A 225978-nucleotide genomic window follows, 5' to 3' on the forward strand; every position below is an offset into this window, starting at 1 on the left:
TGCGCACCCTGCAGCGCATCTTCGCCTCCGCCCGTGGCTGAGACGCGACGGCGGCGCGGCGGCCCGTGCCGGGGCGGGGATCCGCAGGCGGGAGGCGTCGCGAGGCGCCGGGCCCGCCTCTGGCATCATGACCGCGAGTCCGGCGAAACGGACACGGAGCAGGGCGTCACCCGGCGAGCGCCCCGGAAGCAGGAGGTCGCTTGCTGCAGGACACCACGCGACGACGTGGCACGATCGGGCGCACGGCCGGCCTGATCCTCGCCGCCACGGCCGCCGTCCTGTGGGGAGTGGGCGGGGTCGCGGCCCAGGAGCTGTTCCACCGGCACGGCATCGATCCGCGCTGGCTGGTCGCCGTCCGCATGGCGGGCGCGGGGCTGCTCCTGCTGGCGGTCTTCCGCCCCGCCTGGCCGGGCCGGCACATCGGGCGGCTCCTCGTCCTCGGCCTCGTCGGCATGGCCGCGACCCAGTACACCTGGTTCGCGGCCATCGAGCACTCCGACGTCGCGACGGCCACGTTCCTGCAGTACAACGCCATCGCCATCACGGCCGGATGGCAGATGCTGCGCGGCGAGGTCCGTCCCTCGCCCGGCCGGCTGGCGGCGCTGGCGGCCGCGGGCGTCGGCGTGGCCCTGCTCGTCCTGGGCCGGCGCGGCGGTCTCGCCGCCCTGCGGGTCGGTCCCCTCGGCGTCGTGTTCGGCCTGGCGTCCGCCCTCGCCTTCGCGTACTACATGCTCGCCTCGGCGCGGATCGTCCGGGTCATCGGCTCCGGAGCGACCACGGCGTGGGGGCTGAGCATCGCGAGCGTCCCCATGCTCATCTGGGCCCCGCCCTGGCGGGCCCACCCGGTCGGCGACGCCGTCACCGTGACCGCCCTGACCGCGATCGTGGTCGTGCTGTCCACGGCGCTGGCCTTCAGCCTGTCCGTCACCGGCCTGCGCCACATCACGGCCACCGAATCGGCCATCGTCAGCACGATCGAACCGGCCGTCGCCGGGCTGGCCGGCGCCCTGTTCCTCGGCGTGCGGCTGCTGCCGCTGCAGTACCTCGGCGCGGCCCTGACCCTGGCCGCCGTCCTGCTCCTCACCGCCGCCGACCGGCCCCGGACGACCGGCCCGGCGCGCCGGCCCGATGACGACCCGGCCGTCGGCGCCGCGTCGCGCGGCTGACGGACCGTCCACCGCCGTCACCGGCGCGCGGCGGCTTCTCGCGCGCCCGCGGCACGGCGTCACCGACGCCTCGGTCGGCCTCACTCGGCCCGCAGGGCGGCCGCGGTCAGGCGGGGATGCTGAGGGCGACCATGGCGATGTCGTCGTCGGCGGGCTCGTCGAACGTCGCGACCAGGCCCCGCAGGCGTTCCATCAGCGCCGGGGCCGCCAGCCCACCGCAGCCGGCCAGGAACTCCCGCAGCCCGTCCTCGCCGAGCCGGGCCCCGTCACGGTGGGCGTCGATCAGCCCGTCGGTGTACAGCAGCAGCGTGTCACCGGCGGCCAGCTCCAGGTGCACGTTGTCGTACACCGCGCCCTCGAGACAGCCGATGATCGGGCCGCGCAGCTCACGGCTCTCCAGCCCGCCGTCGGCGCGCAGCACGATCAGCGGGGGATGGCCGCCCGCGGCGATCGTGATGATCGCGCCGGCCGGGCCCGGGCGCACGATCGCCGCCGCGGCGGTGCAGAACCACATCTCCGCGCCGCCGGACCCGTAGACGGCCTGGTCCAGGGTGATCGCCGCGTCCAGCCCCGTCAGCATCCGCGCCGGGTTCGGGCGGGTGATCGCCTCGGTCCGCAGCGTGTAGCGGACCAGGGACGTACGGCCGGCCGCCTGGGCGCCCTTGCCGACGACGTCACCGATGAACAGGCCCCACCGCCGGCCGTGCTCGTCGAGGGGGAACAGGTCGTAGAAGTCACCGCCGATCGGCTCGATGGCCGGCTGGTAGTGCGCGGCGATCTCACAGTGCGGCATCTCGGGCAGGGTCGGGGGCAGCAGGGACCGCTGCAGGGCGTCGGCCAGGGCCGTCAGCTGCGTCCTGTCCCGCTCGGCGGTCTCGTGCACCGCGCGTTCGAGCGCGGCGGCGCGCAGCGCCGACAGCCGCAGCTCCAGGTGATCCATGGCCAGGGCCGCCAGGTCGCCGAGCACCGCCAGCTCCTGCGGGTCGGCCTCGCGCGGCCGGGTCCCCATGACGTTCACCGTCCCCAGCCGGTGCCCGTCCGGCGTCGTGATCGGCGCGGCCGCGTAGAACCGCACCCCCGTCTCGCCCGCCACCAGCGGATGCTCCCAGGCGTCCGGGTCTCGCACGGCGTCGGCGACGGCGTACGGCCCGGGCCGGGACACCGCCTCGGCGCACAGGCCCGGCCCCCGGGGCACCTCCTCCACGCCCGGCAGCCCGTGCGCCGCCTTGAACCACACCCGGTCGCCGTCGACGATCGTCACGGTCCCGATCGGCGCGCCGAAGATCCTGGCGGCCAGCGCCGCGATCCGGTCCAGCGCCGCGTCCGGCGGGGTGTCGAGGATCCGGTAGCGGCGGACGGCCGCGAGCCGCGCCTCCTCGCCCGCGGGCGCAACCGGGGCCGGCGACGGGACGCCGTCGGGGACCTCGAACGATTCCATCAGCCGCGCTCCCTGTGCCGCCCATCCTGGGTGTGATCGACGAGTAATCATCCCGCATGCCCCGGGCACGCGACGTCCGGGCGGGCCGTTCCACTATGCCCGATGCGAATCACCACCTCAGACCGGCCGACGGACCCGGCGGCGCCGCGGTACGGGCGGGCGGACCGGCCGGTACGGCCCGGCACCGTACGTCACGTTGGGTGACGACGGAGGTGGCGGCGGGGCCGCCGCGGCGGGTGCGCCCTACCGTGGGAGGCGACATGCGCACCATCAAGCACTCCGGCGTCCACGAGCTGGAGATCCGCCGGTCCCGGTTCATCTGCGCCCTGGCCCGCGTCGTCACCGAGGAGGAGGCGCAGGCGTTCATCGCCGGGCGCCGCCGCGCCCACCGCGACGCGAACCACAACTGCACCGCCTTCGTCCTGGGCGAGCGCGGGGAGATCACGCGCAACAGCGACGACGGGGAACCGGCCGGGACCGCCGGCCCGCCCATGCTGGAGGTGCTGGGCCGCCGCGGCCTGACCGGCGTGGCCGCCGTGGTCACCCGGTACTTCGGCGGCGTCAAGCTCGGCGCCGGCGGCCTGGTCCGCGCCTACGGCCAGGCGGTCGCCGAGACGATCGACGCGGTCGGCGTGGTCGAACGGCGTCCCGTCGTCACCGTGACCGTCGCCGTCGGCCACGAGCGGGCCGGCCGGCTCCAGCGGGACCTGCACGCCTCCCCGTACCCGCCGATCGGCGCCCGCTACGGTCCCCGCGCCGAGATCGACGTCGCGGTGCCGGAGGAGGACCTCGCGGCGTTCGAGGCATGGGCCGCGGCCGCCACCGGCGGGCAGGCCGCGCTGCGGCGCGGCGCCCGCACTCTCGTCGACGTCGAGATCTGACCGGGCGCCGCGGGGCCGGGGCCGCGGGAGCGCACGCCGCCTCGAGGTGCTCCCGGAAAACTGCCAGAAGATGTCAGGTACCGCCGGAATGATCGACCCGTCACCGACGAACGAAAGGGCGGCGTCACATGACCGCGATCGCCTCTTTGGCCATGTTCAACTTCGACTGCGCCGATCCGGGCGCGCTCGCCGAGTTCTACCACGAGGTCCTCGGCATGCCGATCACTCACCGCGAAGGCGACTACGCGATGATCGGCGACGGCGTGACCAACATCGGCTTCGGGCGCGTCGAGGGCTACCAGGCGCCGAGCTGGCCCGACGAGAACGCGCCCAAGCGCTACCACCTGGACCTGTACGCCGACGACCTGGACGAGGCCGAGGCGCGGTGCGTGAAGCTGGGCGCCTCCCGCCCGGACTTCCAGCCGGGCGAGGGACGCTGGCGGGTGCTGCTGGACCCGGCCGGGCACCCCTTCTGCGTCTGCCCGCGTCCCGCCTCCTCCTGACAAGGCCGCACAGGGGCCGCACAGGGGCCGCCTCCTGACGGCCGCCGCCCCGGCGCGCGACCCGCGCGCCGGGGCGGCGCACACTCCGTGGCGGGTCAGGCGCCTATCGCGGCGTCGCCTACGGCGCGGCCGGCCGCTTCACCGCGGCCGCCGGCGCGATCGTCGGCGGCGCGGCCCGCGGGCGCGCCGGCCGGGTCGTCCCGGCCGGTCAGGAAGGCGCGCAGGATCCGGTTGAACTCCTCGGGCCGTTCCAGGTTCGGCAGGTGCGCCGCCCCGTCGAGGACCGCCAGCCGCGAGCCGGGGATCCGCTCGTGCATGAACCGCGCGTCGGCCACGGGCGTGAACTCGTCCTCACGGCCGACCACGATCAGCGTCGGCACGCCGACGCGGGGGAGCAGGCCGGTGTAGTCGGGCCGCTCGGCCCGGCCCCGCAGCGCGGCCGCCGCGCCCGCCGGCGGGGCCCCGCGCATCATGTCCAGGACGTGCCGGGCGACGTGGGGGAGCGCCTCGACGTTCGCCGGGGAGATCATCTTGGCCAGGTTCTCGCGGGCGTAGCCGTCCATGCCCTCGCGCTCGAGCCGGTCGGCCATGGCGTACCGCGCCGCCCGGCCCTCGGCGGTCTCGGCCTGCGCGAACGTGTCGGCCAGCACCAGCGCCCGCACCCGGCCGGGGAACAGCCGGAGGAACTCCAGCACGATCTGCCCGCCCATCGACAGTCCGCCCAGCGTGATCTCCCCGATCCCCAGGTGGTCCAGGAGCGCGGCGATGTCCTGCGCGAAGGTCCGCAGGGGAGTGGCGCCCGCGACGACGGAGCAGGTCCCGTACCCGCGCAGGTCCGGCACGATCACCCGCCGTCCCTCGGCCGCGAACGCGGCCGCCTGCGGTCTCCACATCGTGCGGTCGAACGGGTGGCCGTGCACCAGCACCAGCGGCTCCCCCTCGCCCTCGTCGTCGTAGCCCACCGTGATCCCGTTCACCGACACCGCACCCACCACGGGCCCCTTCCCGCCTGCGCACACCGACCACTCGATGCTATTGATCAGTGCACTCTCGGTGCAATAGGATCATTGCCCTCGGAGCAATCGGAGGGAATGCCCGTTGGAGGACTACCGGCGCATCGCCGACACCATCGCCGCCGACATCACCGCCGGGCGGTTGCGGCCCGGCGACCGGCTCCCGCCCCAGCGCAGGTTCGCCCGCGACCACCGCATCGCCGAATCCACCGCCGCCCGCGTCTACCGCGAACTGACCCGCCGCGGCCTCGTCGTCGGCGAGGTCGGCCGCGGCACCTTCGTACGGGCCGCCGCCCCCGTTCCCGGCCCCCCGCTCGCCGAACCCGCCGCCGCCCGGATCGACCTGGAGCTGAACTACCCGCTCGTCACGAGCCAGGACGCCCAGCTCGCCCGCGGCCTCACGCCCCTGCTCCGCCCCGACGTCCTGGGCCCGGCCCTGCGCCCCTGCGCCGCCACCGGCACCCCCGCCGCCCGCGCCGCGGCCGCCGCGCTCCTGACCTGCCCCGGCTGGGACCCCGACCCGGACCGCGTCCTGTTCGCTGGCAACGGCCGCCAGGGGATCGCCGCGGCCCTGGCCGCCCTCGTCCCGCCCGGAGGACGCCTCGGCGTGGAGTCCCTGACCTACCCCGTCATCAAGGCCATCGCGGCCCGGCTCGGCATCACCCCCGTCCCGCTGCCCCTCGACGAGCACGGCCTGCGCCCCGACGGCGTCACCGACGCCTGCCGCACCACCCCCCTGCACGCCGTGTACCTGCAGCCGACCCTGCACAACCCGCTCGGCCTCACCATGGCGCCCGCGCGGCGCGCCGAACTCGCCGCCACCCTCACCCGCCTGAACCTGACCGCCGTGGAGGACCGCATCTGGTCCTTCCTCACCGACGGGCCACCGCCGCTGGCCGCCTTCGCTCCCGACCACACCGTCCTCATCGACAGCCTGTCCAAACGGCTCGCGCCCGGCCTGACCGCCGGCCTCATCCTCGCCCCGCCCGCGCTCACCGACCGCCTCACCTCCGCGCTGCGGTCCGGCGCCTGGACCGCGACCGGATTCGCCCTACAGGCCGCCACCCGCTGGATCACCGACGGCACCGCCGCCGTCATCGGCCAGGCCAAACGCGACGACGCCGCCGCCCGCCAGCGGATCGCCGCACGCGCCCTCACCGGCTTCACCGTGCACGCCGACCCGCACGCCTACTACTGCTGGTGGCGGCTGCCCGACCCCTGGCGCGCCGAGACGTTCGTCGCGGCCGCCGCCCGGCGCGGCATCGCCATCACCCCCGCGGCGGCGTTCGCCGTCGGCCGGCCCGCCGCGCCCGGCGCCGTACGCCTCGGGCTCGCCTCCCCACCGCCCGGCACCCTCGACCACGCGCTCACCACCCTGGCCGCCATCGCCCACGGCACCCCCGAGGACACCGTCGCCGAATGACACGGGCACTTCCGCCGAACGCCCGCCGGCCCGGCGGAGATGCCCGAAGGCCCACCGGGTCGGGACCTTCGCCACTGCCCGCCCCACCGCCGCACGGAGATCATCGACGTAGACCGATCACCCGGACAGGGAGCCGCCCGATGAGCACCACCACGATCAGCACGCCAGCGGCCAGGACCCCGCATCCGCGCGCGGCGGCGTCCCGGCCCCGCCGGCCGGCCACCGAACTGCCGCCGGCCCGCCGCGTCCTGGCCGTGGTCGCCCGCCCCGGCGATGAGACCTGGTACCTCGGCGCCGTCCTGGACGCCTTCCGCTCCCGTGGCGCCCGCATCGGCGTGCTGTGCTTCACCCACGGGGAGAGATCCCCCTACAACGACTCGCTGTGCCGCCTGGAGACCATCCGCCCCCGGGAGTTCGAAGCGGCCACCGCCGTCCTGCGCGCCGAGCACCGCACCCTGATCGACTATCCCGACGACGGGCTGAGCGGCCACCCGATCGAGGAGCTCACCGAGCACATCACCCGCGCGCTCACCGAATGGGACGCCGACCTCCTGCTCACCGTCGACGGGCGCGGCACCGAACGCACGGCCGCCCGCGCGGCCGTCCACGCCGGACGCGAACGCGGCATCCCGGTCCTGGCCTGGACGCTCCCGCACGACCTGGCCCGGGCGACGCGGCACGCCGGCGGCCCGCCGATGAGCGGCGACCTGTACTCCCGCATCGACGTCGAGGTGCGGGTCGACCGGCGGATCCAGCTGCAGGCCGCCCGCGCGCACCGCAGCCAGCACGACGGCGACCGCCCACAGCGCGCCCGCCTCGCCCTCCAGGGCGACCGCGAGTGGCTGCGCCGGCTCGTGCCTCCCGCGCCCACCGCACCGGCCGCGCCGGCCACCGCACCCGCCGCAGCCACACCGGCCGTCGATCCCGCCCGGAAGAGCTCGTGACGCTTCTGCGAAAGGTCCGGGAGCGGGCCGGCCGGTTCCCGATCCGCCAGCGCCGCGCCGGGCGACGACGCCCGTACAACGGACGAGCCGTCATGAGCGGCCCGGTCATCGCCGTACCGGGGCCGAGCGCGCGACCGCCCGCGAGCACCGCCGGGCCGACCAGGGCTGTGAGGCCAAGGACTCGTCGGAGGCCCGGTGGTAGCCCGGACTACCGGGAGCCCGCCACAGAGCGCGACTTGTAGAAGAACTCCTCCAGGTAGGCGACCTCGTGCGGCTGGTAGGGCTTCCCTAGCGCGCGATGGCCGGCCCGGGGGAGCGGGCACCGTCCGGCCGGCTCGACCAGCCCCCGCCCGGCCGTCCAATCATCCGCCGGCCTCCGGACGCGGACCCGGTGCCCTCAGGCCGCCGGGCCGGCGTCCACCACAGGGGTCCGCCGTCCTGCCACCAGCCCCGGGGTGATCGCCAGGTGGTCGCCGCGCTCGCCGGGCGCCCACACCGGCAGCCGCAGGCCGCGCAACCGGCGCAGCTCACCGGGCCGTGAGACGACACGGGCCGGTCCGGTCACCACCACCGACCAGCCCGTACGGGTCACCGGGTCGAACTCGTCGGCCTCGAACGCGACGACCACACCGCGGGCGGCCGCCGCCGGTTTCGACCCCGCCGTGGTGCGGATGACGACGTCCCCGCCGCTGAGCGCGAAGTTCACCGGCTGCACCGCCGGCAACGCCCGGTCGGTGAACACGATCCGGCCGATCGGGACGGTGCCCAGCAGCGCCGGGCACTCCTGCCGGCCCGATTTCCAGGCCGCCGGAGTCCAGCACGGCCTCACTCGGCACGGGGCTCGCGGCCCTCGGCCGCCTTCAGCTGCGCCACGAACGCGGCCGCCTGCGTCCGGCGGCGCATGTCCAGCTTGGAGAACAGGTTCGACACGTAGTTCTTCACCGTCTTCTCCGCCAGGAACAGGCGCTCGCCGATCTGCCGGTTCGTCAGGCCCTCACCGATCAGCTCCAGGATCTGGCGTTCCTGCGTCGACAGGGCCGCCAGCGGATCCTTGCGGGTCTGCCGCTCCCGCAGCCGCTGCAGCATCTGCGCGGTGCTGCGCGGATCCAGCAGCGACTGCCCGGACGCGACCGTCCGCACCGCGCTGACCAGGTCCGACCCGTGGATCTGCTTGAGCACATACCCCGCGGCCCCGGCCATCACCGCGTCGAACAGCGCCTCCTCGTCGGAGAAGGACGTCAGCATCAGGCACGCCACCTCCGGCAGGCGCGACCGGACCTCCCGGCACACGCTGACACCGTCACCGTCGGGCAGCCGCACGTCCAGCACGGCCACGTCCGGGCGCGCCGCCGGGATCCGCACCAGCGCCTGCTCGGCGGTGCCCGCCTCACCCACGATCTCGATGTCGGACTCGGAGGACAGCAGGGCCGCCACCCCCCGCCGGACGACCTCGTGATCATCCAGCAAGAACACCCGGACGGTCATCCCGCCTCGCCTCCGCTCTCCTGCAGACGCCTCACGCTAGGCACCGATCCCGCCCGGGCGGCAGGGCGGCACGCCCCCGAAACCGAGGACCAAAGACCCTTCCCGCGCCGGCACCCGCCCCCGCCGCCCCGCCCGGTGAGGGCCCATGGCCGCGTCGCCGCGGGCCGTTGGTCCCTGCCCCGTCCCGTACCCGCCCTGATGAGCTGAAGACGACCCAGAGGAGGTCCCCATGCACGACCAGACCGGAACCGCCCCCCTGATCGTCGGCGTCGACGGCTCCGAGGAGAGCCTCACCGCGGCCGAGTGGGCCGCCGAGGAGGCACGCCTGCGCCACGCCCCGCTGCGCATCGTCCACGTGTTCGTCCTGCCGATGCCGTACGCGCCCCTGGGCGCGCCCATCCTCGGCTCGGAACTGAACTACCTCAAAGAGTCCTCCGACCAGGTCGCCCGCACCGCCGAGCACCGCGCGCGGGCCCGCGCGCCCGAGGTCACCGTCGAATCCGTCATCCTCGAAGGCTCACCCGTCCCCGTCCTGCTCCAGCAGGCCGCCCACGCCTCACTCATGGTCGTCGGCTCCCGGGGGCTCGGCGCCGTCGGGACCCTCCTCGTCGGCTCCACCGGCGTCGAACTCGCCGCCCGCGCCGCCTGCCCCGTCGTCGTCGTACGCGGCCGCCCGCACAAGGCGCAGCGGATCGTCGCCGGCGTCGACGGCTCCACCGCCTCCCTGGACGCCCTCGCCTACGCGTTCGAGGAGGCGGCGCTGCGCGGGGCCGAACTGACCGCGATCCACGCCACCGGCGACGCCACCGGCGGCGCCGACCCGGGCATCGCCGAGGCGATCGAACGGCACGGCCGGCGCTTCCCGGACCTGCCCGCCGACCTCGTCACCATGCCCGGCCACCCCGCCGAAGCCCTGATCAACGCCTCCACCGGCGCGGACCTGCTCGTCGTCGGCTCCCGCGGCAGAGGCGGCTTCCGCGGCCTGCTGCTCGGCTCGGTCAGCCAGACCGTCCTGCACCACGCCGACTGCCCCGTCGTCGTACGCCGCTGACCCCGGCCCTGGGACGAACCGGGCGCAGTGGGGAACAACGCCGGGCGGAGGACGGCACGCTTCGGTACCGTGATCACTTCCGGATGCTGACCGACACGGGCCGAAGGAGTCGTCATTACCTCGCCACGCAGCCTGGTGCTCTCGGCGTTCACCGCATTCGCCGCGTTCGGCTCGTTCTGGGGGGTCTGGGGCGCGTCGGTGCCCCGGGTCCAGGACCAGGCCGGAGTGACCGACGGTGAGCTCGGCTTCGCCCTGCTGTTCGTCGGCGCCGGCGCCCTGCCGGCCATGATGCTCATCGGCCGGGCGCTCGACCGCTGGGGCCTGCGGGTCTCCGCCGCCGTCATCACCCTCCTCGGTCTCGTCGGCGCCGCCCTGGCCCTCACCGCGGTCGACCTGCCCTCCCTGTGCGTCGGCCTCGCCGTCGCCGGCGCCTCCAGCGGCGCGGCCGACGTGGCCATGAACGCGGTCGCGGGCCGGGCCGAGAAGACCGCCGGACGGCCCGTCATCACCCGCGCCCACGGGACCTTCTCCGCCCTGGTCGTCCTCACCAGCCTGGCCACCGGCGCCGCCTCCGCCGCGTCCTGGCCGCTCGCCGTACCATTCGCCGCCGTCGCCGCCCTGTCCGTCGCCGCCGGCGCGGCCCTGTTCATCGCCCTGCCGGCAGGCGCCACCGACACCGCAGGCGCCGCCGACGGCGCCGAGGAACGGTCCACAGCGCCGGGGCCGGCCGTGGTCACCCGGTCGCGGCTCCTTCCCCTGCTGCTCATCGGGGTGCTGGGCACGCTCGCGTTCGCCAGCGAGAACGCCCACCAGAGCTGGAGCGCGGTCTTCGCCCAGGACGAACTGCACGCCGGGGCGTGGCTCACCACGGTCGCCCCCGCCCTCTTCGCCGGAACCGTCGCCATCACCCGGTTCTCCCTGGGCGGGCTCGGCGACGCCCACGCCCGGACCGTCCTGCTCGGCGGCGCCGTCACCGCCACGCTCGGTGCGCTGGTCATCGCGGCCTCCCCGAACCTGCTCACCGCCGCCGTCGGGCTCGTCCTGGGGGGCGCCGGAACCGCCGTGCTGTTCCCCACTCTCCTGGGCGTCGTGTCCCGCAACGTCGAGGAGGCCTACCGGGGCCGCGCCACGTCGATCGTCGGCACCGTCTCCTACATGGGCTTCCTCCTCGGCCCCGTCTACGTCGGCCTGTGGGCCGACGCCACCGGCCTGCGCGGCGCCATGGTCGCGGTCGCCGCCCTGGCCGCCGCCCTGACCGCCCTCACCCCGCCGCTGCTGCGCCTCAGCGGGTTCACCGCCCCGGCGGCCGCGCGCCCGGCCCCCGACCACGCCGACGCCTGACCCCACCGCGCCCACCGCCCTATGCTGGCGCCGTGGATGATCTCGCCGACGCCCGTGTCGAAGCCGTTCTGTTCGACTTCTCCGGCACCCTGTTCGACGACACCGGGGTGCTGGACCCGGCCTCCCTCGCCACGGCCGCCGCCCGCCACGGCGTACGCCTCGACCCGGCCGCGGCCGCCGACGTGATCCGGCGGACCCTGCGCCACGTCGACTCACCCGAGGGCTTCGCCGCCCGCGAGGGATGCGACCTGTCACCGCAGGCCCACCGCACGACCTGGACCACGCTGATCGCCGACGCCGGCCCGTTCGAGCCCCCGCTCGTCGAGGCGGTCTACGCCTGCCTGACCGACCCGCACGCCTGGCGGCCCTACCCCGACACCGTCCCGGTGCTGCGCGCCCTGCGCGACCACGGCGTCCGCACCGGAGTGCTCAGCAACATCGGCTGGGACATCCGCCCGGCGTTCGCCCGCGCCGGCGCCCTCGACACCCTGCACACCGTGGTGCTGTCCTGCGAGCACGGCATCGCCAAACCCGACCCCGCGCTGTTCACCCTGGCCTGCGAACGCCTGGGCGCCCCCACCGGGCGGGTCCTGTACGTCGGCGACGACCCCGTCAAGGACGGCGCGGCCGTACGCGCCGGGCTGCCCGTCTACCTGCTGCCCAGCGAACGGTCAGCCGACACGGCCCGGGGCCTGGCCGCGGTCCTGCGGCTGGCCCGCTGACCGGTCCCGGCCCCGCCTGCCCGCCACGGGCCGGTACGCCACCGGCCCCACGGCCGACCCCGGCCGCCGCGCCCGGTCATCGAGCGCGGCCACCGGTCCGGCCGGGCGGTCAGGGGCGCGCCAGCACCTTCCCGAAGCACCGCCCGGCGGCGAGGCGCCGCAGGACCGCCGGCAGCTCCCGCAACGGCACCTCCGCCGTGATCAGCCGCTCCACGCCGAGCCCGTCCGGAAACTCCGACAGGGCGCGCAACGCCACCGTGAAATCCTCGGGCGTCGTGCCGTAACTCCCGCCCACCCGCACCGGCCGGCCCCGCCACGACACCGCCTCCACCAGCTCCCCACGCCGTACCCGGTCCAGGTCGCAGTCCAGGCCGGGCAGCCGGTCACCGGCGGCCGTACCCCCGTACAGCATCACCAGCCCGCCCGGGCGGACCAGCCGCAGCGCCTGCTCCAGCAGCTCCGGCAGCACGAAGCTCGTGGCGATGACCACCACGTCGTGCCCCCCGGCCGGCCCCTCCACCGGCCCGGTGGTCCCGGGGAACGCGGACAGCTCGGACAGCGGCACGCCGCCGCCCGCGGGCAGCATCCGCCGCGCCATCAGGAACGCGAGCCGGTCGGCGTCCCGGTTCGCCAGCAGGACGCGGGCACCGCCGGCCTCGGCCAGCCGGGCGATGAAGACACCCGCCGTCCCCGCGCCCAGCACGCACACCGACGCGCCCCGCAGGCCGGCGCCGCCCCGGTGCCGCCGCGCCATGGTCAGGCAGTGCGCCGCGCACGCCAGCGGCTCGGCGAACACCAGACGGCGCTCGACGACCCCGGCGGGCGCCAGCGGCAGCGCCCGCGTCAGCGCCTCGGCGTCCCCGCCCACCCACATGGCGCGCGCGAACCCGGTTCCCCGCGCGACGGGCACGTTCGGGTCCAGGCAGACCCGCGCGCCCACCGGCAGCCGCGGCGTCGAACTGCGCGCGACGACCCCGACCAGCTCGTGACCGAACTGGCTCGGCCCCGGCCGCCGCCCGGCGATCTCCTTCAGATCCGAGCGGCAGACTCCGACGACCAGGGGCTCGACCAGGACCGTCTCCGCGCCGTCCGGGCGGCGGGGCCGGGCCCGCGACAGCCGCGGCCCCGACCCCGTCAGTTCCACGCTCAGCGGCCCCGGCGCCGCCGGGCCCGTTCCCGGGACCGCGCTCACGTCCGCAGCGTCTCCAGCGCCTCACCGAACCGGTCGGCGACCAGGCCCGCGTCCTCCACCGACAGCACCAGCGGCGGCCTCAGCTCGATCACGTTGCCCAGACCGTGCTCCGACACCCGCGTGATCACCGCCCGGTCGTACAGGGCCTTGTTCAGCGCGGTGGCCAGCCTGGGGGAGCGGGCCCCGTCCGGCTCGACCAGCTCCACGCCCAGCATCAGCCCGACACCGCGCACGTCCCCGACGCACGGGAAGTCCGAGCGCAGCGCCCGCAGCCGCTCGAGCAGCACACCGCCCGACGCGCGCACCCCGGCGAGGAACTCCGGCCGGCGCACCTCCTGCAGCGTCACCACCGCGGCCGCCGCCGACAGCGTGTGACTGCCGTAGGTGAACCCGTGCATCGAACGCGGCATCCCGACCAGGCGCTCCTCGGTGAGGATCGCGGCCAGCGGCAGGCCGCTGCCCGTCAGCCCCTTCGACACCGTCATGATGTGCGGTTCGACGCCGAAGTGCTCGGCCGCGAACAGCCGGCCCGTGCGCCCCAGGCCCGTCTGGTTCTCATCGAAGATCAGGATGATGCCGCGCTCGTCGCAGAACTCCCGCAGCCGCCGCAGGTAGCCCGGGGGAGGGACGACGTTCCCGCCGACCCCGCTGATCGGCTCGATGATCATCGCGGCGACGCTGCCGGAACTGGCGTAGGTGAGGAAGTCCTCGATGCGGTCCACGCACCACATCCCGCACCGGTCCGGCGTCTGCCGGTAGAAACACCGGAAACAGTACGGGTCCGGGACGTGCACCGCCCCCGGCAGGTGGTACGGGAACGGAGCCCGCATCCGCGACGTCCCGTTGTAACTGGCCGTGGCCATGCTCTGCCCCAGATGCCCCCGGAACGGCACGATCACGTCCCGCCGCCCTGTCACCCACTGGGCGATCTTGATGGCGCCCTCGTTCGCCGTCGACCCGCCCGAGCTGCGCAGGTTCACCCGCGTCAGCCCCGGCGGGCTCAGCTCCACCAGCAGCTCCATCACCCGGTCGGTCGGCTCGGTGCGGAACGAGGAACTGGCGAACACCAGGTCCTCCAGCTGACCCCGCACCGCTGCCAGCACCGCCGGATGGTTGTGCCCCAGCACCAGGTTGAACGTCCCGGCCACGCAGTCCAGGTACTCACGGCCGTTCTCGTCCCAGACCCGCACGCCCTCGCCGTGCACCAGCCGGACATCGCCCAGCTCGTAGTACGCGAACGCCTGCGCGCCGGAACCGGCGCCCATCACGCCGCGCCCAGGCTCGTGAGCTGCGCGGTCACCCACGCCTCCAGCGTCCACGGCCGCGCCGTGTCCCGCCGCCGGCGCGCCGCCTCCGCCCGCTCGGCCGGCCCGGCCAGCAGCCCCGCCGCGATCGCCTCGGCCTGCTCGGCCAGATCGAACGGGTTCACCGTCCGGCACACCGGCCCCAGGATCTCCGCCGCGCCCGCCATCTCCGACAGGACCACGTCGGCGTCCCGCTCGTTCACCAGCGGCGCCTCGAACACGCTCAGGTTCTGGCCGTCCACCGTGGAGTTGAACACCAGCAGGTCCGCGCGCTCGAAACACCCGAACGTGTGACCGACGTCGTTGTCGCAGTGCGTCCGCACGGTGTCCGCGCCCAGCTTCGCGTTCGCCTCGGCCACCGCCGCCTCCACCCGCCGCCGGTAGGCGTCGTTGGCCTCCACGTACAGCCGGTTCGGGTTCATCCGCACCAGCATCCGCGTCCCGCGCAGCCGCTCGTTCGCCTCCACGGCCAGGACGAACGCCCGTACGGCGCGCTCGGCGTTCTTGATCGGATCGGTGCGGCCCGAATGCACCACCAGCGGCCGGTCACCGGCCCACTCGGCGATCCCGCCGGGCAGCCGCGCGTCCCGGCGGTGCAGCGTCTCGGGACTGTACCCCAGCGGCTGCGTGCACACCCGCGTCACGTGCCCGCCCCGCCGTACGGTGCCGGCGGCCGCGTCGACCTCGGCGTCGGGCAGCAGGTCGGCCACGCACGCCAGGAAGTTCGCCGACCACCGGCGCGCGAAGAACCCGATCACGTCCGCCGCCAGCATCCCCTCCAGCACACCCGTCCGTACCTCCTTCGGCAGGATCCGCCAGTAGTCCGCGGACGGCCAGGGGATGTGCACGAACAACAGGATCGGCGCGTCCGGCCGCCCCGCCCGCAGCCGCTGCGGCACCCGCACCAGCTGGTAGTCGTGGACGAGGAACACCGGATCCGGCTCACCCTCCGAACGCCGCAGCAGCTCCCCGGCGAAGTCCTCGGTGAACTCCCCGAACCTCTCCCACGCCGCCCGCGTCTCCGCCCCGAACGACGGCCGCGTCCACCGGTCCCAGCCGTAGTTGTTACCCGCCCACATCAGCTCGGCGGTGAAGAAGTCCTGCACCACGCGGAACGTCTCACGGTCGTGCCGCAACTGGTGCAGCCGCACCCCGCGCCCCGACGGCAGCTCGATCCGCATCCCCTCGGGATTCTCCAGCGCCGCCCGGTGGTCCGCGTCACTGTCCGCGCTCACGATCCACGCCACGTCCAGGTACCCGGCCTGCTCGGCGACCACGTTCCCGGTCCCGCCGGGCGCCAGCCACGCGCGCAACGCCCCGGTCTCCGGATCGGGCGCGTACGTGACGACGGCGCGCTTGCTGGCGAGGAACACCCGCTTGCTCAACTCTCACTCCTTCACGGGTCGGGGGGCGGGGACGACAGGAGGCCCACCGGCGGCGAACGCCACCGGGGCCAGGCGCCGGGCGCCCTCGTCCACATCGACCGGCCACAGACCGGCCAGCTCCGGCAGGCCCGCCGCCCGCTCACTGTGCAGGCAGGCGTTCCGCGGCCGGCACGCGTACGCCGTGCCCGCCTGCGCGACGGGACGGACCAGGCCCTCCGGCAGGCCCAGGCCCGCGGCGATCCGGCGCGCCCACGCGTACCGCGACAGCCGCTCGGGCCCGGCCAGGTGCAGCACTCCGGTCCGCCGCGTCCGGACCAGCTCCGCCGACCAGGCGGCGACGTCGTCGACCAGCACCGGGGTGTTCCAGTGGTCCTCCGGGGCCTCCACCACACGTCCCGCGCGCAGCGCCCGCACGCACGTCGTGAAGTAGTTGGGGCGGTGCCCGTCGGGATCCCAGCCGTACACCAGGCTGACCCGCAGCACCAGCGCCGACCCGGTGTCCAGCAGCGTCCGCTCGGCCGACAGCTTCGCCCGGCCGTAGGCGTTGGCGGGCGCGACCTCATCGGACTCGCCGTAACTGTCCCGGGCCCCGGGGAACACGTTGTCCGTCGAGATCAGCAGCACCGGCAGCCCCCCGGCGGCGGCCGCCAGGTTCACCGCGCCCGCGCCGTGCGCGGCCATCGCCTCGTCCGGATGCCGCTCGCACCAGGTGATGTCGGACGGGCCGTGCACGACGACGAGGGAGTCCGGCGCCACGCGGCGCACCAGGTCCCGGCACGCCCGCGGGTCGCGCACGTCGAGCTCGTACCACCGCAGGCCCGCGGCGGACCGCGCCGCCGGCGGCCGCCGGGAGCACAGGACCGCCTCACCGCCGAGCGCGCGGATCCGCGCGCCGATGTGCCCGCCGAGGTAACCGCTTCCCACGACCATCGTCAGCACCCCGGGACCTCCCGCGCGCCGCGCGTGGCGTTCCCCTCGAGGCCTGGCCGGCCGGCGCACCCGGCGCCATCAGATCTGCGCATCAGCTCACATCATTGACAAATCTGACGTTTGCCAAACGCAGCCATCAAAAGGTTATCGTGCGCCCCATGAGGGTAACTCCGACACATTTGGTTGATCTAAGTAAGGAAGGAAGATGGCCGTAAACGGGCATATCGTTCGCGACCGTATCCCTCTCTCCACGACCCCGTCGGCCCTCCAGGTCACCCACGAACGCCAGGACACCTACCGCATCCACGTCACAGCGGATCCGCACAAGGCCCTCCAGGCGATCCTCGACGAACTCGACGGCCGCCGCGCCGCCGTCATCACCGAACGCACCGTCGCCGCCCTGCCCCCCTACGACGACCTCACCCGCACCCTCCGGCAGCACGGACTGCTCCTCGGCACCATCGCCGTCCCACCGGGGGAGCGCAGCAAGACCCTCGACACCGCCTACCTCCTCCTCGACTGGCTCTCCCAACTCGACCTCGCCCGCCGCGACGTCATCATCGCCCTCGGCGGCGGCATGATCATCGACACCGTCGGCTGGGTCGCCAGCGCCTACATGCGCGGCGTCCCCTACATCAACGTCCCCACCACCCTCCTCGCCCAGGTCGACGCCGCCATCGGCGGCAAGGTCGCCGTCGACCACAACTCCGCCAAGAACCTCGTCGGAGCCTTCCACCAGCCACGCGCCGTCATCTCCTGCCTCACCCACCTCGACACCCTCGACACCAGACAGACCAGCGCCGGCCTCGCCGAAGCCGTCAAAAAAGCCGTCATCGCCTCCCCGGAGTACTTCGACTTCATCGAGACCCACGCCGACGACCTCCTCCACCACCGCCTCCCCGCCACCGAAACCCTCGTCCGCGCCGCCGGCGCCATCAAATCCCAGCTCGTCGGCCGCGACCCCTACGAGAACGACCTGCGCCGCCCCCTCAACTTCGGCCACACCGTCGGCCACGCCGTCGAGACCACCACCGGATACGGCCCCGTCCTGCACGGCGAGGCCGTCGCCTTCGGCATGGTCATCGCCGCCGACATCTCCCGCGCCCGCGGCCTCCTCGACCCCGCCACCGCCGACCGCATCACTCACCTCCTCACCGCCCTGAACCTCCCCGTACGCCTCCACCAGCTCCGCGCCGAACCCCCCATCGACGACGTCCTCGCCGCACTCGGGAAGATCCGCCAGATCCGCGACGGCAGCCTCCGCTTCGTGCTCCCCCTCGAACTCGGCACCACCCTGATCGTCGACGACGTCACCGAAGACGAGGTCCGCGCCGCCCTCCTGCGCACCACCGCCGACGACCTCCCGGCAGGCCGCCCATGACGGCGCTGTGGGCCGCCGACGCCGGCGGCACCACCACCACCGCGCTCCACCCCGGCACCGGCGCCATCACCACCTACGGCCCGATCAACCACGCCTCCACCGGACCCGACACCGCCGACCGGACCCTGCGCACCCTCCTCCACGACATCGCCCGATCCCTCGACGGAGCACCCGCGACCGGATGGCTCGCCACCGCCACCGTCGACCTCACCGACCCCGGCACCGAACCCGACCGCCTGCGCCGCCTCGCCCGCGACGCCGGCCTGCGCGGCCACCTCCTCCTGTCCAACGACGCCCTGCCCTGGCTCGTCGCCCCACCCCTCCACGGCCGCGGCGTCGCCCTCGTCTGCGGCACCGGAACCGGCTTCATCGCCGCCGGCGACCACCCCCGCCTCGCCCGCGCCGGCGGCTGCGAATACCTCGGCAGCGACGAAGGCAGCGCCTACGACCTCGGCATCGCCGGCCTCCGCGCCGCCGTCCGCGCCGACGACGGCAGGGGACCGGCCACCACCATCGGCGCCCGCCTCACCGCCGCCCACGGCCACACCCCCGCCGAACTCGCCCGCCGCCTCGCCGCCACGGCCTTCCCCAAAGCCGCCGTCGCCGCCCTCGCCCCCGCCGTCACCGCCGCCTGGCTCGACGGCGACGAGGTCGCCACCGCCCTCATCACCGCGGCCCTCGACGAACTCGTCCTCGGCGTCCGCGCCGCACGCGACCGCGCCGGACTCACCGGCCCCCTCACCGTCGCCGCCGGCGGGGGAGTGCTCCGCGAATGCCCCCCGCTCCTCACCGAACTCGACCGCAGACTCCGCGCCGAACTCCACGCCGACCACGTCGTCCCCATCACCGAACCCGTCACCACCGTCCACGCCGCGCTGCACCACACCCTCGGCGACGGACCACCCCGCCCACCCGACGGCCCCGCCGGCACCGCCGCCTGGCTCATCCAGCTCGACCCGCCACCACACCGCACCCCACAACCGCCACCACCGCGCCCCCGCACCGGCGACCCCCAGATCACCATCGGCCTGTGCCTCGCCGCCTGGGGCGGCTCCGACCTCACCACCGCCCTCCAGCACGCCACCCACATCGGCGCCCACACCGTCGACCTGCCCACCGACACCACCACCGGGCTACTCGACCTCACCCGCTGGTCACACGACCCCGACTACCGCGCCGACCTGCGCACCGCCCTCACCGGCGTCACCGTCGGCTGCGTCTCCAACAGCCGCGACACCCAGCTCCTCCTCGGCCCCCACGGCCCCCACACCGACCCCGTCCTGCACGGCACCCCCCAGGCCAAACACGACCACGCCCTCCGCCACGCCCAGGACACCATCCGCCTCGCCGCCGACCTCGGCGCCCCCCACGCCCGCCTCATGCTCGGCGTCCCCGACCTCACCCGCTGGCTGTCCTGGTGGCACAGCACCGTCACCTGGGACGACAACATCACCGCCTGGTGCGAACACGCCCACCCCATCCTCACCCTCGCCGCCGAACACGGCATCACCCTCCTCATCGAACCCCACCCCAAACAGGTCGCCTACGACCGCGCCAGCACCCGCCGGCTCCTCGACGCCGCCGCCCGCACCGAACCCCGCGCCACCGTGCAGATCTGCCTCGACCCGGCCAACCTCGCCGCCACCGGCCACGACCCCGTCGACGCCGTACGCGGCTGGGGCACCGACCTCGGCGCCGCACACGCCAAGGACCTGCAACGCCAGACCACCGTCGAAGCCCCGCGCGGCCCCGGCTGGTCCCGCTACGGCCCCGGACCCGCGTTCCGCTTCCGCGCCCTCGGCACCGGCGAACTGCCCTGGCCCGCCATCGTCGCCGCGCTCCTCGACGAGGACTTCCACGGCGTCCTGTACGTCGAACACGAAGACGCGCTCCTGCCCCGTGAACAGAGCGTCGACGTCTCCACCCGGCTGCTGCGCGACCTGCTCCCACAGCACGCCCCGCAGGGCCGCACCTGGTGATCACCCGCAGGAGGATCCGATGACCCTGCCCGACGTACGCGCGGCACTGCTCGCCGGCGGCCTCGGCGAACGCATGGGCCACCTCACCGACACCCTCTGCAAACCCCTCGTCCCGTACGCCGCCTCCTGCCGCCTCGTCGACTTCAGCGTCGCCAACGCCGCCCGCTCCGGCGTACCGGAGATCGTCCTGCTGTCCCTCCACCGCGAACGCGACCTCATCGACCACCTGCTCACCCACTGGGACGGCAGGGGAGTGCGCATCAACTTCGGCCCCCACGACCGGCTCATCCGCTCCGGCCCCCTTACCGCCGGGGAGACCCTGCCCCCGCGGCCCCCCGAATCCGGCACCGCCGACGCCCTCCTGAACAACGCCGAGTACCTGTTCGCGCCCGGCGCCCGCGACGTTCTCATCCAGCACGCCGACCACGTCTACGTCCACGACTACGGGCCCATGGCCGCCGCGCACCGCGCCGCCGACGCCGACGTCACCATCGGCGTCCAGCGCATCGAACGACGCTTCGTCCACCTGTTCGGCATGGTCGACGTCGACGACGACCTGCGCGTACGCCGCCTCGTCGAAAAACCCGCCGAACCGACCTCCGACCTGGTCTTCACCGCCTTCTGCCTCTTCAAGGCCGACGTCCTGGAGGAGGTCCTCACCTCACTGGCCGCACTCGGCGACGACGGCTGGCAGCACGACATCAGCCGCGACGTGCTCCCGCACATGATCCGCGAAGGCCGGCGCGTCCTGGCCCACCCGATCACCGGATACTGGGCCGACATCGGCACCGTCGAGCGCTACCACCTCGAACAGCTCAAACTCCTCGACCGGCCGTTCCCGCTCCCGCCCGAAACCCTTCCGCGGACCCTCGCCGCCACGGCCCCGCGCCACCGCCCCGAGCATGAAAGCCTCACCGGCGCGGACGTCACGGTCCCGCCGGGCGCGTCCGTCCGCTCCAGCCTGCTGTTCCCCGGCTGCGTCATCGAACCCGGCGCCGAGATCGACCGGTCCGTGATCCTGCCCGGAGCGACCGTACGCGCCGGAGCGCGCCTGGGCGACACCATCGCCGCCGCCGGCGAGGACGTCACCGGCACCCGCACCGGCCTCGCCCACCTGCGCACCGGCGGGGTACCGCCCCGGTGAACACCGGTCACCGAACCGGCTACGACGCCGAACTGCAGCGGCACGACCAGGTCCTGCGCCGCGCCTGCGACATCCGGCCCCACGACCACGTCCTCGACATCGGATGCGGGACCGGGCACACGACCCGGCAGGCCGCGCGCACCGCACGGGAAGGCGGCGCGCTCGGAGTCGACGTGTCCGCACCCGCCATCGAGCGCGCCCGCGAACTCGCCCTGGGGGAGGGGCTGCGCAACGTCACGTTCGAACACGCCGACGCGCAGGCCCACCGCTTCCCGCAGGAACGCTTCGACCTGGCGATCAGCAGGTTCGGCACGATGTTCTTCGACGACCCCGTCGCCGCGTTCGCCAACATCGAGCGTGCGCTGCGCCCGGCCGGGCGCCTGGTGATGATGGTCTGGCAGTCCGGTGAACGCAACGAGTGGGACGTCGCCGTCCGCCGATCCCTCGCCGGCCCCGGGGGACCGGCCGCCGTCTCCACCGGCCCGGACCCGTTCTCGCTCGCCGACCCACCGGCCGTACGGCGGATCCTGGACACCGCGGGATACACCGGCATCACCTTCACCGACGTCCACGAACCGGTCTGCTACGGCCCGGACGTGACCGCCGCCCTCGAGTGGGTCCGCGGCTTCACCTGCACCGGCGAAACACTGAAACGGCTGAACCCCGCCGCCGCGGCCGGCGCCCTCGAGCGCCTGCGCGAAGAACTGTCCGCGCACCTGAGCGACGACGGCGTCTGGTTCGACTCCCGCGCCTGGCTCATCCTTCCAGTGGCCGGCGCTCAACGCGGGCTGCGCCGGCTCCGGTAGGCCGCGACGCTGGCCCGGTGTGCGCAGGTTCGGGTGCAGTACTGCTTCGAGCCGTTGCGCGAGAGGTCCACGAAAGTGGCCCGGCAGGTCGGCCCGGCACATACGCCGAGACGAGCGGGACCGAGCGTGGCGATCACGGAGGCCAGTGCGCTGAGCGTAATCGCGGCAAGGTGCGCCGAGCAGCGGTCGGTGCCGGAGGTCACCTCGGTCCACCAGCGGTCGTCCTCGTGGCGCAGTACCGGAGTGGCGCGGCTGCGACGCAGACCGTCGTTGATCAGAGCCGCAGCCGCGTCCGCGTCCGTGTTCGCCCGTTCGAGCACCTCACGCACCGTCTCGCGCAACGCGCGGACTTCCGCCAGGTCGGCGCGGGTGAGCTGCCGCGGACCGGTCCCTTGGTCCGCGGCCGAACTCGGAGGCTCAGCCGCGGGATGGTCGTCAAGGAAGTCCCGGAGCTGCTCCACGGTCTCGAGCGCGTCCTCTCCCTTGATCGGCCTCAAGGTGTTGGCCAGGTCCACGGCCGTCTGGACCACCAATGGACTGTAATACGCAACCTGCATTTGACGTATCTCCTCACTGCCCCATAGCGTTACACCCAAAGGAGCTTTAACATGTCACAACATACCCGTCAGGGAACGACGCCGCAGACGATCCCGTCTGGAGGGGCCCCGGCACCAGGGCGAACCGACGCCCCGGACGGGCGTCGGCTGGGGCTGACTTTGGGGATACTCGTGCTGCCGATGTACGTGGCGCTGGGAGCGCCGTCGGTGGCCCTGCCGGCCATCGGCCGCGCACTCGCGGTGCCGTTCGGGGCCACCGCATGGATTCTCGCCGCATGGTCGCTGACCTCCGCGCTCGCGATGCCGGTCGCGGGTCGGCTGCTGGTCCGCTGGAGCCCCTTCCAGGTCCTCGTCGCCGGGGTCGTGGCGCTCGCCGCGGGCTCCGCGCTCGCCGGAGCCGGGCCGACACTGTCCGCCGTGATCGTCGGCCGACTGATCGGCGGCGCCGGGGCGGGCGCGACCGTGATCGCCGTCTTCGCTGCGGCCACCGCCCTTCCCGGGCGGCAACGGATCCGCGCCCTGGGAATCATCGCGGCCGCCAGCGCGACGGCGTCGGGGTGCGGGACACTGTTGGGCGGGGCGGTGACCGCATGGCTCGGGTGGCGTGCCGTGCTCGCGATCCCGGTCCTCGCGCTGCCCCTCCTGCCGGCCGCATTGCCGAGTAGGCGCGCGCTGACGCGGAGCGGTAGCGGCGAGCGAAACGGCTCGACCGGGCGACTCGATATCGCCGGCGCGGCCGTGCTGTCGGTACTCGCCGGCTCCTTGATCACGTTGCTGCAGGCACACTCGGTCGGCCTGCCCGCTCCGGTCACGCTCGTCGTGGCTGCCGCCGGAGCGCTCGCCGCCGTGGGACTGTGGTGGCGCGTGCGAAGCACGCCCGACGGGTTCGTGCCTCGGCGGCTGATCGCATCCCGCGGCTTCCTGGCGGCCGGGCTCATCGGCGGAACCGTCTTCGCCGGCTACTACGGGGTGCTGTTCCGCGCCCCGTCCCTGATCGAGCAGGCCACGGGCGGTGGCCCCCTGGAAGCCGGCGTGCTCTTGGTCCCGGCCGCCGCCTGCTCGGTGCCGGCCGGGCGGCTGGTCGGCCCCTTGACCGACCGGTTCACCGGCTGGCAGGTGTCGGCCGGGCTTGCGGCACTCACCGTCGTCGGCGTGCTCGTGGTCGCGATCTTCACCGGGCCGATCCCGATCGTCGGCGGCACGGCGTTGACCGTGTGCGGGTTCGCCGGCACCCAAGCCGTACTGGTGAGCCTCGCGCCGAACCTGGTCGCCGCGGACGACCGCGACACCGCACAGGGCCTGCTCAACTTCATGAACGCCCTGGGTGGCGGGATCGGTCCGGCCGCTGTCGCGGGCCTGTCCGGCATCGTGCCGGTGCCGGTGGCCCTCACCGTGCTCGCGGCATTCCCCCTGGCCGGACTCGTCCTCAGCCTGACCCGGCGCCCTACCGCCGACCGCCGCCCCGAACCCGACGCAACGCGGGGGAGCCCGCGATGACGGTCCACCTGCATCTGATCCGATAACGCCTTGACCAGTAAGGAGCCTTGCCATGTCCGCCGAGCCATTCGAGGTCAGCATCACCGAAGCCGAGATCGCGGACCTGCGGGAACGATTGCGACGGACACGGTGGCCCGAGCGCGAGCCGGTGGACGACTGGTCACAGGGTTTGCCGCTGGCGTATGCGCAGGAGCTTTGCCGCAGCTGGGCCGAGGACTACGACTTCGGGTTCGCCGAGCGGCTGAACGTGTTCCCGCAGTACCGCGACACGATCGACGGGCTGGGCATCCACTTCCTGCACGTCCGCTCGCCGGAGCCGGACGCGTTCCCGCTCGTGCTCACGCACGGGTGGCCGGGTTCGGTGCTCGAGTTCCTGGAGGTCCTCGGCCCGCTGACCGACCCGCGCGCGCACGGCGGGGACCCGGCGGACGCGTTCCACGTGGTCGCGCCGTCGTTGCCCGGGTACGGCTGGAGTGACAAGCCGTCGACGACCGGGTGGGGCATCACTCGCATCGCGCGCGCCTGGGACACGTTGATGGTCTCGCTGGGTTACGAACGATACGGCGCGCAGGGCGGTGACTGGGGTTCTGCGGTGTCCGGCGCGCTGGGCGAGGTGGCGCCCGAGCGGGTCGCCGGCGTGCACCTGAACCTGGGATCCGTGGCGGCGGGCACGTTCGACGACCCGACGCCCGCGGAGCTGGCGAATCTCGAGGCCGAGAAGGAGATGCAGCGCACCGGCCGGGGGTACTCGGCGATCCAGGCGACCCGGCCGCAGACGCTCGGCTACGGCCTCACCGACTCCCCGGCGGGGCAGGCCGCCTGGATCGCCGAGAAGTTCTGGGCGTGGACGGACAACAATGGCCATCCCGAGGACGCCTTGTCGCGGCAGACGATCCTCGACGAGATCTCGGTCTATTGGTTCACCGCGTCGGCCACGTCGTCGGCGCGCCTGTACTGGGAGAGCTTCGCCAACTTCCGGGACAAGGTGACCGCGCCATCCGGGCTGTCGGTCTACCCGCGCGACATAACCCGCCCGTCGAGGCGGGAGGCCGAGCTGCGGTTCACCGACCTGCGCTGGTTCGAGGAACTGCCGCATGGTGGCCACTTCGCCGCGCTGGAGCAGCCGGAGTCGCTGGTCCAGCAGGTGCGCGGGTTCTTCCGCCTGTTCCGCTGACTGTCCGTGCCACCCCCTGGGAAGCCCGCGCCCAGGGGATGGCCCTGTCCGTCCCCCGGGTTACCGGCGAATCACATAAGGGAAGATGCCGACAGGGGAGGGGAGTGCAAATCGACCTCCAGCGCATGTGCCCAGTGGCCCACCCTTCGGTCAGTCACCTCCAGTGAGGGAGGCGCTCGAAGCAAGTTACTGGTGAGCTCCAATATTCGACCTGCCGGTATTCCTGGCTCAGAGCCGAGCGACCCCTTGGGGCGGCCGAAACCAGGTGCCGCCGTTCGATCTCCCGCGAGAATTCGGATGCTGTCCTGAGGCTGGCGGGGGATCCTGCGTGCTGTGACGATCTTCTATGTGGTGCAGCACGGAGAGAAGGAGCGACTGCCTGGTGACCCAGGATTGACCGATCTTGGCCGTTGGCAGGCTGACCGTGCTGCCGTTTGGCTGGGCCGGGCCGGGGTCACTGCGGTGTTCAGCAGCCCGATGCGGCGAGCTCGTGAGACTGCCGAGGCGATCGCGTCGGTGATCAGCGCTCCCGTCCGCGAGGACCCGCGGTTGCGGGAGCGCATGAACTGGGACGGATCGCAATCGTTCGATGAGTTCTTGATTGAGTGGGCCGCCTCGGCCCGTGATCGGCATTTCGTACCTCAGACCGGCGACACGTCGTGGCAGGCCGGTGAGCGGTTCCGCTCCTCCCTCCGAGATGTTCCAGCAGAGCTTGGGGTGGTCGCGATCTGCACTCATGGCGGCGTGACCGTGGATCTGCTGCGGTCGCTGGTCGGCGACCAGGCGCTGGCGCCGCAGTTGCTCGAGAGCATCCCGCCCTGTGCGATCACGACGCTTCAAGATCAGCTGGTGCTGGATATCGCTTCGGTGAGTCACCTGAAGTGAGGATCCGGGCAAGTCCCTTCGACCATGCGCTGTGTTTCGAGCGGCCTGGAGTTCGATGCCTATGTCCCGGATCCGGCCCATGAGCGTCTGTGGGTGAAGATGCTGGCGAGCACGGGTGCTGGGGAAGAGTCATGGGCTGCGGCCGCCGGAGCCCGTGCGGAGGTTGGGCAGGCTGGCTAGGTGCGTGCGGAGCATGGCGGCGAAGGGTTCCGGGACTGGGGTGAGAACCTCGCCCAGTCTGACGAACATGCCCTCTGCGCTCTCAGTGACGGCGTCCACCTCGAGCCGGGCGATGCGGACCAGCGGCTGAGCATAGAGCGGCAGGAACATCGCGGCGACCCGCTGATGCAATATCAGACGCCTTACTTGACATAATGTGCATTATCGAGCATCAGTCAGACGCTGAGAGAGGGGCCCCGGACCGGCGGGCCGCCGGTGGGCTCTCACGCGTGATGTCACCGGCGGCCGCGATGATGCGGCGCATGACACCGTGGACTCTTCAGGAGATCGACCAGGCGCTGCGGGAGGCCTGGGCGGCCGATACGTGCTCGCCCGACGATCTCGAACGATCGGGCTGGAGCCCGGAGAATCCCGCTTGGGGCCACTGCGACATCACCGCGCTGCTCGTCAACGATCTGTTCGGCGGCGACCTGGTGGTCGGCGAGGTCCACTCGGCCGCCGGCGAACCCCAGGGCCATCACTGGTGGAACCTCCTGCCGGGCGGCGCCGAGATCGACCTGACGCGCGAGCAGTTCCGCGACGGCCAGAAGATCACCGGACGCCGGATCGTCGAGCGGCCCCGGCCGCAGCCGCTTCGCCGGAGCCGCGAGTACGAGCTCCTGCGGCGCCGGGTCGCCGCCCGCCTGGGCCCGCTCCCCGCACCCGGATCCGCCTGATCCGAGACCCTCCCCGGCCCTCCGGCCCCGCGCCGCAGGGCCGGAAACCATGATCGATACCGGACAGAATCCAGCTTCTGTCCGGTATGACCTGATTGTTCCTATATATGGCGTGATGCGTGGTGCGATATCCCGCCGAGTACAGCGCCCGCAGGCCCGACGGCGGCCGCCCACCGTGCGGATCCGGCGACGGAGGCGACCCGTCTCACCGGATCCGCGGTGCGGGCGGCGCCGTACGCGTCACCGCGGCAGGAGGACGATCTTGCCGCGGTTGGCGCGGGCCTCGATGAGGCGGTGGGCGTCGGCGGCGCGCTCGAGGGGCATCGCCTCGTGGACGACCGGGCGCAGGTGCCCGTCCCGGTGTAGTTGCCACAGTTCCCGCTGGTGGCGGTCGTAGGTGTCGCGTCGCCGGGCTGCCAGGTGCGCCACCGCGAACCCGATGACCGAGGTGCCGCGCATCCGGAGCGCGTTCGTGTCGACGGTCCCGCCGACTGCGTTGAACGCGACCAGCCGCCCCAGCGGCGCGAGCGCCCGCAACCCGGCATCCTGGGCCTGACCGCCGACGCCGTCCAGGACCACGTCCACCGGGTCGCCCCAGTCGTCCTGGTCGTAGGTGACGACGTGGCCGGCTCCCTGCTCGCGGGCGAACTCGGCCTTGGCGGCGTCTCCCACGGCGGCCGTCACGCGTCCCGCGCCCAGCGCGGCGGCCAGTTGCACCGCCAGGTGCCCGACGCCACCGGCGGCGGCGGTGACCAGCACGCTGTCGCCCTCGTCGAATCCGCCGGCGCGCAGCGCGCCCAGCGCGACCTGGCCGCTGCGGGTCAGCGCGAGCGCCGCGAGGTCGTCGACGTCGTCGGGCACGGCCGTCATCATGACGGCCGGAACCGCCACGGTCTCGGCGTACGCGCCGCTGAAGGCGAGCCCGGCGACCCGCTCCCCCACCCGGCGGCCGGTCACCCCCCGGCCGATTCCCGCCACCCGCCCGACGATCTCACCGCCGGGTATGTGCGGGAGCGGCACGCCGGACTCCCCGCGGGTGACGCGGACGACCGGGAGCGTGACGCCGACGGCGTCGACCTCGATCAGCAGCTCGTCCTCCCCCGGTTCCGGCGCCGGGGCCTCCTCGGCCCGCAGAACCTCCGGGCCGCCGTACTCGTGCAATCGGACCGCGCGCACGCGGCACCGCCTCCTTCGCGGTCGTGGAACGGGACGTGCCGGCGGCCACCGGCCGGTGGCCGCCGGGGCCGCGTCACGGCGTGTTCCTGATCAGCAACCCGGCCTCCTCTCTCGCGAACGACTTCAACAGTGTTGAAGTTCAACGGTGTTGAAGTCTGCGGGATACTGAAGGGCACCGTCAACCGGTTAAGGGAGGCACACGGATGCGGCTGACCCGCGAGCAGGTGGTCACCGGCGGTCTCGACCTGCTGGACGAGGCCGGCCTGGACAAGCTGACGATGCGCCGGCTCGCGGCCGCGCTCGGCGTGCAGAACGGCGCGACCTACTGGCATTTCTCCAGCAAGCAGGCCCTGTTGGAGGCGATGGCCGACCGGATGCTCGAAGGCGTGACCGCCGGACTGGACCTGGACCTGCCCTGGGACGCGCGGGTCGCCGAGACCGCGCAGCGCCTGCGCCGCGCGCTGCTGGCGCGGCGGGACGGCGCCCGGCTGTTCGCCGGGGTCTTCTTCCCGCTGCCCAACGCCCTGTCCTACGGGGAGACGATGGCCGCGACGCTGCGGGAGGCGGGCCTGCCGCCGCGGGACGCCGTGTGGGCCGTGGACGCGCTGACGTACTTCGTCGTCGGTCATGCGGCCGAGGAGCAGCTGGCGGCCGCGCTGCCCGACGGGGGCCGGTCGGCGGTCGCGCGGCTGACGTCGGCGCTCGATGCTCAGCGTCATCCGGCCCTGCACGCCGCGGCGGGCGACGTGGCAGCCCCGCATCCGCAGGAGCACTTCCGCTTCGGGCTGGAGCTGTTCCTCACCGGGATCCGCGCCCGCCTGGACGGTCCCGTGCACTGACCGCCGGCCGGGTGAACGTACCCGGGCGGGGCCGTGGCCGGTGGCGGGCGTCTGTGTCAGAGGGGGCCGGTAAGGTCCGGCGGGTGCGTCCTGTCGATGTCCAGCGAGTCACTGTGGAAGAGGCCGCGGATCGTTACGCGGAGATGGTCCGGGCCAAGACGGTCACCGGCGCGCTGGCGCCGAGCACCGCGGAGATCTACACGCGTGACGTGCACACGTTCGCGGTCCTCGCCGGCGTGGATCGGGTGCTGGACGATCTGACCGGGGAGGACGTCGACGAGGTGCTGCTGCGGTTCGCGCGCAAACCGGACGGGCGCCGTAAGAGGCCGGCGGCCGGCGGCGGGTCCGCTCCCCTGCAGAGCGCGTATTCCCAGGCGCGATTCCGCCGGTCGGTGTCGGCGTTCTTCCGGCACGCCGCCGTGGCGGGGTGGGTGCAGCTGGATCCGATGCGGGCGGTGACGGTGACGCCGCGGCAGCGGGGCGGTCTGCGGCCGGAGCGGCGGGCGCTGTCGCGTGAGCAGGCGGAGGGGCTGCTGGGCACGGCGCGGGGGCTGGCGTCGGCGGGGCCGGACGAGGGTAAGCGGGCGGATCAGCGCACCGAGTTGCGTGACGCGCTGATCGTGCTGCTGCTGGCGACGGTCGGGCCGCGCGTGTCGGAGCTGACGCGCGCGGACGTGGAGCACTTCTTCACCAATGACGGGGTGCGGTACTGGCGGATCTTCGGGAAGGGCGGCCGTACGCGTGACGTGCCGCTCCCCCACGGTGTCGTGCAGGTCCTGGACGCCTATCTGGCGGAGCGGCGTGCCCGTGTGGTGGAGACCCCGGCGCTGCTGCTGTCGTGGCGGGGGCGCCGGCTGGCGCGCGGGGACGTGCAGGGGGTGATCGACCGGGTGCTGGCGCGGGTCGACCCGGACCGGCGGCGTTCGGTGACCCCGCACGGGCTGCGGCACACGACCGCGACGCATCTGCTGGCGGCGGCGACGGACATGGACGCGGTACGGCGGGTGCTGGGGCATTCGGACCTGTCGACGCTGGGCCGCTACCGTGACGAGCTGCCCGGAGAGCTGGAGGCGGCGATGCGGGTCCATCCTCTGCTCGGCGGCCCGGAGGCCGGCGAGCGGAGATAGCCTCCACGTCGGGAGGTTCGCCACACGGGCGGCTGCCACCGTTTGAGGACGCAGTCGTCGTTGAGGAAGTAGTGGGATCATCGTTCGCCCGCTGATGGGGCGGCCGACCGCTGGCGGACACCGCCTGACGAGCAGGGGAACCGCGCCCCGTCATGGACGAGCGGCTACCAGCAGATCAACCACATAGGTCTCTTCCACCGTCTCCTCGGGGAAGGCCTCACGTAGGCGCGTACGCTCCTCGGCGAGAAAGGCGCGGTTCGCCGCCGGGTCGAGGACCAGGAACGCCGAGCGGCTGCTGATGTTGGCGAGGTGCGTGTCGAGAGGAACCGTTCGCTGCCAGCGGATGTGCCGACGCGCGACCCGCAGCCCGGTCAGGCCCGCGAGCCGGATGGCTTCGCTGTCGTCGGGACGCACCGGGGAACGCGGGGGCACTCCGCAATGGTGCGCGATGCGCTCGTGCTGGGCACGGATCCACGGCACGTCGAAAGCGGTGGTGTTCCACCAGATCGCGAGCGCGCCGCCGGCGCGCAGGACACGCAGCGCCTCCGGGACGGAACGGGAGGTATCAGTCCACTGCCAGGACTGCGCATACGTGATGAGGTCGTGCGAGGAATCGGCGAGCGGGAGGGCGTTGCCGTCACCCCGGACGATCGGTATGCCCGGGCGCACCTGACGGAACTCGGCGGCCATCGCCTCCCCCGGCTCGACGGCGATCACATCAGCGCCCCGCCGGTGCAGGAGGGCGGACGCGATTCCGGTGCCCGCGCCGACATCGGCGACGCGGATGCCCGCCAGAGGCCGGCTCACGAAGTCCTCGATGAAGTCGAAGATCGAGGGCGGATACGACGGACGGCTCGCGTCGTACTGGGCAGCGGCCGCGTTGAACGAATGAGCGCGTGAGCCGGTAGTCATCTCCTCATCATCGTCCCCTGACCCGGTGCAGCAGGGCCCCGGGCACCCATCGTCGGAAGCGTGCGGCCGGCCGGTCCGGGGATCAGGCGGGTGAGGCGCGTGGCCCGTCCTTGGGCCGGTGAACTGTGCGTACCAGGGCGCCGAGGTCGCCCCGGTCGATCTGCTCCACGTCTCGCTGAAGTTGAGCCCATCTGGTTCCTGAGTCTCAGCGTCTTCGGACGTCGGTGGCGAAGCGGCCCCATGCCGCTTGGCGGGAGACGCCGAGGGCTTTGCCGATCTTGGCCCAGGTCACGCCGCGCTCGCGGAGGAGGCGGACCCAGGCGCGCAGATCGCGTTCGGCTTGGTCAACGGTGAGGACCTTGCGGGGAAGGGCGGCGAGCAGGTCGTCGTTGGTCATGTCCGCCGGACCCGAGCTCGGTCCCCCATACCGGCTCGGGTCCGGCGCGACCAGCCGTGCCCTATGACTCCCCCTGGTCGGAGCACGGCCTCCGGGTTGGTCTCGCGTCGGCGTCATGGCGCGGGAGCCGGCCACGGTGCGAGTCAACCGCGCGATCCCGCTGTTGGGCCGTCTCATGTTGAGAACCGCAGGGCAGACCCTCGTCATCGTCACGCAAGACGAGCGGATTACGGTGACTGCGGATCGGCTCGTCTCGTTACACGACGGGATGTTCGTCGACGACACCCGACCGACACGGTGGTCTTCGCATGGCGCCCGAGTCCGGCACGGCCGGGCGCCATGCGAAGGCGATAGGAAGCCGGAGGCCGGGTCATCCCGCGAATGACCGAGGTGACGGCTGGTACCGCGATGACGAGGGCGGCGGGAATCGGCCGCGGGCCGCGCGGCACGGCCTCGCCCGGTGCGCGCGGGCGGAGGAATCCAGGTCCTACAGCAGGTCTGCGGCGCGTTCCATCCACAGTGGGTTGCTCTGCTCCGTTCATCGCGCTCATCGAGTCGCTCTCACCGATCGAGACGAGACGCCCCCGCCGCCCATGAACGGCAGTGATCCACTTCACACGCCGTGACGGACCAGTGCTCGGCCGGTCAGCGCCGTACGGTGGGGTGCGCCTCGCGGAGGACGCGGCGCAGGAGCCGCAGGCCGTCGCCGATGCGTTCGGCCGGGATCATCCCGTAGCCCAGGACCAGGCCCGGCTTCGGCCGGTCGGCGCAGTAGGCGTCAAGGGTCTCGACGGCGACGCCGAGCCGGCCGGCCCGGTCGCGGACGTCCGCCAGGTCGGCCCGGACGCCCGGCCGCAGGCGCGCGCACAGGTGCAGTCCGGCGGTGGAGGGCACCGGGGTGAGCCAGTCGGCGAGGTCCTCCCCCAGCGCCGTGGTGAGGCGTTCGTGGCGGGCGGCGTAGACGCGGGTGGCCTTGCGGACGTGGCGGGACAGCTCTCCGGAGTCGATGAGGCGGGCCAGCGCGGCCTGGGCGGCCGGGTCGCCGTGCCAGTCGGTGAGCTGCCGGGCCGCGCGCAGCGCCGGCCGTAGCGCGGCCGGGGCGACCAGGAAACCGGAACGCAGCAACGGTGACAGGGTCTTGGAGAACGTTCCGACGTAGATGACCCGTCCGGTGCGGTCGAGGCTCTGCAGCGGCTGCAGGGGCCGGGCGGAGAACCGGAACTCGCTGTCGTAGTCGTCCTCGACTATCACCGCGCCGTGCCGGTCCGCCCAGGCGAGCAGCGCGGTACGGCGGGCCGCGGACATGGGGGTGCCCAGCGGGAACTGGTGGGAGGGCGTGACGTACACGAGGCGGGCCGTGGCGGGGAGCGCGGTGACGTCCAGGCCCTCCTCGTCGACGGGCACGCCGGTGACGCGGGCGCCGAGCGCGGTGAACAGGCGCCGTGCCGGCGGGTAGCCGGGTTCCTCCACGGCGACGTGGTCGCCGGGGGCGATGAGGACGCGGGCGAGCAGGTCGAGGGCCTGCTGGGCGCCCTGGGTGATGAGCACGTCATCGGCGTCGGCGCGTACGGACCGGGACACGCCGACGTGGCGGGCGACGGCGGCGCGCAGCGCGGGATGCCCGCCGGGATCGCCGTAGCCGGAGACGCGCAGCGCCGAGGCGCGCAGTTCGGCGGTGAGGAGCCGTCGCCAGGTGGCCAGGGGGAACAGGGCGCCGTCGGGCATGCCGACGCCGAAGTCGTACGGGGCCGGAGCGCCGGTGGGGTGCGGTGCGGGGGTCAGGGCGTCCCAGGGCGGGCGGGGGCGTACGGCGCCGCCGGTGGGTGCGGCGCGGCGCCGTGCGCGGGTGTGCCGGGCGTCGCCGACGTAGGTGCCGGATCCGACGCGGGCGAGGAGGAACCCTTCGGCGGTCAGGCGTTCGTAGGCGACGCAGACGGTGTTGCGGGAGACCTGGAGGCGGCGGGCGAGTTCACGGCTGGGCGGCAGCCGCTCCCCGGGGCGCAGTCTGCCGTCGAGGATCGCGTCCAGGAGCTGGTGGTAGATGCGGGCGGACAGGTCCCCGGGGCCGTCGAGGGTGATGTGCGGGTCCACGCCTCCATATTGGCCCGTTCGACCGGGCACTGATTGGCTCTTCTGCCGGCCAATGGGGCGCGGTTGGCTGGTTCCAGTCGCCCGGGTGGCGGGTCCGCCCGGCGGGGAGAGGAGCGGCCGCGGATGTTTCGTATCGTGGCGACGTCCGGGCCGGCGCGGACACTGGCGGCGGCGCAGCTGGTCGGCTCCCTGGGCGATGGGGCGTTCTACGCCTGCTCGGTGCTGTTCTTCACCCGCGTGGTGGGACTGTCACCCGCGCGGGTGGGGTTCGCGCTGACGCTGGGCTGGGCGGTGGGCATGCTCGCCGGGGTCCCGCTGGGGCGGCTGGCCGACCGGTGGGGACCGCGCCGTACGGCGGTGGCGCTGGCCGCCGCGACGGCCGCGACACTGGCCGCGTTCCTGATGGTGCGGTCGTTCCCGCTGTTCACGGTGGCCTTCGCCGCGTACGCGTGCTGCCAGGCGGGCCTGACGTCGGCGCGGCAGGCGCTGCTGGCGGGGCTGGTGCCGGCCGGTGAGCGCACGGGCGTACGGGCCGCGGTGCAGTCGGCGTCGAACGCGGGACTGGCGGCCGGCGCCGGGCTCGGTGCCCTGGCGCTGTGCTCCGGGACACGGCCGGCGTATCTGGCGGTGTTCGGGATGGACGCGGCGGCGTTCGCGGCCGCCGGTCTGGTGTTGTCCCGGCTGCCGGAGGCACCGGCCGCCGGGCCGCGGGCGCACGGCCCGCGTACGGGCGTGCTCCGGGACCGCCCGTACGCGCTGGTCACGTTCTGCAGCGCGGTGATGTACCTGAACATGCCGCTGCTGAGCCTGGGCCTGCCGTTGTGGATCGTGCGGCGTACGGGCGCGCCCGCGCCGATGGCGGCGGTGCTGCTGGTGGTGAACATGCTGAGCGTGGTGCTGTTCCAGGTGCGGGTGGCGCGGCCGGTGACCGGGCCGGCCGCCGCCGCGCGGGCGACGCGGCGCGCGGGCGTGCTGATGGCGGCGGCGTGCGCGGTGTACGCGATGTCGGGGGCCGGTTCGGGTGTCGTGGTGACGGTCGTCCTGCTGGTGGCGGGCGCGCTGGTGCAGGTGTTCGGGGAGATGCTGCACGGGGCGGGCGGCTGGGAGCTGAGCTTCGCGCTGGCGCCCGAGGGCCGGCACGGGCAGTACCAGGGCTTCTACGGGATGGCGCCGCAGTGCGCGCGGATGGCCGGGCCGCTGGTGCTGACGACGCTGCTGCTGGGCTGGGGCGGGCCGGGCTGGCTGCTGCTCGGCGCGGCGTTCCTGGCGGCGGGGGCGGCGATGGGCCCGGTGACACGGTACGCCGAGCGGGCCCACGCGGCGCCGCGGGTGGCCGTACGCACGGGGGCCTGTGGATAACCACGTCCCACACCCCCCGGCGAAAGCCGCGTCACGCCAGGATCCGGGCGGCCCGCTGGGGATGACGCTGTGGAGGACCCGCGAGCGCCCCGAACCCGGCGCCCCTACCGGGAGTCCGTGACCAGCCGAATGCCCAGCCCCACCAGCACGACACCGGACACCTGCTCCATGCGCCGCCGCACCCGCGGGCCGCGCAGCAGCCGCCCGGCGCGTCCCGCCAGCCAGATCACCCCGAGATACCACGCCACATCGACCAGCGCCCACACCAGCGCCAGCAACGCCAGCATCGGCGGGACCGCGACCCCGTGGGGGACGAACTGCGGCAGGAACGACACCGCGAACACCCCCGCCTTGGGGTTGGCGGCGTTGGTCAGCAGCCCCAGCCGGAACAACCGCCCCCGCGCCGGCGCCGGCGCCGGGCCCTCCTCCTCGGCCACCGGCGCGCCATCCCGCCGCGCCCGCCACAGCGCGCGCGTCCCCATCCCGATCAGGAACACCGCCCCGGCGACGCGCATCACGTCATAGGCGACCCGTGAGGCCAGCAGCAGCGCCGACAGGCCGAACACCGCCGCCAGCCCCCACAACAGCACCCCGGCCTCGTTGCCCAGCATCACCGCGACGCCCGCACGCCGACCCGAACGCACCGACTCCCGCACGATGACCGCGGTGCTGGGCCCGGGCACCATCGCGACCAGGAACGCCGCGCCGACGAACACGATCAGACTCTGAACCATGGCCTCATGCTCCCGGCCGCCGGCCGGCCCGGCAACCGGGTTCCCGCGCGGGCTCAGCGGGCCCGGTGGCCCCCGACGCCCGCCAGCGGACCGCCCGGCGGGTTTCCGCTGTCTCCGCCGCTCGGGCGAGGCTGCGGCGTCCCCGGAGTGGACCGGCCCGGTGACGGCGACGGCTGCGACGACGTGAGCGACGGCGACGGCTCCGGACTGGCCGGCGTGGACGTGGGAGTCTGCGTCGGGATCGGCGGCGACGGCTGCTCCGGCTCACAGGAGAACAGCAGGAGCACCAGCAGGGCCAGCAGCGCGAGCAGCGCCGCCAGCGACAGCACCGCCGTGGCCAGCCCCTTCGAATCCCCGAACGCCGCCACCGGCCCGGACACCGGCGGGCCCTCGGCGCTCACCGCCGGGCCGGCCGGACCCGACGCCCAGTGGGCCTGGAACTGCGGGCCCCGGCGGACCCGGCCCGTCCAGCCGCGCTGCGGCAGCACCGGCTCCAGGAACCGCTCCGCGCCCGCGCGCCCCTCCTCGTAGCTCGTCGCCACCCACGGCGCGCCGCCCTCGGTCAGCGCCGCGATCACCGGGGCGGGCTCCCCCGGGCCGGGTTCCGGCAGCACCCGCGGCACCGGGTCCGGCGGCGGCGTCTCACGGGCGATCGCCGTGCGGAACCGGTCCCGGGCGGCGGCGTCACCGGCCGCCGCCGCGGTCAGCAACGCCACCGTCACCGACCGGCCGTTCGGGTCGGCGCCCAGGTAGACGATCCCGGCGACGGATTCGCGCAGACGAGAGTGCAGCCGGAACGGCCCCAGCTCGGCTGGGTCGCCGACCTGCAGCGGTTTGGGCATCGATGCCCCCTCCCCGGCTTCTCCGTGTCGCGCGCGACACCCTAACAGCTAGGGGATCAGACGACTTTTCGCCTGAATCGCATAGGGTCATCAGCGTTGAAGCATGCCCCTGACCCGAGGGATCAGATGACGATCGCCATAGGTGACATCGAAGAGGCGGCGGCTCTGCTGCGGCAGAGCGTGGCGGAGGTCAAGAAGGTCATCGTCGGCCAGGAGCACATGGTCGAGCGCATGGTCATCGCCCTGCTCGCGCGCGGCCACTGCCTGCTCGAGGGTGTCCCCGGCGTCGCCAAGACCCTCGCCGTGGAGACCCTGGCCACCGTCGTCGGCGGGTCGTTCGCCCGCCTGCAGTTCACGCCCGACCTGGTGCCCTCCGACATCGTGGGGACCCGGATCTACCATCCGTCCACCGAGCAGTTCGACGTGGAGCTCGGCCCGGTGTTCGTCAACTTCGTCCTCGCCGACGAGATCAACCGCGCGCCGGCGAAGGTGCAGTCCGCGCTGCTGGAGGTGATGGCCGAACGCCAGGTCTCCCTCGGCGGGCGGACCCATCCCCTGCCCGAGCCGTTCGTGGTGATCGCCACGCAGAACCCCATCGAGTCCGAGGGCGTCTATCCCCTGCCCGAGGCGCAGCGGGACCGGTTCCTGATGAAGGTGAACGTCGCCTACCCGGGCGCCAGCGAGGAGATGCAGATCCTGCAGCGGATGAGCGTGGACCCGCCGGACGCCGCGCGGATCCTCGATCCCGGCAGTCTCATCGCGCTGCAGCGCGCCGGGGACGAGGTCGCCGTTCACGAACTGGTCGCCGACTACATCGTGCGGCTGGTCATGGCCACCCGCGAACCCGAGCAGTACCGCCTGCCCGACCTGGAGGGCGTCATCGAGATCGGCGCCAGTCCCCGCGCCACGCTCGGTCTCGTCGCCTCCGCCCGCGCCCTGGCGCTGCTGCGCGGCCGTGACTACGTCCTGCCCGACGACGTCCGCGCCGTGGCCGTCGACGTGATGTCCCACCGGATCCTGCTGTCCTTCGACGCGGTCGCCGACGGGGTCGACCCGGTCGCGATCGTGGAGCGGATCCTGGCCACGGTCCCGCCGCCGCGGGTGGTGTGGAACCACCAGCACGCCTCATGAGCAGACGAACCGGAGGCACGGCGCTCGTGGTCACTTCGCCGGCGGAGGAGGCTCCTTGAGCAGGTCGCCGAAGCTCGGCAGGCTGGCGCCCGAGCGGTCCCTCAAGCGGCTGGAGCTGCAGGTGACGCGCCGCCTCGACGGGCTGCTGCACGGCGAGCACCTGGGCCTGCTGCCCGGGCCCGGCAGCGACCTGGCCGAGGCCCGGCTGTACCAGCCCGGTGAGGACGACGTCCGTCACATGGACTGGGCCGTCACCGCCCGGACGACGGTCTCCCACGTACGGGACCTGATCGCCGACCATGAGCTGGAGACGTGGGCGCTGGTCGACATGTCGCCCAGCATGGACTTCGGCACCGCGCGGATGACCAAACGCGACCTGGCCGTGGCGGCGCTGGCCGCCGTGGGATTCCTCACCGCCCGTCTGGGTGACCGTCTCGGCGCCTACATCATGCACGGCGGTCAGGTACGCCGCTGGCCCGCCCGTACCGGCCGGTCCGCGATGTACGCGCTGCTGCAGGGGCTGCTGGACACCCCGCGCGAGGCCGCCGCCGGGTCCGCCAGCGGTCCCGGGCCGGGCCTGGCCGACGGGATCTCCGGTCTGGCCCGCGGCCAGGTCAGGCGGGGCCTGCGCGTGGTCATCTCCGACTTCCTGGACGGCCAGGCCACCACGGGCGGGGAGTTGCCGTGGCAGCGTCCCCTGCGCCGCCTCGCCGTCCGCAACCAGGTGATCGCCGTGGAGATCGTCGACCCGAGGGAGCTGGATCTGCCGGACGTCGGGCCGGTGCTGATGAGCGACCCGGAGACCGGCGAGACCCGCGAGATCATCCTGTCGGGCCGGGTCCGCGCCGCGTACGCCGCCGCGGCGTCCGCCCAGCGCGCCCGGATCGGTGCGGCGATCCGCGGCAGCGGGGCGTCTCACCTGGTGCTGCGCACCGACCGTGACTGGATCAGCGATGTGGCCCGGTTCGCGCTGCAGCAGCGGCGTGTCGCGGGCCGTCCGCAGCCGCGAGGAGGCCGCCCATGACCTTCCTGTCTCCCGGCCGCCTGTGGCTGCTGGCGCTCGTTCCGTTCCTGGTCGGGGCGTACCTGCTGATGCAGGCCCGCCGCCGGCAGGCCGCGGTGCGCTTCTCCAACCTGGCACTGCTGGCGCAGATCGCGCCGCGCCGCCCCGGGTGGCGCCGGCACCTGGCCGCGACGTTGTTCCTCCTGTCGGTGATCTTGATGACGGTCGGGTTCGCCCGGCCCGCCAAACCCGTCAAGGTGCCGCGGGAACGCGCGACGATCATCGTGGCGATCGACGTGTCGCTGTCGATGAAGGCCACGGACGTCCTGCCGACCCGCCTGGACGCCGCCAAGGCCGCGGCGAGGAAGTTCGTGCAGGACCTGCCGATGCGGTTCAACGTAGGCCTGGTCAGCTTCTCCGGCAACGCCTCGGCCGTCGTCGCCCCGACCTTCGACCGGGAGGCGGTGGGCCACGCCATCGACGGCCTGCAGCTCGGCAAGGGCACCGCGATCGGCGAGGCGGTGTTCGCCTCCCTGCAGTCGATCCGGTCGTTCGACGCGCGCGCCAACCAGGACCCGCCGCCCTCGCACATCGTCCTGTTGTCCGACGGCGACAACCAGAGCGGCCGGTCGGTCACCGAGGCCGCCGCCGCGGCCCGCGCCGCGAAGGTGCCCGTGTCGACGATCGCGTTCGGCACCCCGTACGGCACCGTCGACATCGATGGGGAGACCGTTCCGGTGCAGGTCAACAAGACCACGCTGCGCAACCTCGCGCACGACACCGCCGGCAAGGCGTACGAGGCGCAGGCCGGGTCGGAGCTGTCGGAGGTCTACCGGCACATCGGCAGCTCGCTGGGGTACCGCATCGAACGCCAGGAGGCCGCCTCGCAGTACATCTTCGCCGCGCTGCTGCTGGCCCTGGCGGCCGGTGGCCTGTCGCTGGTGTGGTTCCAGCGCCTGCCCTGACGGCCGCCGCCCCGGGAAGGGGTCAGCCGCGCCGGGCCGCCGGGCGGACGCCGCGTGCGACGTACCCGATGAGGCCCAGCAGGACCAGGACGCCCACGCCGTCCGACAGTCCCTCCCACAGGCTGGCGAACAGGCCGTGGCCGGACAGGAACAGGTAGGTCGCGAACACCGTCAGCGCCGTGCCCGCAGCCGGGACCGCGGCGTAGGACCACGGGTGCGCCTGCGCCCACGCCCGCGCGCGGTCACGGCCCTGGCGCAGCAGCGCGCCGCCGGCGCCGATGAGGAAGAACACCGACAGGCCGAGGGCGATCGGCGCGGCGAGGGTCGGGTGCCAGCCCAGCAGGTGCAGCGCGAAGTCGGCCAGGCCGACCGCCGCTCCCCCGGCGAGTGCGAGCGCCCAGGGCCCGTCGGCGGCCGCCGCCATGGCGATCCAGGTCGTCTCCGAGCGGCGCGGTACATCCGGTTCATGCGTCATATCGTGATGATGCGCCGGGATCGGCGGGAGGGCCATCGGGGATTCCCCCGAGCCGCCCCTGAGGTCACCCCCAGCCGGACGCTGGTACGGTCAGCCGTCGTGGGGGAGCACTACTTCGCGCGACAGCCGCAGGCCGACAGCAGACCGGGCACCGTCGATCTCGTCCTGCCCGACCTTCACCTGCGGCTCGCCACCGACCGGGGGATGTTCTCCCCCGACCGTGTCGACCTGGGCACCCGCGTGCTGCTGGAGACCGTCCCCCCTCCCCCGCCGGAGGGGAACCTCCTCGACCTGGGCTGCGGCTACGGCCCCATCGCCCTCACCATGGCCAGCCGATCGCCGCAGGCGATGATCTGGGGCGTGGACGTCAACGAGCGTGCCCTGACCATCGCGGAGCAGAATGCCCGAACCGCCGGCCTTGACAATGTAAAGTTCGGTTTGGCCGACCGGATCGACCCCGCGCTGCGGTTCGCCGCGATCTGGTCGAACCCGCCGATCCGCATCGGCAAGCAGGCCCTGCACACGCTCCTGCAGACCTGGCTGGCCCGGCTCGCCCCCGGCGGCCGCGCCCACCTGGTCGTGCAGAAGAACCTCGGCTCGGACTCCCTGCAGCGCTGGCTGCGGGACCAGGGCCACCCCACCGAACGCATCGCCTCCCGCGCCGGATACCGCGTCCTGGCCGTCGACCCGAAGGACCCATCGTGAACACCGACGAGCGTCGGCAACTGCGCCCCACCGACGTCAAGCGCCTGAACCGCACCTGGCGCCGGCGCACCGAGGACCGCCTCGCGCTGCTCGTCGAGTCGGTGACCCAGCCGTTCAACATCGGCTCGATCACCCGGTCCGCGGCGGCGTTCGGCGTCGACCACGTGTGGCTGGCCGGCAACGCCACTCCCCCGACCCACCCCAACGCCCGCAAGACCGCGCTGGGCACCGAACGCCTCATCGCCTGGGAACCGCCCGTCCCCGTCACCGACGCCGTACGCGCCGCACGCGAGGACGGCTTCCGGATCGTCGCGATCGAGCTGACCGGCGACGCGGCCCCCCTGCACGAGGCACCGCTGGACGGTGACGTCTGCCTGGCCGTCGGCGGCGAGGACCACGGCTGCTCTCCCGCCCTGCTGGCCGCCGCCGACGCGGTCGCCTACATCCCCCAGATCGGGCGGGTCGGATCCCTCAACGTCGCGGTCGCCACCGCCATCGCCCTCGCCGAGGCCCGCCGCCGCGAGTGGGCCCGCTGACCGGGGTGCCCGTCACGCAGGCCCCGTCACGGCCGCGGCGGACGCCTCCAGCGCGCTGAGGAACCACCGGGCCGCCGGGACCGGGTCGGGCCCGGCGGCCCTGCCGTCGATCACGGCCAGGAGCTCCACGTACCGCGAGACCCTCGCGTCCGCGCCGGCCCGGACTCGTTCGGCCAGCCAGCGGCGGAACTCCGCGTCGTCGTTCCGGCCGTGCGCGCCGGCGAACACGGCGACCAGCTCCTCGACGACGGCCCGCGCCCGCGCGCAACCCGGTGGGACACCCTCGGCGAGCGCCGCGCCGGCCAGGTCGAGGACGGCCCGCTCGGCACGGCGCCAGCTCGCCGGATCGCCACGATCCGCGCCGGAGGCCCGGTCGGCGGCGTGCCGTTCGAACGCCGTGCGGACCACCGCCCGGAAGCCCGGATCGCCGACCAGGTACGCCAGCTCCACCCACGCCTCCAGCCGCGCGGGCTCCGGGTCCTCCGGCGGATCGGGCACCATCGAGCGCAGGTGCGCGGCGAAGCCCGGCTCCAGGTCCAGGCCGCGGGTCGCCTCGCCGATGAGCTCGGTCACCATCCGGTGCCGCTGCCCCGCCGCGAGCACGGCGAGCCGGTGCGCGCGGGTGACCGCGGCCGGGTCCGCGCCGCGGGCGGCGGCGTGGCGCAGCACCGCCTGCCGTACCCGCAGCTCCTGGATCCGTGCCTCCAGCGCGGCCGCCTGCCGGTCGGCGACCTGCGCCAGACTCTGCGCACCGTCCAGCACCCGAGCGGCCGTGGCGAGGTCGACGCCGAGATCACGGAGCGTGCGGACGAGCTCGAGCCGGGCCAGCGCGTCCTCGTCGTAGAGGCGGTACCCCCCGGGCGACCTGGCGGCGGGCGGCACCAGCCCCTCGTCGGAGTAGTACCGGATCGTGGCCACCGGCAGCCCGCTGAGCCGGGCCATCTCGCCGATCGTGTGCAGCCCCTCGTGCATGCCGCCCAGCCTGGTTCATCGATCCGCCGGGCGGTACCCGGCCCCGGCGGGGACGAGCCGCTCCAGGATCAGGCCGGCGACCCGCTCCGGCGCCTCCAGGTGCACGTCGTGGCCGGTCGCGACGTGCAGCACCGACAGCAGCGGCGTGGCGGCCGCGACCGCCGCCAGCTCGCGCGCGAACCCCCGCCGGTACGCCGCGAACGCGGTCGCGACCTGCGGCGGCAGCAGCTCCTCCAGGTCCGAGCCCTCCGACTGGACCACCACCAGCGGGCAGCGCGCCGCCCGGTAGGTCGCGAACAGGTCCAGGGCGCCCAGCTCGGCGACCAGGCGGGTCAGCGCCGGATCGCCGGCGCGCCGCACCTCCTCTTCGAGGAAGCCGCGCATCGTCTGCTCCGCCGCCCGCGCGGCGCCGGCGTCCAGGTCGAAGGGGCCGGTGGGGTTGGTGTGCCCGTCCACGTTGACGGCGAGGGGGCACCGCGGCCGTCTCGTGGCCCACAGGGCCGCGACGATCCCGCCGAGGGAGTGCCCGGCCACGGCCGGTTCGCCCAGTCCGAGACGGTCGATCACGGCGGCGAGGTCATCGATCGCGTCCGGCCACGACCACAGCGCCGGGCCGGAGGCGCCGTGCCCGCGCAGGTCGGCGGTGACCACCCGCAGCCCGGCCTCGGCGAGCAGCGGGGTCACCCGCCGCCAGTCGTCCATGTCACGGCCGCCGCCGTGCAGCAGGACGACCGTCGCGCCCCTCCCCCCGTGGTCGCGGACGGCGATGTCCACGCCCGCGCGGGACACCATGTGCTTCGTCCCCTCGCTCATCATGACTCCTCCACGATCCGGTTCGGCCGACGCGGAAGATCATGGAGTCTCGAGTCCCTTGAGACTCAACCCCGGCGGGGCGAGGAGCGAGGGGGCCGAGCCGGTGCCTCCGCTTCGCGGCGGCACCGCCGTCGGCCACCGGCTCGGGCGGCTAGTCCGGTACTTCGCGGGTGGTCGGTTCGGCTGATGTCGCCCCCGGGTGCTGGTGGCGCGTGCGCAACGCCTGTGAGAGCGCGTCGAGCGTTATGCCCACAATGGCCAGGAGCTGCGCCGGGCTAGCGCCGGCTCTGCTCATGACGGCGAGAGACTGGTTCACGGCCGCCACGTGGTCGGCGAAGGCCTCGGCGTCCTGGTCGGTCAGTCGGCCGGCCTTCAGCGCGGCGCGCAGACGCGAGCGCTGGAGGCCCAGCGCCTCCTTCGCGTGCGCCGCGACGCTCGGGCTCAGCACCGGGATCGCCATGGCCGACTGGGCGACCAGGCATCCATCGGGCAGTTCGGGATCGGCGATGCGCTCGAGGGTGACGTCGAAGAACGCGCGAACGGCGGTAAGGGGCTCGGAGGCCGCACACGACAGGGCGGCGTCGTACTTGCCGCCGTAGCGCGCGGCATAGCGATCCAGGCAGCGCAGGAAGAGCGTGTCCTTGTCGCCGAGCGAGGAGTAGATGGAGCTGCGGTTCAGGCCGGTCGCCCGGGACAGATCGTCCACTGAGGTGTCGGCGTAGCCGGCGCGCCAGAACTGGATCATCGCGGCGTCGAGCACCGTGTCCATGTCGAACTGCTTCTTGCCTGGCACGTGGCACTTCCTTGCCGGTGTGTCGATGTATCGGGCTGTGCTGTGCACCATCCTATCTTGAACTGATCAGTTCAAGATGTGCTAGCGTCCAGGCATGGTCATGACCCGGCATCCCCCACACTCCGCGACAGCGCGACGAGCACACCACGCAGTCCCGGCCGCCGCCGTCGTCCTCATCTACACCGTCGTCATGGCCGGCGGGACGCTGACCATCCCGCTCTACGTCCTGTGGGCGTCGAAGTTCGGCTTCGGACCCGTCACCACCACCCTCGTCTTCATCGCCTACGTCATCGGAGTCGTCGGCACGCTGCTCATGGCCGGTTCACTGTCCGACGCGATCGGTCGCCGTCCCGTCCTCGCGCTGGCGCTCGCGCTCACAGCGCTCAGCACCCTCGGATTCGCGCTCGCCGACGGCCTCACCATCCTGGTGATCTCACGGGTCCTCAGCGGTGCGGCGACCGGCCTCATCACCGCAACAGCGACGTCGTCGATCGCGGAGATCGTGCCCGACCGGAAGACCGCAGCCGTGCTGGCCACCGCCGCCAACGTCGGCGGCCTGAGTCTCGGCACCATCGCCGCGGGCCTGCTCGCGCAGTTCGTCCAAGCGCCGACCCGCACCGTGTTCTGGTGCTATCTGGCCGTCTGTGCCGTGGCGAGCATTGCCTGGCTGACAGTCCCCGAGACTTCAGATCGAAGGACGCGCCGGCGGCCTCGCGTTCGCCGACCGGCACTTCCCTCGGGCACGAACCGGGCTCGCTCGTTTCTCGCCAGCGGTGTGCTCGTCGCCGCGTCCTCCGGCGTGAACGGCTTCTTCTCGTCTCTAGCCCCGGCGTTCCTCCGTGACGACCTGGGCATAGCGAACCTGGCCGTCATCGGCGTGGGCGTCGGAGCCCTGTTCATCAGCGCACTGCTGGCTCAGATCATCGCACCGCCGACCGTCCTGCGACGTAGCACCGGAACAGCCCTGCTGGCCATCGGATTGATCGTCATCGAGGCGGCGCTCTGGATCCACTCCGCCCCCGTCTTCATCGTCGGCACCGTCTTCGCCGGGGCAGCTGTCGGGATCGTGATACGCCACGGCCTCGGCGTCACACACGCACTGAGCGATCCCGGCAACCGCGCTGAGCTCAGCGCGACGTATTTCCTGTTCGTCTATTCCGGCCTCGTCGTCCCCGTCCTGCTCCTGGGCGTCCTCGACCAGATGGCCGGGACCCGGATCTCGAGCCTCACCCTGGCTCTTCTCGTCATCGCCATCGCGCTCGCGGGCCTGGCCCTCGGGCGTGGCACCGAACCAGCAAACCCAACACCCATGGAGGATTCCCGTGACTGACCCTGCGACCACCACTCAGCATGTCTCCGAAGCCAATCCTGTCCGCGACCTGCCCCTGCACGACCTGCCGGGATTCACTCACCGCTGGGTCGACGCGGACGGCGTCCGCCTCCACGCCGTCGAAGGCGGCCGGCCGACCGGCCCCGCCGTTGTCCTGCTCGCCGGCTTCCCGCAAACCTGGTGGGCCTGGCGAAAGGTGATGCCCGGCCTCGCCGGCCGGTTCCACGTCATCGCGATCGACCTGCCGGGTCAGGGCCACTCCGAGCGCCCGGAGCTCAGCTACGACACGCACACGGTCGCCGCGCACGTCCACGCCGCCGTGAACGCTCTCGGAGTGCCGACCTACTGGCTGGCCGCCCACGACATCGGCGCCTGGGTCGCCTTCTCCCTCGCACTTCGATTCGAGAGCCGACTGCGCGGAGTCGCTCTGCTCGACGCCGGAATCCCCGGCATCACCCTCCCCGAAGCGATCCCCACCGACCCGGACCGGGCGTGGAAGACCTGGCATTTCGCGTTCCACCTCGTGCCCGACCTGCCCGAGACGCTGCTCGCCGGCCGCGAACGGGACTACGTCGGCTGGTTCCTGAAAATGAAGACCCTCTCTCCCGACACGTTCGACGACGCCGAGCTCGACCACTACGCAGCGGCCGTCGCCGTCGACGGTGGCCTCCGCGCCTCCCTCGCCTACTACCGAGACGCCGCCGAGTCGGCGCGCAAGAACCACGAGGCGCTCGAGCGGCGGCACCTCACCGTGCCCATCCTCGGGATCTCCAGCAGCCACGGCTCCATCCCGGACATGGCAGCCTCCATCGGCCCCTGGGCCGACGACGTCACCGGCGTCGTCGTGCCCGACGCCGGCCACTTCATCCCCGATGAGCAGCCCGAAGCCGTCGCCGCCGCCATAACCGGCTTCATCCTCGACGGCGACTGACACCGGTCGAACCCGCCCGACTGCGCACCTGCCCCGGCCCGCGCGAAGTCACGAGCGGCCGCCCGCGCGCCGACCCGATGGGACCGGCGGTGGCCCCGGCCGCTCGTACGGGGCCGATGAGCACACGCTCGGTGTGCGCACGGCGTCAGACGGTCGGGATCGTTCCGCCGTCGATGACGTACTCCGCCCCGTTGACGGACGCGGCGCGGTCCGAGACGAGGAACGCGACGACCTCGGCCACCTCCGCGGGCTCGGCCGGTCGCCCGATGGGGATTCCGCCGAGCGAGTCCATGAGCCGCCGCAGGGCGGCGGTGCGGTCGATCCCGGCACCTCGCGCGATCCGCTCGACGAGACGGTCGGCGCTCTCGGTCCGGATGAATCCCGGAGCCACGCTGTTGACCCGTACGCCCTTCGGCCCGACCTCGCCGGCCAGGCCCTTGCTGTAGGTCGTGAGCGCCGCCTTGGCCGCCGCGTACGCGAGCGTCGCCTCGTGCAGCGGCTTCCGGCGCTGGATCGACGAGACGTGGACGATCGCGCCGTGCCCGGCCTCGACCATGCCGGGCAGCAGCCCGCGGTCGATGCGCACCGCCGCGAGGAGGTTACGCGCCAGCTCCTCGTGCCACTGCTCGTCACCGAGCGCGGCGAAGCCGCCCGGTCCGGCGTCCGAACCGCCCACCGTGTGGACGAGGATGTCGACGCCGCCGAGCCGCTCGCGGACGCGGTCGATCACGGTTCGCGCTCCTTCGGTGGTCGTCACGTCGGCCGCCGCGAACATGCCGGGGTCCGGGTGGCCGGCGGGCATCGTCCGGGCGGTGGTCATGACGGCGGCACCGGCCTCGGCCAGCCGGGCCGCGATCGCCGCGCCGGTGCCTCTGGTGCCTCCGGTCACGAGCGCTCTGCGGCCGGCGAGCGACTCGCTGATGGTCACGGACATGGGTGGGGCCTTTCTCTCCGCTTCCCGGACTGATCGGTGACCTCGTGGTATGTCACGACCGCACGGACTCGTTCAGGACGATGATCAACTGCACGATCCGGTCGTCGCGGACGGTGAGGTAATGCGTGAGGACCACCGGGTCGGGCAGCCCGGTCCGGTCGAACTCGCCGTCGACGATCACATCGGCGACGATCTCGCCGTAGTGCTCCCGTACCTCGCGGATCTCCTTGGTCACCTTCGCTGCGATCAGCTCCTCGGAGAGCCAGCGCCCGATGGCCTCGATGCCACGGAACTCCCGGCGCGCGTCGTTGACCAGCGCGTCGGGCGCGAACGTCGCGATCAGGGCGTCGAGGTCGTGCGCGTTGGCGGCGGCGAAGTAGTCCTCGACCGGCTTGGGCAGAGGCATGGCGGTCATTTCGTTGTTCCCTTCTTCGAGCGGCCTCCACCGTCGGGTCTCCCCCGGGGGGAGGGTCAAAGCGGGCGGGCGGGTGCCGTCCCCCGCACTGCGTGCGCCGGCGCCCGGGCCTGCGCGCCCGGTGCGAGGTCCGCGTGATCCGCGCGTGAGGCCGGTTTGACCTGCGCGCCGGCCGGAGCCAGAGTGCGGGCATGCACCAGGGCCTCACCATCGGTGACTTCTCACGGATCACGCACCTCAGCGTGAAGATGCTGCGCCGGTACCACGAGATGGGTCTGTTGGAACCCGAGGCGATCGATCCCTACACCGGATACCGCCACTACTCCCTCGCGCAGGTGCCGACGGCCCAGGTGATCCGCCGCTTCCGTGAGCTGGGGATGCCGCTTCGCGAGATCCGCGAGGTGCTCGCCACCGCCGACCCGGACGCCCGTGCCGCGCTGATCGGCCGCCATCTCGTCCGCTTGGAGGACCAGTTGGACCGCACACGCGCCGCGGTGACGTCCCTGCGCCGGCTACTGGAGCCCGCGGTTCCGCCGATCGAGGTGGAGCTGCGCGTGGAGCCGGCGACGACGGTCGCCGCCGTCCGCGCGACCATCGACCTCGACGAGGCGAACACCTGGTACGGCGGTGCGATGGACCAGATCGATCGTGCCCTGCGCTCCGCCGGCCTGCGCCCGGCCGGACCTGCGGGAGGGCTGTACGACAACGCGCTGTTCACCGAGGAACGCGGCGAGGCGATCGTGTTCGTGCCGGTCGCCGACCCGCCGGACGCCGACCGCGTCCACCCGCTCGTCATTCCCGCGGCGGAGCTGGCGGTGACCGTGCACCGCGGGCCGCACGACGACATCGACGTCTCCTACGGCGCTCTGGGCACCTACGTCACCGAGCACGCCCTCGCCGTCGCCGGGCCGGTGCGGGAGTACTACCTGGTCGGCCCCAGGGACACCGATGACCCCGACGCCTGGCGCACCGAGATCGGCTCGCCCGTCTTCCGTACCGCCGGCTGAGATCCAGCCGCCCTACGCGAGCGGCCGGCGGAGGGGTGGGCCGATGAGGATGGCCAGGTCATCGCGCCGCCCACCTCGGGACACACAGCCCCGGCAGCACCAGCGTGCTGGTCGACCCCCGGTTCCTCCTGACCCGCGACGAGATGTACACCATCCGGCATCTCGCAGCGACCCGCCCGGCTCCCCCGCTTCGTGTCCGCCGCGGACGGCGGCCCGGTCGGACGCGCCGAGTGATCGATACCGTGCGGGGCCGCCGTCGAGGGGGGCCGTGTGGCGTGCCCGTGGCCGGGGAAGGACCTCGTCGCGCGGATCACGCGGGGGGACGGAGGCCGGCGATGAGCACGACCGGGCGCGAGGCGAACCCGCCCGCCCGGAGCATCCGGCTCCCCGGAATCCTCCTGGGGGTGGGCCTGGGCGGCTTCGTCGACGGAATCCTGCTCCACCAGGTTCTGCAGTGGCACCACATGCTGTCCAGCACCGACAGCGCCAACATCGGCGTGCGGTACTACGACCCGAACACCGTGCCGGGGCTGCGGATGAACACCCTGTGGGACGGGATCTTCCACGTCGTGTGCTGGCTGTCGGTGCTGACAGGCCTGGCCGTGCTGTACTCGCGCGTGACACGGAACCGCCGCCGCGTGTGGACCTCCCGTGTCCTGTGGGGCTGGGTCCTCACCGGCTGGGGCCTGTTCAACCTGGTCGAAGGAGTCCTCGACCACCACGTCCTCGGCATCCACCACGTCCGCGGCGGCCCGTACCGGCTGTGGTGGGACATCGGCTTCCTGCTGCTGGGCTGGGCGCTCGTCGCCGCCGGTCACCTGATGCGACGCGGCGCCCGCCCCGCCGACCCGGCCGCGCCCGGAACGGCCCCCGCCTGATGGGCGGCCACCTCCACCATGCCGGGGGAACGACGCCCGGCACGCTCCCCGCCCTGGCGCTGGTCCTGGCGGCGGCCGCCGCGTACCTGGCGCTGGTGGCGCGGGCCCGCGACCGCGACCCCCGCCGGGGCCGGCAGCACCTGCGCACCGGAAGCTTCCTCGGCGGATGCGCCCTGCTCACCGTCGCGCTGCTGCCCCCGGTCGCCGCGCACGGCGACTTCCGCCGCCACATGCTGCAACACATGATCATCGGGATGTACGCGCCGCTCGCCCTCATGCTCGGCGCTCCCCTGACCATGCTGCTGCGGGCCCTGCCCGCCCACCGCGCGCGGCAGGTGACCCGCCTGCTGCGCGCCCGCCCGGCACGTGTCCTCGCCCACCCGGTGATCGCCCTGATGCTGGGCACCGGCAGCCTGGGCGTGCTGTACTTCACGCCGCTGTACGACGCGGCGGCCGCCCGGCCGGCCGGGCACTGGCTCCTGCACGCCCACTTCCTGGTTTCGGGGTACCTGTTCGCCTGGGTGGTGGCCGGCCCCGATCCCGCGCCCGGCCGGCCGGGAGTACCCGCGCGGCTGGTGCTGCTCGGCGTGGCCGTGGCGGCGCACGCCACGGTCGCGCAGCTGCTGTACGGCGGTTTCGGCGTCCACGTCCACGCCCCGGCCGGCCGGATCCGGGACGCCGCGGCGATCATGTACTACGGCGGGGACGTCGCCGAGCTCCTGCTGGCCGCCGCGCTGGTCGCGACCTGGCGGCCCGAACGCCCGCGCCGGCGGCCCGCCCTGCTCACCGGGTCCTCTTAGGTCGCCGACGTTTCGACGGGGCCCCAAGCGTCGCCGGGATACGTTCGCCCGGTGATAGCGATGATCTTCGAGTTCCGGTTCGATCCCGGGGACGAGGCCGCCTACCGGGAGTATCTGGGCGAGTCGGCGCGGCTGCGTGAGCTGCTGCCGGACCTGGACGGCTTCCACGGAATCGAGCGGTTCACCAGCGACACCGATCCGGGGCGGTACGTCGCGATCGGCTACTTCCGGGACGAGGAGGCCGTCGCCGCCTGGCGGAACACCCCGGCGCACCGGCGCGCGCAGGCGCTGGGCCGGCGCCGGTTCTTCACCGACTACCGGCTGCGGATGGCCGAGGTGATCCGCGACTACGGGCCGGGCGATCGCGCCGAGGCGCCCGCCGACAGCCGCCGCGCCCACGACGAGAGGACCACTGATGCATGACCTGACGATCGAACTCGACGACGAGCCGGGCGCCCTGGCGGCCATGGGCGAGGCCCTCGGCGCCGGCGGTGTCAGCGTGGAGGGCGGCGGCGTGTTCGTCGTCGGCGGGCGGGCCGTCGCGCACTTCCTGTTCGACGACGGCGTCGCGGCGAGCGCGGCGCTGCGGGCGGCCGGCCTGCGCGTGACGGCCTGCCGGGAGGTCCTCGCCCGCCGCCTGGACCAGGACCGGCCCGGGCAGCTCGGGGCGATCAGCCGGGCCCTCGCCGACGCCGGCGTGAACATCGAGGTCCTCTACTCCGACCACGACCACCGGCTGATCCTCGTGGTGGACGATCCGCGAGCCGGCGCCGAGGCGACGGCCGCCTGGGATCGCTGACCATTCTCAGCCGAGTGCGGTGTCTCTCCGGGGTGGGTCTGTACCCGGCTGAGCTGCATTGTCCTGCATTGAGCCGCGGCCTTTACATAGTAAGGTACAGTTTGAGATCCGAGGGACCGGAAGGCCCAGAACCCGGCTTCGTCAGTTGTTCACATCTGCGTTTAGATCATTGACGATTTTTTTCTCCAAGCGGACACTGAGTCGTCGTCCCGTTCATTGCTCGAACGTTCGGGAAGCCGTACGTCGACTGGAGTGTCTGCATGCGCATGGCTCGTCTCGCGGTCGCGGCGGCGGTCACCGCCGCTCTGGCCGCGCCGCTCACCGCGGCGACCGGAGCGGCCCAGGCCGCCTCCGATGGAGGGCAAAGACCCTGGCTGAACACCTCACTGCCGCTGGAACGACGGGTGGATCTGCTGCTGAGGCAGATGACCGACCAGGAGAAGGCCACCCTGATGACCGCGGTGGGACGGCCCAGCGGCTCGCACGCCACCGGCTACGTCCCCGGCATCGAGCGCCTCGGCATCCCCGGTCTGCAGTTCTCCGACGGCCCCAGCGGCGTCCGTGACGGCCAGCCCGAGACCGCGCTCCCCTCCCCCGTCTCACTGGCAGCCTCGTTCGATCCCCGGACGGCCGCGGCGTACGGCACGGTGATGGGCACCGAGGCGAAGTACCGCGGCTACCAGGTCATCTACGGTCCGATGGTCAACATCGTCCGTACGCCGCTCGGCGGCCGTGACTTCGAGACCCTCGGCGAGGACCCGGAACTGGCCGGCGACCTCGCCTCCGCCGAGATCCGGGCCATCCAGGCGCAGGGCGTCGCCGCCCAGGTCAAGCACTACGCGGGCAACAACCAGGAGAACGCCCGCCAGACCTCCAGCTCCGACATCGACGAGCGGACGCTGCACGAGATCTACCTGCCGGCCTTCGAGAAGGCGGTCGCCGACGGCAGGGTCTGGTCCGTGATGTGCGCGTACAACAAGGTCAACGGCGTCTACGCGTGCGAGAACGCCCAGATCCTGCGGGACATCCTGCTCGACACCTGGAAGTTCGACGGAGTGGTCGGGACCGACTACCCGGCCAACCACTCGACGGTCGCCTCCGCGCTCGCCGGCCTGGACCAGGAGTTCAGCGGCACCACCTACTTCCAGCAGCTGCCCGCGGCCGTCGCGGCCGGCCAGGTGCCGCAGTCCGTACTCGACGACGCCGCCCGCCGCATCCTGCGGCTGGAGTTCCGCACCGGCCTGTTCGACCCGCAAAAGCCCGTGACCGCGAACTTCGACGACGACAGCGCCGTCGCCAGGCGCGCCGCCGAGGACGGCAGCGTCCTGCTGAAGAACAGCGGGAACACGCTGCCCCTGGACACGAAGGCCCTGCGCTCACTGGCCGTGATCGGCCCCAACGCCGACACCGCGATCACCGGAGGCGGCGGCAGCTCCGCCGTCACCCCGTACAAGAAGGTCGATCCGATCTCCGGCCTCAAGGCGAGACTCGGCGACTCGGTGAACGTGAACTACGTCAAGGCGGGCACGACCTCCGGGCAGCCCCCGATCCCCGCCTCCGCGCTGACCGGCCTCAAGGGCGAGTACTTCACCAACAAGACCCTCACCGGCACCCCCGCCGTCACCCGCGACGACACCGACATCGACTTCGACTGGGGAAGCGGCTCCCCCGCCACCGGCATCCCGGCCGACGGCTTCTCCGCGCGCTGGACCGGCACGCTCACCGCGCCCGCGACCGGCGCGTACACCTTCTCGGCCACCAGCGACGACGGCAGCCGCGTCTACCTGGACGACAAGCTGATCGCCGACAACTGGAGCGACCACGGAGTGCGCACCGTCAAGAGCACTCCGGTACAGCTCACCGCCGGTGAGCGGCACACCCTCCGAGTGGAGTACTACGAGAACAGCGGCAACGCGTCCGTGAGCGTGGGCTGGTCGTCCCCGAACCTGCCCGACCCGCAGATCCAGGCCGCGGTCACCGCCGCGAAGAGCGCCGACGCCGCCGTGATCGTGGCCGGCGACTCCTCCAGCGAGGGCTCGGACCGCACCACCCTCGCACTGCCCGGCGACACCGACGCCCTGATCAAGGCCGTCGCCGCCGCCAACCCCAGGACCGTCGTGGTGCTGCGGGCCGGCGCGCCGGTGCTGATGCCGTGGCTCGGCAAGGTCCCCGCGGTGCTCGACATGTGGTACCCGGGGCAGGAGGACGGCAACGCGCTCGCCGAGCTGCTCACCGGCGACGCCGAGCCCGGCGGCCGGCTTCCGGTCACCTTCCCGAAGACCGACACCCAGACCCCCGTGGCCGCCGCGCCCGGCCGGTACCCGGCGGTCAACGGCGTCTACGACTACAGCGAGAAGCTCGACGTCGGATACCGCTGGTACCAGGACGAGAACGAGACGCCGCTCTTCCCGTTCGGCTACGGCCTGTCCTACACCACCTTCAAGCTCTCCCACCTGCGTGGCGGCCCCGCCCGGGTCACCGCGGGCGCGGGCACCACCGGCAGGATCAAGCTGACCGTCGACGTCACCAACACCGGCCGGCGCACCGGCTCCGACGTCGTCCAGGCCTACCTCGGTCACCCTGAGAGCGCCGGCGAGCCGCCCAAGGAGCTCAAGGCGTTCGCCAAGGTCCGGCTGAAGGCCGGCCAGACCAGGAAGGTCACCCTCACCCTGGACTCCGGCGCCCTGCGGACCTGGGACGACAAGGCCCACGACTGGACCGTCCTGGACGGCGAGTACCCCATCCGCGTCGGCGAGTCCTCCGCGGACACCCCGCTGACCACCTCGGTGACGGTCCGCCGTACCCTCGGCACCCAGTACACGACCGTCACCGCCCCCAAGATCACCCGGCCCGGTGACACGCAGACGGTCACGCAGACCTTCACCAACACCGGCGACTCCAGCGTCCACGGCCTCGCGCTCTCGCTGTCCGCGCCCCAGGGCTGGACCGTACGGCGCGCCACCGCGAACAGGTCCGCGCCGGCCGTCGTTCCCCCCGGCGGCCGGACCGACACCACCTGGAAGGTGACCGCGCCGGCCGGTGCGGCGGCGGGTCCGGCCACCCTCACCGGGAACGCCTCCTTCGTCCTGGACGGCAGGCAGACCCGCACCGGCGCCACCACGACCCTCGTGCCGTACGCCGACGTGGCGAAGGCCTTCAACAACGTCGGGGTCACCGCCGACGGCGACCCGTCCCCCGGCAACCTCGACCCGAAGGGCTACAGCTTCTCGGCCGCGCAGCTCGCGGCGGTCGGCTACACCCCGGGCGCGACGGTGACCGCGGACGGCCTCACCTACACCTGGCCGGACGTCCAGCCCGGGCAGCCGGACGACGTCGCCGCCGCCGGCCAGGTCATCCAGGTCCACGGCACGGGCGGCAGGCTCGGCCTGCTGGGCACGGGCACCGGCTCATCGCACTCGGGAACGGTGACCGTCACCTACACCGACGGCAGCAGCGCCGACCTGCCCGTCACGTTCCCCGACTGGTACGGCAACGCGGCCGGTGGCAACAGCCGGCTGGCGGTCACCACCGCCGACTGGAACCGGCCACCCAGTGACACCCTGGGTCACCACAAGGTGAGCCTTTACACCACCGGGGGCGCACTCGACCCCTCCAAGACCGTCGAGACCGTCAGCCTGCCCGACGACAACGGCATCCACGTCTTCGCCATCACCGTCGGCTGAGCCGGCGCCGGCCCACCGGCCGGACGCCGCCTCATCACGGCGCCCTCCGCCGGCCGCCCGTACCGGGGCGGTCGGCGGAGGGCGCCGCCCGCCTCGGCGGCCGGTCAGCCCTGGGACATGTAGGCGGCGAACTCCTCCAGCGAGATCTCCCCGTCACCGTCGGAGTCCATCCGGCGGACGACCTCGGCCGCCGTCTCGTCGGTGATGTCCTCACCGAGGGCCTTCATGAGCTGCTTGAGCTCCGGCGCGGAGACGCGCCCGTCCTTGTTGACATCGACGATCTCGAATGTCGCCGCGTAGGCGCTGGTGTCCGCCACGATCCCCGGCCTTCCGGTTGAGAGGGTGATGAGGGCTCTCCTGAGCCACGACGGAGACAACTTAGTGGAAGAGATGCCCGGCTTGCGGTGGATCGGTGGTCCGTGTGCGCCGTGCCGGTTGGTTCGGCGTCCGGCGCGTTGGAGAGACTACGGTTGATCAAGCCACCGCCTTTACGTAGTAAGGTCACTACTGTGGAAAGCGGGGGCAGCGCCCGCGGCCCCTAGTACGACAGGTGCACTCGTGTACGCATATCTCGACCATCCCGGCCCGATCCCCTTCGCGCACCGCGGCGGGTCCCCCGACGGCCGCGAGAACTCGATGGCGGCCTTCGATCGCGCCATCGGGCTGGGCTACCGCTACCTGGAGACCGACGTACGGGCCACCGCGGACGGCGTCCTGGTCGCCTTCCACGACGCGACCCTCGACCGGGTCACCGACCGTACCGGCCCGATCGCCCGGCTCGGCTTCGCCGAGGTCGCCAAGGCGCGGATCGCGGGCCGTGAGCCCATCCCCCGCCTGGAGGAGATCCTCGCCGCCTGGCCCGGCGCGCGCCTGAACATCGACGTCAAGGCCGAGAACGCCATCGGCCCGCTCACCGAGGTCCTGCACCGGGCCCGCGCCTGGGACCGGGTCTGCGTCACCTCCTTCTCCCACCGGCGGCTCCGGCAGGTACGCGCCCGCATGCGCCTGCTGTCCGGCCGGGACGTGTGCACCGCGCTGAGCCCGCTGGGCGTGGCCACATTGCGCGCCCGGTCCGTCGGCGGCCCGTTCGGGCGGCTCGTGCGCCTGGCCGAGCTCGGCGTCCCGTGCGCCCAGGTCCCCCGGCGCGTCGGGCGGACCCCGCTGGTCACCGAGGCGTTCCTGCGGACCGCGCACGCGCTCGGCCTGCAGGTGCACGTGTGGACGGTCAACGACCCGGCGGAGATGGCGCGTCTCCTCGACCTCGGCGTCGATGGCATCATCACCGATGAGATCGAGGCCCTGCGCGACGTCATGACCGCCCGCGCGCAGTGGGCCGCCGCGCCGGCCTGAGCCCGGACGTTCCCCCAGGCGGGCCGAGGAGGACGCGTGGGCCTGGCGCCCGTCGGCACCCCCGCCGAGACCACCCCCCGCGACCGCCGGCGCGAGCAGCGCGGCTGGTACTTCTACGACTGGGCCAACTCCGCGTTCGACACGACCGTCGTGGCGGTGTTCCTCGGGCCCTACCTCAGCGACATCGCCAAGGCCGCGGCCGACGCGAACGGGTTCGTGCACCCGCTGGGCGCCGACGTCCGGGCCAAGGCGGTCTACCCCCTCGCCGTCACGCTGTCGGTGGTCCTGCAGGTCCTCGTCCTGCCGCTGGCCGGCGCGCTGGCCGACCACACGGGACGCAAGCGCGCGCTCCTCGGAGTGTTCGCCTACATCGGGGCGTTCGCCACCATGGGCCTGTACTTCGTCGGCGGCGGGCGCTACCTCCTCGGCGCGGCCCTGTTCGTCGTGGGCAACCTCGCGCTCGGCGCCTCCACCGTCGTCTACAACGCCTTCCTGACCGACATCGCCGAACCGGACGAACGCGACGCGGTGTCCTCTCGCGGCTGGGGCCTGGGCTACCTCGGCGGCGGGCTGCTGCTCGTCCTGAACCTCGTGCTGTTCCTGGCGCACGGCGCGTTCGGGGTGACCAAGACGGAGGCGGTCCGGGTCAGCCTCGCCTCGGCCGGTGTCTGGTGGGCGGCGTTCACCCTCATCCCGCTGCGCGCGCTGCGCGACCGTCGGCACGCGCCCGCGCCCGCCGCCGAACCGCTGCGCGCGGCCGTGCGCGCCGGATTCGGGCGGCTGGCCGGCACGTTGCGGGACATGCGCGGCCGGCCGGTCACGCTGCTGTTCCTGCTGGCGTTCCTGGTCTACAACGACGGCGTGCAGACGGTCATCACGATGTCGGCGACGTTCGCGACGGAGGAGCTGAGGCTGGGGCAGACGGACGTGATCGCGGCGGTGCTGCTCGTGCAGTTCGTCGCGTGCGGCGGGGCACTGCTGTTGGGCCGGCTCGCCCGGCGGTACGGCGCCAAGCGCGTCATCCTGGTCTCCCTGGTCCTGTGGACGGCCGTCGTGCTGGCCGCGTACGGGCTGCGGCGCGGGTCGGCGGCGGAGTTCCTGGCGCTGGCCGCCGCGATCGGCGTGGTCCTGGGCGGCACGCAGGCGCTGTCGCGGTCGCTGTTCTCCCATCTGCTGCCGCGGGACCGGGAGGCGGAGTACTTCGGCTTCTACGTCATCAGCGACAAGGGGACCAGCTGGCTGGGGCCGCTGGTGTTCGCCGCCGCGCTGCAGTGGACCGACAGCTACCGCACCGCCCTGGTCTCCCTGGTGGTGTTCTTCGTGATCGGCCTGGCGCTGCTGGTCACGGTGGACGTTCCCCGGGGCGTGCGCGAGGCGGGCAACCCCCTCCCCCGGCGGCTCTGAGGACGGGCGCGCGGGCCGGCCCCCGGCTCACCGACACCGGCGCGTCAGCGAGTCGCCGCCGCTGTCCTCGCGCCCGATCGTGCCGGCGGCGGCTCGACGGTCCTCACGCCCGCTCCGCTCGGGGCGGTGCGGGCTCGGCGGCGTCGCCCTCCGCCGTCGTACGGCCGGCCAGGTGCCGGCGGAGGAAGGACAGCTCGGCGTCGGCGGCCTGCTCGTGCGCGTCGAGGAAGGGGGCGTAGTGCCCGCCCGGCAGGCGGATGAGCTCTCCGCGCGGGGCTCGCCGTGCCGCGCGGACGGCGGGGCCGGGCGGGGCGGTCCGATCCTGCGCGCAGACCACGACCAGCAGCGGGCAGCGCACGCGGGAGGCCCGCCGGTCAGCCTGCTGGGCGTCCAGTACCGGCCCGCGCTGGCCGACCTGCCCGACCAAAAAGGCTGGCGGATCAACACTGCCGCGGACTACGGCCCGCTGAACACCTTCGCCCGCGGCAAGATCGACCTGGGGTGGATCCGCACGCTTTGGCCCGACATCCTGCGCGTGGTCGCCTCGATCTACACCGGCCACGTGCGCGCCTACGACGTGGTCCGCATGCTCCAGCGCGACGGGCACCCCACCGCCCTGGGCGAGGCGATCGCCTCCTACGGCCGTATCCACAAGACCCTGCACATCTGCACCCTGGCCACCGAGAAGCCCTACCGCCGCGACGTCAAGGCCATCCGCAACCTTCAGGAAGGCCGCCACGCCCTGGCCGCCAACATCTTCCACGGTAAGAAGGGCGAGCTGTACCAGCGCTACCACAAGGGCATGGAAGACCGGCTCGGCGCGCTCGGGCTGATCCTCAACTGCGTCGTGCTGTGGAACACCCGCTACATCAACGCCGCCGTGGAGGCCCTGCGGGCCCAGGGATACCCGGTCCTGGCCGCGGACGTCGCCCGGCTCTCGCTCTTCGTCCGCGAGCACCTCAACGTGATCGGCAAGTACAACTTCGCCCTGCCCGACCTGGGTGAAGGCGGCATCCGACCTCTGCGTGCCCCTGACGCCGATGATGAGGAACTGTCCGGCTGAGCGAAGTCGGCGGCGTGCCGGTCCCGGCCGCGGCCGCGGCCCGCGGATCGTGTTCGTTAGATCGGAGGCGGGGGCTTGTGGGCCTGCGGCTGGCCGCCGTCCTGCGCACCTCGACGGGTACCGGCTGCGGGTGGTTCCCCACGGCGGGCAGCGGGTGCCGCACGGCGATTCGCGGGTCTCGATCTCCCACCTCGTGCCGATGGCATCGAAGACGAAGTTCACTCGAGTGCTCGCCGTATCGAATTGTCAGTGACACGGTTCTAGAAGAAGGTGGGCAGCCGAGGGGTGTACGGGTCCTCGAGCGTCTGGATCTCCTTTTCGGTGAGTTGGAGGTCGAGGGCGGCGACGGCGTCGGCGAGGTGATGCGGCTTGGTGGCGCCGACGATGGGGGCGTCGACGACCGGGTTCTTCAGCACCCAGGCCAGGGCCACCTGCGCCATGGAGACGCCGCGTTCTTCGGCGATCCGCTGGACGGCGTCGACGATGGCCTTGTCGGTCTCGGCGAAGATCGGCCTGCCGAACATGTCGACCTCGGGGTTGGTCCGTCCGCGGGTGGTGCCGGCCTGGCCCCAGGGGCGGGCGACCCGCCCGGCCGCCAGCGGGCTCCACGGGATGCTGCCGACGCCTTGGTCGGCCAGCAGGCCGAACATCTCGCGTTCCTCTTCGCGGGCGAGGAGGCTGTATTGGTCCTGCATGGAGACGAACCTGGTCCAGCCGTGCGTCTCGGCGGCGTGCTGCATGGTGGCGAACCGCCACGCCCACATGGACGAGGCGCCGATGTAGCGGGCCTTGCCCGCCTTGACCACGTCGTGGAGGGCCTCCATGGTCTCCTCGACCGGGGTCTCGGGGTCGAACCGGTGGATCTGGTACAGGTCGATGTAGTCGGTGCCGAGCCGGCGCAGGGAGGCGTCGACCTGCTCCAGGATCGCCTTGCGGGACAGGCCGCCGCCTCCGGGGCCCTGGTGCATCGGCCAGTAGACCTTGGTGGCCAGCACGATGTCTTCGCGGCGGCTGTATTTGTTGATGGCGCGGCCGACGATCTCTTCGGAGGTGCCGCCGCCGTAGACGTTGGCGGTGTCCCAGAAGGTGATGCCGAGTTCGACGGCCTGGCGGAAGATCGGCTCGGCGGCCTCGTCGTCCAGGGTCCATGGCATGCGGTCGGAGGGAATGCCGAAGCTCATGCAGCCCAGGGCGATGCGGCTGACCTTGAGCCCGGAGCCGCCGAGGCGGGTGTACTGCACGTGATTCTCTTTTCTGTACGGAGGGTCGGGCGGCGTGGTCGTCAGGCGGAGGCCGGCCGCAGGGTGGCGGTGTCGATGACGAACCGGTAGCGCACGTCGGAGGACAGGACGCGTTCGTACGCCGTGTTGATCTGTTCGGGCGTGATGACCTCGATTTCCGCGCCGATGCCGTGCTGGGCGCAGAAGTCGAGCATCTCCTGGGTCTCGCGGATCCCGGCGATGAGCGAGTAGGTGTAAACGCGGCGTCCGGCCGCGATCGCCGGGGTGGGGAATGAGATGGTCGGCTCGGCGGACGCGCCGAGGGTGACGAACACGCCGTCGAGCCGCAGGAGGCCCAGGTACGCGCCGAGGTCGAGCTTGCCGCTGACGGTGTTCAGGATGAGGTCGAACGTGCCGGCGAGTTCCTCGAAGGTGGCGGGGTCGCTCGTTGCGTGGTAGTGGTCGGCGCCCAGCCGTTCGCCGTCGGCCTTCTTGCCCAGGGTCTGGGACAGGACGGTGACCTCAGCGCCCATGGCGTGGGCGAGTCTGACCGCGACGTGCCCGAGACCGCCCAGGCCGATGACGGCGACCTTCTTACCGGGGCCCGCGCCCCAGCGGCGCAGCGGCGAGTAGGTGGTCGCGCCCGCGCACAGCAACGGCGCGGCGACGTCCAGGGCGAGCGCGTCGGGGATGCGGACAACGAAGTCCTCGGTGACGACGATCCGGCCCGAGTAGCCGCCCTGGGTGATGGTGCCGTCGCGGTCGGTGGAGCCGTAGGTGAGGATGCTGCCGTTCAGGCAGTACTGCTCCTCACCGGCGCGGCAGTTGGCGCACTGCCCGCAGGAGCCGACCACGCATCCGACGCCGACCCGGTCTCCGACGGCGTACTTGGTGACCTCGGGCCCGATCGCGGCCACCGTACCGGCGATCTCGTGGCCCGGGACCAGCGGGTACGGCTGGGGACCCCACTCGCCGCGGACGCTGTGGATGTCGGAGTGGCAGATGCCGCAGTAGGCGATGTCGATCAGCACGTCACGGGGACCGACCGCGCGGCGCTCGATCGTCGTGGCCGTCAGCGGCTCGGTCGCTGACGGTGCGGCATAGGCAGGAACGGTGGACATGTCTGATGAACCTTCCGTGAAATGGACATCCTGAGAAGACGCAGGTCGCGGCTGCGTCGCGCCGGCGTCCGGGTCGTGAGGGCAGCGCTCGTCGCCGGCCTGCGGCGAGAGCGTGGGTCGGAGTGGACGGTCAGGCGGGGTCGGAGCGGCTCCCCGAGCGCTCTTCGGCCTCTTGACGGGCTGACGGTTCCCGCGCCGGGTCGCCCTCGTTCGGCTTCGCCGCCCAACTGGCCAGGATCCGCAGTGCCGCGTAGGAAGGGGAGCCGGGCTCGGGACTGTAGATGACCAGGTGCTGGCCGGTGTCTGCCGGGAGCGGCGTGGACTCGAACGGCAGCTCGAGGTTGCCAACCTCGGGATGATGGATGCGTTTGAGGCCGGTGAGGTGGGCGCGGACATCATGCGTGGCCCAGCGGACGCGGAAGTCGTCGCTGCGCGTCGACAGCTCACCGATCAGATCGGACAGCTGCCGGTCGTACGGGTCGCGGCCCACCGCGGCTCGCAGCAGCGCGACGGCGTCGTCGGCGGCCTGCGTCCAGTCGCGCCAGAAGTCACCCGCGCGCCGATCCAGGAACAGGAACCGGGCGTGGTTCGGCGGCTGAATGGGGTCGTCGAAGATCGGGGCGTACAGGGCACGTCCGAGTTCATTGGCGGCCAGGATGTTCAGGCGCCCGTCGACCACGAACCCGGGCGCCATGGTCAAAGAATCCAGGATGCGCTGCACCGTCGGGCGGACGCGGACCTGTGGCGGCCGGCGCCGCTGCACGGGCCGGCTTCCGCTCACGGCCCGTATCAGGTCCACAAGATGGGTGCGCTCGGCGTCGGTGAGCTGCAGGGCGTGTGCGATTCCGTTCAGGACGCTCTCGGAGACGCCCTTGACGTTGCCGCGTTCGAGCCGGGTGTAGTACTCGCTCGAGATGCCCGCCAGCGTGGCGACCTCCTCACGGCGCAGACCCTTGACGCGGCGACTGCCGCCATAGGCCCGCAGCCCGGCCTGCTCCGGGGTGATTCGCGCGCGCCGGGTCGTCAGGAACTCCCGGATGTCCGCGCGGACCTGCTGTTTCTCGGCCATGTCCCGACCATACGTGCGGCCTCACCGGCCAGAGAGACCCTGCCAGGACCCCCTTCGGGGTACCCCCGGCAACAGGAACTCCCGCACGCGGAGGATCTCCGGTTGCCTGGAAATCGTCACGGACGGCGGCGACGCGAAGCTCACCGGCATCGCCGGTGCCGCCTTCTCATCACCTCGACCGCAGGAACCACGATCCATTCATGTCTGAGACCACACCCGTTCCCATGCCGGAGACGCGACCGGATCCGCGGCGCTGGAAGGCGCTCGCGTTCATCTCCGTCGCCCAGTTGATGGTGCTGCTCGACGGCACCATCGTGAACATCGCGCTCCCGCGCATGCAGACCGCCCTGGGCTTCTCCAACGCCGACCGGCAGTGGGTCGTCACCGCCTACACCCTGGCGTTCGGGGGGCTGCTCCTGCTGGGCGGACGCCTCGGGGACATGGTCGGCCGCAAACGTGTCTTCCTCACCGGCCTGGCCGGCTTCGCCCTCGCCTCCGCGCTCGGCGGCGCGGCCACCGGCACCGGCATGCTGCTGGGCGCCCGCGCTCTCCAAGGTGTCTTCGGGGCCCTTCTGGCCCCCGCCGCCCTCTCCCTGGTCGCCACCATGTTCACCGAGGCCGGGGAACGCGCCACCGCGTTCGGGATCTTCAGCGCCATCGCCATGGCCGGAAGCGCCCTCGGACTGCTGCTGGGCGGCGCGCTCACCCAATACATCGACTGGCGCTGGTGCCTCTACGTCAACGTCGCCTTCGCCCTGGTCGCCATCGGCGGCGGCCTGGCCTTCATCCGCGAGCACGGCGGCCACGCCGGCCACCGCCTCGATCTACCCGGCACCGCGCTCGGCACCGGTGGCCTGCTCACCCTCGTGTGGGCCTTCGCCAACGCCGAACAGGGCGGCTGGGGCTCCGGCCTGACCATCGGCCTGTTCATCGCCTCGGTGGTCCTGCTCGCCGCCTTCGTCGTCGTGGAGTCGCGTGTCCGGACGCCCCTGCTGCCGCTGCGAATCGTCACCGACCGCACCCGCGGCGGCATCTACCTCGGCATCGGGCTGGCCATGATCGCGATGTTCGCCCAGTTCCTGTTCCTGGCGTACTACCTGCAACTGGTCAAGGGCTACTCGCCACTGCGCAGCGGCGTCGCGTTCCTGCCCATGACCATCTGCCTGACGACCGGGTCCACCCAGATCGGCGCCCGGCTCATCAACCGTGTCCCGGCGCGGCTGCTGATGGTCCCGGGCATGCTCGCCACCGCCCTGGCCATGGTGCTGCTGGCGCAGCTCACGCCGGACAGCTCCTACTGGACGAACGTGCTGCCCGCCCAGGTCGTCCTCGGGCTGGGCATGGGCACCGCCTTCACCCCCGGCATGAACCTCGCCACCCACCGGGTGCGGCCCCAGGACACCGGAATCGCCTCCGCCATGCTCAACACCTCCCAGCAGGTCGGCGGTTCCATCGGCACCGCACTGCTCAACACCATCGCCGCCGGGGCCACCACCGCCGGGGCCACCACCGCCTGGGCCACCGCCCACACCCCGGCGACCGGCACGTCCCCCCGCCGGTTCGCGCTCCAGGCCGTTACGCACGGCTACACCACCGCGTTCTGGTGGGCCGCCGGCATCCTCGTCCTCGCCGCCGCCATCGTCGCGCTGTGCGTCCGTGCCCGGCATGACAGCGAGACGGACCGGTCCGACGCGGCGACACCGGTCATGGCCCACTGACCTGGTCACTCATCGACAGCGGCGACGGCCGGAAGCCGGAAGGGGGCACCAGCAGGGACTCCCTGAACCGACGGCACCTTCCTAGCGTGGGTCACCGGACGACCGCCTCCCGACACGATCACCGGAAACGGAGACAGATCATGCAGAAGCGAACCCTTGGCACCAGCGGTCTGGAGGTCTCGGCCATCGGCCTGGGCTGCATGGGAATGAGTTACGGCCTCGGGGCCGCCGGAGACCGCAAGGAGATGATCGGCGTCATCCGCGCCGCCGTCGAGCACGGCGTCACCTTCTTCGACACCGCCGAGGTCTACGGCCCCTTCATCAACGAGGAACTCCTCGGCGAGGCCCTCGCCGGGATCCGCGACCAGGTCGTCATCGCCACCAAGTTCGGCTTCGACATCGACGCCGACGGCCGCCAGCACGGCCTGTCCAGCCGCCCCGAGCACATCAAGCAGGTCGCCGACGCCTCCCTGCGCCGACTCGACACCGACCGGATCGACCTGTTCTACCAGCACCGAGTCGACCCCGACGTCCCGATCGAAGACGTCGCCGGCGCGGTCAAAGACCTCATCGACGCCGGCAAGGTCGGCCACTTCGGCCTGTCGGAGGCCGGTGTGTCGACCATCCGCCGAGCACACGCCGTCCAGCCCGTCACCGCCGTGCAGAGTGAGTACTCCCTGTGGTGGCGCGAGCCCGAAGCCGAGATCATGCCAACCCTCGAAGAACTCGGAATCGGCTTCGTCCCCTTCAGCCCGCTCGGCAAGGGCTTCCTCACCGGCACCGTCGACCGGACGACGCCGTTCGCCGACAACGACATCCGGGCTCACATCCCGCGGTTCTCCCTGGAGGCCCGCGAGGCCAACCTGGCCCTGGTGGACCTGCTCGGGGACATCGCCGCGCGTAAGAAGGCCACCCGCGCGCAGATCGCGCTCGCCTGGCTGCTCGCCCAAAAGCCGTGGATCGTGCCGATCCCGGGCACTCGGCGACTGGAGCGGCTCCAGGAGAACATCGGCGCCGCCGCCATCGAGCTCACCACCGAAGACCTCGCCGACATCGGCACCGCCGCCGCGCGGATCGAGGTCCAGGGAGCCCGCTACCCCGAGCACCTCCAGCGCCTCATCGACCGCTGACATTCGCCATCGATGAGGGCGCTCTCACCAAGGAAACGGCATGACATCACGTACCTGGCTCATCACCGGTGTCAGCAGCGGCTTCGGCCGCGAGCTCACCGAACAACTCCTTGCCCGCGGTGACCGCGTCGTCGGGACCGTCCGCGACCCTGGCAAGGTCGCCGACCTGGCCGGCGAGTACCCCGACACGTTCCACGCCGAGGTCCTCGACGTGACCGACACGGCCGCGGTCCGGCAGACCGTCGACCGCTCCTTCGCCGACCTCGACCGCATCGACGTGGTCATCAGCAACGCCGGGTACGGGCTGTTCGGCGCCGCCGAGGAGCTCACCGACGCTCAGATCGATCACATCATCGCCACCAACCTGACCGGTTCGATCCAGCTGATCCGCGCCACGCTGCCGCACCTGCGCGCCCAGGGTGGTGGCCGGATCATCCAGATCTCCTCCTACGGCGGTCAGGTCGCCTTCCCCGGCAACTCGATGTACCACGCGACCAAATGGGGCATCGAAGGGTTCGCGGAATCCGTCGCCCAGGAGGTCGCACCGTTCGGCATCGGCGTGACCATCGTCGAGCCGGGCGGCGCCCGCACCGACTTCCGCTACGGCAGCGCCCGCGTCGCCGACCTCATGCCCGAATACGACGGAACCCCCGCACACGCCTTCCAGAAAATGCTCGACCCGGCCAATGGCCTGGCCCCCGGCGACCCCGCCCGCATGGCCGCCCGGATCATCGAAAGCGTCGACGTCGAACCGGCGCCGCTGCGCATGGTCCTCGGCTCCCAGGCCCTGGAGAACACCGTGACCGTGCTACGCGACCGCATCACCAGCTTCGAAAAGCAGACCGAACTCGCCGCCTCCACCGACTTCCCGCCGGATGAGTGACACCACACCCAGAGGAGAACCTCGCCGCCGACCGGTTGAGCTCACCGCCGAGCCGTTCGCCCGGCGCAGCGGCCCCCGGACGGGCCGATCCCGCCGCCGCCCCTGGCCGGGCCCGGGCACCGGACCGCTTCGAGGTGACCGCGGAGGGCAGTCTGCAGGCGGCCCGGCGGCTCCACGACACCGGCACCGGCACCGGCACGGGCGCCGGCACGGGCGCCGGCCGGATCGCCGTGCTGAACTTCGCCTCGGCCCGCAACCCCGGCGGCGGATACCTCGGCGGAGCCCGCGCGCAGGAGGAGGACCTGTGCCGGCACTCCCTGCTGTACCCGTGCCTGCTGCGCGCCCCCGAGTACTACGAGGCACACCGCGCCTCCCGCGACCTGCTCTACAGCGACCGCGTCATCTGGTCCCCCGACGTCCCGGTCCACCGGGGGAACGACGGAGAACTGCTGCCCGCGCCGTACCCGGTGTCGTTCCTGACCTGCCCCGCGCCCAACACCGGCGAGGCGCTGCGCCGCGACCCGGCCGTGGCCGACCGGATCCCGGCGGTGCTGCGCGCCCGGGCGCGGCGGGTGCTGTCGGTGGCCGCCCACCACGGCGCGCGCCGGCTCGTCCTGGGCGCCTGGGGCTGCGGGGTGTTCCGCAACGACCCGCGTCAGGTCGCCGAGGCGTTCCACGCCCACCTGGCGGCGGGCGGGGACTACGCGGACGTCTTCGACCACGTGGTGTTCGCGGTGTGGGACCGGAACCCGGAGCCGGCCAACCGCGCCGCGTTCACCGCGTACTTCGCCGCCGAGACCGGCACGGCACGGCCGGCCTGAGACGATGCCCGTCGTGACCGGTTCGGTGGGGAGCCGGTCGTCAGCCGTGGCCGTTCGGGCGGTCGGCGGCGTCGAACATGGAGCAGTTGTGCTTGACCAGGGGCATGTACTGCTCAGCCCACGCTCGCAGACTCTGTAGCGGCGTGACGAGCGTCGTGCCCAGGTCGGTCAGACGGTAGTACACCCGTGGAGGCTTGCTCGCCTCGACACGACGATCGACGAGTCCGTCTCGTTCCAGCGCCCTGAGGGTCTGCGCCAGCATCTTCTGCGATACACCGGTCATCTCGCGCTTCAACTCGGTGAACCGCAGCTCGCCCTCGGCGGCGGCGAGCGACAGCACCGCCATGGTCGTCCATCGCGACGCCACCCGGTCGAGCAGGAGCCGTGTCGGGCACAGAGGATCGAACAGGTTCCCCTGCCGCGAGGTGGTTACCACGGGGTCACCTGGTGTCGGCAAAGTGCCTTCTTCCCGGCTCATCGAAGGTCTCCTATCGTTACCACGTTCCCAAGCGTAACCATGGAGGGCACCTGTGCGCCAGATGACGCTTTCTCCTCACCTTCCCGGCGCGACCGTGCACCGGATACCGATCGACGGGGTCGAACTCGCCGTGGAGACTCTCGGGGAGGGGCCGGCCGTGCTGCTGCTGCACGGCTTCCCGCATACCCGCGCGATCTGGCGGGAGGTCGCACCCCGGCTGGCCGCGGCGCGTTTCCGGGTCATCGCGCCGGACCTGCACGGGCTGGGCGACAGCACACCCGCCGTCCGCGGCTACCAGGCATCCGCGATCGCCACGGACCTGCTCCGGATGCTGGACGCCCTCGGTGACCGCGAGGCACACGTCGTCGGCACCGATCTGGGTGTCACTCCGGCATTCGCCTTGGCGGCATCGTCGCCCGAGCGCGTGACCAGCCTGACCCTGTCCGAAGGGCTGGTCGGACTCCTGCCCGGCGCCGAGTCCTTCCTACGGCAGGGGCCGCCGTGGTGGTTCGGCTTCCACCAGGCGCCCGGGGGTCTGGCCGAGGACGTCCTGGAGAACTCGGCGGAGCGCTACGTCCGCTTCTTCCTCTCCGCCGGCAGTCGCCGGGGTCTGCCGGAAGACCTCACACGGGTGATCGTCGAGGCCTATCGCGGCAGAACGAGTCTCCACAATGCCTTCGAGCACTACCGCGCGGCGCCGGCCACCGCGGAATGGATCGGTAACTGGGCGCGGGACCAGCGACTGACGGCGCCGGCCCTCGCCATCGGCGGTGGCGCGATCGGCGCGGCCACCGCTCGCCAGCTCGAGCCGATCACCGGCCGCCTCACCCAGCACCTGCTCGAGGACTGCGGTCACATCACCCCGATCGACCAGCCGGACGCCTTCGCCGGCCTCCTCATCCAGCACGCCCGGGCCGTATGACTCACACCTTCACGACCCATCCGCAACAAAGCCGACCAACTCTCAACAAGGAGGAGATATGAGCCGCGAGCAGCGCGAGGCCATCCGGCGGCTCCGCGCGTCGTCCCCCCTCGACCTCGGCGGCGCGGTCCACGAACAGCGCGTCCTGTTCGAGCAGCTGTTGTCCCACCATCCCGTCCCTGAAGACGTCATCGTCACCGAAACCCACTACGACACGATCCCCGGCCTCTTGGTCGAACGCGCGGAAGAGCCCTGCATCGGCACCGTCCTGTACTTCCACGGCGGGGCGTACGTCTTCGGGTCGGCGCGCAGCTCGCTGGGGATCGTGGCAGACCTCGCCCGCAGGTCACAGACGCGGGTGATCACCGTCGACTACCGCCTGGCACCCGAGCATCCCGCCCCCGCCGCCACCGAGGACGCGGTACGCGCTTATCGCGCCCTGCTCGCCTCCGGCGTCGACCCGCAACGGGTCGTGGTCGCCGGCGAGTCGGCCGGCGGCGGGGTGGCGCTCGGCCTGCTGGCGGCGCTTTCCTCCGCCGGCGAGCCGATGCCCGCCGCAGCGTTGCTGTTCTCGCCGTGGGTCGACCTCACGCTCAGCGGCGATTCGATGACGGTCAGAGCCGAGGCGGACTTCATCGTGAGCCGCACCGCCCTCGAACGCCGCGTGCGCGACTACGTCGGCGACCCATCCGCGGCGAAACAGCACAGCCCGCTGTACGCGGACCTGCACGGGCTGCCGACCACGTTGATCCAGGTCGGTTCTGACGAGGTGCTGCTGGACGACTCCACCCGGCTCGCGGCAAGGCTCGTGGCGGCCGACGTGTCGGTGACGCTGGACGTCACCGCGCAGGCGACGCACGTCTTCCAGTCATTCGCCGCCTCGTGGGACGAGGCCGACGCGGCGATGACCCGCGCGGCCACATTCGTCCGCATGACGCTCAAGCCGTGAGCAGCAGGCCACCCGCCCGGCGACGGCTGAGTCACCGCCACCCGCGTCGGAACGGTCGGCGGCGGTGACTCAGCCCGCACCGGCTCGCTACCGCCGTCGGCCGCTCGGTCCCTGGTCGAGGGCTGCGCCCGGGACGGGCAGCGGCGCCATCGGCGCGGCGCCGGCGCGCCGTTCGAAGGCGAGCAGGTGCCGCTTGCGGTGCAGGCCGCCGCCGTACCCGGTGAGGTCGCCGGAGGATCCGACGACGCGGTGACACGGCAGGATGATGCCGATGGGATTCCTGCCGTTGGCCAGCCCGACGGCGCGGGCGGCGGTGGGCCGGCCGATCCGCTCGGCCAGTTCCCCGTACGCGACGGTCTCTCCGAAGGGGATCTCCCGCAGTGCCGCCCAGACCTGCTGCTGGAACGCCGTGCCGGTCGGGGCGAGCGGCAGGTCGAAGACCGTCCGCCGGCCGGCGAAGTACTCCTCCAGCTGGCCGATCACCGCCCCGAACGAGGGCCCGCTCGGCGGCTGGGCCGTCTCACCTGGGGTTGATCACGGTGACTTCGACGCACGCCTTCAGGTGGGCGGGGATGGGTCGTCCGCCGGGGCCGCGGCCGCTGCGGCTGCTCGCCGCCCATTCGATGCCGTCTTTGTCGCGGGTGATGTCAGGGGCCGACCGGTGGTGGCTCCTGGTGGCGGCCGGCGAGCCGGTCCATGACGCCAGCACCTCGCCTGCGCCAACCCGGGGTGCCGTTAACGGACGTGTCACCAGCCGCAAACGAGGCGGATTTGCCGTGATCTAGCAGCTCGAACCGGTGGTTCCCGGAAGGATTCGGCCATGGGTCGACAGCCGGTCGGGATGGATGAGCTGGTCGAGCACTGGACGGTGCTCGATGAGGAAGCTGAGCTCGTTGCGGGTCAGCGTGGCGCGACGCGGTTGGGGTTCGCGTTGCTGTTGAAGTACTACACCAGGTATGGCCGGTTCCCTCGGGGGCGGTCAGAGTTCGCCGACGAGGTCGTCGAGTACATCGGCCGGCAGATGAAGGTCCCCGCCTCGGAGCTTGGCTTTTATGAGTGGTCCGGACGGACGATCGAGTACCACCGGGCGCAGATCCGCCGGCACCTGGGCTTTCGGGTGTGCGGGGTGGCTGATGCGGAGAAGCCGACGGCCTGGCTGGTCACCAACGTCGCGCACGCTGAGCGGCACCCGGATCGGGTGCGTGAGGAGCTGCTGAAGCACTGCCGGGCCGAGCGCGTCTCCCCGGTGGTCAGCCGCTCGAGCAGGAAGCCGCGCAGGGTGGCGAGGATCATCTCGGAGACCTCACGCCTCCGCCGATCGGGCCACCGCTCCGGGCAGAGGGACTCCAGGACGGGCAGATACTGCCGCGACGCCTCGGCGGGCGAGTTCGGAATGGCGGCCGGGGTCGTACATGGCCATGCCGATGGCCTGGTCGAGCACGCGGCGCAGCCGTGAGTCCTCCTCCAGGAGGGTGGGCCACACGACGCGGATCCGCGCCGCCAGCGTCTCCTGGCCCGACGCCTCGCGCGCGGCGGCCAGCGCGTTGTCGATGCGCCTCTCCCGGAGCTTGAAGATCACCTGGCGGAGCAGGTCCTCGGCGCCGTCGAAGTGGTAGAGCAGCACCTTGTGCGTCGTCCCGGCCGCCCTCGCCGCCCGCCGCAGCGAGAAGTCCACGAGCCCGTTCGCGGCGACGTCCTCGGTGACGCGCTCCAGCAGTTCCCGGCGCCTGGCCTCCCCGTGCGGTGACCCCGCCGACCGCCGGTAGCCCGTCTTCGGTGACACCTCATCAGCCGCGGATCCCATGCGCACAGCTTTCCACGGTCCGCGACCGCGACCGTACTTCGGCCCGTGTCCGCCCGTCGCGGCCCCGGCTTCCGCCACCGGGCGCCGCGCGTGGACGACGGGCGCGGCCCGATCGGCGCTCACGGGCCACGGCGGGTCGCGCCCCCGGTCTCGGTCAGGACGAACGGGTTCCGAGGCCCGCCTGCTCCCCTTCCCGGGCGCCGGCCCCGGCGGTCTCACCGGTGCGCTGGTGACGGCCGCGCAGCACGGAGGCGAGGGCGCCGATCAGGGCCAGGGCCAGGGCCACGGTGAAGACCGTGACGAGCCCCTGGTGGAACGGGCCGGTCACCAGCCTCGGGAAGAACCGGGTGCCGGTGAGGGTGTGGACGTCATCGGCGGGCAGGGTGTTCAGGACGCCGCTCGGCGCGAGCAGGTGGCCGATCGGGTTGTTACCGAGGAAGGTGGCGAACAGGCTGCTGACCGGCGGGAGGTTCGCCACCTGGGCCGCGGTGCCGGCCGGCACGCCGTGCGCGCGCAGGCCGCTGTCGAGCGCGCCGGGCAGCGAACCCGCGAGGCCGGTGATCATCAGTGAGAAAGACAGGCCGATCGACAGGGCGGTACCGGAGTTCTGGAACGTCGAGCGCATGCCGGAGGCGACGCCGCGCTGGTCGGGCGGGACACTGCCCATGATCGCGGAGGTGTTGGGGGCGGCGAACATCCCCTGGCCGAGACCGCTGAGCAACAGCATGGCCGCGAAGGCGGGATAGGGGAAGTCGACCGGCAGGAGGAGCAGGCCGAGGAACGCCGCCGCCACCACGAGCAGCCCGGCCGTGGAGAACAGGCGCGCGCCGAAACGGTCGGACAGCCAGCCGGAGATCGGCCCGCCCAGCAGGAACCCGATCGTCAGCGGCAGCATGAAGACGCCGGCCCACAGCGGGGTGCGTTCGAAGTCGTAGCCGCGCAGCGGCAGCCACATGCCCTGCAGCCACATGATCAGCGTGAACTGCAGGCCGCCGCGGGCGATCGCGGTGAGCAGCGCCGCCAGGTTGCCCGCGGCGAAGGCGCGGATGCGGAACAGCCCGAGATGGAACATCGGCTCGGCGATCCGGGTCTCCGCGATGCAGAAGGTGACGAGCAGGGCCAGGCCTCCGCCCAGGGCGCCGAGCACGTACGGGTTCGTCCACCCGGTCGAGTGGCCGCCGTAGGGCTGGATGCCGTAGGTGATGCTGATGAGGAGCGCCCCGGCACCGGCGGTGAACGTCAGGTTGCCCACCCAGTCGATGCGGCCGGGCCGGCGAGAGCCGATCTCGCGCAGGCTGCGGTAGGACCACACGGTGCCGAGCACGCCGATCGGCACGCTCACCCAGAACACCGCACGCCAGTCGATGGCCGCCAGCAGGCCGCCCGCGAGGAGCCCGATGAACTGGCCCGCGAGCGCGGTGATCTGGTTGATGCCGAGCGCCATGCCGCGCTGCCGGGCCGGGAAGGCGTCGGTGAGGATGGCGGCGGAGTTCGCGGTGAGCATCGAACCGCCGACGGCCTGCACGATCCGGAAGCCGATCAGCCACAGCGCGCCGCCGCCGCCCCTGAACGGATCGAGTGACAGGGCGATCGAGGCGGCGGCGAAGATCGCGAAGCCCGCGTTGTACATCCGGACGCGGCCGAACATGTCGCCCAGCCGGCCCAGCGCGACCACGAGCACGGCGGAGACGAGCAGGTAGCCGAGGATCATCCACAGCAGGTAGCCGATGTTGCCGGGGGCGAGCGGGTCCAGCCCGATGCCGCGGAAGATCGACGGCAGGGAGATGATCACGATCGAGGAGTCGATGGTCGCGATGAGCACGCCCATCGTCGTGTTGGACAGCGCGACCCACTTGTAGCGCCCGTTGTCCTCCTGGGCGCGCCCGCGTTCGTCCGCAGAGCCCATACGTCCGTTCACTCCGTCCGTCACAGCCGTTCCGCCAGTCGGTCGAGCAGGGGAAGCGCCGGAAGGAGCGAGCGCCGCTCGGCCGGCGTGAGCTCCGCGTCGATGACGGCGGCCAGGCGCCGTACGGATTCCGAGCGCCGGTCGGCGACCAGCGCGCGACCCGCCTCGGTGATCGTCAGCACCGCCCGGCGGCCATCGCTCTCGTCCGGGCGCCGGGCGACGAGGCCGCGTCCCTCCAAGGCGGCGAGAGTGGTCGCCATGGCCTGGGGCCGTACGCCCTCGGCGGCGGCGAGCATGCTCGGCGACCTCGGACCCTCCCGGTCCAGCCTGGCCAGTGTCGACATCTCCGAGAGCGCCAGGCCCGCGGATCCCTTGGCCTGGCGCATCTTGCGCGCGATCCGGCCCACGCTCAGGCGCAGCGCCGCCGCGATCTCGCTCGCATCCGGATCGCCCGGGTCTGCGGGCGATACGTCGATCTTGTCCACAGATACTAACGATAACTTAATAAGGCTGTTTTAACTATCTACGGCGACCTATGCGCCCGCCGGCGGTCCCGCCACCGCAGTGACGGCGGGACCGCCGGCGCTCAATCCGCCGCCGGCGAAGTGTCCCTGGCCGACCCGGCGACCGAGTACGGCGTCGGGGCACGTGCCGTCGCGCCTGCGGATTCACGCGGGCGCGGGGCCGGCCTTCAGCGTCCCGCGGCTGAAGGTCCGGAGGATCCGCTGGTGGGTCTGGCGGGGAAGGGACCGGCTGCCGGGCTCGCCGAGAGGCGTCCCGGGCCGCGCCGGAGCCTCGCCCAGCAGATCGTCCAGACCGGCACGGGCCACCATCAGCAGACCGTGGGTGGCCCGGGTACAGGTGACGGCGAGCCGGCCGAACGCCGAGTTGAACTCGTCCAGCCGGTCGGCCCCGGACAGCGGGTGGACGGCGACGGTGACGGCGTTGGTCTGCCCCTGCCAGGAGTCGACGGTCGAGGCGAGCAGCACGCCCGGCGGCAGGCCGTACTTGTCCGTCAGGCGCTCGACCATCGCGGTCGCGTCGTCCACGGCCTGGTTGCGGGTGGCGAGGACGACGATCAGGGGATCCCCGGACGGCGCGCCGGAGGTGATCCGCTCTTCGCCCACGGGCCGGCCGGCGCCGTCGTACCGGCGGCGCGTGATCGCGAACCCGTTCTCCAGGAGGGGCATGAGCGCCTCCTCGACCACGCCGAGCAGGTCCGGGTCGATGTCCGGCGCCTCGGGGTCCGGGAGGCCGCCGACCTCGAGCAGGGTCGGGGTGCCGGTGGCGACGGACGCCCAGACCGCGGCGGCGGGCCCGGTCATGGCCGGCAGCTCGACGGTCCGGTCTCCCGGGGCCGCCACGCAGTCCAGCCGGTCCCAGTCACCGTAGAAGGCCCGCCAGAGGGGAAGCTGCGCGGCCGTCGGGCGCCACACGGCGGGAAGGTCGACGGCGAAGGTCTTCTCGTCCTTCTCGTAGGCGGTCGGCCAGGCGCGGTAAGGGTTGTAGCCGGGGTCGCCGCGCCAGGGGTTCTGGCCGGGGTCGATCGGTGGCAGCTGGCCGACGTCACCGACCCCGACGGACAGCGGGGCCAGCCCCTCGACCGTCGCGTACCGGTGGAGGGGAAGCTGCCACGCCTCGTCGACGAACAGGACGTCGAAGGGCAGCGTCGCGTTGACGGCGGGGCCGAGCCGGTCCAGGAACCGCTGCTGCTCCCCCCACGCGCCCATCTTGTGCGAGGTTCCGAGGACCACGGCGCAGGTGTCGGGGATGGCGCCGGCGGAGGTCGCGACGGAGACCTGGTCGAGCACGTCCTGCGGGACCTCGGGCAGCCGGTCCTTCGCCACGAACAGGCAGACCCGGGAGGCGCCCAGTTCCCTTCCCAGGTCGCCGGCGAGGGGGAACACCTGCTTGTTCGCGAAGGCGGTCACGGCCACCCGGCCGCAGTTCTCATGCGCCAGGGCCTCCCGGACCATGCGCACGAGCGCGTAGGACTTGCCGGCGCCGGCGGCGGCGCGCAGCAGGATCCTCTCGTAGGCGGCGGTGCCCTCGATGGCCGCCAGGAGGGCGTCGATGGCCCTCTGCGCGGCCTCGATGTTCCCCACGGCCGCGGCGTCGTGGTGAAGCGCGTCCTCGGGCGGTGCGGCGGGGGCCGAGAAGGTGATCGTCATCGCCGTTCAGTCCAGGTCGTCGAGGGTGAGATGGCCGGGGACGGGCGCGGCCGCGAGCGGCGGTCGCTCGTCGTGCGGTCCGACGTCGAACCGTTCTTCGTCCACCAGCGGCGGCCAGACCTCCGGGTTGAGCTCGCCGCGGGACCGGCGCTCGGCCAGTGTGTCGGCCCACTCGGCCTCGGCGGCCGTGTGCGGCCGGCAGCAGTACTGGTGCTCCTCCGGATCCTCGGTGTAGGCGTCGGGGGTGCAGGTGGGCTTCGGGGCGGACCGGTCGTCCGGGGACGGCCGCTTCACGGCGATCTCATGACCCGACTTGAACCGGGTGAACCAGGCGGTGTCGGCCAGGACCAGGGTGTCGCCGACCGCCAGGTCGGGGACGACCAGGGGGTCCCAGCCGAGTCCTCCGGCGTCGTCGATGCGCCTCAGCGTCCCGACCGGCATCCGCCCGAGCTTGAAGGACCCTTTCTGGATCTTGAAGACCGTGTCCGGCCGCTCGACGACGGCGTGGTCGCCCACGTGCAGGGCGACGACCTCCGACCCGTCGGCCAGGCGCCGTGACCTCACGTCGAGCCGGATGGGGTCGAGGCCGATCACCGTCGCCAGGGCCAGTTCGCGGACGCCCGCGTCGGCCGCCCTGTCCCGCGCGGCCGCGGTGTCGGCCAGGCAGGTGAGCTGCTCGAAGCACGTACGGTCGGCGTCCAGGAGGTCGACGTGGGAGTTGCGCCAGCGCGGGTGCATCCGGGAGAAGCGGACGAGGTCGGATGCCTGCAGCGCGACGCGGCGGCCCCAGATCTCCTGCGCGTCGGCCTCCAGGACGCGGTGCGCCTCGCGCAGCCGGGAGATCCCCAGCCCGCCGAGGACCCGATGCGCCCGCTCGAGCACCTCGACGCGGTAGTCCAGGGCCGCGCCGACCAGCGCCTCGTACGCCGCCGTGTCCTCCGCGCGGCGCGCCCTGTCGATCGCGTCGGAGGCGACGTTGGACAGCCGGGCGCCGGGGGTCTCCGGTCGCTCCGCGACGGCGTCGGAGACCTCGCGGTGGTCGAGCGGGCCGGTGGCCTCGGCCCAGGTGAGGAGGTAGTCCAGGCGGCCCGCGTCGACGGCCGGGCCGCCGGGCGTCACGTGCGCGGCCAGCACGGCCCGCAGGTCGACGACGGGCGTGCGCAGGCTCATGGCCCGGGCCCGGTCCTGTTCCAGGAGGAAGGCGACCGCGAGCCGCTCGTCGTCGTGCAACGGCTCCGGCAGCGTCGCGGGCTCTCCGTCGAAGGTCAGAGCCGGGCGGCCGCTGTCCAGGTCGTGCTGCCAGCGCAGCCGGCTGAGTTCGACGCCGGCCAGGGAGTCGGCGGCGGTGGCCAGCAGGTCGGCGGTCGGCTGGTCCGGAACGACCAGGTGGACCGGCCCGGTGCCCGCCTCCCGGCTCTCGCGGATGGCCGCGCCCAGGATCCGCATCACCGCGCGGCGGGTGAGCGGGGACTGCGGATCGGCGAACACCCGCCGCGTCCAGGCGGTCGGCCCGTCCGCCCGCATCCGCCGTACGGCCACGCCGTGCGCGCCGAGAGCCGACGCGTCCGACTTCACGAGGACGAGATCGATGGTGCCGGGCAGTCCGCACGGGTCGGTGCGCAGTCGCCCGGTCCAGGACGGCAGGCCCGTGACGGTGGCGCGCACCTGGTCGACGACGCTCCGCGGCGCGGACCCGTCGGCGCCGTCCCCGGACACCAGGCCCGCCACGGCGGGACGTCTGAGCCGGTCGATCCCGATCTCGGTGAGGACGGCGAGCGAGTCGCCGGAGCCGCGCAGCTCCGCCCGGCAGTAGAAGAACAGGTTGCAGGTCGCGCAGCCGTGCGGGTCGAAGTTCGCGGTCAGGCCGGCGACGTACGGGCCGAGCCCGTTCTCCGCGGGCGCGTCGTCGCCGAGCTCGGCCCTGGCCTTCAGCCGTTCGTCGGCCCTCGTGCGAACCTCGATCCGGTGGTCGTCCAGCGACTCCACGACGGCCTCGGGCTGCAGGAAGGCGTTGCGCGGCACGGCGAGCGCCCCGCAGCGGTGCACGCGCATGCCCGCCGGCAGACCGCTCCACGCGGCGGCGGACTCGGCACCCAGCGCGACCTGCAGGAAGCCCTTGAGCATCCGGCCGTCGTCGATGCGCGAGCGGATCCGTTCGTAGTCCTTGGCGTCGCCCATGATCAGCCAGGAGCCGGCGGTCCGGCCGTCCTCCTCCCGGGGACAGACGATCGCGAAGTCCGGCTGGACGGGGGTCGCGTCGGGGATGTCCTCGAGGTCGAGGTACGGGACGGCGAGCGCGGTGAGCATCGTGGCCTGGCCGGAGGACTCCGCGTCCCGGTGGGCGGCGGCGAGTTCGGCGGCGGTGCCGGCGACGGTGCCGTGGCAGTCGCGCCTGCGGACGGCCTCGGGGCGGGCGAGGTCGAGCCGCCCGACCGTCTTGGTGAGCAGCTCGGAGACGAAGCGTTCGGAGCGCACGAGGCTCTCGAAGGTCATCGCCCGCGTCCACCGGGCCTCGGGGATCCCGGCACCGGCGTCGGGGTGGCCGATGCGGGCGGCCAGGACCTTGCGTGTCCTGCGGGTGATGAAGGGATCGGTCAGCCGGAACCGTTCGCACCCGGCATGCGCCGACGCGGCCACGGCACTCGTTCCGCCCCCGGACTGCAGTCCCCCCATGTCCCGCCCTTCACTCTTCGCACGCTTCGCTACGTGACTGTAGAGCGAGATGCCGGATCATGGCGCATCGTTGCGTGCGAACGCCCCGGCGCGGCGCGCTCACCGGTCAGCAGGCTCCGCAGTTCCTCACAGGCCTTCCTGATCAGCCGCGAGACGTGCATCTGCGACAGCCCGAGCCGCCCGGCGATCTCCCGCTGGTTCAGGTTCCCGCGGAAGATGCCGTTCGATGAGCTCGGCCCGCAGTGCGGTGTGCTCCCGCGATCCAACCGGAAGTGCCCGTAGTTCGCGGAACGAGGCGAGGTCGTCTTCGCAGCGGGCGCTGCGTGCGTGATCCGGCACGGTCTCTCCTGGAGCCTTGATCGTCGAGCTTCGATCTGAGGGCGACTCCGGACGGCCTACCCGGGATTCATTGCACTAAGCAACGTTTTCTCCGCGCAGGCGTTATCTGCGTCTTCGAGGCAAAAGACGGCGATTGTCGAGTTTTTACAGCTTCGTGCCCACGTGCAGTGGAGGTTGCGGGTAGCCGACCGCCATACCCGTCTGCGCGTGTGGACGGTCCGCCGGACGGCCCCGAACGACACAGGGAGTCAGAGATGGGACAGAAGGTCAGCGACTACATCCTCCATCGGCTCACCCAGTGGGGCATCCACCGCGTCTACGGATATCCCGGAGACGGGATCAACGGTTTCCTCGGCGCGTACGACCGGGCGGGCGGCGACCCGGAGTTCATCCAGCCGCGGCACGAGGAGATGGCCGCGTTCATGGCGTGCGCGCACGCCAAGTTCACCGGCGAGGTCGGCTGCTGCACCGCGACCTCGGGACCGGGCGCGATCCACCTGCTGAACGGCCTGTACGACGCCAAGCTGGACCACCAGCCCGTGCTGGCGATCGTCGGCCAGCAGAAGCGGATGTCGCTGGGCGCGCACTACCAGCAGGAGGTCGACCTCACCACCCTCTTCAAGGACGTGTCGGAGTACGTCGAGGTGTGCATGGCGCCCGCCCAGGCCCGCCACCTGATCGACCGGGCACTGAAGATCGCGCTGACCACCCGCGGCGTCGCGACGGTCATCGTGCCCGAGGACGTACAGGAGTCCCCGGCCGAGCCGTCGCCGCCCAAGGAGCACGGCGCCGTCTATTCGAGCGTCGGCTGGGCCAAGCCGCGGCTCCTGCCCGACGAGCAGGAGCTCCGCAAGGCGGCCGAAATCCTCAACGCCGGCCAGAAGGTCGCCATGCTCATCGGCCAGGGCGCCGTCGAGGCGGCTCCGGAGGTCGTCGAGACGGCCGACCTCCTGGGCGCCGGTGTGGCCAAGGCGCTCTTGGGCCGCGCAGCCTTGCCCGACGACCTGCCGTTCGTCACCGGACCGATCGGCCTGCTGGGTTCCAAGGCCAGTGACGACATGGTGATGAACTGCGACACGCTCTTCATGATCGGCACCAGCTTCCCGTACGCCGAGTGGCTCCCCGACGAGGGCAGCGCCCGCGGAGTGCAGATCGACATCGACGGCCGGATGATCGGCATCCGCTACCCCATGGACGCCCACCTCATCGGCGATTCCAAGGAGACGCTGCGGGCGTTGATCCCGCTCCTGAAGCGCAAGGCCGACCGATCCTGGCGGCGGGAGATCGAGGAGAACGTCCGCAAGTGGTGGCGCATCGTCGACCGCCGGTCCCACCAGAGATTCACGAAGATCAACCCGCAGGCCGTCGCTTGGGAGCTGTCCGGCCGGCTGCCCGACGACGCCATCCTCACCGCCGACTCCGGCTCCTCGACCACATGGTGGGCGCGGCAGGTCAAGCTACGCCGGGGCATGAAGGCGTCCCTGTCCGGAACGCTGGCCACGATGGGCCCGGGGACCCCGTACGCCATCGCGGCGAAGTTCGCCTACCCCGACCGGCCGGTCATCGCGTTCGTGGGCGACGGCGCCTTCCAGATGAACGGCATGAACGAGATGATCACCGTCAAGCGTTACCTGGGCCGTCTCAGCCGCTCGCCGCTGATCTTCTGCGTCTTCAACAACCAGGATCTCAACCAGGTCACCTGGGAACAGCGGGCGATGGCCGGCGATCCGAAGTTCCTCGGCTCCCAGTACATCCCCGACGTGCCGTACCACAAGTGGGGCGAGCTGCTCGGGCTGACCGGCATCTACTGCGACGACCAGGACGCGGTCGGCGACGCCTGGGACCGCGCCTTCGCCGCCAAGGGACCCGTGGTGCTGGAGTTCATGGTCGACCGGGAGGTCCCGCCGATGCCCCCGCACATCATGTGGGAGCAGGGCAAGAAGGCCGCCAAGGCCGCCCTGCACGACCCGGAGAAGGTCGGCATCGCGGTCGCGGGCTTCCGGCAGAAGCTCGCCGAACTGTACGAGGCGGTTCCGGGCCGCGACAGGCGCTGAGCGCACCCCGGCGACCGGCCACGAGGGCGTCTCCCGCAGGACCCGCGGACGCCCCGCCCGCAGGCACGCGGCCGCAGGCGCGCGGCCCGCAGGCGCGCAGCGAAGAGGAGGAGCATCATGACCCGAACCGGCAGCCGCGTCGACGTCCCGGCCAAGAGCGCACCGCAGGTGCCGGCGCCGCCCCGGTCGTCCCAGGTCGTCAAGGTCCGCGCGCTCGAACGCGCGCTCCGCGAGCAGGTCGAGGGCGAGGTCCGTTTCGACACCGCGTCCAAGGCGATGTACGCCTCGGACGCCTCCAACTTCCGGCAGGTGCCGATCGGCGTCGTCGTCCCCAGAACCCTCGACGACGTGGTGGCGGTGCACCGCGTGTGCGCGCGGTTCGGCGCTCCCATCGTCAACCGCGGGGGCGGCACCAGCCTGTCCGGGGAGACGGTGAACTACGCGGTCGTCATCGACCACACGAAGTACCTCACGAGGATCGGCGAGACCGACGCCGCACGGCGGCTGGTGACCTGCGAACCCGGGGTGATCAACGAGCAGCTGAACAAGAGGACCGGTGAGAAGGGACTGGTGTTCGGTCCCGACCCCTCCTCCCATTCGCGGTGCGCGATCGGCGGCAACCTCGGCAACAACTCGTGCGGCATCCACTCGCTGCAGTCCCAGCTGTACGGTCCCGGCCCTCGGACCTCCGACAACGTCCACGCCATGGAGATCGTGACCTACGGCGGAGAACGGTTCTGGGTCGGCAACGGGGAAGAGGACCGGCTGGAGGAGATCATCACGGCCGGTGGCGTCAAGGGCGAGATCTACGCGAGACTCCGGGACCTGCGGGACCGGTACGCCCACGCGATCCGCGCCGGATACCGGCCGGTCAGTGAGCTGCCGCGCCGGGTCTCGGGCTTCAACCTGGACGAGCTGCTGCCCGAGCGCGGGTTCAACGTCGCCAGGGCGCTCGTGGGCACCGAGAGCACCTGCGCGACGGCCTTGCGCGTGACGCTCATGCTGACCCCGGCCCTCATGATGCGCACCACCGTGGTCGTGGCCTTCGGTGACATCGCGGACGCCGCCGAGCACGTGCCCGAGATCGTCGAGCGCTGGCGGCCGATCGGCCTGGAGGGCATCGACCGGCAGCTGATCCAGAACCAGCGGCAGGAGCACCGCAACGTCGCCGCCATCGGGCGACTGCCCCACTCCGGCGACGCGGACGGCTGGCTGCTGGTGCAGTTCGGCGCCGACACCGCCGAGGAGTCGGTGAAGACGGCGCACGACTTCATCGCATGGCTGTGCGCGGACAAGGGGTACGCCCGGGATCGGATCGACGTCCTGAAGAGCGAGGAGGAGGGCGGCGTCAGCGAACGGGTATGGGCGATCCGCGAGGGCGGCCTGGGCGCCACCGCCTTCCCGCCCGACGGCCGGGACCACTGGCCCGGCTGGGAGGACTCGGCCGTACCGCCCGAACGGCTCGGGGACTACATCCGCGACCTGCGCGAGCTGTGGGACCGGCATGACCTGCACGGTCAGGTCTACGGGCATTTCGGGCAGGGTTGCCTGCACTCACGGATCAGCTTCGACCTGCGGACCGCGCAGGGCATCGCGAACTATCGTGCGTTCATGGAGGACGCCGCCGACCTCGTGGTGTCCTACGGCGGCACCCTGTCCGGTGAGCACGGCGACGGCCAGCAGCGCGCCGAACTCCTGGACCGGCAGTACGGGCCCGAGCTGATCCAGGCGATGCGGGAGTTCAAGCTGATCTGGGACCCCGAGTGGAAGATGAACCCCGGGAAGGTCGTCGACCCGTACCGGCTCGACGAGAATCTGCGGCTCGGCACGTCCTACGACCCGCCCCGGCCGCGTACCAGGTTCACCTACCAGGAGGACGGTGACGACTTCGCCCACGCCATGCTCCGCTGCGTCGGCGTCGGGAAGTGCCGGGTCCCCGAGGCCGACGATCAGGTGATGTGCCCCAGCTACCAGGTCACCCGTGAGGAGAAGCACAGCACCCGAGGCCGGGCCCGGCTGCTGTTCGAGATGCTCCAGGGAGACGTGGTCACCGACGGCTGGCGGTCCCGGGAGGTCTACGACGCGCTCGACCTGTGCCTGGCCTGCAAGGGCTGCACGAACGACTGCCCGGTCAACGTCGACATGCCGACGTACAAGTCCGAGTTCCTCTACCACCACTACCGCTCACTGCGCCGGTGGCGGCCGCGCTACGCCTACGCCATGGGGTTCATCGACCAGGCCTGCCGCCTCGGCGCCCGGATCCCCGAGATCGCCAACGTCTTCCTGCACGCGCCGGGCCTGGCACGGCTGACCAAGTGGGCCGGTGGGGTCGACCGGCGCCGGCCCGCCCCCTGGTTCGCCCCGATGACGCTGCAGCGGTGGTTCCGGGAACGCGGCGGCACCACCAACCCCTACGGCCGTCCCGTGGTGCTGTTCCCCGACACGTTCAACAACCACTTCCACACCGACGTGGGCGTGGCCTGCGTCGAGGCGATCGAGGCCGCCGGCCGGCAGGTCGTCATGCCGGAGGGCCACGTGTGCTGCGGCCGGCCACTGTACGACTACGGCTTCCTCGACATCGCCGAGCGCTACCTGCGCGACGTCCTGGACGTCCTCCGCGAGCACATCCGCGCCGGCACCCCCGTCGTCGGGATGGAACCCAGCTGCGTCGCCGTCTTCAAGGACGAGCTGGCCAGGATGCTGCCGCACGACGACGACGCCGCGCGCCTCGCCCGCAACGCCTACCACTTCGCCGAGTTCTTCCAGGCCTTCGGCATCGAGCCGCCCCGGCTCGAGGCGAAGGCGCTGCTGTGGGGCCACTGTCACCACAAGGCCACCGGCGGCACGGAGCCCGAGAAGGACCTGCTGGCCGGGATGGGTCTGCAGGTGCGGGAGGTGGAGGGAGGATGCTGCGGCCTCGCCGGCTCGTGGGGCTTCGAGCAGGGCAAATACGACATCTCCCTCGCCTGCGGGGAACAGGCCCTGCTGCCCGCGGTGCGCCGGGCCGCCCCGCGCACGCTGGTCGTGGCGAACGGGTTCTCCTGCAAGAGCCAGATCGAGGACGCCCGCACCGGTCGCCGCGCGATGCACGTCGGCCAGGTCATGAAGCTGGCCCGCGACGCTCGTCACGGCGAGCGCCCGGCGGACCGGCCCGAGCAGGGAGTCGTCGGCGTGCGACCGGCTCCCCCGCTGGGCCGGCGCGTCATGCGCGTGGCGCTGCCCGTGGCGGTCGGCGGGGCCCTGGGCGCGGGAGCGTTCCTGGCCGCCCGGAACCGCCGCTCGACGCCGCCCGCCCAGAGCCGCCCGGTCGCGTCGCTCGTCCGCGCGGCCCGGCCATGAGCCGGGGACGGCCGCCTGCCGAAGGCGAGCACCACCGTCCATGAGGGCGGTCCCGGGCTGAAGGCGATATCGCCTGAAGGCGGCCGGCCGCCTTCCGCGCTGCGCTCGACGGGAACGTGCGCCCGCGCCGACGGCCCGCCGCTCTAGGCGCTCACCGCGGGGTGAGGCGGACGACCGGGTACTGCCGCTCCGACTTGCTCTGGTACTTCGCGATGCGGGGCTGGGCCTCGGCGATGCGCTGCCAGGCCTGCTCCCGGTCGGCGCCCTCGAGCGAGTGCGGCGTCACCGGGAGCGGGTCCTGTCCGGGCAGCTCGATCGACGCCTGGTCGGGGTGCGCCATCAGGTTGACGTACCAGTCAGGGTTCCGCTTCCCTCCGCCCGACGCGACGATCAGCCGGCTGTCCTCGCCGTCGGCGAACCACGCCACGGGCGACTGCCGCGGCTCCCCGCTCCGGCTGCCCACCGTGTGCAGGATCATCACGTCCATGCCCATGAACGTGCCGTTGCCCTTACGGATGCGGCGGTTCGTACGCGCGTTCACCTTGTGCTGCATCCACCGGGAGAAGGCCCCCGGGCCACCACTGGCGCGCCCGCCACGGCTGTCTGCCTGCTTGCTCTCTGTCATCGCTACCTCCAGCCTCGCCGGACGGCTCAGCCGAGCTCGTTGATGCCGATCATTCGCCTGCGGGATCGCGGAAGGCGAAGTCGCGAATCCGGATGGTCGGATCCACGGCGATCAGGCTAGTTCCGGCTCACCGGCCCGCGCTTCTCGATTCCTGATCGGTGTGCCCCTCCTCGCCCGTACGGCCGGTGACCGGCCCTGTTCTCTGCGTCTTCTCGCCGAAGTGGGATGGGTCACACTGGTTACGCGGATTCGTGATGCGTTCGTAACATGGAAATACATAGATGCCTAATGCAACTATGCGGATCGTGAGCGGAGGACCACGCCCGGTGCCGGTCCTCCGCACTGACGCTGGAGGTGGCACATGTGCGGAATCACCGGCTGGGTGGCGTTCGACCGTGACCTGCGAGCGGAGCAGCCGGCCCTGGACGCGATGACGGAGACGATGTCCTGCCGCGGCCCCGACGACCGCGGCACCTGGATCGACGAGCACGCGGCGCTCGGCCATCGGCGGCTGGCCATCATCGACCTGCCCGGCGGCCGCCAGCCGATGAGCGTCGACACGCCCGGCGGGCCCGTGGTGATGGTCTACTCCGGCGAGACGTACAACTTCTCCGAGCTGCGCGGCGAGCTGATCGGGCGCGGGCACCGGTTCCGTACCGACTCCGACACCGAGGTCGTCCTGCACGCCTACCTGGAGTGGGGCGACGCGTTCGTCGAGCGGCTCAACGGCATGTACGCCTTCGCCATCTGGGACTCCCGCGAGAACCGACTCATCATGGTCCGCGACCGCATGGGCATCAAGCCCTTCTACTACTACGAGACCTCCGACGGCGTGCTGTTCGGCTCCGAGCCGAAGGCGATCCTCGCCAACCCCCTCGCGGAGCGCACCGTGACCCTCGACGGCCTCCGCGAGCTGTTCGCGTTCGTCAAGACGCCCGGCCACGCGATCTGGGAGGGCATGCGCGAGGTCGAGCCCGGCACGATCGTGAGCGTCGGCACGAACGGCGTGCGCACCACCCGCTACTGGACGCTCGAGACCCGCGAGCACACCGATGACCAGGAGACGTCGGTCGCCCACGTGCGCGAGCTGCTGGAGGACATCGTCCGCCGCCAGCTCATCTCCGACGTGCCGCGCTGCACCCTGCTGTCCGGCGGCCTCGACTCGTCGGCGATGACGGCGATCGCCGCCAGGCAGCTCGCCGAGGCCGGCGAGACGGTGCGCAGCTTCGCCGTGGACTTCGTCGGGCAGACCGAGAACTTCGTCCCCGACGAGCTGCGCGGCACGCCCGACACGCCGTACGTGCACGACGTCGCGGCCAAGTCCCGCACCGAGCACCAGGACATCGTGCTCGACTCCGACCAGCTCGCCGACCCGGACGTGCGTTCGAAGGTCATCCGGGCCCGGGACATCCCGGCGGGGTTCGGCGACATGGACGCGTCGCTGTACCTGCTGTTCAAGGCGATCCGCGAACACTCGACGGTGGCGCTGTCGGGCGAGTCGGCCGATGAGGTCTTCGGCGGCTACCAGCAGTTCTTCGACCCGGAGGCCCAGCGGGCCACGACGTTCCCCTGGCTGGTGCGGGTCGCCCGGCACTTCGGTGAGGACGACGGCATCCTCACCCCCGAGCTCGCCGCGACCATCGACCTGCCGCGGTACGTCCAGGACGCCTACGACACCTCCGTGGCCCGGATCCAGCGGCTCGACGGGGAGAGCGACTTCGAATGGCGCATGCGCAAGGTGTGCTACCTGCACCTGACGCACTTCGTGCGCATCCTCCTGGACCGCAAGGACCGCGCCTCGATGGCGGTCGGCCTGGAGGTCCGCGTGCCCTTCTGCGACCACCGCCTGGTGGAGTACGTCTACAACACGCCCTGGTCGCTCAAGACCTATGACGGGAGGGAGAAGTCCCTGCTGCGCGGCGCCGCGCGCGACGTGCTGCCGCAGTCGGTGGTCGAGCGGGTCAAGTCGCCGTACCCGTCCACGCAGGACCCCAAGTACGCGGTGAAGCTGCAGGAGAACGCGCGCGCGTACCTGTCCACCCCCGACCACGCCGTTTTCGACATCGTCAGCCGGGACTGGCTCGCCCGCGCGGTCGAGGTCGACACGCCGCAGATCACCCAGGCGTCCCGCCACGGCCTCGAGCGCACACTTGACCTGGCCCTTTGGCTGGACATGTACAAGCCCACCCTGAAAATATCCTGACCATGAACGAACGGGCGGTGCACACCGACGAGGCGCTCGATGTCGTGATCGCGATGCACCGCCTCATGCGCCGTCTCCGTCGTTCGGGCCACGGCGGCGCCGTGCATCCGACACAGCTGATCGTGCTGGCCCTGCTGACCCAGTACGGCCCGCTGCGCATCGGCGAGATCGCCCGGCGCGTCCCCTGCTCGCAGCCGACCGCCACCACCGCGGTGGCGGGGCTGCTGGCGGGCGGGTACGTCGACCGCAGGGCGGACCCCACCGATGGCCGTGCCACCCAGGTGCTCATCACCGAGGCGGGCGGGGAGATCCTCCGCTCGTTCGCGCGCGCCCAGGCTGAGGTCCTCGCCGGGCTGATGTCGGCCATCCCGGCGGACCAGGCCAAACTCCTCCTGTCGACCGCCCCGGTGCTCGGCCACCTGGCCGACCTGCCGGCCCCGCCGGGAGACGCGCCCTGATTCGTTCGGAGCGGCGTTGGACGCCTCGATTCCCCGTGCCGGGTCGAGAGAGCACTCATCGACTACCAAGCACCCATTGCGCCGACGAAAAGATTAAATGCCGCCCCCTATCCTGTCTTGACGGCACATTTAGCCCGATCATACGTTTTGACGGGCTTAGACGCCCTATGTGGATGTTTCCACTGGTCCTACTGGGCAAGGATGTGCGCCGAATGACCAGATCGCGTTCCCACCGTGATCGCCCCCGCCGCCCCGTGCAGTCCCCGCCGGCCGACGACGGACCGGGGCCTCATACCCGGCGTCTCACGTCGGCCCGGGTCCGTTTCGTGGCCGTGGCGACCGCCGCGGCATCGATGGTGATCAGGCACGGTGACCGTACCGGGTCCCGGGGCCGGGGCCGCGGCAGGAGCGCGGTGGCCGGCGTGCTGGCACTCGGCTCCGTGGCACTGGGCGCGGTGGCGGTGCCGGCCTCGGCCGCGCCACCGGGCCGGCTCACCGGCGATGGCTGGGTGCTGAGCACGAGCGACACCTCGAAGAACTACTCCCCGACGTTCGTCGGCAACGGTTATCTGGCGGCGCGCGTGCCGGCGGGAGGCGCGGGCTACAGCAGCACGCCCATCGTCACCCAGTCCGAGCTCGCCGGCTTCTACGCCCACCCCGCCGGCCAGAACGAGCAGCGCGCGAGCCTGCCGAGCTGGACCACGCTGGGCTTCGGCCGCAGCGGCGACGTCTACGGGACGGGGGGCTGGTCCTGCGCGTTCGACCAGCTGTGCCCGGCCGCGTACGGGAAGATCTCCGGCGGTGCGTTCGTCGAGACCTCCCACCCCGGCTCGACCGTCGGCGGCTACCTGGCCGGCCTGAACACCAACGGCAGGCCGACGATCGGCGGCACCGACGTCATGGAGATCCGTGACGCGCCGGCCGGCAAGGCGACGCTGGCGGTGCGGTACGGCAACGCGAGCGGCGGCCCGCAGAGCATCCACCTCGGCGTGAACGGCACGCTCCAGCAGCTGACCGTGCCCAGCCTGTCCAGTTGGGACGACTGGGGGGTGGTGACCGTGCCCGTGACGCTGAAGGCGGGCGCGAACACGCTCGAGATCACCGTCGCCCAGGGTGACGAGGCCCGGGTGAACGTCGACTACCTCGCGCTGTACCCGGACGGCGGCCAGCGGCCGACGCAGGTCGCCCCCGCCACGGTCGGCACCACCGGCGACTACAAGCAGTCGCTGGACCTGCGCACCGGAGTGCTGAGCACGTCGTTCGACTGGACCTCGCCCGAGGGCGACACGACCAGCCTCACCTACGAGGTCAACGCCAACCGCGCGGACGGTCATCTGGGCACGGTGAGCGTGCGGGCCGTACCCCACTGGAGCGGAACGGCCACCGTCGTGGACGAGTTCGACGGCCGGGGGCTGAACCACGCCTCCACCTCGGACCCGCACGTGGACGGCAGGACCGCGACGCTGTCGCAGACCGTCGTGAGCGACGGGAACGTGGTCACCGCCGGGCTGAACTCGGTGCTGCGCGTCGATGACAGGACCGTGCCGACCGAGGCGATCGCCTCGTCCGGCGACGGCAGCGCCGGGCAGAGCGCGGCCTTCCCCGTCCACGCCGGTCAGGCGTACCGGATCACCAAGTACGTGGGCGCGGCCTCCAGCGTCGACACCGACCGGTCGCTCACGGCCGCGAGCCCGCAGAAGGCCGCTGCGGACACCGCGTCCCGCGCCGCCAGGAGCGGCTACCGGCAGGCGCTCCACCGCAACGCCCGCGCCTGGGCGGACCTGTGGCGGTCCGGCATCTCGGTCCCCGGTGACGCCACCACCACAGCGCGGATCCACGCGTCGATGTTCTACCTGCTCGCGAGCATGCGCGCCGGTGTCACCTGGAGCGCAAGTCCGGGCGGGCTGTCCTCGGACGGCTACGCCGGTCACGTGTTCTGGGACATGGAGACCTGGATGTACCCGTCGCTGCTCGCCCAGTTCCCCGACATCGCGGTCGGCGCGAACACCTACCGGCAGAAGCTGCTGTCCGGGGCCGAGGCCGACGCCGCGAAACTGTCCACTCCGACCCAGCCGATCAAGGGCGCGAAGTTCCCGTGGGAGAGCGCGCTGAGCGGCACGGAGCAGACCCCGCCGTGCTGCACCACGGGCAAGAGCGAGATCCACATCAACTCCGACGTCGCTCTGGCGCAGTGGCAGTACTACGAGGCGAGCGGCGACACGGCGTGGCTGCGGGACAAGGCCTGGCCGGTGCTGCGGGACATCGCCGACTACTGGGCCACGCGTGCCGTGCCCGACCCGGCCGGCGGATACGACATCAACGACGTCATGGGCTCGGATGAGTACCACGACAACGTGAACAACAGCGCGACCACCAACGCCGGCGCGCAGGCGTCGCTGCGCATCGCGGTCCGCGCCGCCGGCGTCCTCGGCCGGACGGCCGATCCGGCGTGGAGCAAGGTCGCGGACGGCCTGAAGATCCCGGTGGACACCGCGGCGAACATCCACCCCGAGTTCCAGGGCTACAACGGGCAGACCGTCAAGCAGGCCGACGTCACCCTGCTGCAGTACCCGTGGGGTGTGCCGATGTCGGCCGGCCTGGCACAGAACGACCTCGACTACTACAAGCAGCACACCGACCCGAACGGCCCGTCGATGACCGATGCGATCGCTGCCATCGACAGCGCCGCCCTCGGATCACCCGGCTGCACGGTCTACACCTACCTGCGCAACAGTGCGGACCCGTACCTGGCCGCGCCGTTCGACCAGTGGTACGAGACCCGCAACGGCGGAGCGTTCACCTTCACCACCGGTGAGGGCGGCTACCTGCAGGAGTTCCTGTACGGGTTCACCGGGCTGCGCTGGGGAACGGACGCGATCACCGTCGATCCCTTCCTGCCGCCGCAGTTGCCGGGCGTCGACATCACGGGGGTGAAGTGGCACGGGCGCACGTTCGACCTTTCGGTCGGACAGCAGGCGACGAAGCTGACCCTCCGGTCCGGCCCGCCGCTCCCCGTACGGGTCGCGGGCGGCGGCGTGCGCAAGGTCACCCCTGGTGCGGGGCTCCGGGTGCCCACCAGGCACCCGGCAGGCGACCCGACGCAATGCTCGTGAACACGCCGGGCGCGCCCCCGGCCATCCCGCCGTCGCCGTGACCCGTGGCCGGCCCGCCATGAGCGGGCCGGCCGGCACCGTCACCGATCGTCGCCCTCGGCCGGACCCGTCCGGGCGCTCCGGCCGAGGGCGACGGCCATCGCGTTCCGATGTCGGGTCCGCCGCCGGTCAGCGCCACCAGGGCGCCCGCCGCAGCCGTGCGACCTGGTCGGCGGGGCCGGTCAGGCCGTCCAGGTACGGCACGATGTGCTCGAGGTGCTGGGCCACCCACAGCGTGCAGGCGATGTTCCGGTCCGACGCGTCGAGCGCGGACCGGGCCAGTCGCAGTGACTCCGGGGAGGGCGGCCGCAGCGGAACGAACGGCCGGCCGGTGGGCGGGCCGAGATGCCCGGCGACCTCGTCGAACCAGCCGGTCAGCCGCGTGGTCTGCGCGCTGAGCGCGCGGGTCGCCGGATCGGGCTCGGCGTCCGGGCTGGGCAGCCCGGCCAGGGACTCGCCCGTCAGCCGCAGTCGGACCGTGCCGCCGACGAGCCGCCACAGGTCCTCCTTGGGCATGTGTTTCGTGCCCCGCTCGGCCAGGAAGCCGCGCAGCGCGTCGTCGAGCCGGAGACCCGCCGTGACGGCCGGGGCCGCGTCGGGCGGCGAGGGCCGGACTCCGAGCGCCCAGGCGACCGACTGGCACAGGTAGTCGCCGCCACGCCGGAACGCGTCCGCGAGGGCGTCGCCGACCACCGCGCTCGCCCCGCGCGGCCACAGCAGCACACCGACCACGAGACTGACCGCGCAGCCGATGGCCACGTCCTCCAGGCGCAGCATGCCGACCCGCCACCCGGCGGGCGCCACCAGGTTGTACAGCACCGAGACCGTGACGGTGAAGGCCGCCTGCCCGACCGCGAACGGCGCCGTCCCCGGCGCGTACGAGGCCACGGCGACCGCGATCGGCAGCGCCACCCACAGTGCGGTCGGGCCGGTGCCGATCGTCAGCAGGAGCAGCGCGCCGACGACGAATCCGGCGACCGTGCCGGCCAGGGCGCGCAACGCCGTCGCGCCGGTCGAGGCGGCGCTCGTCCGCAGCACCGACAGCGTGCCCAGCACCACCCAGAAGCCGTGCTGCACGCCCGTCGTGTCGGCCACGGCGATCGCCGCGGCCAGCGCGACCGCGCCGCGCACGCTGCTGAGGAACCACGCCGACCGCACGCTCACGTGCCGCCAGGTCACGGTCGCGGCACCGGCGAGCGCGGCGGTGCGGGGCGCGCCTCCGCGCGGCCCGCGCTCCTCCACGGTCACCGGTCCGGTGGCGGGCGGGTCGGCGGGCAGACCGTACCAACGCCGCCGGTGTCCGGTGATCAGGTCGGGATCGGCCCGCCGCATCGCGATCAGCGCGTCCTCGGTGGCCTGCTGGACCGCGAGGGCCAGCGTCCGCGCGTGGAAGGACAGGTGGACCGCGTCACGGTAGCGGGTCTCGACCACGCCCATCCCGCGCAGGTGGGCGACGCTGGCCTCCAGGCACTCGCGCAGCGCGGGCAGGTCCGGGGTGACCCGCTCGTCCGAGAGCACGGCGGCCATGTCCCGCAGCGTCCGCGCGGTCACCGTCAGCAGATCCCGCTCGACCGCGGGAACCGCGCTGAGGTCGCGATACTCCGCCAGACTCTCGCACACCACGGCGGTGCACCACTCGAGGAGCCCGACCAGGTTGTCCAGCGCCTGCTCGGTGGTGCCGAGGCCGGTGGGCCGGTACGGGGTCGCGGTGAACTCGCTCAGCAGTGCGTGCTTGGCCGCGACCGACGCCTCGGCGTGCTCGGGGGTCAGCTCGTTCCGCAGCGCGGCGTCGAGTTGATCGGCGAGGGCGTCGCCGCACGCCGCAGCGCGGGCCCGGAGCCGGTGTCCCGGCGGGCGCGGCGACAGCAGCAGCACCGCCGCCGTACCCGCGACCGAGGCCAGCCACCACCCGGCCAGGCGGGAAGGGATCATGTCTACCGTGCCGGGCGTCGCCGCGGGCAGCACGTACGCGACCAGGGCCGCCGTCACGCCCGAGGCGGCGGCCGGGCCGGCGACGCCGGCGAACATCACCACGAAGGCCGTCGGCAGGGTGATCAGGGCGGCCAGCACCGGGGACGACCCGACGACGGTCCCGAGCGCGATGAGGGCGCTTCCGGCGACGGCGAGCCCGAGGTGGGCGGCGAGCTTGTCCCGCCGCGTCCCGCCGAACCCGGCCATGACCAGCGTGGCGAACCCACCGAACGCCGCGAAAGTGGCGACCTGGGGATCGCCGATCACCTTGGCGGCGAACGCGAACAACCCCGGCACCACGATGACGGTCCGCAGTGCGCGCAACGCCGCCTCGGCCGACCACCGGGGCATCCAGGCCGGCAGCCGCCCGGCGAACGCTCGCCGGACGGGACCGGCCTCCCCTTCTAGCATTTCGGACATCCCGCAAGGTTCGCGACATTCGCCCTAACTGTCCAGCCATCAGAGGTGGGATCGGGCGTATCAGGCGCTGGCTCGCCGCCGAACATCGCGTCCGGGCCTGCGCCCCGAACCGGCCCGACCGACCCCGGATGATCTGTGGCGGTCCGCGTCCCCTGAGGTCCGCGTTGATAGACTCTTAGCGCTGCTCAGGAGGGCAAAGCCGGGCGACCTCGGGAAACGATCGGTCTTCCCAGGGTTGGATCCAGGCCAAGGCGGGAATCTTGTGACGGTATCCAGCGTTCATGTCTAGCAGAACGCACGCCGTCTGGGAGGCACGTCACGATGGCCGAGCGCGCACTTCGCGGCACCCGACTCGGAGCCACGAGCTACGAGAACGATCGAAACACCGACCTGGCCCCTCGTCAGGAGGTCATGTACGACTGCCCGAAGGGCCACCGGTTCACCGTCATCCTGGCCGCGGAGGCCGAGGTGCCGATGACCTGGGAGTGCCGGAGCTGCGGTGCGACGGCCCTTATGGTCAATGGCGAGATGCCCCAGTCCAAGAAGGGTAAACCGCCCCGCACGCACTGGGACATGCTCATGGAGCGCCGCACGATCGAAGATCTGGAAGAGGTCCTGGCCGAGCGACTGGCCGTCCTGCGCGCACAGCGCAGAAGGACCGCGTAACCGAACACCGAACGCACACGGGCCGTGCCGTCAGCCCCTCGACGGCGCGGCCCGTGCGTCGTTCAGCGCCGGTCCGCCGGCGCTGCTCGGGCCTTCTCAGCGCCGGTCCGCCTCTCGGTCCTCCTCGATGACCTCTCCGCGCACCACCCGGGGTCCCGGCTCCGGCTCGCCGGGCCCAGGGCCGTACATCCCGCCCAGATCCCCGAAGCGCAGGCTCATGCGGCGCCGCGACCTCGAGATCCGGTGCTCGACGTACCGCGACAGCAGGCGGCGCACCAGCGGCCGGGTGAACGGCAGCACGAACAGGAACCCGAAGAAGTCCGTCACGAAACCGGGCGTCAGCAGCAGCGCGCCGCCGACCAGGACGAGCCCGGCGTCGGCCAGCTCCCGGTCGGGCATTCTCCCGCCGCCGAAGGTCTCCTTCAGCGCGCGCCACGCCCGCCGGCCCTCGCGCCGGATGATCCAGGCGCCGAGGGCGCTCTCGGCCAGCAGCAGCGCGACCGTCGGCCAGCCGCCGATCAGCTCGCCGACCTGGATGATGACGTAGATCTCCAGCACGGGGATCAGCAGGAACACGATGAACAGCGCCACGGGGAGCATGTCTCCATTGTGTCCTGCCGGTGGCGGCGTTCGGGCGGTGGCAGTTGGCGGTGATTTGAACACCGTGACGGCATGGCGCACCGACCCACGGGTACCGGTCCATATCGAGGAAAATGCGCAGGTCAACGGGGGGTTAACGATGGTGAGGCTCATGCGCAGGGCTGGTATCACGTCCGACACGATGTACATCGCCGGAGTCGCGTCGATCCTGGCGTCGTTCGCCAGCTGGGCGATGTCGCTGAAGGCGGAGGAGCACGCCGGACTGGACCGCGCCGACCGCTGGGGGATCTTCATCGGCGAGTGGGCACCGACCTTCTTCGCGCTCGGTGTCGCGCTCCGGATGGAGGAGGAGTACGGCGAGGAGGAGCCGCACGAGGGGGCCGAGCGGATGAAGCGCCGGGCCCGTGAGGCGATGCCGGTCAGCTGAGCCCGTAGGCAGGCCTCGGGAACGCGTCGGAGCCCTGGTTGGGCGAACTGCCACGGCTCATCCGGCCGATGATGGCCCTGCTGAAACGGTCCCTGCCGCCGGATCAGCCGGAGTACGGGTGGGAGCTGAAGTGGGACGGAGTCAGGGCGGTCGCCTACGTTCAGAGCGGGAGCCTGCGGTTGATGTCGCGCAACGACAAGGACATCACCTGCTCCTACCCGGAGCTGGCCGCCCTGGCCCGGATGTTGCGCCGGCCGGCGATCCTCGACGGTGAGATCGTCGCCCTGCGGGACGGGCGGCCGAGCTTCGCGACCCTGCAGACCCGGATGCACGTCCAGCGCCCCGGCGAGCGGCTGGTCCGGGCCGTGCCGGTCCAGTACTACCTGTTCGACGTCCTGCACCTGGACGAGGAGTCGCTACTGGCGTGCCCGTACACCGGGCGGCGGGACCGCCTCGACGGGCTCGGCCTCGACCGGGCGCCGGTGCGCGTCCCGCCGTGGTGGCGGGGGGAGGGCGAGACGGTCTTCGCGGTCGGTCTGGCCCAGGGGCTGGAGGGCGTCGTCGGCAAGCCGCTGCGATCCCATTACCACCCCGGGCGGCGGGGCCCCTGGATCAAGGTCAAGAACATCCGTCACCAGGAGGTCGTCGTCGCCGGGTGGCTGCCCGGCGCGGGCCGCCGCGCCGACATGGTCGGGTCCCTGGTGCTCGGCGTCCACGACGACGGGCGGCTGCGGTACGCCGGGAACGTGGGGACGGGTTTCACCGAGGCGGACCTGCGGGACCTCGCCGCCCGGCTGGCGCCGCTGGCGCGGGACGAGGACCCCTTCGACCCGCCCGCGCCCCGCGAGATCGCGCGGCGCGCGCGCTGGGTCGAGCCCGTGCTGGTGGGCGAGGTGGCGTTCGCCGAGTGGACCCCGGACGGCGCCCTGCGCCACCCGAGCTGGCGGGGGCTCCGCCCGGACAAGCGCCCCGAGGACGTCCACCGCGAGGAACCGGCGTGACGGAGTTTCGGCGGTACGACATGAACCGCCGGGGTCGCGCCGTTCTTCCGGCGTGTCCATTTGCGGGATCATGGTGACGGCAGAAGAGTTGCCCCGGCGTCCCGTCCGGTCGTGATCCGGTCTCCCGCCGGACGCCCGACCGGGCCCGCGGATCGCCGGTCGTCACTGATCCCTCATGCTTTGGAGTCTCGTCGTGCGCAAGCGTGTGCTCGTTCTCGTCGCCGTGGCCGGGCTCGGCCTGGCAGGCTGCGGTGGCAGCGGTGGCAGCGGATCCGCGCATCAGGACAAGTCCGCCGCGTCCTCGCCCGTGAGCGGTGCGGCGGCGGGCGAGCCGCTGCCCAGCGCTTCCCCGAAGGGCGACAGCGATGCTCCCACGTGCACGACGGTCACCTACCGGGTCGCCGGTACGGGCGTCGAGGTCACCGCGCAGGTGGGCAAGACCCCCGTCACCCTGAACTTCGAGGCCGATGACGCCGACGACAACCCCGTGACGGGCGACCCGTCCACCTCCGGCGTCACGTACGCGTTCAAGGGCGGCGACACACGGCACACGCTGCTGATCAAGGGCGTGAAGTCGCTGCACCACGTGACCGTCATCGCCCTGGGCACCGACCAGGACAACTCCTGCCGCGCCTACGCGAAGTAGCGCGCGGAGGCGGCCCGGGTGTCAGTCGCGCGCCCGGGCCCGTACCTGCTCGGCGATGTGGTCGGCGATGGCCAGCGCCGACGTCGCCGCGGGCGAGGGCGCGTTGCGGACGCTGACGACCGGGCCGAGGCGGTGGATGGCGAAGTCGTCGACGAGGGCGCCGTCGCGGTCGACGGCCTGCGCGCGGACCCCGGCCGGGGCCGGCACCACGTCCCGGACCGTCAGCTCCGGCACGTACGCGCGGGCCTCGGCGATGAACCGCCGTTTCGACAGGGACGTCAGCGCCTCGCGCACGCCGGCCCGCCAGTGGGCGCGGGCGAGGCGCCGGAATCCCGGCCACCGGAGGACCTCCCGCAGGTCGGCGAGGTCGACGTCACCGCGCCGGTAGCCCTCCCGTGCCGTGGCGAGCACCGCGTTCGGGCCGATGTCGACGGTGCCGTCCACGCGCGGGGTGAAGTGGACCCCGAGGAAGGGGTACGCCGGGTCGGGCACGGGATAGACCAGGCCCTTGACGAGCTCCCTGCGGTGCGGTGCCAGCCGATGGTACTCCCCGCGGAACGGGACGATGGCCGGCGCCGGCTCGTCGCCGGCCAGCGCCGCGACGCGGTCGGACTGCAGTCCGGCGCAGATCACCAGGCGATCGACGGTGGTGCTCTCCGCGGCGGTGTGCACGACGAGCCGCCCGCCCGCGCGTTCCAGCGCGGTCACCCCCCGGCCGAGGAGGATGCGGCCGCCGGCCGCCCGTACGTCGTCGGCCAGGGCGCGGGCGATCAGACGGTAGTCGACGATGGCGGTCGTCGGTGAATGCAGCGCGGCGTACCCCCGCACGTGCGGCTCCACCTCCGCGAGCCCGGCCGGGTCCAGCCGGCGCAGTCCCGGAACGCCGGCCGCCCGCGCCCGTGCCTCGAGGTCGCGCAGCCGCCCCGCCTCGTCCGCCGACCGCGCCACGATCACCTTGCCGATCTCCTCGTACGGCAGGTGGTGCTCGGCGCAGAACTCCTTCAGCCTGCGCGCTCCGTCCCGGCACAGGCGGCTCTTCAGCGAGCCGGGCGGGTAGTACACGCCCGCGTGGACGACCCCCGAGTTGTGCCCGGTCTGGTGCAGCGCGACGTCCGCCTCCTTCTCGAAGACCGTGACCTCGTGACCCCACCGGGCCAGCCGGCGCGCCACCGAGAGCCCGACGATCCCGGCTCCGACCACACCGACGCTGAGAGTCATCGACGTTCTCCTCCGGCGCGCTCCTCTGCCGTCCCTCGACGGCCGTCCCGGAGTCGCGGAACCCGCCGGTGGGCGGGCGCCGCGACCGGGGTCAGCGCCGCTCGCGGCCGGTGAGACGCCCCAGCCAGTAGGCGGCGCCCCACCGGGCGATCCGCTGGAACGCCTCGATCATGATCGCGCGGCTCATCTTGCTGGCGCCGTGGGTGCGCTCGACGAACCGGATCGGCACCTCGGCGACCCGCAGGCCGGCCCGTACGGTCCGCAGCGTCAGGTCCACCTGGAAGCAGTAGCCCTGCGACGCGACGCCGTCGATGTCGATCTTCTGCAGGGTCGTCGCGCGGTAGGCGCGGTACCCGCCGGTCGAGTCACGCACCGGGATGCCCAGCATCAGCCGCGCGTAGACGTTGGCGCCGCGTGACAGGATCTCGCGGTTGACCGGCCAGTTCTCCACGGTGCCGCCGCGGACCCACCGTGACCCGATGACCAGGTCCGCCCGGGAGAGCGCGCTGAGCAGCCGGGCCAGCTCCTCGGGCTGATGCGACCCGTCGGCGTCCATCTCGACGAGCACGTCGAAGCCGTGCTCCATCCCCCAGTGGAACCCCGCGATGTACGCGGCGCCGAGGCCCTCCTTGCCGGCCCGGTGCATGACGTGCACGCGCTCGTCGTCGGCGGCGAGCCCATCGGCGATCTTTCCGGTGCCGTCGGGGCTGTTGTCGTCGGCGACCAGGATCTCGGCCTCGGGAACGGCGGTGCGCACCCGGGCGACGATGCTCTCGATGTTCTCCCGCTCGTTGTACGTCGGGATGATCACGAGCACCCGCCCGATGTCGTCCGTGTTCTGCACCGGTCAGGCCCCCCTGCTCGTCTTCCGTGTCCTCCACGCGGCGGCGACCGCGGCCGCGAGTCCCAGCAGCGCCAGCACCCACTCGGGAGCGGCACCCAGGTGATCAGTAAGCGTACGCGAGGTACGCAGCGGCACGCGGCGGACCTGGATGTCCGGGGTGAATTCCTTTGACTTGGTCAGGACCTTCCCGTCCGGCGCGATGATCCCGCTGATGCCGCTCGTCGAGGCGACGAGGACGCTGCGCCCGTGCTCGACCGCGCGCATCTGCGACATCGCGAACTGCTGCGGGGGAAGGCTGGTGCGTCCGAACGTCGCGTTGTTGGTCTGCACGACGAGCAACGGGGCGTCCGCGACGTCCCGCACGAGCCCGTCGTAGGCCACCTCGAAACAGATGACGTCTCCGATTTTCACCGGACCGAGCTGAAGGGATCCGCGTGAACGGCCCTTGACGAACTCTCCAACCTGGTCGAAACGGGTGATGAGCTTTCGCAGCAGGCCGCGGAAGATCGGGATGTACTCGCCGAACGGCAGCGGATGGCGCTTGACGTAGTACGCGCCGGGGCCCTTGACCGGGTCCCACACGATCCCGCGGTTCTCGACGTGCTCGCCGTCGCCGGCGTCGATGACGGCGCCGACCAGCACCGGCACGCCGACGTCCTTGACCGCCGCGGCGATCACCTCGCGGGCGGTCTCGTCGGCGTACGGGTCGAGGTCGCTGGAGTTCTCCGGCCAGATGACCACGTCGGGCCGGGGCACCTGGCCGGCGCGGACCTCTTCGGCCAGCCGGTGGGTCTCCCGCGCGTGGTTGTTCAGGACGGCCTGGCGCTGGCCGAGGAAGTCCAGGCCGGCGCGGGGCACGTTGCCCTGGATGACCGCGACGGTCACCGACCGGCCGCCGGTGGGGCGTGGCACGAGCATGCCGACCGCGCAGAGAACGAGCACGGCGGCGACCGCGAGGGCCGCCCAGCGGACCGGCCGCCCGGTCACCCGGCCCGGCGCGCGGCCGGGAGTGCCGGTCTCGGCGGCCGTCCCGGCCTCCGCCGTCGGGTCCGCCCCGGGAACCGCGTCCGCCGCGGCGACCGGTTCCGGGGCCGGGGAGGCGGTGCGCCGCCGCCACAGGAGCAGGACCGCCGCGGCGAGCAGCCCGCCGGTCAGCGCGGTCACGAAGCCGACCAGCGGCGCGCCGCCGATGGAGGCGTAGCCGGTGAGGGGCGAGGAGGTCTGGCTGAACGCCAGCCGGGCCCAGGGGAAGCCGCCGAAGGGCACGCGGCCGCGGATGAGCTCCTCGGTGATCCACGCCGCGGCCGTCCACACGGGCCAGCCGGGCAGGCGGGTGACGAGGGCCAGGCCGATGCCCAGCACCGCGAAGTAGAGCGCCTCGAAGATGCTCAGCGCGACCCAGGCGTCGATGCCGACGGGCCGCAGGCCCTCGAAGGTCGGGAAGCAGAACGCCAGGCCGAACAGCATGCCGAGCGCGGCGCCGCGGCGCCAGGTCCGGCCGCGCATCAGCAGCGCGAGCATCGCGGTGGCGACCGGCGCCAGCGGCCACCAGCCGATCGGCGGGAACGCCGCGGCCAGCAGCAGGCCGGCCAGAACCACGCCCGCCGGGCGTGGCAGCCACGCCGGAATCCGTGACCGCCGGTCACGCTCGGCGACGCCGGGCGTCTTCTCGGCGAGCAACTCCTGCGCCACCAGCACTCCTCATCAGGTCCGACCGTCGACGGAACGCTACCCGCCGGTGGGGACCGGGACGAATACGGGCAGGCCGCTTCGTACGGATGATCCCACTTCCAGGGGGAAGTCGCACGGACCGGCAGAGGGCGAGCGCCCGGATGGCGCTCCTGCGGCGGGGAGACGGAAACGGAAGAGGACCCGGGCGCTCCCTTCGAACCGGACCCGTCTCGTCGGCGGCGAGCGCGTAGTCCGTTGTCTGATGGGTGCCCAGGCCCTTACCGAGTTCCACCCCCCGCCGGCCGGGGTGCTCCGGCCGCGGGCGGGCGCGTCATCGTGCGTCTGGCATGGACGGATGGGCGCCTGAGCCGGCGCGTGCTCGCAACCCCCGTCGCGGCGCAAGATTCGCGGCGCCCCGGTCGGCCGACCGGTCAGTCCTGCGGTGGACGTTCAGGCAACCTATCGGTATCCGTAGCGATGTCAAGGCGGCCGCGACCTGCGGATTGCCGTATCACCGCAGGTCAGCAGGCCGATGACAGGCCACGGAAATCCCTGTGATCATTGCCGTTCATCGCGTGTCGGTCCGCCTGTCAGGTGCCGGCGTGCGGTAGCACGACGGTGCCGGTGGCGGTGACCGCGACGATGGGCTCGGCCAGCGCCTCGGCGGCCGACGGCCCCTTGTCCGGACGGGCCCGGCAGACCACCCGCGCCTCGAACGCCAGTGTACGGCTGCGGCGCCCGGCGCGGATCACCGTCGCGGTGGCCTCCAGGACGTCCCCCGCGCGAACGGGAGCGCGGAACTGCACGTCGTCGTAGGAGGCGAACAGGCCCTCGTCGCCGCCGTCGCGGATGCACACCTCGGTGGCGACGTCACCGAACATCCCGAGGACGTAGGCGCCGTCGACGAGGTCGCCGCCGTAGTGGGCGTGCGCGTAGGGGACGTACCGGCGGTGGGTGACGCTCAGCCCGACCCGCGGGTCCCCGCCCTCGGGTGCGACGGGCATGCTCCGCTCGCTCATGCGTTCTCCGGGGGGTTCTCGGGGGTCCAGCTGGGGAGCAGGGCGTGCACGAGGTAACTGGCGACCTCGCGGGGAGTGGTGCCCTTGCCGAAGATACGGTCGACGCCGAGCTCCTGCTCGGTGACCGTGTCGAAGCGGGGGCCGCCCGCGATGAGCAGCGGCCGTCCCATGCCGGGCCCGACCGCGGTGGGATACGCGGCGTGGAAGGCGGCGGCCATCTGCTTGGTGTTGTGGATGTGGGCGTTCTTCTGGGTGACGACCTGGGAGACGAGGACGGCGTCGGCGTTCTCGGCCTTGGCACGCTCGACGAGCTCCTCGACGGTGACCTGGGCGCCCATGTTGATCACCTGGATCTCGCGGTGGTACTCCAGGCCCTTCTCCCCCGCGAACCCCTTGACGTTGAGGATCGCGTCGATGCCGACGGTGTGCGCGTCGGTGCCGATGCAGGCCCCGACGACGACCATGCGGCGGTTCAGGACGGTCCGGATCGCCAGGTCGATCTCCTTGGCCGACAGCAGCGGGTACTCCCGGCCCTCCGGGACCTCGATGCCGGCGTAGTCGATCAGGTGGTTGACCTTGCCGTACACGATGAAGAACGTGAAGTTCGGCCCCATCGGCTTGGAGTGCACGACGCTGGCCGGGTCCAGGCCCATCTTCCCGGCGAGCTGCAGCGCGGCCAGCTCGGCGCGTTTCCCGGCGGGTACGGGCAGGCTGAAGGACAGCTGCACCATCGCGTCGCCGGTCGTGTCGCCGTACGGCCGGATGATCGAGGGCAGGTCCTGCGGTGCGGTCCGGTCGGTGGTGGCGGAGTCCTGCGGTCTCATTCGGCCCTCCCTGCGGGCGTCGTCGGCACGGCGGTGTCGTCGTGCGGGTCCTCCGACTCCAGGATCTCGGTGACGGGATTGACGTAGCCGTCGGCGCGCTCGACGACGCCGTCGAGGCCCTTGCCGCCGTCGGCGGGCCGCCGGGTCACCCCGAACGTCCCGTCGGCGATCGCCGTCAGGAGCGTGTCGTCGCAGATCCGTTCGAGCAGGTCGACGGATTCGGACAGCACCTGCCGGGCGCGGCGGACGATGAACCCGTCCGGGCGCGGGACGAAGTCCTCAGAAAGGGAGCCGCAGGCGTCGCGGACGTACCGGACGTTCTCCAGGGCGAGGTCGCGGTCGGACAGCCACGGTGTGTGGATGCCCTCGGTCATCATCCCGATCAGGATGATCGACTGACCGGTCATCACGCCGGCGAGGTTGAAGAAGGCGTCCAGGAGATAGCCGGCGAAGATGTTGCCGGTCATGTGCTTCGTCGGCGGCATGTACTTCAGCGGCGCGTCCGGGAACAGCTCGCGCACGAGCTGGGCGTGGGCGAGCTCCAGCCGGAACGACTCGGGGATCGCCGGGTTGATCTCGAACGCGTGGCCGAGGCCCAGCTGCCAGTCGGCCAGGCCCGCCTCCTTGCCGAACCGCTCGTTCAGCAGCTGGCTGACGATGACGGTGTGGGCGGCGTCGACGGCGTCGGCGGTGGTGAGGTAGTTGTCCTCGCCGGTGTTGATGACGATGCCGGCGCGGGCGTGGATCTGCCGGGAGAACCGCTGGTCGATGAAGGTCCGCCGCGGGTTGATGTCGCGGAAGATGATGCCGTACATGCAGTCGTTCAGCATCATGTCGAGGCGTTCCAGGCCGGCGAGCGCGGCGATCTCCGGCATGCACAGCCCCGACGCGTAGTTGGTGAGCCGCACGTACCGGCCGAGCTCGCGCGAGACGTCGTCGAGCGCGGCCCGCATGAGCCGGAAGTTCTCCTGGGTGGCGTACGTCCCGGCGTAGCCCTCGCGGGTGGCGCCCTCGGGCACGTAGTCGAGCAGCGACTGCCCGGTCGAGCGGATCACCGCGACGACGTCCGCGCCCTCGCGGGCGGCGGCCTGCGCCTGCGGGATGTCCTCGTAGATGTCGCCGGTCGCGACGATCAGGTAGATCCACGGCTGGCGGGGGTCGCCGGTCAGGCGCAGCATCGCGTCGCGTTCGGCGCGGCGCGCGTCGATGCGGCCGATGCCCTGACGGGCCGCGCGGCGCGCCAGCTCGGCGGCCGCGTCGGCGTCGCCCCCGGACGGCAGGCGGAACGTCACCGCGCCCAGCGAGGCCGCACGTGCCAGGTCGCCCAGATCGTCGTACGGCTCGCGCAGGAGCGCGTCGAAGACCGGCAGCGCGACCCCGTGCTCCAGGCCCACCTGGTCCCGTACGGCGTCGACGAGGTGGTTCACCCACGGCAGGCCGTCGGAGTCCGCGCCGGTGAGGCCGGCCAGCCGCAGCTGCGCCCGCTCGACCGACACGGTCGTGTGGGTGCGGGCCATCTCGATCACCGGCTGGGCGGCGCGCTCGGCGAGCAGCCGTGCCTTGCGGACCACCTGGGGGTCCAGATCCAGTTTCGTCATTCCGTCTCCACCCGCTCCTGGAAGATCGTGCGCAGGCTCGGCTCGGTGCGAAGGAGGTCCAGGGCCAGCTCCGCGTGACCGGGGACGTACCCGTTTCCGATCAGCATGGTCACGTCGGCGGCCAGTCCCTCGGCGCCGAGGGCCGCCGCCGAGAACGACGTGGCCATCGAGAAGAAGATCACGGTGCCGCCCGTGGCGGTGGCCAGGATCGCGCCGTGCTCGCAGCCCGGCACGTCCACGCACACCACCGTGACGTCGGCGCCGGTCCCGCCGACGGCCTCGGCGAGCGCGATCGGGTCGCGGGCGTCGGCGAGGACGACCTCGTCGGCGAGGCCGGAGGCGCGCAGCCGCGCGGCCTCGGTCTCGTTCGGCACCACGCCGACGGTCCGCTTGGCGCCGGCGCGCCGGGCGGCGGCCAGCGACAGCGACCCGCTCTTGCCCGCGCCGCCGAGCACCGCCACCGCCGGGGAGGCGTACGAGGCGACCACGCGGGACGTGAGGGCGGGCGCGCCGCACACGTCGAGCACGGCCAGCGACAGCTCCGGCGGCAGGTCGGCGGGCAGTTCGGCCGCGATCGAGCGGGCGAACAGGATGGCGTGCCCGTCGGTGGGCACCTGCTCGCTGCGCCCGTCCCAGCGGGCGAGGCCGTCGGTGATCCGCAGCGGGGTCAGGGTGAGGGAGACCAGCGTGGCGACGCGCATTCCGGGCCGCAGGCCGAGCGGGGAACGGGGGCCGACCTCGTCGACGACGCCGATGAGCATGCCGCCCGAGCCGGTCACCGGGTTGTGCATCTTCCCGCGCGTCTCGATGATCTCGGCGACCTCGGCGCGGATCCGGTCCGGATCACCGCCGTGCCGGGTGTGCAGCTGCCGGTACGAGGCGGCGTCCAGGTTGAGCCGCTCGACCCGGATCCGTACCTCGTCGTCGCGGACGCGCGGGTCGGTGTCGAGGCGCTGGGCCGCCTGCGGCAGCACGCCCGGCGGCTCGGCGACCCGGTGCAGACCGACCGGAGAACTTCTCATCCCTCACCTCGCTGGCGCAAAATCTTACGGTTAGCCTTGGCTCTAGCAGAATATTTCTCGTATCGTCAGGCTAATGCAAGAGTTCATCCTGGAGGACACCGTGACCGCTGTCGCCGAGGAGTCCGTACCGGCGCCCGGAGCGCACCCGCAGCCGTACGCCTATCGCCACCACGAGCTCATCGAGCCCGACTGGCGGCGGTTCCCCGGCTGGCGTGACGTCACGGCCGCGGAGTGGGAGTCGGCGCAGTGGCAGCGCGCCCACTGCGTGAAGAACGTCCGCCAGCTCCGCCAGGTGATGGGCGACCTGCTGAGCGAGGACTTCTACGCCGACCTCGAACGCGACCAGCGCGAGCGGGCGACCATGTCGATGCTGGTCCCCCCGCAGATGCTGAACACGATGGACGTGAGCTCCACGGCGGCGTTCCACGCCGACCCGGTGCGCCGCTACATGCTCCCGGTCTTCAGCGACCGGCGCACCGACTGGCCCTCCCACCCGGTCGCCAGCCGCGACTCGCTGCACGAGGCGGAGATGTGGGCGGCGGAGGGCCTGACGCACCGCTACCCCACCAAGGTCCTCGCCGAGCTGCTGCCCACCTGCCCGCAGTACTGCGGCCACTGCACCCGCATGGACCTGGTCGGCAACTCCACCCCGCAGATCGACAAGCACAAGTTCACGCTGAAGCAGCCGGACCGGGTCCAGGCGATGCTGGACTACCTGCGCCGCACCCCGCAGGTGCGCGACGTGGTCGTCTCCGGCGGGGACGTGGCGAACATGCCGTGGGCGCGGCTGGAGGCATTCGTCGACCAGCTGCTCGACATCGACAACATCCGCGACATCCGGCTGGCCACCAAGGCGCTGATGGGCCTGCCCCAGCACTGGCTGCAGGACGACGTACGCGCCGGCGTCGAGCGCCTGGCGGCCAAGGCGCGGGCGCGCGGCGCACAGCTGGCCGTCCACACCCACGTCAACGCCGCCCAGTCGATGACCCCGCTCGTCGCCAAGGCCGCGCGGGCCATGCTGGACGCCGGCGTCCGCGACGTCCGCAACCAGGGCGTGCTGCTGCGCGGCGTCAACACCACCGTCGAGCAGCTCCTCGACCTGTGCTTCGCGCTGCAGGACAACGGCGTGCTGCCGTACTACTTCTACCTGTGCGACATGATCCCGTTCAGCGAGCACTGGCGGCTGTCGCTGGGCGAGGCGCAGCGGCTCCAGCACGGGATCATGGGCTACCTGCCCGGCTTCGCCACGCCGCGGATCGTGTGCGACGTCCCGTACGTCGGCAAGCGGTGGGTGCACCAGGTCGCCGAGTACGACACCGAGCGCGGCATCTCCTACTGGACGAAGAACTACCGGACCGCGCTGGAGAGCGACGACCCGGACGCGCTGAACCGCCGGTACGAGTACTACGACCCGATCCACACCCTGCCCGAGGAGGGCCGGTCCTGGTGGCGCGAGCACGCCGCCGAGGTGCCCGGCAGGGCCGCCGACCTGGCCGCCGCCAGCCGCGACGCCTCCGAGGCCCTGCTCGCCGAGTGACGGCCGGATGACGCCGTACGCCGACGGGCGCACGGCTGGGATCATGAGGGGTGCGCGAGCGGTTCCGTGACACCGGCGAACGCCTCTGGTCGCTGTCGCGAGAGATCCTGGTCGTGTGCCCGCGCTGCGGCGGCCGGGCCGTCGTGGTCGTCCACCCCGACCACCGTGAGGTCCGTCGGTACCCCGGTGAGCTCGTCATGGCCCCGCACCGGCTGAGCCGTCCCGGCTGCGGGCACACCGCCGCCTGGCGGCCGCGGCGAGCACATCCCCCGGTGGATCAAGGCGGCGGGCAGCCGCGAGGAGGTCCTCGCCGCCATCCGCGCCCCGCGCGCCCGCGCGGAGAACGCCCGCTGAGATCGGATGCCGGGTCAGGGGTCGCCACCGCGCCCCTCGGGATCCGCCGGATCGCCGACGCGGACGGCCTCACACTGTACGCACCACGCAGCCGCGCGCGCTGATCGCCGCGACGGCCTCGGCCGGGGCGCCGGTGTCGGTCACGATGACGTCGAGGTCCGTGACAGAACAGACCCGGCCCAGACCGGTCCGGGTGAACTTCGACGCGTCGCAGACCGCGATCCTGCGCCGCGCGACAGCGATCATCGCCTGCTTGACGGGAACCTCGTCGAGTCGAGGGGCGGTGAGCCCGTCGTCCGCCGACAGGCCGCAGACGCCGAGGATCGCGGTGTCGGCGCGCAGCGCGCGCAGTGCGGTTTCGGTGAGATGACCCGTGAACGACAAGGCGCCGGGCCGGGTCTGGCCTCCCGGAACCAGGAGCGTCACCTCCGGCGCGGCGCTGAGGGCGCCGGCCGAGTGCAGGTCCAGAGGGATGACGGTCAGCCGTCGGCGCGCCAGCACCCGGGCGATCTCCAGGGTCGTCGTCCCACTGTCCAGGATCACCGCCTCGCCATCCGCGATGAGCGCGTCCACCTCCGCGGCGACCCGCCGCTTCTCGGCCGACGCCTCCAGAGCACGGACGGCGAACGGCGTCTCCTCACCGCGCAGGAGGAGGCTGACCGCGCCTCCGCGTACGCGCCGGAGTACTCCCTGGTCGGCCAGCTGATCGAGATCGCGCCGGACGGTCATCTCCGAGCAGCCGGTCGAGGCGGCCAGTTCCGCGACAGTGACCCGCTCGGCCGTACGCAGCACATCGATGATCGAAAGAAGTCGTTCCGAACTCTCCACACCTCCTATTGAACGTGATATCTGTGCGTTAGCGCCAGATCCGATCAAAGGGGCCGTGCATGTGGATCGTGAGCGACTACGCCGGAGTCATCAGCGACCGGCCGCCCCAGGCGGCGACCGACTCGCTCGCCCGCGCCGTGGAGGTCGATCCGGCGCAGTTCTGGCCGGTGTACTGGCAGGAGCGTGACCCTTATGACCGTGGCGCGGTCGACGCGGCCGGGTACTGGGACCGGGTGTGCCGACGCCTCGACCGGGAAGCCACCGAGGACCGGGTGCGACGCCTCGCCGCCCTCGATCTTCGGCTGGCGACCTACCTCGACCGTGGGACGCTCACGGCGCTGCGGAACGCTCATGACAGACGCGTCCCGCTCGCACTGTTGTCGAACGCACCCCGCGAATGGGCCCGGCTGATCGACCGCCAGCCGTGGGCTGCGATGTTCACCCACCGTTTCTTCAGCACGGACCTCGAACTGGCCAAACCCGACCCGGCGATCTTCCGGGAGGTCTGCCGGCGGCTCGGCGCGGAGCCCGAGGAGATCACGTTCGTCGACGATCGGCGGGAGAACGTCGAGGCGGCCAGGACCATCGGGATCGACGCCGTACTGTTCACCGGCGCCGCCCGGCTGTCGGCCCACCTCGCCCGTCTGTCCCGTGGGGGTGTTCCAGGCCGGCAGGACGGGTCTCAGGCCCGCGCCAAGTGACGGCCGAGGAACGCGATCTGGTCCGGCAGCATCCGGCGCCGGAACGCCGCGTCGTGGCAACCGGGGTGGATGCCGCCGGTGACCTCGGCCCGGCGGGCGGCGCGGAGCCGGGCCAGCAGGTCCTTCGTCGGAATCGCGAACGCGTCGTCGCGCCCGCAGGTCAGCGACGCCGGCACGCGGCCGACTCCCCCCGCCAGTGCCGTCACGTCCCCTCCCGACAGGGCGGGTGAGGCGGCCGCCACCGCGGCGACCCGGCCGGGCCCCAGCGCGGACGCGAGCAGGAGGGCACCCCGCCCGCCGATCGACCAGCCGAGAAGACCGATCCGGGTCGTCGACAGGCCCCGGTCGCGCAGGAAGGGCAGCAGGTTCCGGGTGATGACCGGCGACGGCCCCCACCCCTCGTCCGCCCAGTCGTCGATCGCGGCGACGGCGAACGGGGCGACGCCCCGGCGCGCGGCGGCCGCGAGGTGGTACTGGACGCCGTACGTGTCGAAGGGGGTGCGGGCGTCGCCGTCCGAGCCGTGCAGCATCACCACGACGGGCAGGCCCTTCGTCACGGCCCCCGGATGGCCGATCAGGACGCGCGCTCTGCCCGCCGGCGAGCGGAACTCCCCCTGCTCGACCGCGCCGGGCGCGACCTTGGGCAGCGGCGGCATGCTCCCGCACCGTCCGAGGTAAGGCGCCAGGCGGTAGCGCCCGGGCAGCACGTCCTTCTCGACGAGGCCGTACGCCGTGCCGGCGCCGGCGAGCGCGGCGGCCCCGCCGATCCCGGCGATGAGGACGCTGCGGCGGGAGAGGGTCGACATGGGGCGTGAGCCTAACCGGAGCTCGGGACGGCCGGTGGTGCCCCTTGAGGAGAAAAAGCCCTAATGTCGCATAGGTGAAGTTTCCTGTCGGCGCGAGCGCCACCATCGAGGAACTGGACACCGATCCGCACCCGCTCCTCGCCCGGCTGCGCGCGGCCGAGCCGGTGTCCTGGATCCCCGTCCTCGGCGGGTGGCTCGTCACCCGCCACGATCTGGCGCTGCGCGTGCTGCGCGACACCCGGTTCACCGTCGACGACCCGCGCTTCTCCACGGCGCAGGTCGTCGGGGCCAGCATGCTGTCCCTGGACGGCCCCGCGCACACCCGGCACCGCGACGCGTTCGCGCGCCGGTTCCGCCCGGCCGAGACCCGCACCCGGTTCACCGAGTTCGTCCACGACGAGGTCGACCGCCTGGTCGGCGCCGTCGCGCCGCGCGGGCACGCGGAGGTCCGCGACGACCTGGCCGGCCCGCTCGCCGTCGCCGTCGTGACCGAGGCGCTCGGCCTGCGGGACGTCACGCCCGCCACGATCCGCTCGTGGTACGACGCGTTCGTCGAGGCGGTGTCGGCCATCACGGCGGGACGGCCGGCGAACGCCACGGACGCCTACGACCGGTTGCGGGCCAAGGTCGAGGCGGCCCTCGGCGAGCACGCGGCGGAGGACACGCTGCTGACGGCGGCCGCCCGCCACCTGGACACGGACGAGGTGGTGGCGAACGCGGCGGTGCTGATGTTCGGCGGCATCGACACCACCGAGGGCATGATCACCAACACCGTCCTGCACCTGCTGGAACGCCCGGACCGCCTCGCCCTCGTACGGCATGAGCCGGGCCTCCTCCCGGCGGCCGTGGAGGAGTCGGTCCGCCTGGAGCCCGCCGCCTCGGTCGTGGACCGCTACGCCACCGAGGACGTTCCGCTCGGCGGCGCCCGGATCGCCAAGGGCGACCTGGTCCGGGTCTCGATCGCCGCCGCCAACCGCGACCCGGCCGTCTTCGCCGAACCGGACCTCTACGACCCGCGGCGGGCGAACGTCGACGGCCACCTGGCGTTCGCGCACGGCCCGCACTTCTGTTTCGGCGCGCACCTGGCCCGGCTGGAGACCATGACCATGCTGCGGGCCCTCCTCCGCCTGCCGGACCTGCGGCTTGCCGGAACGGCCGCGCCCCGGGGTCTGGTCTTCCGGAAACCGCCTACCTTGGAGGTCGCCTGGGAGCCTGTCATCGAGGGGAATGCGTGACGGGCGACGGCCTTTACATTGTAGATCAGCTAACGGGGGCAGCCTGACGTGCTCTGACGCGTCTTCGCTGGACAACGGACTTTTCGGACCCGATACTTGCGAGTCATGGAGGGGCTTCCAGTACGCGCGTCGGACGAGGACCGCGACCGGATCCTTCGCGTCCTCCGTGACCGCGCCGCCGAAGGCCGGCTGTCGCACGAGACCTTCGAGCGCCGCGTCGACTCCGCGCTGCGGGCCCGCACGCGGGCGGAGCTGTCCCTCCTCGTCGACGACCTGCCGCCGGGCAGCCGGGTCGTGCGCGGCCTCACCGGCGCCGTCGCCTCCCTGTCGTCGATGACCGCCCGCATCGAGGCGGCCTGGCGGGCGCCGCGACTCCCCCGATTCACCCTGCCCGGGCTCGACCGGGCGCGCCTGATCATCGGGCGGGCGCCGACCTGCGAGTTCGTCGTCACGGACGTGACCGTCTCCCGGATGCACGCCGAGCTCCGCCGGACCGGCAACACCTGGCTGCTGTCGGATCTGGGCTCGATGAACGGGACCCGGGTCAACGGGTACCGCATCGCCGGCCCCACCCGCGTACGCCCGGGCGACGAGATCGCGTTCGGCCGGCAGCGGTTCATCCTGACCGCCGGCTGACCGGCGTCGGCCGCCCGGCCGCCGACCACCCATGCCCGCTCCGGCGCACGGAGTCCATGCGTTACGCTCGTCGGCATGATCGGCGTCTCGATCGGATACGCCCGCCGCTCCCCCGACAGACGGGACCCCGCGGCGCACCGGCAGATCGGCGACTCCCTCTCCGGCCGCCACGTCCGGCTGTAACTACACCCATCCGCGGACGAGAGGCGAACCACACCATGACGGCGGTACCAGGCCGGCGACCGGCTGCTGCGGAGCCGGCCATCGCCGGACAGCGCGCGGACGAGGACCTGCGGGCGTTGTTCGGCCGGTCCATCGCTGTTTTCGCCTCGCTGACGGGGCCGGCGCACGTGGTGGAGACGGCGAACCCGGCGTTCTTCGCCGCCATCGGCGAGGAGCGGGCCCGCACCGGCGTCGCGCTCGCCGAGCTGATGCCCGAGCTGTCGGGGCAGGGCTTCATCGCGCTGCTGGACGAGGTCTACCGCACGGGTGAGCCCTACACCGGCCACGACGTCAGAGTCGTGCTGGGCACCGACCCGCACGCGCGGGAGGCGTTCTTCGACTTCACGTACGAGCCGCGCCGAGACGCCAACGGCGCCGTGAGCGGGATCCGGGTCATCGGCGTGGAGACCACCCAGGTCAAGCATGCCCAGCGGCTGATGGCCGAGCACCGTGGCCTGCTGGAGCAGATCGCACGGCAGGCCCCGCTGACCGAAGTGCTCGACGGGATGGCCCGCTGCATCGAGAACCTGGCGCCGCAGGAGGTGATCGTCTCCGTCCTGCTCGCCGACCCCGACGGCCGGCACCTGCGCCACGGCGCCGCGCCCAGCCTGCCCGACTTCTACAACCAGGCCATCGACGGGATCGCCACCGGTGAAGGCGTCGGTTCCTGCGGCACGGCCGCGTATCGGCGGGAACCGGTCATCGTCACCGACATCGCCACCGACCCGTTCTGGGACGACTTCCGCGAGCTGGCCGACCGCGCCGGCCTGGCGGCCTGCTGGTCCACCCCGATCCTGGCCCGCGACGGCGGCCTGCTGGGCACCTTCGCCATGTATCACCGGACCCCGCGCGTCCCCCAGGACACCGACCTCGCCCTCGCCGGCGTCTTCGCCGACACCGCGGCCCTGGCCATCGAACGCCACCACATCGAGCAGGAGAAGGCGGCCGCCGAGGCACGCGCCAAAGCGGCCCACGACGAGCTGGCCAGAGCGGTACAGGCCGAGCAGCAGCTGCGCGCCGAGGCGGAGCAACGCGCCGCCGCCGCCGCGGAGCTCGCCGACCGGATGCGTGCGGCCGCCGCCGCGCAGGCCACCACGCCCCACCCCGAACACTGCCAGCTCGGCGGTCGCGCCGGATGCACCGAACCGGCCGAGATCAAGATCGCCGACTCGTGGGGCGACGCTGCGTGGGGCTGCACGGCCCACGTCGAGGAGGCTCTCATCAACGTCCGGTCGGTGTTCATCGCCAGCGAGGAACTCGGCGGCCTGGCCGCCTACCTCAACCGCTGACCTCGCCGAAAGGCCCACCGGGACGGCCCTCTCCCGTGCCCGCGCTCAGATCGGCCGCTGAGCGTCGGCTCTTCGCTGGAGGCCACCTGCCCATCTTGAAGGCCACGACGCCGGCCCATCCCGAGGGCCGGGCTTCGGTTTCTGCACGAGAGCGCAGCAAGTCCGGGAATATCCACCTAAAGGGCTATTTGATCGAGCTAGGCGAAGGATGGCCCGGCGCACCCCCGAAGCCGGAGCAGCCTATATCCACATTCAGTCCGATAAGTCCGATTCGGCAGCCTCTGCCTTTGTTGCTTGCTTACCTGACAGTTGTCTTGTCCGGAATGAGAAGGGGAATGCTATTAGTCACGGTACAGTCCCGAAAATCGGGAAGTGCCGCCTGGAAGTTGTTCTGCGCGGTACCGACTAGAAGGAGACTGACGTGCTGAAGAAGACCTGCGCCACCGGCATCCTGATGCTCACCACCGCCGCGGGCGCCCTGCTGGCGGCCTCACCCGCGTCCGCACAGGCCCCGGCCTGGGGCGGTGGCTGGGGCGGCTGCTGCGGCGGCTGGGGTGGCGGCGGCTGGGGCGGTGGCGGCTGGGGTGGCGGCGGCTGGGGCAGGAACAGCAACTTCAACAACAATCAGCTTTCCAACTTCATCCCCATCCGCGTCCACAACCGGAACAACAACGTCGCCATCGCCACCAACAACCAGAGGCAGGGAGGGCGCGGTCTCGGGGGCGACGGCCTGTTCTCCGGTGGATTCGGGCTCGATGACGACGACTGAGCCTTACCACGGCCGGCCCTGAGCGTCGCCGCGACCGGATCGGTCGGTCTGCCGCCGGCCGGCACCTGCCCGCCCTGGAAAGAGCGGGCAGGGCTGCCGGCGTCCTACCCGAGGCACACGACCGCCGCCGCGCCTCACGCGGACGCGCGGGCGATTTGTCCGAACCGCAAGGATAGTCGGAAATATGCGCATGATGACTAGCTAAGCGCCCCACAAGCTGATGCGTGCAGTCATTGCGCCGCGTCTTTGTCGCCATCTTACCTGGCGCATGTCTTGTCCGGATTACGGCGGGGAATGTTACGAATCGCGGCGCAGTCCGCGATATCGGAAAAGCGCCGTCCGCGACGGCTATCGTGCGGTTCCGACAATAAGGAGACTGACGTGCTGAAGAAGACAAGCGCTACCGGCGTCCTGGTATTCGCCGCAGCCGCGGGAACCCTGCTGACCAGTTCGCCCGCGTCCGCTCAGGTCCCGACCTGGGGCGGCGGCGGCTGGGGCGGCTGGGGTGGTGGCGGATGCTGCACCCGCGTCGCTAGCAATTTCCGGACTTTCCACAACCAGAGGAGCTTCAACTGGAACAACAACAACCTCTGGAACTACATCCCGATTCGGATCCGCAACCGGAACAACAACGTCGCCATCGCGCGGAACGGCCAGGCGCAGAACGAGCGCCAGAACGAGTTCCAGAACCAGCGCGAGAACGAGCGTCAGCGGGCCTTCGGGCTGGATGACTGATCCGCACCTTCGCTGACCGCAGGCGCTCGCGGCACCCGGCTCCGGCCATCACCGCCGGCCGAGGCCGGGTAGACGCGAGAAGCGGCTCGTCGCCTGCCGCCCCGCCCGCCCTGATCGGGGACGGGCGGGGCGGCGGGGCGAGAAACAACGACGAAGGCCTCAGGCCGGGTCGTAGGCGAGGTTCGGCCGGAGCCGGCGCTCCACCTCCGCGAGGGGGACGCCACGGCGCCGGGCGTAGTCCTCGGCCTGGTCCCGGCCGATGCGGCCCACGGTGAAGTACCGGGACGCCGGGTGGGCGAACAGCAGGCCGCTGACACTGGCCGCCGGGGTCATCGCGTACGACTCGGTCAGGCCCATCCCGATCCGGTCGGAGCCGAGCAGCTCGAACAGCGTGCCCTTCTCGCTGTGGTCCGGGCTGGCCGGGTACCCCAGAGCCGGGCGGATGCCGCGGAAACGCTCGGCGTGCAGGTCCTCGATGGCGGGGTCGGCGTCCGGCTCGTACCACTCGCGCCGCGCCTTGAGGTGCAGGTACTCGGCGAACGCCTCGGCGAGGCGGTCGGCGAGGGCCTTGACCATGATGGCGCGGTAATCGTCGCCCGCGGCCTCGTACCGCGCGGCGAGGTCGTCAGCGCCGTGGATCGCGACGGCGAAACCGCCGAGGTGGTCACCGGCCGGGGCCAGGTAGTCCGCGAGACTGCGGTTGGGCCGGCCCTCCGGCTTGGCCGTCTGCTGACGGAGCATCGGGAACCGCACGCCGCCCTCGAGCACGATGTCGTCGCCCTCGGAGTGGGCGGGCCAGAACCCGTAGAGCCCTCGGGCGCGCAGGGATCCGTCCGCGATGATCTGGTCGAGCATGGCGTTGGCGTCGTCGAACAGTTCGCGCGCCACCGGCTGCTCCAGGATCGCCGGGTACTTGCCCTTCAGCTCCCACGCGAGGAAGAGGAACTGCCAGTCGATCATCGCGCGCAACTCGGTCAGGTCCGGTTCGACGGTCCGCACGCCGGTGAACGCGGGAACGGGCAGGTCCTCGTACGACACGCGCTCGGCGTTGGCCCGCGCCTGCTCGAGGGTGAGCAGGGGGCTGCGCTGCCGGGTCTCGTGCTGGACGCGCAGCCGTTCCTGCTCGGCACGGTTGCTCGCGTCCAGTTCCTCGGCCCGGTCGGGGTCGAGCAGGTCCGAGACGACGCCGACGACGCGGGACGCGTCGAGCACGTGGACCGTGGTGCCGTCGTACGCGGGGGCGATCCGCACCGCCGTGTGCTGGCGCGAGGTGGTGGCGCCGCCGATGAGCAACGGGATCTTCAGCCCGCGGCGGTCCATCTCCGCGGCGACGGCGACCATCTCGTCGAGTGACGGGGTGATCAGCCCCGACAGCCCGACGGCGTCGGCGCCCTCGGCGACGGCGGTGTCGAGGATGGTGGCGGCGGGGACCATGACGCCCAGGTCGATGACCTCGTAGTTGTTGCAGCCGAGGACGACGCCGACGATGTTCTTGCCGATGTCGTGCACGTCTCCCTTAACGGTCGCGAGCACGACCTTGCCGTTGCCGCGCTCGACTTCGAGGCGGCCTTCCAGCCTGGCCTGTTCCTTCTCCGCCTCCATGTACGGCTCAAGGTAGGCGACGGCGCGCTTCATCACCCGGGCGCTCTTGACGACCTGCGGCAGGAACATCTTCCCGGATCCGAACAGGTCACCGACGATCTTCATGCCGTCCATCAACGGCCCCTCGATCACGTCGAGCGGCCGCGCGGCCCGCTGCCGGGCCTCCTCGGTGTCGTCCTCCACGAAGTCGACGATGCCGTGCACGAGCGCGTGCGCCAGGCGGTCCTCGACGGGCGCCTCCCGCCAGGACAGGTCCACCGTACGCTGGGTGCCCTTCCCGTTCACCGTCTCGGCGAAGGACACGAGCCGGTCGGTGGCGTCGGGACGCCGGTCGAACAGCACGTCCTCGACGAGTTCGAGCAGGTCGGCGGGGATGTCCTGGTAGACGGCGAGCTGGCCCGCGTTGACGATGCCCATGTCCAGCCCAGCGCGTACGGCGTGGAACAGGAACGCCGAGTGCATCGCCTCGCGTACGACGTCGTTGCCGCGGAAGGAGAACGACAGGTTGGAGATGCCGCCGCTGGTGCGGGCGCCGGGGCAGCGTTCCTTGATGAGCGGCAGCGCGTCGATGAACGCCTTGGCGTAGCCGTTGTGCTCGGCGATGCCGGTGGCGACGGCCAGGACGTTCGGGTCGAAGACGATGTCCTCGGGCGCGAACCCCGCCTCCCGCGTCAGCAGGTCGTACGCGCGGGCGCAGATCTCGACCTTGCGCTCGGTCGTGTCGGCCTGGCCCTGCTCGTCGAAGGCCATGACGACGACGCCGGCGCCGTAGTCGCGGATGCGGCGGGCCTGCTGCAGGAAGGGCTCCTCGCCCTCCTTGAGGCTGATGGAGTTGACGACGGCCTTGCCCTGCACGCACTTGAGCCCGGCCTCCAGCACGCTCCACCGCGAGCTGTCGATCATGATCGGGATGCGGGCGGCCTCCGGCTCGGTCGCGACGAGGTTCAGGAACGTCGTCATGGCCCGCTCGCTGTCCAGCAGGTCGGCGTCCATGTTGACGTCGAGAAGGTTCGCGCCGCCGCGTACCTGCTCCAGGGCCACGTCCACGGCGGCCTGGTAGTCGTCGGCCTCGATCAGCCGCCGGAACCGCGCCGAGCCGGTGACGTTCGTGCGCTCGCCGATCATCACGAAGCCGGTGTCGGGCGCGATCTCGAACGGCTCCAGGCCGCTGAAACGGGTCCGTCGCGGCGGGGCGGCCACACTGCGAGGTGACAGCCCGGAGACGGCGGCGGCGATCCGCTCGATGTGCTCGGGCGTGGTGCCGCAGCAGCCGCCGACGATGTTGACGGACCCGGCGCCGGCGAACTCGCCGAGCAGGCGGGCCGTCTCCTCCGGCGTCTGGTCGTAGCCGCCGAACGCGTTGGGCAGCCCGGCGTTGGGGTGGCACGCGGTGTAGGTGCCGGCCAGGCGCGCCAGCTCGGTGACGTGCGGGCGCATCTCCGCAGCGCCGAGCGAGCAGTTCACGCCGACGACGAGCGGCTCGGCGTGCTCGATGGAGTTCCAGAACGCCTCGACCGTCTGGCCCGACAGCGTACGGCCGCTCAGGTCGACGATCGTGACGGAGATCCACAGCGGCAGGTCCGGCGCGACCTCGCGGGCGGCGGCGATGGCGGCCTTGGCGTTGAGCGTGTCGAAGATCGTCTCGATCAGCAGCAGGTCGACGCCGCCGTCGGCGAGGGCCTGGATCTGCTCGGCGTACGCGTCGCGGACCTCGTCGAAGGACACGGCCCGGTAGGCCGGGTCCTCCACACGCGGGGACAGCGAGAGCGTCACGTTCAGCGGGCCGATCGAGCCGGCGACGAACCGCCCTCCCGCCTCGTCGGCGGCCTGCCGGGCCAGTTGCGCGCCGCGCAGGTTCATCTCCCGCACGTGGGCCTGCAGCCCGTAGTCCGCCTGGCCGATGCTCGTCGCGGTGAACGTGTTGGTGGTCGTGATGTCGGCGCCCGCGGCGAGGTAGCGCCGGTGCACGTCGAGGATGAGGTCCGGGCGCGTCAGGTTGAGCAGGTCCGGGTCGCCGGTGACGTCACGAGGGTGGTCGCCGAACCGGTCGCCCCGGTAGTCCTCTGGGGTGAGCCGCGCGCCCTGCAGCATCGTGCCCCAGGCGCCGTCCAGCACCGCGATGCGCCGGTCCAGGAGCTCACGCAGGGCCTGGGTCGCGTTCTGCCCGCGCGCCCGGCCGTCGTCGGTAGCGGATCTGTCCACTGGACCACCTCCCGTTGCTGGGAGGCGCCCTTGTGAACATCGGTGGCGGCCGAGCGTGGCGGGCGTGAAACCCGTTGCAGCGCCTCTCGGCCGGTGAGACCGAGAGTATCAAGATCTGGCGGCGGGTTCGACGGACGGCGGGTTGCCGGTGGTGGGCCGCCCGGTGACGTACGCCCGCGCGCGGCCGATCGGATCGCCGGCCTGGCCGAAGCCGGTCGCACGCGGATGATCCGGAGTAGTTCACGCGACGATCACTCGGCATTAGGACGGATCCATGAGGATTCCGGCCCGGCGCCGTATCCACAGCCGCCCTTCGCCGACCGATGAGGACGCCATGTGCCGTGATGGACACCCTGAGCCCGACTCCACTCCTTCGACTCCCGAGACGGGTGACACGGCTCCGGGGGGAGTCGGCCGCCGCCGGCTGCTGATGGCGGCCGCCGCCGGGGCCGCCCTCACGCTCGCGCCGATCTCCTTCACCCGCGGCCGGGCCGACGCCGCCGTGACGGGCGCCGGCACGGCCGGCGACGGCCAGGAGACCCGGGTCGTGACGGGACACCTCGAGACCGGCGCGGCGGACTTCGTGTACCTCCCGGTGCGGGTCCCGGCGGGCGTCCAGAAGATCGCCATCGAGTACTCCTATGACAGGCCGCCGGTCCCCGCCGGCACTCCGGGGAACTCCTGCGACATCGGGATCTTCGACGAGCGCGGCACCGGGCTCGACGGCAAGGGCTTCCGCGGCTGGTCCGGGGGCTTCCGCACCTCTTTCGAGATCAGCGACGGCGAGGCCACCCCCGGCTACCTGCCCGGCCCGATCAGGCCCGGCACCTGGCATGTCGTCCTGGGGCCGTACCAGGTGGCGCCGCAGGGCATGGACTACACGGTGCGGATCACGCTCACGTACGGCCGGCCCGGGCCCGCCTTCACGCCCGACTACCCGCCGACGCGGGCCAAGGGGCGTGGCCGCGCGTGGTACCGCGGAGACGGGCACCTGCACACGGTGTACTCCGACGGCCGGAGGACGCCCGCCGAGGTGGCGGCCGGGGCCCGGGCGGCGGGCCTGGACTTCATGGTGTCCACCGACCACAACACCTCCTCGTCCCACGGCGTCTGGGGGCGGTACGCCGGCGACGACCTGCTCATCGTCACCGGCGAGGAGATCACCACCCGGAACGGCCACTGGCTGGCCCTGGGCCTGCCGGCCGGAGAGTGGATCGACTGGAGGTACCGCTCCCGCGACGACGCCTTCGGCCGCTTCGCCCGGAAGGTCCGGCGCGGGGGCGGGCTGGTCGTGCCCGCCCACCCGTACTGCCCCTACGTCGCCTGCCAGTGGAAGTTCGGCTACGACGACGCCGACCTCGTCGAGGTGTGGAACGGTCCGTGGACCTACGACGACGAGTCCGCCGTGGACACCTGGGACGCCATGCTCGGCGAGGCGGTGCGCAAGGGCCGGCGCTGGATCCCGGCCATGGGCAACAGCGACGCGCACAGCGAGCCCCAGGTCATCGGGCTTCCGCACAACGTCGTGTACGCCGACGACCTCACGACCGACGCCGTCATGGGCGGTCTGCGGGCGGGCCGGTCCTGGATCGCCGAGTCACGGGCGGTGCAGCTGACCTTCACCGCCGCCGGCGACGGCCGGAGCGCCGGCATCGGCGGGACGCTGACCGCCCCCGCCGACGCCCCGATCGACGTCCGGCTGGACGTCGAGGGCGTGCCGAACGGCACCGTCCGGTTCATCACCGACGAGGGCCAGTTGCATCAGGAGTCGCTGCCCGCCTCCGGCGCGGGCGGCGTCGTCTGGCGGACGACCACGTCGCTGGCCGCGTACGTGCGGGCGGAGGTGCGCCATCCGATGGCGGACGGCGGCCCCGGCAAGGGCAACACCATGGGCCCGGACCTGATGTGGGGTCCGATGGCGGCCCTGACCAATCCGATCTTCCTGCGGCGCTCCGGGTCCTGACGCGGCCGCCCGGCCGCTCCGAGGCCGGCCGCGGGAGCGTGCCCGCGGCCGGCCGCCTCGGCGCCCCTCACGGGCCGCCGGGCGACGCCTCAGAAGTTGATCATGTGGCCGGCCAGGCCGTGCACGGCCTCCTTGACCGCCTCGCCCAGCGTCGGGTGCGCGTGGACGTTCCGCGCGACCTCGTGAACGGTCAGGTCCCACTGCTGGGCGAGGGTCAGCTCGGGCAGCAGCTCGGTGACGTCCGGTCCGATGAGGTGCGCGCCGAGGATCTCGCCGTACTTCTTGTCGCTGAGGATCTTCACGAAGCCGGTCGGGTCGCCCAGGCCGTGCGACTTGCCGTTCGCGGTGAAGGGGAACTTGGCGACCTGGACGTCGAAGCCCTTCTCCTTCGCCTGCGCCTCGGTCCAGCCGAAGCTGGCGATCTGCGGCTGGCAGTAGGTGGCGCGCGGGATCATCACGTAGTCGAGCTCCATCGTCTCGGCGTCCGCGATGGTCTCGGCGGCGACGATGCCCATCGACTCGGCGGCGTGCGCGAGCATCAGCTTGGCGGTGACGTCACCGATGGCGAAGATATGCGGGACGCTCGTGCGGCACCGGCCGTCGACGTCGATCGCGCCGCGCTCGGTCAGCCGGACGCCGGTCTTCTCCAGGCCGTAGCCGTCGACGTTCGGCTGGAAGCCGATCGCCTGCAGCACCTTGTCGGCCTCGATGACCTGCTGCTGCCCGTCCTTGGAGACGGTGACGCGGACCTTGTCGCCCGACTCGTCGATGCCCTCGACGCGGGTGGAGGTCAGCACGTCGATGCCCAGCTTGCGGTAACGCCGGGCCAGCTCCTTGGAGACCTCCTCATCCTCCAGCGGAACCATCCGGTCCATGAACTCCACGATCGTGACCTTGACGCCGTAGTTGCTCAGCACGTAGGCGAACTCGACGCCGATCGCGCCGGCGCCGGCGATCACGATGCTGCCGGGCAGGTCCTCGCTGAGGATCTGCTCCTCGTACGTCACGACCCGGTCGCTCAGCGACGTGCCGGGCAGCAGCCGGGGGGTCGCGCCCGCGGCGATGATGCAGTGGTCGAACGTCACGGTCTCACCATTGACCTGGATGGTGTTCGGGTCGGTGAAGGTGCCCCGGCCGTCGAACTCGGTGATGCCGTTCTTCTTCATCAGGTAGTGGACGCCCTTGACGCGGCCGTCCGCGACCGTACGGCTGCGGCGGAACGCCTCGCCGTAGTCGAAGCGCACCTCGCCGTCGACCTGGATGCCGAACGTCTTCGCCTCACGGGTGAAGATGTGCGCCAGCTCGGCGTTGCGCAACAGGGCCTTGGAAGGGATGCAGCCGACGTTCAGGCAGACGCCGCCCCAGTACTTCTCCTCGATGACCGCGGTCTTGAGGCCCAGCTGGGCGGAACGGATCGCGGCGACGTACCCGCCCGGGCCCGCGCCGAGAACGACGACGTCGAAATGAGTGCTCATGAGCAGTAACGATATTGCCCTGCGCGGGTCCGGCCGACACGGTCCCGGTCCGCCCGGGATCCCGCCGCCGGAGGCGGGGCAACGGCCTCCCGTGTCCGACCGTACCCGGTCATCCGTCCGGCTTGTGGGCCGGGCGACCGGTGCTCACACTGTCGGTCAACCGGCGATCGGACTCCTGTCAGAAGCCTCCCTCCGCCGGGTCCGATCACCGGCGGGCGCGCTCGCGCGCCCGGTAGCGCCGAGGAGGCCGCCATGAGGCTTCAGCGCACCGCGTCACGCCGCGTTCGCCGGTGCGGCGTGACGACCGGCCTGGCCGCGGGTCTCCTGCTCGGAGCTCCGGCCGCGCACGCGGCGTCGCGCGTCCCGCACGAGCCGGTTCCGGCCGCGCCGCTCGCCACGGAGGTGACCGGTGGCGATCCGGTCTACGGCGGCGGCCACCGCTGCACCGTGGGCGTGAACGTGGCCGGCGGCGGCTCCTCCTACTTCATCACCGCCGGGCACTGCGGGAACGCCGCCTCCACCTGGACCACCGCCTCGGGTGAGTCCGTCGGCACCACCGCCGGCAGCAGCTTCCCCGGCGACGACTACGCGATCGTCCGGTACGGCGGCGGCGTCTCCCACCCGGGCACGGTCGGCGCCCAGGACATCGTGTCGGCCGGTATTGCCCACGTCGGCGAGGCCGTCTGCATGAGAGGCGGCGTGTCGGGGGTCCGCTGCGGCCGGGTGGTCGCGATCAACGCCACGGTCGCCTACGCCGAGGGCGCCGTGTACGGCCTGATCCGGACGAGTATCTGCGCCGCGGCCGGGGACACCGGCGCCCCGTTGTACGACGGCGGCACGGTGCTGGGCGTCCTGTCGGGCTTCAGCGGCGACTGCGCCGCCGGAGGCGTGTCGTACTTCGAGCCGATCGCCAAACCGCTCAGCGCGTACGGTGTGTCGGTTTACTGACCCGGCCGGACGCTCAGGCGGCGCGGTAGACGACGAACGACACCGCGATGTACTGCGCGACGTACGCGGCGATCGTGAACGCGTGGAACACCTCGTGGAAGCCGAACCAGCGGGGTGAGGGGTCCGGGCGCCGCAGGCCGTACACCAGGCCGCCCATGCTGTAGAGCAGACCGCCGACGCACACCAGGATGAGCGCCGCCGGGCCGGCGCCGTCCAGCAGCTGCGGCATGAAGCCCGCCGCCACCCAGCCGAGGCCGACGTACAGCGCGGTGTACAGCCAGCGCGGCGCGCGCACCCAGACGATGCGGAACAGCACGCCCGCGGCGGCGCCCGACCAGATCACCGACAGCACCACGGTGCGCGTCGTGCCGTGCAGGGCCAGCAGCGCGAACGGCGTGTAGGTGCCGGCGATGATCAGGTAGATGTTGGCGTGGTCGAACCGACGCAGCACCGCCTCGCCGCGCGCCGACCAGTGGCCCCGGTGGTAGAGCGCCGAGGTGCCGAACAGCAGCGCCGACGTCACGGCGTACACCGCGGCGGCCAGCCGCGCCGACGGGGTCGGGCCCAGGGCGACCAGGACGATGCCGCCGATGAGGGCGGCCGGGAAGGCGCCGGCGTGCAGCCATCCGCGCAGGCGCGGTTTGACCGACTGTGCGAACTCCCCCACGCGTGCCGCCGGTCCCCCCATGAGCCCTCCTTCGTGCGCGACGACTTCCCAGGGTTCAGTATTCCGGACGGCGCGCCAGCCGTCTCCCGCCCCCCAGGCGCGAGGTGAAGTCGGTCTCCACCTCCTGGACATCCTCGACGGTCACGGCCACCTCCTCAAGGGTCGGCCGGTCCCGCAGCCGGTCGGCGGCCCTGCGCAGCGCCCGCTCGCCGACGAGCCGGCTCAGCTCCAGGCCGAAGCAGTCCAGCTTGTCGGCGTCGGTGAGGTCGTCGCGTGCTCGCAGGTCGGCGGCGAGTTCGCCGAGCCGCTGCGCCTCGGCCAGGTCGTACCGCCGCAGGGCGTGACTGCACAGCTCGGCCAGGGCGGCGTGGTCGCGGGCGAAGGACAGACCGTTCAGGTCGTTGCCGGCCAGCCGGCTCAGCGCCCGCTTGCGGTCCATCGCCGCGTCGACGATCTTCAGCAGGCCGGCCAGGAGGAGGATCGGGCCGATGCTGATGCCCTTGTCCTGGGCGATCATGAAGGAGGAGCGGAACACCGCGGCCGAGCCGATCGCGGCCGCCATGACCTGCGCGACGTCGGCGCCGATGGGCGGGGCGCCGTCGGGCAACGCGAAGCGCCAGCCCATCGACTCGGCCAGGATGAGCGCCAGCGTCGAGGCGGACGCGTTGACGATGACGTACAGCATCCCGGACGGGCAGAAGACCGCCGCCGCGGGCTTGTCCTGGTAGCGCCCCACCAGCTCCGCGACGCCGATGACGGCGCCGAACAGGGCCGCGAAGAGCATCCGCGTGACCACTAGGCCCCCCTCGCGCGTACGGGTTCGAGCCCGGCGGCGATCATCCGGCCGGCCCGTGCCGCCTCCAGGAAGACCAGGAGCCACTCCCCCGGTCCGGTCGCCGTGCCGTGCCAGCGGCGCGGCGGCGCGTCCCTCGCCTGGAGGAACACCAGCAGCCAATCCCCTGTGCCCGAGGCCGTGCCCCGGCGCATTCGCGTAGACATGTCGAGTACTCTCGCGAGCCCGCCGCCCGAAGGCGACGACCCGGTGGCCACGGGTTGGCGAACGTGCTGTCCACGGCGTCCACGAGGCTCAGTTGTGGCGAGTCCGTGGCATCACGGCGGATTCTTCGCGGACCGGAGACGGCACCGCCCTTTACAAAGTAAGTCCACCGCGAGCGAGCGGCGGAACGGCCCGGGTCGCCCTCCCCCCAGGCGGGGCCGCCCTCCTCACAGGCGGGGCGGACGGCCCTCGTAGGGGGTGCTCAGGACGACCGTGGTCCGGGTCGAGACGTTCGCGGCGGCCCGGATCTGCTGGAGCAGCTCCTCCAGCGCGAACGGCGAGGCCACCCGCACCTTCAAGATGTAGCTCTCCTCACCGGCGACCGAGTGGCACGCCTCGATCTCCTGAAGATGGGCGAGCTTCTCCGGCGCGTCGTCCGGGGCCGCCGGGTCGATCGGCTTGATCGAGATGAACGCGGTGAGCGGCAGGCCGACCGCCTCATGGTCGAGCACCGCCGAATAACCCTTGATCACGCCTCGCTTCTGCAGCCGCCGCACCCGCTGGTGCACGGCCGACACGGACAGGCCCGTCTCCCGCGCCAGGTCCGTGAAGCTCATACGGCCGTCCTCGGCGAGCAGGCCCACGATCTGCCGGTCGATGTCCTCCACGCCTCAGAACCTATCGCGATGGACGGTTTCGCGGCGGAAGTGCCCGCGGCCACTTCCGGGCGGCGCATCGCGGGCCATGCCGCCGCCCCCGGGCCGCGCCACCGCGCGTCACCGCGGATCGGCCAGGTGCCGGCCGATCACCATCCGCTGGATCTGGTTCGTGCCCTCCACGATCTGCAGGACCTTCGCCTCGCGCATGAACCGCTCGGCGGGGAAGTCGCTGACGTACCCGTAGCCGCCGAGCACCTGCACCGCGTCGGTCGCCACGCGCATCGCGGTGTCGGTGGCGAACAGCTTGGCCATCGCCGCCTGCGTCCCGTACGGCCGGCCCGCGTCGCGGCGGCGGGCCGCGGTCAGGTACAGCGCCCGTGCCGCCGCCACGCCGGTGGCCATGTCGGCGAGCATGAACCGCATCCCCTGGAAGTCGGCGACCCGCTGCCCGAACTGCCGGCGCTCGCGGGCGTAGGCGACCGCCGTGTCCAGCGCCGCCTGGGCCACGCCCACGGCGCAGGCGGCGATGCCGAGCCGCCCACCGTCCAGGGCCGACAGCGCGATCGGGAGACCCTGGCCCTCCGCGCCGATCCGGTCGCCCTCGGCGACGCGGACGTCGTCGAAGTGCACCTGCGCGGTCGGCGACGAGCGCAGGCCCATCTTCTTCTCCGGCGGGGCCGCGCGGACGCCGCGGGCGTCGCCGGGAACGTGGAAGCAGGAGATGCCGTGGCTCTTGTCGGGCGCGGTCCGGGCGAAGAGGGTGTAGAAGTCGGCGTACCCGCCGTGGGTGATCCACGCCTTGGTGCCGTTGACGGTGTACGCGCCGCCGTCGAGGTACGCCTTGGTGGCGAGCGCCGCCGCGTCGGACCCCGAGTGCGGCTCGGACAGGCAGTAGGCGCCCAGTGGTTCGCCGCCGATCAGGTCCGGCAGAAGCCGTCGCCGTTGTTCGTCCGAGCCGTACGCCGCGACCGGGAAGCACGCGAGCGTGTGAACACTGACCCCGAGGCCGACCGCGAGCCAGCCCGCGGCCAGCTCCTCCACGACCTGCAGGTAGACCTCGTACGGCTGGCCGCCACCGCCGAACTCCTCCGGATACGGCAGGCCGAGCAGCCCCGCCCGGCCGAGCGTGCGGAAGACCTCGCGGGGGAACCGGGCGGCCTCCTCGTCGGCGGCGGCCCGCGGGGCGAGCTCCGCGGCGACCAGGTCACGGGTCAGCTCAAGCAGCTCGTACGCCTCCGGTGTCGGCAGTTCGCGATCAACGCCCATCGTCCACTCGCCTCCGGCATCGAGCCCCTCCACGCTGAGGGGCGCCCCGGAAATACTAGGACGTCCAACTAAGTGGGCGCTATCACCCAGAGGAGACGTACGGTACGTCCTGGGCTATCACCGGCTGTCGCTCCGGCCGGGTCGAGGAGGCGCGATGCGGGTCCGGCTGGCGTACGGTGAAACGGGGCTGGAGATCGAGCTGCCGGACGCGGCCACGACCGTCGTCACCCCACGGCACCATCCCGCCGCCCCGGACCCGGCCGCCGCGCTGCGGGCCGCGCTGCGCTCACCCGTCGCCGGGCCGGCGCTGCGCGACCGGGTCCACCCCGGGCAGACCGTGGCGATCTCCGCCTGCGACGGCACCCGGCCGCAGCCCCGCCACCTCATGATTCCGGCGATCCTCGAGGAGCTCGCCGGCATCGTCGACCCCGGCGACGTCACGGTCCTGGTCGCGACCGGCACTCACCGCGGCAACACCGACGCCGAGCTGCGCGAGATGTTCGGCGACACGGTGGTCGACACGGTCCGCGTCATCAACCACGACGCGCGGGACACCGCGTCCCTGACCTACGCCGGCGTCCACGGCGCCGGTGTGCCCGTGTGGCTGAACAGCGCCTGGGCCGACGCCGACGTGCGCATCACGACGGGCTTCGTCGAGCCGCACTTCTTCGCGGGCTTCTCCGGCGGCCCCAAGCTCGTCGCCCCCGGGCTGGCCGGGCTGGAGACCGTGCTGACGCTGCACGACGCCGCCCGCATCGGGCACCCCTCGGCGACCTGGGGCGTCACCCGCGGCAACCCCGTCCACGACGACATACGCGCCATCGCGACCGCCACCGGCGTCACCTTCGGCCTTGACGTGATCCTCAACGGGGACAAGGAGATCGTCGCCGCCTTCGGCGGAGACCTCCCGGCCATGCACGCCGCCGCCACGGCCGCCGCGCGGGAGGCGGCGATGTGCCCGCTGGAAGCGCCGTTCGACGTGGTGGTGACCACCAACGCCGGATATCCCCTCGACCAGAACCTGTACCAGGCCGTCAAGGGGATGTCCGCGGCGTACCAGATCGTCCGGCCCGGCGGCATGATCGTCTGCGCGGCGGAGTGCCGCGACGGGTTCCCCGACCACGGGTCGTACCGCGAGGTGCTGGCCTCGGCGCCGTCCCCGCAGGCGCTGCTCGCCGACATCTCCGCGCGTCCGCGCACGGTCCCCGACCAGTGGCAGGTGCAGATCCAGGCCCGCATCCAGGCGGGCGCCCGGGTGGTGATGCACACCGCCCACCTCGGCGACGAGGAGCTGGCCGCCGCGCACCTGGAGCAGACCCGCGACATCTCCGCGACCGTCGCGGACGCCCTCGCCCAGGCGGGCCCGGGCGCACGGGTCTGCGTGCTACCCGAAGGGCCCCAGACCATCCCGTACCTCACCGGAGGGACGGCCTGAGGATCTCCTGCGGCGGAGTGGTCAGGCGTCGACCACGATGAGGTCGCGGGTGACGTGGTTGACGCTCTCGTGGCCGTCGGCGGTGCACACGACGATGTCCTCGATGCGCGCCCCGTGCGGCCCCGGGTAGATCCCCGGCTCGATGGAGAAGGCCATCCCCGGCTCGAGCGGCTCGGCGTTGCCCGCCACGATGTAGGGCTCCTCGTGCGTCTCCAGGCCGATGCCGTGGCCGGTCCGGTGGATGAAGTACTCGCCGTACCCGGCGGCCGCGATGACCTCGCGGGCCGCGGCGTCGACCGCCTCGGGCGCGACGCCGGGACGGACGGCGGCGCGGGCGGCCTCCTGCGCCTCCTTCAGCACCGCGTAGTAGGTGTGGAAGTCGGCCGGCGCCTCCCCCACGGCGTACACGCGGGTCTCGTCGGAGCAGTACCCGCTCGGCATCGTGCCGCCGATGTCGACGACGACGGGCTCACCGGCCTGGATGACCCGGTCGGACAGCTCGTGGTGCGGGCTGGCACCGTTGGGCCCGGAGCCGACGATGACGAAGTCCACGGTCGCGTGTCCCTCGGCCAGGATCGCCTCGGCGATGTCACGGCCGACCTCACGTTCGGTACGGCCCGCCTTCAGCAGGGCCGGGACCAGGGCGTGCACCCGGTCGATCGCCGCGCCCGCCTCCCGCAGCGCCTCGATCTCGGCCGCGCTCTTGCGCTTGCGCAGCTCGCCCAGCACGCGGCCCGCCGCGACCTGCTCGACGCCGGGCATGGCGGCGCGGAAGCGCAGGGCCATGACCGCCCACATCCGGTCCGCGACGCCGACCCGGCCGAGGTCGCGCGGCAGCCGCCCGGCCGCCAGCGCGTACGGGTCCTCGGTCTCGTCCCAGGGCACCAGTTCCACGCCGAGCCCGCCGGCCGTGGACGCCTGGGCGGCGGCCAGCTCCAGCCGGGGCACGATCAGGAAGGGGTCGTCCGCGGCGGGCACGACGAGGCACGTGAGCCGCTCCAGCGGGATGGCGTCGTAGCCCGTGACGTAGCGCAGGTCGGGCCCCGGCGTCAGCAGGAGCGCGCCGAGTCCGGCGTCGGCGGTCGCCTGGCGCACCCGGGCGAGGCGGTCGGGCTCGAAAAGTGCTGTCGGGCTGGTCACACCGTTCCCTCTCCTATGAGGATCCACATGTCGGCGGCAATCTACTCCCGCGGGGGCGTCCGAGCGTCACCCGCGCGAGTGTCCCGCCGTCTCCTGACGAGTATCCGCCGGGGCGGGCGGCGCGCGTGCGACCGCCCCCGGCGGACGGTGACGGCGAGGCGGCGGCGATGCACAAGACGCGCACAAGCCCGATGGATGATGCTCGCTGTGTGCGATAACCCCATCACGGACAGCGAAAATCGCTACGATGACGTACACGCTCACGGCGTGCACAAGGCGAGCGCGATGTCTCGCTGGCCTCGTGCGTCACACCAACTCAACCCACCACAACCTCCTCAGCGAAGCAGATCCACCATCGCCCTCGCAGACGATCACAATCGAAAGTGGTCTCCATGGGACTCCCTCACACCACGGGCGACAGGCCCTCAGACGAGCAGGCGGACACGTCGGAGGCGACGATCGAACGGCTCCGCGCCGAGCTCGAGCAGCTGCGCGACAAGCTCCGGAACACCGCCGCGATCGAGCGGGCCAAGGGCGCGCTGGCCGAGCGTCTCGGCTGCGGCGTCGACGCCGCCTACACCCACCTCCTCCAGCTGGCGCGGGACAGCGGCATCACCCCGCTGGACGCCGCGTCATTACTGTTCACCCCGGAGACGCGCGACGACGACACGCCTCCCGCGCCCCGCTCCCCCGCCGACGACGCCGGTGACGGCGACCATGGCGACGGCGGTGACGGGGACGCCGGCCGGCCCGCGTCACCGGCCGCGGGCCGGCGGCCGTCGGCGGCGGTCGCGGCGGACGGCCCGCCGCCCGATGCCGGCGTGTGTCCCCGGCCCGTCTTCGACGACCTGGTCGAGCAGTTCGAGCACGCCCAGCGCCTCGGCAACCTCGGCTGCGGCATGTGGGAGCCCGCGACCGGCGCGAGCCACTGGTCCGACCAGGTCTACGCGATCTTCGGGCGTGATCCGGCGGAGGGGCCGCTGCCGCTCGACCGGCTCGCCGCGGTCGTCGTGCCCGAGGACGTCCCGTTGACCGCCCACCTGATCAGCACGCTGGTCGACGGCCGGGAGCCCGTCGACAGCGAGATCCACATCCGGCGTGACGGGGAGACCCGTGAGCTGCGGCTGATCGGTGAGCCGGTGGTCGACCGGGCGGGCCGGCCGGTGGCCGTCCGCTGCGTCTACCAGGACGTCACGGGCTGGCGGCGCGGTGAGCGCGCGCTGACGGCGTCACGCCGGCAGCTGGAGCAGCTGCGGGTCGACGAGGAGCGCCGGCAGGCGATCGACATGCAGCGCTCGATCCTGCCCCTGCCCGAGCGCGTCGTCGACAAGCCCGGCCTGCGGGCGGCGATCCGCTATCTCCCGGCCGGGATCCTGTCCCGCGTCGGCGGCGACTGGTACGAGACCAGCGCCATCGACGGAGAAGGCGTCTTCCTGGCGATCGGCGACGTCTCCGGGCACGGGCGGACCGCCGCGGCCGCGATGGCCCGGCTCCGCAACGGCCTGAGCGGGCTCGCGTTCACCGGCGCCCCGCCCGACCGGCTGCTGGCCTGGCTGAACCGCCTCACCCTGCACTGGCCGACGTCGCTGACCGCGACCGCGCTGGCCGGCCGGTTCGATCCGGAGACCCGCACGCTGACGTGGGCGCAGGGCGGGCACTTCCCGCCGCTGCTGATCCGTGACGGCAAGGCCACGACGCTCGATCCGCCCGAGGGGATGCTGCTCGGCGCGATCGACGACGCCGAGTTCGGCGTCGCGACGACGTCGCTGGAGCCCGGAGACCTGCTGCTGCTCTATACCGACGGGCTGATCGAGCGGCGGGACCGCGACCTGCAGGTCGGCCTGGACCTGCTGCTGCGAGTGGCCGAGACGGCGGCCAGCAACGACCCGGAGACCGTCCTGGACCGCGTCCTGTCGGCGTTCGGCGCGCCCAACCCCAACGACGACACCTGTGTCGTGGCCATCCAGATCGTCTGATCGGCGGGAGGAATCTCCGGCCCGGACCACGACGGACCGGAAGCTGAGAGGATGGCGGCGTGGGTGGACTCATGCTGCTCGATACGCCGTCGCTGTACTTCCGCGCCTTCTTCGGGGTGCCCGAGACGGTGACCGCGTCCGATGGCACGCCGGTCAACGCCGTACGCGGCCTCCTCGACATGATCGCGCGCCTGGTACGGGAACGCTCCCCGCGCTCCCTCGTCGCCTGCATGGACGCGGACTGGCGGCCGGCCTTCCGCGTGGAGGCGCTGCCGTCGTACAAGGCGCACCGGGTCGCGCCGGACGGCGGCGACCAGACGCCGGACGCTCTCGCCACGCAGGTCCCGGTGATCGAGGAGGTCCTCGACGCGTTCGGGATCGCGCGGATCGGCGCCGCCGGGTATGAAGCGGACGACGTGATCGGCACGCTCGCGACCACAGAGGACGGCGAGGTCGACATCGTGACCGGCGACCGCGACCTGTTCCAGCTCGTCCGCGACGACAAGCCCGTACGGGTGCTGTACACCGCGCGGGGCATCAAGGCCCTGCAGGTCGTCGACGAGGCGGAGGTGACGGCGAAATACGGCATCCCCGGCCGGGCGTACGCCGACTTCGCCACACTGCGCGGCGACCCGAGCGACGGGCTGCCCGGCGTGCCGGGGGTCGGCGACAAGACCGCGGCCGCGCTCATCACCCGGTTCGGATCCCTGGAGGGCGTCGAGGAGGCCCTCGACGCGGGTGAGACGGCGGGCTTCCCCGCGGGCAGCCGCCTGAAGCTGGAGAAGGCGCGCGACTACCTCGCGGCCGCACGGACGGTCGTCCGGGTCGCCACTCGCATCCCCCTGCCGGCGTTCGAGGCGGGCGTGCCGCGTAAGCCGCACGACCCCGAGCGCCTCGTCGCGCTGACCGACCGATGGAGTCTGGACAGTCCGGTCGACCGTCTCCTCACCGCGCTCGCGGAGGAGTGAGACACCTGCCGAAGGTGGAGGACCGGCCCTGCGGCAGGTGACCGGCCCGCGGCAGATGACCGGCCTCGCAGAAGGTGACCGGCTCCTGGCGATCCCGGCAGGTGACCGCTAGGTGACTGTTTGCATTTCTTGCGTCATTTGGCGCACTACGGGGGCCTATTCGGCGTTCTCATTTCAGTGACAGGGTCGGTGAAAGTTGCGGCCCACACGGGGAGGAAGGCTGCCCATGACGTTCACTGTCAGCCGCCGAACGCCGGTCTCGCCCGGGGACGACGAGGCCGCGTTCGCCACCGTGACGGAGATGTTCGCCATGACGCAGCGCTCGAACCACGCCACGGCCTTCGCCTGCTGGGTGGTCACGACGAGCGCCATGGGTGTGGTGCTGCAGTGGGACACGATCCGGTCGCTCACCGGGTCGGCTCCGGGCCTCGTCCTGCTGGCCGCTCTCGGCCCCGTGGCCGCCGCGCTCGGCTATGTCGTGGTGCTCCTCACACGCGCCCACACCGTCACCGCCGGCGCCCAGGAGGACTTCCACCGCTTCATCGCGATGACACCGCCGGACGAGCCGGAGTTCGCCGCGCCGGCGTTCCGGCGGCTACGGCGGCTCACCGCGGCCGCCCGTCACCGCGCGATCCTGACCCGCACCGCTCTGGCCTGGGCGTACGTCGCCGGTGCCGCGTTCCTGACCTGGAGCGCCGCCGCGGTGGCGCTGGCCTCCGGCCACCGCTGACCTCCCTCGGCCGGCCGGCGTCCGGGGCACGGAACTCCGCCCCCTCCCCGATGCTCCCGGGCGCCGGCCTCTAGACAGATTTCCCCTTTATTAGGTCCACTGGAGGTAATGAGGTTCAATAGCGAACCTCTGCCGTCACGCGCAGACGGAGACCGGGTGCAGGAGATCCTCGCGAACAGACACGGGTTTTGGCAGGCGTTGCAGGAGTCCGAACGAGCCGCGTTGCGCGCGGCCGGTCGGACTCGTGAGTATGCGACCGGCACGCTGCTGTGCAGCCAGGGCGCCGACCCCGACCACGTCCTGATCATTCTGGACGGGTGGGTGAAGGTGACGGCCGGCCGTGCGGACGGTCAGGAGGTCATGCTCGCCATCCGGGGCCCGTCGGACACGATCGGCGAGAGCGGCTGGCTGAACGGCCGGCCGCGGTCGGCCAACGTCAAGGCGCTGGGCCGGGTCCGCGCCCTCGCGATCCCCGCCGAGCAGTTCGCCTCCTTCCTCAACAGTCACGCGCACGCGGCGCAGGTCCTCGCCCGGGTGATGGTCGGTCGGATGGACGACGCCGACCGCCGGATGACCTCACAGGTGGGCACGAGCGGCCCCAAGCTGCTCGCCCTGCTCCTCCTCGATCTGGCCGAACGCTATGGCGTCCCGGGCGCCGGCGGCGCCGTCACGCTGCCGCTGCCGCTCACCCAGCAGGAGCTGGCGACGATGATCGGCAGGGCGCGGGAGACCGTCGCACGCGCGCTGACGGTGTGGCGGCGGGAGGGGATCGTCGTCACGCGCCGGATGCGCATCGTCATCCTGCGCCTGGAGGCGCTGCGCGACATCGCCGAGCGCGACGACGACGGCTGACGCACGGCGAACGCCCTGTGAACGGCGGACGTGTGTCATACAGCACATTCGCCACGGCGCCGCCGCATTAGACTTCAGGACCCCGATCACCCTTCAGCGCTGAGGGGAGCATCCTCGCCAGATGACGAGCGATCGACCGTCAGGCGGCGGATCGGGACGCTCGCGGTTACTGCGCGAGCTGCTCGAGGTCGTCACCAACCTCTGGCAGTTGATCGTCTTCCTGCTCCCCTTCGCCGGCCTCGGCGCGGCCCTCCTCCTGCGGCACCTGCGGCAGATCTCGATCGCGCTGGCCTGGGTGATCGCCGTGGCGAGTTCGCTGTCCGGCCTCATGATCCTGGCCGGTCAGAAGGACCAGATCACCAAGTGGCTCTCCGGCTGGGCCGAACACACCCGGGAGCAGGTGGCGAAGCTCGGCCGGTCGCTCCTGGCATTCGTCCTGACGGCCGCCGCGGTGGCCGGAGCCGGCTGGGCCGCCACCGGCGCGGTGGCCGTGCTGGCCGGATCCTGCTCTCCGCCCCTGGACCTGCGCGTCCTGACGGCTCCGGAGAACCTCACCGCGCTGCGGCGGGCCGCCGCGGAGTACACCGCCGCGCACTCCTCCCGATGCCGGCCGGTGCGGATCACCGTCGCGCCCTCCGGCAGCGTCCTCAACGTCGCGTCCGGTTTCCAGAACGGCTGGTACTCCGATCCAGGCGCCGGTGAGAACGGCCGCGGAGCCCTGCAGCCCGACGTCCTGATCCCGGCCTCCTCCGGTGAGGCGGACCGGCTCCTCGCGGCGCCCCATCCGGGCGTGCGGCTGAAGGACGAAGGGTCGATCGGCAGTTCGCCGCTCGCGGTCGGGATCTCCTCCTCCGCGAGCGGAGACCTGAACAACGCGCTGGCCGGCCAGGATCATCTCCGCCTCGCCGAACTGCTCGACGCGGCCCACCGCAACGGCGTCCAGGAGATCTTCCGCGCGAGCCCGGACGTCTCGGAGATCGGCGCCCTGGCCAGCGTCGACCTCTACGCCGGCCGCGCCCTCGGCGGTCCCGGGCCGGCCGAGCACATCCTCGGCAGCGCCGCCCTGCCGCTCAGCGACTCCGCCGCGCTGCTGTGCGCGTTACGGCACCGTCCCCCCTCCGACGAGCGCCTCGCGGTGATCGCCCCCGAGCAGGTCCTGGCCGACTACATGAACGGCCGGGCACTGGGCACCGCCTGCCCCGCACCCGGCGCGGGCGGGCCACAGCTGACGATCCACCGGGTCTCCGACACGCACTCCTTCGACTATCCGTTCATCCGCGTCTCCTGGGACGGCCAGTCGTCGACGCGCCGTGACCGCCGGATCGACGACTTCCGCCGCTGGCTCGGTCACGGTGGGCTGCGCGGCGAGGCGTTCCGTGACGCCGCCGGCCGCCCGGGCATCGGCGACTCCACCGGCGGCCGTCTCTACCTCGGCACGGCCCCGCGCGTGTCCGTCCGGCCGTACGGGCGCGATGAGATCAACGAGACTCTTGCCCGGTTCGCCCTGCTCAGGCCGCCTCTGCACATCATCATGGCCCTCGACGTGTCCGGGTCGATGAGCGGCGGCCGCCCGCAGGGCGGCTCCCGCTTCACCGCCGCCGTGCAGGTCGCCCGCACCGCGGCGCAGACCGTGATCCATGACAACAGGGACACCGTCGAGCTCGGAGCCTTCTCCCGGATTCAGGACAGGCCCTCGTTCCGCACCGTGGCACCCCCGGCGGGGCCCGGCACGATCGGTGCCGCGCTGGACGGCCTGACGCCCCAGGGCAGCGACATTCCCCTGTACGACGCGATCCGCGCGGCCGCCGACCGGGTCGCGGCGTACCAGGACGCCACCGTGGTCGTCCTCACCGACGGCGGGTCCGAGGAGGCCGATCCGCGCGATCGCGCCGCGGCCCTGCGCCGCGCCCTCAAGATCCGGCCGATCATCGTCCTGACGGGGACCGTCACCTGTGGGGGCTCCGCGGCGCTCAAGGCGCTGGGGCCGTCGGTGCGGTGCGTGGACGCAGGCGACCAGGAGCCGACCGACGTGGTGACGTCCGTCTTCGACCCGGCGACGCCGGCCGGTGGAGGGTGATGCGGATGCTCGGAGGCCTTCTCCGCGGACACCGCACCGCCATGCTGGCCGGTCTGGTGGCCGGCGTCGCCGCCGTCCTCGTGCCACTGGCGCCGTGGAGCGACTCGGCCGGCCGCACCCCCTGCCCCGGCCACGCCGGCATCGTCGTCGCCGCCGGCACGGACGTCAGCGCGGGGGCCGAGCGCCGGGCGCTCGTCCACGAATGGAACCTCCGGCATCAGGACGACCCGGATCTGCAGGCCCGCATCGTGGAGGTCTCCAGCCTCGCCGACCTGCAACGCAGCCAGCTCGCGGCGGTCTCCGAGGCGCGCGGCTGCGACTATGACGTGCTCACGCTCGACGCGCCCTGGACCGCGGAGTTCGCCGACCGGAAGGAGATCGTCCCGTTCCCGCTGCCCCACGGCTGGGACGACGACTTCCTGCGAGAGCTCCGGCAGTCGGTGACCTGGCACGGCACGGTGTACGCGCTGCCGTTCAACGCCGACGTCGGCCTGCTGTACTACTGGAACGACGCGCGACGGCAGGCTCCCGTGGGCCTGCCGGACCTGCTGGGCCAGGCCGCCGAGGCGGTGACCGCGCACGGTTTCCAGGCCGGATACTCCCTCCAGCTCGCCGACTACGAGGGCGCCACGGTGAACGCGCTGGAGCTCATCTGGGGTTTCGGCGGCGACGTGGTGCGGGGCGACCGGGTCGTCATCGACGCGTACGCCGCCCAGGTCCGATCCGCCCTGGCGGCCGTACACGCCAACCTGCCGCCCCAGGTCGCGGGCATCGACCGGACCGCGGGTGACGCGACCGAGGAGTCGAGCATCCAGGCGTTCGAGGCCCACCGTGTCGCCTTCATGCGGAACTGGCCGTACGCCTTCCGCACCCTCGCCGCCGACCCGCGGATGCGCTCGGGCGGCCGGCTGCGGTTCGGGGTGTCCCCGCTGCCGGGACCGAGCGTCCTCGGCGGACAGAACCTCGCCATCTCGGCGTACAGCCGGAAGAAGGAAGGGGCACGCCGCCTCATCGAGTTCCTGACCGACCGGGACGCGGAGAGCCGGTTGTTCGCCTGCGGAGGGTTCGTGCCGACCCGCGAGTCGGCGTACCGGGCGCCCCGGCCCTGCGCGGACGCGTCCCCGGGCGAACAGCCGATCGGCCAGGCCGATCTGACCCAGCTCGCCGCGCAGATCCGGCAGGCCATCGCCAGGGCGCGCCCGCGCCCGCTGACCCCGGCGTACCAGGAGTTCAGCGAGGTGTTCCGGCGTTGCCTCCGCGCGGCGGCGTTCGAGCCGGGCGAGGTGGACGTCGACTACCGCGCGTTCGCCCGGCTGCTGCGCGCGGCCTACTCCGGGCGGCCGGTCCGCACCGAGCCGGACCGTCCGTGCGGATGAGCGGCCCGGCCGACCGGAACGGGCAGCCGTCTCGGTCGGCCGGTGCGAAGAGCCGTGCCGGTCAGCCGACGGAGGAGTAGGCCACGACGCCGCGCCGGATCGCGTCCATCGCCCGCCCCGCGATGTCCCGGACCCCGCCACCCGGTGGGGCCGCGTCCGCGATCTGGCCGAGCATGTCGAGCAGTTGCTTCATCTGGCGCACGAAGTCACCGGCGGTCAGGTCGGTGTCGACCAGCACGACGTCGAGCGGGGTGCCGCTCGCCCAGCGGTACGCCGCCCAGGCGAACCCCAGGTCCGGCTCGCGCAGGAACGCCACCCGATGGTCCTTCTCGACCTCCTGCAGGTCGCCCCACAGCCGGATCATCTCGGTGAGCGCCTCCCGGACCGGTCCGGCCGGCACCCGTGGCGCCCGCCCGTCCTCCGGCGCACGCGACTCGTACACCAGCGCGGACACGGTCGAGGCGAGCTCGGCGGGGCCCAGGTCGTCGAAGAGCCCGTCGCGCAGGCACTCGGCGGTGAGCAGGTCGAGCTCGGTGTAGATCCGCCCGAGGCGGCGCCCCTCGTCGGTGACCCGCTCGCCGTCGAGGTAGCCGAGCTGGTCGAGGACCGCGCAGACCCGGTCGAACGTCCGGGAGATCACCTGGGAGCGGCCCTCCACGCGGCGGCGGAGCGCCGTCGTCTCCTTCTCCAGCCGGAAGTACCGCTCCGCCCAGCGCGCGTGGTCCTCCCGGTCGGCGCAGCCGTGGCAGGGATGCTCGCGCAGGTGCCGTCGCAGCTCGGTGATCTGCGGGTCCTCACGCGTCGCGTCCGGGCGTTTCTGCGGGCGTGGCTTGTCCAGGTGCGCCGTCTTGTTGCGCAGCGTGGAGGCCAGGTCGCGGCGGTGCTGCGCGGACCTGCGGTTGAACCACTGCGGGATCTTGATGCGCTCGACCGGCTCGACGGGGCCGCGGAAATCGGCCAGGGCGAGCTGCTTGACCTGCCGGTTGATGGTCAGGACGAGCGGCGACGGGTCGTCGGAGCGCTTCGCGGAACCGGACTCCAGGACCACCGCCGCCCCGGCGAACCGGCCGTGCGGGATCATGATGACGTCGCCGAACCGCAGCCGCTCCAGCGACCGCGCCGCCTCGGCGCGCCGGGCTCCCGACCGTTCGCGGGACAGCTCCCGCTCGCGTTCGGTGAGGCGCTGCCGCAGGCGGGCGTACTCCATGAAGTCGCCGCTGTCGCAGGTGGCCGCCTCCAGGTAGCCCTCAAGGGCCTCCTCGTTGCGGCGCAGTTGCTTGGCGAGCCCGACGACCGCGCGGTCCGCCTGGAACTGGGCGAAGGACTCCTCCAGGAGCGTGCGGGCGCGTTCGCGGCCGACCTGGCCGACGAGGTTCACGGCCATGTTGTACGACGGGCGGAAGCTGGAGTTCAGCGGGTACGTCCGCGTGCCCGCCAGGCCGGCCACCGCCGCCGGGTCGACGCCGGGCGCCCACAGGACGACGGCGTGGCCCTCCACGTCGATGCCGCGCCGCCCGGCCCGGCCGGTGAGCTGGGTGTACTCGCCGGGGGTCAGGTCGACGTGCATCTCGCCGTTCCACTTCACGAGTCGCTCGATCACGACGGTGCGGGCGGGCATGTTGATGCCCAGGGCGAGCGTCTCGGTGGCGAAGACGGCCTTGATCAGGCCTTCGGTGAACAGCTCCTCGACGACCTCCTTGAAGGTCGGCAGCATGCCCGCGTGGTGCGCCGCCAGCCCGCGCTCCAGCCCGGCCAGCCAGGTGCCGTACCCGAGGACGTCGAGGTCGGCACGCGGGATGTCCGCGGTGCGCGCCTCGACGTGCGCCCGGATCTCCTCGGCCTCCTCCTTGGAGGTGAGCCGCAGCCCGGAGTACATGCACTGTTCGACGGCCGCGTCGCAGCCGGCCCGGCTGAAGATGAAGGTGATGGCGGGCAGCAGCCCGGCGCGGTCCAGGCGCTCGATCACGTCGGCGCGTGACGGCGGCCGGTACCGCTCGGGGCGGCGTTCGCGCCGCCGCCCGGAACGGCGGCCCTGGTTGACCCGCGTGCGCCGCAGGTCGTCCAGTGCCCACCGGCGCAGGTCCGGGTTGACCTTGGTGTGCTCGTCGTCGACGAACAGGTCGTACAGCCGGTTGCCGGCGAGCATGTGCTGCCACAGCGGCACCGGCCGCTCCTCGTCGACGATGACGGTGGTCTCGCCGCGGACCTCCTGCAGCCACTCGCCGAACTCCTCGGCGTTGCTGACCGTCGCCGACAGCGCCACCAGCCGCACCGACTCGGGAAGGTGGATGATCACCTCTTCCCAGACCGCGCCGCGGAACCGGTCGGCGAGGTAGTGCACCTCGTCCATCACGACGAACGCCAGCCCGGCCAGCGTCGAGGACCCGGCGTACAGCATGTTGCGCAGGACCTCGGTCGTCATGACGACGATCGGCGCCTCGCCGTTGATGGCGTTGTCGCCGGTGAGCAGGCCGACCTTGCCCGCGCCGTAGCGGCGGACGAGGTCGGCGTACTTCTGGTTGGACAGCGCCTTGATGGGCGTGGTGTAGAAGCATTTCCGGCCGCCCGCGAGCGCCAGGTGCACGGCGAACTCGCCGACGACGGTCTTGCCCGACCCGGTGGGCGCGGCGACGAGCACGCCGTGGCCCTCCTCCAGCGCACGGCAGGCGTCGACCTGGAAGAAGTCCAGGTCGAAGTCGTACAGGCTTTGGAACTCGGTCAGCGCGGGCGTGAAGAGCGCCATGCGCTGCCGGTGCGCCGCGTAGCGCTCCGCGGGGGTGGTCATGGCTCAAGCCTACGGACCACCGCCGACCGAAACGGTGGCACTCCGTGGATTGCGGACCCCGCCGGTCCGGATCGCGGGCCCGGCGGAGACGGCCGCGTGCGGCCCGCGCCTACACGCGCTCGCCGTCCTCCAGCTCGCCGTCGGGCAGGTCCAGCGGGGAGGCCTCGTCGTCCGACAGGCCCGCGTACGGGTCGGGCCGGGCGGCCTTACGCCGATCGTGGATGTAGGCGATGACCTCGGCGACCTCGAAGAGCAGGACGGTCGGCAGTGCCAGCGCCAGCATCGTGAACGGGTCCTGGCTGGGGGTGGCCACGGCCGCGAACACGAACAGCCCGAAGATGATCAGGCGGCGGGACTTGCGGATGCGGGCGTGCGTCAGCACCCCCGCCAGGTTGAGGATCACGACGAACAGCGGCAGCTCGAACGTCACGCCGAAGATCAGGAGCATCGCGACGGCGTAGCCGAGATAGCTCGAGACCGTGATGAGGGCGGTGGTGCCGTTCGGGACGAAGCCGAGCAGGATGCCCAGCCCCTTGTCGAGCGTCACGTAGGCCAGCGTGGCGCCGCCGACGAACAGCGGAACCGAGGCGGCCAGGAAGGCGTACGTCCAGCGGCGCTCGCGCTGGTACAGCCCCGGAGCGACGAACGCCCAGAGCTGGTACAGCCAGATCGGAGAGGAGATCACCACTCCGACGATCAACGAGATCTTGAGCTCGAGGAAGAAACCCTCGGTCAGGCCGTTGACGACCAGGCCGCACCCCTTGCCCAGACGGTTCTTCTCCGGGAGCTGGCAGTACGGCTGCTGGAGGAACTTCCAGATCGGGTCGAAGAACCACAGCCCCACGCCCGTGCCCACCAGGATGCCCAGCAGGGCCTTGAGCAGGCGGTTTCTCAACTCGCGGATGTGCTCGATGAGCGGCATGCGCCCATCGGGGTTCGTGCTCCGCGACGGTCTGATCGTCATGGTCGTCGATTGTGCCGGTCGGTCAGGACTTCCTGCCGGGCTCCGTCTGGGAAAGCGGCACGCCGCTGATGGTGGTGCCGTCCTCGGCCGAGGCGTTCAGCTGCGGCTGCTGGGCCGCCGCCTGCTGCTCCAGCAGCGCCGCCTGCTCGCGGAGCCGGGCGGCCTGCGCGCGGGCGTCCTGCGGCTGGCGCGGCTGATCGTCGTCGTCGCTGATCAGGCCCTTGGTCTCGGACTTGAAGATCCGCATCGACCGGCCGAGCGAACGAGCGGCCTGGGGCAGCTTGGCGGAACCGAACAGCACCAGGATGACGACCGCGATGATCGCGATCTCCCAGGGACCAAGATCCATTTGAAGTCCTCTTCAGCAGGAGGGGTGTTACTCCCCCCGATCGTACGCCGTCGAGCCGGATGTCTCACTCCCCTGATCGTTCCAAGCGGTGCAACTCACGGGCGAAGGCCTCCTGTTTCGGCTCCAGACGCGCCCGCGTCCGCCGCAGTTCACGGCCCAGACCACGGACGGCCAGGCCCACCTTGACCGCGCACACGCTCAGAACCACCAGCCCGGCGAAGGCCAGCCCGACGTACAGCATCATCCACGGCACACGCCGACCATAGCGGGGTTCGCCGGCGCGGGCGCCGTCACGGTCCGCCGGCTGTCACGCGTCGTACAGCTTCAGGGCGCGGGCGGCGTCCTCGCGGACCTGGGCGGCCAGTTGGGCGGGCTCGACGATGCGGCCGCTGCCCGCGAGCCGCAGCGCCAGCCGGCGCACCCAGCGCACGTCGCGGGTCCGCAGCACGACGCGGAGACGTCCCTCTCCCAGCTCCGCGACGCTCTCGCAGGGATAGTGGTCGGCGACCCAGCGCCCGGCCGGGGACAACTCCAGCGTCACCCGTACGTCCTCCGGCGAGGGACGGAACAGCCCGGCGTCCAGGTCGAGCGGCTCGGCCTCCTCCGGGATGCTGGCGGCGACGTCGAGGACCCGCAGGTCCACGATCCGGTCCAGGCGGAACAGCCGGACGGCCTCGGCACGACGGCACCAGCCCTCCAGGTAGGACCAGCCGTCGACGAGGAGCAACCGCATCGGGTCGACGTCGCGCACGGTGTTCTCGTCCCGGCCCGGCACGTAGTAGGTCATCCGCAGCCGGCGGCCCTGGTCGAGACCCGAGCGCACCTGGACCAGGACGTCCGGGCGCACGTCGAGCTCGACGGCGACCTGGCTGCTCGGCCGCGCGGCGGTGCCCGCCGCGTCCTCCAGCTTGGCGATCACCCGGCTCACGGCGTCGCCGTGCTCGGGGAGCCCGGCGATCGTGCGCAGCGCGACGAGGAGGGCGGCGGCCTCGTCGACGTCGAGCCGCAGCGGCCGGCTGATCGACTCCGCCTCGCAGACCACGATCTCGCCGCCCTCGTACGACAGGTCGATCGGGCAGTACGGGTCGGGCGCGCGCAGTTCGACGCACCACAGGAGGTTCAGGTCGTCGATGATCTGTTTCTCGGTCACGCCGAACGCCTCCGCGGCCTCCTCGACGCTGACCGAGCTGCGGTTGATGACGTACGGGACGAGGGCGAGCAGCCGCCGCAGCCGTTCCGAGGAGCTCACTGGCACACCGCCTTCAGATGCTGGATCATCGCGTCGCGCGCGTCCGGCGGCTCGACCACGACCACGTCGTCGGCGAACCCGGCGAGGTGGTCGGCGAGCTTGTCCACCTCGGCGAACGTCAGCTCCGCCAGATCCCACTCGTCGTCGTCGCGGCGGATGTTCGCCGCCCAGCGCCGGATGCCGTCCGCCGCGCCGCGCCGCAGGCGCACGGTCGCCGTACGCCGCCCGGGCGCCGGACCGCCCATGGAGGTGACGACCTCCCGCACGTCGACGCCCTCCGGCACGGTCACCGTGCCGGCGGGCCCGTCGGCGGCGACGTCGCCCCGGATCCGGCTGAGGCGGAAGACCCGCGCCTCGCCTCGGTCGCGATCGTGGCCGGCGACGTACCAGCGGCCGTGTCTGCTGACCACTCCCCAGGGCTCGAGGTGGCGGCGCTGCGGCGCGCTCCGGCCCACGCCCTGGTACTCGAAGGCGACCGGCCGCCGGTCACGCACCGCGCGCCACAGGGCCGGGAAGGCCGGCTCGTCGGTGCCGACCCTGGGCTCGATGCCGAGGGAGGCCGCCTCGTCGGTGTCCACGCCCGCGGCCCGCAGCTTCAGCAGCGCTCCGGAGGCCGCCTCGGCCAGGCTGGCCCGCTGCCACACCCGGGCGGCGAGCCCGAGGACGGCGGCCTCGTCGCGGGCCAGCTGGATCTCCGGCAGCTCGTACGCCTGGCGCTGGATGCGGTAGCCCGGCTCCTCGTCGCCGTCGCTGCCCATCTCGAGGGGGATGCCGAGCTCGCGCACTTCCTCCTTGTCGCGCTCGAACATCCGCTTGAACGCCTCGTCCCCACCGGGATAGCCCGGTACGGCCTGGCGGATCTGCTCAGCGGTGAGGTACCGCCGGGTGGCCAGCAGGCACACCACGAGATTGAGCAGCCGCTCGGTCTTGCGGCGCGACATCGTCCACTCCTTCTGGCCCGTCCCCGTGGCCTCCGACGCTACCGTTGGCGGGTGATCCGATGGCGCAAAGGCACGGTTGTCAAGATACGCCGCGAATGGCCCGGAGCGGTCGAACTCGACGTCATGATCGACGACGAGGGCGAAGCCCGCGCACTGGCCTACCCGGCCCTGGTGGGACGGCCCCGGCCGGGCGACGCCGTGCTGCTCAACACGACGGCGCTCGCGATGGGGCTCGGCACCGGAGGGTACGCCATGGTGGTCGCGGTCCCCGACCGTTTCCCACCGGATCCGCCCGGCCCGGGCCATCTGGTGAAGGCACGCTACACCCCCTTGCAGGCCACCGTGCTCGGCGCGGACGAGCAGGACTCCGCCCACCACGAGGTCCTGCGCGATGCCGAATCGATCGACGGGATGCCGGTGGTCGTCGCCGACCTGCACTCGGCGCTGCCGGCGATCATCGCCGGGCTGCACCTCGACCGCCCCGGCACCCGCGTCGTCTACGTCATGCCGGACGGCGGCGCGCTGCCCGCCTGGTTCTCCCGGACGGTCGCGACGCTGCGGGAGGCGGGCGCGCTGACCGCGACGGTGACGGTCGGCCAGGCGTTCGGCGGCGACCTGGAGGCGGTGACCCTGCACACCGGCCTGCTCGCCGCCCGTCTGGTGCTCGGCGCCGAGGTCGCCGTCGTCGCCCAGGGCCCGGGGAACCTCGGCACGGGCACCCGCTGGGGCTTCTCCGGGGTGTCGGCGGGCGAGGCGGTGAACGCCGCGGCGGTCCTGGAGGGCCGCCCGGTGGCGTCCCTGCGGGTCAGCGAGGCCGACGCGCGCGAGCGTCACCGCGGGATCTCCCACCACAGCCTGACCGCCTACGGCCGCGTCGCCCTGGCACGGGCCCAGGTGGTCGTGCCGGATCTGCCGGGGGAGTTCGGCGACCGGGTGCGGGCCGAGGCCGCGCCGCTCGGCGCGCGGCACGAACTCGTCACCGTTCCCGTGGACGGCCTGGAGAAGGCGGTCCGCGACTCGCCCGTGCGGGTCTCGACCATGGGCCGCGGGCTGGACCAGGACCTCGCGGGCTTCCTGGCGGTCGCCGCCGCCGGACGCCACGCCGCGAGCCTGCTGGGCCGGCGCCTCGACGACGCCGATCGATAGCCGGGGACCTGCCGGCCTTACGAGAAATGCCCTGGTCGTTACCGTCCGCTTGCCCTACCGGGAACGTCGGCGAGGATCCTGGAAGCGGAAGGCGAGGAAGGGCGATCGCGAGCTGCTCACGCCCTTCTCGTCTTCGGCAATGAGGAGATCATCGTGCTCAGCAGGAGGAGCGTCTCCACCGGCCTCGTCGTGATCGCCGCCACGGCCGGCGCGCTCTTCGCCACTCCGCCCGCGTCCCACCAGAGCGTCCCCGCGACGCACGTCAGCGCGGCCGTGGCCCGGGTGGGCGCGAGCACGTCACCCGGCGACGGCACGTGGCGCCATGGCGGCCTCAGGCACCAAGGCCGCGCGCACCCCCGCCACTGCTCGGGCCCCTGTGGTCATCGCGCTCGCCACGGCCGCTCCGGCCACCCGCGCTCGCGGCGCCTCTCCCGCCACGGTGGCCTCCGGGAGGATTTGCATCGGGCGGCGCGCGTCTTCGCGCACTGAGCCGGGGACGACGAAGACGCCGGAGCTCGATTCCGGCGTCTTCCTGGTCGAGGTGATCAGATCGTGAGCGACCACCCGGCGACCGTCTTTACGTTGTAGATCATACGGGGACGAGCACGCCGTCCGGGTCGTACGTCTCCCGGAACGTGAACGCCTCCGGCCCGGGGCCCTCACGCCGCACGCGCTCCAGACGGTCCCGCGCCTCCTCCACCGACGGGATCCGGCCCGCCGGCACCCACCACATGACGATGTAGGGCTCGGCCATGCGCAGGAACCATTCGCGGCGCCGGCGCAGCACGTCGAGGTGGCCCGACCGGTAGGTGAAGTTCCACAGCGCCTCGCGCGACTCCCAGACCGACATGTTGATGATGACGTCGTCGCCGTACGGGCGGATGGTCGTCGCGTCGTCCGCGTCCCCGTCCGTCAGCCGCCAGACGAAGCCGGGAGCGGAGTCGGCCAGGGCGTTGATGGGCTCGAACAGGGCCAGGAACTCGGCCATCGACGGGGCGTCGAGGGGCTCGCGGAGGCGGGCGACGTTGAACTGCGCCAGGTGGTGTTCCGTCATGCCCGCCAGCAGACCATCGCCTCCGCCTCTATGTCAACTCTCATTGTTTTTAGAAACCAGCACCACGCAGCACTCCCCCGGCCTCGGATCCATGCGCGCCGCCACGCCCGTCGCTCCCAGCCCCTCGATCAGGCCTTCCAGCAGCGCCAGGTTCATCCCGCAGACGACAGGGGGGAACTCCACGGCCAGCGCGTGGAACGGGCAGTTGCGCAGCCGCAGGTCGGCGCCGTCGCGGTACGGCTCATAGCCCCGCGCCCGCAACGCGGCCGCCATTCCCTCGCCCTCCGGGCCCTCACCGGCGTGAGGACCCGCCTCCCCGGCGGCGGCCGCTCCGGCCGACCGGCCACGGCGCCGCGCCAGCCGCTCCAGGATCTCCTCGCCGCCGACCTCCTCGACGACCTCGGCCAGGAGCTCCGCCGGCACCCGGTAGTCGCGCGGTGGCAGGCTCACCGCCCGTTCCGCCGCCGAACGCCGGTACAGCTTCGCGGGCCGGCCGGCGCCCGGCCCGCTCCGCCCGGCGGGCCGCCGGAAGACCGCGTCGAGGAGGCCCGCCTCAGTGAGGCGGTCGAGATGAAAGGCGGCCAGGGTGCGCTGGACCCCGGCCGCGTCCGCGGCCTCCGCCCGGCCCACCTCGTGATCCTGCGCGGCCACGTAGTCGTAGAGCCTCCGGCGTACCGGATCCTGCAGGGCCGCGATGGCGTCGACGTCGTTCACGTCCCGAGTCTAGGGACGCGGCTCCGGCCGGCCGCCTCAGGACGCGTGACGAGGACCTGGGTGACGAACGGCCGAGCGGCTCAGGACGTACGGCGAGGACCTCCGTGACGAGCGGCCGAGCGGCTCAGAACGCGCGGCGAGGACCTCCGTGACGAGCGGACGGCCGGCTCAGTACGCGGCGAGAATGTCGATCACGAACGCGAGCGTGTCGTTCTTCTTGATCCCCGAGGCGGCGTGTCCGTTCGCCCCGTAGCCGTCCTTCGGCGGGATCACGACGAGCACCCGGCTGCCGACCCGCTGCCCGACCACGGCCTTGTCCCAGCCCTTGATCATCTGGCCGGCTCCGGCCATCGCCGAGTCGGGACGCCCGCGGGAGCGCGTGGACTCGAAGACCTTGCCCGTCCGCCAGATCTGACCCAGGTCGTGGAAGACGACGAGCTGATGCGCCTGAACCGGCGGCCCACCGCCCTGGACGATCGTCCTGACCCGCAACCCTCCGGGAGGTGCCGTCGCGGGGATCCTCATCGTCGGCGTGGCCCCCGCGGTGACCTGCGGAAGCGTCCGGTCGTTCTGCGGCTGCGGCTGCCCGTGCGCGCTCGCTCCGTTGTGGTACGTCGCGAGCACGTCGAGCACGAACACCATGGTGTCCCCGGCGCCGATCTGCCACGGCGCGTATCCGCTCGGCCCGTACCCCTGGCCCGGCGGGATCACGGCCAGCACCCGGCCGCCCGGCCGCTGGCCCGCGAGGGCCTTGTTCAGGCCCGTGACCAGGCGGCCGTACGGGAAGATCGCGGGCCGGCCCGCCTCGTAGCTGCTGGCGACCAGCTTGTGGTCACCACCGTTCCAGCGGTATCCGACGTAGTTGGCGACCACGAGGTCGCCGTCGGTCACCTCCGAGCCCTTCCCCTTCCGCAGGGTCTCGACCTTCAGCTTCCCCGACGGGGCGGACGCCGGGATCGTCACCGTGGGCTGGTGGCCCACGATCCCGGCGACCTTCAACCCCTCGGGCAGGCCGCCCCCGCTGCACGCCGTGGCGGCGACCAAGGGGAACAGGGCCAGCGCGGCGACGCGCCGCATGCGCGAACCTCCGAACACCGGGCGATCAGTACGAACCGAGGACGTCGACGACGAACACGAGCGTGTCGGTGCCCTTGATGCCGCCCTGCGGCGAGCCCTTCGAGCCGTAGCCCTCCTTCGGCGGAACCACCAGGAGCACCCGGCTGCCGGCCTTCTGACCGACCAGGCCCTTGTCCCAGCCCGGGATGACCTGCCCGACGCCGATCGGGAACGACGCGGGCGCGCCGCGCTGCCACGACGAGTCGAAGACCTTACCGTTCCGCCACAGCACGCCGTGGTACTGCGCGATCAGCGTCTGGCCCTTCTGCACCACCGGGCCGTTGCCCTGGATCAGGGTCTTGACCTGCAGCGTGCCGGGAGCGTCCGTGGACGGGATCTTGACCGTCGGCGCCTTGCCCGCGTCGGCGGTCACCGTCGGCAGCTTGGGATCGTCGAGCTTCTGCGGCGTGCCCTGCGCCGAGGCCGTCTTGCCGAAGCTGTTCAGCACGTCGACCGTCACGACGAAGTCGTCGGTCTTGCCGAGCTGCAGCGACTGGGCGATCTGGTCGCCGACCGCCTGGTACGGCAGGGTCATCACCAGCCGCGTCCCCGCCTTACGCCCGGTGATCGCCTTGTCGAGCGGGGCCAGCCCGGTCAGCTGACCCGCCTGACCGACGACCGGCTGCTTCTTGGTGTAGGTGTTCAGCAGCTCCTTGCCGCCGCCCTTGGCGCCCCACTTGTAGGCGACCAGCTGCGCGACGACGAGGTCGCCGTTGGCCACGGCGTTGCCCGAGCCCGCCACGACCTCCTTCACCTGCTGCTTCACGGGTGGCTTGTCCTTGGGCACCTTGACCGCCGGTGCCTTGCCGAACGCGCCCGTCACCTTCACCGACGGCGCCGGGCGGGTCTCGTACCAGACCGCCGCGCTGGTCGCCAGCGCCACGAGCACGACCCCGGCGGTCGTGAAAAGGATCTTGCGGCGTTTCGCCTGGGCGCGCGTGCCCGAGCGGGGAGCGCCACGGCCCTTGGCGCCCAGCGCGTGCGGCGTGAACTCGTTCCGCGTGATCTCCTGGGCCGCCGGAATCTTCAGCTTGATCGGATCCGGCTGCGCGAACCGGCTCTTCGGCTCGTCACCGGAGTCGCCCTCGGCCGCGGCCTCCCCGGCGGCAGACGGCTCCGTCCCGCCCGCCGCCTCCTCGGGGTCCTCGCCCTCGTCCTCGGCTCGCACCTCGGCCGCCTCGGCGCCCTTCCCGCCGCTCACGGCCGCCTCGGCGTCCTCCGTCTCGGGCCGCTCGGCGGCTCCGGGCTCACCGCTCGCCGTGGGGTCCGCCGCGGAGGCGTCCCGCCCCTCGGCGTCCTGCGGCTCGTCCGTCCGCGTCTGCTCGCGGCCTTTGACTTCAGACATCTTCTCCACCGTTTCGCGGGTCGACGACGTTCGCGACAAGCACCCCACCCTGTCAGCGGGCATCTAAAGGTAGCGTGAGAACGCCGCTACATTCCCGCGATCAACTTGTCGACGCGGTCATCGACCGACCGGAACGGGTCCTTGCACAGGACCGTCCGCTGCGCCTGGTCGTTCAGCTTCAGGTGCACCCAGTCGACCGTGAAGTCCCGCCGCTTCTCCTGCGCCTTGCGGATGAACTCCCCGCGCAACCGGGCCCGCGTCGTCTGCGGCGGCACCGACTTGGCCTGGAAGATGTCCAGGTCACGCGCGACCCGCTCGACGGCTCCCTTGCGCTCCAGCAGGTAGTAGAGGCCCCGGCCACGGTGCACGTCGTGGTAGGCCAGGTCGAGCTGCGCCACCCGCGGCGAGCTCAGCGGCAGATCGTACTTGTGCCGGTACCGCTCGATCAGCTGGTACTTCGTCACCCAGTCGATCTCACGGGCCACCAGGTCCAGGTCACCCGTCTCCACGGCGCGCACGGTCCGCTCCCACAGGTCGAGCACGCGCAGCACCACCGGGTCCGCGCCCCGCCGGTCGATGAACTCCCGCGCCTTGTCGAGGTACTCCTTCTGGATCTCCAGCGAACTGGCCTCCCGGCCGTTGGCCAGGCGCACCTTGCGCCGGCCGGTCATGTCGTGGCTGACCTCCCGGATCGCCCGGATCGGGTTCTCCAGCGTCAGGTCGCGCATCACGACCCCCGCCTCGACCATGCGCAGCACCAGGTCGGTCGCGCCGACCTTGAGCAGCATCGTCGTCTCGCTCATGTTCGAGTCGCCGACGATGACGTGCAGCCGCCGGAAACGCTCGGCGTCCGCGTGCGGCTCGTCCCGCGTGTTGATGATGGGCCGCGAACGCGTCGTCGCGGACGACACGCCCTCCCAGATGTGCTCGGCGCGCTGGCTCACGCAGTACACCGCGCCGCGCGGCGTCTGCAGCACCTTGCCGGCGCCGCAGATGATCTGACGCGTCACCAGGAACGGGATCAGCACGTCGGCCAGCCGGCCGAACTCGCCGTGCCGCCCGACCAGGTAGTTCTCGTGGCACCCGTAGGAGTTGCCGGCCGAGTCGGTGTTGTTCTTGAACAGGTAGATGTCGCCCGCGATGCCCTCCTCGCGAAGGCGCCGCTCGGCGTCGACGAGCAGACCCTCCAGGATCCGCTCCCCCGCCTTGTCGTGCACGACGAGCTCGTCGACGCTGTCACACTCGGGCGTCGCGTACTCAGGATGACTGCCGACATCGAGGTACAGCCGTGCCCCGTTGCGCAGGAACACGTTGCTGCTACGGCCCCACGAGACGACCCTGCGGAAGAGGTACCGGGCCACCTCGTCGGGTGACAACCGCCGCTGCCCGCGAAAGGTGCACGTTACGCCGTACTCGTTCTCCAACCCGAAGATGCGCCTATCCACATCCGCAAGGCTATGCGTCCGAAGGCCGCCGTTGGTAGAGATCAGGTTGCGGTATGCGGTCACCCGCTCCCGCGTCCGGCCGGTCCGGCGGCCGGACGACCGCGCCCGCACGGCGCGTCGCGGCCCCGCCGTGGACAGGCGACCACGCCGAAGCGGCGGCCGGCGCACCCGCCTTTACGTTGTAGATCAAAAAGAGCGGCGCCCGCCCGCCGCGCCTTCCGGACGCGGCGGGCGGGCGCGCAGGTCACTCCGCGGTCGCGTCACCCGACTCGGAGCCGGACTCGGCCTCCGCGCTCCCCGCACCGGCCTCCTCCAGCAGCGTCCGGATGCGCGCCGGCGGCAGCCGGCGGAACAACCGGTGCGTCCGGTTCCGGTCCAGCACCGCGACCTCCAGCTGCTCGGCCGCCAGGTGCCGGTCGGCGTCCTGCCGCTCCAGCGCCCGCACGCCGAGCCGCAGCGCACGCGCCAGCGGCAGCCCTTCCTCGTAGTGCTCCTGCAGCGCCCCCGCGACCTGGTCGGCCTGACCGCCCATCGCGACGTAACCGTGCTCGTCGGCGACCGATCCGTCGAACGTCAGCCGGTAGATCTGGTCCGAGGCGGCGTCCTCGCCCAGCTCCGCGACGACGAGCTCCACCTCGTACGGCTTGTTCATCTCGGTGAACACCGTGCCAAGCGTCGTCGCATAGGCGTTCGCCAGACCCCGCGCGGTGACGTCACGGCGGTCGTACATGTACCCGTTGACGTCGGCGTAGCGCACACCCGCCTGACGGAGGTTCTCGAACTCGTTGTACTTGCCGACCGCGGCGAACGCCATCCGGTCGTAGATCTCGCTGATCTTGTGCAGCGCGCGGGACGGATTGTCCGCCACGAACAGGATGCCGTCGTCGTACTGCAGCACGACGACGCTGCGGCCGCGCGCGATGCCCTTACGCGCGTAGTCGGCCTTGTCCTTCATCTGCTGTTCGGGCGACACGTAGAACGGCATGGACACCGGTGGCGTTCCTTACTACTCGTTCACTACTCGAGATCGCGGACGTTACAGCAGCGGAGCCGACGGCCCGCCCGGCGAGCGCATCCGTCCCTCGACGACCCGCTCCGTCAGACCCCCGACCTCCTCGTCCGGCAACCGCCGGTACCCGTCGGCCGTGACCACGGCGACCACCGGGAAGATCCGGCGGGTCAGGTCCGGGCCGCCGGTCGCCGAGTCGTCGTCCGCCGCGTCGTAGAGCGCCTGGATCGAGGCGACGACCGCGTCCTCCTCGGACAGCTCCGACCGGAACAGCTTCTTCAGCGCACCCTTCGCGAACACCGACCCCGAGCCGATGCTGTAGAAGTCCTGCTCCTCGTACCGCCCGCCGGCCGGGTCGTAGCTGAAGATCCGGCCACGGTCCTGGTCCTCGTCGTAACCGGCGAACAGCGGCACGACGACGAGACCCTGCAGGGCCATGCCCAGGTTGCCGCGGACCATCGTGGCGAGCCGGTTGGCCTTGCCCTCCAGCGAGAGCGTGCGGCCCTCCATCTTCTCGTAGTGCTCCAGCTCCACCTGGAACAGGCGCACCACCTCCAGGCCGATGCCCGCGGTGCCCGCGATCGCGACGGCGGAGTACTCGTCGGCGCGGTAGACCTTCTCGATGTCCCGCTGGGCGATCACGTTGCCCGCGGTGGCCCGCCGGTCCCCCGCCATCACCACACCACCCGGGAACGTGATCGCGACGATCGTCGTGCCGTGCGGGATCTTGTCCCCGGCCGACACCCCGGCCGGAAGCTCGCGCGCCCCCGGCAGCAGCCCCGGCGAATACGACGACAGGAACTCGGTGAACGACGGGGGGCCCTGGCTCATGAACGCGCCCGGTAGACGCCCCGGCGCGGAACCTTGCGACGTCACACGACTCCTTCCAAAGGCAGCGGATGCGATGCGCCTCCGCAACTCAGACCCTACTGTCACTGTGACGTCAGGCGCATACCGGTGATCCCTGCCCTCGTCCGCCCAGGGCGAACCCGACCGGCTCAGTCAGCGGCCGTCAGGGCCCACTCCGGCGGCCCCAGCGGTGCCCGGGGCAACGCACCGCGATCCGGAGACCCCGGGTCGCTCAGATCGAGCCCGGGGAACCGCTCCTCCGACGGCTCCGGACCCACCACGAACACATCCGTCTCCCACGGATCCTCCGAGTTCCCCTCCGCCATCGCGTGCAGGAGCGCCAGGTCGTCCGTGCAGGCGCGTCCCAGGAGCCACCCCGGATCGACGACGACCTCCCCGGACGGCCGCGGGCGTACGACGGCCACCTCGAAACCGCCGTCCTCGGTCAGCCGGATCCCCGACAGCCCACCCGTCAGATACTCGATCGCCCGGCGGACGAGCCAGGGATCGTCCCGCAACTGCCCCATCCCCGTGTTGCAGTCGCCGCACAGGATCCCCCGCACCGCCCCGGTGACGTGATCGTGGTCGACGTGCGCCGGCTCCGCCGCCCGGCAGATCGGACAGACGCCGCCCTGCCTCTCGACCAGCCGCTCGACCTCGTCCGCACCGATCCCGTACTTCTGCATCAGCCGGTAATGGCGGCGGCTTTTCGCGGCGCCTTTCGAGCGGCGCGCCGCCCGTCGCGGCTGCACGGGCTCGACCAGCCTGCCTTCGAGATAGTCGACGGCCCGGCGCATGACGAGGGCGTCATCCTTGAACTGGCCGAGCGCGCCGTTGCAGGTAAAGCACAGCATTCCCCGGACTTCTCCGGTGGCGTGGTCGTGATCGACGTGCAACGCGCGACGGCGCAGGCAGATCAGGCAGACATCCCCGTGCCTCTGGGCAAGCTCCTCAACTTCGCGCTCGGTCATCCCATACCGACGCTGAAGGTGGTAGCTCCGCGTACTGCCGTGCTTCTTGGCCTTGATCTCGGCCATCGTCTTGTTATGGCAGCGACGGCAGTAAGAAGCCAGCCCCGAGGGCTCCGCCCGATTACGGCCGAATTCGGAGACCGGTTTGATCTTTTTGCACACGGCGCAGTACTTCATGCCATCCGGAACGGCGGAATGGCGGCGGTAGTCGCGCGCCGACTTTCCTTCCGCCGCCTGCCTCTTCCGATAAGCGGCGGCGTTGCGAAGGCCGAAGCACTCCTTGCAGTACAGAGCCAGGCCGTCGGGCGACTGCTTCCGGCGCCAGAACTCTGCCGCCGGTTTGACCTCTCCGCAGTCTTTGCACTGTTTATTCGGAGGGATTAAATCGGACATATCCCTCACTGGCCGCCTTTTTGCACATAACTACGGACAAATTCCTCGGCGTTCTCTTCGAGCACCTCGTCGATTTCGTCCAGGATTGCGTCGACGTCGTCGGTGAGCTTCTCCTGGCGCTCCTGGACGTCCTCGCTGGGCGCGGTCTGGGTCTCGTCGACCTCTTCCTCGCGCCGGGTCGTCTGCCGCTGACCGCCGGTGTCCCTCGTTGCCATCGTGGTCCTCCCGTTCGTGCCGAGACCTCGACTCTATCGCCGACCACCGACGCGGAGTGGATCACTGAGCGTGCGCCACGCCGATCGGCGGCTGGTCTCCTGACGCCGTTATCGCCGGTCGCCATCTCGGCGAAACGGTCATACCGGTCACAACTGTGCAGCGATCACAGCGGCACCCGTCTCCACGGCCGCCCGTACGCGGCCGAGGAGGGCGTACGGGCGGGCGTGCGGGTCACTCGCCGGTCAGGGCCGAGACGAGGTCGGAGGCGGTGCGGCAGCGGTCCAGGAGAGCGCCCACGTGCGCTCGGGTGCCCCGCAGCGGCTCCAGGGTGGGCACCCGCTGCAGCGACTCGCGGCCCGGCACGTCGAAGATCACCGAGTCCCAGGACGCCGCCGCGACGGAGTCGGCGTACTGGCGCAGGCACCGGCCGCGGAAGTAGGCGCGGGTGTCCTCGGGCGGGTCCTCGATCGCCGCCTCGATCTCGGCGTCGCTGACGACCCGCTCCATGCGCCCGCGCGCGGCGAGCCGGTTGTACAGACCGCGGTCGGGCCGGACGTCGGAGTACTGCAGGTCGACCAGCTGCAGTCGCGGGTGGGACCAGTCGAGCCCGTCGCGGGTGCGGTAGCCCTCGAGCAGCTCCAGCTTGGCGACCCAGTCGAGCTCGCGGGACAGCTGCATCGGATCGTCGCCGAGCCGCTGCAGGACGGACTCCCAGCGGTCGAGGACGTCCTTGGTCAGGTCGTCGGCGTCGCCGCCGAACCGGTCCTCGACGTACTTGCGGGACTGCTCGAGGTACTCCATCTGGAGCTGCACGGCGGTCATCTTGCGGCCGTCGCGCAGGGTGAGCAGGTGCTTGCAGCTGGGGTCGTGGGAGATCGCCCGCAGGGTGGCGACCGGCATGTCGACCGACAGGTCGACGGTGAGGAAGCCGTCCTCGATCATGGCGAGGACCAGGCCGGTCGTGCCGAGCTTGAGGTAGGTCGAGACCTCGCTCATGTTCGCGTCGCCGATGATGACGTGCAGCCGGCGGTACTTCTCCGGGTCGGCGTGCGGCTCGTCACGGGTGTTGATGATGGGGCGCTTGAGGGTGGTCTCGAGGCCCACCTCGACCTCGAAGAAGTCGGCCCGCTGGCTGATCTGGAATCCGTCGCCGCGGCCGTCCACGCCGATGCCGACGCGGCCGGCGCCGCAGACCACCTGCCGGGTGACGAAGAACGGCGTGAGGTGCCGGACGATGTCGGAGAACGGGGTCTCCCGGCGCATCAGGTAGTTCTCGTGGCAGCCGTAGGAGGCGCCCTTGTTGTCGGTGTTGTTCTTGTACAGCTGGATCGGGTGGGTGCCCGGCACCCGGGCGGCGCGGGCGGCGGCGTCGGCCATGACGCGCTCTCCGGCCTTGTCCCAGATGACGGCGTCCCGGGGGTTGGTGCACTCGGGCGTGGAGTACTCCGGGTGCGCGTGGTCGACGTAGAGGCGGGCCCCGTTGGTCAGGATGACGTTGGCCAGGCCGAGGTCCTCGTCGGTCAGCTGTGTGGGGTCGGCGACCTCTCGGGCCAGGTCGAAGCCGCGGGCGTCGCGCAGTGGGTTCTCCTCTTCGAAGTCCCACCGTGCCCGCCTGGCCTTCGCCGCCGACGCCGCGAGGTACGCGTTGACGACCTGCGAGGAGGTCACCATCGCGTTGGCCCCTGGCTGACCGGGCACGGAAATGCCGTACTCGGTCTCGATCCCCATCACCCGCCGCACGCTCATAGGTCCGAGCCTAATGCTCGATGGCGGTGGTCCTGTGCGGCGCGGCGCGATCGTGATGCGAAACCGGTCACGGGAGGGGAGGCCGGATCCGGTCTCGGACGGCCTCGGCGCACCGTCGGGGCAATGGCGGATGCAGGGGGCGCCATGACTTCGGTCAAGCCGTGGTCATGGCGTGGTGAGGTCGTACGGCCGTTGTGGTCCGCGTCACAGCGCGGCCGGGCGTACGGAGCGAGGATCTCTTCGAAAAATGCCGCGCGGCGGCCGGAATCGGATTCCGGCCGCCGCGGGTTCCTCGTCGGTCAGAGGTACTGCCCGGTGTTCGCGACGGTGTCGATCGAACGCCCGGCCTCGGTGCCCTGCTTGCCGGAGACGAGCGTGCGGATGTAGACGATCCGCTCGCCCTTCTTGCCGGAGATGCGGGCCCAGTCGTCGGGGTTGGTGGTGTTGGGCAGGTCCTCGTTCTCGCTGAACTCATCGACGCAGGCCGCGAGAAGGTGGGTGACCCTCAGGCCCTTCTGCCCGCTGTCGAGGAAGTCCTTGATGGCCATCTTCTTGGCCCGGTCGACGATGTTCTGGATCATCGCGCCGGAGTTGAAGTCCTTGAAGTACAGGACCTCCTTGTCGCCGTTGGCGTACGTGACCTCGAGGAAGCGGTTCTCCTCGGTCTCGCTGTACATCCGCTCGACGACGCGCTGGATCATCGCGTCGACGGTCACCTCCGGAGATCCGCCGTGCTCCTTCAGGTCGTCGGGGTGGAGCGGCAGGTCCGTGAGGATGTACTTGGAGAAGATGTCCTTGGCGGCCTCGGCGTCCGGACGCTCGATCTTGATCTTCACGTCGAGCCGGCCGGGGCGGAGGATCGCCGGGTCGATCATGTCCTCCCGGTTGGAGGCACCGATGACGATGACGTTCTCCAGGCCCTCGACGCCGTCGATCTCCGACAGCAGCTGGGGGACGATGGTGTTCTCGACGTCGGATGAGACACCGGATCCGCGGGTGCGGAAGATGGAGTCCATCTCGTCGAAGAACACGATCACGGGGGTACCCGCGGAGGCCTTCTCGCGGGCCCGCTGGAAGACCAGGCGAATGTGCCGCTCGGTCTCGCCGACGTACTTGTTGAGGAGCTCGGGGCCCTTGATGTTGAGGAAGAAGCTCTTCCCCTCGGCTCCGGTCTTCTCGGCGACCTGCTTGGCGAGCGAGTTGGCGACCGCCTTGGCGATGAGGGTCTTGCCGCAGCCGGGCGGGCCGTACAGCAGGACGCCCTTCGGAGGACGGAGCTGGTGCTCGCGGAACAGGTCGGCGTGGAGGTAGGGCAGCTCGACGGCGTCGCGGATCTGCTCGATCTGCGGGCCGAGGCCACCGATCTCCTGGTAGGAGATGTCGGGGACCTCTTCGAGGACGAGCTCCTCGACCTCCGCCTTGTGGATCTTCTCGTAGGCGTATCCGGATCGGGTGTCCAGCATGAGCGAGTCGCCGGCGCGCAGGGCGATTCCGCGCAGGGGCTCGGCCAGCTTGACGACACGTTCTTCGTCGGCGTGGGCGATCACGAGGGCGCGTTCGCCGTCTTCGAACGCCTCCTTCAGCATCACGACCTCGCCCTGCGTCTCGAACTCGAGAGCGGCGACGACGTTGAGCGCCTCGTTGAGCATGACCTCCTGGCCACGCTGCAACTCGTCGATCTCGATGCCCGGACTGACGTTCACCCGCAGCTTGCGGCCACCGGTGAAGATGTCGACCGTGCCGTCCTCGCGCGCGGCGAGGAACGTTCCGAAGGCCGACGGTGGCTGTGCGAGCCGGTCGACCTCCTCCTTGAGGGCGATGATCTGCTCTCGGGCTTCCTTGAGAGTCGCCACGAGACGTTCGTTCTGGCCCGTAACCGCGGCCAGACTTGCCTGCGCCTCGTGAAGGCGCTCTTCGAGTACACGAACTTGTCGGGGGGACTCCGCGAGCTTGCGGCGCAGCACGGAGATCTCCTCCTCCAGGAAGGAGACCTGCGTCTGGAGGTCGCGGACCTCCTTTTCGTGCTGCGCCTTACGCGCCCCGGCATCGTCACGAGCGGCCACGCTCGTCACCTCCTCAGGCAGAGACGACGACCTACCTGAAACCCTACCTATCCTGAGCGCCTCCGTAACCTGGCCCATGGGTACTCGTGTCGTGGCGTGGGAACCATGTTCAGGATGAAGTGGCAGGTCCCCGAGACGGAGGACCTTCGGCGGAACCCCCCGGTCGTCGAGAAAAAGATCGCTTCAAGGCCTTGACGGCGCAAGTCCTGGCGTCCGGACGGGGTCGTGCCGGGCGGAGAGATTCTCGTCACTCTCCGGACAGATCGGGTTCGGCCTCGGGTCGCGTGGACGTCGCGTCGGTGTTCTCGCCGTAGGCGCCCTTGGCCGGGCGGCGGCGCCGCGCCGGGGGGCGTACGCCGTCGGCGAGCCGCCGGGCGGTGGCGAGGAAGCCGGTGTGGCCGACCATGCGGTGGTCGGGGCGGACGGCGAGGCCTTCGACGTGCCAGGAGCGCACGAGCGTCTCGAAGGCGTACGGCTCGGCGAAGGTGCCGTGCTCGCGCAGGGCCTCGACGACGCGGGACAGCTGGGTCGTGGTCGCGACGTAGGCGCAGACCATGCCGCCGGGGACGAGGGCCTTGGCGACCGCGTCGAGGCATTCCCAGGGGGCGAGCATGTCGAGGACGACGCGGTCGACGTCGGTGTCGGTCAGGGCGTCCTCGAGGGAGCCGACGGTCAGGCGCCAGGCGGGATGCGGGCCGCCGAAGTAGCCCTCGACGTTCGCGCGGGCGATCTCGGCGAAGTCCTCGCGGCGCTCGTAGGAGGAGACGACGCCGTGCTCGCCGACGGCGCGCAGCAGCCAGCAGCTGAGCGCGCCGGAGCCGGCGCCGGCCTCGACGACGCGCGCGCCGGGGAAGATGTCGGCGGCGGCGAGGATCTGGGCGGCGTCCTTGGGGTAGACGACGGCGGCGCCGCGCGGCATGCGGAGGGTGTGGTCGGCGAGGAGGGGGCGGAAGGCGAGGTACTCGGTGCCGCCGGAGGACCGGAAGACGCTGCCCTCGGGGCTGCCGATGATCTCGTCGTGCGGAATGGAGCCCTTGTGGCTGTGGTAGACCTTGCCGGCCTGGAGGGTGACGGTGTTGATGCGGCCCTTGGGGTCGGTCAGCTGAACCCGGTCGCCGGGACGGAACGGCCCGTGCGGGACCTTGGGCATGCGGGAACCGGCGGAGGAGGGTTCGGTCATGTTCTAAGGCTACGGCCTCGCGACGGTCCGGCTGACGTCCTCGGTGGCGAGCACGCCGTACATCTCCCCCGTGGGCTCCACGAGGAGGTACTCGGTGGCGGGGGTGCGCTGGAGGGCGGCCAGGAGGTCCTCCCCGGCCAGGTCGGCGGGCAGGATCAGGCCGGGGTCGAGGGTGCGGGTGAGGGCCGAGGCGTCGACCCAGGGACGGCGGTTCTCCGGGGTGGCGTTGACGGCGCTCTCGCTCACGATGCCGACCGGGTCTCCCTCGTGCCCGACGACGACGATGGCGCCCGCGCGCGCCTCGCGGGCGCGGCGGATCGCCTCGGCGAGGGGCAGGTTCTGCGGGACGCGCACGGCGCGGCGGGCGAGGGCACGGGCGTTGAGGAGGGGGATGCGCTCGCGGAGTACGGCGACCCGGATCGCCTCGCTGGCGCCCATCCAGATGAACGACGCCACGAGGGCGCCCCAGAGCACCGTGAGCCAGCGGCCGCCGCCGGTGACGGACATGGCGGCGCTGAGGGCGAGGACGGCGAGGGCGACGGCGCGGCCGATCCAGCCGGCGGTGACGGTGGCGGCGCGCTGGCGCCCGGTGAGCTTCCACACTCCGGCGCGGACGATCCGGCCGCCGTCGAGGGGCAGGCCGGGCAGGAGGTTGAAGACGCCGACGAGGAGGTTGGCGACGGTGAGCGCCTCGACGAGCAGTTCGGCGACCGGGGGCAGGCCGACGAGGTGGAGGACGGCGTAGCCGGCGGCGGCGAGCGCGAGGGACAGCGCCGGGCCGGCCGCCGCGACGGCGAACTCACGGCCGGGGGTGCGCGGCTCGCGCTCGATCTCGGAGACGCCCCCGAGCACGTGCAGGGTGATGGCGCGTACGGGCAGGCCGAAGCCGCGGGCGACGACGGAGTGGCTGAGCTCGTGGACCAGCACGGAGCCGTAGAGCAGCACGGCGTACAGGAAGGCGACGAGGTAGCTCTGCGGCCGGTCGACGATGCGCAGCGCGGTGGGCTCGAACATCACCGTGATGATGAGCGCGACGATGAACCAGGTGGGCGAGACGTACACCGGAATGCCGAACGGCCGTCCCATGAGGATGCCCGGGCGGGGGGAGGGGCCGCGGTCGCGGGGGGTGCTGTCTGCCACGGGGGGAATGCTACGCGTCCGGCCGTCAAGGCCGCCTAAGGGCGTCGGACGCCGCCCCCTGGATGGTCCCGCCGAAGTTCGGCCGACGGTCCCCCAGTGCTCGGCCGGTGGTCGACCGGCGGTCGTACGGTGGTCGCCCGACGCTTCCGCCCGTGCTCGGCCGACGACTCCGCCGGGCTCGGCCGGTGCTCGGCCGGTGGCCCGCCCATTGTCGGCCGGTGGTCCGCCGACGGTTCCGCCGCGGTCGCGCGGTGGTCGCCCGACGACTCCGCCCGTGCTGGGCCGGTGGCCCGCCTGTTGTCGGCCGGTGACCCACCGGGCGGCCCTCCGGTGGGTGCCGGCAGGTGGCTGCCGGGCACGGTCCGGCGCGATTCTGTCGTCGGTCTCCCCTAGGGTTGCGGGCATGACGGCCATCGAGACCGGCGCGACGTCTCCGGACGGCGCCCGAGTGATCGGCACGTTGTCCCCGTCGCGGGCGGGCGATTTCATGACGTGCCCGTTGCTGTACCGCTTCCGGGTGATCGACCGGATCCCCGAGCGGCCGAGTCCGGCGGCCGTGCGCGGCACGCTCGTGCACGCGGTGCTGGAGCGGTTGTTCGACATCCCGGCGGCGCGGCGCACGCCGGCGACGGCGCTGGAGCTGCTGGGGCCGGAGTGGGACCGGCTGCTGACCGAGGAGCCGGAGCTCGCGGACCTGTTCGACGGCGAGGACGTCGAGACGGCGCGCGCCGAGTGGCTGGCCGAGGCGCGGGCGATGGTCGAGCGTTACTTCGTGCTGGAGGATCCGCGCCGGCTGGAGCCGGCGAGCCGCGAGCTGTACGTCGAGACGGTCCTGGACTCGGGGCTGCAGCTGCGCGGCTACATCGACCGGCTGGACGTCGCCCCGACCGGTGAGGTCCGGGTGGTGGACTACAAGACGGGCAAGGCACCGAGGGCCGACTTCGAGGCGCGGGCGCTCTTCCAGATGAAGTTCTACGCGCTGGTGCTGTGGCGGCTGCGCGGCACGGTGCCCCGGCTCCTGCAGCTGATGTACCTCGGCAACGGCGAGGTGCTGCGCTACTCCCCCGACGAGGCCGACCTGCGCGCGACCGAGCGCAAGGTCGACGCGCTGTGGCAGGCGATCCGCCGGGCGATGGACTCCGGCGAGTGGCGGCCGCGCAAGAGCCGGTTGTGCGACTGGTGCGATCACCAGGAGCGTTGCCCGTCGTTCGGCGGGGAGCCGCCGCCGCTGCCGGCCGTGGCCGGCGGGCCGGGGCTGCCACGGGAAGAGGTGTCACCGCGGGATCCCCGCGACGACGTGTGAGCCCCGCCCCGCGACGCCGCGTGAGGCCAATCCGCGCACGACGTGTGAGCCCGGCCCCGTGACGGTGTGCGAGGCCGGTCCGCGCGATGACGTGGGCGGTCGGTCCGCGCGAGAAGTGGGGAACCCGGCCTACGCGATGTCGCGTGTGGGCGGGTCGGCGCAGTGGCGCGCGTGAGGCGAGTCAACGCAACGGCGTGTGGATCGGTCCGCGCGGACGGCCGATGAGGGCCGCCGCCACTGGTGTGAGCGGACGGAAAATGGGGTGACCGGGTGTCCGGCGACCGGCATGATCGGCTGGTATGAGCCGGAACGAGACGCCGAGGTCGGCGGGCGGACCCGCCCCGGAGGTGTACATCTCGGCCGACGTGGAGGCCGACGGCCCGATCCCCGGCCCGTATTCCATGATCAGTTTCGGACTGGCGGTCGCCGGGACGTACGACGGCCGGACGTTCGCGCGGCGCGATCCGGAGGCGTCGACGTTCTACGCCGAGCTGCGCCCGATCAGTGACGAGTACGACGCGGACGCGCTGGCGGTCAGCGGCCTGGACCGCGATCGGCTGCTGCGGGAGGGCCGGGATCCGGCGGAGGCCATGTCGACGGCGGCCCGGTGGGTCGAGGCGGCCGGCCGGGCGGAGGGCGGCAAGCCGGTGTTCGCGGCTTATCCGCTGGGCTTCGACTGGATGTTCCTGTACTGGTACTTCGTACGGTTCGCCGAGACGGGGTCGCCGTTCGGGCACTCGCGTTTCATCGACCTCAAGACGCTGTACGCCGCCAGGTCCGGGGAGACGGTGACCCGGTCGGTCAAGGGAAGGATGCCGCGTCACCTGCTGTCCCGTCGGCGGCACACGCACCACGCGCTGGACGACGCGGTCGAGCAGGCCGAGCTGCTGCAGAACCTGATGGCGTGGGACGGCGCCCCGGTCCGGTGACCTCCCGGCCGGACCGCGCGGCGGACGTACCGCCACCGCGCCCCGCGCCCCCTCGGCCAGATCGGCCGGATCGGCCGGATCGGCCGGATCGGCCAACGGCCGTCCCGCCACCCCGGCGCGCGACACCTCGGCCGGATCGGCCGGCGGTCGTACCCTCGCCCCGTCCCGCGGTCCCCCGGCCGGACCGCGCGGCGGACGTTGGCACACCTCATCCGGTGATGTCCCGGCCGTACCGGCCGGTGACCTCCTCCCCGAGGAGGAGACGGGATCCGCGCGCAGGAGGGGACCACATACCGTCACACGCCATAACGTGTGGGTGTGTCCGAGCTGATTCGTGGTCGCCGCGCGTGGCTGGAGGCGCATCCGATCACGGCGGATGCGTTCATGGCCGTGCTCCTGACGGTGGCCTACCTGGCCGCGGTCGTGCTGCAGGGGGGCAACGGCGCTCCCAAGGGGCCGGACGTCTTCAGCGTGGTGCTCAGCGGCGTCGCCCTGGTGGCGCTCACGGTGCGGCGGCGCCTGCCGGTCGGGGTGCTGGCGTTCGTCATGACGGTCTGCGGAACGCTGACGGCGATGGGGTATGACGTCTCGGCGCCCGCCGTGGCCATGCTGATCGCGACCTACACCGTCGCGGCGCATCGGGGGATGGCGACCAGCCTGCCCGTCGGCGCGTTGACGCTGATGCTGTTCATCGGCCTGCTGGTCGCGGCGGGCGCGGACTTCTGGCCGGCGGTGAGCAACACGGTCCTGGTCGTGGGCGTGTGGTGGCTGGGCCGGAGTCTGCGGCTGCGCAGGGCGTACCTGAACGAGCTGGAGGCCAGGGCGCGGCGGCTCGAGCGGGCGCGGGAGGCGGACGCGCGGGCGGCGCGTACGGAGGAGCGCTCGCGCATCGCACGCGAGCTGCACGACGTGGTCGCCCACCACGTCAGCGTGATGACCGTTCAGGCCGGAGCGGCGCGGCGGATCCTGGAGCGTGATCCGGACGCCGTGCGCGACGCGCTGAGCACCATCGAGCAGATGGGGCGTACGGCGCTGGGCGAGATGAGGCGGCTGGTCGGGGTGCTGCGGACGGAGGCGGAGCCGGTGCGGGGCGAGCTGTCTCCGCAGCCGGGGGTGAACGACGTGGGCGAGCTGGTCGATCATCTGCGGGAGACGGGGCTGCAGGTGCAGTTGTGGATCGAGGGGGAGAGCCGGAATCTGTCTCCGGGCGTGGACCTGGCGGCGTTCCGCCTGATTCAGGAGGCGCTGACCAATACGCTGAAGCACGCGGGTCCGCAGGCGCGGGCCTGGGTGCGGATCCACTACGCGGACCGGCAGCTCATGGTGGAGGTCGAGGACGACGGCCGTGGGCTGGCGGCCGGGCTGGGCCAGAACGGCAGCCGTGGGCATGGGCTGGTGGGCATGCGTGAGCGGGTCGCCCTCTATGGTGGCGATCTGCGGATCGGGCCGCGTTCCGGTGGTGGGTTCGAAGTCCGCGCCCGTTTCCCGTTGGAGGTCTAGGTGACGATCAGGGTGCTCCTCGTCGACGATCAGCCGCTGCTGCGCACCGGCTTCCGGCTCATCCTGGAGGGCGAGCCCGACATCGCGGTGGTGGGCGAGGCCGGCGACGGCGCCCAGGCCGTGGAGCTCACGCGGACGCTGCTGCCGGAGGTGGTCCTGATGGACATCCGGATGCCGGGCGTGGACGGGATCGAGGCGACGCGCCGGATCGTCCGGGAGGGGGCGGCGACCCACGATCCGCGGGTGCTGATCCTGACGACCTTCGACCTGGACGAGTATGTCGTCGAGGCGGTGCGGGCGGGGGCCAGCGGGTTCCTGCTGAAGGACGCGCCGCCGGAGGATCTGGTGACGGCGATCCGGATCGTGGCGGCCGGCGACGCGATCGTGGCGCCGAGCGTGACGCGGCGGCTGCTGGACAAGTTCGCGACACGGCTGCCGGCCGTGCGGGAGACCGCGCCGCCGCGCGGACTGCGGATGCTCACCGAGCGGGAGCTGGAGGTGCTGCGGCACGTCGCCCGCGGCCTGTCGAACGCCGAGATCGCGGCGGAGCTCGTCGTGAGCGAGACGACCGTGAAGACGCACGTGGGCAACCTCCTGGCCAAACTCGGGCTCCGCGACCGGGTCCAGGCCGTCGTCTTCGCGTACGAGACGGGTCTCACCCAGCCGGGCCAGGGCTAGGCGCGCTCGCCCTTTTCGTCTCCCGGCGTCCGCCCTCTTCGTACCCTGGCGTCCGACTCCTTGTCCCCGGGCGTCCGACTCCTTGTCCCCGGGCGTTGTTCGTCTTCATCCCCGAGGAGGAGGCGGTCCGGATGCTCCGCCTGCGGGTGGAAGCGGCCTCCGTTCGCTGGGCCGACGAAACGGCTCACTGCGGCTCCTAGTGTCATTCGGGACAGAACACCGCAGGTGAGCAGGAGTTCCTTCCGTGACCGATATCCCCTCCCCCGTGAGCGGCGATCCTCGCGCCCTCGTGACGGCCGCGCCGGCCGCGCGCGCCGATCGGATCGTCAAGGAGTACGGCCGGGGTGACGCGAAGGTGGTCGCGCTGAACGAGGTGTCGGTGGATCTGCCCGCCGGCCGGTTCACCGCGATCATGGGGCCGTCGGGCTCGGGCAAGTCGACGCTCATGCACTGCATGGCGGCCCTGGACTCGGTGGACTCGGGGCGGGTGTTCGTCGGCGACGTGGACCTGACGCGGCTGGACGACAAGCGACTCACCCGGCTGCGGCGGGACCGGATCGGCTTCGTCTTCCAGGCGTTCAACCTGGTCCCCACGTTGACGGCGCTGGAGAACATCACGCTGCCGCTGGACATCGCCGGCCGTAGGCCGGACCAGGCGTGGCTGGACGCCGTCATCGACTCGCTCGGGCTGCGTGAGCGGCTGTCGCACCGGCCGGGCGAGTTGTCCGGCGGCCAGCAGCAGCGGGTGGCGTGCGCCCGCGCGCTGGTGAGCCGCCCGGAGATCATCTTCGCGGACGAGCCGACCGGCAACCTGGACTCCCGGTCGGGCGCGGAGGTGCTGGCATTCCTGCGCAACGCGGTGCGGGAGATGGGACAGACGGTCGTGATGGTGACGCACGACCCGGTGGCGGCCGCGTACGCGGACCTAGTGCTCTTCCTGGCCGACGGGCGGCTGGTGGACCGGATGTCGGATCCGACGGCCGAGAACGTGCTGGAGCGCATGAAGGGCTTCGAGCTGCCTGGGGTCGGCTACCGGTGATGCTCAAGGTGACCGTGCGCAACCTCGTCGCGCACAAGATCCGCCTGGCACTGACGGCGTTCGCCGTGGTGCTCGGAGTGGCGTTCGTCGCCGGCACGCTGGTGTTCACCGACACGATGGGCCGGCAGTTCGACCGGCTGTTCTCCAGGACCGGCAAGGGCGTCGCGGTGCAGGTCCGCCCGAAGAAGGTCGTCGAGTCGGAGGAGGGCGCGGCGGCGCCGACGCTGCCCGCGTCCCTGGTCCCGGTGGTGGCCCGGGTGCCCGGTGTGGCGCGGGCGCGCGGCGGGGTGAGCGGTTTCGCCGCCGTCGTCGGGAGGAACGGCAAGGTCGTCGGCGGTTCCGGACCTCCGCAGCTGGGCGTGGACTGGGACCCCGCCGACCGGAACTTCCCCGTCAGGGCCGGGCGGGGCCCGAGCGGTCCCGGCGAGGTCGCCGTCGACCGGCGGACGGCCGGCAAGGCCGGTCTGAAGGTCGGGGACCGGGCTCGCGTCGTGATTCAAGGGCCGACGCAGTCGGTGACGGTCGTGGGGATCGTGGACTCCGGCAGTCTGATGGGCGCGACCCTCACGGCGTTCGACCAGGGCACCGCGCAGCGGCTGCTACTGAGGCCGGGCCGGTTCAGCGACATCACGGTCGCGGCGCGGAGCGGCGTCTCGGAGACGGTGCTGCGCGACCGGATCCAGCGGGTGCTCCCGCCACCGGACTATGAGGCGATCACCGGCACGAAGCTCCGTGAGGAGAACAAGAGCCAGGTCGCGACCATCATGTCGTTCATCCGGACGGCACTGCTGATCTTCGCGGTCATCTCGATCTTCGTGGGCGCGTTCATCATCTTCAACACCTTCTCGATGCTGGTCGCCCAGCGGTCACGGGAGCTCGCGCTGCTGCGCGCGGTCGGCGCCTCGCGCCGGCAGGTCACCCGCGCCGTGCTCGGCGAGGCGACCGGTGTCGGGCTCGTCGGCTCGACCGTGGGACTGGGCGCCGGGGTGGGCCTGGCCGTGCTGCTGCAGGCGCTGTTCAACGCGCTCGGCGCCGACCTGGGCGGCGGCCTGGCCTTCACCTACAAGCCCGTCCTGTGGTCGTACGCCGTCGGCATGGTGGTCACGATGGCGGCGGCGTACTTCCCGGCCCGGCGGGCGGCGGGCATCCCGCCGGTCGCCGCGATGCACGACGACGTCGCGATGCCGCAGCGTTCGCTGCGGATCCGGGTGGTGCTCGGGTCGCCGGTGATCGCGGCGGGCGTGGTCCTGGGCGGGTTCGGTCTCGGCGGCTCGGGCGCGGCGCTGCTGGGCGTCGGTCTCGCCCTCGTCTTCCTGGGCGTGGCGATGCTCGCGCCCGTGCTCGCCCGCCCGGTCGTGACGGCGCTCGGCGCCGCGTACCCGCGGGTGTTCCGCACGCCGGGGCGCCTGGCCACGCAGAACGCCCTGCGCAACCCACGGCGCACGGCGGCCACCGCCTCCGCGCTGATGATCGGGCTGGCCCTCGTCAGCGGGATCACCGTGATGAGCGCGTCGGCGAAGGCGTCGATCACCCGGCAGGTCGACGCGAGCTTCGCCGCCGACTACATGGTCACCGCGGCGGGGCGGGTGTTCGGCCCGGCAGAGCCGGGGAGGGCGGTACGGGCCGCGGCCGGGGTCGAGCAGGTCACGGCGCTGTACGCCGGCCGTTTCGTCGCCGGCGGGAAGGCGAGGTCTTTCGTGGCCACCGAGCGCCCTGGGGACCTGAGGCGCGCCGCCCGGCTGTCGCTGGTGTCCGGTTCGACGGAGGTGGGCGGGGACGGTCTCCTGGTGGACCGGCCGACCGCGACCTCGGAGCGTCTCCAGGTGGGTTCGGCGGTCGGCGTCCGCTTCGCCGACGGCAGGACCGCGTCGCTGCGGGTCGCCGGGATCTACGCCGAGAACCCGCTGATTGGGTCGCGGGTGCTGGCGCTGCCGGCCTATCTGGCGCACACCGACCACCCCACGGGCGTCGCCCTGATGGTCAACGTCGCCAAGGCCGACACCGCCACCAGGCAGGGCGTCGAGCGGGCGCTGGGCCCGTACCCCGGCCTGAAGGTGCAGGACCGGTCGGACGTGAAGAGAAGCGTCCAGCAGGGCGTCGACCAGTTCGTGCTGCTGCTGACCGCGCTGCTGGCCCTGTCGATCCTCATCGCCGCGCTGGGGATCATCAACACGCTCGCGCTGTCGGTGATCGAGCGGACACGGGAGATCGGGCTGCTCCGGGCGATCGGCACGAGCCGGCGGCAGACGCGGCGGATGATCCGCCTGGAGTCGGTGCTGATCGCGGTGTTCGGCGCGGTGCTCGGCCTCGCCATCGGCGTCGTCGCCGGGATCGGCTTCCAGCGGGCGCTGCGCGGCCAGGGCCTGAACGTCCTGAGCGTGCCGGTGACCACCCTGGCCGGCTACCTGGTGCTGTCCGCGGTCATCGGTGTCCTGGCGGCCCCGTGGCCGGCGTGGCGGGCCTCCCGCATGGACGTCCTGACGGCCATCGCCGTCGAGTAGACCGGGACCTCCCGACCGGGCCGGGCCGGGACGTCCTGACGGAGCCGGACCGGGGCCTCCTGACAGGGCAGGGTCTCCCGGCCGTCTCGGCCCCCCTGATCGCCGCCGTGCGGCCGGTCAGGGGGACGCCGGCGTCCGGGTCGCGGACCGCAGGCCGAGCGCGGCGTAGTCGTACATCCCGTACGCCGGGTGGACGTAGACGTTCGCGAGCGCCGCGGGTCGGTACAGCACGGTCTTCTCGGCGAGGAGGGGGACGAAGGCGGCCGTCTGCATGACGGCGCGGTCGGCGTCGGCCCATCGCTGCGCGCGGCGCGTGGCGTCGGGGGTGCGGGCGCCCAGGGCGAGGTACCGGTTCACCTTCGCGTCGCGCAGCTCCATCAGGTTCAGGTTGTTGACCCTCGTGACCGTGCCGGTGAGGGGGCGCAGGAAGGCGTAGCCGGTGGGCTCGTTCGCGGCCCAGGAGTCGATCAGGACGCCCAGGCCGTGCCGGTGGACGTACCCGGGGGAACCGGCCGTGCTCCCCCACTGGAACGCCGAGAGTTCGGTGACCCGCGCGTCGATTCCGATCCGCCCGAGCGCCTGGTGGAGGGCCTGGGCGGCGGCGACGTCGCCCGGCCGGTCCGCGCGCACGGCGATGCCCGTGCTGAACCCGTTGGGGTGATGGCACGCCGCCAGCTCCTGCCGTGCCCGCGTGAGGTCGTAGGGGTACGGGTCGGCGGCCTGGTATCCGGTGACCGTGGGCGGCAGGGCGTTGGTGGCCGGCGCGCCCGCGGTGGGCCCGCCGTAGGCGCTCTGGACCGCCGTGCGGTCGACGGCGTACTGGACGGCCCGCCGGCAGTGCACGTCGTCGAACGGGCGGACGCGGGTCGACAGCGCGGCGTAGTGCACGAGCCCGGTCAGCGGGTCGTCCGCATGGGCCTTGGCGGTGGGCGCCCCCAGGATCGTGGTCCGGGTCGCGGGCTGCACGCCCGCGCCCGCCAGGTCGGCGTCCAGGCGGCCGGAGCCCAGCCTCGCGTCGAGGTCCGCGGCGGCGACGCGCTCGGTCACCTCGATGCGGTCGGGCAGCGCGGTGCGGTTCGGGTCGTCGTGCCAGTGCGGGTTACGGACCAGCGTGAAACCGGTGCCGATGTCGTGCCGCTCGAACCGGTACGGCCCGGTCGACAGGGGGTGCTGCTCGTAGTCGAGCCGGGTGTCCTTCGCCTGCGGCACGGGGGCGGTCTGCGGGCTGGCCACGAGCTGGTCGAAGTCGTAGTCGGGTCGCTTGAGGTGGAACACGACCGTGCGGTCGTCCGGCGTGGTCACGCCGGTGAAGTGGTCCAGATCGGGGTCGAGGTACGGGCCCCAGTAGGCGCCGCGGAGAGCCTCGCGCAGGTCACGGGGCCCGTCGCTGAGCTGGGAGGTGTAGGAGCTGCGCGCGACCGCGTACTTGACGTCGCGGGCCCGGACTGGGGTGCCGTCCTCGTACGTGAGCCCGGCGCGCAGCTTGTACGTCCAGGTCCGGCCGCCGTCGCCGGGCCGGCCGAGCGTCTCCGCCAGGTCGGGCACGAGCCGCAGTCCGGCGGATCCGGGAGCCGGGGCGTAAGTGACCAGAGAGCGGGCGTACAGGCGGGCGAGGTCCGCCTCGTAGGCGAGGCCGGCGTCGCCGGGGTCCAGGGAGACCGGCGCGTCGGTCACGGCCAGGCGCAGGGTGCCACCGCGCGCGGTGGACGGGTACACGACACGCGACGACGCCTGGTCGAACGACGTGTCGGGACGCACCGTGGCCGGTCCGCCGCAGGCGACGGCACCGAGCAGGAGGAGGACGGCGCAGGCCGCGAATCTACCGCTCACGAGTAAATTATTGCAGTGAGTGCATGTTTTGGACGAATCGGCGCTGTGAGAGCTTCACCACGCCTCGGCGGCCGTCCGCGTCCCGGGTCTGGAGCGGACGGCTCGCTCAGGCGAGAGTGGAGCCGACGGCTCGGCCTCAGGCGAGATCCGCCTGCTCGGCCGCCTTGGTGACCTTCTCCCCCGCGCCCTCGGGGGCGTTCTCGGGGAAGTGGCAGGCGACGCGGTGCCCCGGGACCACCTCGACGAGGGGCGGCTCGACCTTGCCGCAGATCTCCTGCGCCTTCCAGCAGCGGGTGTGGAAGCGGCAGGCCGGCGGCGGGTTGAGCGGGCTCGGCACGTCGCCCTGCAGCCGGACGCGCTCGCGCCCCTTCCGCTTGGCCGGGTCGGGGATCGGGACCGCCGACAGCAGCGCGACCGTGTAGGGGTGCATCGGGCTGTCGTACAGGTTGGTGGCGTCGGACATCTCGACGAGCTTGCCGAGGTACATGACGCCGACACGGTCGGAGATGTGGCGCACCACCGACAGGTCGTGGGCGATCACGATGTAGGTGAGGTTGAACTCCTCCTGCAGGTCCTCCAGGAGGTTGACGACCTGGGCCTGGATCGACACGTCCAGCGCGGAGACCGGCTCGTCCGCGACGATGAGCTTCGGCCGCAGCGCGAGGGTGCGGGCGATCCCGATGCGCTGGCGCTGGCCGCCGGAGAACTCGTGCGGGTAGCGGTTGTAGTGCTCGGGGTTGAGCCCGACGACCTCGAGGAGGTCCTGCACGGCCCGCTTGACGCCGTTCTCGGTCGCGATGCCCTGCAGCCGGAACGGCGCCCCGATGATCGACCCGACGGTCTTGCGGGGGTTCAGCGAGGAGTACGGGTCCTGGAAGATCATCTGGAGGTCGCGCCGCAGCGGCCGCATTCTGCCCTGCGACACGTGCGTGATGTCCTGGCCCTCGAAGAGGATCTGCCCGTCCGACGGCTCCAGCAGCCGGGTGATCATCCGGCCGGTGGTGGTCTTGCCGCAGCCGGACTCGCCGACGAGGCCGAGCGTCTCGCCCGGGCGCACCATGAAGTCGACGCCGTCGACCGCCTTGACCGCGCCCACCTGGCGCTTGACGAGCGCGCCGCGGGTGACGGGGAAGTGCTTGCGGAGCCCGCGGACCTCCAGCAGCGCGTCGCCGTCACCGGCCGGTCGCTGGTCCGCCACGACCTCGCTGTCGGGTGTAGTCACTGTCTCTCCAGTTCGATCCGGCCGTCCGGCCGGTGCCATCCATCGACGGTACGTGCCGGCGCGGCGTGCCCGTCCCCCACGATCTCCTCGATCACAGTTTCGGCCGGATCTCTTCGTTCCAGATGCGGCGCCGGTCCTCCCTGCCGAGGTGGCAGGCGACACGGTGGCCGGGCGCGACCTCGCGGAGCTCGGGCCGCTCGGTCTCGCTGCGGCCCTCGTTGAGCTCGGAGTACGCGCAGCGCGGACTGAACGCGCAGCCGACCGGGACGTTGATGAGGCTGGGCGGGGAGCCCTTGATCGGGATGAGACGCTCGGACCGGTCGCGGTCCAGCCGCGGCATCGAACCGAGCAGGCCCCAGGTGTAGGGGTGCTCGGGCCGGTGGAAGACGTCCTCGGCCGAGCCGTACTCCACGCACCGGCCGCCGTACATCACGAGGATGTCGTCGGACAGCTCCGCCACCACGCCCAGGTCATGGGTGATCATGATGACGGCGGAGTTGAACTCGTCCTGCAGGTCACGGATCAGGTCGAGGATCTGCGCCTGGACGGTCACGTCGAGCGCGGTGGTCGGCTCGTCGGCGATGAGCAGCTCGGGATCGCAGGACAGCGCCATGGCGATCATCGCGCGCTGCCGCATGCCGCCGGAGAACTGGTGGGGGTAGTCGTCGACCCTCTTGTCCGGCTGCGGGATGCCGACCCGGCCCAGCATGTCGATCGCGTGCTTGCGCGCGACCTCCTTGCTGACGTCGTTGTGGATCCGGTACGCCTCGATGATCTGGGCGCCGACCGTGTACAGCGGGTGCATCGACGACAGCGGGTCCTGGAAGATCATCGCCATCTTCCGGCCGCGCAGGCGGCGCACCTGCTCCGGCGAGGAGCCGACGACCTCCTGGCCGTCCAGCCAGATCTCGCCGGAGACGCGCGCGTTGCGGCGGTTGTGCAGGCCGAGCAGGCCGAGGCTGGTCACGCTCTTGCCCGAGCCGGACTCCCCGACGATGCCGAGCGTGCGGCCGCGTTCGAGCTGGAACGACAGGCCGTCGACGGACTTGACCAGCCCGTCGTCGGTCGGGAAGTGGATGCGCAGGTCGCGGACGTCCAGGAAGGACTTCGGCGCCGCGGCGGGAGCCGCTCCCGCGGTCTGGTCCTGGGTCACGACAGCCTCACCCTCGGGTCGACCACGGCGTACAGGATGTCCACGACGAGGTTGCACAGCACGATGAAGAACGCGCCCACCATCACCACGCCGAGCACGCGCGGAAGGTCGTTGTTGTTGATCGAGTCGATGGCGAACTTGCCCAGCCCCGGCAGGGAGAAGGTGCTCTCGGTGAGCACCGCGCCGCCGAGCAGGATGCCCAGGTCCAGGCCGAAGATCGTGAGCACCGGGGTGAGCGTGGACCGCAGGGCGTGCCGGATGATGACGGTGCGTTCGGGCAGTCCCTTGGCGCGCGCCGTCCGGATGTAGTCCTCGCCCATCGTCTCCAGCATGCCCGCCCGGGTCAGCCGGGCGTACAGGGCCGCCTGGAGGAACGCGAGGGTGACCCACGGCAGGGCGAGTGCCGACGCCCACTGCAGCGGGTTCTGGGTCAGCCCCACGTAGGTTCCGGCGTTGGGGAACCAGTTCAGGTTGTCACGGAAGATGGCCAGCGACAGCAGGCCGGTGAAGAAGATGGGCAGTGAGACGCCGGCCAGCGCGATGCCCATCGAGATGCGGTCGATCGCCGTGCCCCGCTTGAGCGCGGAGATCACACCGGCCGTGACGCCGAAGATCACCCAGAGGATCGCGGCGCCGGCCGCGAGCGAAAGGGTGACCGGGGCCCGGTCGAGCAGGTCGGGCCAGACCGGCGTCTGGTTGATGAAGGAGTAGCCGAAGCACGGTGGCCCGCAGTAGACCTTCGACGGTCCGAAGTCGTAGTGGGCGCCGATGATGATGCCCTTGACGAAGTTCCAGTACTGGATCGCCACCGGCTTGTTCAGCCCGAGCCGTACCTCGACCTCGTGGATCGCCTGCGGTCCGGCGCTCTTGCCGACGTACCGCGAGGCGAGGTCCGCGGTGGTGGCCCCGGTCAGCCTCGGGACGAGGAAGAAGATCGCGAAGGTCACCATGCTGACGATGATGAGCAGCGCGATCGCGGCGATGAGACGCCGGATGAGGAATGTGACCACAGTGCCCGGCCACGGTGGCCGGCGAGCGGAGTCGCCCGCCGGCCACCGACGGCCTTCACCTGCCTTCTAGGGAGCGGAGGTTACTTCACGCCCATCTGGGCGTAGTCGTACAGGCCGTTGAGGCCCTGGTTCACGAAGACGTTCTTCACGCCCGGCGGCCGGTACAGCAGGCCCTTCACGTCGAGGAACGGCATGATGTACGCGTCGTCCATGACCTTGGCGTCGATCTGCGCCCACAGGTCGTTGCGGGCGGTCGCGTCCGGGGTGACGGCGGCCTTGTCGACCAGCTTGTCGACATCCGGGTCCTTGACGCCGAGGTTCGTGTTGCCGGCGTCGCGGATGACGCGGCTGTCGACGATCTGGGACAGGTAGCCGAAGCCCTCCGGCCAGTCCGCGCCCCACGCCATCATGATCAGGCCGAGGCCGTTCTTCTTCACGTACTCCGGCTTACCGGCGTACAGCTTGAAGTAGTCGCCCTGCGGGAACTTCTTGATCTCCGCCTGGATGCCGACCTTCGCGAGGCTCTGCTGGAGGGCCAGCGCGCCGTTGACCTCCTTGGTCCGCTCGGTGCGGGCCGTGAGCACCGTCTTGAAGCCGTTGGGCTTGCCGCAGGCCGCCAGCTCCTGCTTGGCCTTGGCGATGTCGCCGTGGTTGCCCGGACCGGACGGGTACGGGTTGATGTCCTTGCTGCCGGGGATCAGCGGCATCAGCAGGTGCGTGGCGATGTCACCGCCGGACAGCGGGCCGCCGAACGCGGTCTGCATGGCCTGCTTGTCGGCGACGTACTCCACGGCGCGACGGCAGTGGATGTTGTCGAACGGCGCGACGTCGCTGGAGATCGCGGTGTACCAGAGGCGGGCCGTCGGCGCTGCGTCGGCGTTCTTCTTGAGCCGCGGCTGCGACTGGATCTTGGCGGCGGCGGCCGCCTGCACGCCCGTGCCGACGACGTCGCTGTCCAGCGACCCGTTGATGAGGCGGTTGTCGAGGTCGTCGGCGTTGATGCCGAGCTGCACCTCGATCCGGTCGGGCAGCTGCTTGCGGTTCGGGTCGGTGCTCGGGTCCCAGTTGGTGTTGCGGACCAGCGCCATCGACTTGCCCGGCGTGTAGTTCTCGAACTTGTACGGGCCGGTGGCGACGACGTGCGACTTGTAGTTCGCGCCCGTGTCCTTGGCCGGGGGCACCGGCATGGTGCTGGGCAGCATCGCGAAGTAGTCGAACGCGGCGAACGGCTTCTTCAGGTGGAAGATGATCGTCTGGTCGTCCGGCGTCTCGATGGCCTTGAGACCCAGCTTGCCGGGGGTCTTGTCGTTGTAGGGCGAGGTGTAGCCCTGCAGGTCGAGGTAGTCGTTGAAGTAGGTCGGCCCGTTCGGGAAGACCTTCTTGTCCAGCGACCGCTCGACGTCGTACTTGATGTCCTGCGCCCGGACGGGGGTGCCGTCCTCGTACTTGATGCCCGGCTTGAGCTTGTACGTCCAGGTCTTCAGGTCCGCGCTGTGCTGGCCCGGGCCCTGCGCGAGGTCGGGGGTCAGCTGCGCGCCGTCCGGGCCGGGCACCGACTTGAACATCATCAGCGTACGGCCGTAGAGGCGGGCGAAGTCCCACGAGTAGGCGTAGTACGTGTCGGCCGGGTCGACGTTGTCCCAGTCACCCGAGTTGGCCAGGCGGAGCGTGCCACCGGTCTTGGTCGACGCGTTCACGGGCTTGGTCAGCGCGGCGTTGAACGTGCCGTCACCGCCGCTGGTGCCCGAACCGCCGCTCCCGCCGCCGCAGGCGGCCAGGGCGAGGGTCGCCGCGAGCCCTGTCGCGACGAGAGGGATGGTTCTCCTCATTTGGCTACGTTCCTCCTTGTGGGGGTTTCTTGGAGAAGGCGTGCGGTCAGCGGGCCCGCGGGTCGAGCGCGTCGCGGAGGCCGTCGCCGAACAGGTTGAAGGCCAGCACCGTCACGAAGATGGCCAGGCCGGGCACCAGCATGAACCAGGGGTCGACCGAGTAGATCGGCACCGCCTGGGAGAGCATGCCGCCCCACGTCGGGGTGGGCTCGCTGACGCCGACGCCGAGGTAGGACAGCGCCGCCTCGAACAGGATGTTCGTCGGGATCAGCAGGGTGGAGTACACCAGGATCGGCGCGATGAGGTTGGGCAGCACCTCGCGGAACAGGATGTACGGGGCGCGCGCCCCCATCGCCCGCGCGGCGTCCACGAACTCCCGCTCGCGCAGCGACAGGGTCTGGCCGCGGATGATGCGGCCGATGTAGGCCCAGTTGAAGAAGCCGATGATGAAGATCAGCAGAGCGATGCGCAGGCCGTTGCCGGAGAGCCCGAACGCCTTGCCCTGCACCACGCCGCCGAGCGCGATCGCGAACAGCAGGAGCGGGAACGCCAGGAAGACGTCCATCGCCCGGGCGATCAGGGTGTCGACCCAGCCGCCGAAGTAGCCGGCGATCATGCCGAGGATGGTGCCGATCACCACGGACATCAGCGTCGCCAGGAAGGCGATCAGCAGGGAGATCCTGGCGCCGTAGACGATGCGGCTGAAGATGTCCCGGCCGTTGGTCGGCTCGATGCCGAGGATGAACTTCCCGCTGATCCCGGAGTGCCATGGGCCGTGCAGCGGACGCTGCAGGTTCGGGTCGATCATGTCCTGGTGGAACTCGCTCGGCGGGTGACCGAACCAGTCGGTCAGCCACGGAGCGAAGATCGCCACCAGGATGAGCACGACGACGACGATCCCGCCGGTCATCGCCAGCTTGTCGCGCCGCAGGCGCAGGAACGCGATCTGGCCGAGGGAACGTCCCTCGATCTTTCGCGCGCCGCCGAGGACGGCATCGGGCCTGGCCTCGAGCTCTGACCCGGTGACCTCGATCGGTGCGGTCACGACAGGTACCTCCCACGTTCGGCCGCGTTGTTCATCTCAGGACCGACCAGGGGCCAAGCTGCGGACACCCATCGTTGCGGTCCATCGGAGAGGGAACCTACCTCCCCGGAGATGACTCTCACGCCCGTGAGCAGGCTGACGCTAGTACCCGTGTCTCGATTGTGATCTCGTCGTCATCAAGGCCAGACGTGATCTCACGAAAGCGCGATGCGGCGAATGCGGAGCGTTACCGAATCTCTATCTTCGCAGGTCATCAGCTGATACCACGGTTCTTCAGTATCTGCTCGATCTCGGCCAGATCCGGGTCGGCGGCCGGCCCGCCGGCCGACCGGCGGTGTTCGATCTCGCCTTTGGCCGCCGTGCCCTTCGGCGCACTCTTCGGCTCGGCCTTCCGGCGGGGCCCGCCCTCCACGGCCGAGCCCTTGCGCAGCATCATGCCGGAGGCGACGTAGAGAAGGGCGCCGAGACCGAACAGGGCGACGCCGGCCCACTTGACCGGGCTGAACGCCAGGTCCGCCAGGAACTTGGTGAGGCCGGTCAGATAGGCGGCCATCGGCACCATGGACCAGGCGGCGCCCCGCATGCCCGACGCGGCGCCGCGCCTGCGGAAGGCCGCCCAGCTGCCCAGCAGGCCGAGCACGGTCGCCGCCAGGCTGATCGTGAAGAGAAGGACATCGCTCATCGCACACCTCACCCGCGGCCCGGCCGCCCACCGGCCCGTCCGAGGCGGACGGCGCCACCGGACCGGCCGGGGTCCGGCCATCTCATGACGTCTCCATCCTGACACGTCATGACGTGTTCGGCGCTCCTCCTCCGGGACCGTTCCGGGTACTCCCCCGGCATGACCTCAGGGTGGTCCCGGACCCCGGCCGGGTGGAGACGGTCCAGGGCTCGACTCAAGGCGCCCAGGCGGTCCAGGGGCCGGGCCGGACACGGAAGCGGCCCAAGGGCCGCGCCAGGGCACAGAGGCGGCCCCCGGGGTCAGATCAGGGCGCGCAGGCGGTCCAGGTCGACCTCGCGCAGGGAGGTGACGACCGTACGGCGCGGAGCCTCGTCGATCGGCACGACGCTGGGCACGGCGACGACGTGACAGCCCGCGGCGGCCCCGCTGGTCGCGCCGTTGAGCGAGTCCTCCAGGGCGACGCAGCGGCGCGGGTCGACGTCGAGCAGGCGGGTCGCCGCGAGGTACGGCTCCGGATGCGGCTTCGTCCGGCGCACCTCGTCCCCGGCCACGGTCACGGTGAAGCTGTCGCGGCCGATCCCGTCGAGGGCGTACTCCATCAGCACCCGGTGGGTGGAGGAGACCAGGGCGGACGGCAGTCCCGCGCCGCGGACCTCGTCGAGCAGGTCCCGCGCGCCCGGCATCATCGGGACGTCGGCCTGGAGCCGCTCGGCCATCGCGCCCATCAGCCTGCGGCCGACCTCCTCGGGCGCGGCGGGCACGCCGGTCAGGTCGAGCATGTAGGCGACCGTGCGGTCGAGCGAGCCGCCGACCAGGAACTCCTGATGCTCCGGTCCCCACGAACCGCCGAGCCAGGCCATCACCTCGGCCTCGGCCTCCAGCCAGAGCCGCTCGGAGTCGAGCAGCAACCCGTCCATGTCGAACAGGACCGCTTGCAGCACCCGTGCCTTCCCTTCGTCCCCCTCGCCGAAATGGGGCAACGAAGCCTATGTCACGCGTGCGACGGCCGCCAAAGGGGCGTCCGTCGCAGGCCGGGGCGTCCGCGTGACGGCGGCGGTCAGGTGTTGAAGTACTTCGCCTCCGGGTGGTGCACCACGATCGCGTCGGTGGACTGCTCGGGAACGAGCTGGAACTCCTCCGACAGCGTCACGCCGATCCGCTCCGGCCGCAGCAACTCGACGATCTTGGCGCGGTCCTCCAGGTCCGGGCACGCGCCGTAGCCGAGGGAGAACCGCGCGCCCCGGTAGCCGAGCTTGAAGAACGCGTCGATGTCCTCGGGGTCCTCACCGCCGAACCCGAGCTCCGCGCGGACGCGGGTGTGCCAGTACTCGGCGAGCGCCTCCGCGAGCTGCACCGACAGGCCGTGCAGCTCGAGGTAGTCGCGGTAGGAGTTCTTCTCGAACAGCTCCTGCGTGGCCTCGCTGATCTTCGAGCCGACCGTCACGAGCTGGAAGCCGATCACGTCGGTCTCGCCGGACCCCCGTGGCCGGAAGAAGTCGGCCAGGCACAGGTGCCGGTCGCGCCGCTGCCGGGGGAAGGTGAACCGGGCGCGCTCGGAGCCGTCCTCATGGAGCACGACGACGTCGTCGCCCTCGCTGACGCAGGGGAAGTAGCCGTACACGACCCCGGCCTCGACGAGGCCCTCGGTCTGGATGCGGTCCAGCCACATGCGCAGCCGCGGCCGGCCCTCCGTCTCGACGAGCTCCTCGTACGAGGGGCCGTCCCCGCCGCGGGAGGCCCGCAGGCCCCACTGCCCCATGAAGGTGGCCCGCTCGTCGAGGAACGCGGCGTAGTCGGCCATCGGGACGCCCTTGACCACCCGGTCCCCCCAGAACGGCGGGTCCGGGATCTTGTTGTCGGTCGCCACGTCGGAGCGCTTCGGCATGTCCTCGGGCTCGGTCACCTGAAGCCGCGTGCCCCCGGTGACCCGGCGGCGGCGCAGCGGCGGCAGCGCGGCGCCGGCCTCGCCGCGCTTGACGGCCATGAAGGCGTCCATCAGGCGCAGTCCCTCGAAGGCGTCGCGGGCGTACCGGACCTCTCCGTCGAACAGCTCGGCGAGGTCCTGCTCGACGTACGCGCGGGTCAGGGCGGCGCCGCCGAGCAGCACGGGCCAGCGGCCCGCCAGCCCGCGGGAGTTGAGCTCCTCGAGGTTCTCCCTCATGATCACGGTCGACTTGACCAGGAGCCCGGACATGCCGATCACGTCGGCCCGCTGTTCCCTGGCCGCATCGAGGATCGCCGACATCGGCTGCTTGATCCCGAGGTTGACCACCTCGTAGCCGTTGTTGGACAGGATGATGTCGACGAGGTTCTTGCCGATGTCGTGGACGTCGCCCTTGACCGTGGCCAGCACGATGCGGCCCTTGCCGCCCTCGTCGGTCTTCTCCATGTGCGGCTCGAGGTAGGCGACCGCGGTCTTCATCACCTCGGCGGACTGCAGCACGAACGGCAGCTGCATCTCGCCGGAGCCGAACAGCTCGCCGACCGTCTTCATGCCGTCGAGCAGCACCTCGTTGACGATCTCCAGGGCGGGGCGCTGCGTCAGCGCCTCGTCCAGGTCGGCGTTCAGGCCGTCGGACTCGCCGTCGATGATGCGGCGCTTCAGGCGCTCCCACAGCGGCAGGGCGGCCAGCTCGGCGGCGCGGTCGGCGCGCATCGCGGCGGCGTCGACGCCCTCGAACAGCTCCAGGAACCGCTGAAGCGGGTCGTAGCCGTCCCGGCGGCGGTCGTACACGAGGTCGAGCGCGACCTGGCGCTGCTCGTCGGGGATCCGCGCCATCGGCAGGATTTTGGAGGCGTGCACGATGGCCGAGTCCAGGCCCGCGTTGACGCACTCGTTGAGGAAGACGGAGTTGAGCACGATCCGGGCGGCCGGGTTGAGCCCGAACGAGACGTTCGACAGGCCCAGCGTGGTCTGGACGCGCGGGTGACGCCGTTTGATCTCGCGGATCGCGTCGATCGTCTCGACGGCGTCGCGCCGGGACTCCTCCTGGCCGGTGCCGATCGTGAAGGTGAGGCAGTCGATGATGATGTCCTCGACGCGCATCCCCCATTTCCCGGTGAGGTCCTCGATCAGCCGGGTGGCGACCCGCGCCTTCCACTCGGCCGTACGGGCCTGGCCCTCCTCATCGATGGTGAGCGCGATGACCGCCGCGCCGTGCTCCTTGACGACCGGCATGAGCCGCGCGGTACGGGACTGCGGGCCTTCGCCGTCCTCGTAGTTCACCGAGTTGATCACGGCGCGGCCGCCGAGCATCTCCAGCCCCGCCTGGATGACCGGCGGCTCCGTGGAGTCCAGCACGATCGGCAGGGTCGAGGCGGTGGCGAACCGGAAGGCCAGCTCCTTCATGTCGGCGACGCCGTCGCGGCCGACGTAGTCGACGCACAGGTCGAGCATGTGGGCGCCGTCGCGGGCCTGGTCCCGGGCGATCTTGACGCAGTCGTCCCAGCGGCCGTCGAGCATCGCCTCGCGGAACGCCTTGGAGCCGTTCGCGTTGGTGCGCTCGCCGATGGCAAGGTAGGACGTGTCCTGCCGGAACGGCACGTGCTGGTAGAGCGAGGCGGCGCCCGCCTCCGGCCGCGGCCGGCGCCCGGCGAGCTCTCTGCCGCGTACGCGCTCCACGACCCGGCGCAGGTGCTCCGGCGTCGTGCCGCAGCAGCCGCCGACCAGCGACAGGCCGAACTCACGGGTGAACGTGTCGTGCGCGTCGGCGAGTTCGTCCGGCGTGAGCGGGTAGCGGGCGCCGTCGGAGGTCAGCTCCGGCAGCCCGGCGTTGGGCATGCAGGACAGCGCGGTCGTCGCGTGGCGGGCGAGGTAGCGCAGGTGCTCGCTCATCTCGGCCGGGCCTGTCGCGCAGTTGAGGCCGATGACGTCGAGCCCGAGCGGCTCCAGCGCCGTCAGGGCGGCGCCGATCTCCGAGCCGAGCAGCATCGCGCCGTTCTGCTCGATCGTGACCTGCCCGATGAGCACCGTGTCGGCGCCGGCCTTGGCGATCGCCCGTTTCGCGCCGATGATGGCGGCCTTCGCCTGCAGCAGGTCCTGGCAGGTCTCGATGATGAGCCCGTGCGCGCCGCCCGCGATCAGGCCGGCGGCGTTGCGCTCGTACGCGTCGCGCAGCTCGGCGAACGGCACGTGGCCGAGCGTCGGCAGTTTGGTGCCCGGCCCCATCGAGCCCAGCACCCAGCGCGGCCGGTCGGGCGCCGACAGCTCCGCGGCGACCTCGCAGGCGATCCGCGCCCCGGCCTCCGACAGCTCCTCGATGCGCTCGGTGATGCCGTACTCGCCGAGGTTGCCGAGGTTCGCGCCGAAGGTGTTGGTCTCGACGCAGTCGACGCCGGCGGCGAAGTACTCCGCGTGCACCCGGCGCACGATGTCGGGCCGGGTGACGTTGAGGACCTCGTTGCAGCCCTCGTGCCCCTCGAAGTCCTCGAGGGTCGGGCCGGCCGCCTGGAGCATCGTCCCCATGCCTCCGTCGGCCACGACGACACGGTCACGGAGTGCCTGGCGAAGGGTCTCTGACGTCGCGTCCATGGGCCCCAAGCCTATCGGCGGCCGCCGGAATCCCGCTCGCGCGCGGCACGCGGCGGACGGGCGCACGGGAACGTGATCGACATCTCGGCGCGCATGCGTTCCGTAACCGTTACGGTCGATGCGCGTTGTCCTGAACGGCACCGTATGCCTGATCGTCCGTCGCCGGGCACCCGTCCGGTCCGGTCTCCCTCAAGGAGGACCCGTGGGTTCGTACAGCACCGTCCTCGTCGGCACCGACGGCTCCCCGTCCTCGTTCCGGGCGGTCGAGGCCGCGGCGCGCATCGCGGCCGACGCCGGCGGCACGCTCGTCCTCGCCTGCGCCTACCACCCGATGCCCGAGCGCGAGCGCCAGCACGCCGCCGACCGCCTCGGCGACCTCGCCTACAAGATCGAGGGTTCGACCCCCGCCGACGACGCGCTGCGCGCCGCGCGGGAGCGGGCCGTCGCCGCCGGGGCCCGCGACATCGACGCGGTCGCCGTCGAGGGCGACGCCGTCGACTCCCTCGTCGAACTCGCCGAGCGCCGCCGCGCCGACCTCGTCGTGGTCGGCAACCGCGGGCTGAACAGCCTCGCGGGCCGGCTGCTCGGCTCGGTGCCGGCGAACCTGTCGCACCGCTCCCCCTGCGACGTGCTGATCGTCCGTACGACCGACGGCCGGTGACGGCGGGCTCGGCCGCAAGATGATCTCCGGGGAACGCCGGGGGGCGTACAGGACATAGGCTGGACGTTGTCGTTTATCGGACGTCGGTTGGGAGGCAGCGCGTGGTCGAACTCGACGACGTGCCCGAGCTCGTCGACCCGGTGGTGATCGCCGCCTTCGAAGGGTGGAACGACGCCGGTGAAGCGGCGAGCGGTGTCGTACGGCACCTGGAGGACATCTGGGACGCGACCCCGCTGGCCGCACTCGACCCGGACGACTACTACGACTTCCAGGTCACGCGTCCGACCGTCGAGATGGTCGATGGGCAGACCCGGCGCATCAGCTGGCCGACGACCCGCCTGTCGGTGGCCAAGATGCCCGGCTCCGACCGTGACGTCGTGCTGATCCATGGCATCGAGCCGAACATGCGCTGGCGGGCGTTCTGCCGTGACCTGGTCGGCATCATGCTCGAGCTGAACGCCCGGACCGTCGTGCTGCTCGGAGCGCTGCTGGCCGACGCCCCGCACACCCGGCCCGTGCCGGTCACCGCGGCCTCCTCCGACGCCGCCCTGACCACGCGGCTGCAGCTGGAGCCGGCGCGCTACGAGGGGCCCACCGGCGTCCTGGGCGTGCTGCAGGACGCCTGCGCGAAGGCGGACCTGGAGACGGTGTCCCTGTGGGCCGCGGTGCCGCACTACGTTGCCCAGCCGCCGTCGCCGAAGGCCACCCTGGCGCTGCTGCGCTGGGTGGAGGACGTCCTCGACATCTCGGTCTCCCTCGGTGAGCTGCCCGAGCAGGCGCGCGCCTGGGAGCACGGCGTCAACGAGCTGGCCGAGCAGGACACCGAGGTCGCGGAGTACGTCCGCGCGCTGGAGGAGCAGAAGGACGCCACGGAGCTCCCGGAGGCGAGCGGGGACGCGATCGCCCGGGAGTTCGAGCGCTACCTGCGCCGCCGCGGCGACGCCGAGTGACGCGCCGGCGAACGGACGCCCGCCGACGCGCAGGCGACGCGGCGTCCGGTGCCGTGACTCCGGTGACGCGCAGATGGCGCGACGCCGGTGACGTACTGACGAGAGAACGCCCACCGACGCCCTGACGAGGGGAGGCGACGCGCCTCCCCTCGTCCGTCACTTCTACAGTTCGACGCCGAGCAGCGCGTCGACGGCGGCGCGGACCAGAGCGGGCGCGGCGCCGTCGGCCTCGCGGTCCTCGTCGGTGACGCCGAGGGCGTGGTCGGCCCACTGGTCGACGGCCGAGAGCGCGGCCGGGGCGTCGAGGTCATCGGCCAGGTGCCGCCGGATGCGGCCGACGAGCTCGGCCGCCGGGGGCGCCGCCGGGAGCAGGACCGCCTCACGCCAGCGGGCCAGGCGCGCCTCGGCCCGGGTCAGGTCGTCGTCCGTCCACTCCCAGTCGGAGCGGTAGTGGTGGTTCAGCAGCGCCAGCCGGATCGCCATCGGGTCCGCGCCCGCCTTCCGCAGCCGGGAGACGAACACCAGGTTGCCGCGCGACTTGGACATCTTCTCGCCGTCCAGGCCGACCATGCCGGCGTGGACGTACGCCTTGGCGTGCGGCCGCTCGCCGGTGGCGATCTGGGCGTGTGAGGCGCCCATCTCGTGGTGGGGGAAGACCAGGTCCGAGCCGCCGCCCTCGATGTCGAAGGACATGCCGAGGCTGCGCACGGAGATCGCCGCGCACTCGACGTGCCAGCCGGGCCGGCCCCGGCCGAACGGCGAGTCCCATGACGGCTCGCCGGGGCGCTCGGCCTGCCACAGCAGCGCGTCGAGGGGGTCCTTCTTGCCCTTGCGCCCGGGGTCTCCGCCGCGCTCGGCGAACAGCGGGAGCATCTCATCGGCCGACAGGCGGCTCACCGCGCCGAACGACGGGTCGGCGGAGATGGGGAAGTACAGGTCGCCGTCCAGCTCGTAGGTCGCGCCCTTGGCCCGGAGCAGCTCGATGAACTCGATGATCAGCGGGATGGACTCGACGGCGCCGGCGTAGTCGCGGGGAGGGAGCACGCGCAGGGCGGTCATGTCGTCGCGGAACAGCGCGATCTCCCGCTCGGCCAGCGCCCGCCAGTCCTCGCCGGTCTGGACCGCGCGCTCGAGCAGCGGGTCGTCGACGTCGGTGGCATTCTGCACGTAGTGCACGTCGTGCCCGGCGTCGCGCCAGACCCGGGCGGCCAGGTCGAACGCCAGGTACGTGGCGGCGTGACCCAGGTGGGTCGCGTCGTAGGGCGTGATGCCGCAGACGTAGATCCGCGCGGTCGGGCCGGGATCGGTGGGGCGTACGGCGCCGGTGGACGAGTCGTAGACGCTCAGTCGGACGTCGTCAGGGGCGGGAAGGCCGTGTTCGGCCAGGCTGGGGACCTTGGGGGCGGGCCACGATCGCATACCCAGCAGCCTAACCGGCGTCCCGGGATCCGCGATCAGGCAGGTTCGGGTTCGCCGACGGTCAACCGAATACCGCTCGGGTTCCAAATGTCGGGCGGAGGGTAAAGCTTGCGCCATGTCGCGTGGAATAACTGCTGGTCCGTCAGCGATGTGGAAGTCTGGTCGCGCTTGTCCCCTCCCCTAGCCTGAGCACCCACCGTGGCGAAACATCGCAGGAAGAAGACTCGACGCCCGCCGCTGGCGGGCCTTTCCGTGTGGGCGGGAACCCTCGTGGCGGCGCTCGGCCTCGCGTACGTGATCGTCAACCTCGGCCTGCACCACGGCTCGGCCGCCACCCGCCGGCCGCAGGACATCGACACGCCGTCCCCCGCGCGACCGGGCCTCACCCGCATTCAGGTGACCGACCCGGTCGACCACAAGGCGTACGGGGTGTACGTGTGGCGTCCCGACGTGCCGGAGACGCGGAGGCTGCCGGTGCTGTACTTCCTGCATGGTGTGCCGAGCGACCCGAAGACGCTCATCGACGACGAGGGGCTCGCCAAGCAGGTCGCGGCGTACGTCGCCAAGGGCGGCACGCCGTTCGTCCTGGCGGTGCCGGACGGGAACGGCAGCCACCACGACGACACCGAGTGGGCGAACGCCGCCGACGGGTCCGACCGCGTCGAGGACCGGCTGCTCGACGAGGTGATCCCCGCCGTCGAGGGCCGGCACCGGCGTGACGCCGCGCACCGGGCGATCGGCGGCTTCTCCATGGGCGGCTACGGGTCGATGAACCTCGCCCTGCGCCACCCCGGCGTCTTCGGCGCGGTGACGTCCATCTCCGGCTACTTCCACGTCGACGACCCGTCCCACATGTTCGGCGACCAGGACGCCGTCATCGACGCCAACCGGCCGGACCACAACGTCGAGGCCGCGCGCCGCGTGCGCATCTTCCTGTCGGCCGCCGAGAGCGAGGAGAACGACGTCATCAAGGGCGAGCCGGAGCGGTTCAAGAAGCTGCTCGACGCGGCCGGCGTGCCGGCCGTCCTGGAGGAACGCCCCGGCGGCCACGACTGGGACTATGTGCGCAGCGTCCTCCCCGACGCGTTCGGCTTCCTCGCGCAGGGCTGGACGAAGGCCGGGGCCCCCGGGCCGGTCAACACGGCGCCCGCTCCCAGCGGCTCGCCCCAGTAGCGGCCTCCGCCCCGGTGAGCGCGCACGGCGCGGCTGCGGACGGGGGGCGTGAAGACGGCGCGGCGTGAAGACGTTGCTGACGCCGGGCCGGGCGTTACAGGGGGGGCCAGGGGATGGCGGGCCAGTCCTCCGGCGGGTACGGATGGATCCGGTGCTTGAGCATGAGCTCGATCCGGCCGTGCACCGCCTCGACCTCCTCGGTCGTCAGCAGCCCGGACAGCCGCCGGGCGAAGCCGTCCCGGGTGAAGGCGCGGCGCAGCCGCTGCAGCGCGTCGACGGCCTCGGAGGTGAGCGACTTGCCCCGCCACTGCCACAGCACCGTACGGAGCTTGTACTCCGATGAGAAGCAGACCCCGTGGTCGCAGCCGTACACGTGGCCGCTCCGGGTGGGCAGCAGATGACCGATCTTCCGGTCGGCGTTGTTGATCACGGCGTCGAAGACGGCCATGCGGCGCACGCCCGGATCGTCGCCACGGGACAGCTCCAGCAGGTCGACATCGGTGTCGTGATCGATCCACAGCTGCACCATGCCGGGTCCGAACGGCCCGTCGCGGTGCACCGTCGGCGGCACGACGTGCCAGCCCATCTCCTCGGAGACGACGTATGCGGCGACCTCACGCCCCGCCAGGGTGCCGTCCGGGAAGTCCCACAGCGGACGCTCTCCGGACACGGGCTTGTAGACGCAGTTGGCGCGCAGGTCGTCGTGGGTGATCGAGCAGTACAGCGTCGCGTTGCTGGCAGCGACGAGTCGCCCTTCGACGGTCATGTCGCCGTGCTGGAGGAGGCGGAGGGCGGCCTCGGTGTCGGCGGGGCTCAGCGCGCCGTCCCCGCCGAGGCCGTACCTGGAGGGCTGACTCATGACTTAAGTGTCCAGGGGATCGGGGTCTCAGCCAAGATGGCCGTTCTGTCGGGGACACACGTGACCCTGAGCGTCGAGCGGAAGGCCGCACAGCGGGCACGGCGGACGACCCGCCGCGACGATCTTCAAGGCCCGCTGCGCGAACGCCCGCGCCTGCGCCGCGGTGATCCGCACCCGGAGCACGGCGACCGCGGGGTTCTCGCTGCCGATGTCGGCCTCGTCCTCCTCGCTCTCGGTCATCTCCTGGGCCTCGATGACGATCCGCTCGTCCTCGGGGTCCCAGGCGAGGGCCATGGTGCCGACCCGGAACTCCTCTTCGACGGGCTGCTCGAGCGGCTCGTCGTCCTGCAGCTCGACGGGCGCGACGGCGGGGACCACCGCGGCGCCGCCGCCCTGGCGCAGCACCTCGTCCAGCAGCTCCTCGAGGCGCTCGGCCAGGAGCGTCACCTGGAACTTCTCCAGACCGACACTGGTGACGCGGCGGCCTGCCCGCGCCTGGAGGAAGAAGGCGCGTTCACCCGGCTGGCCGACGGTGCCCGCGACGAATCTGTCGGGCATGTCGTATGCGATGACCGGCATGAGGAAGACCCTACGCTCCGCCGCCGACCGGTGCGTCACTGTCCCGCCCCGACTTCGCAAGAAGATCGTCGACCCGGCCGCCGACGTCGTTGAGGCGGACGAGGAAGGGCCGCAGCTCGGTGTAGCGGATGACGGTGAGCGCGGCGGGGTCGGCCTGGATGCGCTGGAACTGGTCCAGGTGCAGCCCGACGGCGTCGGCCACGATCGCCTTGATGATGTCGCCGTGGCTGCAGACGAGGTAGGTCGCCTCGGGTCCGAGCCGGTCGTTCCACTCGCGGATCGCGGACACGGCACGGTGCTGCGCCTCCGCGAGGGACTCCCCGCCCGGGAACCGCGCGGCGCTCGGATGTGCCTGGACGACCTTCCAGAGGTCCTCCTTGGTCAGCTCCTCGAGCGGACGGCCGGTCCACTCGCCGTACTTGACCTCGCCGAGCCGTTCGTCGGTCTGGACGCCGAGACCGTCACGGCCGGCCAGGATCGCCCCGGCGGTCTCCTGACAGCGGTCCAGAGGGCTGGACACGATCGCGTCGAGCGGCACGGGCGCCAGTCGCGCGGCGAGTTCGGCGGCCTGCTTCCGGCCGCGGTCGTCCAGGTGCACGCCCGGGGTCCAGCCCGCGAGCACCGGTCCGGTCATCTCGGTCAGCCCATGGCGTACCAGCAGAAGTGTGGCCACCCGGTGAACTCTAGTGGCACTCGGGAGCGGCGCTTGCCTCCCGTCTCCCTGGGTAAGGACTGTTGGACGTTTTGTTAACCAGCGATACGGAACAATGTCCGGCCATGATCATGGATTGCGCCATCTACCGCAAAGGCGAGCGGGAGAGCGTCGACGGTGACCTCAGTGACGCTCTCGACGTCGCTCGCGAGAACGGCGACGCGTTCATGTGGATCGGCCTGCACGAGCCGACCCGCGAGGAGTTCGACCTGGTCGCCGGCGAGCTCGCGCTGCACCCGCTGGCGATCGAGGACGCCGTCAACGCCCATCAGCGCCCGAAGCTCGAACGCTACGGCGACACACTGTTCGTCGTCATCAAGACGCTGCGCTACATCGACGAGACCTCCGACATCGAGGTCGGCGAGATCATGCTGTTCGTCGGCGCGGACTTCGTCATCACCGTCCGGCACGGCCAGGGCAGCCCGCTGAAGGAGGTGCGCCGGCGGCTGGAGGGCGACCACGCCCTGATGGAGCACGGGCCGAGCGCCGTCCTCTACACGGTGCTCGACGAGGTCGTCGACCGGTACGAGACGATCGCGCACGAGGTCGAGACCGACATCATCGAGCTGGAGCGCGCGGTCTTCTCGCCGGGGCGCAGCATGGTCACCGAGGACATCTACGACCTCAAGCGCGAGGTGCTGGAGTTCCGCGGCGCCGAGGATCCGCTGATCCCGGTCCTGCAGGACATCGTCAAGGGCCGCGTCGAGGTCGCGCCCGGCACGAGGGAGTACTTCCGCGACGTCCTCGACCACCTGCTGCGTGTGGACGAGCGCGTCGACTCCCACAGCGAGCTGCTGACGAACGTGCTGAACGCCCACCTGGCCCAGGTCGGCATGCAGCAGAACGAGGACATGCGCAAGATCTCCGCCTGGGCGGCGATCCTGGCGGTGCCGACGATGGTGACCGGCGTGTACGGGATGAACTTCACCCACATGCCGGAGTTGAAGGAGTGGTGGGGCTACCCGGCGGCGCTCCTGCTGATCCTCGGCATCTGCGTGGCCCTGTACCGCTGGTTCCGCAAGAGCGGCTGGCTGTGACCCCGCGGTTCGGGTGACCGGGACGCGGCGGCTCAGGTGGCGGTGATGGCGCCGGCGGCCAGCAGGCCGATCAGGACACCGCCGAGCGCCACCCGGTAGTAGGTGAACAGCAGCGTCGAGTGCCGTACGAGGAACTTCAGCAGCCACGCGATCGAGGCGTACCCGACGACGAAGGACACCAGGGTCGCGACGGCGGTGCCGGCGACCGGCAGGCCGCCCTCGCTCACCTTGCGCAGCTCGAACAGGCCGGACAGGACCACCGCCGGGATGGACAGCAGGAAGGAGTAGCGCGCCGCGGCCTCACGGGTGTAGCCGAGGAAGAGGCCGCCGGTGATGGTGGAGCCCGACCGCGAGGACCCGGGGATCAGCGCCAGGCACTGGAAGCCGCCGATGATCAGGCCGTCCCGCATGTTCAGGTCGCCGACCTCGAGTTTTTGCCGGCCCGCCCACTCGGCGACCATCATGACCAGGCCCATGACGATGAGCGAGCCCGCGTTGATCCAGAGATTCCGCGCGGGTCCCTCGATCATCTTGTTGAACGCCAGCCCGACGACGGAGACCGGGATCGTGCCGAGCCCGACGTACCACCCCATCCGCGCGTCCAGGTGGCCGCGCAGCTCCTTGTTCGTGAGGCTGCGGAACCACGTGCCGATGATGCGGACGATGTCCCGCCAGAAGAACAGCAGGACCGCGAGCATCGTGCCGAGCTGGATGACCGCCGTGAACGCCGCGCCGGGGTCCTTCCAGCCCAGCAGCCGCGGCACGATCAGAAGGTGCGCGGAGCTGGAGATCGGGAGGAACTCGGTAAGGCCCTGGACGATGCCCAGCACGGTCGCTTGCACGAAGTTCACGGGTTCGGTGTCTCCTTGTGCACCCGCCGGCATGCGGGAAGTCGCTGAATGACGATGGAAGCCTAGTGGCGCGCGAGCCCCGGCCCGACCCTCGGGTCGGGCGTGTCCCCGCCGTCCGTGCGTGCGCGTCCCGGGCCGGCGGGCGGCGTATGCCGGGCCCCCGGACTGCCGATACGCTCCGCAGACATGGAACAGCGTCACCTCGGCCGGAGCGGCCTCGCCGTTTCCCGCCTCGGCCTCGGAACGATGACGTGGGGCGGGGACACCGAGGTCGAGGACGCCGCCGCCCAGCTCACCGCCTTCGTCGAGGCGGGCGGCACCCTGGTCGACACCGCGGACGTCTACTGCGGTGGAGAGAGCGAGCGGGTCCTGGGCTCCCTCGTCGGCCAGGTCGTCGCCCGTGACGACCTGGTCATCGCCACGAAGGCCGTGCTGACCGCCGACGGTACGCGCGACGCGTCCCGGCGGCACCTGCTGCGCGCCCTCGACGCCTCGCTGGAACGGCTGGGCACGGACCACGTGGACCTGTGGCAGCTGCACGCCTACGACGCTCGGACGCCTCTCGAGGAGACGCTGTCCGCCCTCGACGACGCGGTCGCCTCCGGCCGGGCGCGCTACGCCGGCGTGTCGCACTTCGCCGCGTGGGAGCTCGCCCGCGCCGCGACGTGGCAGCGGGCATGGCCGGGTCGTACCCCGATCGTCTCGACGCAGGTGGAGTACTCCCTGCTGCGCCGGGACATCGAGGACGACGTGCTGCCGGCCTGCGCCGAGCTGGGCGTCGGAGTCCTCCCGTGCTCCCCGCTCGGACGCGGGGTGCTGACCGGCAAGTACCGCACCGGCATCCCCGCCGACTCCCGCGCGGCGTCCCCGCACTACGCGGAGTTCGTGCAGCCCTATCTGAGCGAGCGCGGCGCCCAGATCGTCGAGTCGGTGTCGACCGCCGCCGAGGGACTCGGCGTCTCGCCGGTGGCCGTCGCGCTCAGCTGGGTGCGCGACCGGCCCGGCGTCACGGCCCCCGTCGTCGGGGCGCGTACGGCGGCCCAGCTCACCGCGATCCTCAAGGCGGAGGACGTCACGCTGCCCACCGAGATCCGGGACGCGCTCGACGACGTCTCCTCCGAATAGCATCCGTACGGCGCCGGCGGGGCGGAGGTGACCCCACCGCCGGCGGCGACGCCACTAGAGTGACGAACGATGACTGAGACCTTCTCCGGCCCTCTCTCCGACGTGGCCGAGCTGTTCGCGGCCAGTGACGTCCCCGCCCGGCTGGCGCCCGAGGCCCTGGTCCGCCTCGGCGAGGCCGCCGCCGAGATCTTGCGCGGCGACCCGTGGCGTCTGCTGGAGATCCCCGGCGTACGGCCCGAGCAGGCCGACTTCTTCGCCCGCAGGCTGCTCGGCGCGGAGGCCGGGCCGCACGATCCGCGGCGCGCGGCCGCGCTGGCGACGCACCTGCTGCGGCGCGCGGCGGGCGACGGCCACACGGTGACCTCCGCGAAGGCGATCCTGTCCGCGCTCGAGGCCCTGGACCCGGGAGACGCGGTCGAGACGCTGCGCGCGTCCATCGCCGCCGGGGACATCGCCGCGGTGATGGACGAGGCGTCCGAGGACGAGCTGCTCGGCCTGGCCCGCCTCACCGCCGCGGAGGAGACGGTGGCCGAGGGCCTGGCCCGGCTCACCGCCACCGCCGATCCCCTGCCCGCGCCCGAGGGCGTGCCGGCGGCCGTGTACGAGAGCGGCGTCAGCGTGCTGGCGGGCGCCCCGGAGGCCGTCGAGGAGGTCCTCGGCCGGCTTCGCGGCGCCCCCGGCGTGACCGTCACCGCGCCGACCGACCGGGCCGCACGGGCGCTGGGCGGCGCGAGCTCCCTGCACCTGCTGCTCGAGCCGGGGCCGGACGGCTACGCCCGCGGTGAGGACCGTCCCCTGGAGGCCGACCTCGTCGTGGTGGCCGAGGCGGGCACCCTCGACGTCGAGCGGGCGGCCGCGCTCCTCGACGCGTGCATGGACGGGACGCACCTGGTGCTGGCGGGCGACCCGGCGGCGCCGTCCCCGTCCGGCGTGGGGCGCGTCCTCGCCGACGTCATCGCGTCCGGCACGGTCCCGGTCGTCGAGTTGCCCGCGGAGCCTCGTACGGTCATCGGGCGGCTGACCGCGGCGGCCCGGGAGGGCGTGCTCGCCCCGGTGGAGTCCGCCGACCGGGAGGTCGTCATCGTGCCGGCCGCCGAGGCCCGTGAGGCGGCCCACCGCGCGGTGCAGCTCGTCACGGACTCGATTCCGCGCGCCCTCGGCATCCCCGTCGAGGAGATCCTCGTCGTGACGCCCGTACGCCGTGGGGAGGCGGGCGCGATCGCGCTCAACCGCGCGCTGAAGGAACGGCTCAACCCGGGCGCGGGCCCGTACGACGCCGGGGACCGGGTCGTCTGCGTCGCCGATCTGCCGACGGCCGCCGCCGGCGAGTTCGGCACCGTCACCGCCGTCCATCCGGACCGGGGCGCGCTGGTGGTCGCGTTCCCGTCCGGTGAGGCGACGGTGCCGGGATCCGCGGTGCGGCACGGCTGGGCGGTGACCGTCGGCCGGGCCCAGGGCACGCGCTGGCCGGCCGTCGTCGCCGTGCTGCCGGGAGAGGCGGCCGGTGCGCTGTCCCGGCCGCTCGTGGTCGGGGCCTTCAGCCGGGCGGGGCGGCACCTGTCGGTCGTGCACGCCGCCGGCCCGGAGCTGGCCCGTGCGGTCCGCGACCGCGCCGAGCCGCCGCGCCGCACGCGCCTCGCGGCGTTGCTGCGCGAGAACATGGCGGACCTGTAACCCCTGTCGTTTCAGGCGTTTCCGTGTAACGCTCGTGTCGTTGGACTGGTTGTCAGTAACAACGGGAGCGACGCAGGGAGTGACATGGGCTCAAGGCGAGACTGGCGGCGTGTCGGAGCGGCGTCGGCGACGGTGTCCGCCGGCGCGGTGGTCTTCTTCGCGGTCGGCGCCGGACCGGCATCGGCGGAGACGAGCTCGAAGGCTGGCGAGTGCAAGCTCGGCCCTCTGCTGTGCAGCATCCTGAACGGCGGGAAGGGCAGCGCCTCCGCTCCGCCGAAATCGAGCGGAGGCTCGTCGTCCAAGCCCAGCAGCAAGCCGTCGTCCAAGCCGAAGCCCCAGCCGAAGCCGAGGTCGAAGCCCGCCTCCGGGCGTTCCTCCCACTCCGGGTCCGGTTCGGGAGCGGGCTCGGCCGGTGGTTCCGGCGGGTCGGGCGCGGTGAACGCGCCGATCGCCCCGCCGGCGGGTTCGGCCGGCAACGTGCCCGAGGTCGCCGCGCCGCAGCAGGAGGGCCCCGCGCTGCCCGACATCGTGGGACGGGATCCTCTCGTGTACCCGCAGGAGGCGCCCGCCGTTCAGGACCATGCCACCTCCGCCCGGCTGATGGCCGCCAGCGCCCCGGAGAGCGACTCGGTCCCGCCACTGCTGGTGGCGACCGCCTCCGGCCTGGTCGGCGCCGTCACGGCGCTCAACCTCAGCGTCCTCGGCCGCCGGCTGCGCCGCCCGCGCTGAGGGCCGGTGCCGACCGCGCCCCGATCGGGGCCGACGACCGACTGGACGGAACTCCCGCCGCGCGAGCTGGGCGCCGACCCGTCGACGCTGTCCCGCGCGCTCGACCTCGTACACGCGCGCGGCGGCAGGGCGCAGCTGTGCGTGCTGCGTGAGGGGCGGGTGCTCCTCGACCGCTCCGTCGGGTGCGGTCCGGACGCGCTGTTCTGCCTGTTCTCCGCCGGCAAGCCGTTCGTGGCGCTGCTGGTCCATCTGCTCGCCCAGCGGGGCGACCTGTCGCTCGACGACCGGGTCGCCGAGCACTGGCCGGAGTTCGGGCGGTGGGGCAAGGAGGACGTCACCGTCCGGCAGGTGCTGCGCCACCGCTCCGGCGTTCCGGTGGCCCGGAGCGTCGCGGGCGACGCGCTGGTCATGCGGCACTGGGGACTGGCCGTACGCGAGGTCGAGCGGGCCCGTCCACGATGGCCGCCCGGTCAGGTCCCCGCGTATCACATCCTCACCTACGGCGTGATCCTCGGCGAGCTCGCCCGGCGGGTCGGCGGAGCGCCGGTGCACGCGCTTCTGCGGGAGGCGTTCCTTGACCCGCTCGGCCTGCGCGACGTCCATCTGGGACTCTCCCGCCGGCTGTGGCCCCGGCACGTGCCCGTGCGCGCGACCGATCCTGCCGGGCGCGTCACCGCAGGGCTGTTCAACCGGCGCTCGACGCGCGAGGCCGTCATCCCCTCCGCGAACGTCTCCGCGACCGCACGCGACCTTGCGCGCTTCTACCAGGCGCTCCTGGACGCCCGCGCGCCGGGCGGCGCCCGGATCCTCGAACCGTCCACCGTCGAGGAGGCGACGCGCCCTTCCAGCGACGGGGAGATCGACCGTTTCCTCGGCGTGCCGATCCGCTGGGCTCAGGGCTTCCAGCTCGGCGGCCCGGTCGCGGGCGGCGCGCGGAGCCGGCCGATGGGCGGGCGGAGCAGCCCGCGGGCGTTCGGCCACAACGGCAGCAACTGCTGCATCGCCTGGGCCGACCCGTCGCGGGACCTGGTCTTCGCCTACCTGACCGACCTGCTGCCGCCCCGGCGGGCCGCCGGCCACCTCGGCGAGGTCGCCGACGCCGTCCTCGCCGCCTGTCGCTGACCGCCGTCCGAACCAGCGGCGGACGGCGTGGAGGTCCGTTAGGGTGGCGCGGGAGATGACCGATTCGGCCAGCGCACGTGGGGGCGGCGTCCTGATCGGCGCTCTGGTCGTCGACTCGGTGGGCAACGGGCTCTTCCTGCCCCTGTCCCTCGTGTTCTTCACCCGGCTCACCGACGTTCCGCTCGGTCTCCTCGGGGTCCTGCTCAGCGTCGCCAACGCCATCACGCTCCCGGTCCCGGTCTGGGCCGGTGCGCTGGCCGACAGGCTGGGCGCCCTGCCCCTGGTCGTCGCGGCCCAGCTCATGCAGGCACTGGGCTACCTCGCCTACACCAGGGTCGACGAGCCCGTGGGCATCTTCCTCGCGGCGGCGCTGGTGGCGATCGGCGTGCGGTTCTTCTGGTCGAGCATCTTCACCGCGGTCGCGGACTACGCCGACGCCGCCGCCTCCGGCCGGACCCCCGACTCCTGGTTCGCGTGGGCGAACATGGCCCGCACCGCGGGGCTCGGCGTGGGCGGCCTGATCACGGGAGCCGTCATGGCCGACGGTCATGCGTCCGCCTATCGCGGAGTCGCCTACGGCGCGGCCGGCTGCTTCGCCGCGGCCGCCGCCGCGATCGCCGTCTTCGTCCGCGCCCCACGGCTCCACCGCGGCGCCGGACGGGCCGGAACCGGGTATGGAACGATCCTCCGAGATCGCCCGTTCCTCGCCCTGACCGGCGTCAACACCGTCCTGGCGATGACGAGCATGATGCTCGCCCTGGCCACCCCCACTTTCGTGATCACGGGCCTGAGAGGACCCTCGTGGCTCGCGTCCGCGCTGCTCGTGGGCAACTTCGTCCTGGTGTCGGTGCTGGCCGCGCCCGTGGTCGAACGGCTCGCCGGGCACCGGCGCACCCGGGTGCTGGTGACCGCGGCCGCCCTGTGGGCCCTCTGGTGTTTCCTCTTGTCCGGTCTCGTCCCCGGCCGGCCCGCGCTGATGATCCCCGTGCTGATCGGGGCGACGCTGCTGTTCACCCTGGCCGAGGTGATGCACGCGCCCGTCTCGATGGCGCTGGCGACCGCGATCTCCCCCGCCGAGCTGAGGGGCCGGTACATGGCCGCGTTCCAGTACTCGTTCACCGTCGCCGGGATCATCGCGCCCGCGTTCTTCACCCGGCTCTTCGGCGTTCACCGTGCCCTGCCGTGGGTCGCCCTCGGTGCGATCGACTGCCTCGCCGCCGTCGCCGTAAGGCTTCTGGAGCCCAGCCTGACGGCCGCGGCGCGACGTGTCACCGCAGCGCACGCCGCTCAGAGCGCGGAAAGCCCCCGGCGGTGAGCCGAGGGCGAGACGCGGTGCGGTCCGCGGTCCCGTCGCGGCCGGGTCGCCCGGGCGCTCCGCCGAGCCGGCGATGCGCCCGGGCCGCGCTCCAGGTCAGCCGCCGACGGCGTGGACGCCGCCGTCGACGTGGACGATCTCGCCCGTCGTCGCGGGGAACCAGTCGGACAGCAGCGCGACGCACGCCTTGGCGGTCGGCTCCGGGTCGGCGACGTCCCAGCCCAGCGGGGCCTTGTCCGGCCAGACGTTCGTGAACTCCTCGAAGCCCGGAATGCTCTTGGCCGCCATCGTCTTGAGCGGTCCGGCGGCGACGAGGTTGACGCGCACGCCGTCCGGGCCGAGGTACTTGGCGAGGTAGCGGGCGGTGGACTCCAGGCCGGCCTTCGCCACGCCCATCCAGTCGTACACCGGCCAGGCCTGGGTGGCGTCGAAGTCCAGGCCGACGACCGAGCCGCCGTTCTTCATCAGCGGCAGGCAGGCGGCCGTGAGGGACTTGAGGGAGTAGGCCGAGATCTGCACCGCCGTGGCGACGTCGTCCCACCCGGTGTTCATGAAGTTGCCGCCCATGGCGGTCTGCGGCGCGAACCCGATGGAGTGCACGACCCCGTCGAGCCCGTCAACGTGCTCGGCGACCTTCCCGGCGAGGCCGTCGAGCTGCTCGGCGTTGGTGACGTCGAGCTCGATGACCGGGGCGGCCTCCGGGAGCCGCTTGGCGATGCGCTCGACGAGCGACATGCGGCCGAACCCGGTGAGGACGAGCGTGGCGCCCTCCTGCTGGGCGAGCTTCGCCACGTGGAAGCCGATGGAGGCGTCGGTCAGAACGCCGGTGACGAGGATCCGCTTGCCGTCGAGAATGCCCATTCAGTGTCCCATTTCCAGATGTCGGCCGCCGTTCGCCGCGGCCCGGTGCTCGTTTCGGGTACGCCGGGTCAGTGCCGGGGTGGCCGGGTCAGTGGCCCATGCCGAGGCCGCCGTCGACGGGGATGACGGCGCCGGTGATGTAGGCGGCGTCCTCGCCCGCGAGGAAGCGGACGGCCTTGGCGATCTCGGCCGGCTGCGCGATGCGGCCCAGCGGGATCTGCTTCTTGATCTCGGCCTGGCGGTCCTCCCCCAGCACCGCGGTCATGTCCGTGTCGACGAAGCCCGGCGCCACGACGTTCACCGTGATGTTGCGGGAGCCGAGCTCGCGGGCGAGCGAGCGGGCGAAGCCGACGAGACCGGCCTTGGAGGCGGCGTAGTTGGCCTGGCCGCCGGAGCCGAGCAGCCCGACGACGGAGGACACCAGGATGATCCGGCCGTTCCGCTTGCGCATCATGCCGCGGACCGCGCGCTTGGCGAGGCGGTAGGCGCCGGTGAGGTTGGTGTCGAGGACGGAGGTGAACTCGTCCTCGCTCATCAGGGCCAGCAGGTTGTCCCGGGTGATGCCCGCGTTGGCGACCAGCACCTCGACGGGGCCCTGCTCCGCCTCGACCTTCCCGAAGGCGGCGTCGACCTCCTCGGTGCTGGTGATGTCACAGCGCACGCCGAACAGGCCCTCCGGGGGCTCTCCGGAGCGGTAGGTCACGGCGACGGCGTCCCCGGCGTTCTTCAGCTCGTGGGCGATGGCCAGCCCGATTCCCCGGTTTCCTCCGGTGACCAGGACGGAGCGACTCATTCGACAAACCTCCAGTTCGATCGTGGCGAGCCTATTGCCCTACCGATAGGTAACACGAGCACGGCACCGCCAAGGAGGACCGGCCGGTCTTTGTAGGACGCGATAGGTTGCTCGGGTGAGAGAGATCGATCCGGATTTCACCGCGTTGCCGCTGCGGGCCTTGGCCGACGCGGCGCTGTCCAGGGCCCGTGACCTCGGCGCGGAGCATGTCGACTTCCGCCTGGAGCGCATCCGTCACCAGACGCTGCGCCTGTCCGATGGCAACCTCGAGACCGCCGTCGACGCCGACAGCACCGGTCTCGCCGTCCGCGTGATCCTGAACGGCACGTGGGGGTTCGCCTCCGGCATCGACCTGACCACGGACGCCGCGGCACGCGTCGCCGAGCAGGCGGTCGAGGTGGCCAGGGTCGCCGCGGCCATCAACCGCGAGCGCATCGAGCTGGCCGCCGAGCCCGCGCACGGCGAGCGGGTCTGGATCTCCTCGTACGAGGTGGACCCGTTCGACGTGGCCGTGCGGGACAAGGTCGCGCTGCTGGGCGACTGGAGCGCCCGGCTGCTGGGCGACGACCGCGTCGCGCACGCGGACGCCTCGCTGCTGCAGGTCAAGGAGAACAAGTTCTACGCCGACACCGCGGGGACCGTCACGACGCAGCAGCGGGTGCGGCTGCACCCGGTGCTGACCGCCGTCGGCATCCGCGACGGGGCCTTCGACACGATGCGCACGCTCGCCCCGCCGGCCGGCCGCGGCTATGAGTACCTCACCGGCGGCGCGTGGGACTGGGACGACGAGTTGGCCCGCATCCCCGAGCTGCTGGCCGAGAAGCTCGCGGCGCCGTCGGTCGAGGCCGGGACGTACGACCTCGTCGTCGACCCGTCGAACCTCTGGCTGACCATCCACGAGTCGATCGGGCACGCCACCGAGCTCGACCGCGCGCTGGGGTACGAGGCGGCGTACGCCGGCACGTCCTTCGCGACGCCCGACAAGCTCGGCAGCCTCCAGTACGGCTCCAAGGTCATGAACATCACCGGCGACCGCACCGCCGAGCACGGCCTGGCCACGATCGGCTATGACGACGAGGGCGTCGAGACGCAGGCCTGGGACATCGTCCGCGACGGCCTGTTCGTCGGCTACCAGCTGGACCGGCGGATCGCGCGGCTGACCGGGGCGGAGCGGTCCAACGGCTGTGCGTTCGCCGACTCCCCGTCGAGCATGCCGCTGCAGCGCATGGCGAACGTCTCGCTGCGGCCGGCGCCGGACGGCCCGTCCACCGAGGAGCTCATCGCCGGCGTCGACCGCGGTCTCTACGTCGTCGGCGACAAGAGCTGGTCGATCGACATGCAGCGTTACAACTTCCAGTTCACCGGCCAGCGGTTCTACAAGATCGAGAACGGCCGGCTCGCGGGCCAGGTGCGCGACGCCGCCTACCAGGCGACGACCACGGACTTCTGGAACTCGATGGAGGCCATCGGCGGGCCGCAGACCTACGTCCTCGGCGGCGCCTTCAACTGCGGCAAGGGCCAGCCCGGCCAGGTCGCGCCGGTCAGCCACGGGACGCCCTCCGCGCTGTTCCGCGGCGTCAACATCCTCAACGCGGTCAAGGAGGCGGGCAAGTGACCACCCCGCAGGAGACGGTCGAGCGGGCGCTGGCGCTGTCGCGCACGGACGGCTGCGTCGTCATCGCCGAGGAGTCCAGCGGCACGAACCTGCGCTGGGCGGGGAACACGCTGACGACCAACGGCGTCAGCCGCTCCCGGCGGCTCACCGTCATCGCGATCAAGAACAAGGCCGAGGGCGTCTCGACCGGCGTCACGTCCCGTACGGGCGTGACCGAGGACCAGATCGAGGACCTGGTGCGCGCGGCCGAACGGGCGGCGGCCGACAACGCCCCGGCCGAGGACGCCGCGTCGCTGATCGAGGCGGCCGAGGCCGGTCCGGGCGGCCGCTGGGAGGACCCGCCGGCCGAGACGTCCATCGGCGTCTTCGAGGGCTTCGCGCCGTCGCTCGGTGCGGCGTTCGCCGAGGCGGAGGGCAACGCCCGCCGGCTGTACGGCTTCGCCGAGCACGCGATGAACACCACCTTCCTCGGCACCTCGGCCGGGCTGCGGCTCCGGTCCGACGAGCCGACCGGGAAGGTCGAGCTCAACGCCAAGTCCGACGACCTGTCCAGGTCCGCCTGGAGCGGCGTCGGCACCCGTGACTTCCGCGACGTCGACGTCACGGCGCTCGCCGGCGACCTCGCCCGGCGGCTGGAGTGGGGCAGGCGGCGGATCGACCTGCCCGCCGGCCGCTACGAGACGCTCCTGCCGCCCAGCTCGGTCGCCGACCTGATGGTCTACCTCTACTGGTCGGCGGGCGCCCGCGACGCGCACGACGGCCGTACGGTCTTCAGCAGGCCGGGCGGCGGCACGAAGGTCGGCGAGAGGCTCACCGAGACGCCCGTCCGGCTGTACAGCGACCCCGCGGCGCCCGGTCTGGAGTGCACGCCGTTCGCGGTCGCGCACGCGTCCAGCCGCGACTCGTCGGCGTTCGACAACGGGGTGGCGCTCCACCCGGTCGACTGGATCTCCGAGGGCCGGCTGTCCGCGCTGATGCAGAGCCGGTACTCCGCCCGGCTGACCGGCCTGCCGTTCACTCCCGCCGTCGACAACCTGCTGATGGAGGTTCCCGGCAGCGGCGCGACGCTCGACGAGATGATCGCCGGCACCCGTCGCGGGCTGCTGCTGACCTGCCTGTGGTACATCCGGGAGGTCGACCCGCAGTCGTTGCTGCTCACCGGCCTGACCCGCGACGGCGTGTACCTCGTCGAGGACGGCGAGGTCGTCGGCGAGGTCAACAACTTCCGGTTCAACGAGAGCCCGGTCGGCGTGCTGGAGCGCATCGCCGAGGCCGGCGCGACGCGACGCACGCTCCCGCGTGAGTGGTCCGACTACTTCACGCGTACGGCGATGCCGCCGCTGCGGATCGCCGACTTCAACATGTCGACGGTCAGCAAGGCCAGCTGAACCTCCTCCTCGCGAGTCATGTCCGTAAAGTCGGCCGACCATGTCCGCAACATTGTCGGCCGACTACGTTCCGGGGTCCACCACACGCCGCCCCCCCGACTCGGTTCCGGTGTCCCGCTCAGGCGTCGTGTCCCACTCGGGCGCGGTTTCCCGCTCAGGCGTCCTCGAGGCGGAAGCCCACCTTGAGGCCCACCTGGTAGTGCGCGACCTCGCCGTCGACGATCTGGCCGCGCACCTGGGTGACCTCGAACCAGTCCAGGTGCCGCAGCGTCTGCCCGGCCCGCCTGATCGCGTTGCGGATCGCGGCGTCGACGCTCTCCGGTGAGGTGCCGACGATCTCCGTTACCCGGTACGTCCGGTCCGTCATGACAGTTCCTCCCGCGCCGCGATGAACATGCTTTGATCGTCCTTCCCGCCCGGCGTACCCGGCGAACGCCGTACGGGACGACGTGGATCACCCGGGCGCTTGCCCGGTTCGTCACGAGGACTACGGTGGGAAGGGTGAGGGTGAGACCGCCGATCCGGCGACGTGAGCGGCCCGTGGTGTACACGGTGACGGACGCCCGCCGGCCACTGTCCGAGGACATCGGTTACCGCGAGCGCCGCTACCTGATCACGATGGGCGTGCGGGCGCTGTGCTTCTTTCTGAGCATCATCTTCGCCGTGGCGCTCCCGGGCGCGTGGCGGCTGACGGCGATCGTCGCGCTGCTCGGCGCGGTGGTGCTGCCCTATGTCGCCGTGATCTTCGCCAACGGCGGCCGCGAGCCGGACTCGGCCTCCCGATTCACCCCGTACGAGCCAAAGACCGGTGACCGAAAAGAGATTTCCGGCCCGCGCGATGAAATCGGCTCGTGACAATCTCTTGACTAACAGAGGGGGGGTTCGGTGTACGATTTGTACCGGCGCTCTGGTCCCCCGTCGGAGCGCCCGTGCCGGTGTTCCGGGCCCCCGTCGGAACACCGATGATTGCGACGCCGGGAGGATTGCCCCCGTATCCTCCCGGCGTCGCCACTTTTCCAGCCTTATTCGGTTGTCGTGATTCCGTGCCCGGACGCACCGCCGGGCCGTACCGACACCCCACCGGACCTCATGGTCACGGCGCCGGGCCGCGCGGTCGCGGCCCGGCGGCCGCCCGTCAGGCGTCGCGCCGCTTCAGCACGATCGCCGCGATCACCAGCAGCACCGCGGTCCAGACGCAGAAGACCCCGAAGCCCTGCCACGGCGTCAGGAGGTCGTCCTTGGCCTGGTGCGCCTGGGCGATGAGATGACCCGCCTCGGACGGCAGGTACGCGTGCACGTGCTTGCCGAAGCTGCCCGGGAGCAGCTGGACCAGCGGCTCCAGGACGAGGACGAACCCGATCACGGCCGTGATGCCCGCCGCCGTGTGGCGGATGATCCCGCCGAGCGCCATCGCGAACAGGCCCAGCACGGCGAGGTACAGACCGCCGCCGATGACGGCGCGCAGGACTCCCGGGTCGCCGAGGGACACGGCGACCTTGGAATGGAGCATCGGCGCGCCGATGAAGAAGGAGGCGAACGACACCACCGTTCCGAGGACGAGGATCAGCAGCCCGAACACGGTCGCCTTGGCGACGAGCATGGGCACCCTCCGGGGCACCGCCAGGAGGCTGGCCCGGATCATCCCGGTGGAGTACTCCGACGCCATCACCATGACGCCGAGGACGCACACGGTCAGCTGACTGAGGAAGAAGCCGCTGCCGAGGATCGCGTTCGTCGGGTCGGCGACGGCGTTCGCGTGGTCCGCGGGCGACGTCTTGTCCCACTGCCCGACCATGATGCCCACGAAGAGGGCGGTGAAGCCCAGGTCGATCACGACCAGCAGGATCAGCGACCACACCGTCGAGCGCACTGATCTGATCTTGGTCCACTCGCTGAGCAGCAGGTGGTGGAAGCCCGGCCGGTGGTCGGCGGGAGCGGCCGGCCCCGCCGTCGTGCTCGTGACGGTGGTCATCGCGGGTCTCCTTCGGCGTGCGGGGTCGATGCCGTGCCGTACTCGACGCTGTCGCGGGTCAGCTCCATGAAGGCCTCCTCCAGCGAGCCGCGCCGGGGGGTCAGCTCGTGCAGGACGAAGCCGCCGGCGGCGGCGAGCTCGCCGATGCGCGGAGCCTCCAGGTTGGAGACGAGCAGCACTCCGTCGCCGTCCAGGGTGGTCTTGCCGCCCTCTTCGCCGAGGACGGTGGCGAGTCGCTCGACGTCCGGGCTGCGGACGACCACCTGCTGCTCGGCGCTGCGCTCGATGAACTCCTCCGTCGAGCAGTCCGCGATGAGACGACCCCGTCCGATGACGATGAGGTGCTCCGCGGTGACCGCCATCTCGTTCATCAGATGGCTCGACACGAAGACGGTCCGCCCCTCACCCGCGAGGTACTTCATCAGGTTGCGGATCCACAGGATGCCCTCGGGGTCGAGACCGTTGACCGGCTCGTCGAGGATCAGCACGGACGGGTCGCCGAGCAGGGCCGCCGCGATGCCGAGCCGCTGGCCCATGCCCAGGGAGAAGCCTCCGGCACGCTTGCGGGCGACCTCCCGCAGGCCGACCAGGTCGATGACCTCCTGAACCCGGTCGGCGCCGATGCCCTGGGTCTGGGCCAGGCACAGCAGGTGGTTGTAGGCGCTGCGCCCCGTGTGGACGGCCCGCGCCTCGAGCAGCGCCCCGACCACCGAGAGCGGCCGCGGCAGGTCCCGGTAGTGCCGGCCGCCGATGGTCGCGTCACCGCCGTCGGGCCGGTCGAGCCCGAGGAGCAGTCGCATCGTCGTCGACTTCCCGGCGCCGTTCGGCCCGAGGAATCCGGTCACCTTCCCGGGCTCGACGGTGAAGGAGAGATCCTGCACGGCGAGCTTGTCGCCGTAGCGTTTGGTGAGGTTCTTAGCCTCGATCATCAGCAGGTCCTGAGTTTCGGGGACAGGGGACGTGAGCTCAATCACATTAGATGCTGCCTTATGTCAGCGGATCCACCCTTGGTATCTATCCGATCGCCGTCCGGCCATTTCCGGTCTCCGGCCGTCCGGGTGTGTCACATGAGGTGGAACGATCACGCCCAACCACCGTCCGCGCAGGGCCGACCTGGACCGGGCGGGCGCGTATCGAAGGGTCGTGCGCGGGTAACGGAATCCCCATGAATCGGTCAACCCGTCGTACGGTCCTCGTCGCCGGCGCCGCCAACCTCGTGGTCGCGGCGACCAAGCTGGTCGCCGGCCTGATCTCCGGGTCGAGCGCGATGCTCGCCGAGGCGGCCCACTCCCTCGCCGACACCCTCAACCAGCTTTTCCTGCTGACGTCGCTGCGGCAGAGCAACCGGCCGCCGGACCGCGACCACCCGTTCGGCTACGGGCAGGAGCGGTACTTCTGGTCGCTGCTGGCAGCGTTCGGGATCTTCGTGGCCGGTGCCGGATTCTCCGTGTTCGAGGGCATCCTCGCGATGCTGCGGCCCCACGGCCACGAGGATCCGCTGGTCGCGTACATCGTGCTGGCCGTCTCGTTCGTGGCCGAGGGCATCTCGTTCGCCCGTGCCGTTCACCAGATGCGTCAGGAGGCCGCGGACCAGGGCCGGGAGGTCCTGGACCACGTTCGCCGCAGCCCGGACATGACGGTCAAGGCGGCGCTGTTCGAGGACACCGCCGCCGTCATCGGTCTCGTCCTCGCCGCGGGCGGCCTGGTCCTCACCCAGCTGACCGGCTCCTCGGTGTGGGACGGTGCCGCGTCCGTCGCGGTCGGCGTGCTGCTCATCGTCGTCGCGTACCGCCTCGGCCGCGACAGCAGGGACATGCTCATCGGCCACGCGGCCGACCCCGACGAGCAGCGGTTGATCGCCGAAGAGCTCAACGCCACCGAGGGCGTCGACGACGTGGCCGAACTGCTGACGATGCGCCTCGGCCCCGACCACCTCCTCATCGCGGCGCGGGCGAGCTTCGCCGACGACATGACCGCCGAACGGGTCGAGGAGATGGCCGAGGACATCGACCGGCGGGTCGGGGCACGGCTGTCCGTGACCCCGCACGTGTTCATCGACCCGACGCGGCGGCGCGGCGCCGAGCGGCGTCCGGGTTTCGGGTCGGGCGAACGGGTATATGGCCATTCGTGTTCGGACGAAGACGGCCAGGGAACGCGCGCGGACGGCCCGGGCACGACCGTCGAACGGCCGGCCTGACGCGATCCGTCGTCGAGCCGGTGGTGTGGTGGGCGGCCCTGTACGTGGTCTACCTGGGGATCATCTCGACGGTCTCGGTGACCGAGCTCGTCGTCGGGGCCGTCGCGGCCGCGTTCTGCGCCACGGCGGCCGTCGCCACGCGGCGAGCGCTCCTGACCGACCTGGCGATCGCCCGCCCCCGGCTTCGTGTCCTGCTGCTGCTCCCCCCGCAGATCGTCCGCGACTCCGTGGTGCTGCTGCGGCCGGCGCGGCACGGCCGGTTCGCCGAGGTCCCGATGCCCTCCGACCACGACGGTGTGCTCACCCTCCTCCTGTCGCTGTCGCCGGGCACGTACGTCACCCGCGTCCGCCCGGACCGGAACGCCGTTCAGGTCCACCGTACGGAGGACCGCTCCTCCCCCGTCGAACGGGAGCTGACCTCATGCTGACCGCCGCGTTGGTGCTGCTCGTCGCCGCCGTCGGGCCCGCTCTGCTCACGACCCTGTGGGGGGATCCGGCGGACCGGCTGACCGGACTCATCCTCGCGGGGCCGACGGCGACGATGGTCCTCCTGCTCCTGTCCGCCGGGTACCACCGGCCCGCCTACCTCGACGTGGCGCTGGTGCTCGGCCTGCTGTCGTTCGCGGGCTCCCTCGTCTACGCCCGCTTCATCGGACGGACCCTGTGAGCGCCGTACTGATCTGGGCCGGAGTCGCGGTCGCCGCGCTCAGCGCGCTCCGGCTCGCGCTGACCCGTGACCTGTTCGCCCGGCTGCACTTCATCGGGCCGGCCGCGGTGCTGGCCGCCCCCCTGGTCGTCGCGGGACTCGCCCTGCGCCCGTGGTCGTCCTGGCACGACGTGTTCAAGCTCGTGTTCATCGGCGTGCTGCTCGTCGGCACCGGACCGGCGACCGTCGTCGCCACCGCACGCGCGCGGCGGGGCCCCGATGAGTGAGGCCGTCCTCGTCGTGGCCCTGGCGCTGGTCGTCGTCATGGCGACGGCGGTCGTGCTGACCCGCGACCCGGCCCGTCAGGCCATCGTGCTGTCCGCGTACGGGGTGACGCTCGGCATCCTGTTCCTGGTCCTGCAGGCCCCCGACGTCGCGCTGTCCCAGATCGCCGTGGGCACGGTCGTGGTCCCCCTGGTGGTGATCCTGGCGATCCACGCGATCCGCAAGCAGCACGGAGAACGCCGGTGAGCCGCCGGACGCGGTTCGCCGTCTTCGCGGTCGGCGCGGCCGGTCTCATGGTCCTGTTCGTCCTGGCGGCGTTCCGCCTGCCGGACTTCGGCGGGCGGTTCCACCCGTACGGCGAGCGCGCCGTGACCGCGGCGATCGCCGAGAAGACGAAGAACGTCGTCTCGTCGGTCAACTTCGACCAGCGTGCCTTCGACACCGTCGGCGAGGAGCTGATCCTGTTCGCGTCCGCGCTCGGCGCCGTCGTCCTGCTGCGCATGGTCCGGCGAGAGCGTGAGGAGGAGGCCGGCGAGCACGGATACGGGCCCGCCGACGTGTTCGACGCGCTCCGTCTCACCGGATATCTCCTGCTGCCGGTGACGCTCCTGGTCGGCGTGTACATCGTCGCGCACGGCCACCTCTCCCCCGGCGGCGGCTTCCAGGGCGGTGTCGTGCTCGGTACCGCTCTGCACCTCCTCTACCTCACCGGTGACTACCCGGCGCTGGCGCGGCTGCGTCCCGTACCGGTCTTCGAGACGGCGGAGGCGCTCGGCGCGGGAGCCTTCGTGGTGCTCGGCCTGGCCGGCGCCGGGCTGCTGATACCGATGAACTCGGTGGTCGGGCTGGAGGTCGGCTGCGCGTTCGTCCTGGTGCTCGCCAAGTTCTTCGAGCAGGCCCTCCTCGTACGCACGGACGAGGCGGGAAAGGAAGGGTCGTGAGTCACCTGCCGTACCTCGCCGCCGGGTGGATCCTGCTCGCCGGGATCTTCGGCATGGTCACGAGCCGGAACCTCGTGCATGTCGTCGTGTGCCTGTCGGTGACGCAGTCGGCGACGTACGTCCTGCTGCTGACCATCGGCTACCGCAAGGGCGGGACCGCGCCGGTGTTCTCCGACATCAAGCCCACCGGGAAGGTCGCCGACCCCGTCGTGCAGGCGATGACGCTGACCGACATCGTGGTGAACGCGACGGCGACGGCCCTGTTGCTCGCGCTGGCCGTCCAGGTCGCGAAGCGGCGCGGCACCATCGATCCGGACGAGCTCCGGCCGCTGGAATGATGGTCCAGGCCGCGATCGCGGCGCCCGTCCTGATCGCGATCCTGCTCGCCGCGGGAGGCCGTCTGCTGCCGCGCCCGGTCGTCGACGCGGTCGCGACCGGAACGGTCCTCGCCGTGACGGTGCTGCTCGGCATCGTGCTGGCGACCGCGCTCCGGCACCCGGTCGTGACGTGGCTCGGGGGATGGCCGCCGCACGGCGGCGTGAGCGTCGGGATCCCCCTCGTCGCCGACCCGATGTCGGCGGGTCTCGCTCTCCTCGTCGCCGTCCTGACGCTCGCGGCCCTGGTGTTCTCCTGGCGGTACCTGGTCGAGGTGCAGGCGATCTACCACGCGCTCATGCTCCTGTTCACCGCCGCGATGTGCGCGTTCGTGCTCACCGGCGACCTGTTCGACGCCTTCGTGTTCTTCGAGCTGATGAGCGTGATCGCCTACGTCCTGACCGGTTACAAGGCCGAGGAGCCGCGGACGGTGCACGGCGCGCTGAACTTCGGCGTGATCAACTCGCTGGGCGCGTACGTCACGCTGATGGGGATCGGCCTGCTGTACGCCCGGACCGGGCAGCTGGGCTTCGCGGCCATGGGTGCGCGGCTTCCCGGTCAGGACCATCGCCTGGTGACCGTCGCGTTCGCGCTGGTCTGCACCGGTTTTCTGGTCAAGGCGGCGACGGCGCCCTTCCACTTCTGGCTGGCGGACGCGCACGCGGTCGCCCCCACACCGGTGTGCGTGCTCTTCTCGGGCGTCATGGTGGAACTGGGCGTCTACGGGGTCGCGCGGACGTACTGGGCGACCTTCGCGGGGACCGTCCCCGGAGCCCGTCCCGCCCTGGCCTTCCTCGGCGCGGTCACGGCCGTGCTGGGCGGGGTCATGTGCGTCCTGCAGCGGCATGTCAAGCGCCTGCTGGCCTACTCGTCCGTCAGCCACGTCGGCGTCATCCTGCTCGGCGTCGCGGCGCTCGACCATGACTCCCTCGCCGGCGCCGCGTACTACCTGCTCGGGCACGCGGGCGTGAAGTCCGCGCTGTTCATCGCGGCGGGGACGCTGCTCAACCGGTTCGAGACCCTCGACGAACGCGAGTTGCACGGCCGCGGCCTCCGGATGCGGGCGTCCAGCGCCGTCTTCCTGGTCGGCGGGCTGGGCCTGGCGGGGATGCCGCCCTCGGGGCTGTGGGCCGGGAAGGCCGTCATGGACGAGGCCGCCCAGCGCGCCGGCTGGTGGTGGGCCGCGCCGGTCGGCGTGGTGGCGTCCGCGCTCACGGCGGGGGCGGTGCTGCGGGTCTGGCTCCGTGTCTTCCGGGGGGTGGGCCCGTCCGGCGGCGGGACGGCCGAGCACGAGGACAGCGAGACCGGGCCGAGGATGTCGCGCCTGCCCTGGACCATGCTCGCGCCGGGCGTCATCCTCGCGGGCGGCGCCGTGCTGCTGGGCCTCATCACCGGGCTCCTCCACGGCGTCTCGCACGCGGCGGGGCTCTTCGTCGACCACGACGGGTACGTGGCGGCGGTGCTGTCCGGCGGCGCCTGGCACGCGGCGTCAGCGCCGCTCCATCCGTGGACGGCGGCCGGCCTCGCCGGCGGGGCGGCCGGGGTGGTCCTGGCGGCGGTGGTCGCCGTGCTGGGCCTGCGCCACCCGGTGCCAGGCCTCCTGCGGCCCGTGGTCGATCGCCTGCGGGCGGCGCACTCCGGGCATGTCGGGGAGTACGCCGCGTGGCTCACCGCGGGAGTGGCGCTGTTCGGGCTGCTCCTGTTCACCGCGTAAGGGACGTGAAGCCCCTTCACCGCGCCAGGGCTCGTTCATCGAGTCCGAGTGCATCGTGTCCGAGTGCCGGAGCCCGCTCACCGCTTGGGCGGCTCGAAGGCCGTTCACCACGTGCGTGGTCCGGAGCCGGTGGCCGGCCGGCCGTCCAGTCCCCGGCCCCGATGGTCGACCGGCCCCGGCCCGTACCAGCCGCCGAGCGGCGGGACGTCGGCCGGCTCGACGGACGGCCACACGGGCGTCGCCCGCCGGGCCCGCTCGACCTTGGTACCGAGGTCGTGAAGCGTGTCGGTGTCGCAGGCGCCGGCCAACCGCGGGAAGAGGTTCGTCTCCTCGTCCGCGAGGTGTTCCCGGGTGGCCCCGATGAGGCGGCGGAACACCTCGTCGAACCGCGCGTCCGAGGGGTCGAGCCCGTCCAGCTCGTTGATCGTCTGCCGGGTCAGGGCGTGGTCCGCGATCTTCTCCGCGGCGAGCCGGTCTCCGTCCGGCACGTGAGCCCGGACCGCCGGGTACAGGTACTTCTCCTCCGCCTCGGCGTGGCGCATGAGCTCGGTGATCACGCTCGCCACGACGTAGCGGCGTCGTCTGTCTCCGGGAGGGAGCGCGATGACGCGAACGAACATCTCCTTCACACGACGGTGATCTCCGGTGAGCACGTCGATGACGTCCCGGGACCCACGATCGGACGGCACGATGCCTCCTCATCCGCCGACCCCGGGGCGAGCGACAGCCCCGCCCGCGCGGGATCGGCTGTCTGCTCAACCGTTGCGCCCCGCGTACCCGGACGCCCACAACCCAAACAAGTCGCTACGAATACCCACAGTCAGGGTGAATGGCGTGAGCTGCGCGGCGGTCCGCACCGGTCCGGCGGGGACGCGGCCGGTTCGCGGATCCGCCAGACTGGGGAGGTGACCCCTGCCGAACCCCTCCAGTGCTCCGCCAAGGGCTGCCGGGCCGACGCCCGGTGGGCACTGCGCTGGAACAACCCGAAGATCCACGATGCCGAACGGCGCAAGGTCTGGCTGGCCTGCGACGACCACAAGGAGCACCTGAGCACGTTCCTGGCGCGCCGCGGCTTCCTCCGCGACACGATCCCGGTCGACGACCTGCCTTAGCCGCGGCCCCCTGCGCCGCCGCACGGCCACTCACCTGCACGGCCACGCGCCGGGATGGGAGCGACGGCGGGCGGGAACACGACCTGCGTGAGCCCGCGGAGACGATTCGCGTGGCCGGCGCGGGCCCGGGGTCTCGCCCGGCCGTTCCGCTCCGGGTGGGAGGTACGCCCGGCGGTCGCGCCACGGGCGGGGGCCGCCACGGCGGCCGTCGTCCTGCTCGCGCTGGGCTCGGGGGCGGCCGACGCGTTCAGTTTCGTGGCGCTCGGCGCGGTCTTCACCAGCGTCATGACCGGCAACCTCGTGCTGCTCGGCGTCGCCGTCGTCCACACCGACGCGGGCGGCGTCGTACGCTCCGCGATCTCTCTCGCGGCGTACGCGGCCGGAGTGCTCGGCGCCGCCCGGTGGCTGCGGGGCACGTCGCCCGCGGGCTCCGGGCCATGGCCCGGCCGGGTGATCACGGCGCTGGCCGCCGTGCCCACGGCGCAGACCGCCGTGCTCGCCGGCTGGCTCGCCGCGGCGGGCCGTCCCGGCACCGGCCCGCAGGTCGCGTTGATCGCCGTGGCCGCCGTGGCGATGGGCGTTCAGAGCACGGCGGTCAACGCCCTGGCCGTGAGCGGAGCCGCGACCACCTACCTCACCGGAACGCTGACCGCGCTCATGACCGAGACGGCCACCACCGGAACACCGCACGTCATGCGACGGCGCGCCGCCGTGCTCGCGGCCGCGTTGAGCGGTGCGTCGCTGGAGGCGGCGCTGCTGGCCTGGCTACGCCCGATCGCCCCGGTGCTGCCCCTGGCCGCCGCCCTCACGGTCGTGGCGGCCATGGCCGCGGGCCGGGTCGTCCCCCGCCGGCCCCGGCGGTCATGAGGCTACGACGGCCGCGCCTCACGGCGTGCGGGCCACTCGTTCGCGAGCGCGGTGACGCGTGCGGCCGCGTCCCGCGCGGGCTCGCCGCGGCCCACGGCCAGGCCGAGCAGGTAGGCCGTGAGAGGAGCGGCGGGCCGGGCCACGCCGTGCGCGACGTCGCGGGCCAGGTCGAGGACCAGATCACGGTCCACCTCCGCGCGGTCGATGCCGAGCTCGGCGCATGCCGTGTCGAGCCACTCGTCAAGCATTGTTCTCCTCGATCAGCCGGGACGCCTGCGCGACGTCGTCCTCCGTGTCACAGTCGTACCATGCGGGCCGGCGGCGTTCAGCGGCCCGTACGCGGACCGGATCGAGCGGCGTCATCAGCCCCCGCAGCGACGCACCGGGATATCCCGCCAGAGCGGTGCGCAGGGCCGCGGTCCGCCACATACCGGTCAGCCACTGGGACCGGCCTTCGTCGTCGACGTACACCGCCCCGTCCCGGCCACGGGCACGACGGTGCAGAGCCGCCACGTCGTCCGCGGTGAGGAACGGCAGGTCGGCGGCGAGTACCGCCACCCAGGGCTCCTCGACCCGCGCCAGCCCGGCGCGCAGGGCGGGCACCGGCCCGCCTCCCGGCGGGTCCTCGCGGACGCTGATCGCGTCGGGCAGTTCGGGACGGCTCGGGCCTACCAGCACGATCCGCCGCGCGCCCGCCACGGCCGCGCCGACGCGCTCCACCAGCGTCCGCCCACCGACGAGCAGGCCGGGCTTGTCGGCGCCGCGCAACCGTGACGCGGCCCCGCCCGCGAGGATCACGGCGTCGTACGCGTCATCCCTCGTCATGCGCGCTCTTGCCGCTCTCCCGCTCGTACGCGCTGAGGTTCTGCTCGAGGGACTTCATCAGCTCCCAGACCTGGCTCGGCGGGATCCGCACCCGGGACACCACCTGCGCGGGGACGTGGACGTACGAGGCGCCGCTCTCGTCGTCCCGCATCACCTCCGGCGGGCGCACCGCCGTGGAGAAGTCAATGACGAACGAGTCCTGAGTGCGCCACACCGACGCGAACCCGGCGTACGCCCCCACCTCGTGCTCGGGCGGCACGGTTATCTCGACCCGGTGTTCCTGCGGCTGCTCGGTCACGCGTCCCTTTCTACCCGCCGATCGCGGACATCGGGCGCGCGGGCTGCAGGAAGCCGACGTCGTCGATGCCGTGACCGGCGCGCTTGGCCGCCACCGCGGCCGTCCAGCGCTCGGCGAGGTCGTCGTCCGAGGCGCCGGAACGCAGGGCGGCGCGCAGGTCGGACTCCTCCCGGGCGAACAGGCAGTTGCGGATCTGGCCGTCCGCGGTCAGCCGGACGCGGTCGCACGCTCCGCAGAACGGCCGGGTGACCGAGCCGATGACGCCGACCCGCGCCGGACCGCCGTCGACGACGAACGTCTCGGCGGGCGCGCTGCCGCGTACGGCCGTGTCGTCCGGCACGAGTGTGAACTCCGCGGCGAGCCGGTCGAGGATCTCGTCCGCGGTCACCATGTCCTCCCGGCGCCAGCCGTGCTGGGCGTCGAGCGGCATCTGCTCGATGAACCGCAGCTCGTACCCGTGCTCGAGGCAGAAGCGCAGGAGGTCCGCGGCCTCGTGGTCGTTGACGCCGCGCATCAGCACGGTGTTCACCTTCACCGGTCGCAACCCGGCCCGCTGCGCGGCGGCGAGCCCGGCGAGGACGTCCGGCAGCCGGTCCCGGTGCGAGAGGCGCGCGAAGGTGTCCCGGTCGAGTGTGTCGAGGGAGACGTTCACCCGGTCGAGACCGGCCTCGCGCAGCGGCTCGGCCAGGCGGACCAGCCCGATGCCGTTCGTGGTCAGCGAGACCTGCGGGCGCGGGCGCAGCGCGGTGGTGCGGGCGACGATGTCGACCAGACCGCGGCGCAGCAGCGGCTCGCCTCCGGTGTAGCGGACCTCGGTGATTCCGAGGCGCTCGACGCCCACCCGTACGAGCCGGACGACCTCGTCGTCGGTGAGCAGCTCCGGCTTGGGCAGCCACTCGAGGCCTTCGGGGGGCATGCAGTACGTGCAACGCAGGTTGCACCGGTCGGTGAGGGACACGCGAAGGTCCGTGGCCACCCGGCCGAACCCGTCCATCAGCAAGGACGAACCCCCTCTTTCGATACGGACGCTCCAGCCTATGCCGTCGCGCCGACAACGCGCGGCCCCCGCCGGGACCTCCCGCGCAACCTTCCTCATCACTTATCCCGAAATCGCCCCTCGTACCGCCTCTCTAAATGATCATGGTCTCTGGACGGGGCACCCGTCCCTCCCGCGCACAGCGGGAGCCGTCTCCGATGGAGAGTGAGAGTCACCCAGGTGAAGCTCAGCACCACGCTCGCGATGACCGGCGTCGCCGGCGCCATCGCGGTAGCCGGTCTCGCGTCACCGGCGCAGGCCGCGACGACGACGGCGAAGGCGCCGGCCTGCTCGGTCGCCAAGAACAAGCTGGTCCTCCAGTTCGCGCACGGCTACGTCGTGGGCAAGAAGGTCGACCAGCCGCTGTCGATCAGCACGAAGAGCAAGAAGACCTGCCTGCTCAGCGGCCGGCCGGTCGTGCGGCTGCTGAACAAGAAGCACAAGGTCATCGGCGTCTACGAGGGCGCCAAGGGCCAGGCTCTGGTCGGCGCCGGGCGAGAGGCGGTGTTCCACCTGACCTTCACGACGGGCGGCAAGCACCCCTTCCACCCGGCGTACGTCCGGGTCACGGTGTCGCCCAAGGCCGGAACCTTCAAGACGATCCGCTGGACCTCGAACACCCCGAGCTCCAAGAAGATCAAGGTCGGCGCCCTGAAGCCCTGGCTGGACTGACCCCGCCGTAGCCGTCCCCGCCTCCCCGGCGGGGACGGCCCAACAGCTCCCGGTGAGCCGTTCACGGCGTCCGCCGGGCCGCGACCCGGCGGACACCGTGCGCTTTGCCTGCATGCCGCTCATCCGCCGGCCGGCTACATCGCAGGGTTGACGCCTCGGAGTATGGTCCGGTCTCGGACAAGAGCCGAGCCGACTCCTGTCAGCACCAGGCGTGCCGCCGTACCAGGGTCCAGCTCATCGACAGGCACCGTGGGATAGCGTCGAATCTCCGCCAGCGTGAGTCCGACCGCATCTTTGCGGCCATCAGCCGCGCAGAACCGCGCGCCTACCCGGACCTGAGTAAGGGCTCGCGCGATGATCACCAGATCGGTTGTGGTTGCGCTTTCCACCTCGTAGACCTGGACTTCGGCGTCCGATGCTCCCGCTCGGGTGCTTCGGTTCACGAACCGGAGTCGGCGGGTGTGCGGCCGACGGCCAGGATGTGGGAGCTGGAGGCAATGAGAGCAGGGTCGGACTCGGCGATACGGGCGGCGGTGAGGGCGGATTCGAGCAACGGAGAGTCGGTCAGCGACTCGCCGGTATGCGTCTCGATGCCCTTGAGCGTAGGCCACGCCGGTCCTTCGATTCCGTAGAGCCGGACGTCGGTGAACCCGGCGTCGATCACCTCCGTCCTGAGCTCGTCGGCGGTATGGAAGTACGCGGTCGTGAATCCGAGCCGGCCGTCATGGCGTCCAGATGCGAGCACGGGAAGCAGGCTGTCAGCGGAGTCCGGTTCCAGACGAGCGGTCGCCGCCAGGTCGAGCAGCCCGGCATGCCTGCTGATCGCTGCAGCCGCCATCAACCCGGAAGGCCGGAGCACCCTCCGTGCTTCGCGCAGTGCCTGGATGCGGTCGGTCCGCTCGGTGAGGTGATAAAGGGGGCCGAGCAAGAGAACAGTGTCGTACGACCTGTCCGTGGCCGTAAGGGCGCGGGCGTCGCCGAGCTCGGCGGTACACGCGGTCGAGGCAAGGGCTTGCTGCAGGTGTCGTTCGACCGGATCGACCAGGTGGACCCTATAGCCGTGGGAGACGAGCCACCGTGCGTGGACTCCAGGACCGCCGCCCACGTCGAGCACGGCGGCCGGTGCTGCGGGCAGATGGCGTCGAAGCAGCTCCTGAGTGCGGAGGAACTCCAGCCTCCCGTGCGCCACGGACGACAGGCGAACCACCTCGTCGTAGGCCGAGGTGTAGTAATCGATGATCTCTGGCGCGACCTGAGGTGTCTCCATCGCCCAATCCTTGCCTCACGCGACCACCCACCACGTCACGGATACGCCGGAGTCGTCCCCACCTTCCCGGTGGGGACGACTCAACGGCTCCCGGTGAGCCCTTCGAGGTCCCCGCCGGGCCGCGACCCGGCGGGGATCTCTCAGCCCTTCACGCAGATCAGCTGGCGCAGGTGGGCGACGACCTCCACCAGGTCGGACTGCGCCTCGATCACCGACTCGATGTCCTTGTAGGCCCCCGGGATCTCGTCGATCACCCCGGAGTCCTTCCGGCACTCCACACCCTTGGTCTGCTCGATCAGGTCGTCCACGGTGAACGAGCGCTTCGCCTGGTTGCGGCTCATCCGCCGGCCCGCGCCGTGTGACGCGGAGTTGAACGCCTTCTCGTTGCCGAGGCCGCGCACGATGTACGTGCCGGTCGCCATCGAGCCGGGGATGATGCCGAGGTCGCCGTCGCCCGCGCGGATCGCGCCCTTGCGGGTGACGAGCAGCTCGACATCGTCGTAGACCTCCTCTGCCACGTAGTTGTGGTGGCAGGAGATGACGTCCTCCCAGCGGACCCGCTTGCCGGCGAAGAACCGCGTGACGACGTTCTGCGTGAGGGCCATCATCACGGCGCGGTTGCGCCGCGCGTAGTCCTGCGCCCAGAACAGGTCCCGGCGGTACTCCTCCATCCGGCGCGTGCCGTTGACGAAGACCGCCAGGTCGCGGTCGGGCAGGTCCTGGTTGTGCGGCAGGCGCATCGCGGCCTCGATGTGGTACTCCGCCAGCTCCTTGCCGATGTTGCGGGAGCCGGAGTGCAGCACGATCCAGACCGAGCCCTCGTCGTCGGCGCACACCTCCAGGAAGTGGTTGCCCGAGCCGAGGGTGCCGAGCTGCGAGGACGCCTTGCCCCGGCGGGACCGCGCGACCGGCGCCAGCTCGTCGTACCGGCTCCAGAACTCGTACCAGCCGCGTTCCTTGAGACCGGGGATCGCGGACGGGTCGATGGGCGTCTTGTGCGCCCCGCGCCCCACCGGGACGGCCTTCTCGATCTTCGCGCGCAGACGGCTCAGGTCCTCGGGGAGGTCCTCGACCGTGAGGCTGGACTTGACCGCGGTCATCCCGCAGCCGATGTCCACCCCGACCGCGGCCGGCGCGACGGCGTCGCGCATCGCGATCACCGAGCCGACCGTCGCCCCCTTTCCATAGTGCACGTCGGGCATGACCGCGAGGCCGTGCACCCACGGCAGGTTGGACACGTTGCGCAACTGGTCGAGCGCGACCGTCTCGACGTCCGCGGGGTCGGTCCACATCCGGATCGGAACGTGGCCGCCCTTCATCGTGCGGTACGGCATCACCATCTCCTCTCCAGATCTTCGGTGAGCCGGGTCTATGACGCCAGACAGGCGGTGCCCGGTTCAACCGAATTAATGCCCGGTGGGAAGCCTCAGCGGACGCGGCGCCGGTCCCCGGTGCGTTCGGTGATGCCGCGCCGGTCGAGGTGTTCCAGCAGCGGGACGGCGACCCGCCGGCTGGTGCCGAGCGCGCGGCGCGCCTCGCTGACCGTGAACGGCTGCGGCAGTCCGGCCAGCAGTCGGGCGGCATCGGTGTCCGCGCCGGGCAGCAGGACGATGCCGTCGGCGATCCTCAGCAGCGCGCCCGCGCGTACGGCGGCGGCGAGGGCGCGGCCGGTGAGGCCCAGTTCCGCGAGCCGGCCGGCCTCCGGAGCGTGGAACGGCTCCTTCTCGAGATCGCCGCGCAGCCGCCGGACCGCGCCCGCCACCGGCGCCGGCAGGCTCGCCTCGGCCGGACCGCGCACCCGGCCGCCGTCCAGACGGAGCGGCGGGCGGGCCAGTGCGTCCACCAGCCGCCGGTCGGGCAGGCCCAGCAGGGCGCGCGCCGCCTCGACCGGGAGCCCGGGGTCGAGCGGGTCGGCGGCGTCGTGGCGCTCCACCTCTTCGACCAGCCGGCGGCGCAGCCCCGCCCAGTGCTCCGGGTCGGCGAGCCAGTCCCCGGCGACCGGCTCGGCCTCGGCGGCGACGCCCATGGCCTGGAGGTCGGGGATTCGGACCAGGCCGTACCGGCGCAGCAGCGCCCCGGCGTCCGGGACCCCGGACGCCAGTTCGCGGGCGCGGTCGGCGGCGGCGCCGCGCCGCCGCAGCGCCGGGGGCCGTACGTCGAGGACGGTCACCCCGGCGACGCGCCGGGCGCCGGGGTCGCGCAGGAGCGCGCGGTCGCCGATGTGCAGCGGCAGGGGCCGGGTCAGTGTCAGCCGTGCCGTGTCCTCCCCCAGCGGACGGAGGCGTACGGGGACGGCGGCGGAGCCGATGTGCAGGACCGGCTCGCGGGGCAACGCCGACGTCTCGGCCCCGTGGACGCGGACGTCGACGAGGTCGGTGACGGCCCACTCGTCGCTCGTCAGCGCCATGCCCCGCGCGACCTGGTCGCGGTCGACGCCGCGGAGGTTGATCGCGACCCGGGCGACGGCGGAGACGGTCTCGGTGGTCTCCTTCAGGGTCTGCAGGGCACGGACGCGTACCGGGCGGCCGTCGAGCCGCAGTTCGTCGCCGACGCGGAGCGTCCCCGCGGGCAGGGTGCCGGTGACCACCGTGCCACTGCCCTTGATCGTGAACGCCCGGTCCACCCAGACCCGTACGGGCGCGGTGGCGTCGGCGGCGGGAAGGCGGGCGACGAGCCGGTCGAGGGCGTCCCGCAGGGCGGGCAGCCCCTCGCCCGTGGCGCCGCTCACGGTGACCGTCTCGACCCGCCCGAGGCCGGTACGGGCGATCTCCGCCGCCGCCTCGTCGCGGGCGGCGGCGGGGTCGGCGAGGTCGACACGGGTGACGACGAGCAGGCCGTGGCGGACGCCGAGGGCGTCGATCGCCGCGAGGTGCTCGGCGGACTGCGGCATCCAGCCCTCGTCGGCGGCGACCACGAACATGACGGCGGGTACCGGCCCGACACCGGCCAGCATGGTGGTGACGAACCGCTCGTGGCCCGGCACGTCGACGAGCGCGATCCGGTCCCCCGACGGCAGCGTCGTCCAGGCGTACCCGAGGCCGATGGTCATGCCGCGCCGGCGCTCCTCGGCCCATCGGTCCGGCTCCATCCCGGTCAGCGCACGTACGAGCGTGGACTTTCCGTGGTCGACGTGGCCCGCGGTGGCGATCACGTGCATGGGCGCTCCTCCCCCGCCGCGACCGCCCGCTCGATCCGCCGCGCCAGTTCGCCGTCGTCGAGTTCGGCGGGAACGGTACGCAGGTCGAGGAGCAGACGGCCGGACTCCAGCCGGCCGACGACGCCGGCCCGGCGGAGCGGCACGGCGTACGACGCCGGCAGGCTGACGGCCGCGCTGGGCAGTCCGACCCCGGGCGCTCCCCCGCCGCCGACCCGGGCGGTCGACTCGACGGCCAGCGCGTCGTGCTCGGGGAGCCGCTTGGCGAGCCGCTCGGCCCGCCGGCGCAGGACGCGGACGTCCGCGTGCAGGGCCTCGTCGGTGGGCGTACGGGGACCGCGGACGGTGGCCTCCAGCGCGGCGAGGGTCAGCTTGTCGACGCGGAGCGCGCGGGCGAGGGGGTGGCGCCGCAGGCGTTCGACGAGGTCCGCGCGGCCGAGGAGCACGCCGGCCTGCGGGCCGCCCAGCAGCTTGTCGCCGCTGGCGGTGACGAGGTCGGCGCCGTCCCGCAGGGCGGTGGCGGCGTCCGGCTCTTCGGGCAGGGCCGGGTCCGGGGCGAGCAGCCCGGAGCCGATGTCGACGACGACCGGGACGCCGAGCCCGGCCAGCTCGCGCACTGGAGCCTGCGCGGTGAACCCCTCGATGCGGAAATTGGACGGGTGCACCTTGAGCACGAACCCGGTCTCCGGGCCGACCACGGCCGCGTAGTCGGCGGCGGTCGTACGGTTGGTCGTGCCCACCTCGCGAAGCCGCGCGCCGGTGGAGACGAGCAGGTCGGGGAGGCGGAAGCCGTCCCCGATCTCGACCATCTCGCCGCGGCTGATGACGATCTCCCGGTCGTCGGCGAGGGCGGTCGCGGCCAGCACCAGAGCGGCCGCGTTGTTGTTGACGACGTGGGCCGACTCGGCGGCCGGGCACGCCTCCAGCAGGGCGGCCAGGGTGCCGCCGCCCCGCCGGGCCCGGCGTCCCGTCTCCAGGTCGTACTCGACGTCCGTGCAGCCGGCGGCGGCGAGCACCGCCTCCCGGGCGGCGGCGGACAGCGGGGCGCGGCCCAGGTTGGTGTGCAGCAGGACGCCCGTCGCGTTGATCACCGGGCGCAGGGTCGCGGCGTGGGACGGCAGGGACGCCACGGCCGCGTCGGCGACGCTCTCGGCGGCGATCTCGCCGCGCCGCGCCCGCTCCTGCGCCGCCACGACGGCCGACTTCACGATCCCCCGCCCCAGCCGGAGGGTCGCCTCGGCGAGCCGTGGATCGGCGAGCACGGCGTCCGTACGCGGAACCCGGCGTCGAGAGTCCATGGCAGAAACCTATGACCAGCGCGGCCCCGGACGCCAAGACGGCTCGGCCCCCGGGCCGCGCGTCCCCCGCCGTCGTACGCCTTCCGGGAGCCCCGGCCTCCCGGGGGCGCTCCCTCCGGCCCCGTTGCGGACACCCCCTCCCGCGCCGTCCCCGGGCATCGTTCTCCCGCCCTCCGGCCCCGGGCGTTCCGCCGGCACTCAGGGCACCCCGCCGGTTTCCTCAGGCGTGCGGATGAACGAAGATCGTCCGGTGACCGTACTGTTCGGCCGCAGCGATCTGGAGACGCTCCTCGACCCCCGGGCGTGCCTGGAGGCGCTCCGCGCGGGCTTCGTGGCGTCCTCCGGTCCCGTACGGCCCCAGCGCGTCCGGACGGACCTGCCCGGGCCCGGCACCGCGACCGCGCTCATCCCCGGCCTCATCGAGGGCGTGCCGGCCTACACGGTGAAGGTCAACGCCAAGTTCCCGGACGCGACACCCGCGTTGCGGGGCGTCGTCTGCCTGCACGACCTGCGGACCGGGGACCTGCTCGCGCTGCTCGACTCGGCCACGGTGACCGCCTGGCGCACCGGCCTGGCCGCGGCGCTGGGCACCGACGCGCTCGCCCGGCCGGACGCGGACACCGTCGCCGTCATCGGAGCGGGCGCCCAGGCCGACCTCGTGGTCACCGGCCTGCGCCGCCTGCGGCCGATCCGCGAGCTGGTCGTCACCGACATCTCCCCGGAGCGGGCGGCCGCCTTCGCCGCCCGGCACGGCGGCCGGGCGGTGCCGGCACGGGCCGGGCGCGGTGTCCCGCCCGGCGTCGCGGAGGCGGGCATCATCGTGACGGCGACCTGGGCGAGAACACCGCTGCTGCACGCCGGGGACGTCGGCCCGGGTACGCACGTCACCTCCCTCGGCGCGGACGAGCCCGGCAAGGCGGAGGTCTCGGCCGATCTGCTGCGGGCGAGCCGTACGTTCGTCGACGACCTCGATCTCGCCGTCGCGATGGGAGCGCTCGGCAACGCCGGTCTCGGGCGCGAACACGCCGCCGGTGTGCTCGCGGACGTGCTGCGCGGCGTGACCCCGGGTCGTACGGAGCCGTCCGAGGTCACCGTCTACGCGCCCGTCGGCCTGCCGTGGCAGGACCTGGCGCTCAGCTGGGCGGCCTACCGGGCCGCGAGGCCGGCCAGGCGGTTCGACTTCCTCGCCTGAGCAGCCGCCTCCGGCTGTTCAGCGCCCGTCGGCTGGAAGATGAGGAAGAGCTTGGCGCCTGCGCCCGATGTCGTAGGACGCAGCGGCACCAAGCCCCTGGTCTGAACCGACGACTCGTCCAGGACGAGGGACAGCCGCAGCGGCGTCTCGCGCTTGAGCACGGACTGCCGCGCCAGCCGGGTCTCCACACGCGCGTCGACCCGGCTCGGCGGGATGACCTCGATCGAGTGCGACCACTGCTCGACGGCCGAGGCGTACGCCTCCGTCTGCAGCAGACCGGGCACGACCTGGGTCTCCCACTGGAGGATCTCCTCCGCCTCCATCTCAAGCCCGATGTAGGCGAGATGGGGTCCAGAAAGGGCGTCCGGACATGACGGGGAGGCAGCCGAAACCGCCGAGGAATTCGCTCGCCCGAGCGGTCGGCGTTTCGCTGCTCAAGATCGCTCGGCGCGACCGGTCGCCGGCCGTTGGATCGCGGCAGGCCCGCATGATGCGGTCGAGGAACCGGGGGCCTTCATTCGGCGGAAAACCTCGAACGGCCCACTTCCCTCGCCGCGCCGCGCGGGAAGTGGGCCGTCATTACTGCTATTCACGCACAAACGCTCACAATATTGCTATTGCGAGCGATACAAGTTATTCGTCGTTTTTCAGTTGTGGCGCTACTCCGCCGCCCGAGCCACGTCGTCCTCCGACGCGGCCTGCGGCACCGACGCGACCTCGACGCATGCCCCGTTGGCCATGCTCCGAGATCCTTTGCGCCAGATGACGCCGGGATGCCTGGTTGCCTGGTCCATCACTATCACCCCCCTTCGGTATTTATTAAGATCCCCACGCATCCCGGGCGATCCTGGAGATCATTTCCACGGATTCGGCAGGCGGGAGCGCCTCTGCACTGAGTCGTTCGAAACTGAGCCGATGCCGGTAGGTCTCGGTCTCTTCTTCGAGATACGAGCAGCCGTTCTGATGCTCGATATAGATCACATCATGGAATTTGATGCCCCCGACCTGCGGGAACTGCAGAAGCGTGAAGGACCCCGTGGCGATCGGATGGGGCCCATCAAGTGGAAGCACTTGAAGTGTGACGTTGGGCAGCTCGGCCAACTCCACGAGACGTTCGAGCTGCTCGCGCATGACGCTCGCGTCTCCGTACCGGCGCACCAGCGTCGACTCGTCCAGGACGAGGGACAGCCGCAGCGGCGTCTCGCGCTTGAGCACGGACTGCCGCGCCAGCCGGGTCTCCACACGCGCGTCGACCCGGCTCGGCGGGATGACCTCGATCGAGTGCGACCACTGCTCGACGGCCGAGGCGTACGCCTCCGTCTGCAGCAGACCGGGCACGACCTGGGTCTCCCACTGGAGGATCTCCTCCGCCTCCATCTCAAGCCCGATGTAGGAGGCGTACTGCTCGGGGAGGGCGTCCGAATACGCCTCCCACCAGCCCTTTCGAACGGCGTCCCGGGCCAGCTGAAGCAGTTGGTCCCGATAGGAGCCCTCGACACCGTAGAGATCCAGCAAGCTCCTCACGTCTCCCAGACGGGGGGCTTGGCGGGCGTTCTCGATACGGCTGACCTTCGATGCCGACCATCCGAGTCGGTCGGCGACGTCATCGCCGGTCAGTTCGGCTCTTTCGCGGAGGCGGCGCAACTCGGTTGCCAGTCTGCGGTTACGAACCGTGCCACTTCCGGGCCCGGGCACCTTGTTCCTCCCCAGCCGACCGGCGAGAGCTCACCGGTCGAGCGTTACTACCTCAGCATAGCCGTTATAGAGCTCGGCCGTAATAGTGTCAAGAAATCGCCGTCACACCATTTAGTGAAACTTGCGATGCAAATATACCTTAGCGGACGCGGCGCGGCGAGCCGGATCGCCCGGATGGGCGATCCGATTCCTACCCCGCATACATAGCAGCCCATCCGCCCGTTAGGCCCCGCAGCCTCCCATCTTGTGACGCTGCCCACATCACCTTTCGCTCAGGCGTCCTGAGGTTCGTCGGCGAGGTACGGCGGGGCGGGCTCGTACTGGATGTATCGGCGCACGGCGCGGGCGTGCTGCCTGCCGTGCAGCCGGCCGATCAGCCACAGCGCCATGTCGATGCCGGCCGAGACGCCCTGGCTGGTGACGAGGTTCCCGTCGACCACGTAACGCGCGTCGCGTACGACGGTGATGTCCCCTCGTGCCTGCAGCGTGTCCTCGAAGGCGTGGTGTGTCGCCACCCGGCGCCCGCGCGCGTGCCCGGCCTCGTGCAGGAGGAGCGCGCCCGTGCAGACGCCTGTGACCCAGGACGCGCCGGTCCGTGCGATCCAGTCGATCAGGGTCGGGTTGGACACCTCGCGCCGGGTGCCCTGGCCGCCGGGCACCAGCAGGACGTCCAGGGGCGGGTGGTCACCGAAGGAGTGGTCGGCCAGCATCCGGAGTCCCTTGTTGCACCGCACTATGCCGGATTCCTCCGCGATGGTCACCGCGGTGTCGGCTCCGTCGCGGAGCATCGAGGAGGCGGTGAAGACCTCCCATGGTCCTACGACGTCCAGCTCCTCCACCTCGTCGAACAGCAGTAGTCCATAAGTGGTCACGCGTACTCCCTGGTCGATCGGAAACGGTCCCGGTAGTCGGAGGGGGGAACGCCGACGTGCCGGTGGAACGCCCGGCGCAGCGTCTCGGCGGTGCCGAAGCCGCACCGCCGGGCGATGGCCTCGACCGGGTCGTCCCCCTCGGCCAGCGCACGGCGCGCCGCCTCCACCCGGACCCGTTCGACGTACGCCGCCGGCGGCACGCCGAGTTCGGCGGTGAACCGGCGCTGCAGGTGACGAGGGCTCAGCCCGGCCCTCTCGGCAAGGTCCCCGATGCCGTGGCGGGCCCCCGGCGACGCGTGCACCGCGTCGACGACGGCGCGGATCGGGTCGCTCGACGGCTGCGCCGACCACAGGGGGACGCTGAACTGCGACTGGCTCCCCGGTCTGCGCAGGAACATGACCAGCTCGCGGGCCACCTCGTGGGCGACGTCACGGCCGAGATCCTCCTCGACCAGCGCGAGGGCCAGGTCCATGCCCGCCGTCACGCCCGCGGACGTCCAGAACCTGCCGTCCCGGATGAAGATCGGATCGCAGTCGACGATCAGCTCCGGGTGTTCGGCGGCGAGCTGGTCGCGGCGCTTCCAGTGGGTCGTGACCCGCCGGCCGCGCAGCAGTCCCGCCGCCGCCGGCAGGAACACCCCGCTGCACACGGACGTGACGCGCCGGGCCGTGGCCCCCACCGCGGCGATCCAGCCGACCAGCGCGGAGTCCAGGCGGGCCTCGTCGACGCCCGCGCCGCCCACCACGACGAGCGTGTCGATACCGCCGGGGTCGACGTCGTCCACCCCGAACTCCGCGTACACGGGCAGGCCGCTCCGCGAGCGTACGAGCCCGGCCCGCGGAGCGACGATCCGCGACCGGTATCCCGCGTGGTCGAACACCTCGTACGGTCCGGTGAGATCGAGCGACTGGAAGCCGTCGAAGACGACGAAGCAGATCTGCGGGGTGTCCACCTCCCCAGGCTCGCCCGCCGCTCGCGATGGCGTCAACGACGGGTACCCCACGGATCACGCCATCGCCCCGCCCGCGTTCGGCTCCGCTACCGTCGGACGATGATCGGCCCCAGGAACGCCGCGCCCGAGCCTCCGCAGACGATGAGCGACCCCGCGGAGCTGCTCGCCGCGTACCTCGACTTCTACCGGGACGCCGTCCTGCGCAAGCTGGACGGCCTGTCCGAGCGGCAACTGCGCGGCAGCGTGCTGCCCAGCGGATGGACCCCTCTGGAGCTGCTCAAGCACCTGGCCCACGTCGAACGACGGTGGCTGGAATGGGGGTTCGCCGGGGAGCCGGTCCGGCAGCCCTGGGGCGATGACGGGCCGGACGGCCGGTGGCACGTCGCCGACGGCGAGAGCGTCGACGAGATCGTGGCGTTCTTCACCGAACAGTGCCGGCGGTCCCGGAAGATCGTCGCGGCGGTCCGCCTGGCCGACGTGGCGTCCGACGGCGGTCGGTTCGCGCCGCCGGCGGTCCGGCCGACGCTCGGCCGGATCCTGTTCCACCTGCTGCAGGAGTACGCGCGGCACGTGGGGCAGCTCGACGTCGTACGCGAGCTGATCGACGGATCGGTCGGCGAGTGACGGATCCCTCGACGCCGCGATACGGGAGCCGATCGGACTGAGCCCTCCGCGCGCCGTCGGGGCCGCGCGAACGGCCTGCTCAGGGCTGCGCGCGCGGTGACGGGTAGGCGAGGGTCACGGCTCCGCGCGTGGTCACGGCTGTACGAGCGGTCAGGGCTGTACGAGCGGTCAGGGGGCCGCGGGCCGTCGCGCGGCGAGCTCCGGCTGGTGGAGCACGACGCCCTCGTCGCGCCACAGCCGCCGCACCTCGTCCCGCAGGCGGGCGTCGGCGCGGGCACGGGCGACGAACTCCTCCGGGGTACGGGCGCCGGTCAGGCGCGCCAGACGGGGCGATGCCGCGAGGAGCCCTGTCAGCAGCTCGGCCTGCCCGGCCAGGCGGATCGGGGTGCCGTCCTCCCCGGTCAGGCAGCCGTGCCGCCCGGCGTACAGGTGACAGCTGAACGGCCCCCGGCCGGGCAGTTCCGCGGTCACCGACGCCGGCAGCCGCGTCCGGTGGTAGTTCGGCTCCGTACGGTCGACGGCCGTCAGCTGCTCGTCGTCGAGCCACAGGACGATCAGTTCGGCGCTCGCGCCCGGGCTGAGCACGGGGACGGCGGGCACGTATCCCGGCCGGCTCACGTGCGCGGACGCCCCGGCGGTGAGCCCGGACACGCGGGCGTACGTCATGGGGACGACCACGCGCATCCACCGTGCGAGCTTCCTCACGAGCTGGGCGGGCGAGGCGTTCGACCCGATGGCGAGCACCGGCCGGCGTTCGGCCATGACCGGCCGGCCGCAGGCTCTCAGCGCGTCGTCCAGTGGGACCTCCGGTCCGCCGAACACGTGCGGCGGCGCCGTCGGCGCCTCGATGAGCCAGTCCCCGGGCGGTGGCTGCGCGGCCGGTCGAACCGCCGGGCCGGCCGCGGCATCGCGAGCGGCAGCGGTCGCGCGATGGTGTGCGACGTCCGTCGCGGCATCGGGGGCGACGCGCGTCCCGGCATCGGGGGCGGGATCCGGCCGGGCGCAGGGCCGGGCCGGCGGGCGAACGACGAGCGGCGGGGACACGGCGCGCAGGTCGAGGAAACATCCGTCGACCAGGAGGCCCGGATCCTGGCGGGCGGCGGCCGGGATAGGTGAGCGGCCGGGCCATGGGGTCCTCGGCGTAGCCGAGGGCGTGCAGCTCGCGTCCGGGGGCGGTGACGGGCGAATACGCGGAGCCCGAGAGGTGATCTGGTCCGTGATGGTCGGGTCCGTGAGGCACGGCTCTCCTGCCGCCGTCTCTGTCGGCCCAGAGCGCGCGGCGCGGGGTGGTCGGGGGTCGGTCTCCCCCGATGCTACGCGGAGAGCCGCCGACAAGGTCAGGCTCGGGCCGCCTCGATGTCAGGCTCGGACCGGCTCGGCCGCGAGATGCTCGGCGAGGACGGCGCGCTGGGTCGTGCGCGCCCGCGAGTGGCGCTCCCGCCCGGCGGCGGTGAGCTTCACGAAGATCGCGCGCCGGTCGTCGGCGCACATGGACCGCTCGACGAGACCCTCGCGCTCCAGACGGGCGACCGTCCGCGACAACGCGCTCTGACTGAGGTACATCGAACCCGCGAGGTCGTGCATCCGGAGGTCGTCGCAGGACGCGTCGATCAACCGGTCCAGCACCTCGAACTCGCTCATCCCGATCCCGTGGGCCTCCTGCAGCGCACGGTCGAGAGCGCACGAGACCGTGCTGTAACAGGCCAGGACGTCGCGCCAGCGTCGCACGAGGTCGGTCTCGCCCGTCTCCGTCATGCCCGGACCATAACACCGACCCTCCGAAGATGCAACTGCATTTAATGCGTGGACATCTGATGCACATGCATGTAACTTCCCTGTCGTGACCACCACAGCAATCCCTGACTCACGCACGCTTCCCGGTGCCCCGGCCGCTCCTCACCGGTGGCCCACCCGACTGTGGGGCATCCTGGCCGTCCTCTCCCTGGTGCTCTTCCTCGACGGCCTCGACGTGTCGATGGTCGGCGTGGCACTCCCGTCCATCGGCAGAGCGCTGGGCCTGACCACCTCCAGCCTCCAGTGGATCGTCAGCGGATACGTCCTGGGCTACGGCGGGCTGCTCCTGCTCGGCGGCCGCACCGCCGACCTGCTCGGCCGGCGGCGGGTGTTCCTGATCGCGTTGGCGGTGTTCGCCGTCGCCTCACTGCTCGGCGGCCTGGTCGACTCGGGGCCGCTCCTGATCGCCACCCGGTTCATCAAGGGGGTCAGCGCCGCCTTCACGGCGCCCACCGGCCTGTCGATCATCACCACGACGTTCGCGGAGGGCCGGGCGCGCAACAAGGCGCTGTCGATCTACACCGTCTTCGGCGCCAGCGGCTACTCGTTCGGACTGATCTTCGGCGGGCTCATGACCGGGCTCGGCTGGCGCTGGACCTTCCTGATGCCGGTGCCGATCGCGCTCATCGCGCTCGTCGCCGGATTGTCGTTGATCCCCCGGGACCGCCCGGCCTCCGAAGGCGGCCACGACGTCCTCGGGGCGCTCACGTCCACCACGGCGATGCTGCTTCTGGTGTACGACCTGGTGTCCGCCCCGGACCGCGGCTGGACCGCCCCGGTGACGCTGGTGCTGTTCGGCGCCGTCGTGGTGCTGCTCGGCGCGTTTCTCCTGGTCGAGCGCCGGGTTTGGCACCCGCTGGTCCGGCTGGGCATCCTGCGCAAGGGCACGCTCGTGCGCGCCAACCTCGGGATCGTCGCGCTGCTCGGCTCGTACACCTCGTTCCAGTTCGTCGTCACGCTGTACCTCCAGTCCGTCCTCGGCTGGGCGCCTCTGACGATGGCCTTGGCGCTGCTGCCCGCCGGGCTCCTGGTGGTGCTCAGCGCGCCGTTCACGGGGTCGATGATCGACCGCTTCGGCACGGCCCGGTTCATCGTCGGCGGGCTGATCGCGATGTCGGCCGGCTACCTGCTGTTCCTGCGCGTCGACACGCATCCGGTCTACGCGCTGGCCATCCTGCCGACGGTGCTGTTGCTCGGCTCCGGCTTCGCGCTCGGATTCCCGTCCATCAACGTGCAGGCGACGGCGGGTGTCGAGGACGATGAGCAGGGGCTGGCCGCCGGGCTCGTGCAGACGGCCGGTCAGGTCGGCTCCGCGCTCGTCCTGGCGGTCACCACGGCCCTCATCACGGGCGACGACACGACGCCGCAATCCCACTCCGCCGCCGCCATGCTCGCGCAGTACCGGCCCGGCCTGGTCTTCGTCACGGCCGTGGCCGTCGGCGGGCTGCTCATCTCGCTCGTCCCCCTGCTGCGCCGACAGGCGGCTCGGCACGGCACGCCGAGCCGAGCCGCCGCGGCTCAGCGGAGCACCCCGGCCGCTCGACCCGGCGACCACGGGTGACCGGCGAGGCGGGAGTCGTCAGGTCGGCATGGTCGCGAGCAGCGCGGTCGCGTCGTCGTGCGATTTCGCCCCCGGTATCGGCCGCGTCCGCTCCGCCTGCCGCACGAGGCCGATGACGTGCGCCGGACCGTCGGTTCGCACGGTCTCCAGCAGACTCGGCCAGTCGTACCCGTAGTGCTCGACCAGCCGGGTCACTCCGTCGGTGAACATCGCCACCTGGTCGACCTCCGGCTCCGGGAAGGCCGCCGTCACCGCTTGATGAGCGGCCTCCGGAGCGCTGCTCGCGACCCAGAAGCCGCCCTGCCGGTTCCGGTGCGCCCGAACGTGTTCGAGCGTGTACGGACGCCCGCCCGGCAGGTGCGCGAGACGATCGTCCTCCACGATCCGGAGCCGGCCGTCACGGCCGCGGACCGCGATCGGGGAGTCGGCCAGGACGAGGCACTCGACCTGGCCGTCGCGCCGTCGCGTCACCGCGAGAGTGGATGACGGGCTGTCCGGGTTGGCCAGGTCGCAGGTGCCGGCATGCGACGCGCGGACCTGCTCGATCGCGTCGGCCACGAGGTCGGTGAGCGGGCCGCCGGCGGCCACGGCCAGCCGGGCGCTCAGCGCGCCAGCGAGCCGCCGCACCAGCCACGCGACGTCGTGGACGCATCCGCTGTCCACGCCGGCGGGCGCGGTGGCCCCGTCGAGCACGACCGCCCAGTCCGGACCGGCGACCACACAATCCTCGTTGACGGTGCCGGGGGCCGCCCGGGTCGCGTAAGTGATCTGCACCGACTGCTCATCCTCCGTTCGCCATGCCGGCGGGCGCCCTCGCCCGCGCCGGGCGTTTCGCCGCCACCTGACCGTAGCGCCGGTCCGACACGGGCT

209 protein-coding genes, 2 pseudogenes and 1 riboswitch (1 of these 212 running past the window's edge) are annotated in these 225978 nt (G+C 72.2%); of the genes and pseudogenes, 101 read left to right on the forward strand and 110 right to left on the reverse strand.

The annotated features are described in order from the left end of the window. Positions 1–41: the 3' portion of an FUSC family protein gene (locus tag NE234_RS26780; RefSeq protein ID WP_252783416.1), read on the forward strand. 1570 nt of this gene lie to the left of the window's left edge; 41 of the gene's 1611 nt are visible here — the last part of the coding sequence; its start codon lies beyond the left edge, outside the window; its stop codon occupies positions 39–41. Positions 42–200: 159 nt separating this feature from the next. Further along, positions 201–1166, forward strand: coding sequence for an EamA family transporter (locus NE234_RS26785; RefSeq protein WP_252783417.1), 966 nt, complete (start codon positions 201–203; stop codon positions 1164–1166). Between the two features lie 106 nt (positions 1167–1272). Here NE234_RS26785 and NE234_RS26790 read toward each other — a convergent pair whose 3' ends face one another. After that, on the reverse strand, positions 1273–2604 hold the full coding sequence (locus NE234_RS26790; protein ID WP_252783418.1) for a PP2C family protein-serine/threonine phosphatase: 1332 nt from the start codon (positions 2602–2604) through the stop codon (positions 1273–1275). A 260-nt stretch (positions 2605–2864) separates the two neighbouring features. Between NE234_RS26790 and NE234_RS26795 the strand changes: the two genes are divergently transcribed. Then, a complete protein-coding gene (locus tag NE234_RS26795; RefSeq protein ID WP_252783419.1) occupies positions 2865–3485 on the forward strand; it encodes a YigZ family protein in 621 nt (206 codons plus the stop codon). A gap of 128 nt (positions 3486–3613) precedes the next feature. Then, the gene (locus NE234_RS26800) at positions 3614–3988 is read left to right on the forward strand and encodes a VOC family protein (RefSeq protein ID WP_252783420.1); all 375 of its coding nucleotides are present in this window, start codon (positions 3614–3616) and stop codon (positions 3986–3988) included. A gap of 95 nt (positions 3989–4083) precedes the next feature. Here NE234_RS26800 and NE234_RS26805 read toward each other — a convergent pair whose 3' ends face one another. Then, on the reverse strand, positions 4084–4980 hold the full coding sequence (locus tag NE234_RS26805; RefSeq protein WP_308206933.1) for an alpha/beta fold hydrolase: 897 nt from the start codon (positions 4978–4980) through the stop codon (positions 4084–4086). Between the two features lie 106 nt (positions 4981–5086). On the opposite strand from NE234_RS26805, the gene NE234_RS26810 reads away from it, so the two are divergent. Further along, positions 5087–6424 carry an aminotransferase-like domain-containing protein gene (locus tag NE234_RS26810; protein WP_252783421.1) on the forward strand — a complete coding sequence of 446 codons (1338 nt, stop codon included), beginning with the start codon at positions 5087–5089 and terminating at the stop codon, positions 6422–6424. 140 nt (positions 6425–6564) lie between these two features. Beyond that, positions 6565–7368 carry a PIG-L deacetylase family protein gene (locus NE234_RS26815; RefSeq protein ID WP_252783422.1) on the forward strand — a complete coding sequence of 268 codons (804 nt, stop codon included), beginning with the start codon at positions 6565–6567 and terminating at the stop codon, positions 7366–7368. 397 nt (positions 7369–7765) lie between these two features. On the opposite strand, the gene NE234_RS26820 is transcribed toward NE234_RS26815, so the two are convergent. Both NE234_RS26820 and NE234_RS26825 read right to left on the reverse strand, forming a co-directional pair. Further along, complete coding sequence (locus NE234_RS26820) at positions 7766–8197, reverse strand: pyridoxamine 5'-phosphate oxidase family protein (RefSeq protein WP_308206934.1); 432 nt, start codon at positions 8195–8197, stop codon at positions 7766–7768. Beyond that, entirely contained in the window at positions 8194–8853 is a 660-nt protein-coding gene (locus NE234_RS26825) for a response regulator (protein ID WP_252783423.1), read from the reverse strand. The genes NE234_RS26820 and NE234_RS26825 overlap by 4 nt, the downstream gene beginning before the upstream one ends. A gap of 229 nt (positions 8854–9082) precedes the next feature. Between NE234_RS26825 and NE234_RS26830 the strand changes: the two genes are divergently transcribed. The 3 genes from NE234_RS26830 to NE234_RS26840 all read left to right on the forward strand — a co-directional run bounded on the left by NE234_RS26830 (position 9083) and on the right by NE234_RS26840 (position 11967). Beyond that, positions 9083–9904, forward strand: coding sequence for a universal stress protein (locus NE234_RS26830; RefSeq protein ID WP_252783424.1), 822 nt, complete (start codon positions 9083–9085; stop codon positions 9902–9904). 135 nt (positions 9905–10039) lie between these two features. Next, positions 10040–11245 (forward strand): MFS transporter, encoded by a 1206-nt coding sequence (locus NE234_RS26835; protein ID WP_252783425.1) that lies wholly within the window; start codon positions 10040–10042, stop codon positions 11243–11245. 32 nt (positions 11246–11277) lie between these two features. Next, the gene (locus NE234_RS26840) at positions 11278–11967 is read left to right on the forward strand and encodes an HAD family hydrolase (RefSeq protein ID WP_252783426.1); all 690 of its coding nucleotides are present in this window, start codon (positions 11278–11280) and stop codon (positions 11965–11967) included. A gap of 109 nt (positions 11968–12076) precedes the next feature. Here NE234_RS26840 and NE234_RS26845 read toward each other — a convergent pair whose 3' ends face one another. Genes NE234_RS26845 through NE234_RS26860 form a run of 4 tightly spaced genes read right to left on the reverse strand, consistent with a single transcriptional unit; the run spans position 12077 to position 16778 of the window. Then, entirely contained in the window at positions 12077–13159 is a 1083-nt protein-coding gene (locus NE234_RS26845; protein WP_252783427.1) for an alcohol dehydrogenase catalytic domain-containing protein, read from the reverse strand. Beyond that, positions 13156–14463: an aspartate aminotransferase family protein gene (locus NE234_RS26850; RefSeq protein WP_252783428.1), complete on the reverse strand. Its 1308-nt coding sequence runs from the start codon at positions 14461–14463 to the stop codon at positions 13156–13158. The genes NE234_RS26845 and NE234_RS26850 overlap by 4 nt, the downstream gene beginning before the upstream one ends. Next, complete coding sequence (locus tag NE234_RS26855) at positions 14424–15848, reverse strand: trehalose-6-phosphate synthase (RefSeq protein WP_252783429.1); 1425 nt, start codon at positions 15846–15848, stop codon at positions 14424–14426. Before NE234_RS26855 ends, NE234_RS26850 begins: the two co-directional genes overlap by 40 nt. A gap of 3 nt (positions 15849–15851) precedes the next feature. Beyond that, complete coding sequence (locus NE234_RS26860) at positions 15852–16778, reverse strand: SDR family oxidoreductase (protein ID WP_252783615.1); 927 nt, start codon at positions 16776–16778, stop codon at positions 15852–15854. A gap of 205 nt (positions 16779–16983) precedes the next feature. Between NE234_RS26860 and aroB the strand changes: the two genes are divergently transcribed. From aroB to NE234_RS26880, 4 genes are read left to right on the forward strand one after another with little or no spacing between them, the layout of a single operon-like run. Then, positions 16984–18159 (forward strand): 3-dehydroquinate synthase, encoded by a 1176-nt coding sequence (gene aroB / locus NE234_RS26865; protein WP_252783430.1) that lies wholly within the window; start codon positions 16984–16986, stop codon positions 18157–18159. Beyond that, positions 18156–20138 (forward strand): TIM barrel protein, encoded by a 1983-nt coding sequence (locus NE234_RS26870; RefSeq protein WP_252783431.1) that lies wholly within the window; start codon positions 18156–18158, stop codon positions 20136–20138. The genes aroB and NE234_RS26870 overlap by 4 nt, the downstream gene beginning before the upstream one ends. Before the next feature lie 19 nt (positions 20139–20157). Next, positions 20158–21282 carry a sugar phosphate nucleotidyltransferase gene (locus tag NE234_RS26875; protein WP_252783432.1) on the forward strand — a complete coding sequence of 375 codons (1125 nt, stop codon included), beginning with the start codon at positions 20158–20160 and terminating at the stop codon, positions 21280–21282. Beyond that, complete coding sequence (locus NE234_RS26880; RefSeq protein WP_252783433.1) at positions 21279–22088, forward strand: class I SAM-dependent methyltransferase; 810 nt, start codon at positions 21279–21281, stop codon at positions 22086–22088. The genes NE234_RS26875 and NE234_RS26880 overlap by 4 nt, the downstream gene beginning before the upstream one ends. On the opposite strand, the gene NE234_RS26885 is transcribed toward NE234_RS26880, so the two are convergent. Beyond that, entirely contained in the window at positions 22061–22618 is a 558-nt protein-coding gene (locus NE234_RS26885; RefSeq protein ID WP_252783434.1) for a CGNR zinc finger domain-containing protein, read from the reverse strand. The two genes, NE234_RS26880 and NE234_RS26885, sit on opposite strands and share 28 nt — an antisense overlap. A gap of 198 nt (positions 22619–22816) precedes the next feature. On the opposite strand from NE234_RS26885, the gene NE234_RS26890 reads away from it, so the two are divergent. From NE234_RS26890 to NE234_RS26900, 3 genes are all read left to right on the forward strand, one after another. Further along, positions 22817–24142 carry an MFS transporter gene (locus NE234_RS26890; RefSeq protein ID WP_308206935.1) on the forward strand — a complete coding sequence of 442 codons (1326 nt, stop codon included), beginning with the start codon at positions 22817–22819 and terminating at the stop codon, positions 24140–24142. A 52-nt stretch (positions 24143–24194) separates the two neighbouring features. Next, entirely contained in the window at positions 24195–25316 is a 1122-nt protein-coding gene (locus NE234_RS26895) for an epoxide hydrolase family protein (RefSeq protein ID WP_252783435.1), read from the forward strand. 333 nt (positions 25317–25649) lie between these two features. Next, entirely contained in the window at positions 25650–26201 is a 552-nt protein-coding gene (locus tag NE234_RS26900; protein ID WP_252783436.1) for a histidine phosphatase family protein, read from the forward strand. Between the two features lie 129 nt (positions 26202–26330). Here the strand turns inward: NE234_RS26900 and NE234_RS26905 are convergent, their stop codons facing one another. Continuing rightward, complete coding sequence (locus NE234_RS26905) at positions 26331–26552, reverse strand: hypothetical protein (RefSeq protein WP_252783437.1); 222 nt, start codon at positions 26550–26552, stop codon at positions 26331–26333. A 131-nt stretch (positions 26553–26683) separates the two neighbouring features. On the opposite strand from NE234_RS26905, the gene NE234_RS26910 reads away from it, so the two are divergent. Beyond that, positions 26684–27097, forward strand: coding sequence for a YunG family protein (locus NE234_RS26910; RefSeq protein WP_252783438.1), 414 nt, complete (start codon positions 26684–26686; stop codon positions 27095–27097). 240 nt (positions 27098–27337) lie between these two features. Here the strand turns inward: NE234_RS26910 and NE234_RS26915 are convergent, their stop codons facing one another. Continuing rightward, positions 27338–28273, reverse strand: a complete 936-nt coding sequence (locus NE234_RS26915) for a quinone oxidoreductase family protein (RefSeq protein WP_252783439.1) — start codon at positions 28271–28273, stop codon at positions 27338–27340. 203 nt (positions 28274–28476) lie between these two features. Here NE234_RS26915 and NE234_RS26920 point away from each other — a divergent pair, with 203 nt between their 5' ends. Then, positions 28477–29112 carry a TetR/AcrR family transcriptional regulator C-terminal domain-containing protein gene (locus NE234_RS26920; protein ID WP_252783440.1) on the forward strand — a complete coding sequence of 212 codons (636 nt, stop codon included), beginning with the start codon at positions 28477–28479 and terminating at the stop codon, positions 29110–29112. 83 nt (positions 29113–29195) lie between these two features. After that, on the forward strand, positions 29196–30239 hold the full coding sequence (locus NE234_RS26925) for a tyrosine-type recombinase/integrase (RefSeq protein WP_252783441.1): 1044 nt from the start codon (positions 29196–29198) through the stop codon (positions 30237–30239). Between the two features lie 150 nt (positions 30240–30389). Here NE234_RS26925 and NE234_RS26930 read toward each other — a convergent pair whose 3' ends face one another. The 3 genes from NE234_RS26930 to pdxR all read right to left on the reverse strand — a co-directional run bounded on the left by NE234_RS26930 (position 30390) and on the right by pdxR (position 33639). Continuing rightward, positions 30390–31151, reverse strand: coding sequence for a class I SAM-dependent methyltransferase (locus NE234_RS26930; protein ID WP_252783442.1), 762 nt, complete (start codon positions 31149–31151; stop codon positions 30390–30392). Between the two features lie 205 nt (positions 31152–31356). Continuing rightward, positions 31357–31548 (reverse strand): hypothetical protein, encoded by a 192-nt coding sequence (locus tag NE234_RS26935; protein ID WP_252783443.1) that lies wholly within the window; start codon positions 31546–31548, stop codon positions 31357–31359. A gap of 645 nt (positions 31549–32193) precedes the next feature. Beyond that, positions 32194–33639 carry a MocR-like pyridoxine biosynthesis transcription factor PdxR gene (pdxR, locus tag NE234_RS26940; RefSeq protein WP_252783444.1) on the reverse strand — a complete coding sequence of 482 codons (1446 nt, stop codon included), beginning with the start codon at positions 33637–33639 and terminating at the stop codon, positions 32194–32196. Between the two features lie 123 nt (positions 33640–33762). Between pdxR and NE234_RS26945 the strand changes: the two genes are divergently transcribed. After that, positions 33763–34998 carry an MFS transporter gene (locus tag NE234_RS26945; protein ID WP_252783445.1) on the forward strand — a complete coding sequence of 412 codons (1236 nt, stop codon included), beginning with the start codon at positions 33763–33765 and terminating at the stop codon, positions 34996–34998. Between the two features lie 104 nt (positions 34999–35102). Here NE234_RS26945 and NE234_RS26950 read toward each other — a convergent pair whose 3' ends face one another. Both NE234_RS26950 and NE234_RS26955 read right to left on the reverse strand, forming a co-directional pair. Next, positions 35103–35732 carry a LysE family translocator gene (locus NE234_RS26950; protein WP_252783446.1) on the reverse strand — a complete coding sequence of 210 codons (630 nt, stop codon included), beginning with the start codon at positions 35730–35732 and terminating at the stop codon, positions 35103–35105. 53 nt (positions 35733–35785) lie between these two features. Further along, a complete protein-coding gene (locus tag NE234_RS26955) occupies positions 35786–36574 on the reverse strand; it encodes a hypothetical protein (RefSeq protein WP_252783447.1) in 789 nt (262 codons plus the stop codon). A gap of 126 nt (positions 36575–36700) precedes the next feature. On the opposite strand from NE234_RS26955, the gene NE234_RS26960 reads away from it, so the two are divergent. The 3 genes from NE234_RS26960 to NE234_RS26970 are packed head-to-tail and all read left to right on the forward strand — an operon-like array spanning position 36701 to position 39673. Next, a complete protein-coding gene (locus NE234_RS26960; protein ID WP_252783448.1) occupies positions 36701–37705 on the forward strand; it encodes an AAA family ATPase in 1005 nt (334 codons plus the stop codon). Positions 37706–37760: 55 nt separating this feature from the next. Further along, the gene (locus tag NE234_RS26965; protein WP_252783449.1) at positions 37761–38729 is read left to right on the forward strand and encodes a DUF58 domain-containing protein; all 969 of its coding nucleotides are present in this window, start codon (positions 37761–37763) and stop codon (positions 38727–38729) included. Further along, positions 38726–39673, forward strand: a complete 948-nt coding sequence (locus tag NE234_RS26970; protein ID WP_252783450.1) for a VWA domain-containing protein — start codon at positions 38726–38728, stop codon at positions 39671–39673. The genes NE234_RS26965 and NE234_RS26970 overlap by 4 nt, the downstream gene beginning before the upstream one ends. 22 nt (positions 39674–39695) lie before the next feature. Here the strand turns inward: NE234_RS26970 and NE234_RS26975 are convergent, their stop codons facing one another. Then, a complete protein-coding gene (locus tag NE234_RS26975) occupies positions 39696–40148 on the reverse strand; it encodes a hypothetical protein (RefSeq protein WP_252783451.1) in 453 nt (150 codons plus the stop codon). A 99-nt stretch (positions 40149–40247) separates the two neighbouring features. On the opposite strand from NE234_RS26975, the gene NE234_RS26980 reads away from it, so the two are divergent. Then, on the forward strand, positions 40248–40853 hold the full coding sequence (locus tag NE234_RS26980; RefSeq protein WP_252783452.1) for a class I SAM-dependent methyltransferase: 606 nt from the start codon (positions 40248–40250) through the stop codon (positions 40851–40853). After that, positions 40850–41389: a TrmH family RNA methyltransferase gene (locus NE234_RS26985; RefSeq protein ID WP_252783453.1), complete on the forward strand. Its 540-nt coding sequence runs from the start codon at positions 40850–40852 to the stop codon at positions 41387–41389. Before NE234_RS26980 ends, NE234_RS26985 begins: the two co-directional genes overlap by 4 nt. 12 nt (positions 41390–41401) lie before the next feature. Here the strand turns inward: NE234_RS26985 and NE234_RS26990 are convergent, their stop codons facing one another. The 3 genes from NE234_RS26990 to NE234_RS27000 all read right to left on the reverse strand — a co-directional run bounded on the left by NE234_RS26990 (position 41402) and on the right by NE234_RS27000 (position 43967). After that, on the reverse strand, positions 41402–42361 hold the full coding sequence (locus tag NE234_RS26990) for a MerR family transcriptional regulator (protein ID WP_252783454.1): 960 nt from the start codon (positions 42359–42361) through the stop codon (positions 41402–41404). A 15-nt stretch (positions 42362–42376) separates the two neighbouring features. After that, a complete protein-coding gene (locus NE234_RS26995) occupies positions 42377–43174 on the reverse strand; it encodes an alpha/beta fold hydrolase (protein WP_252783455.1) in 798 nt (265 codons plus the stop codon). A 151-nt stretch (positions 43175–43325) separates the two neighbouring features. Further along, positions 43326–43967, reverse strand: coding sequence for a TetR/AcrR family transcriptional regulator (locus tag NE234_RS27000; RefSeq protein ID WP_252783456.1), 642 nt, complete (start codon positions 43965–43967; stop codon positions 43326–43328). Positions 43968–44061: 94 nt separating this feature from the next. Between NE234_RS27000 and NE234_RS27005 the strand changes: the two genes are divergently transcribed. Next, positions 44062–45297 (forward strand): MFS transporter, encoded by a 1236-nt coding sequence (locus tag NE234_RS27005; RefSeq protein ID WP_252783457.1) that lies wholly within the window; start codon positions 44062–44064, stop codon positions 45295–45297. Then, the gene (locus tag NE234_RS27010) at positions 45290–46228 is read left to right on the forward strand and encodes an alpha/beta fold hydrolase (RefSeq protein ID WP_252783458.1); all 939 of its coding nucleotides are present in this window, start codon (positions 45290–45292) and stop codon (positions 46226–46228) included. Before NE234_RS27005 ends, NE234_RS27010 begins: the two co-directional genes overlap by 8 nt. A gap of 145 nt (positions 46229–46373) precedes the next feature. On the opposite strand, the gene NE234_RS27015 is transcribed toward NE234_RS27010, so the two are convergent. After that, positions 46374–47162 (reverse strand): SDR family oxidoreductase, encoded by a 789-nt coding sequence (locus NE234_RS27015; RefSeq protein ID WP_252783459.1) that lies wholly within the window; start codon positions 47160–47162, stop codon positions 46374–46376. 52 nt (positions 47163–47214) lie between these two features. Continuing rightward, entirely contained in the window at positions 47215–47577 is a 363-nt protein-coding gene (locus tag NE234_RS27020; protein WP_252783460.1) for a nuclear transport factor 2 family protein, read from the reverse strand. A 191-nt stretch (positions 47578–47768) separates the two neighbouring features. On the opposite strand from NE234_RS27020, the gene NE234_RS27025 reads away from it, so the two are divergent. The 6 genes from NE234_RS27025 to NE234_RS27050 all read left to right on the forward strand — a co-directional run bounded on the left by NE234_RS27025 (position 47769) and on the right by NE234_RS27050 (position 54744). Next, the gene (locus NE234_RS27025) at positions 47769–48584 is read left to right on the forward strand and encodes a MerR family transcriptional regulator (RefSeq protein WP_252783461.1); all 816 of its coding nucleotides are present in this window, start codon (positions 47769–47771) and stop codon (positions 48582–48584) included. Between the two features lie 335 nt (positions 48585–48919). Further along, a complete protein-coding gene (locus NE234_RS27030) occupies positions 48920–49462 on the forward strand; it encodes a DUF2243 domain-containing protein (RefSeq protein WP_252783462.1) in 543 nt (180 codons plus the stop codon). After that, on the forward strand, positions 49462–50262 hold the full coding sequence (locus tag NE234_RS27035) for a cytochrome c oxidase assembly protein (RefSeq protein ID WP_252783463.1): 801 nt from the start codon (positions 49462–49464) through the stop codon (positions 50260–50262). Before NE234_RS27030 ends, NE234_RS27035 begins: the two co-directional genes overlap by 1 nt. A gap of 60 nt (positions 50263–50322) precedes the next feature. Beyond that, positions 50323–50685 carry an antibiotic biosynthesis monooxygenase family protein gene (locus tag NE234_RS27040; protein WP_252783617.1) on the forward strand — a complete coding sequence of 121 codons (363 nt, stop codon included), beginning with the start codon at positions 50323–50325 and terminating at the stop codon, positions 50683–50685. Then, on the forward strand, positions 50678–51061 hold the full coding sequence (locus NE234_RS27045; RefSeq protein ID WP_252783464.1) for an ACT domain-containing protein: 384 nt from the start codon (positions 50678–50680) through the stop codon (positions 51059–51061). Before NE234_RS27040 ends, NE234_RS27045 begins: the two co-directional genes overlap by 8 nt. A 260-nt stretch (positions 51062–51321) precedes the next feature. Beyond that, positions 51322–54744: a glycoside hydrolase family 3 C-terminal domain-containing protein gene (locus NE234_RS27050; RefSeq protein WP_252783465.1), complete on the forward strand. Its 3423-nt coding sequence runs from the start codon at positions 51322–51324 to the stop codon at positions 54742–54744. Between the two features lie 104 nt (positions 54745–54848). Here NE234_RS27050 and NE234_RS27055 read toward each other — a convergent pair whose 3' ends face one another. Further along, positions 54849–55061: an EF-hand domain-containing protein gene (locus tag NE234_RS27055; protein ID WP_252783466.1), complete on the reverse strand. Its 213-nt coding sequence runs from the start codon at positions 55059–55061 to the stop codon at positions 54849–54851. A 241-nt stretch (positions 55062–55302) separates the two neighbouring features. On the opposite strand from NE234_RS27055, the gene NE234_RS27060 reads away from it, so the two are divergent. The 3 genes from NE234_RS27060 (at position 55303) to NE234_RS27070 (ending at position 58561) form a co-directional block, all read left to right on the forward strand. After that, a complete protein-coding gene (locus tag NE234_RS27060) occupies positions 55303–56094 on the forward strand; it encodes a glycerophosphodiester phosphodiesterase (protein WP_252783467.1) in 792 nt (263 codons plus the stop codon). A gap of 36 nt (positions 56095–56130) precedes the next feature. Then, positions 56131–57498, forward strand: a complete 1368-nt coding sequence (locus NE234_RS27065; protein ID WP_252783468.1) for an MFS transporter — start codon at positions 56131–56133, stop codon at positions 57496–57498. 172 nt (positions 57499–57670) lie between these two features. After that, complete coding sequence (locus NE234_RS27070; protein ID WP_252783469.1) at positions 57671–58561, forward strand: transposase; 891 nt, start codon at positions 57671–57673, stop codon at positions 58559–58561. Positions 58562–58821: 260 nt separating this feature from the next. Here NE234_RS27070 and NE234_RS27075 read toward each other — a convergent pair whose 3' ends face one another. From NE234_RS27075 to NE234_RS27085, 3 genes are all read right to left on the reverse strand, one after another. Next, the gene (locus tag NE234_RS27075; protein WP_252783470.1) at positions 58822–59802 is read right to left on the reverse strand and encodes an aldo/keto reductase; all 981 of its coding nucleotides are present in this window, start codon (positions 59800–59802) and stop codon (positions 58822–58824) included. 41 nt (positions 59803–59843) lie between these two features. Then, on the reverse strand, positions 59844–60902 hold the full coding sequence (locus NE234_RS27080; protein ID WP_252783471.1) for an NAD(P)-dependent alcohol dehydrogenase: 1059 nt from the start codon (positions 60900–60902) through the stop codon (positions 59844–59846). 130 nt (positions 60903–61032) lie between these two features. Further along, positions 61033–61971, reverse strand: coding sequence for a helix-turn-helix domain-containing protein (locus tag NE234_RS27085; RefSeq protein ID WP_252783472.1), 939 nt, complete (start codon positions 61969–61971; stop codon positions 61033–61035). 200 nt (positions 61972–62171) lie between these two features. On the opposite strand from NE234_RS27085, the gene NE234_RS27090 reads away from it, so the two are divergent. From NE234_RS27090 to NE234_RS27105, 4 genes are all read left to right on the forward strand, one after another. Then, positions 62172–63689, forward strand: a complete 1518-nt coding sequence (locus NE234_RS27090; protein WP_252783473.1) for an MFS transporter — start codon at positions 62172–62174, stop codon at positions 63687–63689. Between the two features lie 140 nt (positions 63690–63829). Beyond that, the gene (locus tag NE234_RS27095; RefSeq protein WP_252783474.1) at positions 63830–64819 is read left to right on the forward strand and encodes an aldo/keto reductase; all 990 of its coding nucleotides are present in this window, start codon (positions 63830–63832) and stop codon (positions 64817–64819) included. Between the two features lie 40 nt (positions 64820–64859). After that, positions 64860–65702, forward strand: coding sequence for an SDR family oxidoreductase (locus NE234_RS27100; RefSeq protein ID WP_252783475.1), 843 nt, complete (start codon positions 64860–64862; stop codon positions 65700–65702). Next, complete coding sequence (locus tag NE234_RS27105) at positions 65699–66523, forward strand: TIGR02452 family protein (protein WP_252783476.1); 825 nt, start codon at positions 65699–65701, stop codon at positions 66521–66523. Before NE234_RS27100 ends, NE234_RS27105 begins: the two co-directional genes overlap by 4 nt. Before the next feature lie 40 nt (positions 66524–66563). Here NE234_RS27105 and NE234_RS27110 read toward each other — a convergent pair whose 3' ends face one another. Then, complete coding sequence (locus NE234_RS27110) at positions 66564–66959, reverse strand: winged helix-turn-helix transcriptional regulator (RefSeq protein ID WP_252783477.1); 396 nt, start codon at positions 66957–66959, stop codon at positions 66564–66566. Positions 66960–67062: 103 nt separating this feature from the next. Here NE234_RS27110 and NE234_RS27115 point away from each other — a divergent pair, with 103 nt between their 5' ends. Then, positions 67063–67923, forward strand: a complete 861-nt coding sequence (locus tag NE234_RS27115; RefSeq protein ID WP_252783478.1) for an alpha/beta fold hydrolase — start codon at positions 67063–67065, stop codon at positions 67921–67923. A 58-nt stretch (positions 67924–67981) separates the two neighbouring features. Continuing rightward, positions 67982–68872, forward strand: coding sequence for an alpha/beta hydrolase (locus NE234_RS27120; RefSeq protein WP_252783479.1), 891 nt, complete (start codon positions 67982–67984; stop codon positions 68870–68872). Positions 68873–68959: 87 nt separating this feature from the next. On the opposite strand, the pseudogene NE234_RS27125 reads toward NE234_RS27120, so the two are convergent. Then, positions 68960–69364 (reverse strand): annotated as a pseudogene (locus tag NE234_RS27125) (methylated-DNA--[protein]-cysteine S-methyltransferase); the annotation flags it as partial. 349 nt (positions 69365–69713) lie between these two features. On the opposite strand from NE234_RS27125, the pseudogene NE234_RS46070 reads away from it, so the two are divergent. Further along, positions 69714–70100, forward strand: a pseudogene (locus NE234_RS46070) (DUF4158 domain-containing protein); the annotation flags it as partial. A gap of 75 nt (positions 70101–70175) precedes the next feature. Here NE234_RS46070 and NE234_RS27130 read toward each other — a convergent pair. From NE234_RS27130 to NE234_RS27155, 6 genes are all read right to left on the reverse strand, one after another. Then, the gene (locus NE234_RS27130; RefSeq protein ID WP_252783480.1) at positions 70176–70676 is read right to left on the reverse strand and encodes a TetR/AcrR family transcriptional regulator; all 501 of its coding nucleotides are present in this window, start codon (positions 70674–70676) and stop codon (positions 70176–70178) included. A 154-nt stretch (positions 70677–70830) separates the two neighbouring features. Then, positions 70831–72582 carry an MFS transporter gene (locus NE234_RS27135; RefSeq protein ID WP_252783481.1) on the reverse strand — a complete coding sequence of 584 codons (1752 nt, stop codon included), beginning with the start codon at positions 72580–72582 and terminating at the stop codon, positions 70831–70833. A 20-nt stretch (positions 72583–72602) separates the two neighbouring features. Then, on the reverse strand, positions 72603–73067 hold the full coding sequence (locus NE234_RS27140) for a MarR family winged helix-turn-helix transcriptional regulator (RefSeq protein WP_252783482.1): 465 nt from the start codon (positions 73065–73067) through the stop codon (positions 72603–72605). Between the two features lie 183 nt (positions 73068–73250). Then, positions 73251–74753, reverse strand: coding sequence for a hypothetical protein (locus NE234_RS27145; protein ID WP_252783483.1), 1503 nt, complete (start codon positions 74751–74753; stop codon positions 73251–73253). Positions 74754–74759: 6 nt separating this feature from the next. Continuing rightward, positions 74760–77426 carry a hypothetical protein gene (locus NE234_RS27150; RefSeq protein ID WP_252783484.1) on the reverse strand — a complete coding sequence of 889 codons (2667 nt, stop codon included), beginning with the start codon at positions 77424–77426 and terminating at the stop codon, positions 74760–74762. 29 nt (positions 77427–77455) lie between these two features. Then, the gene (locus NE234_RS27155) at positions 77456–77692 is read right to left on the reverse strand and encodes a sigma factor-like helix-turn-helix DNA-binding protein (protein ID WP_252783485.1); all 237 of its coding nucleotides are present in this window, start codon (positions 77690–77692) and stop codon (positions 77456–77458) included. Positions 77693–78019: 327 nt separating this feature from the next. Here NE234_RS27155 and NE234_RS27160 point away from each other — a divergent pair, with 327 nt between their 5' ends. Both NE234_RS27160 and NE234_RS27165 read left to right on the forward strand, forming a co-directional pair. After that, positions 78020–79819 (forward strand): thiamine pyrophosphate-requiring protein, encoded by a 1800-nt coding sequence (locus NE234_RS27160; RefSeq protein ID WP_252783486.1) that lies wholly within the window; start codon positions 78020–78022, stop codon positions 79817–79819. A 117-nt stretch (positions 79820–79936) separates the two neighbouring features. Then, positions 79937–83158 carry an FAD-binding and (Fe-S)-binding domain-containing protein gene (locus NE234_RS27165; protein WP_252783487.1) on the forward strand — a complete coding sequence of 1074 codons (3222 nt, stop codon included), beginning with the start codon at positions 79937–79939 and terminating at the stop codon, positions 83156–83158. Positions 83159–83309: 151 nt separating this feature from the next. On the opposite strand, the gene NE234_RS27170 is transcribed toward NE234_RS27165, so the two are convergent. Continuing rightward, positions 83310–83783, reverse strand: coding sequence for a nitroreductase family deazaflavin-dependent oxidoreductase (locus NE234_RS27170; protein ID WP_252783488.1), 474 nt, complete (start codon positions 83781–83783; stop codon positions 83310–83312). Between the two features lie 361 nt (positions 83784–84144). Between NE234_RS27170 and asnB the strand changes: the two genes are divergently transcribed. The 3 genes from asnB (at position 84145) to NE234_RS27185 (ending at position 89557) form a co-directional block, all read left to right on the forward strand. Continuing rightward, entirely contained in the window at positions 84145–85986 is a 1842-nt protein-coding gene (asnB, locus tag NE234_RS27175) for an asparagine synthase (glutamine-hydrolyzing) (RefSeq protein ID WP_252783489.1), read from the forward strand. 2 nt (positions 85987–85988) lie between these two features. Then, entirely contained in the window at positions 85989–86444 is a 456-nt protein-coding gene (locus tag NE234_RS27180; RefSeq protein ID WP_252783490.1) for a MarR family winged helix-turn-helix transcriptional regulator, read from the forward strand. A gap of 413 nt (positions 86445–86857) precedes the next feature. Further along, positions 86858–89557, forward strand: coding sequence for a glycosyl hydrolase family 65 protein (locus tag NE234_RS27185; RefSeq protein WP_252783491.1), 2700 nt, complete (start codon positions 86858–86860; stop codon positions 89555–89557). Positions 89558–89725: 168 nt separating this feature from the next. On the opposite strand, the gene NE234_RS27190 is transcribed toward NE234_RS27185, so the two are convergent. Further along, positions 89726–91987 (reverse strand): FUSC family protein, encoded by a 2262-nt coding sequence (locus NE234_RS27190; RefSeq protein WP_252783492.1) that lies wholly within the window; start codon positions 91985–91987, stop codon positions 89726–89728. Between the two features lie 321 nt (positions 91988–92308). On the opposite strand from NE234_RS27190, the gene NE234_RS27195 reads away from it, so the two are divergent. Beyond that, positions 92309–92653: an RNA polymerase-binding protein RbpA gene (locus NE234_RS27195; RefSeq protein WP_252783493.1), complete on the forward strand. Its 345-nt coding sequence runs from the start codon at positions 92309–92311 to the stop codon at positions 92651–92653. A 96-nt stretch (positions 92654–92749) separates the two neighbouring features. Here the strand turns inward: NE234_RS27195 and NE234_RS27200 are convergent, their stop codons facing one another. Continuing rightward, positions 92750–93253, reverse strand: coding sequence for an FxsA family protein (locus NE234_RS27200; protein WP_252783494.1), 504 nt, complete (start codon positions 93251–93253; stop codon positions 92750–92752). Positions 93254–93404: 151 nt separating this feature from the next. On the opposite strand from NE234_RS27200, the gene NE234_RS27205 reads away from it, so the two are divergent. The 3 genes from NE234_RS27205 (at position 93405) to NE234_RS27215 (ending at position 95327) form a co-directional block, all read left to right on the forward strand. After that, on the forward strand, positions 93405–93680 hold the full coding sequence (locus tag NE234_RS27205; protein WP_252783495.1) for a hypothetical protein: 276 nt from the start codon (positions 93405–93407) through the stop codon (positions 93678–93680). A gap of 38 nt (positions 93681–93718) precedes the next feature. Continuing rightward, positions 93719–94681 carry a non-homologous end-joining DNA ligase gene (gene ligD / locus NE234_RS27210; RefSeq protein ID WP_252783496.1) on the forward strand — a complete coding sequence of 321 codons (963 nt, stop codon included), beginning with the start codon at positions 93719–93721 and terminating at the stop codon, positions 94679–94681. A gap of 193 nt (positions 94682–94874) precedes the next feature. Further along, a complete protein-coding gene (locus NE234_RS27215; protein ID WP_252783497.1) occupies positions 94875–95327 on the forward strand; it encodes a hypothetical protein in 453 nt (150 codons plus the stop codon). A 21-nt stretch (positions 95328–95348) separates the two neighbouring features. Here the strand turns inward: NE234_RS27215 and lhgO are convergent, their stop codons facing one another. The 7 genes from lhgO to kdd form a co-directional block, all read right to left on the reverse strand. Next, on the reverse strand, positions 95349–96545 hold the full coding sequence (lhgO, locus tag NE234_RS27220; RefSeq protein WP_252783498.1) for an L-2-hydroxyglutarate oxidase: 1197 nt from the start codon (positions 96543–96545) through the stop codon (positions 95349–95351). Between the two features lie 91 nt (positions 96546–96636). Continuing rightward, positions 96637–97389 (reverse strand): polyprenol monophosphomannose synthase, encoded by a 753-nt coding sequence (locus NE234_RS27225; RefSeq protein WP_252783499.1) that lies wholly within the window; start codon positions 97387–97389, stop codon positions 96637–96639. Positions 97390–97392: 3 nt separating this feature from the next. Next, positions 97393–99081, reverse strand: coding sequence for an apolipoprotein N-acyltransferase (lnt, locus tag NE234_RS27230; protein ID WP_252783500.1), 1689 nt, complete (start codon positions 99079–99081; stop codon positions 97393–97395). Positions 99082–99650: 569 nt separating this feature from the next. Then, on the reverse strand, positions 99651–100079 hold the full coding sequence (kal, locus tag NE234_RS27235; protein WP_252783501.1) for a 3-aminobutyryl-CoA ammonia lyase: 429 nt from the start codon (positions 100077–100079) through the stop codon (positions 99651–99653). Next, complete coding sequence (gene kamE, locus NE234_RS27240) at positions 100076–100903, reverse strand: lysine 5,6-aminomutase subunit beta (protein ID WP_252783502.1); 828 nt, start codon at positions 100901–100903, stop codon at positions 100076–100078. Before kamE ends, kal begins: the two co-directional genes overlap by 4 nt. Beyond that, complete coding sequence (kamD, locus tag NE234_RS27245) at positions 100900–102501, reverse strand: lysine 5,6-aminomutase subunit alpha (RefSeq protein WP_252783503.1); 1602 nt, start codon at positions 102499–102501, stop codon at positions 100900–100902. Before kamD ends, kamE begins: the two co-directional genes overlap by 4 nt. Then, positions 102498–103523 carry an L-erythro-3,5-diaminohexanoate dehydrogenase gene (gene kdd / locus NE234_RS27250; protein WP_252783504.1) on the reverse strand — a complete coding sequence of 342 codons (1026 nt, stop codon included), beginning with the start codon at positions 103521–103523 and terminating at the stop codon, positions 102498–102500. The genes kamD and kdd overlap by 4 nt, the downstream gene beginning before the upstream one ends. Positions 103524–103596: 73 nt before the next feature. Here kdd and NE234_RS27255 point away from each other — a divergent pair, with 73 nt between their 5' ends. Beyond that, complete coding sequence (locus NE234_RS27255; RefSeq protein ID WP_252783505.1) at positions 103597–105060, forward strand: KamA family radical SAM protein; 1464 nt, start codon at positions 103597–103599, stop codon at positions 105058–105060. Positions 105061–105483: 423 nt separating this feature from the next. Here NE234_RS27255 and NE234_RS27260 read toward each other — a convergent pair whose 3' ends face one another. Next, positions 105484–106242, reverse strand: coding sequence for a DeoR/GlpR family DNA-binding transcription regulator (locus NE234_RS27260; RefSeq protein WP_252783506.1), 759 nt, complete (start codon positions 106240–106242; stop codon positions 105484–105486). Between the two features lie 59 nt (positions 106243–106301). Here NE234_RS27260 and NE234_RS27265 point away from each other — a divergent pair, with 59 nt between their 5' ends. Further along, entirely contained in the window at positions 106302–106943 is a 642-nt protein-coding gene (locus NE234_RS27265) for an HAD family hydrolase (protein WP_252783507.1), read from the forward strand. On the opposite strand, the gene NE234_RS27270 is transcribed toward NE234_RS27265, so the two are convergent. Continuing rightward, positions 106925–107749 (reverse strand): alpha/beta hydrolase, encoded by an 825-nt coding sequence (locus NE234_RS27270; RefSeq protein WP_252783508.1) that lies wholly within the window; start codon positions 107747–107749, stop codon positions 106925–106927. The genes NE234_RS27265 and NE234_RS27270 overlap by 19 nt on opposite strands. A 74-nt stretch (positions 107750–107823) precedes the next feature. Between NE234_RS27270 and NE234_RS27275 the strand changes: the two genes are divergently transcribed. The 5 genes from NE234_RS27275 to NE234_RS27295 all read left to right on the forward strand — a co-directional run bounded on the left by NE234_RS27275 (position 107824) and on the right by NE234_RS27295 (position 112635). Further along, a complete protein-coding gene (locus tag NE234_RS27275; protein ID WP_252783509.1) occupies positions 107824–108984 on the forward strand; it encodes a cytochrome P450 in 1161 nt (386 codons plus the stop codon). A 105-nt stretch (positions 108985–109089) separates the two neighbouring features. Beyond that, positions 109090–109620: a DUF1707 and FHA domain-containing protein gene (locus tag NE234_RS27280; protein ID WP_252783510.1), complete on the forward strand. Its 531-nt coding sequence runs from the start codon at positions 109090–109092 to the stop codon at positions 109618–109620. A gap of 218 nt (positions 109621–109838) precedes the next feature. Further along, positions 109839–111131, forward strand: a complete 1293-nt coding sequence (locus NE234_RS27285; protein WP_252783511.1) for a GAF domain-containing protein — start codon at positions 109839–109841, stop codon at positions 111129–111131. Between the two features lie 421 nt (positions 111132–111552). Next, positions 111553–111900 carry a hypothetical protein gene (locus tag NE234_RS27290; RefSeq protein ID WP_252783512.1) on the forward strand — a complete coding sequence of 116 codons (348 nt, stop codon included), beginning with the start codon at positions 111553–111555 and terminating at the stop codon, positions 111898–111900. A 381-nt stretch (positions 111901–112281) separates the two neighbouring features. Continuing rightward, on the forward strand, positions 112282–112635 hold the full coding sequence (locus NE234_RS27295) for a hypothetical protein (protein ID WP_252783513.1): 354 nt from the start codon (positions 112282–112284) through the stop codon (positions 112633–112635). Between the two features lie 159 nt (positions 112636–112794). Here NE234_RS27295 and metH (NE234_RS27300) read toward each other — a convergent pair whose 3' ends face one another. Beyond that, the gene (gene metH, locus NE234_RS27300) at positions 112795–116439 is read right to left on the reverse strand and encodes a methionine synthase (RefSeq protein WP_252783514.1); all 3645 of its coding nucleotides are present in this window, start codon (positions 116437–116439) and stop codon (positions 112795–112797) included. A 15-nt stretch (positions 116440–116454) separates the two neighbouring features. Beyond that, positions 116455–116533, reverse strand: a riboswitch (S-adenosyl-L-homocysteine riboswitch). A gap of 240 nt (positions 116534–116773) precedes the next feature. Between metH (NE234_RS27300) and NE234_RS27305 the strand changes: the two genes are divergently transcribed. Further along, the gene (locus NE234_RS27305; RefSeq protein WP_252783515.1) at positions 116774–118402 is read left to right on the forward strand and encodes a CehA/McbA family metallohydrolase; all 1629 of its coding nucleotides are present in this window, start codon (positions 116774–116776) and stop codon (positions 118400–118402) included. 89 nt (positions 118403–118491) lie between these two features. Here NE234_RS27305 and lpdA read toward each other — a convergent pair whose 3' ends face one another. Continuing rightward, positions 118492–119877 carry a dihydrolipoyl dehydrogenase gene (gene lpdA / locus NE234_RS27310; RefSeq protein WP_252783516.1) on the reverse strand — a complete coding sequence of 462 codons (1386 nt, stop codon included), beginning with the start codon at positions 119875–119877 and terminating at the stop codon, positions 118492–118494. Positions 119878–120129: 252 nt separating this feature from the next. Here lpdA and NE234_RS27315 point away from each other — a divergent pair, with 252 nt between their 5' ends. Further along, complete coding sequence (locus tag NE234_RS27315) at positions 120130–120825, forward strand: S1 family peptidase (protein ID WP_252783517.1); 696 nt, start codon at positions 120130–120132, stop codon at positions 120823–120825. A gap of 13 nt (positions 120826–120838) precedes the next feature. Here NE234_RS27315 and trhA read toward each other — a convergent pair whose 3' ends face one another. From trhA to NE234_RS27340, 5 genes are all read right to left on the reverse strand, one after another. Then, positions 120839–121513 carry a PAQR family membrane homeostasis protein TrhA gene (trhA, locus tag NE234_RS27320; RefSeq protein ID WP_252783518.1) on the reverse strand — a complete coding sequence of 225 codons (675 nt, stop codon included), beginning with the start codon at positions 121511–121513 and terminating at the stop codon, positions 120839–120841. A gap of 34 nt (positions 121514–121547) precedes the next feature. Next, positions 121548–122288 carry a hypothetical protein gene (locus tag NE234_RS27325; RefSeq protein WP_252783519.1) on the reverse strand — a complete coding sequence of 247 codons (741 nt, stop codon included), beginning with the start codon at positions 122286–122288 and terminating at the stop codon, positions 121548–121550. Beyond that, entirely contained in the window at positions 122288–122491 is a 204-nt protein-coding gene (locus tag NE234_RS27330; protein WP_252783520.1) for a hypothetical protein, read from the reverse strand. Before NE234_RS27330 ends, NE234_RS27325 begins: the two co-directional genes overlap by 1 nt. A 225-nt stretch (positions 122492–122716) precedes the next feature. Beyond that, positions 122717–123157, reverse strand: coding sequence for an Lrp/AsnC family transcriptional regulator (locus NE234_RS27335; protein WP_308206120.1), 441 nt, complete (start codon positions 123155–123157; stop codon positions 122717–122719). Between the two features lie 108 nt (positions 123158–123265). Continuing rightward, a complete protein-coding gene (locus NE234_RS27340) occupies positions 123266–124414 on the reverse strand; it encodes an acyl-CoA dehydrogenase family protein (RefSeq protein WP_252783521.1) in 1149 nt (382 codons plus the stop codon). A gap of 154 nt (positions 124415–124568) precedes the next feature. On the opposite strand from NE234_RS27340, the gene larA reads away from it, so the two are divergent. Then, on the forward strand, positions 124569–125849 hold the full coding sequence (larA, locus tag NE234_RS27345; RefSeq protein ID WP_252783522.1) for a nickel-dependent lactate racemase: 1281 nt from the start codon (positions 124569–124571) through the stop codon (positions 125847–125849). 21 nt (positions 125850–125870) lie between these two features. On the opposite strand, the gene NE234_RS27350 is transcribed toward larA, so the two are convergent. Further along, positions 125871–126989, reverse strand: a complete 1119-nt coding sequence (locus NE234_RS27350; protein WP_252783523.1) for a M24 family metallopeptidase — start codon at positions 126987–126989, stop codon at positions 125871–125873. Positions 126990–127381: 392 nt separating this feature from the next. Between NE234_RS27350 and NE234_RS27355 the strand changes: the two genes are divergently transcribed. The 6 genes from NE234_RS27355 (at position 127382) to NE234_RS27380 (ending at position 134968) form a co-directional block, all read left to right on the forward strand. Further along, the gene (locus tag NE234_RS27355; RefSeq protein ID WP_252783524.1) at positions 127382–128965 is read left to right on the forward strand and encodes a SpoIIE family protein phosphatase; all 1584 of its coding nucleotides are present in this window, start codon (positions 127382–127384) and stop codon (positions 128963–128965) included. Positions 128966–129024: 59 nt separating this feature from the next. Further along, on the forward strand, positions 129025–129933 hold the full coding sequence (locus tag NE234_RS27360) for a 5'-3' exonuclease (protein WP_252783525.1): 909 nt from the start codon (positions 129025–129027) through the stop codon (positions 129931–129933). A 226-nt stretch (positions 129934–130159) separates the two neighbouring features. Next, complete coding sequence (locus tag NE234_RS27365; protein ID WP_252783526.1) at positions 130160–130663, forward strand: hypothetical protein; 504 nt, start codon at positions 130160–130162, stop codon at positions 130661–130663. Positions 130664–130819: 156 nt separating this feature from the next. Beyond that, the gene (locus NE234_RS27370; RefSeq protein ID WP_252783527.1) at positions 130820–131515 is read left to right on the forward strand and encodes a Crp/Fnr family transcriptional regulator; all 696 of its coding nucleotides are present in this window, start codon (positions 130820–130822) and stop codon (positions 131513–131515) included. 121 nt (positions 131516–131636) lie between these two features. After that, positions 131637–133592, forward strand: coding sequence for a VWA domain-containing protein (locus NE234_RS27375; RefSeq protein WP_252783528.1), 1956 nt, complete (start codon positions 131637–131639; stop codon positions 133590–133592). Continuing rightward, positions 133592–134968 carry an extracellular solute-binding protein gene (locus NE234_RS27380; protein WP_252783529.1) on the forward strand — a complete coding sequence of 459 codons (1377 nt, stop codon included), beginning with the start codon at positions 133592–133594 and terminating at the stop codon, positions 134966–134968. The genes NE234_RS27375 and NE234_RS27380 overlap by 1 nt, the downstream gene beginning before the upstream one ends. A gap of 61 nt (positions 134969–135029) precedes the next feature. Here the strand turns inward: NE234_RS27380 and NE234_RS27385 are convergent, their stop codons facing one another. From NE234_RS27385 to NE234_RS27410, 6 genes are all read right to left on the reverse strand, one after another. Then, positions 135030–137753 carry a DEAD/DEAH box helicase gene (locus NE234_RS27385; protein ID WP_252783530.1) on the reverse strand — a complete coding sequence of 908 codons (2724 nt, stop codon included), beginning with the start codon at positions 137751–137753 and terminating at the stop codon, positions 135030–135032. A gap of 109 nt (positions 137754–137862) precedes the next feature. After that, complete coding sequence (gene tatC, locus NE234_RS27390) at positions 137863–138717, reverse strand: twin-arginine translocase subunit TatC (protein ID WP_252783531.1); 855 nt, start codon at positions 138715–138717, stop codon at positions 137863–137865. 22 nt (positions 138718–138739) lie between these two features. Further along, complete coding sequence (gene tatA, locus NE234_RS27395) at positions 138740–139066, reverse strand: Sec-independent protein translocase subunit TatA (RefSeq protein ID WP_252783532.1); 327 nt, start codon at positions 139064–139066, stop codon at positions 138740–138742. A gap of 64 nt (positions 139067–139130) precedes the next feature. Next, a complete protein-coding gene (locus tag NE234_RS27400) occupies positions 139131–139319 on the reverse strand; it encodes a hypothetical protein (protein ID WP_406567078.1) in 189 nt (62 codons plus the stop codon). A gap of 54 nt (positions 139320–139373) precedes the next feature. Continuing rightward, complete coding sequence (locus tag NE234_RS27405; RefSeq protein WP_252783533.1) at positions 139374–140315, reverse strand: helix-turn-helix transcriptional regulator; 942 nt, start codon at positions 140313–140315, stop codon at positions 139374–139376. Then, on the reverse strand, positions 140312–141256 hold the full coding sequence (locus tag NE234_RS27410) for a helix-turn-helix transcriptional regulator (protein WP_252783534.1): 945 nt from the start codon (positions 141254–141256) through the stop codon (positions 140312–140314). The genes NE234_RS27405 and NE234_RS27410 overlap by 4 nt, the downstream gene beginning before the upstream one ends. 51 nt (positions 141257–141307) lie before the next feature. Between NE234_RS27410 and NE234_RS27415 the strand changes: the two genes are divergently transcribed. Beyond that, entirely contained in the window at positions 141308–142402 is a 1095-nt protein-coding gene (locus tag NE234_RS27415) for a DUF3866 family protein (RefSeq protein ID WP_252783535.1), read from the forward strand. 116 nt (positions 142403–142518) lie between these two features. On the opposite strand, the gene NE234_RS27420 is transcribed toward NE234_RS27415, so the two are convergent. From NE234_RS27420 to NE234_RS27485, 14 genes are all read right to left on the reverse strand, one after another. Then, positions 142519–142698 (reverse strand): hypothetical protein, encoded by a 180-nt coding sequence (locus NE234_RS27420; protein ID WP_252783536.1) that lies wholly within the window; start codon positions 142696–142698, stop codon positions 142519–142521. A gap of 293 nt (positions 142699–142991) precedes the next feature. Beyond that, positions 142992–143456 carry a DUF3291 domain-containing protein gene (locus NE234_RS27425; protein ID WP_252783537.1) on the reverse strand — a complete coding sequence of 155 codons (465 nt, stop codon included), beginning with the start codon at positions 143454–143456 and terminating at the stop codon, positions 142992–142994. Positions 143457–143489: 33 nt separating this feature from the next. Continuing rightward, positions 143490–144170, reverse strand: coding sequence for a helix-turn-helix transcriptional regulator (locus tag NE234_RS27430; RefSeq protein ID WP_252783538.1), 681 nt, complete (start codon positions 144168–144170; stop codon positions 143490–143492). A 168-nt stretch (positions 144171–144338) separates the two neighbouring features. Then, on the reverse strand, positions 144339–145247 hold the full coding sequence (locus tag NE234_RS27435; RefSeq protein WP_252783539.1) for an FKBP-type peptidyl-prolyl cis-trans isomerase: 909 nt from the start codon (positions 145245–145247) through the stop codon (positions 144339–144341). Positions 145248–145272: 25 nt separating this feature from the next. After that, a complete protein-coding gene (locus tag NE234_RS27440; RefSeq protein WP_252783540.1) occupies positions 145273–146631 on the reverse strand; it encodes an FKBP-type peptidyl-prolyl cis-trans isomerase in 1359 nt (452 codons plus the stop codon). An 86-nt stretch (positions 146632–146717) separates the two neighbouring features. Then, positions 146718–148076 (reverse strand): Pup--protein ligase, encoded by a 1359-nt coding sequence (gene pafA / locus NE234_RS27445; RefSeq protein ID WP_252783541.1) that lies wholly within the window; start codon positions 148074–148076, stop codon positions 146718–146720. Between the two features lie 244 nt (positions 148077–148320). After that, positions 148321–149061: a proteasome subunit alpha gene (gene prcA, locus NE234_RS27450; RefSeq protein ID WP_252783620.1), complete on the reverse strand. Its 741-nt coding sequence runs from the start codon at positions 149059–149061 to the stop codon at positions 148321–148323. A 51-nt stretch (positions 149062–149112) separates the two neighbouring features. Beyond that, positions 149113–149916 (reverse strand): proteasome subunit beta, encoded by an 804-nt coding sequence (prcB, locus tag NE234_RS27455; protein ID WP_252783542.1) that lies wholly within the window; start codon positions 149914–149916, stop codon positions 149113–149115. 167 nt (positions 149917–150083) lie between these two features. After that, complete coding sequence (locus NE234_RS27460; RefSeq protein ID WP_252783543.1) at positions 150084–151298, reverse strand: endonuclease VII domain-containing protein; 1215 nt, start codon at positions 151296–151298, stop codon at positions 150084–150086. Between the two features lie 5 nt (positions 151299–151303). Then, positions 151304–151513, reverse strand: coding sequence for a ubiquitin-like protein Pup (locus NE234_RS27465; RefSeq protein ID WP_252783544.1), 210 nt, complete (start codon positions 151511–151513; stop codon positions 151304–151306). Positions 151514–151745: 232 nt separating this feature from the next. After that, positions 151746–153260, reverse strand: coding sequence for a depupylase/deamidase Dop (gene dop, locus NE234_RS27470; RefSeq protein ID WP_256529426.1), 1515 nt, complete (start codon positions 153258–153260; stop codon positions 151746–151748). A 299-nt stretch (positions 153261–153559) separates the two neighbouring features. Beyond that, the gene (arc, locus tag NE234_RS27475) at positions 153560–155332 is read right to left on the reverse strand and encodes a proteasome ATPase (RefSeq protein ID WP_252783545.1); all 1773 of its coding nucleotides are present in this window, start codon (positions 155330–155332) and stop codon (positions 153560–153562) included. A 238-nt stretch (positions 155333–155570) separates the two neighbouring features. Beyond that, on the reverse strand, positions 155571–156503 hold the full coding sequence (locus NE234_RS27480) for a tRNA (adenine-N1)-methyltransferase (RefSeq protein WP_252783546.1): 933 nt from the start codon (positions 156501–156503) through the stop codon (positions 155571–155573). A 9-nt stretch (positions 156504–156512) separates the two neighbouring features. Then, positions 156513–157589, reverse strand: coding sequence for a site-2 protease family protein (locus NE234_RS27485; RefSeq protein ID WP_252783622.1), 1077 nt, complete (start codon positions 157587–157589; stop codon positions 156513–156515). A gap of 457 nt (positions 157590–158046) precedes the next feature. On the opposite strand from NE234_RS27485, the gene NE234_RS27490 reads away from it, so the two are divergent. From NE234_RS27490 to NE234_RS27515, 6 genes are all read left to right on the forward strand, one after another. After that, complete coding sequence (locus NE234_RS27490; RefSeq protein WP_252783547.1) at positions 158047–158946, forward strand: RecB family exonuclease; 900 nt, start codon at positions 158047–158049, stop codon at positions 158944–158946. Positions 158947–159245: 299 nt separating this feature from the next. Next, a complete protein-coding gene (locus tag NE234_RS27495; RefSeq protein WP_252783548.1) occupies positions 159246–159875 on the forward strand; it encodes a 3'-5' exonuclease family protein in 630 nt (209 codons plus the stop codon). Between the two features lie 318 nt (positions 159876–160193). Continuing rightward, entirely contained in the window at positions 160194–161375 is a 1182-nt protein-coding gene (locus NE234_RS27500) for a sensor histidine kinase (RefSeq protein WP_252783549.1), read from the forward strand. Beyond that, a complete protein-coding gene (locus NE234_RS27505; protein WP_252783550.1) occupies positions 161376–162053 on the forward strand; it encodes a response regulator in 678 nt (225 codons plus the stop codon). A 244-nt stretch (positions 162054–162297) separates the two neighbouring features. Continuing rightward, a complete protein-coding gene (locus NE234_RS27510; RefSeq protein WP_252783551.1) occupies positions 162298–163092 on the forward strand; it encodes an ABC transporter ATP-binding protein in 795 nt (264 codons plus the stop codon). Next, positions 163092–165593 (forward strand): ABC transporter permease, encoded by a 2502-nt coding sequence (locus NE234_RS27515; RefSeq protein WP_252783552.1) that lies wholly within the window; start codon positions 163092–163094, stop codon positions 165591–165593. Before NE234_RS27510 ends, NE234_RS27515 begins: the two co-directional genes overlap by 1 nt. A gap of 117 nt (positions 165594–165710) precedes the next feature. Here NE234_RS27515 and NE234_RS27520 read toward each other — a convergent pair whose 3' ends face one another. The 9 genes from NE234_RS27520 to metH (NE234_RS27560) form a co-directional block, all read right to left on the reverse strand. Next, a complete protein-coding gene (locus tag NE234_RS27520) occupies positions 165711–167423 on the reverse strand; it encodes an ABC transporter substrate-binding protein (RefSeq protein WP_252783553.1) in 1713 nt (570 codons plus the stop codon). Positions 167424–167559: 136 nt separating this feature from the next. Next, positions 167560–168645 carry an ABC transporter ATP-binding protein gene (locus NE234_RS27525; RefSeq protein ID WP_252783554.1) on the reverse strand — a complete coding sequence of 362 codons (1086 nt, stop codon included), beginning with the start codon at positions 168643–168645 and terminating at the stop codon, positions 167560–167562. Between the two features lie 91 nt (positions 168646–168736). After that, positions 168737–169798 (reverse strand): ABC transporter ATP-binding protein, encoded by a 1062-nt coding sequence (locus NE234_RS27530; protein WP_252783555.1) that lies wholly within the window; start codon positions 169796–169798, stop codon positions 168737–168739. Further along, complete coding sequence (locus NE234_RS27535) at positions 169795–170808, reverse strand: ABC transporter permease (RefSeq protein WP_252783556.1); 1014 nt, start codon at positions 170806–170808, stop codon at positions 169795–169797. Before NE234_RS27535 ends, NE234_RS27530 begins: the two co-directional genes overlap by 4 nt. Before the next feature lie 80 nt (positions 170809–170888). Continuing rightward, the gene (locus tag NE234_RS27540; RefSeq protein ID WP_252783557.1) at positions 170889–172637 is read right to left on the reverse strand and encodes an ABC transporter substrate-binding protein; all 1749 of its coding nucleotides are present in this window, start codon (positions 172635–172637) and stop codon (positions 170889–170891) included. A gap of 46 nt (positions 172638–172683) precedes the next feature. Beyond that, positions 172684–173682, reverse strand: coding sequence for an ABC transporter permease (locus tag NE234_RS27545; protein ID WP_252783558.1), 999 nt, complete (start codon positions 173680–173682; stop codon positions 172684–172686). Positions 173683–173935: 253 nt separating this feature from the next. After that, positions 173936–174364 carry a hypothetical protein gene (locus tag NE234_RS27550; protein ID WP_252783559.1) on the reverse strand — a complete coding sequence of 143 codons (429 nt, stop codon included), beginning with the start codon at positions 174362–174364 and terminating at the stop codon, positions 173936–173938. Between the two features lie 299 nt (positions 174365–174663). Continuing rightward, positions 174664–175305 (reverse strand): HAD family hydrolase, encoded by a 642-nt coding sequence (locus NE234_RS27555; RefSeq protein ID WP_308206937.1) that lies wholly within the window; start codon positions 175303–175305, stop codon positions 174664–174666. 116 nt (positions 175306–175421) lie between these two features. Then, positions 175422–178895 carry a methionine synthase gene (gene metH, locus NE234_RS27560; protein ID WP_252783560.1) on the reverse strand — a complete coding sequence of 1158 codons (3474 nt, stop codon included), beginning with the start codon at positions 178893–178895 and terminating at the stop codon, positions 175422–175424. A gap of 202 nt (positions 178896–179097) precedes the next feature. On the opposite strand from metH (NE234_RS27560), the gene NE234_RS27565 reads away from it, so the two are divergent. Both NE234_RS27565 and NE234_RS27570 read left to right on the forward strand, forming a co-directional pair. Next, entirely contained in the window at positions 179098–179556 is a 459-nt protein-coding gene (locus tag NE234_RS27565; protein ID WP_252783561.1) for a universal stress protein, read from the forward strand. Positions 179557–179657: 101 nt separating this feature from the next. Next, positions 179658–180506, forward strand: coding sequence for a PAC2 family protein (locus NE234_RS27570; protein ID WP_252783562.1), 849 nt, complete (start codon positions 179658–179660; stop codon positions 180504–180506). Positions 180507–180668: 162 nt separating this feature from the next. Here the strand turns inward: NE234_RS27570 and mshC are convergent, their stop codons facing one another. Next, positions 180669–181931, reverse strand: a complete 1263-nt coding sequence (gene mshC, locus NE234_RS27575; protein ID WP_252783624.1) for a cysteine--1-D-myo-inosityl 2-amino-2-deoxy-alpha-D-glucopyranoside ligase — start codon at positions 181929–181931, stop codon at positions 180669–180671. 264 nt (positions 181932–182195) lie between these two features. Here mshC and NE234_RS27580 point away from each other — a divergent pair, with 264 nt between their 5' ends. Beyond that, entirely contained in the window at positions 182196–183098 is a 903-nt protein-coding gene (locus NE234_RS27580) for an alpha/beta hydrolase (protein ID WP_252783563.1), read from the forward strand. Between the two features lie 94 nt (positions 183099–183192). Here NE234_RS27580 and NE234_RS27585 read toward each other — a convergent pair whose 3' ends face one another. The 3 genes from NE234_RS27585 to NE234_RS27595 are packed head-to-tail and all read right to left on the reverse strand — an operon-like array spanning position 183193 to position 185209. After that, entirely contained in the window at positions 183193–183957 is a 765-nt protein-coding gene (locus tag NE234_RS27585) for an SCO1664 family protein (RefSeq protein ID WP_252783564.1), read from the reverse strand. A 27-nt stretch (positions 183958–183984) separates the two neighbouring features. Then, positions 183985–184536, reverse strand: coding sequence for a DUF3090 domain-containing protein (locus NE234_RS27590; protein WP_252783565.1), 552 nt, complete (start codon positions 184534–184536; stop codon positions 183985–183987). 10 nt (positions 184537–184546) lie between these two features. After that, positions 184547–185209 carry a histidine phosphatase family protein gene (locus NE234_RS27595; RefSeq protein ID WP_252783566.1) on the reverse strand — a complete coding sequence of 221 codons (663 nt, stop codon included), beginning with the start codon at positions 185207–185209 and terminating at the stop codon, positions 184547–184549. A gap of 104 nt (positions 185210–185313) precedes the next feature. Here NE234_RS27595 and corA point away from each other — a divergent pair, with 104 nt between their 5' ends. After that, a complete protein-coding gene (corA, locus tag NE234_RS27600) occupies positions 185314–186285 on the forward strand; it encodes a magnesium/cobalt transporter CorA (RefSeq protein WP_252783567.1) in 972 nt (323 codons plus the stop codon). A gap of 32 nt (positions 186286–186317) precedes the next feature. Here the strand turns inward: corA and NE234_RS27605 are convergent, their stop codons facing one another. Continuing rightward, on the reverse strand, positions 186318–187136 hold the full coding sequence (locus NE234_RS27605; protein ID WP_252783568.1) for an undecaprenyl-diphosphate phosphatase: 819 nt from the start codon (positions 187134–187136) through the stop codon (positions 186318–186320). Positions 187137–187322: 186 nt separating this feature from the next. Here NE234_RS27605 and NE234_RS27610 point away from each other — a divergent pair, with 186 nt between their 5' ends. The 5 genes from NE234_RS27610 (at position 187323) to NE234_RS27630 (ending at position 193101) form a co-directional block, all read left to right on the forward strand. Continuing rightward, positions 187323–188261 (forward strand): aldo/keto reductase, encoded by a 939-nt coding sequence (locus tag NE234_RS27610; RefSeq protein WP_252783569.1) that lies wholly within the window; start codon positions 187323–187325, stop codon positions 188259–188261. 69 nt (positions 188262–188330) lie between these two features. Beyond that, the gene (locus NE234_RS27615) at positions 188331–189935 is read left to right on the forward strand and encodes an ATP-dependent DNA helicase (RefSeq protein WP_252783570.1); all 1605 of its coding nucleotides are present in this window, start codon (positions 188331–188333) and stop codon (positions 189933–189935) included. 84 nt (positions 189936–190019) lie between these two features. After that, on the forward strand, positions 190020–190664 hold the full coding sequence (locus tag NE234_RS27620; RefSeq protein ID WP_252783571.1) for a hypothetical protein: 645 nt from the start codon (positions 190020–190022) through the stop codon (positions 190662–190664). Positions 190665–190670: 6 nt separating this feature from the next. Continuing rightward, positions 190671–191786: a serine hydrolase domain-containing protein gene (locus NE234_RS27625; RefSeq protein WP_252783572.1), complete on the forward strand. Its 1116-nt coding sequence runs from the start codon at positions 190671–190673 to the stop codon at positions 191784–191786. A 55-nt stretch (positions 191787–191841) separates the two neighbouring features. After that, positions 191842–193101, forward strand: a complete 1260-nt coding sequence (locus NE234_RS27630) for an MFS transporter (RefSeq protein WP_252783573.1) — start codon at positions 191842–191844, stop codon at positions 193099–193101. Positions 193102–193197: 96 nt separating this feature from the next. On the opposite strand, the gene fabI is transcribed toward NE234_RS27630, so the two are convergent. Both fabI and NE234_RS27640 read right to left on the reverse strand, forming a co-directional pair. Beyond that, positions 193198–193962: an enoyl-ACP reductase FabI gene (gene fabI / locus NE234_RS27635; protein WP_252783574.1), complete on the reverse strand. Its 765-nt coding sequence runs from the start codon at positions 193960–193962 to the stop codon at positions 193198–193200. Between the two features lie 88 nt (positions 193963–194050). Next, the gene (locus NE234_RS27640; RefSeq protein ID WP_252783575.1) at positions 194051–194755 is read right to left on the reverse strand and encodes a beta-ketoacyl-ACP reductase; all 705 of its coding nucleotides are present in this window, start codon (positions 194753–194755) and stop codon (positions 194051–194053) included. 115 nt (positions 194756–194870) lie between these two features. On the opposite strand from NE234_RS27640, the gene NE234_RS27645 reads away from it, so the two are divergent. Continuing rightward, entirely contained in the window at positions 194871–196370 is a 1500-nt protein-coding gene (locus tag NE234_RS27645; RefSeq protein ID WP_252783576.1) for a TldD/PmbA family protein, read from the forward strand. After that, positions 196367–197758, forward strand: coding sequence for a metallopeptidase TldD-related protein (locus NE234_RS27650; RefSeq protein ID WP_252783577.1), 1392 nt, complete (start codon positions 196367–196369; stop codon positions 197756–197758). Before NE234_RS27645 ends, NE234_RS27650 begins: the two co-directional genes overlap by 4 nt. Positions 197759–197912: 154 nt before the next feature. Here NE234_RS27650 and NE234_RS27655 read toward each other — a convergent pair whose 3' ends face one another. Then, positions 197913–198125 (reverse strand): dodecin, encoded by a 213-nt coding sequence (locus NE234_RS27655; RefSeq protein ID WP_252783578.1) that lies wholly within the window; start codon positions 198123–198125, stop codon positions 197913–197915. Positions 198126–198310: 185 nt separating this feature from the next. Here NE234_RS27655 and NE234_RS27660 point away from each other — a divergent pair, with 185 nt between their 5' ends. Next, a complete protein-coding gene (locus NE234_RS27660; RefSeq protein WP_252783579.1) occupies positions 198311–198613 on the forward strand; it encodes a DUF3099 domain-containing protein in 303 nt (100 codons plus the stop codon). A 280-nt stretch (positions 198614–198893) separates the two neighbouring features. Here NE234_RS27660 and NE234_RS27665 read toward each other — a convergent pair whose 3' ends face one another. After that, positions 198894–199730, reverse strand: coding sequence for an ABC transporter permease (locus tag NE234_RS27665; RefSeq protein ID WP_252783580.1), 837 nt, complete (start codon positions 199728–199730; stop codon positions 198894–198896). Then, positions 199727–200659: an ABC transporter ATP-binding protein gene (locus NE234_RS27670; protein ID WP_252783581.1), complete on the reverse strand. Its 933-nt coding sequence runs from the start codon at positions 200657–200659 to the stop codon at positions 199727–199729. Before NE234_RS27670 ends, NE234_RS27665 begins: the two co-directional genes overlap by 4 nt. A 236-nt stretch (positions 200660–200895) precedes the next feature. On the opposite strand from NE234_RS27670, the gene NE234_RS27675 reads away from it, so the two are divergent. Genes NE234_RS27675 through NE234_RS27710 form a run of 8 tightly spaced genes read left to right on the forward strand, consistent with a single transcriptional unit; the run spans position 200896 to position 205888 of the window. Next, positions 200896–201927, forward strand: coding sequence for a cation diffusion facilitator family transporter (locus NE234_RS27675; RefSeq protein ID WP_252783582.1), 1032 nt, complete (start codon positions 200896–200898; stop codon positions 201925–201927). 20 nt (positions 201928–201947) lie between these two features. Next, complete coding sequence (locus NE234_RS27680) at positions 201948–202355, forward strand: Na+/H+ antiporter subunit E (RefSeq protein WP_252783583.1); 408 nt, start codon at positions 201948–201950, stop codon at positions 202353–202355. Beyond that, complete coding sequence (locus tag NE234_RS27685) at positions 202349–202594, forward strand: monovalent cation/H+ antiporter complex subunit F (protein WP_252783584.1); 246 nt, start codon at positions 202349–202351, stop codon at positions 202592–202594. The genes NE234_RS27680 and NE234_RS27685 overlap by 7 nt, the downstream gene beginning before the upstream one ends. Beyond that, on the forward strand, positions 202591–202860 hold the full coding sequence (locus NE234_RS27690; RefSeq protein ID WP_252783585.1) for a monovalent cation/H(+) antiporter subunit G: 270 nt from the start codon (positions 202591–202593) through the stop codon (positions 202858–202860). Before NE234_RS27685 ends, NE234_RS27690 begins: the two co-directional genes overlap by 4 nt. Then, positions 202853–203104 carry a DUF4040 domain-containing protein gene (locus NE234_RS27695; RefSeq protein WP_252783586.1) on the forward strand — a complete coding sequence of 84 codons (252 nt, stop codon included), beginning with the start codon at positions 202853–202855 and terminating at the stop codon, positions 203102–203104. Before NE234_RS27690 ends, NE234_RS27695 begins: the two co-directional genes overlap by 8 nt. After that, the gene (locus tag NE234_RS27700; RefSeq protein ID WP_252783587.1) at positions 203101–203799 is read left to right on the forward strand and encodes an MnhB domain-containing protein; all 699 of its coding nucleotides are present in this window, start codon (positions 203101–203103) and stop codon (positions 203797–203799) included. Before NE234_RS27695 ends, NE234_RS27700 begins: the two co-directional genes overlap by 4 nt. Beyond that, positions 203796–204137, forward strand: coding sequence for a sodium:proton antiporter (locus NE234_RS27705; RefSeq protein ID WP_252783588.1), 342 nt, complete (start codon positions 203796–203798; stop codon positions 204135–204137). Before NE234_RS27700 ends, NE234_RS27705 begins: the two co-directional genes overlap by 4 nt. After that, the gene (locus NE234_RS27710) at positions 204137–205888 is read left to right on the forward strand and encodes a complex I subunit 5 family protein (RefSeq protein ID WP_252783589.1); all 1752 of its coding nucleotides are present in this window, start codon (positions 204137–204139) and stop codon (positions 205886–205888) included. Before NE234_RS27705 ends, NE234_RS27710 begins: the two co-directional genes overlap by 1 nt. Positions 205889–205992: 104 nt before the next feature. Here NE234_RS27710 and NE234_RS27715 read toward each other — a convergent pair whose 3' ends face one another. Beyond that, positions 205993–206577 (reverse strand): hemerythrin domain-containing protein, encoded by a 585-nt coding sequence (locus NE234_RS27715; protein WP_252783590.1) that lies wholly within the window; start codon positions 206575–206577, stop codon positions 205993–205995. A 216-nt stretch (positions 206578–206793) separates the two neighbouring features. Here NE234_RS27715 and NE234_RS27720 point away from each other — a divergent pair, with 216 nt between their 5' ends. Continuing rightward, entirely contained in the window at positions 206794–207000 is a 207-nt protein-coding gene (locus tag NE234_RS27720; RefSeq protein WP_252783591.1) for a hypothetical protein, read from the forward strand. An 87-nt stretch (positions 207001–207087) separates the two neighbouring features. Next, positions 207088–207867: a YoaK family protein gene (locus NE234_RS27725; protein ID WP_252783592.1), complete on the forward strand. Its 780-nt coding sequence runs from the start codon at positions 207088–207090 to the stop codon at positions 207865–207867. A gap of 2 nt (positions 207868–207869) precedes the next feature. Here NE234_RS27725 and NE234_RS27730 read toward each other — a convergent pair whose 3' ends face one another. The 4 genes from NE234_RS27730 to moaA are packed head-to-tail and all read right to left on the reverse strand — an operon-like array spanning position 207870 to position 209990. Further along, entirely contained in the window at positions 207870–208115 is a 246-nt protein-coding gene (locus NE234_RS27730) for a DUF6457 domain-containing protein (RefSeq protein WP_252783593.1), read from the reverse strand. After that, complete coding sequence (gene mobA, locus NE234_RS27735; RefSeq protein WP_252783594.1) at positions 208108–208692, reverse strand: molybdenum cofactor guanylyltransferase; 585 nt, start codon at positions 208690–208692, stop codon at positions 208108–208110. The genes NE234_RS27730 and mobA overlap by 8 nt, the downstream gene beginning before the upstream one ends. Beyond that, positions 208679–208990, reverse strand: a complete 312-nt coding sequence (locus NE234_RS27740; protein ID WP_252783595.1) for a DUF3467 domain-containing protein — start codon at positions 208988–208990, stop codon at positions 208679–208681. Before NE234_RS27740 ends, mobA begins: the two co-directional genes overlap by 14 nt. A 10-nt stretch (positions 208991–209000) precedes the next feature. Next, positions 209001–209990, reverse strand: coding sequence for a GTP 3',8-cyclase MoaA (moaA, locus tag NE234_RS27745; RefSeq protein ID WP_252783596.1), 990 nt, complete (start codon positions 209988–209990; stop codon positions 209001–209003). Between the two features lie 216 nt (positions 209991–210206). Here moaA and NE234_RS27750 point away from each other — a divergent pair, with 216 nt between their 5' ends. Then, on the forward strand, positions 210207–210698 hold the full coding sequence (locus tag NE234_RS27750; RefSeq protein WP_252783597.1) for a DUF4232 domain-containing protein: 492 nt from the start codon (positions 210207–210209) through the stop codon (positions 210696–210698). 439 nt (positions 210699–211137) lie between these two features. Here the strand turns inward: NE234_RS27750 and NE234_RS27755 are convergent, their stop codons facing one another. The 4 genes from NE234_RS27755 to selA form a co-directional block, all read right to left on the reverse strand. Next, complete coding sequence (locus NE234_RS27755; protein WP_252783598.1) at positions 211138–211965, reverse strand: class I SAM-dependent methyltransferase; 828 nt, start codon at positions 211963–211965, stop codon at positions 211138–211140. Between the two features lie 140 nt (positions 211966–212105). Further along, on the reverse strand, positions 212106–213299 hold the full coding sequence (locus NE234_RS27760; protein ID WP_252783599.1) for an RtcB family protein: 1194 nt from the start codon (positions 213297–213299) through the stop codon (positions 212106–212108). 92 nt (positions 213300–213391) lie between these two features. Next, the gene (gene selB / locus NE234_RS27765; protein WP_252783600.1) at positions 213392–215122 is read right to left on the reverse strand and encodes a selenocysteine-specific translation elongation factor; all 1731 of its coding nucleotides are present in this window, start codon (positions 215120–215122) and stop codon (positions 213392–213394) included. Further along, positions 215113–216417: an L-seryl-tRNA(Sec) selenium transferase gene (gene selA / locus NE234_RS27770; protein ID WP_252783601.1), complete on the reverse strand. Its 1305-nt coding sequence runs from the start codon at positions 216415–216417 to the stop codon at positions 215113–215115. Before selA ends, selB begins: the two co-directional genes overlap by 10 nt. 250 nt (positions 216418–216667) lie before the next feature. On the opposite strand from selA, the gene NE234_RS27775 reads away from it, so the two are divergent. After that, complete coding sequence (locus NE234_RS27775) at positions 216668–217609, forward strand: ornithine cyclodeaminase family protein (protein WP_252783602.1); 942 nt, start codon at positions 216668–216670, stop codon at positions 217607–217609. Here NE234_RS27775 and NE234_RS27780 read toward each other — a convergent pair. From NE234_RS27780 to NE234_RS27795, 5 genes are all read right to left on the reverse strand, one after another. Further along, the gene (locus NE234_RS27780; protein ID WP_308206938.1) at positions 217564–217944 is read right to left on the reverse strand and encodes a Scr1 family TA system antitoxin-like transcriptional regulator; all 381 of its coding nucleotides are present in this window, start codon (positions 217942–217944) and stop codon (positions 217564–217566) included. The two genes, NE234_RS27775 and NE234_RS27780, sit on opposite strands and share 46 nt — an antisense overlap. A gap of 324 nt (positions 217945–218268) precedes the next feature. After that, positions 218269–218445 carry a DUF397 domain-containing protein gene (locus NE234_RS46075; RefSeq protein WP_406567080.1) on the reverse strand — a complete coding sequence of 59 codons (177 nt, stop codon included), beginning with the start codon at positions 218443–218445 and terminating at the stop codon, positions 218269–218271. Next, positions 218429–219304: a helix-turn-helix domain-containing protein gene (locus NE234_RS27785; RefSeq protein WP_252783604.1), complete on the reverse strand. Its 876-nt coding sequence runs from the start codon at positions 219302–219304 to the stop codon at positions 218429–218431. Before NE234_RS27785 ends, NE234_RS46075 begins: the two co-directional genes overlap by 17 nt. Before the next feature lie 272 nt (positions 219305–219576). Next, the gene (locus tag NE234_RS27790; protein WP_252783605.1) at positions 219577–220176 is read right to left on the reverse strand and encodes a DJ-1/PfpI family protein; all 600 of its coding nucleotides are present in this window, start codon (positions 220174–220176) and stop codon (positions 219577–219579) included. Next, on the reverse strand, positions 220173–221129 hold the full coding sequence (locus NE234_RS27795; protein ID WP_252783606.1) for a GlxA family transcriptional regulator: 957 nt from the start codon (positions 221127–221129) through the stop codon (positions 220173–220175). Before NE234_RS27795 ends, NE234_RS27790 begins: the two co-directional genes overlap by 4 nt. 99 nt (positions 221130–221228) lie before the next feature. Between NE234_RS27795 and NE234_RS27800 the strand changes: the two genes are divergently transcribed. After that, positions 221229–221753: a DinB family protein gene (locus NE234_RS27800; RefSeq protein WP_252783607.1), complete on the forward strand. Its 525-nt coding sequence runs from the start codon at positions 221229–221231 to the stop codon at positions 221751–221753. 168 nt (positions 221754–221921) lie between these two features. Here the strand turns inward: NE234_RS27800 and NE234_RS27805 are convergent, their stop codons facing one another. Continuing rightward, positions 221922–222575 (reverse strand): hypothetical protein, encoded by a 654-nt coding sequence (locus tag NE234_RS27805; RefSeq protein WP_252783608.1) that lies wholly within the window; start codon positions 222573–222575, stop codon positions 221922–221924. A 537-nt stretch (positions 222576–223112) separates the two neighbouring features. Next, positions 223113–223508, reverse strand: coding sequence for a MarR family winged helix-turn-helix transcriptional regulator (locus NE234_RS27810; protein ID WP_252783609.1), 396 nt, complete (start codon positions 223506–223508; stop codon positions 223113–223115). Between the two features lie 85 nt (positions 223509–223593). Here NE234_RS27810 and NE234_RS27815 point away from each other — a divergent pair, with 85 nt between their 5' ends. After that, complete coding sequence (locus NE234_RS27815; RefSeq protein ID WP_252783610.1) at positions 223594–225108, forward strand: MFS transporter; 1515 nt, start codon at positions 223594–223596, stop codon at positions 225106–225108. An 18-nt stretch (positions 225109–225126) separates the two neighbouring features. Here NE234_RS27815 and NE234_RS27820 read toward each other — a convergent pair whose 3' ends face one another. Further along, a complete protein-coding gene (locus tag NE234_RS27820; protein WP_252783611.1) occupies positions 225127–225882 on the reverse strand; it encodes a protein phosphatase 2C domain-containing protein in 756 nt (251 codons plus the stop codon). Positions 225883–225978 lie beyond the last annotated feature (96 nt).

This window comes from Actinoallomurus rhizosphaericola (assembly GCF_024055675.1).
Classification (GTDB): Bacteria; Actinomycetota; Actinomycetes; order Streptosporangiales; family Streptosporangiaceae; genus Actinoallomurus; species Actinoallomurus soli.

Bases quoted from the DNA above. Each gene is read 5' to 3' on its own strand.
- NE234_RS26790 (WP_252783418.1), bottom strand. From the start codon at position 2,604: ATGGAATCGTTCGAGGTCCCCGACGGCGTCCCGTCGCCGGCCCCGGTT.
- NE234_RS26795 (WP_252783419.1), top strand. From the start codon at position 2,865: ATGCGCACCATCAAGCACTCCGGCGTCCACGAGCTGGAGATCCGCCGG.
- NE234_RS26800 (WP_252783420.1), top strand. From the start codon at position 3,614: ATGACCGCGATCGCCTCTTTGGCCATGTTCAACTTCGACTGCGCCGAT.
- NE234_RS26815 (WP_252783422.1), top strand. From the start codon at position 6,565: ATGAGCACCACCACGATCAGCACGCCAGCGGCCAGGACCCCGCATCCG.
- NE234_RS26825 (WP_252783423.1), bottom strand. From the start codon at position 8,853: ATGACCGTCCGGGTGTTCTTGCTGGATGATCACGAGGTCGTCCGGCGG.
- NE234_RS26830 (WP_252783424.1), top strand. From the start codon at position 9,083: ATGCACGACCAGACCGGAACCGCCCCCCTGATCGTCGGCGTCGACGGC.
- NE234_RS26860 (WP_252783615.1), bottom strand. From the start codon at position 16,778: ATGGTCGTGGGAAGCGGTTACCTCGGCGGGCACATCGGCGCGCGGATC.
- aroB (WP_252783430.1), top strand. From the start codon at position 16,984: ATGGCCGTAAACGGGCATATCGTTCGCGACCGTATCCCTCTCTCCACG.
- NE234_RS26870 (WP_252783431.1), top strand. From the start codon at position 18,156: ATGACGGCGCTGTGGGCCGCCGACGCCGGCGGCACCACCACCACCGCG.
- NE234_RS26875 (WP_252783432.1), top strand. From the start codon at position 20,158: ATGACCCTGCCCGACGTACGCGCGGCACTGCTCGCCGGCGGCCTCGGC.
- NE234_RS26895 (WP_252783435.1), top strand. From the start codon at position 24,195: ATGTCCGCCGAGCCATTCGAGGTCAGCATCACCGAAGCCGAGATCGCG.
- NE234_RS26910 (WP_252783438.1), top strand. From the start codon at position 26,684: ATGACACCGTGGACTCTTCAGGAGATCGACCAGGCGCTGCGGGAGGCC.
- NE234_RS26920 (WP_252783440.1), top strand. From the start codon at position 28,477: ATGCGGCTGACCCGCGAGCAGGTGGTCACCGGCGGTCTCGACCTGCTG.
- NE234_RS26930 (WP_252783442.1), bottom strand. From the start codon at position 31,151: ATGACTACCGGCTCACGCGCTCATTCGTTCAACGCGGCCGCTGCCCAG.
- NE234_RS26935 (WP_252783443.1), bottom strand. From the start codon at position 31,548: ATGACCAACGACGACCTGCTCGCCGCCCTTCCCCGCAAGGTCCTCACC.
- NE234_RS26945 (WP_252783445.1), top strand. From the start codon at position 33,763: ATGTTTCGTATCGTGGCGACGTCCGGGCCGGCGCGGACACTGGCGGCG.
- NE234_RS26950 (WP_252783446.1), bottom strand. From the start codon at position 35,732: ATGGTTCAGAGTCTGATCGTGTTCGTCGGCGCGGCGTTCCTGGTCGCG.
- NE234_RS26955 (WP_252783447.1), bottom strand. From the start codon at position 36,574: ATGCCCAAACCGCTGCAGGTCGGCGACCCAGCCGAGCTGGGGCCGTTC.
- NE234_RS26960 (WP_252783448.1), top strand. From the start codon at position 36,701: ATGACGATCGCCATAGGTGACATCGAAGAGGCGGCGGCTCTGCTGCGG.
- NE234_RS26970 (WP_252783450.1), top strand. From the start codon at position 38,726: ATGACCTTCCTGTCTCCCGGCCGCCTGTGGCTGCTGGCGCTCGTTCCG.
- NE234_RS26975 (WP_252783451.1), bottom strand. From the start codon at position 40,148: ATGACGCATGAACCGGATGTACCGCGCCGCTCGGAGACGACCTGGATC.
- NE234_RS26990 (WP_252783454.1), bottom strand. From the start codon at position 42,361: ATGCACGAGGGGCTGCACACGATCGGCGAGATGGCCCGGCTCAGCGGG.
- NE234_RS26995 (WP_252783455.1), bottom strand. From the start codon at position 43,174: ATGAGCGAGGGGACGAAGCACATGGTGTCCCGCGCGGGCGTGGACATC.
- NE234_RS27005 (WP_252783457.1), top strand. From the start codon at position 44,062: ATGGTCATGACCCGGCATCCCCCACACTCCGCGACAGCGCGACGAGCA.
- NE234_RS27015 (WP_252783459.1), bottom strand. From the start codon at position 47,162: ATGTCCGTGACCATCAGCGAGTCGCTCGCCGGCCGCAGAGCGCTCGTG.
- NE234_RS27020 (WP_252783460.1), bottom strand. From the start codon at position 47,577: ATGACCGCCATGCCTCTGCCCAAGCCGGTCGAGGACTACTTCGCCGCC.
- NE234_RS27025 (WP_252783461.1), top strand. From the start codon at position 47,769: ATGCACCAGGGCCTCACCATCGGTGACTTCTCACGGATCACGCACCTC.
- NE234_RS27030 (WP_252783462.1), top strand. From the start codon at position 48,920: ATGAGCACGACCGGGCGCGAGGCGAACCCGCCCGCCCGGAGCATCCGG.
- NE234_RS27035 (WP_252783463.1), top strand. From the start codon at position 49,462: ATGGGCGGCCACCTCCACCATGCCGGGGGAACGACGCCCGGCACGCTC.
- NE234_RS27040 (WP_252783617.1), top strand. From the start codon at position 50,323: ATGATCTTCGAGTTCCGGTTCGATCCCGGGGACGAGGCCGCCTACCGG.
- NE234_RS27045 (WP_252783464.1), top strand. From the start codon at position 50,678: ATGCATGACCTGACGATCGAACTCGACGACGAGCCGGGCGCCCTGGCG.
- NE234_RS27050 (WP_252783465.1), top strand. From the start codon at position 51,322: ATGCGCATGGCTCGTCTCGCGGTCGCGGCGGCGGTCACCGCCGCTCTG.
- NE234_RS27080 (WP_252783471.1), bottom strand. From the start codon at position 60,902: ATGTCCACCGTTCCTGCCTATGCCGCACCGTCAGCGACCGAGCCGCTG.
- NE234_RS27085 (WP_252783472.1), bottom strand. From the start codon at position 61,971: ATGGCCGAGAAACAGCAGGTCCGCGCGGACATCCGGGAGTTCCTGACG.
- NE234_RS27090 (WP_252783473.1), top strand. From the start codon at position 62,172: ATGTCTGAGACCACACCCGTTCCCATGCCGGAGACGCGACCGGATCCG.
- NE234_RS27095 (WP_252783474.1), top strand. From the start codon at position 63,830: ATGCAGAAGCGAACCCTTGGCACCAGCGGTCTGGAGGTCTCGGCCATC.
- NE234_RS27100 (WP_252783475.1), top strand. From the start codon at position 64,860: ATGACATCACGTACCTGGCTCATCACCGGTGTCAGCAGCGGCTTCGGC.
- NE234_RS27115 (WP_252783478.1), top strand. From the start codon at position 67,063: ATGACGCTTTCTCCTCACCTTCCCGGCGCGACCGTGCACCGGATACCG.
- NE234_RS27120 (WP_252783479.1), top strand. From the start codon at position 67,982: ATGAGCCGCGAGCAGCGCGAGGCCATCCGGCGGCTCCGCGCGTCGTCC.
- NE234_RS27130 (WP_252783480.1), bottom strand. From the start codon at position 70,676: ATGGGATCCGCGGCTGATGAGGTGTCACCGAAGACGGGCTACCGGCGG.
- NE234_RS27135 (WP_252783481.1), bottom strand. From the start codon at position 72,582: ATGGGCTCTGCGGACGAACGCGGGCGCGCCCAGGAGGACAACGGGCGC.
- NE234_RS27145 (WP_252783483.1), bottom strand. From the start codon at position 74,753: ATGACGATCACCTTCTCGGCCCCCGCCGCACCGCCCGAGGACGCGCTT.
- NE234_RS27150 (WP_252783484.1), bottom strand. From the start codon at position 77,426: ATGGGGGGACTGCAGTCCGGGGGCGGAACGAGTGCCGTGGCCGCGTCG.
- NE234_RS27160 (WP_252783486.1), top strand. From the start codon at position 78,020: ATGGGACAGAAGGTCAGCGACTACATCCTCCATCGGCTCACCCAGTGG.
- NE234_RS27165 (WP_252783487.1), top strand. From the start codon at position 79,937: ATGACCCGAACCGGCAGCCGCGTCGACGTCCCGGCCAAGAGCGCACCG.
- NE234_RS27170 (WP_252783488.1), bottom strand. From the start codon at position 83,783: ATGACAGAGAGCAAGCAGGCAGACAGCCGTGGCGGGCGCGCCAGTGGT.
- asnB (WP_252783489.1), top strand. From the start codon at position 84,145: ATGTGCGGAATCACCGGCTGGGTGGCGTTCGACCGTGACCTGCGAGCG.
- NE234_RS27180 (WP_252783490.1), top strand. From the start codon at position 85,989: ATGAACGAACGGGCGGTGCACACCGACGAGGCGCTCGATGTCGTGATC.
- NE234_RS27190 (WP_252783492.1), bottom strand. From the start codon at position 91,987: ATGTCCGAAATGCTAGAAGGGGAGGCCGGTCCCGTCCGGCGAGCGTTC.
- NE234_RS27195 (WP_252783493.1), top strand. From the start codon at position 92,309: ATGGCCGAGCGCGCACTTCGCGGCACCCGACTCGGAGCCACGAGCTAC.
- NE234_RS27200 (WP_252783494.1), bottom strand. From the start codon at position 93,253: ATGCTCCCCGTGGCGCTGTTCATCGTGTTCCTGCTGATCCCCGTGCTG.
- NE234_RS27205 (WP_252783495.1), top strand. From the start codon at position 93,405: ATGCGCAGGGCTGGTATCACGTCCGACACGATGTACATCGCCGGAGTC.
- lhgO (WP_252783498.1), bottom strand. From the start codon at position 96,545: ATGACTCTCAGCGTCGGTGTGGTCGGAGCCGGGATCGTCGGGCTCTCG.
- kal (WP_252783501.1), bottom strand. From the start codon at position 100,079: ATGAGCGAGCGGAGCATGCCCGTCGCACCCGAGGGCGGGGACCCGCGG.
- kamE (WP_252783502.1), bottom strand. From the start codon at position 100,903: ATGAGACCGCAGGACTCCGCCACCACCGACCGGACCGCACCGCAGGAC.
- kamD (WP_252783503.1), bottom strand. From the start codon at position 102,501: ATGACGAAACTGGATCTGGACCCCCAGGTGGTCCGCAAGGCACGGCTG.
- kdd (WP_252783504.1), bottom strand. From the start codon at position 103,523: ATGAGAAGTTCTCCGGTCGGTCTGCACCGGGTCGCCGAGCCGCCGGGC.
- NE234_RS27255 (WP_252783505.1), top strand. From the start codon at position 103,597: ATGCAAGAGTTCATCCTGGAGGACACCGTGACCGCTGTCGCCGAGGAG.
- NE234_RS27265 (WP_252783507.1), top strand. From the start codon at position 106,302: ATGTGGATCGTGAGCGACTACGCCGGAGTCATCAGCGACCGGCCGCCC.
- NE234_RS27270 (WP_252783508.1), bottom strand. From the start codon at position 107,749: ATGTCGACCCTCTCCCGCCGCAGCGTCCTCATCGCCGGGATCGGCGGG.
- NE234_RS27280 (WP_252783510.1), top strand. From the start codon at position 109,090: ATGGAGGGGCTTCCAGTACGCGCGTCGGACGAGGACCGCGACCGGATC.
- NE234_RS27285 (WP_252783511.1), top strand. From the start codon at position 109,839: ATGACGGCGGTACCAGGCCGGCGACCGGCTGCTGCGGAGCCGGCCATC.
- NE234_RS27305 (WP_252783515.1), top strand. From the start codon at position 116,774: ATGTGCCGTGATGGACACCCTGAGCCCGACTCCACTCCTTCGACTCCC.
- lpdA (WP_252783516.1), bottom strand. From the start codon at position 119,877: ATGAGCACTCATTTCGACGTCGTCGTTCTCGGCGCGGGCCCGGGCGGG.
- NE234_RS27315 (WP_252783517.1), top strand. From the start codon at position 120,130: ATGAGGCTTCAGCGCACCGCGTCACGCCGCGTTCGCCGGTGCGGCGTG.
- trhA (WP_252783518.1), bottom strand. From the start codon at position 121,513: ATGGGGGGACCGGCGGCACGCGTGGGGGAGTTCGCACAGTCGGTCAAA.
- NE234_RS27330 (WP_252783520.1), bottom strand. From the start codon at position 122,491: ATGTCTACGCGAATGCGCCGGGGCACGGCCTCGGGCACAGGGGATTGG.
- NE234_RS27340 (WP_252783521.1), bottom strand. From the start codon at position 124,414: ATGGGCGTTGATCGCGAACTGCCGACACCGGAGGCGTACGAGCTGCTT.
- larA (WP_252783522.1), top strand. From the start codon at position 124,569: ATGCGGGTCCGGCTGGCGTACGGTGAAACGGGGCTGGAGATCGAGCTG.
- NE234_RS27355 (WP_252783524.1), top strand. From the start codon at position 127,382: ATGGGACTCCCTCACACCACGGGCGACAGGCCCTCAGACGAGCAGGCG.
- NE234_RS27365 (WP_252783526.1), top strand. From the start codon at position 130,160: ATGACGTTCACTGTCAGCCGCCGAACGCCGGTCTCGCCCGGGGACGAC.
- NE234_RS27375 (WP_252783528.1), top strand. From the start codon at position 131,637: ATGACGAGCGATCGACCGTCAGGCGGCGGATCGGGACGCTCGCGGTTA.
- NE234_RS27380 (WP_252783529.1), top strand. From the start codon at position 133,592: ATGCGGATGCTCGGAGGCCTTCTCCGCGGACACCGCACCGCCATGCTG.
- NE234_RS27385 (WP_252783530.1), bottom strand. From the start codon at position 137,753: ATGACCACCCCCGCGGAGCGCTACGCGGCGCACCGGCAGCGCATGGCG.
- tatC (WP_252783531.1), bottom strand. From the start codon at position 138,717: ATGACGATCAGACCGTCGCGGAGCACGAACCCCGATGGGCGCATGCCG.
- tatA (WP_252783532.1), bottom strand. From the start codon at position 139,066: ATGGATCTTGGTCCCTGGGAGATCGCGATCATCGCGGTCGTCATCCTG.
- NE234_RS27410 (WP_252783534.1), bottom strand. From the start codon at position 141,256: ATGTCGCGCCGCAAGACCGAGCGGCTGCTCAATCTCGTGGTGTGCCTG.
- NE234_RS27425 (WP_252783537.1), bottom strand. From the start codon at position 143,456: ATGACGGAACACCACCTGGCGCAGTTCAACGTCGCCCGCCTCCGCGAG.
- NE234_RS27435 (WP_252783539.1), bottom strand. From the start codon at position 145,247: ATGCGGCGCGTCGCCGCGCTGGCCCTGTTCCCCTTGGTCGCCGCCACG.
- NE234_RS27440 (WP_252783540.1), bottom strand. From the start codon at position 146,631: ATGTCTGAAGTCAAAGGCCGCGAGCAGACGCGGACGGACGAGCCGCAG.
- prcA (WP_252783620.1), bottom strand. From the start codon at position 149,061: ATGCCGTTCTACGTGTCGCCCGAACAGCAGATGAAGGACAAGGCCGAC.
- prcB (WP_252783542.1), bottom strand. From the start codon at position 149,916: ATGAGCCAGGGCCCCCCGTCGTTCACCGAGTTCCTGTCGTCGTATTCG.
- NE234_RS27460 (WP_252783543.1), bottom strand. From the start codon at position 151,298: ATGTCCGATTTAATCCCTCCGAATAAACAGTGCAAAGACTGCGGAGAG.
- NE234_RS27465 (WP_252783544.1), bottom strand. From the start codon at position 151,513: ATGGCAACGAGGGACACCGGCGGTCAGCGGCAGACGACCCGGCGCGAG.
- dop (WP_256529426.1), bottom strand. From the start codon at position 153,260: ATGAGCGTGCGGCGGGTGATGGGGATCGAGACCGAGTACGGCATTTCC.
- NE234_RS27480 (WP_252783546.1), bottom strand. From the start codon at position 156,503: ATGACCGAACCCTCCTCCGCCGGTTCCCGCATGCCCAAGGTCCCGCAC.
- NE234_RS27485 (WP_252783622.1), bottom strand. From the start codon at position 157,589: ATGGGACGGCCGTTCGGCATTCCGGTGTACGTCTCGCCCACCTGGTTC.
- NE234_RS27490 (WP_252783547.1), top strand. From the start codon at position 158,047: ATGACGGCCATCGAGACCGGCGCGACGTCTCCGGACGGCGCCCGAGTG.
- NE234_RS27495 (WP_252783548.1), top strand. From the start codon at position 159,246: ATGAGCCGGAACGAGACGCCGAGGTCGGCGGGCGGACCCGCCCCGGAG.
- NE234_RS27515 (WP_252783552.1), top strand. From the start codon at position 163,092: ATGCTCAAGGTGACCGTGCGCAACCTCGTCGCGCACAAGATCCGCCTG.
- NE234_RS27540 (WP_252783557.1), bottom strand. From the start codon at position 172,637: ATGAGGAGAACCATCCCTCTCGTCGCGACAGGGCTCGCGGCGACCCTC.
- NE234_RS27550 (WP_252783559.1), bottom strand. From the start codon at position 174,364: ATGAGCGATGTCCTTCTCTTCACGATCAGCCTGGCGGCGACCGTGCTC.
- metH (WP_252783560.1), bottom strand. From the start codon at position 178,895: ATGGACGCGACGTCAGAGACCCTTCGCCAGGCACTCCGTGACCGTGTC.
- NE234_RS27585 (WP_252783564.1), bottom strand. From the start codon at position 183,957: ATGAGTCAGCCCTCCAGGTACGGCCTCGGCGGGGACGGCGCGCTGAGC.
- NE234_RS27590 (WP_252783565.1), bottom strand. From the start codon at position 184,536: ATGCCGGTCATCGCATACGACATGCCCGACAGATTCGTCGCGGGCACC.
- corA (WP_252783567.1), top strand. From the start codon at position 185,314: ATGATCATGGATTGCGCCATCTACCGCAAAGGCGAGCGGGAGAGCGTC.
- NE234_RS27610 (WP_252783569.1), top strand. From the start codon at position 187,323: ATGGAACAGCGTCACCTCGGCCGGAGCGGCCTCGCCGTTTCCCGCCTC.
- NE234_RS27615 (WP_252783570.1), top strand. From the start codon at position 188,331: ATGACTGAGACCTTCTCCGGCCCTCTCTCCGACGTGGCCGAGCTGTTC.
- NE234_RS27620 (WP_252783571.1), top strand. From the start codon at position 190,020: ATGGGCTCAAGGCGAGACTGGCGGCGTGTCGGAGCGGCGTCGGCGACG.
- NE234_RS27630 (WP_252783573.1), top strand. From the start codon at position 191,842: ATGACCGATTCGGCCAGCGCACGTGGGGGCGGCGTCCTGATCGGCGCT.
- fabI (WP_252783574.1), bottom strand. From the start codon at position 193,962: ATGGGCATTCTCGACGGCAAGCGGATCCTCGTCACCGGCGTTCTGACC.
- NE234_RS27640 (WP_252783575.1), bottom strand. From the start codon at position 194,755: ATGAGTCGCTCCGTCCTGGTCACCGGAGGAAACCGGGGAATCGGGCTG.
- NE234_RS27655 (WP_252783578.1), bottom strand. From the start codon at position 198,125: ATGACGGACCGGACGTACCGGGTAACGGAGATCGTCGGCACCTCACCG.
- NE234_RS27665 (WP_252783580.1), bottom strand. From the start codon at position 199,730: ATGACCACCGTCACGAGCACGACGGCGGGGCCGGCCGCTCCCGCCGAC.
- NE234_RS27670 (WP_252783581.1), bottom strand. From the start codon at position 200,659: ATGATCGAGGCTAAGAACCTCACCAAACGCTACGGCGACAAGCTCGCC.
- NE234_RS27675 (WP_252783582.1), top strand. From the start codon at position 200,896: ATGAATCGGTCAACCCGTCGTACGGTCCTCGTCGCCGGCGCCGCCAAC.
- NE234_RS27685 (WP_252783584.1), top strand. From the start codon at position 202,349: ATGCTGACCGCCGCGTTGGTGCTGCTCGTCGCCGCCGTCGGGCCCGCT.
- NE234_RS27695 (WP_252783586.1), top strand. From the start codon at position 202,853: ATGAGTGAGGCCGTCCTCGTCGTGGCCCTGGCGCTGGTCGTCGTCATG.
- NE234_RS27710 (WP_252783589.1), top strand. From the start codon at position 204,137: ATGGTCCAGGCCGCGATCGCGGCGCCCGTCCTGATCGCGATCCTGCTC.
- NE234_RS27730 (WP_252783593.1), bottom strand. From the start codon at position 208,115: ATGCTTGACGAGTGGCTCGACACGGCATGCGCCGAGCTCGGCATCGAC.
- mobA (WP_252783594.1), bottom strand. From the start codon at position 208,692: ATGACGAGGGATGACGCGTACGACGCCGTGATCCTCGCGGGCGGGGCC.
- NE234_RS27755 (WP_252783598.1), bottom strand. From the start codon at position 211,965: ATGGAGACACCTCAGGTCGCGCCAGAGATCATCGATTACTACACCTCG.
- NE234_RS27760 (WP_252783599.1), bottom strand. From the start codon at position 213,299: ATGCCGTACCGCACGATGAAGGGCGGCCACGTTCCGATCCGGATGTGG.
- selB (WP_252783600.1), bottom strand. From the start codon at position 215,122: ATGCACGTGATCGCCACCGCGGGCCACGTCGACCACGGAAAGTCCACG.
- selA (WP_252783601.1), bottom strand. From the start codon at position 216,417: ATGGACTCTCGACGCCGGGTTCCGCGTACGGACGCCGTGCTCGCCGAT.
- NE234_RS46075 (WP_406567080.1), bottom strand. From the start codon at position 218,445: ATGCGTGGGGATCTTAATAAATACCGAAGGGGGGTGATAGTGATGGAC.
- NE234_RS27800 (WP_252783607.1), top strand. From the start codon at position 221,229: ATGATCGGCCCCAGGAACGCCGCGCCCGAGCCTCCGCAGACGATGAGC.
- NE234_RS27810 (WP_252783609.1), bottom strand. From the start codon at position 223,508: ATGACGGAGACGGGCGAGACCGACCTCGTGCGACGCTGGCGCGACGTC.